The organism is Deinococcus humi (assembly GCF_014201875.1).
In the GTDB taxonomy this organism is placed as follows: domain Bacteria; phylum Deinococcota; class Deinococci; order Deinococcales; family Deinococcaceae; genus Deinococcus; species Deinococcus humi.
The window spans coordinates 1-227938 of the sequence record NZ_JACHFL010000003.1 but is presented as its reverse complement, the minus strand read 5'-3'; the positions used below and the strand labels follow the sequence as shown (position 1 = coordinate 227938).

Sequence of the window (227938 nt, the reverse complement as noted above, 5' to 3'; positions counted from 1 at the left end):
AGCGGATACCAGCAGGGTGGTCAGCAGAGCGGCGGGCGTGAGAAGGGTTCGGGAGGTCATGCCCACAGTGCAGCACATCCGGCCTGATGGGCCGTGAAGTGGGGATGAGGCGCGTGCTGAGCGGCAGGACGCCCACCCAGTCCCAGAACGGAGGCGCTACAGTGGGCCGCATGCAGGACCTCCTGAACACCTTGCGCCGCCTGCGGGCCCCGGACGGCTGTCCCTGGGACGCGGAGCAGACCCACGTCTCACTGCGCCCATACCTGCTGGAAGAAGCCGCCGAGGCGGTCGACGCCATTGATGGCGGGCATCCGGCGGAGCTGGCCGGGGAGCTGGGCGACGTACTGCTGCAGGTCGCCTTCCACAGCGTGATTGCCGAGGAAGCGGGCACCTTCAGCTACACAGATGTGGAGGAGGGTGTCGTGCGGAAGCTGGTGCGGCGGCACCCGCACGTCTTCGGCGATGTGCAGGTCAGTGGCAGCGCCGAGGTGGTGAGCAACTGGCAGGCCATCAAGGCGGCCGAGCAGGGCGGCAAAACCCGCCGGGCGTTGGACCGGGTGCCAGCAGCACTGGGGGCGCTGGCTAGAGAGGCGGCGGCGCAGAAGCTAGCGGGTGTCACGGGTGACCGGGAACGCATCGCGGCCATTCTGGAAGCAGCTTCCGACTCGCCGCAAGGGGTGGCGGACGTGCTGGCCGCCGTGGTGGCCTGGGCACGCTCGCAGGGTGTGGACGCCGAACTGGCGCTGAGGGACCAGACCACGCGCACGCTGCAGGCCCTGCCGGACGAGGCCGCCGCCCCGTGAGCGATGGACACGGCACCGATCCCCTGGACGTCTCGCTGCTCAATGACCAGTCCAATGCACCGGCCCCAGACCCCTGGGCCGGCTGGCTCGCCGGACGCCGCCGTCAGCCGCTGCATCTGCCGGAATACCGCCCCGCCGCCGTGCTGGTGGCCCTGACCCGAGAGGCAGACCCACGCGTGCTACTGACCGTACGGTCTGCCGAGTTGCCCACCCACCGGGGCCAGATCGCGTTTCCGGGCGGCAGCCTGGAGGCCGGGGAAAGCGTGACCGAGGGGGCCGTGCGCGAGGCGTGGGAGGAAGTGGGGCTGAACCCCGCCGAAATCACCGTGCTGGGTGAACTGGACGACGTCTTCACCCCGGCGGGCTTTCATGTCACGCCGGTGCTGGCACGCGTGCCAGCCCGGCCCATTTTGAGGCTCTCCGGCGAGGTCACCCAGATTTTGCTGCCGCCACTCTCGGAGCTGCGGGCGCTGAGGCCTATCGTCGAAACCCGCCAGATGCCAGACGGACGGCCTGCGGTACTGTACCGCTACCCCTGGCAGGGTCACGACATCTGGGGCATGACCGCGCGGGTGTTGCACGATCTGCTGACGGACGGGCCGCTGTAAACGCCGGAGAACATCAGGACACGCCTGCGGCGTCGCTTCAACACGAAAAACCCCGCCAACGAGGCGGGGCATCACAAGCACAGGTCAAGCTTAGCGGGTGGGGTTGATGGTGATCTGACCGTTGGTGGTCACGTTGTAGGTGCTCAGGAAGGTGCGGTAGCCGGGGGCGATCATCACGATCTCGTGGCTGCCACGGTCCACCTGCACGTTCAGGCTGCCGTTGCTGATGGTCCCGGCTTCACGGCCGTCCACGAACACGCGGGCGTTGTTCACGCTGCTGCGGATGGTGATGGTCAGCGTGCTGGGGGCGGGAGGCGTGACCGCGACGAACTCGGCATTCACGTTGGTGGTGGCGCCGGCGCGGATGGCGACGGTGGTCGAGATGTCACGGTAGCCGGGGGCCTGGATGCGGATGGGGTAGCTGCCGGGGCGCAGGTTGTTGTAGGTCACGTTCGCGCCGCCGAGCCGCTGGCCGTTCAGGGTCACGGTGGCGTTGTCCACGTTGGCACCCACGAACAGGCTGCCGGTGCTGACTGGGTTCTGCGCGGCCACGGTGTAGAAGGCCGTGTCAGACACCCAGGAGTTCTGAGGGATGGGCGTGACCACGATGCTCAGGGCCTGCGCCAGTCCGGCCTGGTTCTTGGCGTTGACGGTGGCGAACTGATCCTGCGAGGTCTTGAACGAGCTGATCTGGCTCAGGTTCAGTTCGGTCAGGCTGGCCAGCGCGAGCACCTTGTTCTGGCCGATGGGGCCAGCGATGTCGAAGGTAAAGTTGTCGCCGGGTGCGGGGAAGCTCCGGGTGGTGTTGGCCTTGACGAAGTTGCTGTTATCGCTGCTCAGGCGGTTGGGCAGGATCTGGTCCACACTGCCGTCGGGGTTGACGTTGAACAGGTAGACGTAGGCGTCACGGTTGACGCTGGCGCTGATCACGGCCTTCTCGCCGACCTTGTAAGCGGGGTTCTGCGCGCCGCTGGAATCCTTATCAACGCGGACGCTGACGCTCAGGTCAGGCTGGGTGGGGTTGACGATAATGCTCTGGGCGCTGATCTTGGGAGCGGCGGCGGCGGTGGACAGCAGCAGGGCTGCGGGGATCATCAAGAGTTTTTTCACGGGTGGTACCTCCGAGACGCAGACTAAGCCGGGCAACATGACGGGCCATGAGTGGGGCAGGGAGCAACGTTAATGGTGCTTCAGCTTACGATCAGCAGCATGACGAGCGGCTGACGTGCGTATGGGCGGTCATTTTCCTCTTTCAATTTCCAGAGTCTCCCCCCAACAGATCGGCACTTCATGAAGAGTGCGGAGCTGTTCTCGCAAACCTGGGACAGCGTGATAACTGGTGCGATCCTGAAGCTGTTGGCCCACCTGTTCCTCAGTCAGTTCTCCGCACCACCACGCCTTTTGCCGCACCTAACCCTGTTAGCCTCTTGGGATGAGCGTGACCTCCTCTCCCCAAAGCACGTCACGGCCCAGGGGCGCGGGGCGCGCGGCACAGCTGGCGTTGTGGACCGTGGGGGTGGCGCTGGTGGTGCTGGGCCTGAAGTTCGTGGCCTACCTGATGACCGGCAGCGTGGCGCTGTACTCGGACGCGCTGGAGAGCGTAGTGAACGTGGCGGCGGCCCTGGCCGCCCTGATTGCGCTGCGCGTGGCGGCCCGGCCCGCCGACCAGAACCATCCCTACGGGCACACCAAGGCCGAGTACTTCAGCGCGGTAGCCGAGGGCGTGCTGATCGTGCTGGCTGCCCTGAGCATCGGGCGCGAGGCCATTGGGGGGCTGCTGAGTCCGCGCGAACTCGACGCACCCTACGCGGGGCTGCTGGTCAACCTGGGGGCCGGGCTGATCAATGCGCTGTGGGCCACGCGACTGCTGCGTGCGGGGGCCGAATTGCGCTCTCCGGCGCTGCTGGCCGACGGGCGGCACCTGAGAGCCGACGTGCTGACCAGTGTGGGCGTGCTGCTGGGCGTCGCGGCGGCCAAACTGACCGGCCTGACCTGGCTGGACCCGGCGCTGGCGCTGCTGGTGGCCGTCAACATCCTGTGGAGCGGCTTCGGCCTGGTGCGCGAGAGTGTCGGCGGCCTGATGGATACCGCTGTGGATCCGCAGACCGAGAGCCAGATTCGCCGCATCATGAGGGAACACGGCGACGGCGCCCTGGAGATGCACGACCTGCGCACCCGCCACGCCGGGCGGCTGGCGTTTATCGAGTTTCATATGGTGGTGCCCGGCGAGATGTCGGTGCAGGAGGCGCACACCATCTGTGACCGTCTGGAGGACGCGATCCGTGCAGAGATGCCCGACAGCAGTACCACGATTCATGTGGAGCCGCAGGACAAGGCCAAACATCACGGCGTTCTGGTGCTGTAGGCCCTAGAAGACTCGCTTGTTCGTCAGCTGGACGTTGCGGCTGGCCCCACCAGCTTGAGCAATTCGACGTACACCTTCGCCGTCGCCGTGGCATCCTCAAGCGCGTTGTGCGCGGCGTACTCGATGCCAAAATGCTCGGTCAGCTGCGCCAGCGGGGTACCGACACCGTGGGGCAGCACGCCGGCGTGAATCAGGAACTGGGCGGTCAGCTTGGTGTCCACGTAACTGCTTCTGAACACCCGGCGCAGGTCCGGAAGAAGCGGACGCAGAAAACGCAGGTCGAAGCCGAAGTTATGGCCGCCCAGCATCACGCGGCCCACGCTAGCCGCGTACTCGCGCAGGGCGGCGGCCACCTCCTCGGGTGGCTGGGCGGCGCGGTCATGTTCCAGGAGATCAATGCCCGTCACGGCCAGCGCGCCGGGTTCCACGCAGTACTCGCGATGCTGCACCAGCAGATGGATCGGGCGGGAAAGCCCACCGTCCACGCCCAGCGTCACCGCCCCGATGGTCAGCAGCGGGTGACGGGCGGGATCGCGCCCCCCCGTTTCCACGTCCAGAAAGATGATCGGCTGGCGCAGGGTGAGGGAGGACTCTGTAGTGGGGGAATCCGCGCCGCTCATCGGCCCGTGCCGGTCATCGGGGGCGTATGCATCTGCAGGCGGCGGCGAATCAGCGGGTGAGGATCTTTGCGGAGGCGATCGAGGACGTGCGGTGGCAGGTCAGGCCTGGCCGACAGGGCCAGACGCACCCCGTACTCGTGATCGGTGGACAGACGCCCGACGAGTTCCTCGCTCAGGTCCGGGTGCTGGGCCACCGCCGCGCGCAGCTGCCATTCCTCACGGTTTGCCAGCTGTGCCAGCCGCTCCTGGCTGAGCCGCGCCCGCCCCGCCACGGCCCAGCGGGCCTGGCGGTCCGGGTGGCGCATCGCCAGTTCCTGCACCCATTCGGGCGCGGTGTCCACTGCCGCCAGCCTGGACACGGCCAGTCCGGACCACGCGCGGATGTGGCCTGCCTGCGCCAGCCGCAGCAGCGGCAGGGCAGGATTGTCCAGCACCGCCTCTGCGTAGCCCAGGGCCAGTTCGCCCAGCAACGTGACCGGAGTGTTGGGGTGGCGGGCCACCGCTTCCAGCACATGCGGCGGCGCACCGTGAACCAGCCGCAGCAATTCGGCGGAGGTGGCGTCTGGTGCGGGCAGCCCGTCGGCGGGAAGCGGGAGTGAGGCGGCGGGCATCCCCGGTATTTTGCCGTCTGCACAGGGTTGAAAACAGCGCCGCGTGCACCTTCGGACGGTACACTAGCTCCGGTTTCCGTAAGCTCCGGCCAGGTTCTAGCGTGGGGAGACTCCTATACTCCGGAGGAATTCAACAGTGCTGGGAGGCTCCGAGGATGCGACAGACGGATCATTTGCCCGTTCCCACCGACGCCGGTCAGAGGGCGGAATTGGGACCAATTCTCCCTGCTTCCGGGCCGACCGTTCGCATTCAGATCGATGGGGCCATTTTCGACAGTTTTGTCGGCGAGCCGCTGATCGACGCCACCAATCGCGCCCGGATGGAGCTCGCCCAGGTGTGTTATCACCCGCAACTAGGGCCGATTCAGACGTGTGCCACCTGCACGGTAGAACTCGATGGAGGGATTGGGCGAGCGTGCGGAACGCCCGTGCGGGCCGGGATGATCATCCGCACCCAGACGGCCGCACGGTGGGAACTGGCCGGGCTGCTGCGCGGCCGGGACGCGCAACTGGCGCTGGGGGCCATCTTCGCGGTCCTCAGGGGTGTAGGCTGGGCGCTGCGCGAGAGCCGGGACGAGACGCAGGGCGGCTCTAGGGCAGAGAGGGCTGACCGAGGATCGCCGTGAAGTGCCGTGCATGACGATGAAATTCCAGGTTCGAGCCGTCCAGTGCGCCTCTTCACATCGGGGGAGTGGACGGCGCGGGAAGACCCCATCGCCGGAGAAGAACCCCTGGAACTCCGTCTGCACACGCCCAAATCACCCATCACCCTGGGCGTGTTGATGCGGACGCTGGGGCAAGACCGTGAACTGCTCCTCGGCTGGCTGGTGTCGGAAGGACTGCTGCCCAACAGCCTGGAACTCCTCCCAGAGAGGGAGAACCCGAATGTCTGGCAGCTCCACACTGCCGAATATGAACGGCTCTCAAGAGGCGCGCGCCTGAGCGTGTCGTCGAGCGCCTGCGGGGTCTGCGGTTCGGGCAGCATTGAACGGCTGGCCGTTCGGTCACAGTCGGTGGTCTGGACCGGAGGAAATCTATCGCCGGCACTGCTGGCTGCCTTGCCCGAACGCCTGCTGGAGCGTCAGCCGGGATTTGCCGCCTCTGGGGGCCTGCACGGTGCGGGTCTGTTCACCGCGGACGGAGAACTCCTGTGCGCTTTCGAGGATGTGGGGCGGCACAACGCGGTAGACAAGGTGGTGGGCTGGGCGCAGTTGCGCGGCCTCCTCCCGCTCTCAGGTCACCTGCTGGTGGTCAGCAGCCGCGCTGGTTTTGAAATTGCTCAGAAGGCCGTCACGGCAGGAGTGTGCGTGGTGGTGGCCGTGGGGGCAGCAACGTCGCTGGCGGTAGACACAGCGGCCACGTTCGGCGTAACCCTGTGCGGCTTCGTGCGCGAGGGGCGATTGACGGTCTACTCGGGCGGGGAGCGCATCGCTACCTTGCCGGAAGGCCGTTCAAGAACACTCTGACCGCCTTCAGAATCTGCGCCTCTGCGGCGGCGTGGGTCACGGTGGGCAGGCCGTCACCCTTCTGCGGGCCGTAGCGCCCGAAAAAGCTGTGGACCGCACCAGGAATCACCGTCAATCGGGCGTCAACAGGCAGCCGGTTCAGACCGTCCCGCACAGCGTCGGGTTCGGCCACCCGGTCATTCTCGGCCAGCAGCGACAGCACCCGAAGGCGGGTGTCTTTGAGATTCACATTGCCCGCCGGGTACGCACCCATGAGGATCAGGGCACTGACCTGATCGGTATGACCTCTGGCATACTGCGCGGCCATCGCCCCGCCCAGCGAGTGGCCCGCGATGATGATCGTCTTGCCCTCGCCAAATTTCCGGATGAGGGCGTCGGCGCGGTTGATGCCCGTCACGGCCAGATCGAGGGGAAATACTGGAATGACGGTCTGCACGCCGGCCGCGGCCAGGGCGCGGCCCAGCCATTCGTAGGCTTGCGGACGAACCAGACCGCCGGGGTAATAGACCAGCAAGGCATTAACCTCGCCGCTCGGCCTGATGTCGATGAACGCGCCGTCCTCGTTCTCCAACGTGGAAGTCACGCCCGCCGCCTGACCAGAGGGAGGCACGGCGTCCTGGCCAATCACCAGGGGCGGGCGCACAAGAAACCCCTGGGCCAGTGCAAACAGATACCCCAGCACCAAGGCCAGGATCAGTCCCAGCCAGAAGCGGGCGCTCGGCGGCAGGGCGAGGCGGCTGCGGTTGCGCGAGGTCAGACGGGTCATGCTGGCAGCATAGACGGGCTTGCCCTCCGCTGACCGGATCAGCAACCGCTAAGCTACCGGGCATGCCTGGGTCTGCCTCAGTTTCGCCGTTCTGGCCCGCGTTCTGGCGCGGCTACCGCGTCATGACGCCTCTGTGGTTGGGCATGGTGCCCTTCGCAGTGGCCTACGCAGTTACGGCGCGGGCCTCCGGGCTAAGCGTCTGGGAGACGCAGTTGATGAGCCTGACCGTGTTCGCAGGCGCGTCGCAATTTGCAGCGGCGGGCCTGTTTGCAGGTTACGGTGCGATAGGCGGAGCGTCGGCCATCGGCATTGTGCTGACCACCTTTCTCCTGAACGCGCGGCATCTGCTGTACGGCTTGAGTCTGTCGCGTCAAGTCAAGCTGAGCCGCCCACAACGTCTGATCGCCGCACAGTTTCTGACGGACGAATCGTATGGGATGGTCACCGTCCGTGGGGAGCAGGAGCCGGACGGCCCCAGCTTCGGCTACCTGCTGGGCGCGGAACTCAGCCTGTACACGGTCTGGAACGCGTCCACCCTGCTGGGCGCGGTGGGCGGCGCCGTGTTGCCCTCGCCGGAAGCGCTGGGCGTGGGGGTCATTTTCCCGCTGGCCTTTCTTGGCCTGCTGGTGCCCATGCTGCGGGGACGCGTAACCGTGTTGGTGGCACTGGCGTCCGGGCTGGTGGCGTGGGGGCTGTCGCGCGTGCTGCCCGGCGGGCTGGTGATCCTGCTGGCGGGCGTTGGCGGCGCGCTGCTGGGAGCGTGGCTGACCGGACAGCAGACTGCCCAGAGGCAGAAGGCGGGGCTGTGAGCGTCGTCGCCGTGATCGTGCTGATGTGGGCCGTAACCTACCCGGCCCGCTGGCTGGGCCTCAATCTGGGACGGGTAAACCTGCCGCCGTTCTGGCTGGCTTTTCTGGGCTTCGTGCCGGTCAGCGTGATCGCCGCCCTGATCGTTCCCGAGGTGCTGGGCAGTGCGGAGTGGCCACGCCGCCTGTTCGCCTGCGCCGTGGGCGGGCTGATCGTCTGGCGAAGTGGACACCTCGCAGCAGGAATACTGGGCGGCTTCGCGGCGTACTGGGCAGTGCGGATATTGGGGGGCTGAGGAGAATGTTGTAAGACACATGCCGGAACCTGGACCAATCAACGGTTCCTGACAGCTAAAACGCTCTCATCTGGGTTGCAGGGACACACGGACGTCGCAGACTTCAATGCACCCCTTGTCATTCAGTCCCCACGTCTGCTAGTCTGCGCCCCGCTGAGGGGGCTTAGCTCAGCGGGAGAGCATCCGCTTTGCAAGCGGAGGGTCTGGGGTTCGAATCCCCAAGCCTCCACCAAAGAAAACACCGTCCTAGACGGTGTTTCTTTTTTGCGCCTCTCCTGCAGCCGCCCATTTTCAGTCGCCCGGTGTAATAGCGGTGTAGTAGTGCCTCAGTTCAGTGCAGGAAGGCTGAAAGCTGGAGCCACAGGTGGCGCGTCGAAGAGGTCCACCACCAGCGCCCGTCGCTCGTTGTCCATGACGTGTCGGTATACATCCAGAGTGATTGACACCCGCGCATGTCCGAGTACCTTAGACACCACTTCCACCGGCACGCCCCGGCGAAGGGCCAGCGTGGCGAAGGTGTGGCGTAGGTCATGAGGTGAGATGCTGGGCAACTTCTCCCCTGCCTGTACTGCCGCCATCAGTGCGGCCCGCTTCTCACGCGGCACGCCCTGCCAGACTGACCGCTTACCCATCTGCTGTTCCAGCCGCGCCGGGTCTGACCAGTCCACCAGCAGCTTGACGCCGCGCTTGAGGTTGTCTGGGTGCGTCCACTCGCCCAACGCCGTAGCAAACACCGCACCCGTGCCTGCCCATGCACTGCCCGCCGCCTGACGCTCCTTCTCCTGGGCCGTCCGGTGATCTTGCAGAACGGCCACCAGCGAGGCGGGAAGGTGAATGTCCCGCCGTGAATTGACGGTCTTGGGATCGCCCGTCTCGATTTCTTCCAGGCCCATGACCCGCGTCTGCCGAACGCGCAGCACGCCCCGCTCTAAATCCACGTCATGCCAGGTTAGGCCCATGACCTCCCCGCGCCGCAGACCGATGCTGACTGCCGTGAAGATGGCGGGCCACTGCCGGCACAAACCCGCCGCATGGAGCGCTGTCCCCAGGGTATGCAGCCGCGCCACTTGATCGAAGTCCAGCGCCTCCCCTGCCGATACGGCCCACGCCGCCTTGACCTGCCGCACGCCCTCCATCGGGTTGACGTAAATAATCTGATCCGTGACCGCTTCCCGGAACACGGAGCGCAACCGGGTCAGCACGCGCGCTTGAGTACGGGGCGACATGACCGTGCCCCCATACATCTGCCGTCTGGAGAGCGTCACCATGAGGTCTTTCATGTGGTGGGGGCGCACGTCCTGAAGGCGCATGTCCCCGATGTGTTCGAGCGCATAGGCCAGCTCGTCACCGTACTGGTTCGCCGTCCGGGGCGTGACTTGCAACTGCCGACGCTGCCAGCGCCCGGCGTACTCGGCCACTGTGACCTTTGCTGGCTCCCCGATCAATCCGCGCGAGTAATCCGCCTGAACTTTGTTCATGGCGTCATGCGCCGCCTTCTTACTGGCCGCACGGCCTGACCGGGTGATGCGTTTCCCGTCAGTCTTGAATCCCAGCGTAACCTGCCAGCGATAGACCTCGCCTTCTTTCCAGACCGTGCCTTCGCCATTGCCGCGTACCTTCGCCTTCTTGGGGGTGGTCATGATCAGCCGTCCTTTTTAGGAACAGCTTCAAGGGTCAGGCCCAGCGCCTCCAGAACATTCATCAGACTTTCCGGCATAGTTCCCCGCCTACCGCTCATGATCTGGGAGAGAGCAGGCGGGCTGATTCCCAGTCGCCGCGCCAGCTCAATTTGAGTCAAGTTTTGCTGAACCATTTCTGCCCGTACTCGTGCGCGTATTCGTTCGTTCACGTCCATATCCTCCCAAGTCTACGTTAAGCGGTTTGCTTATTGACAAGATTAAGCATAGCGCTTAACATTGTCAATAGCAGTCAGGGACGCCTACCCCGCGAAGAGAAGCGTCCCTGACTGACTCCCTACAGCAGTAAAGGAGCAACATGCACGATATCAAGCCCCGCGTCCTGTCCCGCACTTGGGATGCTCACACCACATACAGGGAATGCAGCGTCATCACAGGCACGGCCACCCACACCTTCACCATGTCCCGCACCCCGGACGGCTTCAGGGTCACCGTAGACGGGAAGTCGGTCGACGTGCTGGACGCCGCGCGCCTCCTGTCCGGCGCTGATCACCTGATCGTCGTTGCCGAAGTGCTGGACACCCCGCCCACCATCGGCAAGGGCCGCGCGTGCGAGCTGCACCGAATCATGGGCAAAGTCGGCCTTCCCCATGCCCAACACTACGCGCTGGCCGCCGCTGCCCTGGGCGAGTGGGCTCCGCTGCCCACTTTGTCAGATCTGACGGAATCAGAGGCCCGCGCCGTCTGGCGGCACTTGGCCCGCCTGTATCCCGCTGCTCGCGCTTTCGCTGCTTGAACTCGACAGGGGGCCACCCTGCCCTCTTTTCCTTTTGGAGGTTGTCACCATGTCAGACCCGCGCCGTGTTGTTCCCGTTCTGGTCGATGTCATCAAGCAGCCTGAGTTTTTGATCTTTACCAGTCGCCTGCCCTCTGGGCGCCTGATGCGGCAGACCGTCCAGCGCCCCGTCTGGCTTCGCCCTGGCGAAGATTTGGACAACCCTGACGCGCTGCCTTGCCTGACGGTATGGTCACGCTGTCCCGTCACCCGTGATATCCCGCCCCCCAGCGAGTGGCCCGTCGTCTTGGCCCAATTCGAGGTCGATCCGGATACTGCTGAAGGCGCTGCCGCCATCGCTGCCCTCGGCATGAAGCGCTGGACGCAACCCAGAACCCGCGCTTGACAGGCTTTCTTTCGGACCCTCTCTAAGCTGAATCCGCCAAAAAGAAGGGAGCCCGTAAAGGCTCCCTTCTTCAGCTTGAAAGTCTGGTTCGATTACCAGCGGTCGTCGCGGCGAGGGCGGTCGCTGAACCCGGATGCCGGTGCAGCCTTCGTGACGACGATGTTCTTGGCCTGGGGACCTTTTCCGCGCTGACCGTCTTCGACTTCGAATTCCACTTCGTCGCCTTCGTTCAGCTTCTTGAAGCCGCTGCTCTGGATCGCGCTGAAGTGCGCGAACACGTCAGGGCTGCCAGGTGTTTCGATGAAGCCAAAGCCTTTCTCTGCGTTAAACCATTTCACTTTTCCTGCGGGCATATTCCACTCCTTGAATTCCACATACGAAACGGCCCCAGAGAGATTGCTTAGAGCACCCCGGGGTCAGTCCGAAATAAAGAACACTCGTGACTAGTATAGCGGCAATCTTCTCCGTGGCTCACATCCCAGTACCAGGGAATCGGGAAATGTTCGATAGGTGGTGCGCCTTGAGTGAAGCGCAAGGGTTCAGTGGGACATGATGATGGAGGCCCTGTATTCCCCAATGTGAACCACGCCGGATCGTCTCGCACGCTGTGCTTCCCACGACAGGGGCCAACTCCAGGAGACTCGACATGTTGACTGGTGCGGAGTTGGATCAGATTGCAGACCGTATCGCGGCCCAGCTGCTGGCTGCCGACGTCCTGACGGTGGAGGAGGCCGCCCAACTGCTGCGCCTCCACCCCAACACCATCCGGGATCAAGCCACTGCTGACGTACTACCCGGTTTCAAGTTTGGCAAAAAATGTTGGCGCTTCCGGCGCTCTGCCTTAGTGGACACCATCGCGCCGGCTCCTCCCTGTGCGTTCCAAATATGAGCTGATGGCCCAACCTACACATGACCCAGTCTCCAGCCTTCTGGTACAAGGCGAGTTGACCCCTTACACCTTCATACGGCCCTCACAGCGCACCTGCAGCCCCCAGATAGCTTGAGGAATGAAAGATGATCGAACGGACGACAAGAAGGTATTGACGGAGGGCGAGATTACCAATGTGGACCTTCAATTCATGGGCCGTACGGATGAACACCGGGATGCTCTCAAGGACGCCAGAGCTGAGGCCCGGATCGCGGACGAGTATGAGGAACGTGGCTTGGACAAGCAGGATGTCGCTTCTTCCGGCAGCATGATCACCAGTGACCCCGCGAGCACCACTCCTGGAGAGGAAACCAGTGATGAGGTCTAAACTTTCTGGATAAAGGCGGCAATGCGCTTCGGCATGGCGATCTTATGCACCTCTGTCAGTGTCACGCCAGCGCAACAACAGCATTGAGTCAGCCTGAAGTCCCTGAGAATTGCGCTCCCGCCTGTTGGCCTGAGAGTCAGGATTGAACGTATGCACACGATAACGCTCAGTGAGCAGAATTTCCGAATCAAAAGAGCGCAATTGAAAGACGTTGAAGCACTCGTCGCACTTTTACAGGATGATGTTCTCGGATCACAACGAGAATCTGAGATGCTTAATATTTATATTCAAGCCTTCCAAGCAATCGATCGTGACCAGAATCAACTTTTAGTGGCAGTCTTCAATGAACAAGATGACATCGTCGGAACCATGCAGCTGACTCTGATTCCCGGCTTGGCACGTCAAGGTGCGACAAGATTGCAGATTGAAGCTGTCAGGGTGTCTGCATCGGCACGCGGTACAGGCTTAGGCTCAGCACTTTTCCAGTGGGCGGCGCAGTATGGACGCGAACATGGTGCAACGATTGCTCAACTCACGACTGACAAACGGCGTACCGATGCTCACCGATTCTATGAACGCCTGGGTTACGTCGCGACGCACGAGGGAATGAAACTCGTCCTGTAAAAAAGCCCGTTGAATGCTGCTGGGGCAGGAGGCGAGGAGGGGGCGGGTACCCCACCTTTAGACCCCCTACCTGTGCATCCCATACCTATAGGCCTCGCTCATTTCACCGCCAATTTATCGCCCATACGAGGCCTCGTACTATTGGGCCGAGTCATATGAATGTTGAGAGTTGAGCCGAGGAGAAATCGACTTCACGCTGTGGTGTACCAGTTCAAGAGCACCCACTGACCTCGCCCCTCGCCGACTATGATGAACTCATCCCCTGAATCTCTTGCGACCCAGCCGCGCTTGACGAACTCCAATTCAGTGACGTGAGGCTTGAGTGGCGTCCGAAGCAGTTTTGATGCTTGTTCTCGCCAGACCGATAACTCCATCATTGAGCCCGATTTTTCCATAATAAGTTCAAGACTTAACAGCAGCCACTCGAGGCTAGTCCACGACGTTCCCCAATGGACTTCCAGATGCTGCTCGCTTTCGGGGGGGTCAAACTCGTGGGGGTCAAAGTAGATGGCATGGCGCACTGGCTCAAGGTAATCGAGTCCCGGCTGATGTTGAGGAGAAAATCGTCGATTTACAGTCCAGGTTCTTCTGAATCAGACCACTACTGAGGACGGCGTAAGTTGACACTGATTTGAATGGCCTCACGTGCCGCCCAGCGTGGCCACATCACAGGGACCCAGTCTCTGGGTGTTCTCCACAAGTGCGGTGCCGGCACCTCCACGCGTCGTCTAGACTCTCTGGATGCGCCGTCTGCTGTCCTGCCTGCTCCTGTTCCCCCTCCTGAGCGGGTGTGGCGATCAGTCGACCCAAACTCCCGTACGTCCCCTCACAGAAGTGGAACTGCGCCCGTATTACGTGGACACTCCAGCGCGGCCCCTGCCCGAGTACACCGCCTTCGCATTGGGGGAGTCCTACCAGCCTGTTGGAACAGTCACGGGTTGGAAGGGGACGAAGGTGGTTCCGCTGTATGCCGGACCTGACCAGACCCTGGTGCCCGCAGCTCAACTCCAGCCCGACGGCCGCATTACTGGCGCCACGCCGCTCAAGCCTGGCAGGACCGAGACCTTGCAATCCATTCTTTCTATGGGCGGGTGGGTCGGTGGTCTGTGTGTGATGGACGGCTTGAAGGCGGCCGCAAGCATCAATGTGGTGCTGCCGGAATCGACTTATTTCTTTGTGCGCCTCTCAGATCTCCAGCAGCAGATGCAGCCGCTGACGTCACCGCCCGTTCCTGCAGGGCGGGTCCTTTCCCATGATCTGCAAGCCTATGACCAGCAGTTCGCCCTTGCCATGTCCCAACTGGTCTATGTCCCGGAAGACGTGACAGTGCAAGGAGAGCAACGCTGTCTCCGGGGATTTGAGCAGTCCAACTCCATCAGCGTGAACCAGAACAGCATCCAGGTGAATCTCAAGCTGACCCGCGGCTGGAACGCTCTGGTGCGCCTGAACACGTCTACCGATAAGCAAAACAATGGAGCAGGGATATTGCTGTCAGACACGGTCTGGAGGACAGTTCCGCACGAGGCGATCGAGCGCTGGAAGTAACGCTGATCACCTCCACACCGTTCGTGCGCTGATCGCACGGCACGCGAGGCATTTCTGCTCACCCAGATCGGTGTCAACTTATGCCGTTCTCAATAAGTGTCGGCGAAGGTCTCATTCTGGTCTTCTAGGAAAGGGTCAGGAAGGAATTCCTCACCCCATAAGCGCAACTCAGCCCAAGCTTTATTCTCTGGATCGTCCAAGTCAATGCTGAGATCGAGGCCGCCCGGAGCTCTGGCTTCTTCAGGTGGCACTAGAAGGATTTCCATACTGGGATGATCAAACAGGTACACCTCTAGGATCTCGCCAGTGCTCCAGGTCAAGCGGATGTGTAGCGTGCGGACATCGTCGCCGTCCGGACTGAACATGGCCTCTCGCCAGACATCAACTTGAATCACCCCTTCTGAAATCAGTTGTTCAGCGAGCAGTCGCTCAACCAAGAGGCCCGCGCTCCATGAAGGGGCTAGCACCTGTTCTTCTACCATCTTCAGGCGACTCTGATCACGGACGGCATAGAGGTGGACGCGGAGGCTTTCGAGCGTCATCACGGGTACAGCGTCATTGAGCATCTGGATCAGTCTAGTCACTTGAGCAGTCTGCTTTCCCTCTGTGGGAATCCACTTTGACCGACACGCCTCAGGTGTGCCAACCCCCGGGAAGCTATCCCGCAGCATGGGCGCATGACTCTCCCTCGCGAAGACCAGATGCCGCTGACGTTCTACCCCGGTGATCCCGCCAAGTGGACGCCGGCACAGCGCAGCCGCAACGAGCGCATGGCCTCGTTCCTGCAGCACCTCCAGAGTGAGGGCATGATCAACCCCGCCAGCAAGGCCAGTGGGGTCAGCGTGGCCACCATCTGGCGCTGGCGTGACGAGTACCCGGCCTTCAACGACGCTGTGGTCAAGTTCATGACCCGCACTCGGATGCTGACGCTTGAGGAGAACCTGTACCGCATTGCCAACAGCACGGATCCGAAGATGGCGATGGCCGCCGTGCGGGCCAACGAGTTCCTGATGCGTGCCTGGGATCGCGAACAGTACGGCGAATTTAAGCGAGTCGACCAGACGGTGACGGTCAACCACATCGTGCAGCTGAGCCACGATGCCCGGCAGGCCATCCAGGAGCGCCAGGCGCAGAAGCTCCAGCAACTGCGGACCATTGACGTGCAGGCCAGCAGCCGGGGTGACGACGAGGCCGGGGCGAACTGACGACATAAACCAATCAGCCCGCAGGGCCGCCATCGCCCGTCACATACTGGCAAATTCAGTAACGTCAGGTTGCACGTGCTGAAAGAAACCGGCCACTGGCCAATATCTCAAACTGCAACAGGTCCATCACGGTAGGTAGTGGTACGGCACGGAATTGGTGGTGCTGAAGGTATAGCAACTGGCGACGGGGCATTTCAGGGTGATGTCCACGAAACCGGTGCCAGCGGGCGCAATGGCGGTAATGGTGTTCTGATCCGACGGGCCAGGACCGGGATTCGGAATCTGGGCGGTGACCCCGGTTGCCTTAACTGCGCCGAAATACACGTCCGGAATGGTGAAACCGGGTGGGTCCGCCGGGTTGTAGGTCAGGCTGCCGTCGAAGGCCAGCGTGACCACAGTGCCGCCCGCCGCAGGGCCGCTGGTGGGGCTGACCTTCAGCAGATAGACTTTGGGCCTGGGGGTGGGTTGCCGGAAGGTGTATACCCCGGCATTGACCTTGCCGTACGGGGTGCTGACAATCACGGGACGGCGCCCCGCCTGATTCGGCGGGGCGGTAACCGTCAGAACCGTGCCTGCCGGGTTGATCATCAGATCAGTGCCGGGGCCTTCGCCACCGAAGTCCAGCGTGGCCCCCTGGAGATTTGTCCCAGTGATGGTAACGGTGGTGGGCAAAGGATCCTCATTGGTGCCGTTTTCCATTGCGCCGGAAGTAATGGTAGCCGTCGGGATCAGCGAAGGTTCGGGCGTGAGGGGCTTGTCTCCGCAGGCAGCGAGGGCCAGGGTCAATACCGTCAGGCCGAGCAATCTAGGGCGGGCAATCATGGTTCCTCCAATGCCGGGAAGCCCGGCGGAGACAACGCTGACGGACGACGCAACCACCTTCAGCGCCTCCGCTCGCTGGGGCAGCGGGGCACCTGAAATGACTGTACACCCTTATCCGTCCTTCTCAAGCTTGTTGTCTTCAGACTCAATACAAACCTAGCCTGTTATCAATAGAGGCCCAGGACGCTCTGAGCCTGAGAATGGATAGTGGAAAGGGGTTACGCGCGATCCGGCTGGGACGGGATGCCGGGGGGATACAGGGCAGACGGGCGCAGTGCTGGCGGCCCGCCTGACCCTGCTCGTCCACGTGCCGACCATCAAACGGGGCCCTATAGTGACTCGTCCGACAGGAGATGAGATAATGGGTCACCTCAGAAACCCTCGCTACGCTCAGGCCGCAGGTGTCCATGGTCTGCTTGTTATGCGTCGTGTTTACGAGAAAAGGCAATCAGGTAAGGATGACTACGGGAACTGCCTTTGAAAATCAGTAGCAGAACGGTTTCCTCTGTTCAAATTCACTCTGGCGCAGAAGTGCCAGACCATGGAGACTTAATGCGTAAATACGGTGGTTTAACCTTAATTTTGACGCTCCTGCTGGCTTCGTGCAGTTCGCCCACCGTGGGAGAGCCAAACCCTGAGCCGAAACCGGTGATGCAACTTGCTGCAGGCACTTTCTCAGGTCAAGGCGCTCCAACCACTGGCACGGCGCTGCTGGTGAAGCTGACCCTGTCGGACGGCAGTGCGGTGACCCAGGACACTCAGGTCACCGTCAATGGCCCGAAGGGCTGGAACAAGGATGAGCCGCTGAACCTGATGGTGAACGCCAAGGGATACGTCGATTGGTTGGTAACTGGCTTTATCCCTGTCGTAGAGGGCATCTACCAGGCTTCCGTCAACATTGCTGGGCAGACTTATACCGCCACATCTGGCCCAGTCCGTGTCACCAATCTTCTGGACGCTCCGAATCCAGTCACCGTTAGCGACAATGGCACCCAAGTCAGGGTGACCTGGCCGTCCGTCAATAATGCCGTCGTCTACTCATCCCGGATCGTTAATGGGGGAGAAACCGTCGCAGGCACCTACATCTTCACCCGAACCATCCCAGCCACTTACGCCTCATCGGTGCTGGCCCCCAACACCGATTACACCGCCAGCGTCTTGGCCTTCAATGCTGCCCTTGATACGGAAAAGGTCCTAAGCGTCCCGGCTCAGTTCAACGCTTCGCGTGCCGCCCCCACTGCACCCTTCTCACACCTTCCCTAAGCAAGTTCTGTCCTCAGGAGGTCAAATTGATGGGAGCTGAAGCGGCCAGAAATTGACAAAAACAAGGCAAGTAGAACAATATTCCGCACCTACTAGACCTCTTGGGAGTGGAACGGGGATAGTGGCATCGCACCGATTTCCTAAGCAAGTGCATCCGCATGATTCCCGATAGGGAGTACCCCCAACACGCCCTGAGCATGGAAACGGATGGTTTGGAAAGGGGTTACGCGCGATCCGGGCGGGACAGGTTGGTATAGGGGAAGAAGCGAGGAGAGAAGGGATACGGGGGCATTGCTCTCCTCACCCTCACGCGCACACGTATGGCCGGCGCTGGAGGGACCAGCGCCATTAGGATGAGTCGATGACCCGTGACGAGGCCCTCAGGTTCTTGCGCGCCCACCAACCCCTTCCCTCCGATGATGCCTTGGCCCTTTACCCTGAGCTTGGGCGCAGTCTCCTCACTCAATTCGACGAGGCGCGAAAGCACTTTGAAGCTCACCCTGACCCTGAGTGTCTTCCTTTGCTCCTCAGAGCCTGTGGTGACAAGAGTGGTTTCGGGGTCTATCAACTCGTTTGTTGCGCCTTTATTCCACAGCCTGCATCGGTAGTCGTGCCGCACCTCGTGACTGCGCTCCAGAGCCCACATCTCGGTGTCCGTTATCAGGCTGCAGGACTCAGTGCGCTCTTTCCGGATGATCGGCTGGTTGCACCTTTGCGGCAGGTTTACCACCAAGGAGACGATGACGAACGGTCCGCAGCGTTGCTTGCCCTCACGCGCAATACGAGTCTGAAGGCGCGCGACGCCCTTCTTATTCCTCGCCCAGATATTGACGACGATCTTGTCGAATGGGTTGATGAGTACTTCGGCAGTCCTGATTGAACGCGCTGTAGGGCAAGCTCAAGGGTTCAGTCTGCTCAGAGAAGAGAGGGCCGTCTGAGGCCGACACGCACCGGAAAGCGCTGGAGATGCCTCTGAATCTGGTCAGCAAGCGCCCGCAGTTGCGCCTCATCTACCCCAAAGTCCAGCCAGACCTCTGAGCTGTCGTCGAAAGGGTCAGTGGGCAACAGGGCCTTGAAAGGCGGCAGGAACTCTGCGCTGAGCAACAGGCGGAGCGTGACGGGCCGTCCCGTGGGGTGCCCGCTCAAAGCCTCGACACCGAGATTGGGCTCAGTGAAAAAGCACCGTGTGGAGAGGCGGTTGTGCTTCCACCCGCCAAACACGGCAGCATGCTGCGCGACTTCAAGAAGCCAAGCCGCCAGGCCTTCCAACTCGGAGGTGGTGAGGGCAGGGTCTGTTCGCTCCCAGCAATGCCCGCCCATTGAAGGCGGAGTTGAATCAGCAGCCAGTCTGAGTCCAGTTCGACATCAGTCAGCTCAGGGAACTGGTAGCCGATGACGTTAAGGTGGGCGGCCACGTGGCCTTCTTGCAGAAACACACCAGAGCGTAACAGCCCACGCCATTCGAGAGTGACAAAGTCCTGCTTTCGCGAAGCCCCACTACACATGGATGCTGGCTACAGTGAGCGCATGTGCAATCACCTGTTTCTTGCCTCAAGCGTCCCTCTTCCAGAAATCATCTCGGACGATAGGGCTCCAGGGCCGACAGTTAAGCGCATCCAATAACGCGAAGAAGGAGCTCGCCGCTCTCTCAGTCAACCTCATGTGTATTCCATAGGCTCTCATCTTGGCTGCGGCGGCCCCTTTGCCTTCGAACTCGACTGGACGGCACCCACACAAGCAGACCTCCAGGAATTTCAGACAAACCGTGTGAATTTTATCCAGCTCTTCGATTACTTAGAAGCAGTACGCCATTTAAGCGCTTCCATTGAGTTGTACAACGCAGACGAATTCTGGTTTGAGCCCCTGCGCAGGAGTGATTTCCGAGCAAGTAATCTAATCTCGGAACGCTTCGTCTTTGAGGAGCGGCAACACTACTCCCTTGTCAGTCCTTGAGCCTCGGATCCGCATTCAATAATGTGGAAACCAGAGGCACTTCAGTATTTTCCATACCATAGGAGCGTGCCTTCGCTCCCTCCCATGTAGAGAGACACGGTTACTCCAAGCGGCCGCCGTCACTTAGACGGCGGCCGCTAACAGCAGGTGAATATCCTCAGGCCCGAGCGCGTGACCTCTGCCGCTTCGGGATGCCGTGCAGGGTCAGAGCCAGCAAGGTAGCCACGTCGCTAGCATCACGGGGGGCATGGCCCTCAACCAGATCGTTCACCACCCGTTGCACCTGAACGCTGTGGAGTGCCGCATATGGTTGTAGCAATTGCCCAGTGGTGGTCAGCGTCGTATGCAGTTGTTGGGGTGCTGACATTGAGATGCAGACTAGGCGCCACCGGAAAGTACAGTAGCAAAAAGTGGTCATTCCGATACTAGGACAATTAAGGCTTAAGGTTATGCTGTGTACGTAGTAAGCCTGGGAAGCTCAGGTTGTTGAGGAAAATCGGCCACAACTAAGCGTCGAATTACGACAGGCGCCCAGATCAGTCAAGCGCGGCCCATTTTGGAGATAGATGTGCAAAAAAGCGAATCCATTGGTGAGTTGGCTAAAGCGCTTTCCAGAGCGCAGGCTGCCGTCCAGCCGGCACTGAAAACCTCCGAAAATCCACACCTCGGCAGCAGGTATGCCGATCTGGCCAGTGTGTGGGCCGCATGTCGGCATGCCCTGTCCAGCAACGGGCTGAGCATTGTGCAACTTCCCGTCAGTGATGGGCCGGGATATGTGGCGCTCGAAACCATCATCCTGCACGAGTCCGGTGAGTACATCGCCAACACCGCCCGCACCCCTGCCAAAGACCCGAAGGGGCAGGAAACGGCGCAAAGTGTCGGCTCTGCCATCACCTACCTACGGCGTTACGCTCTGAGCGCGGCGCTTGGCATCGTGGCAGATACGGACGATGACGGACATACGGCGAGCCATGGCCCACCCTCCCCAGTTCTCAGAGACAAGCAGGAGGCCCGCCAGATTGCGCCCCGACCTGATGCTTTGCTGCTGTCAGCACAGAGCAGAGTCACCTTGAGCAAGGAGAAGGCCTCAGATTTGCTGGCCTCCTTGCAAACAATTCTCAAGGACACAGCAGAACGGGACACGGAGTACAACGCTTACGCCGCGAAGGTGATCGGACGAGAAGTGGGTAACCTGACCGAACTCACGCCCGCTGAAGCTAGGCAGGTGTATCACGCCGCCCGGGCCCTCCCAAAAGCCAGCTAAACTAAACGTAGTTAAGCGCCCGCACGAATAACACGCGGGGTCTTCTACTTGCTAGAGAGTGCAAGACATCCTTATTCTCTGCCTTAAAGAGTAATTCAATGGCTGGGACGAACGTCATATCGCTGTGACAGCTGGAGGATTACGCTTTCCTCAATAGCAGGACCTGCCCGAGTGCGGCAGGAAGACCGCCCCACAGTGTGTGGGGCTTTTTCTTCGGTGAAGGATCCCCATTGTTTCGGAGAACGGAAGGGTTTCAAGCTTTGACCCGGCAATGTCCGCTTAGGGCACTCCATCCCCTTCCCATCGCGTAGCAAAGAAACCGCCTTTGATACTGGAGCGTGATGCAAAATTTGCTCTCCTGATCGCCGTCTCTTTGCTAGTGATGCCGTCGACCCTGACCACGGTCTTTATGACCAAATTCGATCTCACGGGCATCCAGCTTCTAGAGGGCGCCCTCGAGCTCATAGATGACGGTTTCTCCGACGAGATGGTTGATTTGCTGGAAGACGTTGGCGCAACCTTAAACGGCAAATGCCACTACCACGGGCGGCTGTACTGAAAGGGCAACCCGACGCGCTGGCCAACTCCCTTGGCGCAAAGATCCCGGCAGAGTTAAAATACAAGAGCCTGGACTTGGTCGAGGTGAACAATGGCATTTACGACAAGTTTGTGCTGACCAGTGCCAAGGTCTGGTATGCCGGCGTCTGGATTGACGGCCCTGAAGATGTGATTCTCGCGTAGGGCAACGTCATCGGGAAGTAAATCCCACGCTCTAACAACGATTCATGGCCCTCGTCCAGAGAGTTACCTAGAACCCTGATCGCCATTTAGATCCACCCCATCACGGCGTGAGGCTTTTTTTATTGCTGGAAGGCAGTGGCCCCGTCGAACAAGACTAACCGACGCAACCGCCTCCAAGTTACTGGGCCAGGGTTCGCGGACGGCGGGCAAGCAGGGCCGATTTCCCTCAGGAGGAATGCCTATCAAGGTACATCTCCCCTTCACGAAAAGTGCAATTTGATTGCCCGTGAAAATCCCCTGGTCAACCCCGTGAACTACCTAACCTCGGCGACAAGGACGCGCCCCGCTGTGTACTGTATGAACAATATGATGCGCTCTCGCCTGGTGATGGCCGTGTCCTGTTTCGTAACACTCTCTGCTGGCGCGAAGGCTGCTTCATTCACGCTGCCAGTCAACCTCGACACCCTGAGCAATCCTGGCCTGCTCAGGGGCAACCGGGATCTGGGTCTGCCCGCCGTGAACGCGGCGCAGCGGGCTGCCCTCACCCGCCAGGGCTTCGTGATCACGCCCGCCCAGTGGCGGCAGTTCGACGCCGTATACGAGGCCACCCGTTACGCCGAGCAACCAGTCTTTGTGACCACTGATTCGGTGCTGCACATCTATCACCTCGTCTTCGACAAATTGCTGCGCGACCTGGAACGTGAGACGCTTGCACCGACGGCCCGCGAGTTGACGGCACGGCTGGTAGGGGGCGCACAGCGACAGGTGAAGGCGCTGGCCGGCACCCCGCTGGAGGCTGACGCGCGGCGGGCACTGGCGTATCTGGCCGTCGCTCAGAAACTGGCGGATCCGGCGTCCCCAGTTCCAGCCGAGGTCGCACCCCTGGTGTCCGCAGAGTTGAAACTGATCAACGCCCACGCGGGCATTGCGCCGTCGCCCATCTTCGCGGGCTCCGGGCTGCGGGAGGACTATTCGCAGTACGTGCCACGCGGCCATTACACGCGGTCCGAGACGCTGAAACGCTACTTCCGTACGCTGAGCTGGCTGGGCCGCATGAACCTCCGGGTGACGCAACCCGACGAGACGCGCACGGCGGCGCTGATCACGCATCTGATGAGCGGGGATGCGCAGGCGCAGAAACTCTGGGCGCGCCTGTACGATCCCACCGCCCTGCTGATCGGCGCGAGCGATGACCTGAACTACCGGCAGTACGCCTCAGCCCTTCAAGGGGTGACGGGCGGCAACATCCGCAGGCTGGCCGAGCCTGCCACCCTAAAGGCGTTCCAGGCCGCTCTGGCCCAGCTGCCACCGCCGCGCGTCAACAGCGTCTTTGTGGTGGCCAAGCCCGGTGAAGGCGTGGCCGTGCGTCAGCGTGAGACGCTGGGCTTCCGGCTGCTGGGGCAGCGCTTCACGCTGGACGGCGCGGCGCTGCAACAACTGGTCTACCGGGAAGTCGGCACCGAACAGAAGCCGCGCGCCCTTCCGCGTGGTCTGGACCTCCTTGCCGCCATGGGAAGCGACGCGGCGCTGAACGAATTGCGGAGCCTGGGCGACACCGCATATGCCAATTACGGTCCGCAGATGCAGAAGACCCGCGCGCAATTCGCGGCCCTGAAACCCGCCGACTGGAATGCCAATGTCTACAGCGGCTGGCTGTATGTGCTGCAGGCGCTCGCCGCGCCGGAAGCGCGCGACGACCGGTATCCCGCCTTCATGCGGACCCCGGCCTGGACGCGCAAGGAGATGCTGACCACTCTGGGATCGTGGACCGAACTGCGGCATGACATGCTGCTGTACGCCAAGCAGGTCATGGCCGAGATGGGCGCGGGCGAGGAACCCGAGCACCCGCGCGGCTACGTGGAGCCGAACGCGGCCGTCTGGACCCGTCTGCTGGGTCTGGAAGCCCTGACCCGCCGTGTGCTGACCGATCAGCAGATTCTCTCCGAGCGCACGGCCAGCAATCTGGAGAGCCTGCGCGACATGCTGGGCTTTTTGCGGGCGGCCACTGCCAAGGAACTGGCCGGACAGCCGCTGAGCCGCGACAGCTATGACCGCATCCACTTTTTCGGGGGCTGGCTCGAGCAGCTCAAACTCGCCAGCACCGACCCCGAAGGTGGGGAGGACGGCGGTACCCCCTCCTTCGACGAGCCGCCCTACGCGGGCGTGGTGGCGGACGTGGCCACCGCAGGTAACCTCGTGCTGGAAGAGGCTACTGGCACCATCTACGAGCTGTATGCCGTCGTCCCAGACGGACGCGGTGGGCAGCAGATCGCGCGCGGCGGGGTGTACTCGCAGTACGAGTTCACCGCTCCCGCCGCTGGGCGTCTGACCGATGAGGCGTGGCGGGCGCGGCTGAAGGCCGGAAATCTGCCGCCGATGCACCCGTGGCTGAACGGCACCGTGGTGAAGTGAGAGGTGCGCTGGGCCTGCTGGCTGTGCTGGCCCTGACATCCGGCGGACGTGAGGACACCACACCTCTGACATTTGCGCTGGCCGGGGACGTGAGTGTGGCGCGCGGCGTGGCGCAGATGAATGCCCCAGACTGGAGTGCCGCCCTCTCAGAGGTGCGTGCAGCACTCGTGGCCGACGCCACCTTTGGCAACCTGGAGTCGCCGCTGACCACGCGACCTCACCAGGGCAACGGGCTGGACCTGCGCGGACCACCCGCCGGCGTGACTGTCTTGAGCGACTTTACCCATCTCGGCGTGGAGAACAACCATGCGCTGGACGGCGGTACGACGGGGCAGGCCCAGACGCGACAGGTGCTGCGGGGAGAGGGTCTCGTGCCCGTCGCGCACGAGCTGACCATCACGCGGGTACGCGGCGTTTCCATCGCCTGGATTGCCTTCTTCGACGACCACAGGACGCCGCCCCCCCTAACCGCCATTCGGGAGGGGGCAAGACGGGCGCAGACTGTAGTGGTGGGCGTGCATTGGGGCATGGAGTATGGCCCGGTCACGTCGCGCCAGCGCCAACTGGCCCGCGAGCTGGCCTCGGCGGGGGCAGATCTGATCGTGGGCAGCGGGCCGCACGTGCTGCAAGGCCACGAACGCCTGGGTTACACCCTGGTCCTGTACAGCCTGGGCAACCTGCTGCTGGACCAGCCCTACCCCGACACGCGGGTGGGGGCGGTGGTGCGGGCGACGCGCGCAGCGCAGGGCTGGAGCGCCTGCGCCGTCCCTACCCGTTACCGCGCGGGCCGCGTCTCGCCCGCCAATGGGAGGGAACGCCCCCGGATTCTCGCCCGGCTGGGGCTGGAGGCCTGCCGGTGAAGCCCTTTCTGCCTGTCCTATTCCTTCTGGGTGTGGCGGTGGCTGGCGGGGATGCGGGCGGCTGGCATACACCCCAGGCAGATGGCACCCTCCTTCCAAGCGCGGCGTTGCGGCCTCCCCCGCCCTGCCCGCCTCTGCGTCTGCCCGAAGCCTGGGACGTGCGCTCGCAGGTGTATGCCGATGTGACTGGTGACGGCAGCCTGGAATGCGTGCTGGCGGTTTGGAGGCCCTGGCGGGACTGGCCAATCACGCGCTGGTCAACCGCCGACTCACCCATCACCGCCAGCCGGGACGCACACGGCGACAGTGCCCACGTCGCTGTCCTTAAGCCCGGGCCGGACGGAACCTACCGCGCCGTCTGGGTGGGGAGCGCGCTGTTTCAGCCCGTCGTCGCTTTAACTGTGCTGCCGGACGGACACCTGGTGACGCTGGAAGGGCGCTATCCCAGCGGACGAGCCGCGCCGTCGGTCGCCCTGAGCGAGTGGACCTGGACCGGCTTCGGATTCCGGCTGGAGCGGCGCATCCCGCTGATCGCCCGGCAGCTCAGTGTCGACGCTGCCGCGCAAGTTGCCGTGCGTTGACCGCTGTGGCGTACTTGGGCTGGAAGCGGGGCACGTCCCTGGGCCATGGTGGATGCTGCCATTGGACCCCTTTTCATTCGGCAAGTGGACGGCGATTCACAGCGACTTCCGTCAGTGAACAACCAACGGCATCCCCGCTCCTGGATGCCAGGGAAAAGAGCAATCTGACTGACCGCTATGCCTTTTCTTGGAGCCTCTCATACCTCGACGTCTGAAGGCTTCGCAACGGCAGACCGTGTCGGCATCATGCTGGGTAGACCGGATGGGGTTCTTCCACATCTTCTCGCTCAAGCCCTTCGGGACTTTCGCGGCTGGTACGAAGACGCACAGTAAAGGCGTCTCTCGGGACATTGGAATACAGGGAAAGGCAACATCGGTCCTCATCTGCATCCAGCGTGCGACGGGAATGCCATGTCTTCGGCTCGCCCTAGAGGTGGCGCCACCCGCGTCCGGGTGGTGGCGGGCGATACAGGTTCATCCAGACACGCACCAGGGCACCCGGAGACGGCTACGCCTTCTGGCAGATGCTCGCCAGCGTCAGATCAGGCAGACTCTGGCTCGACGCTGCGGCGCCCTGGACAGGCATCCTTCTCTCTTCCTTTGGCGAAAAATTCGTCTGTCCGCCTTCCGCAGCTTTTCTGTACCCTCCTCAGCTGGCTTCCTGAACAGTCATCCCTCTGCTCCATCCAATACATTCCGCCTATTCGTCTTCCAGCCCTTTGGCCTGTCTTTCTCCATGGAGGCTGGCCCTCTGGGTGCGCATCCCTCCCGTCAATTATTCTTTGACTTCGCGCACCCCCTTTTCAGTCCTTTTGCTTCCAGGAGCCCCCTATGGACCTGACCACCCTGAAATCCCGCCACCTGCAGGCCCGCAAGGCGGCGCGCACCGACGCTGATCAAGGCGCTGCCGCCACCGCCGCGGTGCTCGGCCGGGTGATGGGCGACACCGAGACCCTGGCCAAGAACAAGCCGGGAACCGCCCAGCTCGACCTGATCGCCAGCGTCACAGCGGCGCAGCGCGCTTCGCTGGAAAAAGAAGTCCAGGACCTCACCCGTCTGGGCCGCAGCGCCGACGTGGCGATCAGGGAACTTGAAATTCTCCAGGGGCTCCACGACGAGGTCATGGGGATTAAAGCGCAGCAAGACGCTGAAAAAGCAGCGTCATTGATGTCCGAGGCCGAACTGACGGCGGCAATCGGGGCGGCAGTTGCCGCCGGCGCCACGAACATCGGAGCTGTGATGAAGCTGCTCAAAGCCCAACACGAGGGGCGGTACGACGGCGCCGTCGCGATCCGCCTGGCCAGAGAGGCCGTCGCCCGCACCTGAGCCCACATAGCCGAAAGGCCGCGCGCCCTTCGAGGGACGCGGCCTTTCGGTTGATGAGTGCGTCGTATCCAGAAGACCTACACCACCGGGTCAGGAAGCAGAGCTGAGTCCAGCCGCTAACGCGCGACGTCCGGCTCGGGCTCCCCGTCTGCCGCACGCTCGCGGACGGCCCGGGGATCGGGCGCCGGGCGGGGCACCCTCTGCTGCGGGTTCGCCTCCAGGGCAGTAAGGACCAGCTCCACGGCACGCTCCAGCTGCGGGTCGCGGCCCTGCTCTGCGAGTTTGGTGGTGAGCTCAACCTCCACATCGGGCGCGACGCCCACGTTCTCCACTTCCCACTCGCCTTCCGGACTGAAGATGGCCAGACGCGGCGACGTGAGCATGCCGCCGTCGATCAGGGGCGGATAGTCGTAAATGCCGATCAATCCCCCCCAGGTGCGCTTCCCGACGATTGGCCCCAGACCGCGCCGCCGGAAGAAGTGCGGCAGGGCGTCCCCGCCCGAGCCGGCAAGTTCGTTGATGACCATAGCCTTGGGACCGAAGATCGAGGCGTTGGGCGACGCGAAGGTCCGGCCCTCGCGCGTCGCCCAGAGGCTCAGCAGGGGCCGGTCGAGCAGATCCACCACGTAGTCCGCCACGGAGCCCCCGCCGTTGAAGCGCTCATCCAGCACGACGCCCTGCCGGTCCAGTTGCGAGAAGTAGTACCGGTTAAACGCTTCATACCCGGCGCGTGCCGTGTCGGCCATGTAGACGTAGGCGACGCGCCCACCGGACAGCTCGTCCACGCGGCGGCGGTTCTCCTCGATCCAGGCCCTCAGCCGCAGGCGGCGCTCGTCGCCCACCGGACGCACGGTGACCGTGCGCGCGTCGGCCTCGTCGGGCGTGGGGCTCACCCGCAGCTCGGTGATGCGCTCGGCCGTCTGCTCGAAAAGGGCATAGACGCTGTCCGGGGCCCGCAGTGGCCTGCCATTCACCGCCAGCAGGTACTCGCCGTCACGGACGTTCACCCCGGGCTCGGTCAGGGGCGCGCGCAGGTCCGGATTCCAGTTGAGGCCGCTGAGGATGCGACGAAAGCGGTAGCGGCCGTCTGCGACCTCGTAATCGGCCCCGAGCAGCCCAACGCGCGGATCCTCCCCGCGGGGCACGTCCCCCCCCGCGACGTAAGCGTGCCCCACGACCAGTTCGCCCGACAGCTCGGCCAGCAGGAAGTTCAGATCCTCCCGGTGCCCGACGTGTGGCAGAAAGGCGCGGTAGCGTTCGGCCACCGCCGCCCAGTCCAGACCGTGCATCCCGGGGTCGTAGAAGAAGTCGCGGTGGATACGCACACCCTCCTCGAAGATCTGCGCCCACTCCGCACGCGGCTCGACGCGCACCTCCACCTGACCCAGGTCCAGGCGGCCATCCTCGGGTTTCGGGGGCTCGGCCACGTCGACGACCGCGTAGGTGGCTGGTTGCCCACTGGCGGCGATCAGCTTCCGGCCGTCCGCGCTCACCCGATAATCGCTGACCCCAGGCATGAACTCGTGGGTCTCCCGCTTCGCGGTGTCCCAGACGCGCAGCACATGCCGCTCGGGGGCCTGCTCGGGGTTCACCTCGGCGGTCGGGTCGCGCTCCAGGTAGAAGAGGCGGTCCTCGGCAGTCTCCAGACGCGAGTACTCGCCGGGGGGAATGGGCAGGGCGACGATGCGCTGGCCCAGCCCGCCGAGATCAATGCGGACCGGCTCTGGCGAACGCGCCGCCGCGGGAGCGTCGGGTTCGCCCGGCGGCGTCCCAGGTTCCTCGTCACTCTGCGGCGCCAGGGGCGAGGGGTCATCGCGACGCAGGACCGCCACATACAGGCTGCGCGTGACCAGACGCTCGTAGGAAGACATGTCGAGCCAGCCCGTGTTGAGGCCGTAATTGACGCTTGCCGCGAAGTACAGCAGGCGCCCGTCCCGACTGAAGCAGGCACTGACGGCATCACTCATGCCGTCGCTGACCTGATGCGATTCACCGCGCGAGACATCGTGGACGAACACGGCCCGCAGGTGGTTCGGGAGGCGCCGGGTGTAGGTGATCCATTGCCCGTCCGGCGACCACGCCGGGTCCAGGCTGCGCAGTGGGTGGTCGTAGGTGTCGGTGTCGACCCGCACTACCGCCCCCGTCTCCAGCTCAAGGTACGACAGGTTGAGCGCCTTGTCGGTAAAGGCGATCCGTGTGCCGTCCGGCGACCAGACCGGGCGGTAGTAGAACGACGGCTTCTCACCCAGCGGGTAGGTGCGGCGCAGTTCCCCCTTCTGGTCGGCCATGATCAGCCGGTACTCTCCGTCCACGTCGGACAGGTAGGCGACCGACTGACCGTCCGGCGACCACGCAGGGTCGCGCCCGCACGCACCGGGGGTGTTCGTGAGGTTCCGGGGATCGCCCTTGCCGGTGGGCACGGTCACGATCGCCCCGCGGGCAGCGAACACGGCCCGCGCCCCGGTGGGCGAGAGGCCAAACGACGTGACGTGGGGCGCAGCCTTAACGTAGCGCGCTCGGGTGTTGGGCAGGTCGGCGCTCACCCGGATCTGCAAGGTCTCGTACGCCTCACCGGGCGTCAAGAGGTGCACCCGTCCCCCCTGCTCGTAGACGAGCCGGCCCGGCCCGGCCGTAAGTGAGCGCACGTCGAAGTCGTCGTGGAAGGTAAGTTGCTGGACGTCGCCTGTCTTGAGGTCATGCTCCCAGACATTAACCACCCCCCGGCGGTCTGAAAGGAAGTACACCTTGCCCTCCAGCCAGCAGGGAAAGGTGTCGGTCGCGTTCTCGTGCGGCACCTCGACCTCGTCGAGTGTGTTCTGGTCGAGCAGACGGATTGGGACGGTCATGCCTCCCCGGTATCTCTTCCAGGACCAGAAGGGCTCCGCGAACGGCGTGTAAGCGAGGCGCCCGTCCTGGGAGAAGGCGCCGCGCTCGGCCATTGGCATGGGCAGGACCGTTGGGTGCCCGCCCTCCAGGGGCAGCGTGTAGAGGCGGCGAACCCGCGCGGAGATGGTCTGGTGGGCAGAGGCGAACAGAACCTCGCCACTGGGCGTCCAGCCGCGCACGAGGTCGTCGCCCGGATGGAAGGTAAGGCGCCGGGGCGTGCCGCCCTCGACAGGCACGACATAGACGCTCGCGGCGCCGTCATCATTACCGCTGAACGCTAGGAAGCGCCCGTCCGGAGAGAAGTGCGGCGTCTGCTTGTAACCGGGTGTGGCAGTCAGGCGCTGGACGTTCTGTCCATGGTGATCGGCGAGCCAGAGGTCTCCGGCATACACGAAGGCAAGGTGCTCGGCACTAAGGGCCGGCTGACGGAGCAGCAAGGTCTCGGGAAGGGACATAGAGGACACTCCTTAAAGGCAGGGGTATGCGTTGATGTGGCGTGAGCTTATCGCACCCTACAATCCAGGGCAGCGCGACATCGCCGGAGCGCGCCCGCACACCATAAAATCCTCAGACCTGGATCCCGCGCCCAGCCCATCCAGGCCAATAGAGTAAATAAAAAGGCGACCACTTGGGCCGCCTTGATGTTGAAGAATATAGCGTCAAATGCACGCTGGGTCAAGGTTATGCATTCACAGGAGGCCTGATGCGAGACCTGACATGATGCCCCCGCCGCGCTAATCTGCTGATTCCGAAATGCCTTTCAGCAATCGAGCAGCTGACAACGTACGTCTCCAGCAAGATCCTCGGGCGCAATTGCCGCTTTCCACGAGGAAAAAAGACCCTGGCGCGCCTTCGCCGGCTGTGAAGGCCGGAGCGAGCACGCACACCTTCGTCATCCGCGCCTCTCGCGGGAGCACGCCCGTGGGCCTGGGCCCAGGTGGCCCCATTCCCGGAAGAACCAGTTGGCCAGATGTAGGAAGAGTTGCACCAGTCCTTTGCCTGCCCACTGGCTACTGCTGATTCCTGTGCTCAGGCGACCGCCAGCCCACGCCCCTCTGTACGGGTCAGAAATTCCCTGAGAACCGTGTTGAAGGCTTCCGGCTCCGTGAAATTGGGAAGATGTCCCACGCCCGGCAGAAAGGTCAGCTCAGCGTCGGGCAAGTGCTGGGCCAGGTGGTGCGCCACGCTGATCGGTACCGCGCTGTCCGCACGAGTCTGCACCACCAGCACCGGGTGCCGGGCACGCTCCAGCATGTTGCGGTGATCCGACTCGAAGATCGCCCGCGCCACCACCCCCGCCACTTCCGGCCGCACCCCTTGAACCCGTTGTGCCACCTCCTGAAGCGCCAGGGACACAGGCTGGTTGAGCAGCATATCGGTCATGACCTCCTGCCAGCCCTGCTGACGGTCCACCAGACCGTAGAATCCGTCGACATCGGCCCGCTCGAAACCTCCCAGATAATAGGGATCGTTTAGGTAGCGGGGGCTGGCGCCGATGAACACCAGCGCGTCAAAGCGTTCTGGACGCTCCAGCGAGGCCCGCAGGCCGATCATCGCGCTCATGGACGCCCCCAGCAGGGTGATGTGCCGCAGGTCCAGTTCGTCGATCAGCCGCACCATGTCTGCGGCATACCCTTCAAGCTGGTGGTGACGCGAGGCCGTCCACAGAGAAGGATCTGACTGGCCGAATCCGGCCAGATCGTAGGTCATGACCTGCCGGGTGTCCCCAAAGGCTTCAACCTGATACCGGAAGATGCCCTGGTGCGAGCAGAACCCGTGTGCACATAGTAGGGTGCGTTCACCTGAGCCGGTGATGGTGACGTGGGAGCGTTGGGTGAAGGTGGATTTACTCTGGGTCATGGCAACGCTCCTCGGTGGGGGAACGGGCTGAGAAGGTGAGCTGCAAGAACGCTTCGACGACCTGTGCGTCCAGCAGCACGGCGGCCTCTTTTCTAAGCTGCACCGCCGCCTCCTCATGGGTCCAGGCTCTCTTGTAGGGGCGCTCACTCGTCAGGGCATCGTAGACGTCCACCACGGCGAACACCCGCGCGGCCAGCGGAATGTCCGGACCGATCAACCCTCTGGGATATCCGCTGCCGTTCCAGCGCTCCTGGTGGTACAGCACGACTTCCAGGGTGGCCGGAGGCAGGGAGGGAATGTGGTGCAGCATCTCGTAGCCAATTTCTGGGTGACGCTTGATGATCTGCCATTCCTGGGCATCGAGTCTGCCGGGCTTGAGCAGGATCGCGTCGGGGATAGCAACCTTCCCGGTATCGTGCAGAAAGGCTCCCCAGCGAAGCGCGTCCAGATCGTCCCCGGAGAATCCCAGCGCGCGCCCGAGGCGACTGGTCAGGTCCACCACGCGGTCGGTGTGCCCCTTGGTTTCGTAATCGCGGTACTCCAGGGCGAGTCCCAGCGCCCGCAACGTCTCCTCTCGCGACTGCCTGAGTTCGTCCAGGTGGGCGCTGCGCTCCACGGCGCGGCTGGCCTGCTCCCCCACACCCAGCAGCAACCGGCGGATGTCCCTGTCCACTTCCACGGCGTCGTTGGTGCCGAAAGCCATGAAGCCGCGCAACGCACCCCTCGTCCCGACCGGCACAACTGCCATGGTCGTCCAGACTGGCCGGGGCAGCGATTCAGGCGGACTGAACACCGCCTGAGCAGGGCCGGCGAAGAAGGCCTCGTGGCGGCGCAGCGCCTGGCCGACCTCACCCCGGCGGTGGACCTGCTCCAGGGGAAGAGTCCACGCAAACATCTCACTGGTGGCCTCACCGGCATGCAACGGTTCAATCAGGGTGTCGCCATTGACCGGGAAATAGAAACCGTAGGCGTAGGGCGTCAGTTCCAGGCAGCGCTCAAGGGCGGTCTGAATGTGTTGCTCGGGATCCTCCTGCGCAGCAAACTCCGCAGTCAGCTCCACCAGGTGCTGGAAGCGGCGCAGCTGGAGACGCAGGGCCTTTTCCGCCTCTTTGCGTGACGTGATGTCCCGCGTGGCGATGTACGTCTCCACCAGCGCTCCCTGCTCGTCCATCACCCGGCGCACCGTGCTCTCCACCCACAGGAACGTCCCGTCACAGCGCCGGATCCGGTAGGCCGACGTGGGAGCCTGGGCCTTCCAGGCGGTTTCGACTCCCGGCAGATCCTCGGGGTGAATTAACTGATGAACCGGGCATGCCAGCAATTCCTCAGGGGAGTAACCGAGCATGCCCTGTGCGGCGGGCGACACGTAGACGCAGTCGTAGTCCGGGTTGAAGATGTGAATCAGGGTGTCCGACTGTTCGCCGGACAGTTGCAGCCGACGGGTGCTGTCCCGATGTGCCTGCTCAGCTTCCAGACGGGCCGTAACGTCGCGTGTATTGATCACTACGCCCCGCAGGTCAGGATCAGTGCTGGCGTTGGTGCCGGTGGATTCCAGCCAGACCCAGTGGCCCGACTTGTGCTGAAAGCGGTAGGTGACCAGTCGTGGCAGGGTGCTGCGCACGGCCGCATCGAATTCGCGTGCCACGCGGTCCCGGTCATCCGGATGAATCCCGTCGAACACGTTCAGGCCAACACGTTCCTCCGGCGTGTATCCCAGCATCCGGGTGACGGCGGGGCTGACGAACTGTGTCTGTCCATCCAGGGCGATCACGGAGACCACGTCGGAACTAAAGTCCGTCAGCTTGCGGTAGAGCCGTTCCTGCTGCTGAAGCTGGGTCTTCAGTGCGCTGCGCTCCAGGGCCAGGGCACACTGGGCCGCGACACTGCGCAGGTACTGACGTTCGTCCTCACTAAACGCACTGTCTCCCTGGAACGAGAGCGTGAGGGCGCCCATTACCCGCCCATTGCTCGTCAGGGCCAGGACAGCGCTGGCACCCGTTTCCGCTGCGTCAATGTGCTGCAGGTTCGGGTCTCGCTCACACCAGTCCTCACGCGTCAAGAACAGGTCGCGGCCCTGCTTCAGGGCGTCCAAGGCCGGGACCGCTGTGCCCTCAGAAAAGCGCCGCCAGGTGCGCTCAACAACTTCAGCGGAACCCACACTACCCAGCACGTTCAGATGTTCGCCGTCCTCACCAAGCTGCACGACCCCGCCGGCAAGAGCGCCAATTGCCTCAAGCCCCTGCTGCAGAATGACCTGCACGACCTCTTCTGTGGTGTTCGTACTTCCCAGCGCCAAGCTCAATCCGGACAGCGCACGCGCACGCTGCTCGGCATAAACACGCACGGTGACATCCCTGGACTGCACCAGAATGCCGCCCACCAGGGGATGGTCCAGCAGGTTGACAGCCGTGCCTTCCAGCCAACGCCAGGTGCCCTTGGCATGACGCACGCGGTAGGGACACAGCGTCAAGGTCATCCCCGGGCGAGACTCCAGCACGCCCCGTGCAATCCGTTCACGGTCATCTGGATGGACATGGTCGAGATTGACATGGTGCTGGCCCGCTTGTGGGTTGCGGTCACATCCCAGGTGATGCCGTGCAGAAGGGCTTTGATACAGAATGCGCCCATGAGTATCGAGCACGGTGAAGATGTCGGCGCTGTGGTCGATCAAGGCCTGAAAGGAGTGGTCATTGGCGTGCAGAACACTCAAAGCAAAGGGGGACGTGGCATGATCAGACATGGAGTACCTCAGTGAACCAGGTGCGATCAAGCGGCTTTCCCGATGGTTCAATCTTAGCTGAAGGCTCACACATGTCCCTTACTCCGTCGCGTCGTAAGCAGCCTGACCGCGGACAGCAGTGGGCCAGGCACTTGCCATCAGGAGTGCTCCCCGCTGGCCACCGTGCAACGCCAGCACCAATGCTTGATCGTGCGGAAACACGCTATAGGCGAGATCTGTCACCTGCGCGTCGACCACATCAGGGGCATCTCATGAAGCCGGGCGGAAGGTCAGGCCCCAAGTACCCCGCCCCTTCCTTCCATTCCTTGATCTTCAGGAAATGGAATTTGCCAAGCTCCAGCAACACCTAGGCCACGTGGGAACGCGCCGTGTCCTCGGTGCAGATGAACAGCGCCGAAGGAGGCTTTCTCCAGGTCTCCCTCATCACGAGAGCATCCACGCCAGGGGGCCCGAGTAGACCGGGCAGGCTTCAGCGGCACTGTCGCACACCGTGATCACGTAGTCGAAGTGCTGAGAATCCAGCACTTCGTTCAAGATCTTGCTGATCTAGTCCTCGACTCGTCCTTGATCCGGGTGGCGTAGGTACCGACGGAGTACATCTCTAGGTCAAGGTCAGCCCCGCGCGCGGCATCATGGGTCAGGGCTTGGGCCATCTGGAACGCGCGAAGTTATGGGTGCACAGGATCAGGACGTGGGGCATGCCCGCACGCAAACGCACTGATCCAGCTTAATATGTCTCGGGCAGACCAAACAGTTAGACGTCGCGCATCCGCTCCCCGCCGAGAAGATATGGCGGCTCAGGCAAGAGGCGGTATCAGCTGTTCTTGCCGCGGAGCTTCCCGACCACTAGCCCTGCATCACGCATTCCAGTAAGGTCGCATGAAACCTTATCCTGGAGGAGGTTTAGCAGCGCTTCCAGAGCGTATACGCAGCGCTCCCCCGCGCCAAGGAGCCGGACGGTCTCGTAATGGATATCGTTGGCGAGTGTCTTCAGGACCGTCAGGGTCCACACTTCCGGCACGACGACACGCATCCAGCCGAATCGATTTTACCTGCCATGAGGCCTTGCCGGGCAGCGCCACATATCACCGGTGACCTGTCTGACCCAACCGCGTCCTGACCTCAGATTGGGGTGGCCCCCGGTGTCCTGGCCCCGGGCAGCGCAGCGGACAGGCCCATCAAGCTCCTGAGGCTCATACAGCCCTGACGTCTTCCACGTATGATGCCGCTCTATGCCGTTGCCCAGTAGCGACAACGCTGAACCTCCCAGTACTGCCCACAATCCAGTCCTTTCCCACGCCAGGGTCGGTGATGCGCGTTGAGTGTGCTGCTACCGGTGCTGGTCATCCTGATCATGGTGGCCGTCAATGCCCTGTACGTGGCTGCCGAGTTTGCCACCGTGGGCTCGCGCCGCTCCAGGGTGCAGGAAGCGGCCGAGAACGGCAACCGCGCCGCTGCCAGGTTGCTCGGTATCCTGCGGGACCCGAAACAGCTGGACACTTACGTCGCGGCCTGCCAGATCGGCATCACCCTCAGTAGCCTGATCGCTGGGGCGTATGGGCAGTCGCAGCTCACCCCCCTGCTGACACCCGTCCTGGGGGCGGTGGGCGGTCCGGTCGTGGCCACAATCATCGTGCTGGTCGTGATCACAGCCTTACAGGTCGTGCTGGGTGAACTGCTGCCCAAGACGGTCGCGTTGCGCTACCCCGAGCGACTCGCCACAGCCACGCTGCGGCCTATGCTGTTGAGCCTGTGGCTCTTCCAGCCGTTGATTGCCGTGTTTAACGGCACCGCATTTCGGCTGATGAGGGCCTGGGGCCTGAATGTCGACCACAGCCACGCGCACGTCCACTCCCCCGAGGAACTCGAGGACCTCTACCGTGACAGCGCCAGGGGCGGACTGATCGACGCGGCCGAGCGCGACATGGTGGCGGGCGTGTTAAATGTTGAGGACCGCATCGTGCGCGAGATTATGACGCCCCGCACCCGCATGGTGACCATCCCCGCGCACTCGTCCGTCCAGGAGGCCATGCGGCAATTGGCGGCCACGTCCTACACGCGCTTCCCTGTGACGGGTGACCACGCCGACGACGTGATCGGGATCGTGAACCTCCGCCAGCTGTTTCTGGCGGCGGAGCGGCGCCCGGGGGCGCAGGTCAGCGGCATCATGCGCCCCCCCATGATCGTGGCAGACAGCATGGCTGTTCCAGACCTGTGGCGCAAGCTGCGGGAAGCGTCGCGCCAGAGCGCCATCGTGGTGGACGAATACGGCCGTGTGGTCGGAATCGTGACCCTGGAGGACGCCCTGGAGGAGATCTTCGGGGAGATCCAGGACGAGTTCGACCAGGAAGAAGAACCCGTGGTGGTTCAGGGCCACCGGGTCACCGTTCGCGGTGACGTGCTGATCGAAGCCCTGAACCACCGCTTCGTCCTTAAACTGCCGAACGACGAGGTGGATACCGTCAGTGGCCTGATCTGGCAGGAACTCGGGCGCCTACCGATGGTGGGCGACGAGGTGGGGGTGGACGCCCTAACCCTGCGTGTCGAAGCGATGGAGCGCCGCGCCGTGCAGCGGGTGAGCTTCTCTCTGCCGAGCGGCAGTGTGGACCGTAACGACCCGGAGAGGCTCTGATGCTCGAGTACCTGACGCCTCTTTTGATCATCGTGGTGCTGGTTTTGCTCAACGGCCTGTTCGTCGCGGCCGAGTTCGCGCTGGTGGCTTCACGTCGAAGCCGCTTGAACGTGCTTGCCGGGAAGGGGAACGGCGCTGCCCAGGGGCTGCTCCGAATCTTCGATCACCCCACGGGCAAGGACCGTTACATCGCCATCGCGCAACTGGGCATCACCCTGGCCTCTATCGGGCTGGGGATGTACGGAGAACCGGCGATAGCAAAATGGCTTTACGGTCCTTTTGAGCACGCGGGGCTGTCTTACGCTGCCGCGCACACCTTGGGCTTCATCATCGCCTTGAGCCTGATCACCTTCATGCATGTCGTGTTCGGGGAGATGATCCCCAAAGCCCTGGCCCTCCAGACGCCGGAGGCAGTCAGCGTGCGGGTCAATCCATTGATGCGCGTCTTCGGCTTCGTGTTCCGGCCACTGATCGCGGTGCTGAGCGTCCTGGCGCTGGGCCTGATGCGCCTGCTGCGGATCAGGGAACCTGGCAAGGACGCCTTGCTCTATACCAGCAAGGAACTCAGCATCATCACCGAGGAGAGCGCGCAGAGTGGGCAGCTCGGCGAGGCACAGCGCGACCTGATTCAGAACATCTTCGCGCTTGAGGACCGCACCGCACAGGAACTGATGACCCCCCGCCGGAGTCTGGAGGTCCTGTCGGTGGACGCCACGCCTGAAGATGTGCTCGCACGCATCACCCGTTCGCCCCGCAGCCGCTATCCCGTGTACGAGGACCACCTCGACGAAATCATCGGGGTCCTTCACGTCAAGGACTTTATCCGGGCGCGGGCGACAGGCCATCCACTGGACCTGGGCCAGCTGGTGCGGCCGCTGCCCAGCCTGGCTGCGGGTGCCAGCGCCGAGGACTTGTTGGCGCTGTTCAAGCGCGAGCGCATGCACGCGGCGCTGATCGTCGACGAGTTCGGCGGCACCCTCGGCTTCGTAACGATGGACGACCTGATTGAGGACGTGATGGAAGAAGATGATGACTCAGACAGTGACTGGCTGCGCCGCAATCCCGACGGCTCGTACTCGCTGGACGGCGAGGTGACCCTCTCCGAACTGCGAGAAGATCACGGCCTGAATCTGCACAGCGACGAGGTCACCACCGTCGCCGGTCTGGTGCTCGAAGCGCATGGCACCGTGCCACAACCAGGCCTTACGGTGCACGTGCAGGGCCATGACCTCACGGCCGAGGCTGTGGACGGCCTGAAGATCACCCGCATCCGTGTCCGTCCTGTAGGCACTGAAGTGTGAGATTGCCACGCTGCTGGCGGGCCGTCGCAATAGTCCTGCTTGTGGCGTCCGTTTCAGGGTGACTTAAGCCAGAATGACGCCCATAACCATTAAGGGGGTGCTCGTGTAGGTCTACCTGCTCGGCGGTCCCGGCCTTGACGGTCTGAACGTTGTTTCGCTCTGGCCAGGACCTAGCGGACTCTACTGCGTCAATATCCGTATTGGCACGGTGGCGGCCCACCGTGCCTTTGCCACCGCTGTCGACGATCCGCTGGGAGTCCATTCCGGCTATACCTGATCCCCTGGCACATGATGGGATGGCCAGCCCAACCGCCAGTTGGCGGTGCTGTAGCTCTCTCGTGACCAGAGCGGCCGGTTGATCGTGGCGTATCTCCTCCAGGAGTGGCTTGAGGTTCAGGAGGTCCTCAAAGTAGATGTGATAGTCCGCCGCGCCGATTGCCAGCCCTGAACACGGACCTTGAAGGCAATTCGATTTCCCGGCGCAGCCTCCTGAGCTTCACAACACTGACACTGATCTTTCAACCAAAGAAAAAGCCCCACGTACTGTGGGGCGGTCCTCCTGCCGCACAAGGGCAGGTCCTGCTTGTTGAGCAGAGGCTAGCCCGCGCGCTGTCACAGGCGCATGACGTTCGTCCCAGACATGAAGAAGAGCTCTGCAGGCTGTTCAGACATGCAAGGCTGAAGGCCAGACCCGAGCTTCATCGCCCTGCCTTAGCCAGGCGCCTTGGACGTATGGGTGACCCATCAATGAGATCCGGGCGTGCAGGGCGAGGGCGTGCCGGGTTGACCATCCTCGCCTTCACGTCCTGTCCTTCCACTCCTGACCCGCCCGCACACGAGTGTTCCCCGGCAGCGCGTTCCCTCTCGTCCCTTTCGCCGCACGGACCTTTTTCGGTTTCCAGGTGCCAGCCATCACGGCCCCGGCCGCCGCTTCGTCCAGCTCCGCGGGAAGCGCCTCCAGAGGCAGCAGGGCGCTGTGTCCGTCCCGGAACAGCTTGACCCCACTGGCCGTGGCGCGCAGTCGCGCACCGGGCAGGTGCGGCAGAGGCAGCGTGGGCGGGTCATCCCCTGCGCCGCGAATCCGGGGCGCCAGCCCCTGGGTCCAGAACTGCCGCAGGTACGCCACCCGGGTGGTGTGGCCGGCCGCCACATCGTCCAGCCCCGCCTCCATCAGCGCCGTGAACTCCGCCTGGGCCACCTCCGGCACCTGACGGGCGAGGTACGTCGCCACCAGCAACCCCGTGGCCGTGACCGCCAGCGCGCGTCCCAGCGGCCGGGTATAGTCGCGGGCCGCCAGGGTGGCCAGCGTCTGGGCGTAGGTGCTGGGCCGTCCGATACCGGCGCGTTCCATCGCCTGCACCAGGGCAGCTTCCGTGTAGCGCGGCGGCGCCGCGGTGCGCTTGCCCTCGGGCGGGCGGACCTTCAGGGGAACCACCTGGCCCACCATCACCTTCGGCAGGCGCTGGCTCTCCGCATCCTCCTCGTCGCTCGACAGCAGGGCGGTGTAGCCAGCCCCACGCAGTACCCGGCCCTGAGCCCGCAGGATGGCGTCGCCGCAGTTCAGCGTCACCACCGTCTTGTCATACACCGCGTCGTGCATCTGGCTGGCCACCGTCCGCTGGTAGACCAGGGTATACAGGGCCAGCAGGTTGCCCGACAAGCCCGTCTGTGCGGGTGCCTTCCAGTTCACCCCAGTGGGCCGGATGGCCTCATGGGCTTCCTGGGCGTTCTTGTTGCGGGTCGCGTACTGGCGCGGCTCCCTGGGCACGGCGTCCTCCCCGAAGAGGCCGGTCGCCACCCGGCGGGACTCGGTGAGCGCTTCTTCCGAAAGGACGGGAGAGTCGGTGCGCATGTAGGTGATAAAGCCCCGCTCGTAGAGCTGCTGCGCGAGGTCCATGACCTCTTTCGCGCCGAGCTTTAGGCGGGCTCCAGCTTGCTGCAGGGTGGACGTCGTGAAGGGCGGCGCCGGGCGCGAACGCGTCTCGCTCTGCTCCACCGCAGCCACGATGGCGCTCTGTCCGTCCAGACGCTCGCACAGCGCCTTCGCCTGTTCATCGGTCATCAGCAAGACGTCCGCACCGCCCTTGAGCACGCCGCCTTCGGTAAAGTCGCTGGCGCGGGCGATGGCGTGGCCCTCAGGATGGTCTTCCGTCCGCACGTGGGTCACCGTCGCCACGAACTTCGGGCGGGTCAGGACGTCGGCCCGCAAGGTCCAGAAGGTGGCGGGCGTGAACTTCATCCTCGCCATCTCGCGCTGCGCAAGCAGCATCAGTGCCGCGCTCTGGACGCGTCCTGCGCTCAACTTTCCCCCCACGCTGCTCCACAGCAGGGGACTGACGCCATACCCCACCAGGCGGTCGATGACCCGCCGCGACTCCTGGGCCGCCACAAGCGGGAGGTTCAGGGGACGGGTCTGGGTCAGGGCGGCCTGAAGGGCCTCTCTGGTGATCTCGGAGTAGACCAAGCGCACCGGATCCTTGACCCCCAGCAGAACACTCAGGTGCCAGGCGATGGCCTCGCCCTCGCGGTCGGGGTCGGCGGCGAACAGCACCCGGTCGGCCTTCCTGGCCAGAGCCCGCAACTCCTCGACGGTGCGCCGCTTGCTCTGGGGCACCACGTAGATGGGCCGGAAGGTCTCCGGGTGGACGCCGAGACTCGCCCAGCGCTCTCCTGCGTACTGCTCTGGAATCTCGGCCCGACTACCAGGTAGGTCCCGCACGTGCCCGAGCGACGCCTGGACGATGTATCCCGGTCCCAGATAACCGGCGATCTTTTTGGCCTTGGCCGGACTCTCCACGATCACCAGGGTCAACACGGAGCCTCTCCTTGTGGCTGGGCACGGCACATAGGTTCAGCATACTCGACTCGTTACGCTGTGAACGTAATACGGCCCATGAGGCATGCACCTGCCTGGATTCACCCCACGCTGTCCGGCCTGGGTCAGGTCCTTCCTACCCTGGCTCCGGTTCGGTCCGTCTCATGAAAGCAATCGAAGGTACAAAATGGCTCAAATCCCTACACAGCCGCTGCTACCCTTGAAACAATCAGGCGCAGGAGGAGCAGCCATGCGGTCTGACGTCTTCAAAATTGGTTGTGCGGGCTGGGGCGTAGCCAGCGGCCAGGCGGCTCTCTTCGACACCGGTGACAGCGTGCTGGAACGCTACAGCACCCGCTTGACCGCGGTGGAGATCAACTCCTCGTTCACCCGGCCGCACCAGCGCCGCACCTACGAACGGTGGGCACGCAGTGTTCCTCCCGGATTCCGCTTCAGCGTCAAGGTCCCCAAGGCGGTCACCCATACGGCGCGGCTGCGCGAAAGCGGTGACCTGCTGCGCTCCTTTCTGGACCAGGTGGAGGGCCTTGGGGACAGGCTGGGTGGCCTGCTCGTTCAACTCCCACCCAGCCTGGCGTTCGAGTGTGACGTCGCGCGGGCCTTCTTCATGGAACTCCGGGACCTCACCTCCGCTGCGGTCCTGTGTGAACCGCGCCACCCCTCCTGGTTTACCCCTGAGGTCGATGCGCAACTGACCGAGCTTCAGGTGGGCCGGGTGGCGGCCGATCCAGCGGTCGTGCCCAGAGCCGCCCGGCCGGGCGGCTCTGGGGGAACACGGTACTACCGCTGGCACGGCTCCCCACGCACGTACTATTCGGCGTATGGCCGAGAGGCCCTGCAGACGCTGGCCCGGACGGTTCACGCCACACCCGCCGGGCAGGAGCTCTGGGTCATCTTCGACAACACGGCGGTCGGCGCAGCGCTGGGTGACGCCTTTGAGCTTATGGCGCTGCTCGAACGCCTGAATCAGGAGTGCATCCCATAAAGGCAGAGCACTCGCCCGGGGCCCGTCTCCAAGTCCCACACCGGAGCATGCCAGTGGCCGGCTTGGAGACCGCTAACCCGTGATCGTCACAGCTTGACCACACGCTTGAGCCACATCCTGGTGCCCAAGTCCTTTCCACGTCATGCCACATGAAATCCGGGTCCTGATTCAGGCCGCTGAACAGCCCGTCAATGAGGGAGAGGCGAAGCGGTTCACGCCCATGGTCAGCAAGAGGCACCGGGCTTCCCGCAAGGCTGCCAGCGGGGCGCTCTTCTGCATCAGATGATAGAGCGGACCATACAGCAGCATGGTGTCTGCACTGGTATGATCACAGGGAAGCGCGCAGGCGTCTCCCTCCTGCAATCTGATCAGGGGAGCGACTGCCAGCAGGAGGACACCGTAACCCTGCTGGACCAGCCACAGACTGTGTGCTCCGGGGCCCCTCCCACATCCAGCATGACGGCAGAGAACGCGGGCAAGAAGCGGCTCATCCGTGCCCGCACCTGCAGAAGTTCAAGCTGGTTGCGTCCATCGCCCAGGCGCCTAGCCTCTCCCCTCTCGATACATCTCAAGGGCCTCCAAAGGCACTCTGGTCCGGTGGTTCATGCTTCCCTCCTGCGAAACCCACGCTATCCACCTAGACTACCGCTCTATATGGCCAACGAGACGCCATATGTCCTGCAGAGGGCTTTCAAGACAGGCAGCTGTGCTGAAGCTGCTCAGTCGGTCACAGTGCCGTGACAGTTCCAGGCCTAGCCTGCTGTCATGGACGTTCCCCAGCCAGTGCTGCTCGTGGTGCTGCCCGCCGGCTGGGAGACAAGGCCCGAGGGCGTCGCCGAACTGCGCCGCTGTCTGGGCGAGAACCACGGTGGCCGGCTGACCCTCAGAATGGCAACCACACCTCTGCGCTCCCCGCTGGCCCACTATTGCGGACTCTGGGGTCGGGCCGAGCTGCGCCTCGCGCGACGAGACCTGACACCGCGCATTGAGGCCGCCTTCTTCAGCCTGGCGTGGCTGGAGCTGGGAGATGCAGGCTGATGTGCGGATGGGCCAGATCTCAACGATTCCCGGCAGCAGCTGAGGCTGCTGTCGCTGGAGATGATGGGGAGGAGTGATCCTTAGGGTGTCGTCCCATTCTGCCGACGCTTCAGGCGCTCCAGGCCGATGTCATACGCCTCGGCGACCAGCTCCCGCAACTGTTCGAGCGTCGTGGGGCCAGGGTTGACCACGCAGACCCAGGACGAGGAGGCGTAGACCGGACGTGGCATCAGTTGGTCGGCGGCCGTGAAGTCGAACCCCCCTGGGGGTTGAACAGCGCACTGAACGTCTGACCCCGACGTTCACACGGTAGGCGCCAGACTGCTGGAGCCGGGAGAAGTCGTCGTTGGCGTTGTTGACCATCACGGTCACGAAGGGCATTTGCTGCTCTGAGCCCACGTGGTTCGGATTGTAGAACACGAAGAAATTGTCCGCGGCCTCGGCACACACCACGTGTTCGAACTGGCTGCGGATCTGATCCAGGAGCTCGCGTGCGTCCACGTCTGCGTCGTGTTTGAGGAGCGTGAGGGGAGGCCCGGGCGCTGCCTTCAGAGAAGATGCATGTCGGGAGGGATAGGTAACTTGAACGCTGGTGACTCTGGAGGGAACCCGGCTTCCGGGCTGGTCTATCCAGAATGGGCCCCAGAATTTGACTGCCTCGAGCCAATGCTCCATGTCTTGCCACGCAACTTCGTCGGCCTGGTCCGATACGGACGGCCACAAAGCAGCAGCTCGCGGTTGTTGTCGAGGTTCTGGCAACTTAACGGCGATGGCCATGCTAGCTGTGCGACCAAGCAAGGGCCTTGACGTCTGGCTGGACGCCCCCTGCCCCAGGACCGCGCCGCCCCTGAGGGCCTGGCCGCCGCGCATGCTGACCTGTCGTCCCAGACCGTTCTACCCCTGGCCGCCCACGTGAACGGGGCAGGTGGATTGCACTTCCCACCCCAGGCGCGTGTACACCGGAAAGCCCGCCTCGGTCGAGAGCAACATCGCTGACCCGTACCCTGCCGCCCGCGCCTCCAACAGCGGCCCGGTGGTCAACGCGGCCCCGATCCCGTGCCGACGCGCCCGTTCCACCGTGCCGATGGCCCACACGCTGACCAGCTCCTTCCCATGGACATTGAGCGCCGTCCCCACTGGCTCGCCGTTCAGGCGCCCCAAGTAGCAGCGCACCCGCGATTCCGGGTCAAGGATGACCTCCAGGCCCATCTCGTTCAAGCGCCGGGCGCTCTCCTGACTGAAGCCAAACACCTCAACGGACACGGCTACCCAGTCGCGCAGATCCGATGCTGTCGACACCCGGTGCAGGGTCAAGCCCTCCACCTGCGCATCCTCCGGGTTTAGCCGACTGAGGTCAAGCGTCATGATCGGGGCGTCACCAACCTTGGGAACGCCCTGCGCGGACAGGACGGCGCTGAAGTCGGCCGCCGTGCTGGGGACCACCCACTGGAAAGGGATGTTCCAGGCCCGAAGGCGGGCGAGGGTGGCGGCAAGGCGTTCACCCGCGTCCGGACCGACATAGCCACCGTGGAGCACATTGAAGTCCGGGTCCGGAGTGAAGGCGACGGTGAACAGCAGGGCGTCGTCCTCTTCCAGCAGGTTGGTCGAGGCCTGGTACAGGTGTCGGGCGTACTCGCGGAAAGACTAGTCAAGGCTGGCGAGATCGAGCCGGGGCATGCGGCCGGGCATATCCGTCATGGGACTCCTCCTGCAAAGTGAAGGTGTTCGCCATTTTGACCGTTGTGGGTGACTCCTGTCCACGATCACGATGTGGTGTGCTCCGTGGAAAAAAGGGAACGCGAGGCAGCAGAGAGCATGAACCTCAGGCTGAAGAAGGGAAGACTCAGCATCGATCCTCCTGACCAGGTCCTGCCAGGGCGTGTCGGCCAGGGAATCACCAGGCGCGATCATCGAGCGCCATGGGACCCCTGCTCGCTCTGCGGTCACGACGGTGAATACTGAGCGTATGGCCCCCCCGCGCCCGTACGACAGGCCCTTGACGCGCGCAGGGCTCCCCACTGAAGTCAGGGCAATGCTCGATGACAGTCCGCTCCAGGAACCCCCGCAGCAGGGCCGTACCTCTCGTGTGGCCTTCGCGCTCGACGCCAGCGGCGGCCCCATCGTGCTCAAATGCTCCGCCGGAGAGCACCTCGAAGTGATCCGGCGTGAGCATCAAGCGCTCCGCACCGTTCACCCGCTCGGCGTGCCAGCGCCCCAACCACTGCTGTTCCTCGAGCGCCCCACCTCCCTCGGACGTGAGGGATGGCTCGTGACCCAACGCTTGCCCGGAACCACGCTGGAAACCGCCCTCAGTACGGAACTCGACCGCGCTCGTCGCACGTCGCTTCTCACGGATTTCGGCGCTGCCCTGGCACGGCTGCATGCCACGACGCCCCCGCCGGACTTCGGAAGCTACAACTGGCTCGAGCACACCCTAGAAGTAACGAACACTTTGAATCCAGCGGTAGACCCGGCCAGGATCGAACGGCTCCGCAATAAGCGCCCCTCGCCAGTGGCACCGGCCCTGATCCACGGAGACCTGTTCCTGGACAACGTTATGACGGTGGGCGGACGCGTGATTGGCCTCATCGACTGGGCATTCGCGGATATTGGCGATCCGCGCTACGACGTGGCGGTGGCGACGCATGACCTGACACCAGCTGATCGAGCGGCTTTCGCTGAAGGGTACGGACCGGGGGCGCGACTGACTGCCCAAGAGGCTGCGTACTTCGTGGAGATCGCCCTGCTCTTCTAAGGCATGCCACTCCTGCGGCACTGAGACCTATCCCCCAACCTTCTCCACGATTGCAGTCCTTGGCCGACACGCCCTGTCGTCAACCCCTGCCTCCGCCCACACCTGGCTCATGGCCTGCCGCGGCTGGGACAGGGAAGACGGAACGGTAAGCACTGACCTATGTCCCAGCACCGCTGCAATATTAGTCGGAGCGGCTGGGCAGTCCGGGACGCTTACGGTGGTCCCCGTTCCGCGCTGAGAGGTGCACCAACCAGCGCACGCCCTGGGCGCTGTCAGGGGACATTTCGCAGCCCCGAGCAGGGTGTGACGTGCCCATGCCCGAACGTTTGACTGCCTACCGCGCCGTCGGAGGTGCCTTGACCTTGCTCACGGGGACCATCGGGCCCACGCATGTGTACTGGGCGGCAGCCTCCTCGACGGCCGAGTGCCGAGCGCCTTAGGCAACTGCACACGCTGAGAGCTGGTGGTCAGACTCTCGTGGATTTAGGCCCCAGCGAGGCCGGACCGAAGCGAGCCCCGCCCAGGTGAGGGCAAGGCTCGCTTCTCGGGCTCCCGTTATCTCAGGTCCGCATGCAGCCGTAAGCGTTGCCGGCGAGGTTATCGTGCTCCACCCGCACGATCCCGTTGGCGCCCACAACGAACCCAAAGTGTTCCATGGCAGAGACAGGCACGCCCCTATAAGTCCCTGACCTCTCGGTGAACAACCAAATCCGTCAGTACGCGGCGGGCAGACAGGCGCCCCTCACTTTCCAAAAGGCGGGCTGGCGATGTTGTCCACTGTCCAGACCTCCCCACCGAGCGTGACAATGTACGCCGTGTTCCCGATGATCTCCATCGAGGTCGGTCGGTCCAGCGGGGATGCCACCGCTGTGAACGTGCCGTCTGAGTTCGCCCGCACCAGCGAACCAGTGTTGGGATCCGCCGGAGTGCCTTCATAGGGGCCGTTCCAGAAGCCCTGCGCCAGCGCAAAGAGGGTCCGTCCGCGTCCGAACTTCACGTCCACCAGCAGCCGGGCCCCGGCGGCCACCTGGGTCGCGGCCTTGTCTCCTGGGCGGAACGCCACCACCTTCCCATTCTGCGGCAGGTGGGGAATCGGGCCGGCCTCAGCCACGTACACCGCGTTCCCCGCGATCGCCAGGCCCGTCGGGACGATGTTCCCGAAGGCGATCAGCTCCGAGACCTCTCCGTCTTTGGTGACCTGCAGCACGCGGTTGTGGTGCGCGTCGGTGACCAGGAACCCCCCACGGAAAGGCTCGATCGCCTGCTGCGCCCCGGTGGGCACGAAGAACGCCGGCTTCGGCGGGTGGGCGAGCGAGAAGGCACCGATGTCCGCGAACAGGGTGAAGCTGTTGGGGCCGTCTATCCGGTAGATACCTACCGGGCTGTTGCCGCCGTAGTCCGGGCCGACTAGGGTGACCAGCGCGTACGCTGTGTGGCCGATGAAAGCGACATCCACGACGCCCACACCGTTTTCAGGGACAAACGGGGTAGGCAGACCACTGGCGAAGGTACTGACGGCGCCCGTCTTCGGATCGACACGCCGAATGCTGCCATCCAGAGTGAGGGTGACGTACAGCGCACCATCAGGACCGATGGTGCTGCCGAAAGAGCCGGTCAGGCCGCTCACCAGACGTTGTGGGGCCGCGGGAGCAGCGGGCTTGGAGAGCGTGGTCAGGGTAGGGTTAGCGCTGACCACGGGTGGCGGAGTGCCACATGCGGCGAGGACCGAGGCCAGCAGGCATGCGAGGGTGAGCCGATGCCGCAGACTCTTGAACCGGGTGTTGGTGTGATTGGCGGCCTGAAGCTCCAGCGGCAGGGACTGTGTCATGGAGGTCTCCTGGAGTGCTATGACTCCTGGGCAGGCTTGCCCTTCCCCACAGCGTGCTGAGGGTCAGAAAGACGGAGGGCCGTCAGCTGAGGTGGGTTGGCCGGGGCTGCAAATGCAGGAAGCGCCGGACACGCTGGGTCCAGGCATCCAACCACCCACTCGGGACCGGCTCGCGGGCGTCCGCGCACTGACGTAGGGCGGTGTCGGCGGTCGCTTCCCGGTGGTAGCGGTCGAGCTTGTCCCAGGCGCCGTTGAAGTGGGGATCGAACTCAGGTCTCATGGCTGGACTCCTTGCACGGGGACGAGGGCGGAGCACCGAACGGCGAAGGCAAGCGGAACGCACCTGGAACACAGCCTTTCAGCGGAACCCTGAATTGACTGATGCCTCACAGTAGGCTCATGGCTCCCTGCAGCACATCACCAGCATTCGGTAGAGGCCGTGTTATCAGGACTACGTAGTCCTGTCCGGTTCGTGGTGCATGGCCCAACGTGCCAGCTCGACGCGGTTATGCAGGCCCAACTTGCCCAGCAGGTTGGCCACGTGTTTGCTGGCCGTGGCGGGGCTGATGCCTAACAGCTTCGCGATGTGCCGATCCGGATGACCCTGCGCCACCAACGCAAGCACCTCAAGTTCCCTGGGCGTCAACTCAGGGTGGAGGGTCACTTCGGGTTCGCTGGCCAACGAGATCGGTGCCTGAATCAGCCGCTCGGCCAGTTCCACCACATCCGCCAGGTGCAGGTGAAGCCCAGTCGTCCAGGCGTGCTGGTACCCCGTCTCGCCCAAGACCTGCCGGGCCTTGGCCAGCTCCTGCCGCAGGCGGCGAACCAGCGCGCTTTGCGAGCGCTCCCAGTGCATACAGTTCACGAACCCCAGGAACTGCACCAGTGTCGTCCAGTCAGACCGCTCGGCCGCCACCAGGGCCAACCCCGGACACAACGCATCGTCGACGACGCCTTTAAACCCCTGGTCCACAGCCTCTTGGAGGCAGGACACCATCAGCGAGCCTGCTTCAGGCAGGCGGTTCAGGTACACCAGCAGGCAACCCGTCATGAGCCTGCACTGCAGTTGGTAGACCGGGTTCCCCATGGCCTGGAAGGAGTCGTACGCCAGTCTGGCGTACTCCAGGGCTTCACCGTAGTGGCCCAGTTCCAGCAGGTCATGGGCGCCGAAGAGGTAGGCGTTGGCCCGGAGGTTGATCTGTGGAGCAGGCAACGGGGCGTCACCGTCCTGTTCTCGCAGCTCGCGGATGACCTGGTGCCCAATTGCCCAGGCCCGTTCCCCCTGGCCGGTGTGGCGCGCCACTTCTGCCAGCCAGAGCCTGCAGAAGGTGGCGCCCACCACGTCGTCCAGCTCGCGGCGCAGCGCCAGGATCTCGTGCAGCCGCGCTTCCAGGATCTTGAATTTCCCCAGGGAGGCCAGTGTGATCAGGCTGCCCTCCAGGGCCTCAAGCAACGTGACGCGGTCTTCCGGGCGAGGCAGAGCCAGCACCTGGTCCACCAGGGGCGCCTCCTGCACATGCAGTCCGAGGACCGTCCACAGCCCAACGACCGCCCTGAGGAAGCGGTAGGCCAGCTCCGAGTGGCGCTGCTCGACGGCCCAGAGCATCCCGGCCCGGATGTTCGGGTAATGCGGCAGGTACCCGTCATAGCGGTGGACCGTAACGGACTCCCAGCTGCGCTTTTCTTCTTCGATCATGTTCAGGAAGTGCCACGCATGCCGTTCGCGCCAGACTTCAGCCTGCGGGTGACGCTCCAGCTGTTCCAGGGCCAGGTCCCGCAAGGGTTGAAGCATCTTCCACAGCGTGTCTGGCGTATCCAACCGCTGGAGCAGGCTCTGCTCCAGCAGCGTCTCCGCCCGCTCCAGTACTTCGGGTGAGCCCCACACCTCAGCCAGCGCCTGCGGTGTGAACGGACCTGCGAATACCGCACAGCATTCGAACACTGCCCGGTCCACCTCGTCCAGCAGGTCATAGCTCCACTGCACGGTCGCCCGCAGGGACCGCAGGCGTTCTGGCCGATCCCGGAAATCGGCCTTCAAGACATCCAGCGGATGTCCCAGCTGGGTCAGCAGGTCCGCCAGGGCATACGTGCGGGTCCGCATGACCGCCAGTTCCAGCGCCAGCGGCACCCTTTCGAGCAGCCTGCACAGCCGCATGATCTGGGTGGCGTTAGCTTCGTTCAGCGTGAATGAGGGGGTCAGGGCCTGCATGCGGGCGACGAACAGCTGCACTGCGGCACTCGAAGCGGCGTCATGGACACGGTAGGGCAGCGCCAGCGGCTCGACCGGGTACTCGGTCTCGTCGTGCAGCCGCAGCGCCGCCCGACTGGTCACCACCAGTTGCAGGCTATCCGCGCTGGCCAGCAGGTCAACCAGTCCCGGCGCAGCGGGCATCAACTGTTCGAAGTTGTCCAGGACCAGTAGGGTACGGTGACGGGCCGCGAAGTCCTGAATCTGCCGTTCTGATGTGCCCCGGAGTCCAGTGTCGGGCAGGGCGGCGGCGACCAGGCCCAGGACCTGTTCGGGCTCACGAACGGCGCTGAGATCAACGAACTGCAGGTGATCGAACTGGGACACACTCTGTTGCCGTAAGGCGTGGGCCAGGTGCAGGGCCAGGGCAGTCTTGCCGATTCCACCGGGGCCACGAAGCGTGAGAAGCCGTACACCGCTATGGAGCAGCTTCAGTAATTGAATCAGGTCATGCTCGCGGCCATACAGCGGAGCAAGCGCGCCCGGCAGTGGAGACCCCGGCAGGCGGTCCATAGATCAGTGTAGACCCCAAGGCTGACTGTGGTGGCTTGCTTGGGTGGGGTAGCTGGGCACTTGATTTCGCCATCAAGACGTTGTGAGCCAGCCTCTGTCAGGGTGTAGGACGGGTTCTTGCCTCGTTTCTCGGTCTTGATCAGGCCAGCATCCATCAGGAACTTCATGTGATGGTTGGTGGTGGGCCGGCTGAGGCCGAGCGTCTCCTGAACGTCGCAGATGCAGATGTCCTGCCCGGTGGAACAGCCGCTTCCATCGGTGGTCGCGAGGCAGTGCGGCGTCCCCAGGCGGTGCGTGCCCCCCAGCGCCTTGAACACCTGCACCGTCCCATCGAAAGTCAGGTATGGAAAGGGCTCCTGACGGAGAAGAATGGCAACGCGCTGTCCTGAATCACCCTTCACCTCCAAGACCATTGGTGGGCGGAGGGGACAGGGTAGGAAAGGTGGAGAACCCTGCTGTTCAGCACGACTGAATGGTCTCAGTTCTCGGATGGGGGCTGCCGTCCAGCCGCGTCTCGGATCTCGCCCACGGTGGCCCGGGCGCTGCGCCCCACGCCAATCAGGGTGGCAGAGGCAAACCCCGTCCAATTCCCGTACCCCACCAGCCACAGCCCGGACTCCCTGACCGAGTGCGTTCCCTGCACCTGAACGCGCCCCTCTGGGCCCACAACCCCAAGGGGCGCCAGGTGCTCCAGCGCCGGCCGGAACCCCGTGCACCAGATCACAGCGTCAACGTCCTGATCTTGCCCATCGGGCCAGACCACGCCGCTCCCGGTCATGCGGGTGAACATCGCCCGCGCGTGAAGTATGCCCCGTTCGCGCGCTTCACGGACGCCCGGCACCATCACGATGTCGCCCAGCGACGGAGCGCTGAATGCCACTCCCGCCTGCTGCGCCCGGTACCGCTGCGTCGCCACGTCGAACAGCACCCGCCCGTCCACGTCGTCCGGCAGAAAGGTCGGGGGCCTGAGGGTGGCCCAGGTCGTGTCCGCCACTTTCGAGACTTCGGCGAGGATCTGGGCGCCTGAATTGCCGCCGCCAACCACCACCACCCGCTGTCCGGCAAAGGCCTGCGGCCTGCGGTAGAAGGCAGAGTGCACCTGCAGACCGCGGAATTCCGCCCTCCCAGCGACGTCCGGGATCACGGGCGCGTCCCAGGTGCCCGTCGCACTCACCACGAAGCGCGCCTGGAAGGAGGCCCGGTTGGTTTCAACCCGAAATCCTTCGCCGTTGCGGATCACGGCCTGCACCCGGACGGGACGCAGGATGTTCAGTCCGTAGCGCCGCTCGTACTCGGCGAGGTAGGCCATCACCTCGCTCCGCCGGGGGTACTCCTCTTCCCCACCGGGCATCAGAAAGCCAGGCAGGGAACTCCAGCGAGCCGGGGAGAACAGCCTTAACGAGTCCCAGGCGTGGCGCCAGGCCGCCCCTACGCCCTCCTGCGCGTCAAGGACGACGTACGACAGCCCAGTGCGGCTCAACTCGCGCGCAACCGCCAGCCCGGCCTGCCCTGCGCCGATCACCAGGACGTCATACGCTCCGTCCACTCCTGGGCCAACATTCACCGGGCTCCCTCGCCTCTGGGCCACGTAGGGCGCTTCCCTGCCCTCACGCTGGCATTGGCGCCCAGCGCTGCAAACCGGGTTGCCGCCTGTCTACCCCGAGAAGCGCTCAGATGGTCCAAGCTGGCGACGACCGGGCCGCCGAAGGGGCGCTCCATCAGGCGCCGCCATTCGGCGCTGGGTGTGTGCACTGCCCCCTCCAGGTGTCCGGCGCCAGACTCCCCAGGGCGGCGCACTTTTACGGTGACCAGCGCGTCCGCTTTTTCTTGCAGTGCTGGTGTGTCCTCAGGTGCCAGTCTCTTCATGTCCTTTCCTCTGTCCAGCGCCGGGTCCAAGCCTGTGGCGGGGGCATGGGCCCACTCACAGCAGCAGCCACCCGGCCAGTGCGGAGAGCGCCACCACCAACCAGGGGGCCAGCTTCGCATGCTCCAGCAGGGCGAACGCCCCCAGGACCAGCGCGAAGTCGAGCGCCGACGCGACCGCGGCGGTGAACACCGGCGTATACAGGGCGGCCAGCACAATGCCGACCACCCCAGCGTTCACGCCCCGCAGCGCCGACTGTGCGGCCGGCTGGGTCCGCAGCGTGTTCCAGAACGGGAGGGAGCCGGCCACCAGCAGGAACGACGGCAGGAAGATGGCCCCCAGCGCCACGGCTGCAGCGGCCAAGCGGGGAAGGCCCACCTCGCTGACAGCTCCGAGGTAAGCGCTGAAGGTGAACAACGGCCCAGGAACGGCCTGGGTGGCCCCATACCCCGCGAGAAAAGCGTCGTGGGTCACCCAGCCGCTCGGCACCACTTCAGCCTCCAGCAGGGGCAAGACGACGTGTCCGCCCCCGAAAACCAGGGAACCCGCCCGGTAAAAGCTGTCCAGCAGGCTGAGCACCGGGCCACCCAGCGCCTCACGCAGCAGGGGGAGGCCGACGAGCAGCAGTCCGAACACCCCCAGAAAGGTCGCACCCAGGTGCCTGGACAGCTTGAGTGGCAGCCCCGCGCCCGCGACGGTCCCCGCACCAGGCAGCAGGCGGAGACCGATCAGTCCGGCCACGACCATCACCAGCACCTGGGTGAAGGCGGTGGGAACGAGCAGCACAGCGATAGCGGCCCCCAGGGCGAGCGCCCCGCGCGCACGATCTGGCGTGAGCGTTCTCGCCATGCCCAGGACGGCCTGCGCCACCACCGCAACGGCCACGAGCTTCAGGCCACGCAGCCAGCCCGCGTCGCCCAGGTCCCCCACGGCGGTCACGCCCAGCGCGAACAGCACCAGGAGGACCGCGCTGGGCAGCGTGAATCCCAGCCAGGCGGCGAGTGCCCCCCACAGACCTGCGCGGCTGATGCCGATGGCCATGCCGGCCTGACTGCTGGCCGGACCGGGCAGGAACTGGCACAGGGCGACGAGGTCCGCGTAGCTCTGCTCGTCCAGCCAGCGGCGGCGGTTGACGAACTCCTCGCGGAAGTATCCCAGGTGCGCCACAGGACCGCCAAAGCTGGTCAGGCCCAGGCGGCCAAAAGCGAACAGCACTTCCAGAAAGGACCGACTGGATGGCGTGCCCAGCCTGGAGGCGGGCTGGGTGTTCCTCACGAAACCGGCTTCTGCGACGTTCCGGCGCGCAACTGCGCCGCTTCCTTCGCACCCTTGCAGGCGTGCTGCTCAGCCCAGCTGGCGGCCGCCTCCACATCGTAGGCGACTCGACGGAACGTCACAGTCCAGGCGTCCCCCTCGCCCTCCAGCAGCACCCAGCGGGCGAGCGGGGAACCGTCCTTCTGACGGGAGACGGCCCCGGCGTTAACGACCGTGAGCGGCCCAAGCTGCCGGAGATGCTCCAGGTGAGAGTGCCCCACGATCACGACGCGTGCGGCGCCCGTGTTCCCCAGCCGCTCCCACACGAGGGCGTCACTCGCCCACTGCTTCCCGTCCCGCAGCAGGTACTCCCAGGCGCTGCCAGGCGCGCCGTGTGCCGCGAGCACCGCGCCGTCTGCCAGGGTCACGCTGGTGGGCAACTTCGCCACGGAGGCGCCCACACCTTTCGGCAGCACGCGGTGGAGCCAGGCCAGCATCTCGCGTTTCTCGGTGGCTTCGGTCAGGGGCTGGCCCAGGCGCTCGTCGGTATTGCCCCGCACCTCCAGCACCCCGTGCCTGGCCTTCAGCTCCTGCTGCAACTGCCACGCCCCCGCCGGATCCGCCCCACCGAACAGCTGGTCGCCGAGGTTGATCCAGGCGTCTGGTGCCTGACGTTCGATATCCTGGGCGACCGATTCCAGCGCGAATCGGTTGCCGTGAACGTCCCCGAAGACCGCGATCTTCATGCCTGTCCCCGCACCCAGGTCTGAAGACGTGGAGCGATTTTGTCCCAGACCTGTTGGAAGACGGCGAGGCGTTCGCCCTCGTGGTCTCGGGCGTCATAAGCAATGGGCATGGCTCCATCGTAGACACCTTTTCGTGTCACCACCATACAAAGGGACAAGGTCCTGCTCGTGGACCCTCAACTCTGGTCGGTCAGAGCGAAAGCAGTGCTTTGAGTTCAGACTCACCGCGTCAGCACCTGCGCAGCACTCAGCACTGAAAGCCAAGCACCGTCCCACTGGCGGTTCCAAAAGCAATTGTCCGGCCATCGGTGAAGAGGTCTGTGGTCACCCGCTTGCCCACCCGACGGCGGCTGATCCGCTTGCCGGCCGCATCAAAGTGCCACAGCGTTCCCATTGACGTTCCCAACAGGTACGTCCCGTCGGCCAACTTCCGGGCAGGCAAGTGATCCGCCCTCTGGTGGTCCACCTGTTCCATGACCAGGGTGCGCTGCTTCTGCAGGTCATAGGCGCAGAACGCCCGCTGGCGGTTCAAAAAGAATACCTGCCCATCACGTTCGTCCAGCTGCGATGAAAGCAGGTCTTGCCTGGTCCGGTGATGTTCAACCGAGACTGGATGCCCGGTCAGACGGTAGAAGTCACCCGCCCCCGCACGCAACAGCAGACCCCGTGTCTCCTGCCCAAACACACCTGTAGGAATGAAGTCGATGGACTCGGCCCGCAGCCCACCGAGGGTCAGGGCCTGCAGTTCAGCCCTGCCGTGAAGCGAGAACCACCGGATCCGGCCCTCCGTCTCCTGAAGTACGGCGACGGCCTGCAACGGCGCGTAGATCGCCGTTCTCCAGACCCGTTCGCGGCCGAGTGGCACAGTCCAGCGCCGCTGTCCTGTGCTGGCCTCCAGGCACGTCAGGGGAGCGTAGTTCCGCCAGGCGCCGGCCACGACCGAATGCTCGTCGGCATGCAGCCACCCGAAGGTTCCAGGGAGTTCGGTGGACCACGCCTGGGTCCCGCTGCGAAGGTCAAAGGCATCAAGTCGCGAGTATTGATTGAGGTAATAGGCATGGGTGGCACTCAGCGCCAGATTGCCCCACGGACTCAGGACGTTGGCCCGCCAGCGCTCGTGTCCTGTGGTGAAGTCCAGCGCGATCAGTTTGGAGTGCCGCGCAGGACACACGAGCAGGCCCCCGCACTGAGCCATGGACGGCACGGTCTGGTGCGTGACCATAGACCAGAGCGGCTCCAGGGTAAGGTCAGGCACAGCCATTAATGGTTTGGCCCATGGCGTAAGGCGGGCTCATGCACCATCAGCGTGACGGGCCAAAGTTGACAGCCCACGGGTTCAGCGTCCACCTGGGTCTGATGGCCTGAGCTGAGCTGGCGGCTCCACTGGCTTGTCCCCCACCACGGACCGGAGCTCGGTGCAGGCCCAGACGAACGCCGAGGAGGTCGAGGTGTAGCCCACGTTCGTCTCGATCAGCCGCAACACCGCCCCCCTCATCCATCCCCCCTCAGGATGGCCTGGGTCCAGGGTGTCCGCGTACTCCTTGCTGCCCGACGGGCACGTCGCATCACGCAACACCACCACCCGGTAGTTGTGCTCCTGCGCCGCCCACGCCGTGTGGTACAGGCACGACTTCAGGCTGAACCCTGCCAGCACCAGCGTCGTCACGCCCCACGACCGCAAGTACGGGTCAGCAGCCGTGTCCCGGAAGCCGTCCTGATGGGCCTTCTGAAACTCCGGTTCGTCGTCTTGTGGGCGCAGCTCCTCCAGGTACACCGGGCGCACCGGCTTCCACCCGGGCGGCCCGAGCCGCTCTCGCCCGTGGCGCAGTCCGTGCAGGTCACGGTGAACGTTCAGCGGCCCACCCTCGCCACCCGGAGCGTTGTGGAAGTAGAGCACCCTGATCCCAGCTGCCCTGGCGGCCTGGAGCGCGGGTGCGATGGCCTGAAGTTTGACCCGGTGGTCGTACCGTGAAGGCTCGAGACCGCCGTCGCAGTCCACCAGCGCCAGGGCTGTCGCCGCAGGATTGAGCGGGAGCGATCCGTGGACGTGGACGTCCTCGTCGCCCCACCACCTCACAGGCAGCTCAACCGATCGACGGCCTTGTTCAGGGCTCACCGCCCAAGTCTGCCATACCCTTGTCCTCGTGGCTTCAGCCCCAACCGATGGCGCATGAACCTGCCAGGCCCAGGCAGGGCCGACCTGGCGGGCACCGTGTCGCTGAATATGTGGCGCATCTTCGGGCACGAGCCGCTGCCGGGCTGTGGCATTGCGCATGGACGTGGCGCCGCAGCCTGACCTTCAGCACCATTCCTTCCAGAAGGATCGCTCCCCCTTTCCAGACGTCGCCCTGATCCTCTGCGGGTCCACACCTGGCCCAGGCAGGCACCCGGCGACATCGGGGGCGCTCTCCTGGCAGACTCTCTCCATGGTCAGCCCGCGCCCGCCCACCCACGTGCAGCAGCTGCGTCACCCGGAGGTCGACCCACGGATTCGCTGGTTCCGTGCCGGCGAGGAGGTAGATACCTTCGCCGTGGTCACCGCCCGCTTCCTGATCTTCGTGGACACCATGGCGACCCCCGCCCTGATGCGTCAAGTGATTGAGGCGGTTCGCCCGGACGTTGCCGGACGCACGGTCCTGGTGCTGAACACCCATGCGGACTGGGACCACGTGTACGGCAACCGCCTCTTCGCCCCAGAGGGAGACCTGCCGGGCCTGCTCATCGGCAGCGAGGCCACCCGGGATCGCCTGCGCTCCGCCCCTGCCCTGGACCGCCTGCGGCAGCAGCAGGCCCAAGACGCCCGCTTCGCCGACGTTACCCTGGTCGCGCCTGACCTGACCTTCCCCGAGCGCCTGACCCTGCACGGCGGCGACCTCACCCTCGACGTCCTGCCCACACCGGGCCACACCCCCGATCACGTGTCGATCTGGATTCCGGAGCTGAGCACGGTCCTGGCGGGCGACGCGGCGGAGCATCCTTTTCCCCAAGTGCGGGGTGGGGCCCAGCTCGCGGTCACCCGGGCTTCCCTCGAGCGTCTCCAGGCGCTCCAACCGCGGGTGGTGCTGCCCTGTCACGGGGGCACCACCACGCCCGAGCTCCTCACGCGCAATCTCGAGCATTTCGAGTTCCTGCGCGCGCAACTGGGGCAGCTTTCCTCACCCGCCGACTGGCTGCGCCGCCCCCTGGAGGCCGGGGAGCTCACCGGGGCGTCTTACTCCCAGGCCCTGGCACGGCTGGGCGAACGGCCCGGCAGCGTCCCAGCCTTCTACCAGGATTTTCACACCGACGCGCTGCACGCCACCCTGGAGGACCTCGCCGGCCTCCACTGACGCTGGCAGACATTGGGGACGGTCCCGCGCATCGGCGCCTGGCTCAATCGCTACCAAGTGGGGCTCCAGCCTGGAGCATCTGCACATTGCGGCAGCGAGCCTCGACACCCAGCAGGTCATTCTGGGCGGCTTTCAGGACTGGGTGCGTCTGGGCACGAGACAGCAGGCTGCCATGCGCATGTCGAGCGTCCCGGAGCAGGTCCTTCGCTATCTGCATCTCGGGGCCAAAGGTAGATACGGCATGGGGCATGTGCAGGCTTCAGATGCCCTGACCGCTTGATTGTCTGGTTGCGGGACGGGCGCTGGGGCCGTCAGATTGTGCTGCGGGACGATCCGTAGGGTTGTGGACCTCAATGCGTCGGAGCCGCGCACCACGCAGGATGCCCTCTCCTGTGACCACCGTGCGACGAGCGGTAAGGTGCCCCATATCGCGTCCCAACGCACTTGGGTGTTGCCAGGGACATTCCGCAGCCCTGGGCAGGGTGTGATGTGCCCATGCTTCAAGCCTTGACTGCCCACCGTGCCGTCTCCATCGGTGCGGCCCTGCTCACGGGCACCATCGCGTCCGTGCATGTGTACTGGGCAGCCGGCGGCAAGGTGGGGCTGACAGCGGCCCTCCCCGAGGCGGACGGCGGCGGACCGCTGTTCATGCCCTCCCCCGTGATGACGCTGGGTGTGGCCGCAGGGCTGGCGGGCATGAGCGCGGCCGCCCTGGACGCCACCTCGCCCCGGATGCGCTGGCCCTTGCGCCTGACCACCCTCGTGTTCCTGCTGCGGGCCGTCGGGGATGGCCGCACGGTCGGCTTGACCCGGCAGCGTACCGAGAGCCGGTTTGCCCGCAACGATGCGCGGCTGTACACCCCGCTCTGCCTGTGCCTGACCGCCCTGTACGGTGTGCTCGCCGTCAGGCGCAGCAGGCAATAGGCGGGGACAGAGGGCAGCCAGAATGCCTACAAACACAACAATTCTGAACATTCACATTGCCTCATCCTCCAGCTGTTCACTAAAAGTGGTTTAGGGAAGCGCCGCCCGACGTTGGCATGTCCGCCGTTCTCAGGCTGGCCAGCTACACCGGAGCAAGAGGCGTTGCAGGCCAGCACCAGCTCCTGATCCGTGCACGGGTTCGCAACGTTGACAACGCAGAGATACCCCTCCTGGTGGGAGCCCAGATTACCAGGGGCCACCAATTGACGGGCGAATCAACTATCGGCGGAAAGCACAATGACGAACCGCGCGAGCTGCTGTGGATGAGAGCTGATCAGTAGGACAACAGCATGGACCATGTCCGGGAATCGGCGGCGGACTCCAGAGCGATCAGGCCGCCAATGGAGTGGCCGACGAGCTTGGCCGGAGGCTTCACGTCTATGGCCCGCAGGACTGCCTTCATCGTGCAGGAAGTCGTCACGGGCTCGCGGCTGTATTGGGGCTGTACCTTGCTGCATTCCCGCCCGGTCAGGGGTCATGACCCGGAAGCGCCCCGCGAGTTCGGGGCTATGTCCAGTGTATCTGTTCGGGCTTCGCGCGCCACCGAGCGCACCTCGTGCTGTGGGGGGCCGCAGTGCCGCCCGTCACAGGACCGCATCGGAGCTACAGTGGCCCCGGTGAGCCTCCCGGCACCGTGCGGCAAGTGACCTTAGCTGGCGAGCGGCGCGCCGGGCTCTCGGAACGACTTCACGATTCGCCGCCCACCTGCTGCACCTGCGCTCCCGCCCCGGAGGCTCCACATGATCACCCACGCGCCAGAGCGCGCCCTTCAGGCGTGCCTTCCTGACCTGCCCACCCCTCAGCTGATGCCTGCCGGACAGGGCGACTACTGCCAGGCATGGTCCGTACACACCACACCGCTACGGGTGCTGCTCCTGGCCCGCCACAACCACGCCTCCCACTGTCTGGAGCGCGTCGCGCGCGTCATGCCGCATCTCGCGGGGACGCTCACGCTGCGCGCACCCCAAGTGGAGTGCCACGGTCGACTGGAGGGACGCGCCTTTGTGCTGTACGAGGCCGTGCCCGGCACCCCCCTCGGCTACCTGAACCCGCAGGAACGCGGCGAGGTCGACGCCGCCACCCTGGCGCGAGATCTCGCCACGTTCTTTCGTGAGCTCCACGCCTTCGATCCTGCTCTTGCCCGACGATCTGGCGTCCCAGAGACGGCCTACGCCTTCTCAATGCGCGACGACCACATGCTTCACGGGGCGGCCCCTGACCTGTACCGCCAGGACCTCGCCGAGTACCGCACGGGTGGCGCGGACGAGGACCTAACCGCGTTCCTGGAAGCCGAACTTGAAGGGCACCTCCGCCTCCTGAGGAGTGACGACGCACCGCCCGCGCTCCTCCACGGCGAGGTCTCCGTCGATCACGTCCTCGTGGATGAAGGCCGCGCCGTCGGTGTGATCGACTTCAATGGCATGACGCTGGGACGGCCCGCGCGTGACCTCCTGTATCTTCACGAAACCTTCGGGCTCGACTGGACCTGTGATCTGCTCACCGCGTACAGCGCCCTCGACGTGAAAGCCACACTGACTGAACTGGGATTCCTGCGCGTATGGCACACCCTGCTGAGGCTCCTGTGGGCCCGCGAGCATGGGCTGCCTGACCTAGCGGCCCGGCGGCAACATGAACTCCTCGCGCTGATGACCAGAAGACGCACAGATTAACGCTTCTTGCTCGAACGGGCTGGGCGAAATATGCACCGTGATGCCCTCCGACGTCGACGCCCTCATGGATATCTTCACAGAGGATATGGATTTCGGTGACAAGGAAGAGAAAGAGGCTTTTGCCCTGAGTCTTCGGTCGACGTTCATCTCCACTGATGTGTGGCTGACGGATCCGGAGAACGCATATGACCTGAACCCCTGATACGGCTCCGCTGACTGGCACGAGGTGGCGCGCCAGAAATAGATCATTACTGCCCAACGCCCCCTGTCTCTCCACCAACAGGCGTGAACACACGATGGAGCCCAGGCCCTGCACTGCAAGTTCGGAAAATGGCGTCTTTTCCTTCGAGGTCACCCGAAGAAGGTCTAGAAACAAAGAGAAAGGCGGCCAATTTGGCCGCCTTGATGTTTAAAAATATAGCGTCATATGCATTCGGAGTCAAGTTGATGCATCCAGTCATCCATGTCCGAGCATCATGCCCTGCCGGAACTACCGGGGCACGATCTTACCGACCATCCATTCCTTAGAGAGGTTGTTGCTCGGTAAGGAAGCGGAATGAAAGAAGGTAAGGTGTCCTGTGGCCGTTCATTGTCCCGGTGCGGCCTTATCCTGTCACCACCATGCACCCGAGTGAGATGACTCCCACCGAGATCGGTGATCAGCTTGCCCGCATGTATGCCGCCGATCAGAGCCTCTCGGATGATCTACCCAGCGAACAGGAGTGCGCGGCCCTGGCGGATTACCTGGGCTGCCATAAAGAGGCCCAAGCAGCTGCTTAGGCCGCTTAGTCTGTAGAGCTGGACCCAGCGCACTGGACGCCGCCTACTGCTAGCTGGACGTGGAATTCATCGAACCCTGCCCAGAACATCAGGTGTGAAGCGGGGACGGCACCTCTTCCCTGCTCTCCCTTCTCACCGAATCCAAATAAAAAGCCAGTTGCCGGAAAGCGCTCTCAGTGAAGTTTCTGCGAACGAAATAGAAAAGCAAGAAACCCCGTCTAATACGGGGTCTTTTGCTTTTGGTGCCGATGGGGGGACTCGAACCCCCACGGTTTCCCGCTCGATTTTGAGTCGAGTGCGTCTACCATTCCGCCACATCGGCCCAGCGCACCACGGCGCGGACGGAATCTTAGCGCGCCGGGGGGCAGGTGGTCAAACCTGACGCCGCACTTGGTCTGAGCCAGTGAACATTTGCTCATGCAAAGGCGAAAATGCCCCGGTGACCTGCATCTTTAAACTATCCATGAGCTAGGCAATAGAAGCCACGATCCCGCCTATGGCAGCTGTCCAAGACGTTCCAGCAACAGAGCGAAGAACGCCTCGTCACGCACGCCAACGGCCACCCGGGCATTCGTGGGCCGGCCCGTAGACCCGTACAGGTCACAAACCGTCCGGCCAAAGTTCACTCCCTCATGCACCTCGATGTCCACATGCATGTCATGCCAGTCCAGCAGGTCCGGGCGAATCACGGCCGCGGCGGCCAAGGGATCATGCAGCGCGCCCCCGCTCAGGCCGTACCGCGCGCGATACACACTCGCATAGAACGTCAGCAGTTCGGCAGACACCGTTCCTACGCGGTTACCCAGGCCCCGCAGGGCGGTGATTCTGTCAGGGTCGGCGATACACTGCATAGTCACGTTCAAGCCCACCATACGCAACGGCACACCGGACTCGAAAACGATGTGGGCCGCATGCGGATCGGCCAGCACGTTGAATTCCGCCGCTGGAGTCGCGTTGCCGCCGGTCGTGCTGCCGCCCATCCAGACCACCTCCCTGACCAATTCGGGCAATTCGGGGGCCAGCCGGAAGGCCAGCGCCAGGTTGGTCAGTGGACCAGATGCCAGCAACGTCACCTTGTTCGGATGATGGCGGACGGTGCGAATGATGAAATCGACAGCATGTTCGTCTTCGGGTGGCTGTGCAGGCTGCGGTAGTCCCTGGGCGGGCAGGCCGGAGGCACCATGGACCGCCGCTGCCGTCATCAGATCCCGCACCAGCGGCCCATGTGCTCCGGCAAAGTACGGCACATTCGCGCCCGCAGCCCCAGCCAGAGCCAGCGTAACCCCCGCGTTGTGAACGGTCAGGGGCAGACCCACATTGCCGTGCGTGACCGTGATCCCCAGTACCTCCACCTCCGGACTGGCCAGGGCCAGCAGCCACGCCACGGCATCGTCCAGGCCGGGATCGCCGTCGAGTATCACTTTCTGGGCCGCAAATTTGCCGGAGGTGGTCACCCGCCGATTGTAGGGGCTCGTTTTATGACGGGGATCATCACAAGTCTCCAAATCGCCGCACGGCATATCAAAAGCGTCGCCTGATCAAGACCGGTTCAGCAGATAGCAATGTTGAAATATCCCTGAAGAGGATCGGTAAAGAGTGTGCCGACGCTTGGGCCTGACACCCTTACGAGCGCCCAGTCGCTTCCCGCTCCAAAGTAATGTCAACCAATTCCAGGCCCTCCCCAGCTCCTTTTCACCCCGGCGCACAACGGGGGATCACGAACAGACCGCCCAATCCCTGGCCTGCTACCCTGACCACATGCGCGAGTTTCTGAATGACTGGTGGCGACTGCTCAAGCTGATTGTCGGCTCGCTGGCCATTCCGGTGATCTTGTGGGGCCTGCTGGTCTGGATCGGCGTGCTGAAGTGAACAAAAATGGGTTACACACGGCCTTCAGAGGAAGAGACCCAGCAGCGTTTCTGGGCACGAGAGCGGATCAAGCTCAGGAGGATGAAAAGCTCTAGTCCTTTGTGCTCCAGGTGTTCGGAGGGTGACTGAGCTGTACTGAGGCCGCTCAGCAGGTGGGAGTCTGGATAACAACGATGCACTCCGTATCACTTGTTCTACACATCATAGTAAATCCTGTGCTGGAAACGCTCCCAGCGGCCTGAAATCGGGATGGGCGTGTTAGCGTCTCTGGTATGACCTCCAAACGGCAGCCGAGCGCGAAGTCCAATTCCACCCCCGCCCCCGTCCATTCCTCCGAGGCAACGTCCACGACCCCGCCCGAAACAGGTTCGCAGCGCTCGCCCAGTCCGAAGACCGTGCAGAGCTTCGAGCACGCGCTCGTGCTGGAAACGGCGCGCGTGACCGAGGGCGCGGCGCTGGCCGCCAGCAAGTTCATGGGCCTGGGTGACAAGAATGCCGTGGACGGCGCAGGCACCGAAGCCATGCGCGAGTTGCTGAATTCGCTGGACATTAGGGGCACCGTGGTGATCGGTGAGGGCGAGATGGACGAGGCGCCCATGTTGTACATCGGCGAGCAGGTGGGCAACGGGCAGTACGAGGTGGATATCGCCGTGGACCCGGTGGAGGGCACAGAGGTGACCGCCAAGGGGCTGCCCAACGGTCTGGCCGTGATCGCCCTGTCCGAACGTGGGGGCCTGATGCATGCGCCCGATTGCTACATGGAAAAGCTGATCGTGCCGCCCCCGGCTGCGGGCCGGGTTAACCTGGACTGGCCGGTGGAGGCCAACCTGAACGTGTTGGCCCAGAGCCTGGACCGCGACGTGGATGACCTGATGATCACCATTCTGGACCGTGAACGCCACGCCGACCTGATCCGGCGGGTGCGGGCGGCGGGCGCACGCGTCAAGCTCATCGGCGACGGTGACGTGGTTGCGGGCATTGCGGTGGGCGTGCGCGGCAGCGGCGTCCACGCGCTGATGGGTTCGGGCGGCGCCCCTGAGGGCGTGCTGAGCGCGGCGGCCTGCAAATGCCTGGGGGCCGAGATTCAGGGCCGTTTCCTCCCTGAGGACGACGCCATGCGCGAACGCTTCAAGACGATGGGCGTGGACGAGAACCGGATCTACAAGACCGCGGATCTGGCCCCCGGCTCGCAGATCGTCTTCTCGGCCACTGGTATTACCTACGGCGAGATTCTGGACGGCGTGCGGCGCTTCGCAGGTGGGGCCAGAACTCACACGCTGGTCATGGGCTACGCCACCCGGGTGGTGCGCTTTATCGACAGCATTCACCTTGAAGACGACAAGGCCCGCGTGACCATTAGGGTCTGAGTCCCAGCTGGCGCGTTCCTCTGGAGGTCCAGTCTGGCGGCTGGGCCTCTTTCGATTGGCTTCAAGGCGCTTTGGGCCAGGATCAAGCAAGCAATTAGCCTGCCCAATCGTTCCAGCCCTCACGCTCTTCAGGCCAGCTGAATCAGGCGAGCGTGCTGCTGTTCCTGCGCTTCCACAATCAGGTCAGCCAGGGTGGTGCTGCCCAGCACCTCGCGCAACGCAGCGTCAACCCGGAACCACAGTTCCTGGGTGCCGCAGACGTTCTGGCTCTCACAGGTGTGATCGTCCTCCACACACTGCACCGGGGCAATGCTGCCCTCCAGAGTGGTGACCACCTCGTAAGCGTTGATGTCGGCGGCGGCGCGGGCAAGTTGGTAACCGCCCCTGGCCCCGCGCACGCTCTGCACGAAACCGGCGCGGCGCAGGCCTCCGACAATCTGCTCCAGGTAATGCAGACTGATGTCTTGGCGCGTCGCCACCTCTTTGAGCGAGATGGGTTCGCCCGGCTGACGGCCAATCTCGATCAGGGCACGGAGACCGTACTGCGCGCGCGTTGAAATCCACATAGGACAACCTCCACTTCTTCTCCAAATCAATCTTGACTTACTTACTCAGGATAGTTCAGTATCTAACCATGCGTCCATCACGACCACTGTTGACCGTCACATTGGGTTTCGGCCTGCTGTCCTCCGCGCACGCCGCCGATCTGAGCGGCGTCAAGACCTATCTGAGCGGCAAATTGGAAACGCAACTGGCCGGGACGCGGGCGCTGAACGCGGCGGCAGACCGGTATTACACACTGGCCAAAAGTGCAAATTTCAATTACCGGACGCTGGCGAAAAATCCCCAGACCCGCGCCACTCTTCAGGCCGCCCGCGCCGGGTGGACGAAGGCCAGCCCTGGCTATGAGGACATTGAAGGCATCGTGGCAGGAGTGGAGTCACTGATCGAGTTCGACGTGATTCTGGACGCCGGCACGAGCGCGGCGGACGGCGGCGAGGACGTGGTGCCATTTGACCTGAAGTTGCCGGACGGCCGGACGCTCTTCAAGCCGGGCAACCTCTTCGGCGTCAACGAGGGGACGTTGTGGGGCACGGTGAAGGCGTACAACAGCGGAGTGGCGTTCGACGTGGACGGCAATGGCCGAATGGACTTCGGCGATGCGCTGCCCGACGCCAATGTCCTGAAGGCCGCCGCCGCCGAGTTGCACCGTCAGACCCTGGAGTTGCAGAAAGCCGCCAGGGCCTGGAATCCCAGCCGGGAGGACGTGTTCGGAGCACTGGTGGGCAATGTTCCCACCGTTGGGCCGGTCTTCTTCGAGGACTGGAAGTCCAGTCCTTTCGTGATGGGCAACAGGAGCGTTCGCAAGGACTTCGTGGTGATCTCGCGCATGGCCGATCTGGTGGGCAACGTCAGCTCGTGGCGGGCAATGTACCGGGGCCTGAGCCCCGACGTGAAGGCCAGAAACGCCACGCTGGACACCCAGATCCAGTCGGGCCTTGATGAGCTGGCACTGTACGTGAACAAGCTGGTGGCCCGCGAGCAGACCCGCCGCTACACCCCCGAGCAGGCCGAGCAACTACAGCGCGAGGCCCAGAACCGCGCCACCGTCATCACGGGGCGCATCACCCAGGCGGCAGCGTTGCTGGGCGTGCAGGTAGAGTGATGAGGAGCCTTTGCATTGCTGCCCTGCTGGCCCTGAGCGCCGGACTTGCCGACGCCGCAGACCTCGCCACACCCGCCGAGACCATGCGCTCCTCACTGGCTGAGGCTGGGCTGGAAGTCTCGTTTGACCGTGCCGAGGCATCAAGACTGGTCGGGCAGGCGAGCAAGGCTTACCAGACCGTGCAGAGTGAGTGGCAGGTCGCCGATCCCACTGCTGCCCGCGAGGTTGGCGCCGCGCTTAAGGATGCCGACGCCGCGGCCCGTCAGGGGGACGAGATCGCCCTGAACCGTGCCGGGGCCACCGCCTGGACCGCCCTATTACGCGGCGCCTATACTGGGCTGCAGCAGAGCGTGCAGGCTGGGAACGCCGACGCCGCACGCGACTGGTTGGCTGCCCGCGAATTCCGCGTCGCCAGCCCCCTGACCCGCTTGAACGTTGATGCCACCGGGGCCATTGAGGCGCTGGCCACCGGAACGCTGAAGCCGGACGCGGCCCTGAAAGCCGTGCGCTCGGACGTGCTGGACGGGTATCAGGCGCGGCTGAACGACGCGCTAAGGGAACTGGAAGTCTCCCAGGCACGCGGATTCCGCACCCTGGCCGCTGGACAGGCCGCGCTGGCGCAGGGCTACTTTCAGTTGCTGCAGCCCGCCTACGTGGGCCAGCACGGGGAGGCCGCCGCCACGCGGCTGGAAGGGCAGTTCGCAGCGCTTCCCAGCTCGCTTCCCGCCGTGCAGGCCAGCCTTTCGGGTTTCCGCGCCGCGCCCCTGAGCGAACGTGAGCTGACGGCGCGGGCCTCGCAGGTCACGCGCTTCCTATCGCTGGTGCCGGTGGAATACGCGCGCGGCGTCAAGCTGGACGGGGGCCGTGCCGTAGTCACGCAGGAGGTCGAGGTGGGCGAGGCCCGTACCTTCCTGGGAGGCGCGGTCTCCGCGCTGGCCGACATCGCCCCGCTGTTGCCCGATCAGGACGCGGCTCGGACGCTCAGCTCCGAATTTGCCTCTTTGAACGCCGCCCTCTCACCGCAGGCGATGACCGCCCGGCCTGCTGCTCCGGCCGAGGTGGAAACGCAGGTCAGGACCCTGCTGGGCAAGGTGAAGGCGGCCTTTCCCGCCGACTGGCAGAAGGCCGATGCGGGCGCGGATCTGGATGTGGTCCGCACGCAGCTGGACGCCGTGATGGCCGCCGCCAGCGCAGGAGAGTGGTCTGCCGCCGAAGCGGCCCGCCTGGACGCCTACGCCCTGCTGGAAAGCGGCACCGAGGCGCGCATCGCCGTCTTCAATCCTGAACTGAAAGCCCATCTGGAAGGACTGATCTGGAACGGCACAGCCCCGACAGGCCTGGCGACACTGATTAAAAAGCAGGCTCCGGCCAGCGAGTTCAAGGGCACCCGAGCCGAGCTTCAGATCACGCTGAAAAATATTGCCAAGATTCTGGGCACTGAGGTCGCTCCCGTCGCTGTAGCCACCAATGCCGGCATCATCGTGTTCCGCGAGGGACTGGAGGCGGTGCTGATCCTGGCCGCGCTGATGGGCAGTCTGCGGCGCGATTCCGTGCGTCACCTGCGCCGCCCGATGTGGCTGGGAGCCGCCGCCGCCTTCGGGGCCACGGCCATCACGTGGTTCATCATGCAGGGCGCGCTGTCGTTGCTGGGCCGCTACGGCGAGAAGCTGGAGGCCGTGGTCAGCGTGATCGCCATTGGCGTGTTGCTGCTGATCATGAACTGGTTCTTCCATCAGGTGTACTGGACGGACCGCATGGCCTCGTTCCAGAAGCACAAGCATGAACTGGCGCACGGCGGCGGAGCCGTGGACGGGGCCATGCGCGCCCAGTGGTGGGGGCTGGCCGTGCTGGGCTTCACCAGTATCTACCGCGAGGGTTTCGAGACCACCCTGTTCCTGCAATCGCTGGTGCTGCAGGCGGGCGCGGCGTCGGTGCTGGGTGGCACGGCCGTCGGACTGGCGTTGGTTATCGGCGTGGGTGTGGCGGTCTTCAGGTGGCAGGCCAAGCTGCCCATGAAGAAGCTGCTGGTCTGGACGGGCGTGCTGATCGCGGCGGTGCTGGCGGTCATGGTGGGCAATACGGTGCATACCCTGCAACTGGTGGGCTGGCTGCCGGTTCACCCGCTGCCCTTTACGCTGCCGGCCAGCCTGGGGCTGTGGCTGGGTTTGCACGCCACCTGGGACGGTGTGCTTCTGCAGGTTGGCTCGGTGGTGGCGGTCGTCGGTTCGTTCTTCGCCGCCGAAGCCCTCAAGACGCGAGAACTGCGTCAGCGCCAGCGCGGCGCGACGGTTCACAGCTAGCGAAAGCTGATCTTAAAAAGAGGCCGGGGGAATCAATTCCTCCCGGCTTTTTCTCTTCTTGATTCTTGTTTCATTAGTACTTGAGCGCAGGTGCCATGACGCGCCGACAACGCATTAAACACGCTTTTGATATCCGACTAAACGACTCTGTTTGATCTCTCTGGTCTGTTTACATGACGCGGCAGCACACTGAAGAGGTGGGTTCGGGTCATTAAAGTGCGGACATGAACGAAAACACCACCGTCAGCCGCTGCGACGCCACCTCCTGCCGCTTCAACAGCGATCACAAGTGCACCGCCGGGCAAATCGAGGTCAGCATGAGCGCGGACATGGCCCAGTGCCTGACCTTCAGCCCCAGCAGCGATGCTCAGGGCAAGCAGCCCAGCGCCCAGCAGTAACATTTTGCTCCCCTTTGAGCGGAGGCTCCCCATCAAGGGAGCCTCCGCTTTTGCCACTTCCTCCCTTTCCGGCTGCGTCCATCTGTGCTCTAATCCTGAGCAGAGGACTCGGAATAATGCCCAGACTTTCTCCCTTTCCCGCACCCACCGCCCTTCCTGATCTTCACAGTATGGCCACGCTGGTAGCTGCTGAGGCCGTCCTGGCCCAGCTGTCGGGCCGCGCGCCGCTGCGGATCGAGGCGGTGTCCGTAGCAAATGGTCCGGCTGTGCGCTACGCCCTCTCCCCTGACGTGGAAGCCATGCGCGCCAACCGTGGCCTGCTGGAAGACGTGGTGATGGCGGCGCTGGCCGCGCCCGTGGCCGCCGAATTGCTGGGACTGAGTGCACCCCAGCCTGCCGAATGCCGCAACGCCCACGCCCTGCTAGAGGCCGCCCTGACCGAACCGGAGGAGCGCGAGGTGCTGGACGCCTACCTGGCCGTTCTGTCTGCCCGCACCCGCGCCCTGGTGCGCCGCGCCTGGGCCGAGATCGGCGTGGTGGCGGCTGGCCTGCGCGAACACGGCACGCTGGACGCGCAGGATGTCCGCCACCGCATGGCCTGCGCCCAGGGCATTCGGGGCACGCTGCTGAATTGAGCGGGTCAAAGAAAGGCGGCGCAACCCTGTTCTGGTTGCGCCGCCTTTTTCATCTGAAGGGCAGGAGGCCGCCAAACCCATTGAGAGGTCGGGCCATATGGAAAGGAAAGCAGGAGGCAGGCCCGTCTCAGCCCGCCTCCCACTCCTAAACTGGGGTGCTCAGCCTTCCAACGAAGCCAGACCGCCGCGCTTTTCTCCCTGTGGCCCGCCCTGGCCCTCGCCCTTCTTGGGCAGTCTCAGGTTGGGCATCGGCAGGGTGGCCAGGAACGCCAGCAGGGCCACGAAGATACTGATCAGGTAAATGCGGCTGATGGTGTTGGCGAAGGCCACCTTGAAGGCACGGCTGGACAGATCAAAGACTTTTTTGGCCTCGGCGATGGCCGCTGTCTGGGCGCTATCCAGTTGCGATTTGATCTGCGCCAGCACGCTCGCCTTGCCTTCCTCGCTCTGGAGGGCGGCGGCGGGTATGTTGCCCAGTCCGCTGCGCAGCGCTTCAGGCAGGCTGGGGTCCTGGGTCAGGGCGCTCAGATCGCCGCCCTGCACCGCCGTCTCCACGCTGCCGAAGGACGCGGCAAAGCCCGCAGTGATCTTGGACTGAACGCTGTCAAAGGTGGGCGCGTCCCCGCCTCCTCGCGCGCTGCCCGCATTAGACGCCTGCTTGGCAGCGGTTTCCAGCTGCGCCACCACCGCTGGTGGCTGGCCGGCCTCGGCGGCGCGGAACTGCTCTGGGACCTGGGTGGCCAGGGTGCTGGTCAGCACCGCGCCGAACACGGCGGTGCCGATGGTGCTGCCCATCTGCTGGAAGAACTGACCGCTGGAGGTCGCCACGCCGATTTCCCAGCGATGTACGGCGTTCTGGATCGCCAGGGTGAACAACGGCAGGGCAGGGCCGATACCCAGGCCCAGGATGACCATATACACGATCACCCGGCTGTAGGCCGTGTCGGCGTTCAGGGTGGACAGCAGGTAGAAGCCGCCCACCATCATCAGCAGACCGATCAGGATCAGGTTCTTGTACTGGCCCAGACGCGAAGCGAGCTGGCCGCTGGCCACCGAACCGATGATCAGGCCCACGGTTAGCGGGATGGTGGCGGTCCCGGCCTTGGTGGCGCTGACGCCCTGCACGTTGACCAGATACAGGCTCAGGAACAGGATCGCGCCCAGGAAGGCCGCCCCCAGGAAGAAGCGGGCCGTCACTCCCCAGGCAAAGGTGGGGTTCTTGAACAGCGTTAGGGGCAGAATAGGACTCTCGTGGCGCGACTCGACGAACAGGAAGGCGATCAGCGACACCGCTGCGCCCGCGAACAGCGCCAATACCGTGGGGTCCGTCCAGCCGTATTCCGGCTCAGCCCCAAACGTCAGCGCCAGCAGCAACGGGACCGAGAAGGTCAGGACCAGCACCGCACCGATATAGTCGATCTTGGGCTTGAGGCCACTGGCCAGACGCGGCATCTTGCTGAAGATGAAAGCCAGCGCGATCAACCCGATGGGCAGGTTGACGTAAAAGACCCAGCGCCAGGAGATGTTGTCGGTCAGGAAGCCGCCCAGCAAAGGGCCGATCACGCTGCTCAGGCCGAAGACGGCGCCGAACAGACCCTGATAGCGGCCACGTTCTGCGGGAGCGAAGATATCGGCGATGATGGCAAACGCCACCGAGGTCAATGCCGCCGAGCCGAAGCCCTGCAGGCCCCGGAACACGATCAGCTGCATCATGCCGCCGCCGAAGAGGTTGCCAAAAAATGGCTCACCGGACATGCCGCACAGCGCCGAGCCGATCAGAAAGACGACGATACCGAACATCAGAACCGGCTTGCGGCCGTAGATGTCCGAGAGTTTGCCGTAGATGGGCACCATCGCGGTACCAGCCAGCAGGTAGGCGGTGGTGACCCAGGCGTACAGGTTCAGGCCGTCCAGATCGGCCACGATGCGCGGCAGCGAGGTGGCCACGATGGTCTGGTCCAGCGCCGACAGGAACAGCCCCAGCAGGGTGCCAATCAGAATCAGGATCTTGGTCTGATGCGGCAGTACCTCGGCGTAATTGATGCGGTCTTCGGGGTTGGGGTCCCCGGAGGGTGGTGCGTTTCGGATCATAGTCGTTCCTCGGAAGGGGTGGGGGGACGGTCGGCGGGGCGGGGGCTGGACTTGTAGATCTCGCTGAGCAGGGCATTGATCGCGCTTTCAGCCGTCTGGAGAGTTTCAAGACGGACCTGCCCGAAGACCTCGCTGTAAGCGCCCATCATGTTCTTTTCCTTGACGGTCAGGAACTGCTGTCCCTTCTCGCTCAGCGCCAGCAGCTTCTCGCGCCGGTCCTGGGGATTCTCGCGGCGTTCCATCAGCTTGCGCCCCACGAGTTCCTGAATCAGCTGGCTGGTGGCGGGCAGACTGACGCCCAGCTGTTCGGCCAGCACTGTCACGCTGATAGGCGCAAACGCACGGACCTTGTACAGCGCAGTCATCTGCGTGAAACTCACGTCCTCGCCCTGCAGTTCACTTTGCAGGCTGCCCATCAGCTGATCGGAGACCAGACGGTGAAGCTGGCGCATACATGTGGTCAAGCGCTCGACGGGATCGTCGCTCCCGGCTAACGCGGTACACGGGCTCAGGGGGGGATCAAGACTGCTCATAAGGTCACCATCATGTTTAAGATAATGAAACTATTTTGAAGATGGAAACGTTATATTACCTACACCATTAAGTGCATTAACGTACGCCATTCGGCTTAGTAGGTGCTGCGTCCCTAACAATTTTCTGCAAATGCAACGGGCAAAAGCAGGTAAGCCGTTGTGCGCGACATCCCTCGCGTAGGACATCTACCACCCGAGGGATATCGTGTCGCCACAGCAACCTCAGTTGAAATTAAGCTACACAAGAAAGGGCGGGACAGAGTAAATCGGGCAGGTAAGTCCTGCACAGTTACGCGTTCCCATCCCCCATTAATTTGACTTAATATTGAACTATTAACAGCTATGATGTAGGCTCGGAGCATGACGAATCAAAGTGAATCGGAATCCAAAGCAGTCAGACTTGCCATCGTTTACTACTCCACCTATGGCACCAACTATGCTATGGCGAACGAGGCTGCCGAGGCCGCACGCGCCGCCGGGGCAGAGGTGCGCGTCCTGAAAGTTCAGGAGACCGCGCCGCAGGCCGTCATCGACACCCAGGATGCCTGGAAGGCGCAGCAGGAACGTAGCGCTGACGTGCCGACGGCCACCCCCGATGACCTGGAATGGGCCAATGCCATCCTATTCAGCTCGCCCACCCGTTTCGGCGGCGCCAGCAGCCAGATTCGCGCTTTTATCGATACCCTGGGCGGTCTGTGGGGAACGGGGAAACTGGCCGATAAGACCTTCAGTGCCATGACCAGCGCCCAGAACCCCAACGGGGGCCAGGAAACCACGCTGCAGACTCTGTACATCACGGCCATGCACTGGGGCGCAATCCTGGTGCCGCCCGGTTACACCGATCCGGTGATCTTCGCATCGGGTGGCAATCCGTACGGTACCAGCGTGACCGCCGACGGCGAGCCCCTGAGCGATGCTGACAAAGCCAGCATCCGGCATCAGGCGAAACGACAGGTGGAAATCACAGCAAAAATGCTATAAGCGTTAGGGAAGAAAAAGAGGGAGGCGGCCAACAGGGCCCGCCTCCCTCTCCCCTTTTCCTGTGCCTATTCAGGCAGATTAAAGCCAGTTCGTGTCTTTGTGTGAGCTTGCCGCCGTCAATGGAACATTCGGCTTCCAGATTCACGCCTTCTTGGCTGTCAGTTTTGTCTACCCGGACGCGTTAGCCACACTGATGGGTCAGATGATGCCGTCATGCCGAGTGGTGATTACTGCACTGGCGTCATCCAGGAAAGGCGGCCCGACAGGACTCGAGCCGCCGATATAAGCCGTTGGACATGCCTGAATTTGACCGATCATCCAGAACAAATTCAGGTGGCCCTAGCCTGTTCCAGCGCCAGGCGCTCCCAGTTCACCCGCCGCCGCCGCCAGTCGAAGATACCCACCTTCACGATTTCCTCCAGCCCGCGCGCCAGGAAAACGCCCCAGACGCCCAGCGGTGTGTACAGCCCCAGCATGATCGCCAGCGGCAGGCCCACCACGAAAGCGCCCACAGCATCGCCAAGAATGATTCCCTTGCCATCGCCGGCGCTGGGGAGAATACCGCCGCCTACGATCATGTTACGAACCTTGAAAATCTGCGTGCTGGCATTGATCAGAATGCCGATCACGGCGACGTGCTGAACTGCCGCCCCTACCTTCGGAAACAGACCCGGCACCAGCAGAGCGCTCAAGGCAAACAGGATCCCGAAACCCAGGCTGGTGACCAGTCCGGCGCGAGCGATCCGGGCCAGCCACAGCTGCGCCCCCGCCGCGTCGCCCTGCCCCAGCGAGCGCCCGATGAACACCGTGGCCGAACTCATCAGGCCAAACGAGCCCACGATAAAGATTCCCTCCAGTGTGCTGACGATCTGACTGGCCGCCAGCGCCACTGTGCCGACGCGGGCGAATACGGCGGCGTACATGAAGTTGCCCAGGCTCCAAACGAACTCGGTAAAGGCCAGCGGCGCACTTAAGGCGAGCAGCGGCCCGGCAATGGCGCGCAAGGCCGGGCGGCTGGGGAATTGCAGGGCCGCCAGGTGACGCGGCCCGTAAACCTGATAGGCCAGCAGCATGGCCTTCAGCACATTGGCGATGACCAGCGCCCAGGCCGCACCCACCACACCCAACTCTGGCAGTGGGCCGACGCCGAACACCAGACCGTAGGCGGCGAGGCTTTCGACCACCACCGTGAAACTTGTGACCACCAGTGGCGTTCGGGCGTGGCCCAGCGACCGCAGCGCCCCACTGAAAATCCAGCCCAGTACCCCGGGCAGCAGCGCCAGCATGCTGACCTGCATGTATGGCACGGCGGTGCGCGTCACGTCTGCCGCGCCGCCCGCAAGCCGCAACAGTGCGTCTGCGTTCAGAATAATAGGCACGGTCAGCGCGCCGGCCAGGAGCAGGCTGACCACGAGCGTGACGCTCAGGGTCTGGTTGACGCCCGCGCGGTCATTTGCCCCCGCCCGCCGCGCGATGAGAATGCTAGTACCAGAGCCCAGCGCGCCCAGGGTCACGAAAAACAGGAAGCTTAGGCTGCCGGTCAGACCCACCGCTGCCACCGCTACCGCCCCCAGCGCCCCCACGATGATCTGGTTGATAAAGGTCAGGACCAGCTGGATGACCATCTCGAGACTGACAGGTACGGCGATGGACGCGATCTCGCGCATAGGCGACTTAACCGTTTCAGATGGCGGGGCAACACTGGGGACAGCAGACATAACGCGCCAGAGTACCGCATGGTCAGCGCACTGAAATAGGCCAGATGGCGGAGAGGACGGGCGGACAGCTAGACGGTCTGACCCTCGTCGGCCACCGCCACGAAGCCGCCCTTCGGGTTCTCCTTCAGGCGCGCGAAGGCAGTCTGTGGATCGTGCGGCGTGCAGATGATCGCGCCCTCCTCGAACCACTGCGGCAGGTACTTCTTGCGGGTTTCCAGCGTGGTCACAGGGTACAGGTCATAGCCCATGATGTATGGCGTAGGCGTGTGGGCCAGGGTTGGCACCAGATCGGCGACGTACACCAGCGTCTGGCCGCCGCTCCGCAGAACCACACCCTGCTGGCCCAGGTTATGACCGGGAAGGGGCAGCACGCTCAGCCCTGGGCGCAGTTCATGTTCGCCCTCGATCAGGTCGAACAGTCCCGCATCTGCGATGGGTTCGTAGGTGTCAGGCACGTAGCTCGCACGGCTGCGCTCATGGGTATGGCGGGCGTCCTCCAACTCACGCGCCTGCACGGCGTAACGGGCGTTGGGAAACGTCGGCTCGTTCAGCGCCGTGGTGTTGCGCCCGGCATGATCGAAGTGCAGGTGGGTGTTGATCACCAAGTGGATGTCGTCAGGAGACAGCCCCACACTCTCCAACCCCCGGAAAACCGTCTCGTCGCGCTCCAGGCCGTAGATCGACTCAAATTTCTCGCCGCCCCGGTCCCAGAACCCGGTCTCGATCAGGATATTCTCGCCATTCAGCTGCACCAGCAGAGGATTGATCCTGAGCGGAATGCGGTTCAATTCATCCGGCATGGCCACCCGCTCCCACAGCGTCCTGGGCACACTGCCGAACATGGCGCCGCCGTCCAGTCCAAAGTTGCCATCCGTGAGACTGATGACTTGTGCTGCTCCGATCTGCCGCTTGTGGTTCCAGGCCATCAGTTCAGACTAACAAACGTTAGGTCGAAAGTCGCCTCTGCGGTTTATAGCCCCAGGGGCCGCCGCTGCTCGGGCTTCACCAGTTCCAGGTATTCGGGATGCTTGCGGATGTAGCTCGCGACAAAGGGGCAGGTCGGGACGGCGTTCAGGCCGCGCTCTCGCAAATCATCCAGCGCGAACTGCACCAGTCTGGAGCCCAGGCCCTGGCCCTCGTACTGATCGTCCAGTTCGGTGTGCGGCAGCAGCCGCGCCTCGGGCAGTGGGCGGTATTCCGCGTGTCCCGCCAGCTGACCATTCACGTACACCTCGTACTGCTGTTTGGCCTCGTTGTCCTTGAACGCCACTTCTCCCGGTTCATTGGTCATGGCCGCAGGGTAGACCATGGGGTGGGCGGCAGAACGCCAAACAGGTTGAGGTTTCGTTGCCGATTTCCCAGCCTAGATGGAGAGCTGCCTGGGCAGATCGGACCCATCCACCAGCGCCTCGAGCAACCGCGTGGCCTGTTCCAGCAGGTGCGCCTGCACCCGCGCCGCCGCACGAGCCTGCCGCCATTCCAGACGGACACGTGCCCGACTGAGGGGATCGCCGCCGCGCTGGCCGAGCACTTTGAGGCGCTCTTCCAACGCGCCCACCTGTTGCCATAGCGGCGCGAACTTGGCCTGGGCGGTGCGCGCCGACTGCAGAGTGGCCTCCAGTTGCGCGCGTGCCTCAGTCTCGGCCGCTTCCAGGGCCTGTTGGGCCACAACGACGGCTGGCTCCGCCGACGGCTCAGCCTCGGCCCGCCACTGCGCCAGCTTCAGGGCGTGGCGGGCGCGCAGCACTGCCGGATTGAGCGGCACTTCCAGCGAGAAGAACTCGCGGTCCAGTCTGGCCTGGGGCGAGGAGAGCGGCAGGTCTGCGTCGTCGGCGTCCACAAGCGGTAGAAACGCTTCCAGAAAGGCATCGAGCTGGGTCAGGGTCAGGTGGGCGTGGGCCAGCTGCACGCCGACGTTGTGGCCGCCCCGCTCCTCGGTCTGAAGCTCACGGACATGCATGCGTAGCCACTCGGCCTGGGCCACGGCGGCGGCCACGGCGTCGGCCACCTCGACGCGGGACTGATCGGCCCGCAGGCTGCTGAGCATTTCCTCGGTTTCCCAGCGCCTCACCTCGGCCAGAGCGGCCTGCAAGTCCCACTCGGCGGTTCCGGCCAGACCCAGCAGGGTGGCGTCCGCGCGCACGGCCGCCAGGCTGCGGCCCGCGATCTCGGCATTGGCGCGGGCCAGCAGCAACGGCAGGTCATGGGCCCGCCGTCCCCAGCGCAGCGGCGCGGGCGTGGGTTCGGGGGCCAGGGGGCCGGGGGTGGGCTGGGCCGGAACCGGTACGCTCTGAGCGTAGTCGGCCAGGTCCACGGTCGTGCCCTGCAACCAGGCATCGGCGCGGGTGTCCCCGATGGTCTGGCGCAACCCGCTGTACACATCCTGCAATACGGCCACGACGTCGCGCGGCCCCAGGGCCCGCAGGGCTGGCCAGCCCCGGCGCTGCACCGCACCCTGAATCGCCGCCTCGGCCCCGTGCAGCCCCAGTTCCTGACTCAGCCGGGTTCGCAGCCACTCGCGGTAGGGATCTTGACCATAGTCGGCAGCTGGGCTCATTGTCCGGCTCCGGCGGCTCCCGTGCCCCGGCGCTGCCGGGCACATTCGAACAACATCAGGGCTGCCGCCGTCGCCACATTCAGGCTGTCGGCCGCGCTGCCCGGCTCCATGGGAATGCGGACGCTCAGACCGCTGCCGTGGCTCCCTGCCTGTCGCCAGTGCGTGGGAAGCCCGCCGTGTTCGGTCCCCAGCAGCAGGGCCACCCGTCCGGTCAGCGGCGCGTCCCAGTAGACGTGCGGCGCGTCGGGGGTGCAGGCCACCATCACGCAACCCTGCGCCGTCAGGTAATCTTGCGCCGCTTCCTCGTCCAGCGCGACCACTGGCAGGGCAAACACGCTGCCCTGACTGGCGCGGATCACATTGGGGCCGTAGGGATCTGCGCCGCGCCCCAGCACCAGCACCGCCGCCGCACCCGAGGCGTCCGCCGTCCGCAGGATTGCGCCCACGTTGCCGGGTTTCTCCAGGCCGTCAAGGACCACCACCACGGCGTCGCCTGGCAGATCAGGCAGCATGACGGCGGGCCTGGGCGCCACAGCCAGCAGCCCATCGGGGTTCTCACGCCCACTGACCTTCTCGAAGGCGGCGGGCGACAGCAGCGTGGGCAGGGTGGGCAGCGTCGGGGCCACTTCAGCGGCCTCGGGGCTGTGCAGTTCAGGGGCGCTGAAGATCTCGGTCGGCTGCACGCCAGCGGCCAGCGCACGCGACAGTTCCCGGGCGCCCTCAATTAAAATGACGGCCTCCTGTTCACGCGAGCGCCGCGTATGCAGACGCACCAGCCGCTTAAGCTGAGGATTTTGCAACGAGGTGATCGGATCGGCGCGGGTCATCCGGGGCCATTATGACGGGTCAGTCTGTCCATTCTGTGACAACAAGGCTCTGTAAGCCATCCGCGCCAGCAGCCCGACCTGAACTGTGCGCTGAACCCGGTTCAGATGAGCCCACCTGTCCCCCCCGACTGCGTTAGCTTGACCGCATGCCGCTGGCCTATCCCCCGTTCAAGTCCTGCCCGTGCGGCTCCGGGCGCAGTTACGCCCACTGCTGCGGCCCGGCACACGACGGCTCGCGGCCCGCGCAGACCCCTGAAGTGTTGATGCGCTCGCGCTACTCGGCGTACGCGCTGGGCAATGCCCCCTACGTGCTCGCCACTTGGCACCCGGACACGCGCCCATCAGACCTGCACCTGAACCCGGCCACCCGTTACCTGTGGCTGAAAGTGCATGAGGCGTGCGGTGAGGAGGTGGAATTCAGCGCCGCCCTGCAGGTGGACCGGGGCGAGCGGTACGTGCTGCGCGAACGCAGTCTGTTCACGCAGGTGGATGGGCGCTGGTTCTACGTCGACGACATCACGCCGCCGACGCTGGACGCCCCCGAAGGGTAAAGGTAAGGCGGCCCCTGCCCTTACGCCGCCCCCACGTCCCCCGGCAGGGCAATCTTTCCCATCACCGCCGTCGCTGCGGCCACCGCAGGCGACGCCAGATAAATCTGCGCGTCCTTGTCGCCCATGCGCCCGATGAAATTGCGATTGCTGGTGGACACGCAGACCTCTCCCGGCGCCAGAACGCCCTGGTGACGGCCCATACATGGACCGCAGCCCGGCGTGCCCAGCACCGCCCCGGCGCGTTGTAGGGTCAGCAGGGTGCCATCCTCCATCGCGGCCTCCATCACCTGCGAGCTGGCCGGAATCACCAGCAGGCGCGTGCCTGGGCTGACCTTATGGCCCCGCAGAACCTCGGCGGCGGCGTGCAGGTCTTCCAGCCGCCCGTTGGTGCAGGTCCCGATAAAAACCTGATCCACCTGTAAGCCCCGCAACTCGGCCACGTCATGCACGTTGTCCACCTCGCTGGGGGCACTCATGCGGGGGTTCAGGGCCCCCAGATCGAGTTCGATCTGCCGCACGTAGGTTGCGCCGTCGTCCGCGTACACCCACTCCGGCACGTCGTACATGCTCAGAATCTCGCCGCCGGGGACGACAAGGCCCACCTTCGCGCCCGCCTCCACGCATAGGTTGGCCAGGGTCATCCGCTCGCCGCGCGTGAACCGGTCCCCGGCGTGAATCTCGATGCTCTGGTACGTTGCGCCGTCCGCACCCAACGTGCGGATCATTTCCAGCGCCACGTCCTTGGCGCTCACGCCGGGGCGCAGTTCTCCCGTCAACGTGACCTTCACGCTTTCCGGGACACGCAGCCACGTCTTGCCGCTGGCGGCGGCCAGGGCGATATCCGTGGCCCCCATTCCCGTGCCGAAGGCAGCTACCGCGCCGTAGGTGGTGGAGTGGCTGTCGGACCCGAGCACGATCCAGCCCGGCTTCGCCAGTCCCTCCTCCATCAGCACCTGATGGCAGATGCCACGCCCCACGTCGAACAGGGCCACGCCGGTCCGCGCAGCGTATTCGCGGGCTTCCTTCTGCGCCTGGGCCACGCTGACAGTGCTGGCCGGGGCCACATGGTCCACCACGATGGAGACGCGTTCCGGGTACTTTGGCATGGCTGCGAGGTCATGGGTCATGCGCTCGATGAAGCTCTGGGCAATAGAGTCCACCACCATCACCTGATCGACCTCCACCACGGCGAGGTCTCCAGCGTACACGGCCCTATCGCCGCGCCGGGACAGAATCTTCTCGGCCATGGTCTGGGGGTTAAGAACGGACGTCATGGCCTTATTGTGCCGCCTGCCACGGGAAAGCAGCGTGAGGTTGACTGGAATAGTCGGGCTGGAGGTTTCAAATGCCAACCCCCCTGAGTGACGTGGGCACCTGATGGTGCAGGGCAGCCTCCTCCGGCACGCGCCGCCGTGCCACAATCGGCAGCGATGAGCGTCGTCATTCTGGATTTCGGCAGTCAATTTACCCGCCTGATCGCGCGGCGGTTCCGCGAGCTGGGGGCCTACAGCGTGATCCTGCCCGGCACGGCCACGCTGGAGCGCATTCAGCAGGAAGACCCGCAGGGGATCGTGCTGTCGGGCGGTCCCAGCAGCGTCTACGACGAGAATGCGCCGAAGCCTGCCCCCGGCGTGATGGACCTGGACCTTCCGATCCTGGGCGTGTGCTACGGCATGCAGTACATGGCCCACGAAGCCGGGGGCGACGTGAAACGGGCGGGCAAACGCGAGTACGGCAAGGCCGATCTGACCCGTTACGGCGGCCAGCTGTTCGAGGGGATCAGCGGCGAATTCGTCGCTTGGATGAGCCACAGCGACAGCGTGACGCAGTTGCCCCAGGGGTACGAGGTGATCGCTGAAACGGCGGATACCCCGGTCACGGCCATCGAAAATACGCAAACGCGGCGCTACGGCCTGCAATTTCACCCGGAAGTGGTGCATACCCCCAAGGGCGGGCAGATTCTGGGCAACTTCCTGACCATCTGCGGCGTGGCGCGCGACTGGACCGCTGCACACATCATCGACGAACTGGTCTCGGACGTGCAGGCACAGGTGGGTGAGGGACGCGTCCTGCTGGCGATCAGCGGGGGCGTGGACAGCTCCACGCTGGGGCTATTGCTGGCGCGGGCGATCGGAGAGCGGCTCACCGCAGTCTTCATCGATCATGGCCTGCTGCGCCTGGGCGAACGCGAACAGGTGGAGGCCGCCCTGATTCCGCTGGGCGTGCATCTGGTCACGGTAGACGCCCGAGCCGAGTTCATGGGCGCCCTGGAGGGTGTCTCGGACCCCGAGCAGAAGCGCAAGATCATCGGGCGCGAGTTCATCCGGGCCTTCGAGCGCGAGGCGGCGAAGCAGACGCGGGAACACGGCGGGTTCGATTTCCTGGCGCAGGGCACGCTGTACCCGGATGTAATCGAATCGGCGGGCGGGCTGAGTGCGGACAAGAGCGGCGCGGCCAACATCAAGAGCCACCACAACGTTGGCGGCCTACCCGAGGACCTGAACTTCAAGCTGGTGGAACCCTTCCGCACGCTGTTCAAGGACGAGGTGCGTGAGATCGCCCGCCTGCTGGGCCTGCCTGAGCACATCCGCATGCGTCATCCCTTTCCGGGGCCGGGACTGGCGATCCGTTGCCTGGGTGCCATTTCCGAGGAAAAGATGGACATCCTGCGCCGGGTGGACGATATCTTCATTTCCGGCCTGCGCGAATTCGGGTTGTATGACGGCTGCTCGCAGGCGCTGGCGATCCTCACCCCGATCCAGAGCGTGGGCGTGATGGGTGACGAGCGCACCTACAGCTACACGGCCGCGCTGCGCGCCGTGACCACCGACGACTACATGACCGCCGAGTGGGCGCGGCTGCCCTGGGAGTTCCTGGCCACCATGAGCAACCGGATCGTCAACGGGGTCCACGAGATCAACCGGGTCGTCTACGACATCACGGGCAAGCCGCCCGCCACGATTGAATGGGAATAAGCCAGGGGCATTGTCTGATTGACGGCTTCTGAAACGCAGCCGCGCGTGCAGAGATCATAGGGCAAGGCTGCCGCAGCCCACTGGGGTTGCCCCAAGAAGAAGCAGATGGCCCGTACTCAGGCCATCCGCTTTTCGCGTTCCGCCGCTAGTTCACCAGTTTCGTTTTGTTGGTCACGAAATCCATCAGCACGTACTGGCCGATGTTCTGCGGTGTGGTGAAGTACGCCTTGCCCTTCGTCATCTCAGAGACGCGGCGTACAAAGCCCACCAGTTCGGGATCGCGGGCGAGCATGAAGGTGTTGACCTGAATGCCGGAGCGGCGGCAATTGGCGACCTCGCGCAGGGTGGCCCCCAGCACATAGGGATCGAGGCCGTAAGCGTTCTTGTAGATCCGTCCGTCCGGCAACGTCAGGGCGCTGGGCTTGCCGTCGGTGATCATCACGATCTGCTTCATGTCCTTGTTCTCGCGCTTGAGCAGCTGCTGGGCCAGCCGCAGGCCGCCCGCCGTGTTGGTGTGGTACGGCCCGATCTGCGCCTGCGCCAGCTTGGACACCGGGACTTCCTCGGCGCTGTCGTGGAACAGCACGAATTTCACGGTGTCGCTGGGGTATTGCGTGCGGATCAGGTGCGCCAGCGCCAGCGCCACCTGCTTGGCCGGCGTGAAGCGGTCCTCGCCGTACAGGATCATGGAGTGAGAGCAGTCCAGCAGCACGATAGTAGCCGCTGAGGAGTTGTACTCGGCCTGGCGGATGACCAGATCCGCTTCCTCCATGTTCTCCATACCCTTGCTCAGCACATTGCCCAGCGTGGCCGTGGTGTCCAGATTAAGGGTGTCGCCGAACTCGTAGTTCTTGAGCTCGCCGGACATCTCCACGCCGCTGGCGTACTCGCGGGTGTCGTGCGCGCCCGCGCTGCTGCGGCCCAGACCGCCCATCAGGTCACGCAGGGATTTGTAACCCAGGAAGTCAATGCTCTTGTCGGTGAGCTGAAAGGTGGCCTCGCCCGTCTGGTCCGCGCCGCCCTGTCCGTCGGAGTCCTCGAACTCCTTGCGGATAAAGCCGTCCTGCTGGAGTTTGTCCATCAGGTTCTTGATCTGCTGGCCCAGCGCGGTTTCGTGAATATCCGCCGACTGCATGGCCTCCAGCAACTGCTCTTCTGGGATCATGTTGCGCTCGGCCAGCGCTTCCAGAATGGCGTCGAACAGGTCGTCCATGCTAGGACGCGCGTTGGGATCGGGATCGTAGGGGTCGTTCATGCCCTGCCCCAGCAAGGCTTCCTGGATCATCTGCATCAGCTCACTGGAATCGAGTTGATCCAGTTCGCCTTCAAACTTGCTGTACCGCGTGATGCGCGCCATGTCGTGACCTCCGTCTGGACACAGCATGGCGCGTGTGCGGGGCGGCGTTTGTAAGCGTCGTTTGTAAGCCAGGGGCGCGGCGAGGGGTGGGCCGTGGGTCAGCGCAATGTCATCGTCACGCTCTGATCGATGGTCATAGTCAGGCTCACCTGCACGCCTTCAATAGCCACCGTCATGTTCAGCATCTGCCGGCTCGTCTGACTGGAGGGCCCGGGCAGGCCGTCCTTGCGATAGATCTGGGTGCTGCTGGCCTGCCCATCGGTCATTTCGACCTCAAACCTGGGCAGGTCCGCGCTGCCCCCTACGTTGATCTTCCAGCGATCATAACGGCTGGTCTGGGCAAAGGTATGCAGCCCCTGAGCGTTCAACCCGCCGTATGTGGTGACGGTGGTGAGCTGCAGTGGGGTGGACTGGATCTGACCGAACAGTTCCGGCAGTTCAGCCTGGGACGCAAATGCGCCGAGCAGACCCGAGAGCAGGCCGGTCGCGTCCACCGTCACCGTCTGCGAACGTGGCTGATTGACCACCAGCGGCTGCCCGTACACGGCAGCGAAGTTGGCGCCGTTCTGATTGGCGAGTTCCTGCAGCTTTTCGCTGGCCAATCCAGCGAAGGCGGCGTTGAGCGCCGGAGTGTCACTCTCGACCTTCAGGCCGCTCACCGCGCCGTTCCGCGCCAGCGTCTGCGTGATTCTGAGGGTGACCGGCGGCTGACCCGGCACGTTCTGAACCACGCTGGAAAGCAGGGTGACGTTGCCACCCGCGTCCCGCCCGGTGACCCGGTAGAACACTTTGCCCTTCACCGTCACGGCCTGCGCGCCCGCCATGCCAGCCATCACACTGCGCCTGATCGTGGCCAGTTCATCCGCCGACGCCGCCGAACCGGGCAGCGCCGTGACCTGCACGTTGGAAACTCCTGTGCGGCTGATCGTGGTGGTCTGCAATTCCACCTGCGTGCCCAGCGGGGCGCTGAGCGTCAGGGTCGAGGGGACAGCCGGTGTAGTGACGGTGGTGGGCTGGGACGTGGGCGGAGCATTGCCCTGGGCAGAAGCAGCGGGCAATAGCAACAAGACGGACAGGAGCAGCGCTTTCATTCATCCACGGTACGGGGAGACAAGGCCTAAGGTTGCCTTATTTGCCTTCATGAACCCCCTGACCCAAGCGTGCTGCACAATAGAGCGCATGACAGATTCACGCTCATCCCGCGCCGAAACGCGCCCCGATGCCCGGCTGGTCGGCCTGCACGCCGAACGCGGGGATCCCCACGCCCGCCTTTCAAGTGCTCTGGCGGCGCTGGAGGGCGCGGCCTGGGGCCTGCTGTTGCCCGGCGAGGCGGCACTCGCGCGACAACTGGCTGCATTGCTGGGCCAGGGGACCATTCGGGTGGATTCACGCCTGCGGCTGAACCGTGACCTGCTGGCGGTAGCCGGGCTGGCCGCCGCGCCGCTGGACGGCGACTGGCGCGGGGCGCGGGGCGTGTGGCTGCTGGAGCCGGAGCCAGGAGACATTGAGCGCGCCCGTCGGGCCGGCGTACCGGTGATCGCCGACGCCACGCTGGCTCCTGGCAGTGGCTGGCTGGGGGTGGGCGCAGAGTTGATCGTGTACCGCGACGGAGCCACCCTGACCGGCCACGGGGACGTGTCGCTGGCTGTCCTGTTCGGCGCCGACCAGGCCCCGGAACCCGTGACCGATCCCCCCAGTGAACTGAGTGTGGCGCTGGCTCTGCGCGACGTGTCCACGCTGCCCCTGCGGCTAGCCCGCGCGGCCCGCACGGTGTCTGCCCTGGCGGATCGGCTGGGCGGCGCGGCCCAGAGCGCTGGCCCCACCGCTCTGCTGCTGGCCCCCGACGCCGCCCCCGACACCGCCCAGCCGCCCGGTGGTGTGCGGGCCGCCACCCGCAGCGTGCCCGCCGGCGTGATTCTGACCCCCGGCCTGGAGGACACCGAGGCCGCACTGGGTCTGCTGTACGGCGCTGCGAAACAGACCGGACGCGAGGAGAGGGCGCAGGACAGTTCGCAGAGCGCTCAGCCCGCACCCAGCCGTGAGCAGGGACGCGAGGACAGCGATTCACGCCAGGGGCGGAACGAGAACCGCCGGGATGGGCGACGTGACTTCAGACCGCGTCAGGAGGGTCGGGGCGACTTCCGTCAGGATTTCCGCCAGGGAGACCGGCCTGAGCGCAGCGATCGTCCCAGCCTCCCCAACCAGAGTGAGTCCAGCCGGACAGAGGCGCAGCGCCCCCCGGCCAGTCAGGAACAGGACAACCGGACACAGGCCAGCCCTCCCGAACGCTTCACTTTTGAGGCTCCCGCCGCCGTTGCTCCGGACTCCGCTTCCACACCCACCGAGGAAAGCTGGGAACCTGAAATCGTCTATAGCGACCTGAACCATCCGCCCGTGCGCCTCCCCACGCCGGTCAGTTCTGGCCCGGATTTCACCCCTCTGGACGCTGGGGTGCCGGACGTGCGCCACCAGCCGGAGCTCACGCCCGCGTCCGAGGAACACGACGTACCGGGAGATGCGGGTTCTGCACAAAACGACGCCGAGCCCGAAGCCCAGTCGCCAGCGCCCCAGGAACAGTCCTCCGGGCGCGGGCGTGAACGGCAGCAGCGCCCGCCCCGGCAGGAAGCGCACGATGCACCAGACCTGGCGCCCGTGATCCTGCCCCCCGATCTGCCCGCCGCCAAGGAAGACCCCGCTGCCAACCTGAGTGACGAGCAGGCGGCTGTCTACGCCCGCCTGCGCGAATGGCGCAACGCCGAGGCAAAGCGGCAGGAAATCAGCCGCTTCATCATCGCCAGCAACGCCACCCTGGCCGAGATCGCCCGCCGCGTGCCGTACACCGACGCGGACCTGAAAGCCGTCAAGGGCATGGGGCCGGAGCGCATGAAAAAGTACGGCGACAAGATTCTGGAGGTGGTGCGGGGCTGAACCCACGCGCCCTCCGTCCGGCCCTCTTCGATCAGGAGAGGGCCTTCTGCTGCGGTCAGTGGGCTGGCCTCAATGCTCCTGTATGAAATACAGCTGCGTCGCCATCTGCCGTGAGCCGTGCTTATCGAAAATGCGGCGCATGGCTGCGTTGTCGGCCTCCGTACCACCATCGTGACGCCCGAAGTTTTGAGCGGCCAGCGCCATCAGATGCGCGTGCAGGCGCGTGCCCATGCCCTGTCCACGGCCTTGCGGCAGCACACCGATCAGGTTGATGCTGGCAGAGCCCGGACGTCCGCCGGGACCAACCGCGCCCAGCGCCACCGGCGACCCATTCCCTCCAGGCAGGGCGATCAGCGTCCAGCCCTGAGACAATTCCAGATCAGGCTGCCCCAGTTCTTCCAGTAGCCCGCGAATACCGGAGCGGTCGGGGTCCACGGTTTGCGCGTGTAGGTCCAGCGGGTAGCTCTGGGCGCGCAGCTCAGTCTCGTAGATGACATGCTGGCTGTCCAGGACCCACCCGGCAGCCTCCAAAGGCGCGGCGTCAAGTGGGGCGAGGGCGTCCGTCAGAAGCAACTGCTGTTCGGGTTCAGCATGCTCACGAATAACGTGGGCTAGCGCCACAACTCCTGCTTCCGGCACGTCGGCCCGCAAGTGAGGAATGATCGGAATCCGAGGGATCGCATTGATCAGCACGTGACCTTCCACGCCCCACTCGGAACGCAGGATCAGTGTCCGCTCCAGTAGAAGCTGTCCCCCGGCGAGACGTTCGCGCAGAATGCTCAGGCGTCTGGCCGCGTCCTCTCGGTCCGTGACCAGGGCAACGAGATCGGAAAGGGTTTCGGCGGTGGCAGGCTGGACGGTGAAGGTATTCATGGCTGACCTCTGAAAAGAGCCACCGGAAAAATACTTCCGGTGGCCCGCTGTGGACGGATGGGTTCAGGTCCGGCTTCTGCGCCAGCTCAGCAGGCCAATGATCAGCGTGAAGGCGATCAGACTGAGCGTCGGAATGGTCAGAATCGGGTTCAGGCCCGACAACGCGCCAGCCCCCCAGACAGGCCAGGGCGTGTTGCAGGGAACCACGGTGGGGTCCACCAGGGCGCTGCAGGCCTTGAGGGTGGGAATCACATTCCAGTCTTCCAGATTCTGGATCAGGGCCACCACCCAGCCCACCGCAGCCAGCGGCAGCACGTAGCGTCGGATGTTCAGGTCACTACCCAGGGCGGCGATACCCAGAATGACCGCCAGCGGGTACATGGCGATGCGTTGATACCAGCACAACACGCAGGGGCGGAACCCTCTGACCTCACTGAAATACAGGCTGCCCAGCGTGGCGGCCAGGGCCACCAGCCACGCCAGATACAGCCGGTTGTCCGGGGTCAGGATGCCCTGACGGTGGCCACGCAGGGGTTCAGATGTGGCCTCTGGGGGGAGTGCTACGGACTTCTCGCTCATTTCAGGGCGGCGTCCACAGCATTGCTGACGTCGGCGGCCAGATAGCTACTCGCGCCACTGCCGTTCACCACTTCCTTGCCGTTCACGAACACGGTTGGGGTATGGTTCACCCCCGCGTCCATGGCCTGCTTCTCATCGGCGTCCACGCGGGCGGCAGTGGCGTCGGTGTCCAGGCAGGTCGCGAAGCGGGTCTGATCGATGCCTTCCACGTTGCCTGCCAGATCCTTGAGACGGGTCTTGGTGGCCCAGACGGTGGACTCGTCGCCCTGCGCACGAAAGAGGATGTTCTTGTAGGCCTCGAAGGCGTCGTTGCCGCCCTGATCGTAAACGCACCGGCCAGCCTGCGCCGCGATCTTGCTGTCGTCAGTAGGCAGGCGGGCGTTCTCGGCCAGGAAGGGCCAGACCAGGGTGTAGATCTTGGCTTTGCCGGTGTCCACATACTTGGTCTTCAGTTCCGGCTCAATGGTGTCGTTGAACTGCTTACAGACTGGACATTTGAAGTCCTCGATCGTCACGATGTTCACGGGCGCGTCCGCCTGACCGATGTAAGGCACACCGTCCAGATTGAAGTCGGCGCTAAGGGCCGCCCCAGCGTTGGCAGCGGGCTTCTGACGCACCGCGAAGAGCGCCAGCGCGATGAGCACCACAGCAATGAGCGTGCCGACCACCAGGATCGTGCGATTGGGGTTGTTTCCCTGAAGTCTGGTCATATGGCCCAGAGTTTAGCGCCCGGAGGTGAGCTGTATCCGGGCGCTCGGCTGAAGCCAGAGATGGAAAGTCTGAGGATCAGGCCGGCAGGCCCACGGCGGCAGTCTGCCGTCCACGCCGCCGCAGCCACAGCCCGATCAACTGCCGCACCAGGCTGAATCCCAGGCCCGCCAGCATGGCGATCAGGGCCGCGCGCAGAAACGTGTCGTTGGCAGGCAGCTTAAGGGTGGGATCAAACTTGGTCCCGAAGCGTGCCACCGCCAGCAGCGTTCCGGCATACAGCAGGCCCGCGAACGGCAGCACCAGCACGCCGCCCGAGTGCTTGACCAGCAGCAGCGCCATCAATGCTCCGCCCACCAGCGGCAGAATGACCAGCCATTGCGCCGGCGGCAACGAGGGGCTGAAATAGCCCAGCCCGCCCAACAGCAGCCCCAGATAACCGAACCAGCCACCGAACTCGTCAGCCACGATCACCAGGAAGACCCACACCAGCAGGCTGTTGTACCACTCGCCGGGCGTCCACATAACGTAGGCCAGCGCCCCCAGCACCGCCCAGCCACCCAGCAGGCGCAGGAGATTCAGGAAGCGGGTGCGGTAGGGCCGCTCCTCCTCGGCCCGGCTGGGCAGGGGGGTCAGCGGCGGCGCGGCGCGGGCGGGCGAAGGGCGTCCCAGCTCTTCGCCCTGCCCGGAGGTTTTGGTCAGATTGACCACAGCGCCTCCACTGGGCCGCGCCACCACCGTCTGCTCCGCGTCCGCCGATGCCGAGGAGGTGACTTCGGCAACAGCCTGTTCCCCGGCGGGCTGGACGGCTTCAGGGTGCAGATCAGACTGCTCGGACGCGGGCGGTTTGGTCATGCTGCCCCTTTCTTAGCACGAGACTTGCGGGCGGGGGCTGAGAGGACCAGTTCGCGCTCCTTCTTTTCCGCCGTCGCAGCCACAATGCCCGGCACGCGGCTCAGGTACTCCCCGGTGTAACTCGTGGCATGGGCGGCCAGTTCCTCTGGCGTTCCAGTGGCGACAATCGTGCCGCCGCGCACGCCACCTTCCGGCCCCAGGTCAATGATGTGATCGGCGCGTTTCATCACGTCCAGGTTGTGCTCGATGATGACCAGGGTGTTGCCGCCCTCCACCAGCCGGTCCAGCACTTCCATCAGTTTGCGGACGTCCTCGAAATGCAGGCCCGTGGTGGGCTCGTCCAGGATGTAGATGGTCTTGCCGGTGGCCCGCTTGGACAGTTCGGAGGCCAGCTTGATGCGCTGCGCCTCGCCGCCCGACAGCGTGGTGCTGGGTTGCCCGATCCGCATGTAGCCAAGCCCCACGTCGAGAAGCAGTTGCATCTTGCGCTCGATATTGGGAATCGCCTCGAAGAAGGTGTGTGCCTCCTCCACGGTCATGTTCAGCACGTCGCTGATGGTCTTGTGGTTGTACTTGACCTCCAGCGTCTCGCGGTTGTAGCGCGCACCCTTGCAGACCTCACACGGCACGTAGATGTCCGGCAGGAAGTTCATCTCGATCTTCATGACGCCGTCGCCCTTGCAGTGTTCGCAGCGCCCGCCCTTGACGTTGAAGGAAAAACGTCCGGCCAGGTAACCGCGCCGCCGCGCCTCATTGGTGCGGGTGAACAAGTCACGAATCTCGGTAAAAACGCCGGTGTAGGTGGCCGGGTTGCTGCGGGGCGTGCGGCCGATCGGGGACTGATCAATCTCGATCACCTTGTCCAGCTGGTCCATGCCCTCGATGCGGTCATATCTGCCCGGCGTGGTCTTCGCGCCGTTCAGCTCGCGGGCCAGCGTGGCGTGCAGGATGTCGTGAATCAGGGTGCTCTTGCCGCTGCCGGACGGCCCGGTCACGACGGTCATGGTGCCCAGCGGAATCTCGGCGTCCACGTTCTTCAGGTTGTGCTCGCGCGCGCCGAAGATTTTCAGCTTCTTGCCATTGCCCCGTCGGCGAGAGGTGGGCACGTCGATCTTCAATTCGCCGCGCAGATACTTCCCAGTCAGGCTCTTGGGGTTGGCCCTGACCTCCTGCGGCGTGCCCACCGCCACCACCTCGCCGCCGTGAACGCCCGCGCCCGGCCCCATGTCGACCAGATAGTCGGCCTCCAGCATGGTGTCCTCGTCGTGCTCGACCACCAGCAGCGTGTTGCCCAGATCACGCAGGTTCTTGAGCGTGCCGATCAATCGTCCGTTGTCCTTGGGATGCAGCCCGATGCTGGGTTCGTCCAGCACGTACAGGACACCGGTCAGGCCCGATCCCACCTGGGTGGCCAGGCGGATGCGCTGCGCCTCGCCGCCCGAGAGCGTGTTGGCGGTACGGTCCAGCGACAGGTAGTCCAGTCCCACGTCCACCATGAATTTCAGGCGGGTGCGGATGGCCTTCAGGACGGGCACGGCCACGGCTGCGCCAAACGCGTTCAGGGTGTACTCGTAGTGGCGCGGCGCGTGGGCGCGCGCCGTGCCGCCCAGATGGCCCTTCAGGTACGCGGCAATCGCGTCATGGTTGAGGGTTCCGTCCTGCAGACCCCCAAAAAAGGCATCCGCCTCCAGCACGCTCATGCCGCCCACCTGCGCGATGTTCAGTCCACCCACGCGCACCGCCAGGATCTCAGGCTTGTAGCGGGTGCCGCCGCAGGTGGGGCAGGGGCTGAGTTCCATCAGTTCCTCAAGCTTCTCGCGCATGAACTCCGATTCAGTGTCGGCGTAGCGGCGCTCCAGGTTGGTCAGGACCCCCTCGAACTCGGTCATGAACCGCATGGTTTCCTTGCCGCCCCGTCGATACACCACCTCGAAGGGCTGGCCGGGGCCATGCAGGATGGCCTTCTGTGCCGCAGCTGGCAGGTCCCGCCACGGCGTCTTGAGGTTGAATTCCAGATGCTCGGCCAGCGCCTGCAACTTGTCCCAGTAGTAGATGCCGCCGCCCGTACCCTTCTTGCTCCAGGGCAGGATGGCCCCCTCGGCCACCGAGAGCTTCTCGTCAATGACCAGCTCAGGCGAGAATTCATTCTTGCTGCCCAGGCCCGCACAATCACCGCACGCGCCATACGGAGAGTTGAAGGAGAACGAACGGGGTTCAAGTTCCTCCAGCACGCTGCCGTGTTCGGGGCAGGCGAACTTCTCGGAGTACAGCTCCTCGTGCGCGCCGCCGTCTTCCGCAGCATCCGGCAGCAGCACGCGCAGCAGGCTCTCGCCCCGGCGCAGGCCCAGCTCCACACTCTCGGCAATGCGGCTACGGTCGGTCTCACGCAGGGTCACGCGGTCGATGACCACGTCCACATCATGCTTCTCGAACTTTTCCAGCTTCAGCTTCTCGGCCTCGTCCAGTTCGTACAGCGTGCCGTCCACCCGTACGCGGGCAAAGCCCTCGCGGCGCAGATCGCCGAACAGCTTGCGGTACTCGCCCTTGCGTCCCCGCACCACCGGAGCCAGCAGGATGGCACGCTTGTCGGGAAATTCGGACAGCAATCGGTCGGTGATCTCGCTGGGACTCTGCTTCTCGATCTTGCGTCCACAGACCGGGCAGTACGGTGTCCCGACGCGGGCATACAGCAGTCGCAGGTAATCGTGAATCTCGGTGACGGTGCCCACCGTGCTGCGCGGGTTGTGGCTGGTGGTGCGCTGATCGATGGAGATGGCCGGCGACAGTCCGGTGATGCTTTCCACGTCCGGCTTCTCCATCAGGCCCAGGAACTGGCGCGCGTAGGCCGACAGGCTTTCGACGTAGCGGCGCTGACCCTCAGCGTAGATGGTGTCAAAGGCCAGCGTGCTCTTCCCGCTGCCCGACACGCCGGTAATCACGATGAACTGATCGCGCGGCAGCTCCACGGTGATGTCTTTGAGGTTGTGTTCCTTCGCGCCGCGCACCACTAGATTATTTTGCAAGAGGATCGCTCCCTTCTTTTGCTGAAAAGCGCGGTCAGCACGTCAAATCGGGCCGCGCAGGATTCTGTCTGATGCGTAAGAGATGCCACGCCCTCCGCTCTGAAACGGGATATTCTAGCAGGTTAGGGCAGGTTGGGGCCAGAGCAGGGCCGCATTTAAAATTCACGGTGAAGGCGGGGTCCTCACGGCCTGTTCCTCCACCCAGTCCCATGTGCCCTCTCGCCCATCTCCCTGCCGCCTGATAAGCTGCATTGATTTGGCGGCCCCAGCGCCGCGCTCATTTCAAGTGTGGGCATGTGGGCGCTGAGGGCTGTGGATTTGCGGCCAGACGTGGGTTCACGCTCTGAAGTCCGTGCAAAGGAGTGGGTTGTGGCGTTTCGAGATGTACTAAATATTGAAGTCAATGCAGGCAATGGTGGAGACGGCAGCATGAGTTTCCACCGGGCCAAATACATGGAGAAGGGCGGTCCGGATGGCGGGCACGGCGGACGCGGGGGCAACATCATTCTGCGGGCCATCGAGGGCGTGGAGTCGCTGGAACGGCTGGTGGGGCGCCGCAAATTCAAGGCCCCCAACGGCGCCTACGGCGAGGGCCGTCTGCGTCAGGGGAGCGACGGCGAGGATGTGTTTATCGACGTTCCCGTGGGCACCACCGCCTTCGACGAGGACAGCGGCAAGGTCATCGCCGATCTGGTGCGCGTGGGGCAGGAAAAAATCATCGCGCGCGGAGGCTACGGCGGGCGCGGCAACAGCACCTTTGCCAGCAGCACGCGGCAGGCTCCCCGTTTCGCGGAGCTGGGCACGCCGGGGCAGAAGCGCCGGGTGCGCCTGGAACTGCGCCTCATCGCGGACGTGGGGCTGGTGGGCTACCCCAACGCAGGCAAGAGCAGCCTGCTGGCGGCACTGTCACGGGCCAACCCGGCAATTGCCGAGTACCCCTTCACCACCCTCTCCCCCATCCTGGGCGTCGTGGACCGTGTGGATGAGCAGGGCAACCAGATCGAGGAGCGGTTCACGCTGGCCGACATTCCCGGCATCATTGAGGGAGCCAGTGAGGGCAAGGGTCTGGGGCTGGAATTCCTGCGTCACATCAGCCGCACGCGCGTGCTGGTGTACGTGCTCGACGTGACCCGTGACCCGGTGGAGGAAATGCGCCAGCTTCAGGCCGAGCTGCGCGCTTACGATCCCACCCTGCTGGAAAATGTCGCCTTGATCGCGCTGAACAAGGTGGAGCTGGTGGAGGATGACCTGGGCGTGATGGTGGAGGACGAGCTGGCCGAATTTGGCCTGCCTGTGCTGCGCGTGAGCGCCAAGACGCGCGAGGGCTTGGACATGCTGCGCGAAACCCTGTTCCAGATGCTGCCGGACCGCGAACTGTGGGCGCAGCAGAACGCCCTGGAAATCGAGCCCGACGAGGTGCAGGCGCAAGCGCTGAGCATCACCTTCCGCGAAGATCCGCCCGCCAAGGGTGTGGGCATCATCACCACCGGAGAGAACGAGCGGGTCTGGGAGATTCATGGAGGCGGCTTCGAGGAACGCATCTCGCGCTTTTCGCGCTACATGGAAGACGCCTCCGAATACCTGGGCGGGGTCTTCAAGCGCCAGGGGCTGTACAACGCCTTGCGGCGGGCCGGGGCGCGCGAAGGCGACACGGTGGAAATCGGCAGCTTCCGTTTCGAGTACTTCGACGATGAGGGCGACAAGAACTGACCGCTGGACAGGGCGGGGCTGGAGCAGCAATTGCGCTCCGGCCCCCGCGCATTTCGCTTCCCTTAGCCTTTCTGTTCCTTCTCGTCACGCTCGTCGAGCTTTTTCACGACGCCCTCGCTCCACTCGCGGCCCTCGTCGCCGCCCCACAGCATCCAGGCAATGTACCCGCGTGAGGGCCTCTCGTCCCCCTGACCCGTTTCGTCCAAATTGTCCCCGGCGTGGCGCGGGAAATACTGCGAGACATGGCGCACCTCTTCCTCGGTCAGGTCGCCACCTTCCGCAAGTTGCTCGGCCATATGTTCGCCGACTTCTGTACCACCGAAGCCATACTCGTCACGCAATTTCAGTGCCCTCTTCGCATTTTCCTGCACGCTTTTCGGGATCGAAAGGTCAATGTGTGCCATACCTCAAGGTGCCACTCGGCTGGAGTCGCCGATGGTATGGCCGACTGCCAATTCAAGAAACGCTTCAGAACCAGTCAGCGCGCAGCGGACTGGCAGACAGTTTTTTGTATGAGTGCCCGGCGCATAGTGGCCGGAAGATGCCGGAGGCGGTCCAGAAGCGATGGGGCCTGATCCCACGACTCCCGAAAGTGGGCCCGGCCGCCCCGTGCCTGAGATACGTCCCCGCGCCGCAGGATGACGCGTGATATGGACAGCGGCATGAACTCTTCTCCAGGCCTGGGGGAGCGCTGGGCAGAACTCGTCGAGCTCTACGAGTACCGCGTGGCCGATACGCTGCAGGGCCGGGTGCCCCGCAGCGGACGGCGTGCGCTGGCCAACCTGCGTGAAGAATTGCTGAGCGCGCCGCTGGAATCGGCGCTGTACCGACGGCTGCTGGAGGCAGATCGTCAGTTCCGTGCGTATCAGAAAACCCTCAGCAGGCCGCAGGCCGCCTCTCCCCTGCCCCCACAACAGGCTCTCTGGGATGTCACGCCGAACAGCGAGTCCGAGGAGGCGCAGGCGTGGCACGAGTTGCACGTGCTGGCCTGGGGAGACGCCGCGCGCGCTGCCCTGAAGAGCCACCTGGCCGACTGGCGCCGAGAGCCAGAACTGCTCAGCCTGCGGGTGCTGTACGCCGCGCTGGAAAACGCCGAGCGGGCCGGGCAGGCGGGGCTGGCCGGTCAAATCACCTTCGCTGTCCCCAAACTGAACGATCCACTGACCGCTCTGGACAACCCCCAGGTCCTGCAGGTGCTGATGGAGGCCGCGGTTGAACTGCTGCTTCAGCCTGGCGGAAGTGCGCGGCTGGAAACAGCCCTGACACAGATTCAGGAGACGCCCTTTCCACGTCACCCCGATGAAGATGTCCTGCGGGCCTGGGTGGCCGCCGCCGAGCGTGAACAACTGGCCCCTCAGGCCAAGGACACCCTGATCCAGGCCCTGCAGACCCAGTTCGAGCCCTCATCACGCGATCCACGTGAGCGTCCGGCTATCCGACAGGCGGCAAGAGACCTGACCGAGGGTCTGGGGCCACTGCTGGCCAGCGATCCGCAGCCGACGCTGGTCGGCGTTCCCAATCACAGCGTGCTGTACGCGGTCCAGCCCAACATCGCCCTGCGCGCGCCAGATGACGGCGCGGCTGACCTTGTCATTTACCTGCCGGGCGCCCAGGGCGTGCGCTGGCGGGAAACGGATTTCCACTGGCAGGCCATCGGTCACAACTGGCAACTGCTGGCCGGCAATCAGGTGGCGTTGCTGCAACCCCAGGCAGACCCCTTGGAACGCGGCGTGACCCTGAAACTGCCCCACACGCAGTTCCGGGCCTTCGTGAGTGGCGCGTACCTGCTGCTGCGTGCCCAGACCAGTCCACACGATGAACTGGTCCGACTGGTCTCGCTGGGCCGAGCCGTCTCGCTGCTGCTGGACCCGGCAGAATCGTACGCTGCCCTTCGCCTGGGCCGGGCCGCCGCCCAACTGCTGCGTGACGGCCGGGTGGATTCCGGATCTCTGACGGCCAGCAGCGCTGCCAAGTACGCCCTGGCCTCGCCTACCGCGCTGATGTGTTTTGCCCGCAAGGGGGCCGAGGCCCTGTGCGCCCACCTGGCCCCACACAATGCACAGGCCATTCTGGACACCCTGCGGGCTGCGGCGCGGCCGCTGGGGTTGACGGGCACCTGGGATGACCGACTGGCCGGAGCAATCGATGTCGCCGCCCACCGCTGGGAAGATTTGCCCCCCCCACTTAAGCAGAGTCGTGTCCACCTCCCCGTGGACGGTTCAGGCGTGTGCGTGGAACTGCGCGACGATCCGCCGCTATCGCTGCAGTTCGGCGCACGCGCCATCACGCTGCGCCGTGATTTCCGCAGGGAATGGGCGGTGATCATGCCAGGGCACGCGCCGATGCCCCTGCACGACTTGACAGTTGCGCGCGTTCCTGGGTTCAACGTAATTCTGGCCCGGCATGGGGATTGGCTGGCTGCCGCTGCTCAGCCGACCCAGGAAGCGGAGGTCAACGTCGGTTGAGTTGGGGCAGTTGCCGCAGAGAATATCGCCGCGCTGGCTGCACACAAAGCAACTGATGACCACTGTGGGGCCTGACCACAAAGCGCTTAAGTTGTAAGTCTCCAGTCCCAGAGCGAGACGGTGGCCTCCTCCAGCCCGTTCTAGTAGCGATTCCCTCTTTCCTCTCTAGCGGATAAACCACACGATCAGCCGGGTGACCTGTCCAGCGTCCTCGAAGACCTGTGAAAACGCGTCCCAGGCGTCGATCCGTGCCCGCATCTCTGGCGTGGCATATGGTTTCAGCAACGTCAGATCCTTGCGGCTCAGCCACGTTTCTCCAGTAATATCACCGTCCTCGAACAGCAGATCGGCACTGACCATGGTGCTGAGGTGCCTGGGATGGGCGCGGTCAGCCACGCCAGCACGCTCCAGCAGGCCCAACAGTTCGTCCGCGTTGGCGATCATGAAGCGGGCCTCGGCCTGCCAGGGACTGGGCTGTCCGGGTTCCATCAACTCCCCCGCTTCAGGCGGAGGGGTGGGGGCCGCGAGGGCGTCCCAGGCCTCAGCGGGGCCGCATTCACAGATGACGACGGCCAGCGCCAGCATGGCTTAACCAGCCGCCAGGGCGGCCCCCACGGCGCGGGCCTCTTCCGGGTTGGACTCGTGGTGGCCCAGCGCCGTCTGCACGTCGGGCCACTCGATGATCTCGAAACGGCTGTTGCGGATGGCCGGGGTAAAGCCGGCGTCCACCGCAATACGCACCAGTTCGCGCACGGTGGCCTTGTGGCGTCCGCCACCACCTGCCGCCGACACTACATTCTCTTCCAGCATGGTGGAGCCCAGATCGTTCGCCCCGTAATACAGCGCCGCTTGCGCCACCTTGAAGCCCTGCGCGGGCCAAGACGCCTGGATGTTGTGCAGGTTGTCCAGCGCGATACGGGCCACAGCCAGCTGTTGCAGGTACTCGTGTGCGGTGGCGCCGGGGGCCTTGCCGGCCAGCCGGGTGTGCTCGGTCTGCAGGGTCCACATCGCGAAGCCCGAGAAGCCGTTGCCGTTGTAGTCGCGGTTGGCCTTGTCCTGCTGCTCGCGGATCTTCAGGAGGTGGCTGGCGCGCTGGGCAAAGGTCTCGCCGAAGCCGATCACCATGGTGGCGATGGTATACAACCCCTTGCGCTGGGCAGCGTCGATGATGCGGAACCAGTCCTCGCTGCGAATGCGGGCAGGGGCGGCCCTGGCCCGGACGTCGTCTTCCAGGATCTCACCGCCTGCGCCTGGCAGGCCGTCCAGACCAGCCTCGATCAGGGTGTCCAGCAAGGCGTCCAGGCTCAGACCGAAGGTCTTCTCCATGAACAGCACTTCTTCCGGCGAGAACGCGTCGATGCGGATGGTGGGGTGATTTGCCTTGATGTGCCGCAGCAGACCGGTGTAATAGTCCAGACCCAGTTCGGGATTCACGCCGCCTTGCATCAGGATGCGGGTGCCACCGACCTCTTCAAGCTCCACGATCTTGGCGCTGATCTCCTGGTAGTCCAGGGTATAGCTGTCCTGCTGACGCCGGGTGCGGTAGAAGGCGCAGAAGTTGCAGCCCACATTGCAGATGTTCGTGTAGTTGATGTTGCGGTCGATCAGGAAGGTTACGGTGTCCGGGTCCCGCCTCTCCAGGCGCAGGGCGTTGGCGACCCCAGCCACGTCCGGCAGCGGCAGTCCGTACAGCGCCTCGATCTCGGCAGCATTCAGTCTTTCGCCGCGCGCAGCCTTGTCCAGCACTGCGGCGGGTGAAGTGGGGGAAAGGGCGGTCATACCGTCAACGTACCACTCCTGAATGCACCGTATTCCCGCCTGAAATACGCTCGCTGGCCCCGCCTCGCCTGCTGCGGCCAGTCAGGTGGCAATGAAGATCAGGACAAGTTTCTCCCAAGAATAGGCGCGCGTATCATGCTTGCTGGACAGTGAGACACACGGGGAATCCTGCAGACAGAAGCTATGGAAGCGTTTCCCCCTAACGGAGGTGAGCTCAATGAAAATGGGTATGATCGGTCTGGGCAAGATGGGCGGCAATATGGTCCTGCGCCTGACACGCGGTGGCCAGGAGGTCGTCGGCTTTGATCGCAGCGAGGAAAGCGTCGCGCTGATCGAGAAGCAGGGCGCGAAGGGCGCGCGCACGATGGACGAATTGATCGGGGCGCTGGGCGAGCCCGGTCAAAGAGCGGTGTGGGTGATGGTCCCGGCCGGCAAGATCACACAGTCGGTGATCGATGATCTCGGTCAGCGCCTGGCCCCCGGCGACATTGTGGTGGACGGCGGCAACAGCAATTTCAAGGACACCATGCGCCGCGCCGAGCACCTGGAGGCCAAGGGCATCCATATGGTGGATGTGGGCACTTCCGGTGGTGTCTGGGGCCTGTCCGAGGGCTACGCTATGATGGTGGGCGGCGCGGAAGAAGCTGTGGAGCGCATGCGCCCGGTCTTGGAAGTGCTGGCCCCTGAGCCGGATAAGGGCTGGGGACGGATGGGTCCGTCAGGATCCGGCCACTACGTCAAGATGGTCCACAACGGCATCGAGTACGGCATGATGCAGTCCTACGCCGAGGGTTTCGAGCTGATGCGTCACAAGGAGGAGTTTGGGCTGGACATGGCCCAGATCGCCGAGCTGTGGCGGTACGGCAGTGTCATCCGCTCGTGGTTGCTGGACCTGACGGCCGAGGCCCTCAAGAATTCGGCGGATTTCAACCAGCTCTCGGACTATGTGGCCGACAGCGGTGAGGGGCGCTGGACCATCATCGACAGCATCGAACAGGGGGTGCCAACCCCCGTGATGACGCTGGCGACCCAAATGCGCTTCCGCAGCCAGCAGGAAACGAGCTATGCCGGGCAGATGCTGTCGGCCATGCGCCGCGCCTTCGGCGGTCATGCGGTCAAGACGCTGGAAACGCCGAAAAAGGAAGGCTTCGTGCCGGAAGTGGAGCCGGGCCAGCACCCCAAGGCCGCTGCACCGGAAAACATTCACGCCTCCAGGGACGGGCAGCAGGGCGACGGGTCCATGCAAGAGCAACTGGGTGAAACCGGCCAGGAACGCGTTGAGGGCAACGAATGACTGCGAAGCGTGGCAAGAAGGCGGCGGAGCCTGAGCAGCCCTCCAATTCGGCTTCCGAAGGGGCAACCCAGAAAAAGCCCGTGACCAGGAAGGGTTCTTCCTCCTCAACTCCAGCGAGGTCGCGCAAGCGCACACGGAGCGCGGCTGGAGCCGACGGTCAGAACCCTTTCCGAGCCACCATGCGCCGGACCCGTGCCCCTGAACCGGCCACCCTGGTCATCTTTGGAGTGACGGGTGACCTGTCGCGACGGAAGCTGCTGCCCGCCATTTTCGGGCTGTGGCAGGACGGACTGCTGGGCAGCGCCTTCAATATCGTGGGCGTGGGCCGTCAGGAGATGACCGACGAGGAGTTCAAGGACTACGCGGTCAAGGCGTTGCAGGAGAGCAAGGAGACCGACACGATCCAGCCGGGCAGTCTGGAGAAATTCCGCGAACTGCTGTTCTACGAGTTCGGCGAGTTCGGTGAGGACGAGGTCTACGATCTGGTGGGCAAGGAACTGGACCGTGCCGAGGAAGCGCACGGCGGGCGCAAGAATGCGCTGTTCTACCTGTCCACCCCGCCCAGCCTGTTCGAGCCGATCAGCAATGGCCTGGGCCGCCTGGGCCTGGCTGATCAGTCCGAGGGCTGGCGCAGGCTCGTGATCGAGAAGCCTTTCGGACGCGATCTGGACAGCGCACGTCGGCTGAACGCCGCCATCCACGACACCTGGGACGAGTCGCAGGTCTACCGCATCGACCATTACCTGGGCAAGGAGACGGTGCAGAATCTCATGGCGATCCGCTTCGGCAACGCCATCTTTGAGCCGCTGTGGAACCGGGGCTACGTGGACCACGTCCAGATCACGGCGGCCGAGGACCTGGGCCTGGAAGGCCGCGCCGGATACTACGAGGAAGCGGGGATCGTGCGCGATATGCTGCAGAACCACCTGATGCAGCTGTTCGCGCTGACGGCGATGGAAGCGCCCGCCGCATTTGACGCCGACGCCATCCGCGACGAGAAGACCAAGGTGTTGCGGGCCGTCAAACCTATTCCCGCCGGACGTGTGGGAGAAGTGGCGGTCCGCGGTCAGTATGGCCCGGGCAGCATGGACGGTCAGAAGGTACCGGGCTACCGCGAGGAACCCGGCGTCGATGATGGCAGCCGCACCTCCACCTACGTGGCCGTCAAATTGGAAATCGACAACTGGCGCTGGCAGGGCGTGCCCTTCTTCCTGCGCACCGGCAAGCGCCTGCCCAAGAAGGTCACGGAAATCGCTGTGGTCTTCAAGCGGGCCCCGCTGGGCATCTTTCCTGGCGGCCTGGAACGCAACGTGCTGGCCTTCCGCATTCAGCCCGACGAGGGGGTCAGTCTGAAGTTTTCCTCCAAATCGCCGGGCCAGGAAATGGTCCTGCGCGAGGTCGTCATGGACTTCCGCTACGACGCTTTCGGGGCGCAGCTTGAAAGCCCGTATTCGAGGTTGCTGCTCGACGCCCTGATCGGTGACGCCACCCTGTTTCCGCGCGAGGACGAGGTGGACCATGCCTGGCAGATCGTCAGCGGCATTCTGGAGGCCTGGGACGTGCGCCCCGGCAAGGGCCAGACTCCCGATTTTCCCAATTACGCCGCCGGCACCTGGGGCCCGGAGGACGCGGAGAAGCTGATCGGCCCGGACCGGCGCTGGAGGCGGCTGTGAACGTGGAGAAGCGGCCTGGGGCTCCCCAGGACGTAGCAACTTTCAACCTGTACTCCCGAGGAGTGAACCTATGACCAGGCCCTCCGCCGACAAGACCATCGGTCCCGTCGAGACCTCCGTCCGCAAGGCGCAGGTGACGTTGGACGAACTGTGGGCGCAGACCAACGTGGAAACCCGGGCCTACACCGGCAATATCATTGCGCTCACCGTTCGCCAGCATCTCGGACGGGTGCAAGAGGCGCTGGCGGGCCTGGAAGGGCGTTACGCCGGGCGGCAGATCATCGGTGTGATGGACGGCACCGACGATCTGATGGTTCACGCCAGTCTGGTGTCCCAGCGCGGTGGAACCTTCGTGGAACGGCTGACCCTGGACGCCAGCACCGAGCAGCTTCAGGGCGCGATTCTCCCGCTGCTCCGCCCCGCTACCGTCAATCATGTGTGGTGGGGTGCGGACATCAAGCCCGGCGGGCCGCTGCTGCACGAGCTGACTGACATCGCCGATCAGGTGATCGCCGACAGTCTAACGCTGGACATTCCCCCGGCCCGGCACTATGCCCTGGCCGATCTGGGCTGGAGCCGCTCGGCGGGCTGGCGCGAAGCACTGGCACAGGTGTTCGACAGTCCCGAGGCGGCCCGGCAGTTGCCCCACGTCGACCACCTGACCGTGCGTTACGCCGGCCGTAAGGACCTCCCCGCCCGCCTGTACGCTGGATTCGTAGCCGACACATTGGGCTGGAAGAACCTGGACAGCGTGGAATTCAAGGCGGCCCGCTGCGGAAGGGAAAACGGCGATCTGTGTGGAGTGGAGCTGGCGGGCGAGGGCGTGCGCTTCTCTCTGGCCGCAGGCGAGGGCGACACCGCGCGGGTGGAGGCCGTCTGGGAGAATAAGAAACACGTTTCGGAGGTCAATGTGCCAGCCATGTCGCTGGCCGAGGGCTTGGGCCGCGTGATGGCCCGCCCGGAACGCGGAGAAATGTTCGAGCGGGCCTGGAAGCTGGCCAAGGCGACCCTGTGAGCGGGAGGCGAGCTGTAAACGGTGCCGCCTCAGCCCTCAGAGAAGGCCAGCCATGAACCTGCATGTCTTTCCCACAGCCCAGGCTGCAGCAGATGCTGCAGCAAATGCCTTCGCACGCGCAGCGCGCGAGGCCGTCGCGGCGCGCGGAGCCTTCCATATCGCCCTGTCGGGCGGCAGTACACCAGGGCTGATGTACGCGACCCTGCGAGAGTTGCCGGACATCCCGTGGAAGGCGGTCCACATCTATTTTGGTGACGAACGCAGTGTCGGGCCGGACAGCCCCGACAGCAATTACGGCGCGGCGCAGCGTGACCTGCTGGCCTACGTCCCAGTCCCGACAGCCCAGATTCACCGCATGGAAGGTGAGCGCCGCCCGCTGGAGGAGGCCGCCGCAGCCTACGCCGCCGCACTGCCCGAACGCCTGGATGTGAATCTGCTGGGCATGGGCGACGACGGCCACACTGCTAGCCTGTTTCCCAACACGGCGGCGCTGAGTGCAGACGGACGGGTGGTGGCCAACTGGGTGCCCCAGCAGGACACGTGGCGCATCACCATGACGTTTCCCGAGATCAATGCGGCCCGTCAACGCTGGCTGCTGGTGTCCGGAGCGAAGAAGGCCAAAGCCCTGAGCGACGTGCGCGCTGGACGTGGAAATCATCCTGTCGCGCGACTCCATGATCCGGTCTGGTTCGTGGACGCGGCGGCGGCGGCGGGGCAATAAGGGCACGCTCTTACCCGGCAGCTTCATAGGAACAGCGTGCGGAAGGGATATAGGGACGAATTGTAGACTCTCTCAAAGAGCGCGAAGCCTAATGATCCTGTTTGTCATTTGAACCTCGGTGACGTGGACATGCAGATCTAGACTGCCGTTTAGCTGGCAGGGCTGCGCCGCCACTCGGCCAGTCGAATATCATTGCGCCCCTGCTGCTTAGCGCTGTACATCGCCTCATCCGCGCGCGCGATCACAGTCTCGGGCAGCTCTCCGACATCCGCACTGGTCACTCCAAAGCAGGCGGTCACCCCCACCACCTCGCCGTGCCACTGCTGGCGCAGCTCATTACGTAGATTATTCAACAGCTTCCTGACCTGGCTGGCACCGAGCGGAGGCAGGATCAGCAAGAATTCCTCGCCACCCCAGCGGGCGGCCATCCCGCCGGGCGGCACAAGCGCCTGGGACAATTGCGCCACGCCGCGCAACACCAGGTCGCCTGCGGCGTGGCCGTGCTTATCATTGATCTGCTTGAAATGATCGAGATCGAACAGCACTACCGTGTATGCAGCTCTCCGCCCGGCCAGCTCCCGCAGACGCTCTTCGGCAGCCCGGCGGTTGGCAATGCCCGTCAGCACATCAACCAGGGCAGCCGAGCGTGAGGCCAGCAGTTGCGCCCGCTGCGCCCCAAAGGTCGACTGGATCAGAACCAGCACGCTGCTGCTCAGCAGGAACTGCGCCGTGGCACCGATCAGGCTCATGCGCGTTTCGGCGGGAACAGTCATAGCCAAGTGCCAGCCGCAGATGACCATGGCAATGCTCAGGATCAAGACGGCACGGGTAGCGGCGAGGCGCGGCGGATAAACGTAGAACACAGACGTATATAACACCGCAAACCAGTAAGTGTTCTCCGAAAGCGTTCTGGCTCCAGGCGGCATCACGCTGAACTGGTGGCTCAGGGCCAGCAACAGATAGGTGCAGGCACCTATAAAAGCCAGTGACAGGGCCTTCTCGTAGCGGATCAGTCCGATTGCCAGCAGCAACTGGGCGCTCAGCATCAGCGCTGACAGCAGAGGCAGTGCCCAGATGTCCAGAGCGTCGAAGTCAGGAGCCTGCGACCACAGCGCCGCCATGCTGGCACATACCTCAATGATGACCACCAGTAAGAACATTCGCCGCTGCCCGGGTTGCCAAGAGGACGATGGAACGCTGGTTGGTCGACGGCGGGACACGGACAAGGCAACTCCACAGACGAGCGATTGGGGTCCTGGCAGAATGGCGGATGCGTTCGCTTCAGGCTGCCCAGCCCCTAACCGCCAGAGACAAAGCAATGGTGGGCAGGTTCGTGACGGGCTGGAGACAGGATACACCGAGCTCTCCCAGGACACATCATCTATTTCGTTTATATGGCACGGATTTCAGCAGGTGTCACGCTCCATGAACGAGCCCAGTTATCGGAAGGGCTGCCAGAATGATCTATCAGCCCCACCTCGCCCGTCAATGCCATTTTTTCGAGCCAGGAATTACGAGCTGTGCAGGACGTTCATGATGTCCCCGTCCTTCATCACGTACTCCTTGCCCTCAGTGCGGACCCAACCCTTGGCCTTGGCCCCTACCCAGCCTCCGGCCTCCACCATCTTGTTCCACTCGATGACCTCGGCACGGATGAAACCACGTTCCAGATCGCTGTGGATTTCACCGGCTGCTTCAGGAGCCTTTTCGCCGTTGCGGATGGTCCATGCCCGGACCTCCTTCTCGCCACTGGTAATGAAGGTAATCAGACCCAGCGTCTGGTAGCCCACCTTGACCAGCTGGTCCAACCCGCTTTCCATGACGCCCAGATCGGTCAGGAACTCATGTGCCTCGTCTTCTGGCATCTCAGCCAGTTCACCCTCAATCTGCGCACTGATCTTGACCACGCTTGCGCCCTCGGCGGCAGCATATTCGCGGACTTGACGGACATATTCGTTGTCCTCAGTCAGGTCATCCTCACCCACATTCGCCACGTAGATCACAGGCTTGGTGGTGATCAGGCCGAAATCCTTGGGGACGGGAGCGTCATACTTGCCAGCGCGGGCGGGTTGACCCTCGCCCAGCACAGCCAGGATCTGCTCGGCCAGCTCAGCGTGTTCACGCGCCTCCTTGTCACCGCCCTTGCCCTTCTTCTGAAGATTGCCCAGCCGTTTTTCCAGTCCTGCCAGGTCCGCCAGAATCAGTTCGGTGTTGATGGTCTCGATATCGTCAAGCGGGTTGACGGATCCAGCCACATGCACCACGTTATCGTCGGCAAAGCAACGCACCACGTGGGCAATCGCGTCAGCCTCACGGATATTGGCCAGGAACTGATTGCCCAGGCCCTCGCCCTTGCTAGCCCCCTTGACCAGTCCTGCAATGTCCACAAACTCGACGAAGGTGGGGATAATAGGCGGCACGCGCTCACCCTTGGTGAACACTTTGCTCAGTGCGCTGAGACGCTCGTCCGGCACAGTTACACGGCCCACATTCGGCTCGATGGTGGCGAAAGGGTAGTTGGCCGCCAGCGCTCCCGCGCGGGTAATTGCGTTGAATAGTGTGCTTTTTCCGACATTCGGCAGTCCGACAATTCCAATACTCAGGTTAGAAGCCACAAAGACCCTCCAATTCCTCTCCCTACCACTCCAGCAGGGCAACCCTTTCAGTTTAGGGCAAATCCGGTGCGTGAAGGCTCTACCGTGTCCCACCGCCTAGCAGAACAAGGGGGTCTTGTATGGGTTCGATCCCTATGGCACCCGCGTCTCACAAAGACAATCACAGCTAATCGCACCTAATGGCGGCTTAGAAAGGCATTATTGGTTCGTGGTTCTCCTCTTGCAAAAGTCCGCTGTCGAGGATTAAAGTGCGTAGAATTCTCAATCAATGGTAGTCATGCGGCGCCCCTATGTAATGTGCATAATCCGCGTCCTATTGTAAAAAGGCCAGCTCACCTTGAATTTATTGGGGGCGAGGCCAAACACATTTTGCGACAACTAAGGCTGCTACCCCGATTATTGAACAGTGGAATTAACGTCCGTTCAGCCGACAACTCAAAAAAGTCAGTCCCTTAGAGCCTCAAGCTATTCCCAAGTATCTGGAGCGGCAGAAAGCCATAATTCTTTCATCCTATATGGATTTTCGGGCTTGATCTGAGCATTGTTATTTGACAGGAAGCAGCAGACCAGACTGAGGATGAGCTATTTAACCTATATTCTTCATATCGTCGATATTCAATTGAGCGACACCAACACCCGTCCGTGAGACGTACTTGGTTGCAGTTCAATGGAAAATGATATTAAAAACTCCCAAAGATACTAGAGATCCGCCCTATATTTTAAATTATTACCTAAATTCGTTAAACCATTACTTGAAAAAAGTATGACAATCTCTATATAATTATGCCTTCGCATAGAATACGATTAGCTTAGATTATGTATAACAATACTTGGCGCGAATACTGCATGTCCCAAGTTACGGCGATGTAGCTTTGGAAACAGAGTTGTGAACACCAACAATCACCTTCGCCTCACTCAACTTCTGCTGCCAACGAGCAAATTCTTCACTGGCGATGTCATCACCGACAGGATCCGGCCAAGCCTCATTGTCCTTACAGATATTTCCTGCGGACTCCAGACAACTTGGCGTCCAAAGGTTGTGGTAGTAGACCTTGCCTGCAGGTCCGAATCGTTTCCAGCCAACAATGTTCTTTTGAATTGAGTTGTTAATAAAAGTCCGGGCATTGTTTTTCGCGCTGCCATTAATGTTCCAGACATACAGACCGACATTGGCATTTGGATCGATCACTCCACCTGGCAACAGGCCAGCAGAAACGATGCGATTGCCATAGACCTTGTGATGGTGGCCCCCAGCAAGGCCTATTCCATGGTTTGAAGTGTTAATAATCTGATTGTTGTAGACCTCGGCATACCCACCTGCAATGTCCATGTCGTCTTTCTTTCCATCGCCCAGGAGAATGCCACCCCCCGAATATTTCTGTGCCTTCAAGGGATTGGCGGCGTACGCTCCATCGATATAATTATCGTGAATCCTGATTGGGCTGGACGCGGTGCCGCTTGACTCATACATGCTGAAATTGTCTTCGACAGCACTCTTGCCTGGCTCGTTGATTACCTCGTTCCAGGCAATCTCAATATTGGGCACCCGCGCCACACGGTTGAATTGAATAGCCTGCACATAGTAGCGCTTGTCAGTAAATTTGCCCCGGTAATCAACGTAACGTCCATCTACATTCCGGATCCGATTGCGAAGAATACGGATGGTCTGCCCAGCAGCAGGATTTCCCTTGAAGAGATGCACATAAATACCGGAAGTACCAAACAGATTGTTATTCTCGACCACCAGATTCAACACGTCTTCGACTGAGAGAAAACGACCAGGAAATGAGCCGTTGGTCAGGGGATTGAGGCCGTAGCCGGTGGTATTTCGTACAATCAGGTTCACATTAATGCCGCGAATCAGATTGCCGCGTCCACGGAGAAACGAATTTTCGATCACGACCCGTTCACGGGTTTTGATGGTGACTGCTGCGACCTCTGGATCAAAGCTCTGCCAGTTGCCCTGATAGGTGCCGCCTCTGGTAATGACTAGAGGCCCGGCATAGGCTGGCCCTTCAGACGGATCGTTTTCTGGAACGATGGCGCGGGTATCCACGTACGGCGCGCAGGCCGTCAGCGTCACGGTGAGAGCACCAAACATCAAAGCGGCGCAGACGGTGATCCTCATTGGCCTGTAGTTAGACGTTGTCCTCGTCCTGTCGTGTTCTGTCACTGACCCCTCTCTAATATCCCGAAATTCCGCGTCCCTGATAGCTTTCACGTGTGGGCCAGTGTAGCTGGAATATGTGAGTGTTGTCCGACGTCCACAGACATGCGCCAAGGCTAAGAGATCTGCACCGATCCCGCAGCCTGGAGCCATGGCCAGCGCCGCTGGTAGTCAGCGATCTTGGCGCCGCACAGGCCGGGGGTATGGTTATGAGGATTGGGCCGCAGAATTCCAGCGGCCAGATCGTCCAGACCATAAGGGGCGTAAACATCACCGAACGCATCTATGCCCACGCAGGTGCATTCCACCAGGAACTGATCTATGCCCTCTCGAACGCTCTTCAATGGTGGGCGGTCCTGGCCGAACTTCCCGTTGAACCACAGGTGAACGCGGGCCTGGTTGCGGATCTCGACAGTGACTTTCAGATCACCAAACAGCACCTCGGCCCGGCGGATCACGGCGTCCTCGGCCTCGTAGCTGGGGTCATCATCCCAGTAAAACACGTCGTAATCGCGGATCTGCGCTTCTGGAGGCTGGCCACTCTGCACATTCCAGACTGTGCCAAACAGCGCCCCGGCAACCAGGTGAACCTGCTGCACGCCCAGGTCTGGCAGCCGTTCCAGCATGGCTGCATTGACTGGATTCAGGCGCACCAGCCTCTCAAATTCACTCTCGTTCATGGCTGCCGCACTGCCCGCACCAGTTCGGGAAAATGTTCGGTACATTCCCAGCCGCGCTGCCAGCCCGGCCAGGTGTGCCCCAGGCGCAGGGGCGGCAGCAGCCGGGCTGGAACCTCAAAGCCCCTCGCCCCCGCAATGGCCCCGACCACGCAGGCCACCGTATCGCTGTCGTCGCCCAGCAAGACGGCAGCCTCCACGCAGGCGTGCCAGCTGTCGGCGCCCGCATGCTTCACGGCAGCTTCCAGCGTGTCCAGCACAAAGCCGCTCTGCGAGGTCATCCTCCCTGCCAACCCGGAATGCACTCGGTCGCGGACCTCGGCCCTGGCCTGTCGCTCACGGTCCTTGAAAGCCGCGTGGGCATCCCGTGTGTCGACGCCAAAGATTTCAGCATCCAACAGGGCAGCGCGGGCGTCGAAGTTGCCCGTCACCGCCAGGGCGTCTGCAGCGGCCTCAGCGTAGGGTTGCCCAGCGGCGAGCGCCTCCAGAAACGCGGTCAGAAAGACCGAGGCGTACACGCAGCGCGGGTCGGCGTGGGTCAGAGCAGTCACGGCTGCCGATTCGCGAGCCAGGCCAGTTCCCTTGAAACCGGCGATCCACACGGCGGCAATTCGCATCAGGCCCCCGTTCCCAGCACTTCGGAAGCCGCTGCCCTCCCAAGCGCGAACACCACCGTCAAGCGTAGCGAAGCGCAGGGCTGCGCCGGTCAGGCCGCCCACGTCCGGCGGTCCTGCCGCCAGCCAATCACGCAGGGCACTCAGCACACCGTCCACACCTGTTTGCTTTGCGTAGCCTAGCAGCGTCGCCACGACCATCTGGGTGTCGTCGGTGGCCTCGCCCGGCGCGAAACCAAACACGCTACCCGGCTGATAGTCCGTAATGGTCTGGCCGTAGCGGGCGGCGATGGTCTGTGGCGTCTTGAATTCGGTGGCTGCTCCCAGCGCGTCCGCCGCGGCCAGCGAGAGGAGCGGCCCTGTCCCGGTGATCATGGGGGCATTCTGACATGACACCTTGCCCTGATCCTGCGGGGACGGGCCAGCGGCCATCAACCGCGCCCCCACTGGGGGCACCCGCCGCACCGCCCTCTCTGGTCACTCCAGGCACTACACTGTGCCTACGTTATGGTGCGCGGCGACCTCGCAGTCTTTCCTTTTCTTTCCGTGATGCAGATGCTCCTGACCAGTGGCCGTGAAGGGCTGTTGAGCGTGGACCACGTGCGCGGCGGTCAACTGTGGCTGGAACGCGGCGAGATCATCCACGCCCGCTGCGGCGAATTGACCGGTGACGCCGCGCTGCAACTGCTTGCCAGTCTGGGGAGCGGGACCTTTGTGTTCGAGCCGGGGATCAGCGCCCCCGAACGTACCTTGCACCTGCACCGGGATTCGGCGCTGCGCCGTCTGTTCGAGGAAAGCAACGCCTGGGAGCCGCTGTTGCGGGCCTTTCCCGACTGGCAACGTCGCCTGCGGTTCACGCCCCGCTGGACCGAGGCCCAGCCTGTCACCCACCCTCAGTTCCGTGCCTTGAAACTGGTCTCGCAGGAACTGGATATCCGCACCCTTCTGGAACGCAGTGGGGAGCCACCGCGCACTGTGCTGGAAACCCTGCGCCCCTTCATGATGGCCGGACTGATTGAGGAGTGCTGAGTTCAATCGACGAGACGATGCGCCAGACCACAACAAAACCGGGCAGAGAGAAGACTTCTGCCCGGTTTTGTTGTGGATCGGGAGCGAAAGGTCTAGCGGGAAAACACGCTGATCTGCAAGAACAGATAGGTGGCGGGCACGGCGAACAGCAGGCTGTCGATACGGTCCAGAAAGCCGCCGTGACCGGGCAGACTGGTGCCGCTGTCTTTGGTTCTCAGGGCGCGTTTGATCAGGCTCTCGGCCAGATCGCCCAGCTGACTCGCGCTGGCCACCAGAATGGAATACAGCAGCGATTCCAGCGGTGACCAGATTCCGCTCAGGCTGGAGATGACCAGCACGATCAGGAACCCTGCGAGCAGGCCGCCAATGGCCCCCTCTATCGTCTTGCCCGGACTGACCTCCGGGGCCAGCTTCCGGCGTCCGAAGTAATAGCCGCCGAAAAAGCCCCCGATGTCGGCAGCGAATGTGGCCAGCAGCGGCAGTGCGAAATACAGCAACCCCGCCGTGGCGTCCGGGCTGTAGCGGAGCAGCAGAAAATAGCCTAGCAGCCAGGGGATGTATAACAGGCCAAACATGCTGTAGACCACCCGTTCCAGCGGACGTTCGCCCGGACGCACGACCTCCATGACCAGCAGGTAGCCCAGTGCCACGGTCAAAACCACTTCCCGCCAGGAGCCGCCGGGCCACGGCGGGGTCTGTGCCCACACGGGCAGGCTCGCGACGATCAACGCGGCGGCGAATACAGCCAGACTGGCCCGTCGCACGTCAATGTCATTGCGGTCCAGCATGCGGATGTACTCGTACAGGCCCATCACCGACAGAAACATCAGCGCCGGCAGCATGGCCCACCAGCCGATCCACACGATGACGCTGATGATGGCAAAACCCACCACGGCGGTCAGGACGCGGCTGCTCAGGCTCTCCATAACGCCCCCCGACCGCAGGAAACCACAACAGAGAACGTGGACCGTGGTGATCCTCCACGATCCACGTTCCGCGGGCCACCTTTCGGCGCAGCCCTCACCCGAGGATTTCCTGCTCCTTCTTGTGGAAGGTGCTGTCCACCCGGGCGATGAACTCGTCGGTGATCTTCTGCACCTCAGCCTCGCCGCGCTTGATGTCATCGTCCCCAATGCCCTCGAGCTTCTTGACATCGTCCAGCGAGTGCTTGCGCAGGTTGCGGATGGCAATGCGGGCGTCCTCGGCGTAGGTCTTGGCGTTCTTCACCAGATCCTTGCGCCGCTCCTCGGTCAACACCGGCAGGCTGATAAAGATGGTGTCGCCCTTGTTGTTGGGATTCAGGCCCAGATCGCTGTCGCGGATGGCCTTCTCGATGGGTGCCAGCGCGCCCCGGTCCCAGGGCGTAATGACAAGGGTGCGGGCGTCGGGCGTGCTGACGCTGGCGACCTGATCGATAGGCATGGACTGACCGTAGTAGTCCACCACCACTCGTTTGAGGATGCCTGGGTTGGCGCGGCCCGTGCGGAGCACGCTCAAGCTGTTTTCCAGCGACTCGATGGCCTTGCCCATTTTCTCGCGGGTCTCGGCCTGAATGGTTTTCATGTCGGACATGGGGAAACACTCCTTATAGATGAATGTGGAGGCGAGGAAGGAATGGCCGAGTTTACCCTGGCTGCGCACGGTGAGGGCGTCAGGGCCTTCATCGTCCCTCCGCTGTCGCCGTCTGTCCAGCGTCAGTCCTTCAGCTCTGAATCAGCGTTCCGACCCGCTCGCCCCGAAACAGCCGCTCGAGGTTGCCCGACTGGAACAGATCGAAGACCACGATGGGCAGCCCCTTGTCCATACACAGCGTGATGGCGGTGGCATCCATCACGGCCAGGCGGCGTTCGACGACCTCGTGGTGAGTCAGGGTGTCGAAGCGCACCGCCTCTGGATTCTTCTGCGGATCACTGTCGTACACGCCGTCCACCTTGTTCTTGGCCATCAGCACCACTTCCGCACCTATCTCCAGAGCACGCAGAGTACTGGTGGTGTCGGTGGTGAAAAACGGTGCGCCATTACCGCCGCCGAAGATCACCACGCGCCCCTTTTCCAGGTGACGCATCGCCCTGCGGCGAATGTACGGCTCGGCCACCGCGGCCATCGGAATGGCGCTCATGACACGGGTGGGGCGTCCGGCGGTTTCCATGGCGTCCTGCAGGGCCATGGCGTTCATCACGGTGCCCAGCATCCCGATATAGTCCGCGGTGGCCGGGTCCATCCCGACGCCGTTGCGTGCGCCACGCCAGAAGTTGCCGCCGCCGATCACGATGGCCAGCTCGATCTCGCTGCCTTTCAGGGCGTCACTGATCAGCCTTGCGAGGCGGGCGGTGGTGTCGGGACTGATGCCGAAGCCATCCTCCCCGGCCAGAAATTCGCCGGAGAGCTTGAGCAGAACGCGCTTGAACATAGGGAAACCACCTTAGAGGCAGGAGAAAGTGTCAAGAAAAAGCCCGGCAACCGCTGGGGCCACCGGGAAGAGGAAGAATGCGGCCCGAAAAAAGAGGCGGCCATCTGCGCCGCCCCTCCTTTGAATTACGAGCCGATCTCGAACCGGACGAAGTTGTTCACGCTGGCGTCGCCCAGGTACTTGCCCACGGTCACAGAGTTGTCCTTGACGAACTTCTGCTCGGGCAGCACTTTTTCCTCGTAGAACTTGCCGATCTGCCCTGAGACGATCTTCTCGACGATCTGCTGGGGCTTGCCCTCGTTGAGCGCCTTGTTGGTCAGGATCTCGCGCTCCTTCTCGATGTCCTCGCTGTTCACCTGATCGCGCTTCAGGTACTGCGGGTTCTCGGCGGCCACATGTAGGGCAACGTCCTTGGCCTGCGCCGCGCTGCCGCCCTCCAGATCCACCAGCACGCCGATCTTGCCGTTGCTGTGCACGTACCCGGCGATCTGCTGGCCTTCCATGTAGGCCACACGGTTGAGCACCAGGTTCTCGCCGATGCGTCCGGCAGCGGCGGCCACAACGGTGCCTACGGTCTCGCCGCCATCCATCGTGAAGTTGCGGAGTTCCTCGACGTCGCTGGTCTTGGCCTTCAGGGCCGCCTGGGCCAGTTCTTCCACCAGCTGCTGGAAGTCGGCATTGCGCGCCACGAAGTCGGTCTCGCTGTTGACTTCCACCATCGCGGCGGCGTTGCCGTCCACCATAAAGCGCACCAGACCTTCGCGGGCCTCACGGTCGGCTTTCTTGGCGGCCTTGACGATGCCGCGCTCGCGCAGCAGGGCCACTGCCTTGTCCTCGTCGTTGCCCGCGTCGGCCAGGGCCTTCTTCACGTCCATCATGCCCGCACCGGTCAGTTCGCGCAGTTTCTTGATCGATTCCAACATCTTGGTTCCTCCTGAATTGAATTCACGGGAAAAATGGGGGGCGCGGCCCGCGTACCGCGCAGCGACGCCCCCCACCTCTGAACTGGGTTGAGCTGCGAAATGGGTTTAGCTGCGGCCCTGCGTGCTGGTGAGCTGAGCGGTATCGCCCTCGGCTCCCTGCTCGGCGGCCATCATGCCAGCGTTCTCGCCTTCCACGCGCTCGCCGGACACGTCCTCGCCGCCGCCACGGGCCTCGACCAGCAGGTCACCGATGCGGTGCGTGATCAGCTGGATGCTGCGGATCGCGTCGTCGTTGCCGGGCACGATGTAGTCGATCACGTCCGGATCGCTGTCGGTGTCGGCCAGCGCGATCACGGGAATCCCGAGCTTGTTGGCCTCCTGCACGGCGATGACTTCCTTGGTGGGGTCCACAACGAAGATCGCGTCGGGCAGACGGTTCATCTTGCGGATACCGCCCACGAAGCGCAGCAGACGCTCGCGCTCGGCGCCCAGGGCGATGCGCTCGGCCTTGGGACGGTCATTGATGCGCTCGGACTCGAACAGATCGTCGAGTTCGTTCAAGCGGTCGATACGGGTGCGGATGGTCTTGAAGTTGGTGAGCATCCCGCCCAGCCAGCGGCTAGTGACAAAGGGCATGCCGGTACGGCGCGCTTCGAGCTCCACGATTTCCTGCGCCTGCTTCTTGGTGCCGACGAACAGGATGACGCCGCCGCGCTCCGAGAGTTCCTTGATGAAATCGAAGCTGCGGTCCACCTGCTTGAGGGTCTTCTGCAGGTCGATGATGAAAATACCGTTGCGCTCAGCGAAGATAAAGCGCTTGAATTTGGGATTCCAGCGCTTGGTTTCGTGGCCGAAGTGAACTCCGGCTTCCAGCAGTTGCTTCATGCTGATGTACGACATGGTAGGGCTCCAGTAAGCGTTGAGTGGGAAGAGTTTGCCGTCCTCATGCCAGCCCAGCGTCAGATCTCGCCGTCATTGGGCCAGGCCGGTGCACGACGCTTGAGCGCGCACGGCGGGTCATGGGGGCACCCAACCGAAGAGTATAGCGCCTCTGGGGAGATGAGGGAAGCGGTGGGTGTCTGGTTTTATGGCCCTGGCTGAGAGGCGCTCCCTCGGCCACATCCGAGCTCTGCACGGTTCAGGTCTACACCACAGCCGAAACCCCCCTCGCCACAGTGACGAGGGGCTAATACATAAGGCCCCGAGAGGGTGCAGGCGCCGCGCTGTGCAGACCGCTTCAACAGCCTCAGTTCAGGCGGACGCTGTTGGTCAGGTTCCGGATGACGGCTTCATTGCGCGAGTAGTCCTTGACCTTGCCCGCAATGGTCAGCACCAGCATGCGGCCTCCCGCGCTGGTGACCATCAGTTCGCGCCGCAGATCATCGTCCTGTCCTGGAGTGGTGAACACAAACTGCGCCCACGGCGAGCCGCCCATCTGCAGCAGGCTGGACTTGAGGGTCTTGACATTCGGCACCTGCGCGCGGATCACGGCAGGAAACTGCGCCACGAGTTTTTCCACCTCGTTGGCCGCCAGTTTGCTGGTCCGCCACTCGAAGGCCACGCTGACTTTGCGGTCCTCCGTCATGAAGACCGCGTCAGGACGGCCTGCCGCCGAGGGAAAGGCGGCTCGAATCCCGGCTTGGTTCAGGGTCAGGAGTTTGGCGTTGGGTTCCACAGAAAGCGGCAGGCTGTCCAGTTTCACCGGCACGGCATGGGCCTGGCCTGGAATCAGCAGACCCGCCAGCAGGGTCACGGTCAGAAGAGGACGGATCATTTCGCTGTCAACCCTAACCTTCCCTACCCAGCAGCTTATGAGCCGCCTATGAGGAACGTGCGGAGGACTGTCAACTGGGCATCAGATTCTGGGGGTCAGCGCACTGCTGCTTGTCATTGCCTCCTCGCTCAGGTGACGTTGCATGAAAGCCAGGTCCAACCAGCGTCCGAACTTTCGCCCTACCTGCCGAAAATGCGCCACCTGCACGAAGCCCAGCCTCGCGTGAAAGGCAAGACTGTCCGTATTTGCGGCGTCCACCCCGCCCACCATGACGTGAAAACCCGCAGTCCTGGCGTCGTCAATCAACGCGGTCATCAGCAGCCTGCCCAGGCCCCTGCCGCGCAGACGGTCCCGGATATAAACGCTGTGTTCCACTGTCCCCGCGTAGCCCAGCTTCTCGCGAAAGGGGCCATAGGTGGCCCAGCCCATCACCCTGGGACCATCCACAACTACCAGCACAGGCCAGCCTGCCCTCCGCTTGCGGTCAAACCAGTCCAGGCGGGTCTCCAGCGAGATGGGTTCGAGGTCGTACGAGGCGGTGGTGTGCAGCACCGCGTGGTTGTAGATCTCCAGCGTGGCCGGCACATCGGCCCGGGTGGCGGGACGGACGAGGGGTGACATCAGACCTTGAGATCGTCCGCTTTCTCGGCGGCTGTGCCAAAGCGGTCCTCTAGAAAGCGCTGGTGGGTCAGCAGTTCGCGCCCCCCCGCCTGAAGCGTGGCGTCGAGGATGTCCTGTACCGCCTCCAGCAGCAGATCGAGCTGTTCGCGCAGCAGGTCTCGGCCCGTCTTGCCGCCCTCGATAGGGGCGGTGTCCGCCCTCGTGCGCGGCAGCTTCAGGTAGGCGCTCACGGCGGTGGGCACGTACTCCTCGCGGATGGCACGGGCCAGATATTCGGCCTCGCTGCCCTGCTGGTCCAGCCCGTGCAGATGTGTCAGCGCCTCCTTGGTCCGCAGATTCAGCGCCACCAGCTGCGCGCGAGCCTCGCCGGGCAGGCGGCTGTCACGCATCCACTCAGTATAGGGATCGGCAGCGGGTTGGGGGGCCACTTTCGGGCCTGGAACCCTGGCCGGGGCGGGGGTGGCCGTCACCAGTTCCCAGTGCTTCTCCCCCGCCCCAAACCATGAGCCCAGGGAGAAGCCCCCAGCCTGCTCGGGCAACTCGGCGGGTGCCTTGGGCGCCGCGCCCACCTGAGTCTTGTCGGACCGTCCCACGAATGAGAAGGCTGCCGTGAACAGCCAGATCAGGCCCATGACCGCCAGTGGAAAGATCATCCAGTCCGCGCCCACCAGCATGAAGAAGCCAGAGGCCACCAGCGCCGCCAGCAGCGCAGGCCAGCGCTTTTGCCAGTGGCCGAAAGCAGTGGAGCCGAAATACCCCAGCAGCATTCCCGCCGCCGGATGCACGTCCCAATCCGCGCCCAGCACGGCCAGCAGCAACAGCAGCGCCGACGCGAAGGCCACCGCCTCCCACTGCCGCCCACGTTTGGAAAACAGGACCGAGGCAAACAGCCCCAGCGCGAGCCCCGCGGCCGGATGAACGATCCAGGCGACGGCCTCCATCAGCCTTGCTCCGCTGTCATACACCCAGCCTACCGCTCCGAAAGGCCGGGGAGGCACACGGCGGCCGCGCAGGGCAGGGTTCTCGGCTCTAAAGATTACACCGCGTCCAAGTTCAGCCGCCGGCCCACCCATTCCCTCTAGCCTGTTCAGGATGAAGACTGCCGCATTTCTGGGCCTCGGCGCGATGGGCGTGCCGATGGCCGCCGCCCTGGCCCGCCGCGCTGCCCAGACGGGTGGACGCGTGCTGGTCTGGAACCGCCACATGGAAAAAGCCCTGGCCCACGCCGCCGAGTACGGCACGCAGGCCGCGACGCTGCAGGACACAGCCCAGGCGTCGGTGATCTTTACCTGCCTGCCCACCAGCGCGGACGTGGATGAGGTGATCGGACAGCTTGAGGCGCACCTGAATCCCGGCACCGTCTGGGTGGATTGCACCAGTGGGCATCCCGACGCAGCGCGGGCGCAGCGGGCGCGGTTGCTGACGCACGGCGTACGGTTCCTGGATGCCCCGGTCAGCGGCGGGGTCAACGGCGCGAAGGCGGGCAACCTGACTGTGATGCTCGGTGGTCCGGCAGACGAGGTAGAGGCGGTGCGCGGCGAACTGGCCTTCGCGGGCACCGCCGTCCATGTGGGCGACACAGGATCAGGTTTCGCCGTCAAGGCGGTGAACAATGCGCTGCTGGCGGTCAATCTGTGGGCAACGGGCGAGGGGCTGGCCGTGCTCGGCAGAGGTGGGGTGGACCTGAACGCCGCGCTGCAGGTCATCAACGCCAGCAGCGGCCGCAGCAACGCCTCCGAAAACTTGATTCCGGCCCGCGTGCTGACCCGCGAGTTTCCGCCCACCTTCGGGCTGGGCCTGCTGGCCAAAGACACAGGAATCGCGATGGACCTGGTGGACAGCGTCAAGGGCAGCGCCCCGGTGCTGGCCCAGGTAGACGCCCTTTGCCGGGCCGCCTCACGGATGATCGGCCCGAATGAGGATCACACCGCCCTGTTGAAACTGGTGGAACAGATGAACGAACAGGAGATCAGATGACACAGGACACCAGACCGCACTTTGCCGTGGCGACCGATGGCGGGCTCGACGCCTTCGAGGGCCTGAACAACGCTGTGCCCGTCGCCCCCTTCTCGGTCAACTTCGGGAGCAGGAGTTACCGCACCGATGAGATCTCCCGCGCCGATCTGTTCAAGGAGTTGCAGACCAACCCGCAGCACCCCACCAGCAGCCAGCCGACGCCGCAGGAGTGGGCCGACGCCATCCGGGAAGCGGGCTCGCCACAGGTGCTGGCGGTCACCATCAGCGCGGGGCTCAGCGGGAGCCGGAACGCCGCCGATCAGGCGCGGGGGGTGCTGGACGGCATAGACGTTCGCCTGCACGACTCGGGCACGCTGAGCGCGGCGCAAGCATTCCAGGTGCATGCCGCGCAGACCGCTGCCCTGCGGGGCGAGTCGCTGGAAACGGCGCTGGAATGGGTCCGCGCGGTGCAACAGGAAACCGAACTATATTTCACCATCGAAACGCTGGAGTACCTGCGCCGGGGCGGCCGCATCGGGCGGGTGCAGGCCACGCTGGGCGGGCTGTTGAACCTCAAGCCGGTTATCACGGTGGACAAGACGACGGGTGCGTACACCAATGTCGGCCGCGCCCGCAGTTACAAGGGCGGCATCGAGGCGGTGGGGCAGCAGGTGACCCGGACGTACGGTGAGGGCACGCCCCTACGCGTGGGCCTGCTGTACGGCAACATCCGCGAGGACGCGGACGCGCTGATGGAACAGTTGAGGGGACGACATCCCATCGTGTGGTCAGGAGCGGCGGGCGTCAATCCGGTCCTGAACGTCCACACCGGGCCACGGGCGCTGGGCGTGGCGGCCGCGCCGGATCAGTGGCCGTGGGAGCGGGACAACCCCTGAGCGACTCGGATCAGGCTGGGCCGAACGGCAGGCTGCCTTGCGCTCCCGCTTCCCCCTTCAACCAACCCAGGACGGCGGCGCGGGCCTCGGGGCGAAACCCGTAGGCCAGCAATGCGGGGGCGTCCACGTCCAGCACGGCGTAGGGATTGTAGAGACACAGGTGAAGGTCCGGCTGGACCCCGATCAACGCCGGGTGCCGGTGACGGGCGGTGGTGGCCAGAATCACCGGATCGCCCCCAGCGCGGGCCCCCTGCCAGTCGATGGCCTCGGGCGTCTCAAAAGGAACGAGCCTCACCTCGTAGACCTGTGCCAGCTCGCGGGCCAGCGTTTCGGCGTCTGCACCCGCCTCGCTCACCGTCTCGCGCACCGGCTGGCGGTGGGCGATCAGCGTAACGCGGGCACCGGGTTGTGGGGCGACGGGGTTGCGGTAGGCGGTCAGGCCCTGTGCCCAGGCGCGGCGGAACAGGGCCGCGTCGCTCTGCGGGTCCAGCGAGACATCCGCCTCCGCCGGAGCCTGCCGGGCCAGGGCGTGCAGACGCGCCAGACTGGCGTCCAGCTCCTGACGGTTCAGGCGGGTTTTCATCGCCGCGCCAATGGCCTCCAGCGTCGTCTCCTGCGCCTCGCGGCGTCCTAGGGCCATCACCAGATCGGCCCCGGCCTCCAGCGCCAGCACCCCGGCCTCACCGCGCCCGTAATGGTCATCGATCGCCCGCATCCCCATGCTGTCAGTGACGGTCACGCCGCCGTAACCCCATTCCTGCCGCAGCAGCCCGGTCAGGACGCGCCGCGAGAGGGTGGCCGGATGAACCTCATCTAGCGCCGGGTAGACGATGTGGGCAGTCATGACGGCGGGCGTCTGGGGCAGCAGATGACGGAAGGGGGCGAACTCGGTGGCCTCCAGTTCAGCCCGGCTCTTGTCCACGCGCGGCAGCGCCAGATGGCTGTCCACCCGCGTGTCGCCGTGACCCGGAAAGTGCTTGACGCAGGCCGCCACGCCCGCCGACGCGTACCCGGCCAGCGCCGCACCACCATGCCGCGTCACCAGGGCCGGGTCCGCACCGTAGGCCCGTTCGCCGATCACCGGATTGGCCGGACTGACATTGACGTCCAGCACCGGGGCAAAGTTCCAGTTGATGCCCACGCTGCGAAGCTGCCGGCCCAGCGCTGCCGAGACCGCCTGCGTCAGGCCCACGTCGTCCGCCGCGCCCAGACCCATGGCGCTGGGGGCGAAGGGCCAGAAGTCCGGGCGCAGAATCGCGCCGCCCTCGTGGTCCAGGGCGATCAGAGCGTCCTCTCCCAGCACCTCGCGCAGGTCGGCGCACAGCTGTCGCAATTGCCCCACAGACTCGATGTTCTTGCCAAACAGACACACGCTGCGGACACCGTGTTTTTTCAGGTGGGCGGCGGTGTCGGCGTCCAGCGTGGGACCGGGAATGTCCACCATTGCGAATACGCCGGGCAGGGTCTGGGCAGTCATGCCATGCAGGGTAACGCGTGACCCGCGCAGCCCCCGCACATGAGGAAGGCAGACAACTTCTCAGGCAAGCGCAGGGGCGTGGCGCTACATTCTCGGCATCAATCCTCAATCCAATCTCCAGCGCCGTCCCCTTTCTCCGTTCATCTTCTCCAGGAGTCGCCCATGAAAATTTTGCCCTCCCGTTCCGCCCTGCTGACCGCCGCCCTACTCGCCGCCGCCTCTGCCACCGTGGCCAGCGCGCAGAAGACCCAACTTGAATTCTGGACGATCAGCCTCGCGCCCCTGTTCAACGACGAGATGAACCGGCTGGTGGCACAGTTCGAGAAGGAAAACCCGAACGTGTCGCTGAAATGGGTGGACGTCCCGAGCAATGCGATGGAGCAGAAGCTGCTGGCCGCCGTCGCCTCGGGCCGCCCGCCCGCCGCCGTGAACCTGTCCTCTGATATGGCGGTCAAGCTGGTGCAGCAGGGGGCGCTGGAGCCGCTGACGCTGGACGCGGCGGCCAAAAAGCTGTATTTCGAGTCTCCGCTGAACACCTTCACCTTCGACGGCAAGGTAATGGGCGTGCCGTGGTACTGGGCCCCCAAGGTGGTGGCGTACAACACCGACATCTTCAAGAAGGCGGGCCTCGATCCCAACAACCCGCCGCGCACCATCCAGACCATCATCGCCGCCGCCAAGACGATCAAGGACAAGACCGGCCTGTACGGCTTCATGCCCAACATCGGCGGCATCAACATGCTGTATCTGTTCCAGGAGGCGGGCCTGCCCGTGCTGGACAAGGCGGGCAACAAGGCCGTGTTCAACAGCCCCGAACACATCAAGCTGGTGCAGCAGTACGTTGATCTGTACAAGGCGGGCTACATCCCCGAGGACACCATGCGCCGCGGGTACACCGCCGCCACCGAGCTGTATTCGTCGGGCAAGCTGGGCATGCTGATCACCGGGCCGCAGTTCATCATCCGGGTGGAGAACGACAACAAGGCGATCTACAACCTGACCAAGGTGGCGCCGTACCCGATCAACCTCGCCGGGAACGTGATCCACACGCCGCTGATGGGCTTCACCGTGCCCAAGGGGGTCAAGGACCGTGCCCTGGCGCAGAAGCTGGCGCTGTTCCTGACCAACGACGCCAACCAGCTGCAGTTCAGCAAGGTCACCAAGACCACCTTCCCCAGCACCGTCAAGTCCAGCACCGACAAATTCTTCAAGCAGGGCGGCGCCTCGGCCATCGATCAGGGCAAACTGGTCGCCAGCACCGAGCTGAAGAAGGCCAAGGACCTGACCCTGAACTACCCGGACGCCAGCAAGCTGAACAAGGTCTTCAAGGACAACATCGAGAGCGCGATGGCCGGACAGAAGACCGTGAAGGCCGCGCTGGACGACATCGTGAAAGCCTGGAACGCCAGCCTCTGAGCACCATTTAGAGCAGACGGGGGGATTCGGGATGACCCGGACACCCCCGTCGTTGGTGTGGAGTCAGTCGCACAGGTCCGCTCTATCCAACCACTTTTCGACTCACCAAGGGATTGACTGCCATGACCCCATTCAGAACATTCCAGGCCCTGATTTTCCTGGCCCTGGCCACCGCCGGGGGCGCCACCGCGCAGATCACCCCCATTCCCGACGCCCGCGCTCAGGTGCCCTCGGGCCAGCTCGTGCCGCAGCCGAGGCGCGCGGAGTTCCCGGCCGGAACGCTGGGGTTGGCGGGTCTGGGCATCCGCACGGTGGGCAGTGCCCCCGAACTGGGCTGGGCCGTCCGTGACCTGCGGGCCGAGTGGAAAACACGGCTGGGCGTGGCTCTACCGGACGCCACCACCGGCAAGCCGGCCATCGTCATCGGGACGCTGGCGGACGCCGATCTGGCGGCGAAAGCGGGGGCTGCGGGGCTGACCAGTACGGCGGCTGAGGGCTACGCCCTGTGGGTGGACGCAGGCGGCGCGTATCTTGTCGGCGCGGACGTCAAGGGCGCATATGAGGGCGCACAGACGCTGCGGCAACTGCTGACGCCCGCAGGAGTGCGGTTTGCCAGGATCAGCGACTCGCCCGCTCTGAAGAAACGCGTGGCGATGATCTACCTCGATCAGTACAGCAAAGGCGTGAACGATGCGCTCATCCCCATGCTGGCCGCGCTGAAATACAACGCCGTGCTGGTCATGAGCAACTACGTGCAGTGGGACACCGCGAAGGCGGGCGGCTATGCCCATCCCGGCGGCGCCAGCAAGGCCGAGGCGCGGCGGGTGGCACAGTTGGCCCGCGAACATGGGCTGGAGGTCATTCCACTGATCGAGACGCTGGGCCACGTCCAGTGGATGTTTTACGGCGGCGCGAACAAGGACCTGTATCAGGACCCGGACAGCCAGAATCCATACGCCTACGACACCCTGAATCCGGTGACGTACAGCCGCGTCCTCTTCCCTATTTTCAAGGAGGCGGCAGAGGTGTTCGGGGCCAGGACCATCCACATCGGCCATGACGAGGTAAGAAACCGGGACCGCTTCCCGGCGCGGGCCAACGGCAAGGCGGCGGGCTTTGAGAAGCTGTTCGTGGACGACACCGTGAAGATTCACGATTACCTGAAATCGCTGGGCGTGGCCACCATGATCTGGCACGACTCGGCCTTCTCGGACTCGGTGATCGGCAGTCTGCCCACTATGCTGCCCAAGGATATTCAGGTGGCGTACTGGAACTACGCGCCAGGCACAGATTACGGGATGATGCAAAAGATCGCCGGGCTGGGGTTCCCGGTGCTGGGGGCGTCCTGGGATGAGGCTGGCAACGCCGAGGGGCTGGCCCGCTCCGCGCAGAAAGCCGGGGCGCTGGGCATGATTCAGACCCGCTGGACCGGGTATTTCGGCAACCCCAGCATCTGGGACGGGCAGGCGCAGCAGGGCGTGGCTTACGTGCGTGCGGCGGGCGCGTTCTGGAACCCGGAGGCGGGGCCTGTGACGAACGCGGCAGCGCTGTTCCGTGACCTGTACGCGCCCCTGGCCTACAGGGGGACGGCGGGCGCCACAGTCAGTCTGAAAGCACTGGCCACCCGCACCCTGACCGACAACGACGAGCGGGGCTGGATTGGCAAGGGACCGGACATCGACCTGCGGAACCTGAAAACGGGCGTCCAGCAGATCGGCACGTATAAGTTCGACATTTCCAGCGCGGTGATGCTCAAGGGGGCGCGGGGGGCGGTCAACGACCTGCCCACACAGGCCACGGTGGAACTGGAGCGGAAGGCTGACGCCATTGCCTTCCTGCACACCACCGGCTGGCCGGGCGCACTGGCCCGCGAGGTGATCGGACGCTACGAGATCGAGTACGCCGATGGAAGCAAACTGGCGCTGCCGCTGGAATACGGGCGCCACATCCGCGCCTGGACCGACCTATTGCCCACCTCGATGATTCCCGCTCCCGGCTGGGTGGGACGAACGGCAGACGGGTTGGACATCAACGTCCCGGTGCTGGAATGGAAGAATCCCAAACCAAGCAGTGTGATCAAGCGCATCACCCTGATCAGTGAGGGCAAGAATGCCAACCCCACGTTGATTGGACTGACCCTGATCGGCAGCGGAAAGTAGGGTGTCAGACAGAATTTTCTCAGGACTCCGTAACGCAGCAGCTTGACACCCCTCCGGCCCCACCCTACCCTGAGCCCACGTTCTACTTTCTCACCCACCCTCATTTCCTGATTGGCCTGCCCCGTGCGGGCATTGGGACATGCCGGGTCCTGGAGGCTCCACTATGAAGAAATTGCTTCTGACCGCCCTGCTCGCCACCCTGCCCGCTGCCAGCGCCGCTACGCTGGTCTTCGGCAACAATGGTGAACCTGTCAGCCTGGAATCGGGCAACATCACCGACGGCATCAGCATTCTGGTGCAGCGTCAGATCTACGACACGCTGGTCGACTTCAAGGACGGCACGACCGACCTCGCACCCGGCCTGGCCACCTCATGGTCCAGCAATGCCAACGCCACTGCCTGGACCTTCAAGCTGCGCCCGAACGTGAAGTTCCACGACGGCACGCCCCTGAATGCCGACGCCATCGTGTTCAACCTGAGCCGCTGGTGGGACAAGAGCCACCCCTACGGCTTCCGCGACCAGGGCCGCACCTTCGAGATCGTGGGCGACCTGCTCGGCGGCTTCAAGGGTGACCCCACCGCCGTCATCAAGAACATCGTCAAGGTCAACGACTCCACCGTGCGCGTGGACCTGAACAAGCCCTCCAGCGTGCTGCCCAACGTGCTGGCCGCCGGCTACTTCGGCATCGCCAGCCCCACGGCCATCAAGAAGGACGGCGCCAAGTACGGTACGCCTGCCAGCAAGCCCATCGGCACCGGCCCCTTCATCTTCCAGAGCTGGCGCACAGGCGACCGCGTGGTCCTGACCCCCAACAAGTCGTACTGGGGCGCCAAGCCCAAGGTGGATGAACTGGTGATCCGCTCCATCAAGGACGCGTCACAGCGCCTGAACGAGCTGAAGGCGGGCACCATCGACTTTGCCAACGACCTGACCCCCGATAGCCTCAAGAGCGTGCAGGCCGACAAGAACCTGGTGGCCGTCAAGCGCCCCAGCTTCAACGTGGGCTTCGTGAGCATGAACAACAACAACCAGTACCTGAAAAACCAGAAGGTCCGTCAGGCCATCAGCATGGCGATCAACAAGAAGGCTATCGTGGACGCCTTCTGGAACGGACTGGCCGTCAGCAATGCCAGCTTCGTGCCGCCCGTGCTGGCCTGGGGCAACAGCAGCAAGGTGCCAGCCGACTACAAGTTCGACCCGGCCGCCGCCAAGAAGATGCTGGCCGACGCGGGATACGCCAACGGCTTCACGATTGACCTGTGGTACATGCCAGTCAGCCGTCCGTACTTCCCCAACCCCAAGCCCATCGCCGAGGCCATCGCCGCCGATCTGAGCGCTATCGGGATCAAGGTCAACCTCAAGACCGAGGACTGGGCCAAGTACCTGCAAGACCGCAACGCCACCCCAGGCTTTGACATGTACATGATCGGCTGGACCGGCGACTACGGTGACCCGGACAACTTCTACGGCGCGTACTACGGCGAGAACGGCAGCAGCGATATCAGCTGGAATCCGCCCGAACTGCAGAAGCTGCTGGAGCAGGGCCGCGCCGCGACCACCCAGGCCGCCAAGGCCAAGATCTACAGCCAGATTCACGAAATGACCTACGACGCGGCCTACCGCGTGCCTGTGGCGCACAGTCAGCCGCTGGCCGCCGCCCAGACCTACGTCAAGGGCTGGACCCCCAGCCCGCTGGGCAGCGAGTCGTTCAACAACATCAGCATCGCTGGCAAGAAGTAAGAGAAGAGGCCACAGCCGCACCGGAGTGGGGGCAGATTTCCTTGGGGGGTCTGCCCCTCCCCTGTGCGTCAGGCGTCTAACCGTTCAGCCCGCAGCCTGCCCCCGAACAGATTAGACTGCCCAGACGCCACAACCATCCGCCTGGCGCTGTTTTGACACTTTTCGTTTTCGTTCCGGTTTCGCCTGTGCCGTGAAGCCAAGGAGGTCTGCTTTGGGCAGTTACCTGATCCGCCGCATATTGCGGACCGTGCTGGTGATGCTGGGAATTAGTGTGGTTGTTTTCGTGTTCGTGCGCTCGATTCCGGGCGATCCTGCCGTCGCCATGCTGGGTGAGCGGGCCACGCCAGAGGCGGCGGCGGCGCTACGCGAGCAGCTGGGGCTGAATAAGCCGTGGTTCTTCAATCCGGCCAATCCGCTGGACGCGCAGTATCCCAAGTACATCTCGGCCCTGGTGCAGGGTGACCTGGGATCGGGGCTGAAAAGCAACATCCCGGTGGTCAACGAACTCAAGTCGCGCTTTCCGGCCACCGCCGAGCTGAGCATCGCCGCGCTGCTGTTTGCGCTGGTGGTGGGCATGCCCGCCGGGATCCTGGCGGCCCTGCGGCGCAACAGCCGCTGGGACAATCTGGCCACCGGCATCAGTCTGGTGGGCGTGAGCATGCCGGTGTTCTGGCTGGGGCTGCTGCTGTCCTACTTCTTCGCCGTCAAGCTGGGCTGGCTGCCGCCCAGCGCCCGCCTGGGCTACGAGTACAACATCACGCCGATCACGGGCTTCTACCTGCTGGATTCACTCTTGCGGGGCAACATCGGTGCCTTCTGGGACGCGCTGAAACACCTGGTGCTGCCCGCCATCGCCCTGGGCAGCATTCCGCTGGCGATCATCTCGCGCATCACCCGCAGCAGCCTGCTGGACGTGCTGGGACAGGATTACGTACGAACGGCCCGTGCCAAGGGGTTGGCCCCCAATTCGGTCACCATCAAGCACGCGCTGAGAAACGCGCTGCTGCCCGTGGTGACCGTGATCGGCCTGCAGGCAGGCGCGCTGCTGGGCGGCGCAGTCCTGACCGAGACCATCTTCTCGTGGCCGGGCATCGGCTCATGGGTCTACGAAGCCATCGCTCAGCGCGACTACCCGATCATCCAGGGCGGCGTGATCTTCGCGGCGCTGGTGGTGAGCGTGGTCAACCTGCTCGTCGACCTCAGTTACGCGGCCCTTGACCCCAGGATTCAGTACAGCTGATGAGGAGGGAAAACATATGACCACCACGGCTCCCTCCACCACTGCCCCCGCCAAGAAGTCGGAGAGCATCTTCTGGCGGCGTTTCCGCAAGAGCACGCCAGGGAAAGTCGGCGGCATTATCGTGATCCTGTTCGTGCTGCTGGCAGTGTTCGCGCAGGTGCTGCGCCCCTACGATCCCACCACAGACCGCAATTACCGTCTGAACCTTAAACCGCCCAGTATCACGGCGCTATGGAACCCCGAAGCCAAGGAGACGTATACCGACGCGGTGACGGGCAAGACCAACATCTGGGCCGCACCTTTTGGGACGGACAACCTGGGGCGCGACGTGTTCACACGCGTGCTGCACGGCACCCGCATTTCGCTGAAGGTGGGCGTGGTGTCCACCATACTGGCGCTGGTGTTCGGCTCGCTGCTGGGCGTGCTGGCCGGGTATTTTGGTGGCTGGCTCGACAACATCCTGGGTTACCTGAGCGACGTGATGCTGGCGTTTCCCAGCATTCTGCTCGCCATCGGTTTCGCCAGCATTTTCAGCGTGGACAATCCACCACTCCTCATCGCGGCGATGGACCGGCTCTTCGCGTTGAACAGTCCGCAACTGGTCACGGCCATGCTGGCCGTCTCACTGGTGCAGGTGCCGGTGTATCTGCGTCTGGCCCGCAGCGTGGTGCTCAGCGTGCGGGAGCGTGAGTTCGTGCAGGCTGCCGGGGCGCTGGGGGCGACGCAGGGGCGCATGATCTTCCGGCACGTCCTTCCCAACAGCCTCTCGCCGCTGATTGTGCAAGGCGCCCTGAGCATCGCCACCGCCACCATCGAGGTGGCCGCGCTGGGCTTCCTGGGTATCGGCGCGCAGCCCCCCCTTCCGGAATGGGGCACCATGATCAGCGACTCGCGCTCGTATTACGTGGATTATCCGTGGACGATGATCTTCCCCGGCCTGGCCATTTTCCTGACGGTGCTGGGCTTCAATCTGCTGGGCGACGGCTTGCGGGACGTGCTCGACCCGCGCAGCACCCAGTAAAAAGCTCTCTCCATCGGCCCCCTTTCCTGTGGAGAGGGGGCTTTTCCTGGCTTATGCCAGCGCGGCCACCGCGCCCCTCAGTTCCTGGGCATGGAAGCGCTGACCGGTGGCGTGGGCCAGCTGACGGGCCAGGCGGCGGGTGTGCAATTCGGTCAGGTCCAGCAGCGTGGCCCCGCCCGGAGCGATCTGTAGCTGACCCGTCAGGTCAATGATCGTGTGGTACGGCTGGGCCAGGCCCGCCGGAAAATGGCCGCTGGTCAGCACCAGCAGATCGGCACGCTCGGCCAGCCCCTCCAGCGCGGAATCCTGACGGCTGACCGGGAAAGCGCGCACACCCGCTGGAAAGTCACGGGCGGCCCGCTCGGCATCCGGGGTGTTGGCCGCCGCCACGCCCACCGCCGAGAAGCCCATGCGGGTCAGGGGGAGGGCCAGCGCCAGATCATGCATGTCGGTGCCCAGAAGCAGGGCGCTGGCCCCGCGCGCGGCGTAACCGCTGGCCTCCAGCGTATCGCCCAGCGCGTCGGCCAACGCAAAGGTGCCGTGCGCCCCGGCTGTGAAAGCCACCGCGTCTACCCGGCCCACCCGGCGGGCGGTGGCGTCGGTCTGGGCGGCATCGTGGGCGCGGGCCTCCTGGCCACGGTGGATCAGCGCGCCGCTGAACCCCAAGGTCATGCAGGCCTCCATCACTTCTTTGAGCTGTTCGGTGGGCGTGGCGAGGGCCACCAGCCCCAGCTCCCGCAGGGCACGGGCGGCGGAGGCGGGGTAGCCGATCAGGGCGAGGGGCGTGTCAGACGCTTGCATTGTGGGCAGTGTAGCAATCAGGGAGGTCTGGGCGCGACGCTGGCTTACAGGGCCATCCTGCCCTGGCGCAGGGCCCGCAATCCGGCCAGGACAACAAGCAGCGCACCCGCGATAACGCCCGCAACCACCAGCAGCGTATCCGGACGGGCCAGATACACCCCCAGAAAAGCCCACAGCAGCACCGCGGCAAAGGCATAGTCGCGGTAGCGCAGTAAGAAGAAGGTGCCCAGCAGTCCCGCAACCACCACCAGGAGCGCTGACCACAGCTGCGCCCCGATCCCCAGCGCGCCGCCTGTGATCCCCTGGCTGACCAGAAAAGCCGTGATGTTCGCTATCGTCGCCACGCTGATCCAGGCCAGATAAAGGCTGGCGGGAACCTGCAGGGCCCAGAACTCGCCGCTCAGCGGGTGCAGGCCGCGCACCGTCAGGTACAGCCAGATCAGGCTGACGAGCAACAGCAACATGATGACCACGCTGGGACCAAAGTTGAGGCTCTGGAAGGCAAACAACCACGCCACGTTCAGCAGGTTCCCCAGCAGGAACGGCCAGAACAGGCGGTCAAAGCGCGGGCTGCGCTGGGCCGGCAGGGCCTGGTAAAACGCAAAGACGGCCAGCCCCAGGAAGATGGGCCCCCACACCGCGAAGGTCAGGCCAGCGGGCGTGAAGGCGTTGGGGAGCGCGTCGCTGATCTGGCCGTTGGTGTTGCCGAACAGCGGCAGCGCGTTGCTGAGGTAATTCATCACCAGTGTCAGTACCGTCGCCAGTACCAGCGTCACCTGCCGCGCGATTCCGGTCATGCCCGATCATACGGGGCCGGAAACCAAACAGCTGTCGCCTGGGTGACGGAGGAGTGCCAGGGGCGGAGTGCCCTGCCGTTACGCCGCACCCGGATAGTCGCGCTCGAATGCCAGTTGATGTTCCAGATCATCGAGCGCCTGACGGTACAGACCGCCGTCCAGTTGCGACAGGACAGCCAGAAACGTCGCGGCGTCCGCCAGCGTGTCGTGGGCGCTGCGGTGCGTCCATCCCGGCCCCTCCGCCATCAGGCAGACGCGGCCAGAGGCCAGAAGGAACCGCACGCGGCCCTGGTCTGTCCGCGTGTCGCTGAAGTGGCGGGTGACGTTCATACGTTCAGGATAGGACGCACCTTATGACGCCGTCATCACTCAAAATGACGACGCCTTCAGATACGGGGAGGGCAGAATCAGCCACGACACTTTGCCTCAATACTTATAGAAGCCTTCCCCGCTCTTGCGGCCCAGCAGTCCGGCCTGCACCATCTTGCGCAGGAGGGGTGAGGGGCGGTACTTGTCGTCGCCCAGCCCAGCGTGCAGCACTTCCATGATGCTCAGACAGGTGTCCAGGCCTATGAAATCCGCGAGCGTCAGTGGCCCCATCGGGTGGTTCATGCCCAGTTTCATGATGCCGTCAATCGCTTGTGGCTCGGCCACGCCTTCCATGACGCACTGGATGGCCTCGTTCAGCATGGGCATCAGGATCCGGTTGGACACAAAGCCGGGAAAGTCGTTGCAGGTCAGCGGCGTCTTGCCCATCCGCTCGGCGGTCTCGGTCACGAACTGTGCGGTCTCATCGCTGGTGGCGTAGCCGCGAATTACTTCTACCAGGGCCATCAGCGGCACGGGATTCATGAAGTGCATCCCGATAAACCGCTCCGGGCGGCCCGAAGCCGAGGCCAGCGCTGTGATCGGGATAGAACTGGTGTTGCTGGCGAGGATGCCTGAAGGCTTGACAATCCCGCCCAGTTGCTCGAACAGGGCATTCTTGATTGACTGATTCTCGACAATCGCTTCCACGACCAGATCGCAGTCGGCAAAGTCCTGCAAGTCTGTGGTGAATCTGATGCGGCCCAGCACTTCGTCCGGTGTGGCGTCCAGTCTTCCCTTCTCATGCAGTTTGGCGAGGCTCTTCTCAATCACGCTCCGGCCCCGGTCCAGATACTCCTGCTGCACGTCCTGCACCACGACATCAAATCCACTCTGCGCGGCGACCTGCGCGATGCCGCCGCCCATCTGTCCTGCTCCAATGACTCCGAATTTCATGGTTGAACTCCTTCTTTCAGCACGAAAACCTGCACGATCCCATAGGCGAGTGAGCAAATTGGGATGCACGCCAGCACGTTCAACGGCCCTCGCTCTGAGAGTGATCGTTCCAAGAGCAGTGAACTCACGCTGCTGCATGATGGGCTGCTCCAACTCTGGCAGAGCTGTGTCTGGCGCGTCCTCAAGGGTCTGCAAAACGGTGTGGACAGGATTGACTCACGATCCTGCTGACCCTGAAATCAGGGCTGCCATCACTCCACCAGAGGCACACCTTCAAGTTCCAGCGCCCGCCCGCGTTTGACGGGTGTGAACGGTGTGTAGCTGTACTCCGAGCATCCTTCCTGTACGAAGGGATCATCCTTGAACAGGGCACGCAACTGTTCCTCGCTGTCGGCGTGCGCCACCAGCACGCCGCCGGTGTTGTCCAGCTTGCGCCCGGAGGTCAGGAAAACGCCGGAGCGGTAATGCTGGTCCAGCCACTCGCGGTGGCGGGGCGTGACGGCGGCCAGTTCCTCGCCGGATTTGGTGTAGCGGCTTTCGATGATCCACAGGGTGGGTTGCGACATGCCCTAACCTACCCGCCTGACGGCCAGTGCCAGCCCGTTGCCCCCGCCCATGCACAGCGTGGCGACGCCGGTCTCCTTGTCCTGCTGCTTCATGGCGTGCAACAACGTGACCAGAATCCGCGCGCCGGAAGCACCAATCGGATGGCCCAGCGCCACCGCCCCGCCGTTGATGTTCACCCTGTCAGGGTTCAGACCCAGCTCGTTCATGACGGCGAGACTCTGCACGCTGAAGGCCTCGTTCAGTTCCCACAAGTCCACGTCGTCGGCACTCCAGCCCAGCTTCTGCAACAGCTTGTTGGTGGCCGGCACGGGCGTCATCATGACCCACTCGGGGGCCAGACCGCCCGTCGCGTAGTCCACGATCTCGGCCAGGGGAGTCAGGCCGTGTGCGGCTGCTGCCTCCTCCGACATGATCAGCAGGCTGGCGGCGGCATCGTTCAGGCCCGGCGCGTTGCCCGCCGTCACAGAGCCGTCTTTCTTGAAAGCGGGTTTCAAACGGGCCAGCGTCTCCGGATTGGTGTCGGAGCGTGGCCCCTCGTCGGTGTCCACCACGGTGTCGCCCTTGCGGCCCGTGACCGTTACGGGCACAATCTCGTCCTTGAAGCGACCCGCCCCCTGGGCGGCGATCGCGCGCTGGTGACTGCGGGTGGCGAAGGCGTCCTGAGCCTCGCGGGAAATCCCGTATTTGTCGGCCACGCGCTCGCCGGTCAGCCCCATGCCCTCGTCGTTGATGCTGCACCAGAGTCCATCGTGGGTGTTGGCGTCCAGCACCTGCGCGTGACCCAGGCGGTAGCCTTTTCTGGCTCCCGGCAGCAGATAGGGTGCGTTGCTCATACTTTCCATGCCGCCCGCCAGCACCGCGCTCTGATCACCCGCGCGAATGCTCTGGGCGGCCAGGATCACGGCTTTCAGGCCGCTGCCGCAGACCTTGTTGATGGTCAGCGCGCCCACCTCATTGCTCAGTCCCGCTTTGAGGGCCGCGTGGCGCGCCGGGTTCTGCCCCGAACCGGCCTGCACAACCTGGCCCATGATGACCTCCTCGATCAACTCCGCCGGGACGCCCGAACGTCTCAGGGTCTCGGCCAGCGTGACGCTGCCCAGCTCCACGGCACTCACGTCCGACAGCGCCCCCAAAAACTTCCCCGTCGGCGTGCGCGACGCCGCCACGATCACTGCTTTGCTCATGGGATGCAGGATAGCGCGGCGAGCCTAACGGGCGTTAGGTTCACGGCAACGTGGCCCGCTATCCTCTGCCGGTGAGTCTGGACTCGATGGATCAATGAGCGGCGTAACCCTCGGCCTGCTGGCAGCGCTGGCATGGGGTTTCGCGGATTATCTGGCGCAACCGGCGTCACGCAGGATGGGGGCCATGCGGGCGTCCTTCGCGGCGCAGGGCTTCGGCGTGGCGGCGCTTCTGGCGTATCTGCTGCTCAGCGGCCAGCATCTCTTTCCCACTGACGCCGTGGCGTGGGTCTGGGCCCTGGGCGCGTCCACGCTGATGACGGCGGGCGGCCTGGCCTTCTACCAGTCGCTGGGGCTGGGGCAACTGGCGGTGGTGGCCCCGATCATGGGCAGCTACGGCGCCGTGACCACCGCGCTGGCGTGGCTGAGCGGCGAGAGGCTGAGTCTGCTGACCGGCCTGAGCCTGCTGGGCGTCCTGGTGTCGGTGGTGCTGGTGTCGCTGCCGCAAAAAACAGAAGGGTTCGAGTCCACCCCGGCGCAGCTCCGGGGCGCGTGGTGGGCCATCTGCTCCGCCGTCACCCTGGGCACATGTTTCTTCGTCATCGGCTACGGCCTGACGCCCCGCGTGGGCGGCGTGCAGGCGACGTGGATCCTGCGGCTGTGTACCCTCGTCCTGACCTTCGTGACGCTGAGGATATGGCAGGGACGCCGCACCGGCATGCGCCCCGCCGATGGACCAGGGGCGCTGAAATACGCCGGATGGTCCGGGCTGCTCTCCACCGGGGCCATCCTTGTGACTGCCCTGGGCCTGGGACGCGGCGAGGACAGCGTCGTGACCGTGCTGGGCAGCATGTCCATCGTCCTGACGACCCTGCTGGCCCTGTTCCTGAACCGTGAGCGCCTGGGCGCCGTGCAGTGGGCCGGCGTGGCGCTGGCCTGCCTGAGCACGGCGCTGGTGGGATTGAGGTAGAGGACAGCCCTACGCCCCTAGACCGGATGGGCCGACAGCCAGACCTGAGCCAGCGTCAGCGCCCCGAACAGCAGGAACAGCATCACGGGGAGCCAGCGCCGCAACCAGGTACGGGTGCTTTCTTTCATGCCCGATTATGGCGCGAGCACGCCGTCATTCCCACCGCCCTCCGTGACCATCCGTGATCGCGTCGACAGCGGTTTTCCATTGATGACCAGCCTCACCCGGCCAGTCCGCAACGGCGTATGCTCGGCGCATGACCGCCACCCGCCACCCGCCCGCCGTGGCCCGACTGCTGGTGGGGGCCGTGGTGGGCGGTGCGGTGAGCCTGCTGACCCCCACGGCTTGGCCCTGGGAGGCACGGGTACTGGTGGGCTGGGTGATGTTCTGCCTGAGCGTGCTGTTGTGGCTGCGGACGCTGTTGTGGACCGCCTCCCCCCAGCGGACCAGGGCGCTGGCCCTGCGGGAGGACGACACACGCGCCCTGGCAGACGGCCTGACCCTGGCCGCCTCGCTGGTCAGCCTGGTGGGCGTAATCTTTGCGCTGCATCAGGCGGGGGTGGAGAAGGGACTGGCCTCGGTGGCGCTGACCGTGCTGGCGGTGCTGACCGTGACCGCCTCCTGGCTACTGGTCCATGCCGAGTACGCCCTGCACTACGCCCGGCTGTACTACAACGACGGCGGCGGCGTGGTCTTCCCCAGAGGACCGGACGACAGCGTCCCGGACCCCGACTACCGTGACTTTGCCTACCTCTCCTTCACCATCGGCATGACTTTTCAGGTCAGCGACACGGACATCAATACGCGGGCCTTTCGCCGCCTGCTGCTGGGTCACGCACTCTTGTCCTACCTGTTCGGCGCGGTGATCGTGGCCGTGACCATCAATGGCGTGGCCGGATTGATCGGGTAGTGGAGCCCCTGTTCCCCAAAGCTTGCACGGGCTGCTCCAGATGGCTGGCTTCGCTGGGCCGTAGAACTCTGTATATGGAGGCGCCTTCTCTCCCGTTGCACGACAGGACCAGGGCCATGCATGGCGTGCGGCGGCACCGCACAGGGGTCCAGACGCTAGCCTGCCCGCATGATCAAGGTGCTGTTTGTGGGGGACGTGTTCGGCCAGCCGGGTCGCCGGATGCTGGGGGCAACCTTGCCCGACTTGCGCCGGGACGTGGATTTCGCCGTCGTGAACATGGAAAACGCCGCCGGGGGCTTCGGCATGCACCGCGAGGCGGCGGAAGGGGCGCTGCGGGCAGGAGCCGACTGCATGACGCTGGGCAACCACGCCTGGCACCACCGCGACGTCTTCAAGCTGATGCAGGACCCGGAAAACTACCCCATCGTGCGCCCACTGAATTACGCCGACCCCCAGACGCCCGGCGTCGGCTGGCGCACTTTCGAGGTGCAGACCAGGGGCGGGCGGAGCGAACGTCTGACGGTGGTCAATCTGCTGGGCCGGGTCTTCATGGATCAGGTCTCCAATCCGTTCACCGCCATTGACACCCTGCTGGAGCGCGACGATCTGGGCCACGTCTTCGTGGACTTCCATGCCGAGGCCAGCAGCGAGAAGGCGGGGCTGGCGTGGCATCTCGACGGGCGGGTGGCTGCCGTGGTCGGCACGCATACGCATGTGCCCACCGCCGACTCGCGCATCCTGCCGCAGGGCACGGCCTTTCAGACCGACGCCGGATTTACCGGCCCACACGACAGCATTATCGGTTCGGCCCCCGAAGGTCCGGTGGCCCGTTTCGTGACCGAGCGCCCCCACCGGTACGCGGTGGCCGAGGGCCGGGCCGAGCTGAATGCTGTGTATGTCCAGATAGAGGCGGGACGGGCCGTGTCCATAGAACGCTACCGTGCCATCGAGGAAGGGCATGAAGAGGACGGGCTGTAAAACGCCTCAGCGTCACGTCCACCGTGGGCCAGGGCTGAGGCGGGGAGGACAGTTCCCAGACGAACATGCAAGCCACCAGTCGGGTTTGCACCAGCTGCTCCATCCCCACCACCGGAGGACTCTATGGGCATCAAAAGCGACGTGAATCTGCTGGGCCGCACCCTGGGTCAGATTCTCAAGGAACAGGAAGGCGAGGCGTTCTTTGACCTCGTGGAGCGCACGCGGTCGCTGGTGCGCGAGGTGCGCGCCGGGGGCGACGACGCCGAGTTGCGCGGCATGCTGGCCGGACTGTCCGGTGAAGACGCTGGCCGGCTGGCGCGGGCATTCACCTGGTATTTCCAACTGGTCAACCTCGCCGAGGAATACGAGCGGGTTCGGGTGTTGCGGGCCAGCACTGGCGTGCGCCCCCAGAGCCTGGAAAGCGCGCTGACAGAGTTAAGGGCACAGGGCCTGAGCGCGGCCGAGGTGGAAACGCTGATCGAGCGGCTGGATCTGGGCCTGACCTTCACCGCCCACCCCACCGAGATGCGCCGCCGCACCATCCGCCAGCACCTGGAAGCTGTGGCGCGCGATCTGCCGCGGCTGGACGATCCGGAGGCGCAGGAACGGGTTGCGGCGCACGTGGAAGCCATGTGGTCCACCCCCGAGCTGCGTCACCTGAAACCCACCGTACGGGACGAGGTCAAGGGCGGCCTGAACTACATGGGGGCGATTGCTGGTGCGTTGCCGGAATTGCAGCGCGATCTGGAACGCGCCTTCGTGAGCGTGTACGGCCAGGAATCGCGGGCCAGGCTGCCCCTGAGTTTCTCGTCGTGGATGGGCGGGGACCGCGACGGCAACCCCTTCGTGACGCCCGAGGCCACCCGTGAGACGCTGGCCCTGCACCGCGAGCGGGCACGTGAACTGCTGCTGGTCAGCCTGAAGCAGGCCTACGCTGACCTGTCGCAGGAAGAAGAAGGCCGCGACGCCTACCGCACCGAACTGCGCGCCCTGCACAACGCCGTACGTGATGGCGAGCGGGTGGAGTTGCTGCCGCGCCTGGAAGCCCTGGACAGCCGCCTGCGGGAGGACGGCCAGTTCCGCACTGCCGATCAGCTTCTCAAAGGGTTGCTGACCGTGGCGCGGGTCTTCGGACAGCATCTGGTCAGCCTGGACGTGCGCGAACATTCCGGGCAGACGGGCGCGGCGATGGCGGGCCTGCTGGCCCAGGCGGGTGTGGAGACGGATTACCTGAGCCTGTCCGAGGAGGACCGTCAGACGCTGCTGTCACGCGAACTGCGCTCGCGCCGTCCACTGTGGCCCGCTGGAGAAGCGCTGACCGACAACCTGGAAACGGTGATCGGTCCCATCCGTGAGGTGCGGGACGCAATTGCCCACAGCGGGCCGCGCGCTTTCGGGCGTTACATCATCAGCATGGCCGAGAGCGTCAGCGACGTGCTGGAGCCGCTGCTGCTGGCCCGCGAGGTGGGCCTTCGCGTGCTGACCGTGCCGCTGTTCGAGACTCTCGACGATCTGCAACGTGCTCCCCGGATCATGACCGATCTGCTGGGCGTGCCCGAATACCGCGCCATTCTGGCCGGGGACGTGCAGGAGATCATGCTGGGCTACAGCGACAGCAACAAGGACGCCGGATTTCTGGCCGCCAACTGGGCGCTGCACGAGGCGCAGCGGAAGATCAGCGCCGTCTGCCGGGAGGCGGGAGTGCGCTGGCGTTTCTTTCATGGACGCGGCACCAGCATCGGGCGGGGAGGCGGACCAGCCTCACGCGCGATTCTGGGCCAGCCTGCCGGAACGATCGACGCGGGGCTGCGGATCACCGAGCAGGGTGAGGCGCTGGCCGACAAGTACAGCCATCCTGTCCTGGCCCGGCGCAATCTGGAACAGGCGCTGTACGGCCTGTTGCTGTCCGCCGCACGCCCGGCAGATTTATTGACGGAAGAATGGACGACGGCGATGGACCGGGCTGCCGCGGCCAGCGCCGCCGCCTACCGCGCGCTGGTGCATGACGATAGCTTCCTGCCCTTTTTCGAGGCGGCCACGCCCATCCACGAGATCGCCCGCCTGAACATCGCCTCGCGCCCGGTGCGGCGGCCCGGCGCACCCACGCTGACCAATCTGCGCGCCATTCCCTGGGTGATGAGCTGGACGCAGATTCGCTCCAACCTGCCCGGCTGGTACGGGCTGCGCGAGGGGCTGGGGAGCATCGGCGCGGGGGCGGCGCGTGAGCTGTACGCGCAGTGGCCGTTTTTCCGCACGGTGCTCGACAACGCGCAGATGAGCCTGGCCAAGAGTGACCCGCTGATCTTCGAGGAATACCTGCGCCTGCTGGGACCCCACCCGCTGGCCGAGCACCTCCAGACCGCCTTCCGCGAGACCGTGGAACTGGTAGAGGCCGTGGTGGGCGCAGAGTTGCTGGCGAACGAGCCCAGGTTGCGCGAGAGCATCAGCCTGCGCAACCCATACATCGATCCCATCCACCGCATTCAGGTGGAGCTGCTACGCCGTGCCCGCGCTGAGGACGGTGGCCTGGACACCTTCGAGCGCCCGCTGATGCTGAGCCTGCAGGGCATCGCGGCGGGAGTACGGAACACCGGCTGACAAGACGGTTTCGATGGTCAGCCCTTGATTGCTGGAGAACAGGAAAACCCGGTCTCCGGCGATTAAACCGACTGATGGACGGACAGGTGAACCCCCTCTTCCGCCGCCCACACGTCCTGCGGGGTTTCCCGTCGGCGGATCAGGGTCCACGCCGCTCCGTCCCACAGCACCTCGGCGGGGCGAGAGCGGGTCAAGTACCCGCTGCTCATGGCCGCCCCGTAGGCTCCTGCTTCGCCGACGGCGAGGAGTCCGCCGGGCGTGGGTTGGGGCAGCGACACGCTGCGGGCGAGCAGATCGCCACTCTCGCAGGCCGGGCCGGCGATGTCCCACGACTCCATCTCTAAACCGTCCCACAGCGGCGTGACCGGGTGAACCGCGCCGTACAGCATGGGCCGCAGCAGTTCGGTCATGCCGGCGTCCACCAGGCAGAAGTTGCGCCCGGTTCGCTTGGTCCCTACCACACGGGTCAGCAGCGTTCCGGCGCGGGCCACCAGATAGCGTCCCGGCTCCACCCACAACTCCGCGCCAAACGCGGACGCCGCCGCCCACGCTTCACGCGCGATGCCGCCCAGATCGGCGTCCAGGCCCCAGCCGCCGCCCGCGTCCAGCACGGCCAGCGGCCCGGTCTGCTCACGCAGCTCGGACAGACGCCCAAACGCTGCCGTGAAGTCGTCGGCGTCGCGGATGGCGCTGCCGATGTGGACATGCAGCCCCAGGGGGGTGTGCCCCGCCGTCCGCAGTGCGTCCAGCACACGCGGAGCCTGTTCCAGCGTCACCCCGAACTTGCTGTCCACCGCGCCCGTCGCCAGATGATCGTGCGTGCTGACGGCCAGCGCCGGGTTGACCCGCACCAGCGCGCGCGACTGGGGCGGCAGCAGGCCCACCTCTTCCTCGCGGTCCACGACGAACGTTGCTCCCAGACGCCCCCCAGTTGCGTACTCGGCACCCGATTTGGCAGGGCCGTTGACCAGGATCTGCCTGCCAGAGGCGCCCACCGCCTCGGCGCGGGCCAGTTCACCGGAACTGACGCACTCGAAGCCCACGCCAGCCGCATTCAGCCGGCGCAGCAGGCTAAGGTTGGGATTGGCTTTCATGGCGTAGTACACCCGCGCCGTTCCGAAAGCGAACCGCACCCGCGCCAGGGCGGCGTCCAACTCGGCAGAGTCGTAAACGTACAGCGGTGTGCCGAAATGCTCGGCGGCGTCATGCAGGGCGGCGGTAGGAATGGTCACTGAAGGAGGGTAGCAAGCCGCGCTGGACTTTGGGAGGACGTCAGCGACTCTCCGGGTGCCGCCTGTCGCGGATGCCCTGAAACGCATCCCGCAGAAGCCGCGCCGCTTCCCCACCCCGCACCCCGCCCGTGACGGTGGGAACGTGACCCCAATGCCCGGAGAGGACGTCAATCACACTGCCCAGTGCCCCGGCCCTCGGGTTGGACGCGCCGTAGACGATCCCGCCCACCCGCGCCTCCAGCGCCGCTCCCAGGCACATCGGGCAGGGTTCCAGGGTCACGACGAGGGTACAGTCCGTCAGATACGGCGTTCCCAGGGTTGCGGCGGCTTCCCGCAGGGCGGCCAGTTCGGCGTGGCGCGTCATGTCGCCGTCCGCCCGCGAGCTGTTGCGGCCCCGGCCCACCACCGCGCCGTCCGGGCCGAGCACCACCGCGCCGACAGGCACTTCATTCGCTGCTGCCGCTTGCCGGGCCAGCGCCAGGGCCTCTCCCATGGCGGTCTGGCCCGGGTCCTGGGCCACACCCGCCACCTCCCGCGCGCCCACGGCCCAGACTGCAGGATTGAGGCCCATCCACTGCACGCCGTCGTCAGACACCAGCAGTGGCACGGCGTCCCGCTCCGCACGCGGCACCTTCAGATCAGTCAGCACGTCGCTGAGCTTGCGTGTGCCGCCGGGCAATCTGATCCGGTCTCCATCCTGCCGGGCCCGGCGCTGCCAGCCGGGGGGCGGCGGGAAAGCGGGTTCGGGCCAGAGTCGCGCCGCCAGGTGTAACCTCCCGCCAGTCGCCGTGACCTCCCGCGCCTCTGGCAAAGTGACATGGGCCGTTTCGCCCGTCCCTAAAGCTCCTGCCAGCCTCTCCAGATGCTCGGCATGGAAGGACAGGCCCGCGTCCGCCAGTTCCCGACGCACGAAACGGCGCAGGACAGAGGTGGGCTGCCTTTCCAGCGGAGTGTGGGGATTCAATCGGAGGGCCAGTTCTGTCAGCGCAAGATCGTCCTGCGCGGCGTGGTTCGCCACCCTTGCCAGACTCGCCTCGGCACCCGGAAAGCGGGCGCTCAGTACAGGCACGACCTCACTTCGAATCCAGGCGCGGGTGAAGGCGGGATTTGCATTGGACGTGTCCTCTCGCCAGCCCTGGCCCAGCGCCCGCAGAAAGGATTCCAGATCGGTGCGCGGGACCTTCAGCCAGGGACGGCGCACTCGGCCCCATTCGGCGGAGATGCCGCTCAGAACCGCCTCGCCCCGCAGCACCTGCATCAGCACCGTCTCGGCCACGTCGCGGCGGGTATGGGCCGTCAGCACCGCCGAGGCGCCGTGCCTTTTCGCCATGCGCCTCAGAAAGTCGTAGCGCACTCGGCGGGCAGCGTCCTCCAGATTCCAGCCACGGGCGGTGGCCACCGCCGCCACATCCACCCGCGCCGATTCGTGTGGAAGTCCCAGCGCCCCGGCCAGTTCCGCCACCCAGCGGGCATCATCGGCCGATTCAGGGCGCAGCGCGTGATCCAGATGCACCGCGACGGGCCGCACCCCGGCCAGCACCAGCGCCCGCAGCAGCGCCACCGAATCCGCGCCGCCCGACACGCCCACAGCCACCGTCTGCCCCGCGTAGGGAGCCAGCGGTTGAGCCAGATGGGGCGGAACGTGAGACACGCAGGCCATTGTATTCGGGCGGGCAGGAAAGAGATTCGGCAAGGTAACCCACCGCAAACAGGGGGCGTCGGGCGCTCAGCGCATGGGCATGACGCAGCGTGACCTGTGAGCAGAAATCACCACCTCCATCCCTCGCCCAGTCCAACCAGCGAACCCTGCCCCTCTGGGGTAGGGCATTTGCTGAAGCTTATGCCCCACCTGCCGGAGCCAAACACCCGCCTACATCCCTACAATGGCCCGCATGACTGGCGACGCACGGACCATCTACGACGGCCACATCCTGAAGCTAGAACTGCTGGAGAACAAATGGGAGGTGATTCGTCACGCCGACGCGGTGGCCGTGCTGGCACTCAATGACGCGGGCGAGATGTTGCTGGTGCGCCAGTTTCGCCGCGCTGTAGACGCTCACACGCTGGAAGCCCCGGCGGGCCTGATTGACGGCGAGGAATCACCAGAAGCGGCGGCCCGCCGCGAACTGCAGGAGGAGGCCGGACTGGACGGCGAGATGCGTCTGCTGACCCGTTTCTACTCCAGCCCAGGCTTCTGCGACGAGCAACTGTACGTGTTCCAGGCGACGGCGCTGCGCGAGAGCAGACTGCCCCAAGACGAGGACGAAGACATCGAGGTGTTGTGGATGTCGCCCCAGAAAGTGCTGGACGGCATGCGTGAGGGCCGGATCGTCGGCAGCGCGTCCACTCTGGCGGCGGCGATGTACGGCGTGCAGATTCTGAACACAAATGGTGCGGCGGCAGACGAGTGAAGACCTACGTTTCGCCCTCCCAGCGCCCGGATACCGAGACCGTGGTGGCTGTCGGCTCTTTTGACGGCGTGCATCTGGGGCATCAGGCTTTAATTGCCCAGGTAAAGGCCAAGGCCCGCGAGCACCGTGTGCCCAGCGTGGTCTACACCTTCGATCCGCCCACGCGGGTGCTGACCCAGGGCGTGGAATTCCTGTCCACCCTGCCCGAGAAGCTCGATCTACTGGCCCGCTACGGCGTGGACGAGACGATTGCCACGTCCTTTACCGCCGAGTTCGCGGCCCGTCCCAAGGAAGCCTTTCTGGACGACTTGCGGACCCTGCGTCCGCGCACCGTCGTGGTGGGTGAAGACTTCCATTTCGGACGTGGCCGGGCCGGGGGCGTTGAAGACCTGCGCCGAGTGGCCGACGAGGTGGTGGCCCTGCCGATGCACCAGCTGGGCGGCGAGGACATCAAGAGCACCCGCATCCGCGAACTGCTGGCGACGGGCGATGTGGACGGCGCGGGCCGCTTGCTGGGCCGCCATTACGACGCGCAGGGTGTGGTCATCCACGGCGATCAGCTGGGCCGCACGATTGGCTGGCCCACCGCCAATATCGGCGTGCCGGACGGCAAGGCGCTGCCGCTGGGCGTCTTTGCCGTTGTGGCTCTGGGAGACCGGGGCGAACGCTGGCACGGCATGGCGAACGTGGGCTTCCGGCCCACCGTCAATGGCAAAACGCGCCGCTTCGAGGTGCATCTGTTTGACTTCGAGGGCAACCTCTACGGCAAGGAGTTGCAGGTCAAATTCTTCTCGTACCTGCGCGGCGAGCAGAAATTCAGCGGCCTCGACGAGCTGAAGGCACAACTAACACGGGACGCCCAGGGCGCCCGGGACCTGCTCAGCGGCGTGCGGTGAATCCCGTCACGCGCCACTCGGCGTACCCGTCGGCGATGGGACTGAAGCGGGAGCCGCTGTAGAACGTGGTGGGATGGCCGTCCACCGCGTCGAAGGTCACGCGCAGATCGGCGCAGGGCTGGGCCTTCTGGTAGCCGAGGGCACGGGTGACCTCCAGAAACAAGGTCTCCATCGGACCCGCGCCCATGGGCGGCGAGGCGGTGGCCTCTGCCGGATTCTTGAAGGCCACCCCCTGGAGTTTCCCGGTCTTCACCGTGACCGTCACGTCGGGAAAGCGCAGGGGCGCGGCGATCCGGGCAAAATCGTAGCGGTACTGCTGCAGGTTTGCCATCTTCCAGCGCAGGCGGGCGGTTTGCAGTTCGCTGTCCAGGCGAGCAAAATCTGGCGCCATGTACCCCGGAGCGCAGCCCTGGGAGCCGAGACCGATGGGAATGCCGCCGTCCGCGCCGCCCGCCTCCGCGCAGGCCAGGCAACTCAGAGCCGTCAACAGGGCAAGCCTCTTCATGCCACACAGCATGCGGCGGCAGTGTGATGCACCGCTGATCAACGCGTGAGGCGGGGCGTACCCTGAGGCATGAGTCTCACGCCTGCCCTTCCTGACACACTGCAACTGGGCTATTCCTTCTGCCCCAACGACACTTTTATCTTCCACGCCCTGCACGCCGGGCTGGTGCCCGCGCCCCTGCCCGTGAGCGAAGTGCTGGAGGACGTGCAGACCCTCAACGACTGGGCCGCGCTGGGCCGCCTGCCCATGACCAAGATCAGTTACCGGGCCTACTTCGGCGTGATGGACCGGTACGTGGCCCTGCGCGCGGGTGGGGCACTGGGGCGCGGCGTGGGGCCACTGATCGTGACGCGCGGCGACGTTGGGAACTTGAACAGCAAGACCGTGGCCTCGCCCGGCGCGCTGACCACCGCCGAGTTACTGTTGCGGCTGGTCTATCCCGAAGTCAGGGTGGTGCGCATGCGTTACGACGAGGTCATGCCCGCGGTGGAGCGCGGCGAGGTGGACGCGGGCCTGATCATCCATGAGTCGCGTTTTACCTACGCGCAGCATGGCCTCAGTCAACATATGGATCTGGGCGCATGGTGGGAAGCCGAGACGGGTTTGCCCCTGCCACTGGGCGCGATCCTGGTGCGGCGCGATCTGGCCACGGACACGCAGTGGGCGTTGAACGAATCGGTGCGGGCCAGCCTGGAGTACGCCTACGCCCATCCCGAGGCCTCGCGCGCGTACATCCGGCAGCATGCCCTGGAAATGGCAGATGAGGTAATGCAGGCGCACATCGACCTGTACGTGAACCCTTTCAGTTTGGATGTGGGGGAGGAAGGCACCCGCGCCGTTCAGGAGTTGCACCGCCGCGCCGTGCAGATGGGCGCAGCGCAGGCCTCAGCCCTGCCCCTGTTTGTGGAACGCCCGTGAAGGTCAAGCGGGAGAACGTCCACCCAGCCTGAAGCTGACCTTAAATTAACGTTGAACAATGTCCCACATGGTAATGCCCCCCCACTTCGTCGCTGTCCGCTTCGGCACGATACTGGGCGGAGGATCCACAATGAGACGATTTGTTCTGACCGCCCTCACGGCGGCCCTGACCGTGTCTGCCACGTCGGCCGCGCAGGGCGTTCCCGCCCCGCGCCCCATTCCCCCAGGCGAGCCGCCAGCTACCGTGACCGCCACCCGCAACGAGCCCACACCGCAGGAATTCACGGCAGACAAGCTGAGCAGGCTGAAGGTTCCGGCAGGCTTCCAGCTGAAGGTCATGGCGACGGGGCTGGGCAACGCCCGCAGCCTGCTGGTGATGCCCGACGGCGGCATCTACCTGACCCGCATGAAGCAGAGTGACCTGTGGTACCTGAAAGACGTCAACGGCGACGGCCAGATCGAGGCGGTGGAGCGCAAGCGGGTGGCGCAGAACCTCGGTACAGCGCACGCGATGGCAGTCAAGAACGGCAAGATGTATGTGGCAGGCGAGAAAAACATCTGGGTGATGGACATGGCGAAGGACGGCAGCGTCAGCGTGCCGCGCGTGTTTGCCACCGACTTTCCTGACGCGGGGCAGCACAGCGCGCGCGGCATGCACTGGGGACCGGACGGCTACCTGTACGCGGCGTTCGGCAGCCCCAACAACGACGCGCCTACGCCCAACCCAGAAGACGCCACCATGCTCCGGATTTCGCCGGACGGCAAGAGCCGCGAGGTCTACTCTCGTGGGCTGCGGCACACCATCGGTTTCGGCTGGCACCCGGTGACGGGCGTGCTGTACGGCTGGGATCAGGGCAGCGACTGGCACGGTGACAACATCCCCCCCGAGGAGATGAACGTGCTGGAGCGCGGCAAGAATTACGGCTGGCCGTTCTGCTACGGCGACAAGCAGCCTGATCCCTACGTGAACGTGTCGAGCATTCCCGGGCAGATCACCAAGGCCGAATACTGCGCCGGAACCGTGGGCAGCGTGCTGAACAACACCGCGCACGCGGCAGCCATCGACATGACCTTCTACACCGCCAGCCAGTTTCCCGCCGAGTACAAGAACAGCGCCTTCGTGGCCTTCCGGGGCTCGTGGAACCGTTCCGAGCCCAGCGGCTACTACATCGGGCATGTGGCCTTCGACGCGAACAACAAGCCAAGCGCGGTGACGCCCTTCGTCAGCGGTTTCGTGTATCAGGACGGCGACGTGTGGAAGCAGTTCGGACGTGTGGCAGGTGTGGCGCAGTACACCGACGGCAGCCTGCTGTTCACCGACGATCAGAGTGGCGTGCTGTACCGCGTGCTGTATACCGGAGGCAAATGATGCGGCAGGTCAAGAAGACGCTGGTCCTCGGGCTGGGCGGTGCGGCGCTGCTCCTGAGCGGTCTGGTGATGGCAGGCGGAGCCGAATCGATGACGCCGATGCCCGCCAATCTGAGCGCGACGGCGGCCCTGCGTGACGCCGCCGGGGAGGTGCGCGGCGCGGCCACCTTCGAGCAGGCGGGCATGGGTGTACGCGTCACGGTCAATGTCAGCGGCCTGAACCCTGGGATGCATGGGCTGCACGTCCACGAGTTCGGGCGCTGCACCCCCGGGGTGGACCCTGCAGAGAACAAGGTGGTGCCCTTCGGCGGCGCGGGCGGTCATTTCGATCCGGGCCACAGCAAGAATCACGATGGCCCTGACGCGGGCAACAAGTACGGCCACGGTGGGGACCTGCCCATGCTGGAAGTGAGCGCGGACGGCACCGGCAAGGCCACGTTCACCACCAGCAAGCTCAGCCTGACAGGGATGAACGGCGTGCTGAACCGTTCGATCGTAATTCACACGGGCATGGACGACTACAAGAGCGATCCCAGTGGCAAGAGCGGCGCGCGTGAGCGTTGCGGGGTCATTCTTCGCAACAACTTCACCGCGCGTGACTACCCACTGCCCGATCCGCAGAGTTTCCCGGAGGGTGTGGCCTACGACACCAGCAAGGGCGTGATCTACACCGGCAGCGCGGCCAACGGCAACATCTACGCCATCAATGCCACGACAGGAGCCACCAGCCTCTTCTCGGAGGGGGGAGCCAAGGGGCGCAGTACCGCACTGGGCCTGAAGGTAGACGCTCAGGGCCGCCTGTGGGTGGCCGGGGGCGCGACCGGGGCCATCAACATCCTGTCGAAGGACGGCGCACCCATCGCTACACTGATGACGCCGCCCAGCCCCAATCCCTACCTCAATGACCTGATTCCCACCTCTGACGGCAGCGTCTACGTGACCGACTCCACCCGTCCGGTCATCTGGCGCGTGCGGGACATGAAAGTAGAGCCCTGGCTGAATCTGGGCGGCACCCCCATCAAGTACGGCCCCGGCATCAATCTGAACGGCATCGTGGCCACGCCGGACGGGCGGTACCTGCTGAGCATCCAGCTCAACACCGGCGAGTTGTGGCGCATCGACACGCGGACCAAGGCCGTCCGGAAGGTCATGGCCGGTCTGAAGAATGGCGACGGCCTGCTGCTGGACGGCCAGACCCTGTACGTGGCCCGCAACGCGGACGGAGTCGTGAGTAAGGTCAGCCTCGGCGCCGACTATGGCAGCGGCACCCTGGTCATGGAAGAGCCGCTGACGGGCCTCAAGTTCCCCACCACGCTGGCGCGGGTGGACGGTGACGTGGTGGTCACGCAGGGGCAACTGGATAAATTACAGGGCGGTATTCCCGAAACGCCGTTCAAGCTGACGCGCTTCAAAATGTTCTAAGACGCAAGCAGTCGGGGTTGGCCAGCGGGGGTTCCCTGCTGGCCGCTTTTGTAGATCGAGGGAATCCTGTAAGAACTCGTTGATTTATGGCGCGTTAATGTGCCCAGGTGACGAAGCAAGGCGCGCCCGCCATTCCTGCCATCGAGGTCCGGGGGCTGAACAAGAAGTACGGCAACCACAGCGTTCTGGAGGAAGTGTTTTTGAACGTCCGTCCCGGCGAGGTCTATGCCCTGACCGGCCCCAACGGCACCGGCAAGACCACCCTGATCCGCTGCATGACCGGCCTGGCCTTTCCCACCGGCGGCGAGGTCAGGCTGATGGGCCGCGACGTGCACACCGATGGCGCGCGCGCCCGCGCCTACCTGGGGGCAGTGGTGGAAGCTCCGGCCAAGTTCTACCCGCAGTTCACCGGCACCCAGAATCTGCAGATCCACGCCAATCTGGCGGCAATGGCCCCTGGTGGGCGGCGGGTGAGCCGGGACCGGCTGCGCGAGGTGCTGGCGCTCCTGGAGCTGACCCGCATGGCCGACCGCAAAGTGCAGGAGTACTCGCTGGGACAGCGGCAACGGCTGGGCGTCGCCAGCGCCATCCTGGCCGAGCCGAAAGTGCTGATTCTGGACGAGCCGACCAGCGGCCTCGATCCGCTGGGCATCGGGCTGATCCACCGCATCGTGACCAGTCTGGCGACGGACGGCTGCGCGGTGGTCCTGAGCACGCACCACCTGCGCGAAATTGCCACCTACGCCCATACGGTGGGCATCCTGACCGGGGGGCGACTGGTGGACACCGTGGATCTGCGCGCCCGTCAGGCGGCCTACCGTTTCCGGGTGGACGATCCGGTGGGCGCCGCAGCGGTGCTGGAGCGTCTGCCCTTCGTCCGCAAGGTCAGCACCCGCACCCCCTTTGCCATCGCGCATCTGGGCGGTGAGGCCCGCGTGCCCGACGCCCTGTCACGCCTGAGCGAGGAGGGCATCCGGGTCTTCGAGGCCAGTCCCGATCACTTCGACCTGTACGAGTATTACCGCGAGCGCGTGGAGCAAGCCTGATGACTGTCCCGATCACTGGTGTCCTTCTGTCCGTCCTCCCTGGCCTGTCCCGGTGCCGCCCATGCTGACACTCCTGCTGCTGGAATTCCGTAAGCTGCTGGGCTCGCGCAGCGCCAAGCTGGCCCTGATCGTGACCTTTCTGCTGCCGCTGATCTGGGCCTTCGCGCCGCGGCTGAGCGCGCTGATTCAGGTCAACATGATCAGCGGGTGGCAGTTGCCCGCCGTCAGTATCGGCGTGACCATCCAGTACCTGCTGCCCCTCTTCATCGCCGTGACCGTGGCCGAGACCATCGGCTCGGAAACGGCGCAGGGCACCCTGGCCCCGCTGCTGCTGCGTCCAGTGGACCGGACCAAGGTCATTGCCAGCAAACTGATCGCCGCGCTGATCTTCCCTTTTTTGCTGATCGCCACCACGGTGGCCGGATCGCTGCTGGCGGGAATTCCTCTGGGCTTCGGCACTTTCACGGGGGGCACTGGCCTGGGGCCGGGCCTGTTCGTGGGCGTGGGCCAGCTCAGCGGCGGCGAGGCCTTAGGGCAGGTTCTGCGCGGCGCGTTCCTGGCGGCCATCGTGCTGATGCCGGTAGCGGCACTGTCGCTGCTGTTCGGGGTGCTGTACCTGAACACGGCAGCCTCGGCGCTGGCCACCTTCGCCACCCTGATCGTGATGCGCCTGCTGGTGGTGCTGCCGGAGACCCTTCAGCGCATCCTGCTGACCTCGCACTTCGGGCTGTACGTCCAGCAGGGCGATATCGGGCAACCTTTGATCCTGCTCCTGATCTACACCCTGGGATTCGGCCTGATGGCGATCTACGCCTTTGACCGCCGCGACGTGTAGCGCTCCCCGTCTTTTTCCAGGGAGGTGGACGCGCGTCCGCCTCTCTTTTTGCTGGTTTGCTAGCCTGCCCGCATGACCGCACCCCTTCAACTCTCCGCGGGCGGCTCGCTGTACGAACGCATCGGGCCGGAGGCGCTGTCAGCGCTGGTGACCCGTTTTTACATGCTGGTGGCCCAGGACCCGGACCTCGCCCCGATCTTTCCCAACGATCTGACGTTGACCGCCGAGAAGCAACTGGCCTTTCTGACCGGCTTTCTGGGCGGGCCCCCGCTCTACCACCGGACGTACGGCCCACCCAGATTGCGGGCGCGTCATCTGCCTCATGCCATCACACCCACGCGCGGGCGGGCGTGGCTGGCGTGCATGGCCCGCGCCCTGCGGGACACGCCGCAGATCGGGGAGGCAGAGGCGCGCGAACTGCATTCGGCACTGACGCGGGTGGCCGCGCACATGGTCAATACCGCGGAGGAAGGTGGCTCCCAGAACACCGGAGTTGGACAACTCCTTTCAATTGACTAGCCGCATGGAAGGAGGGTCATGCGGGTTTTTCCTAGACTGCGGAGTATGACACAACCGCGTACCATCGAAGACCTCCGCTCCGAGATTGACCAGATCAACCGTGATCTGTTGAAACTGCTGTCCCAGCGCGCCACGGTGGTGGCCCAGATCGGTCACGCCAAGACCCAGGAAGGCCGTCCCAACCATTACGACCCGGCGCGCGAGGAACAGCAACTGCGCGAGCTGGAGGAACTGAACCCCGGCCCCTTCACGGGCGCCACAGTCAAGAGCATCTTCAAGGAAATCTTCAAGGCCAGCTTGGCGCTGGAAGAGAGCAACGACAAGAAGCAGCTGCTGGTGTCGCGCAAGGTCAAGAGGGAGGACACCGTTCTGGACATCGACGGCGTCAAGATCGGTGGCAACGAACCGCCCATCATCATTGCCGGGCCGTGCAGCATCGAATCGGAAGAACAGATGGAACAGACCGCCGAGTATCTGGCGGCCAAGGGTGTGAAGATTCTGCGCGGCGGGGCGTACAAGCCGCGCACCAGCCCCTACGGCTTCCAGGGCATGGGCGTGGACGGCCTGATCCTGGGGGGCCGGGTGGCCCGCGCCAACAAGATGCTGTTCGTGACCGAGGTGATGGACACCCGCGACGTGGAGGTGGTGGCCGAGTACGCCGACATCCTGCAGGTCGGGGCGCGCAACATGCACAACTTCGCCCTGCTGCGCGAGGTCGGCCGCGCCCGTCGCCCGGTGCTGCTCAAGCGCGGGCTTTCAGCCACCATCGAGGAATGGCTGTACGCCGCCGAGTACATCCTCTCGGAAGGCAACAACGAGGTCATCCTGTGCGAGCGCGGCATCCGCACCTTCGAGAAGTGGACCCGCAACACGCTGGATCTCTCGGCGGTGGCCCTCGCCAAACAGGAAACCCACCTGCCCGTGGTCGTGGACGTGACCCACGCCGCCGGACGCCGTGACCTGCTGATCCCGCTGGCCAAGGCGGCGCTGGCCGTCGGGGCGGACGGCATCCACATCGAGGTCCACCCCAGCCCCGCCACCGCCCTGAGCGACAACGAGCAACAACTGGACTTCGCCGGGTATGACCGATTCGACGATGCCCTGAAGCCGATGATGAAGGTGCCTGCTGGCGTTTAACTTAGTCAGAAAGGATAAAGCCAGGGGAGCCTCGCAGCACGCGAGGCTCCCCTTTTTACAGCTGGCTAGGCCCGCCGGGCCGTCTCCAGCAATTCGCCGCTCACCACCAGCTCGCGCAGATGCAACAGATCGGGGCGGTAGTAACGGTCCTCCTCCATCGTTGGCACGACCTGACGGATGCCCTCGTAGGCGGCCTGGGCGCCCACGCCCGCACGGAGTTTCTGGAAATCCAGCGCCTGGGCGGCGCACAGCAGTTCAATGCTGACCACGGTCTGGACGTGGCCCAGAATCTGGCGCAACTGGCGTGCGCCGTGCGCGCCCATGCTGACATGATCCTCCTGGTTGGCGCTGGTGGGAATGCTGTCCACGCTGGCGGGGTGGGCTAGCACCTTGTTCTCGCTGACCAGCGCGGCCGCCGTGTACTGCGCGATCATCAGGCCGCTGTTGAGACCACCGTGCGCAGCCAGAAAACCCGGCAGCCCGCTGAGGGACGGATTGAGCAATTGCTCGCAGCGGCGCTCGCTGACGCTGCCCAGCTCGGCCACCGCCACCTTCAGGGCGTCGGCGGTCAGGGCCAGTGGCTGTCCGTGGAAATTGCCGCCCGACACCACCTCGCCCGTTTCGGGAAAGACCAGCGGATTGTCGGTCACGGAGGCAAATTCGGTCTCCAGAACAAGGGCCGCCTGGGCCAGCGCGTCGTGGGTTGCGCCGTGGACCTGCGGCACGGCGCGGAGCGAGTATGGATCCTGCACCTTGCCGCATTCGGCGTGGCTGGGTGCGATCTCGGAGCCGCGCAGGAAGTGGCGCAGCTCGGCGGCCACCGCCACCGCGCCGGGATGCGGGCGCAGGCCCACCAGATCGGCGCGGAAGGGCTGATGAGAACCGTACAGGGCCTCCACGGTCATGGCCGCCGCCAGGTTGGCCGTGCCCAGCAGCGTGTGGGCGTCCGCGAGCGCCAGCCCCAGCAGGCTGCCCATCAGCTGCGTGCCGTTGATCAGCGCGAGGCCCTCCTTGGCCTGCAAGGTCAGCGGGGTGAGCCCCAGCCCGGCCAGCACCTCGGCGGCGGGGCAAACCTCACCGCCGTATTCGATCTCGCCCAGCCCGATCAAGGCCAGGGCCAGATGGGCGAGCGGGGCCAGATCGCCCGACGCGCCCACGCTGCCCTGCGCGGGCACCACTGGATGCGCCCCCGCGTTCAACAGCGCCAGCAGCAGGTCCACGACCGCCGGACGCACCCCCGAGTGGCCCTGACACAGCGACACGGCGCGCAGCAGCAGCATGCCGCGCACCACCTCGGCGGGCAGGGCCTCGCCCACCCCGATGGCGTGCGACACGATCAGGTTGTACTGGAGCTGCTGGAGTTCGTCATTGCCCACCCGCACGCTGGCGAACTTGCCGAAGCCCGTATTGATACCGTACACCGCCGCGCCGCCCTCCACGATGCGCTCGACCACAGCGCGGGCGGTCAGGATGCGTTCACGGGCTGTCTCCGCCAGTTCCACGGGCTCACCGCCGCGAACCACGCGGATAAATTCTTCCAGCGACAAACTTCGGTCCAGGATCATTGGTTCACTCCCTCCACAAACACTTCTCGCACCGGGTTTGTCCCCAGGGTGTATGGCAATTCGCGCCAGTCCGGGCCACGCAGCGACAGGAAATCGGCACGTTGACCGACACTTAAAGCGCCGCGGTCCGACAGGCCAAGCGCAGCGGCGGCGTTGACGGTGGCGGCAGTCAGCGCCTCGGCTGGGGTCAGGCCGTTCAGGCGCACGGCCAGAGCCACGGCCATTGCCGCGCTGAACAGCGGCGAGCTGCCAGGGTTCAGGTCTGTGCCCAGGGCCACCGCCGCTCCTGCGTCGATCAGCCGGCGGCCCGGCGCGGCGGGCAGGCCCAGGTGCAGGGTCACGCCAGGCAGAATAGTGGCCACCGTGCCGGAGGCCGCCAGCGCCGCGATCTGCGCCGGGCCGCTGGCTTCCAGATGATCCACGCTCAGCGCCCCCAGCTGGCAGGCCAGTTCAGTGCCGCCCAGAGCGTGAAACTGATCGGCGTGGAGTTTGATCTTCAGGCTGTTCGCCTGGGCTGCCAAGAAAATCCGCCGGGCCTCCTCCACCGAGAAGGCCTCCGCCTCGCAGAACACGTCCACCGCAGAGGCGAGCTGTTCGGCAGCAGCCAGGGGAATGAGTTCCTGGCAGACGCCGCGCACGTAGGCCTCCCGCTCCTCGGTGGGCGGCACGTGGATCAGCAGGGTGGACACCAGGGAAAATTCGCGCTGCAAGGCCCGGATCGCCCGCAGCATTCGCAGCTCGGCGCTGAAGTCCATGCCGTAGCCGCTCTTGACCTCGGCCGTGGTGGCCCCGGACTGGCGCAAGGCCATCAGGCGCGGACGGGCCAGGGCCACCAGTTCCTCCACCGTCGCCGCCGCCGTCGCCGTGATGCTGGAGCGAATGCCTCCGCCCGCCGCCAGAATGGTTTCGTAGGGAACGCCCGCCACCCGGGCCTCGAAATCGCCCAGCCGATCGCCGGCCCAGACTGCGTGGGTGTGCGGATCGATCAGGCCAGGAACAACAGCCACGCCGCCCAGATCATGCTCTGTTGGAACGGCGGGAGACTCTCGCGCTGGTCCCACCCAGGCGATCCGGCCATCCCGGACGAGCAGGGCCGCGTCCTTGATGACGGTCACCTCGCGCATGGCCGCGCCACGCTGTGGGCCGGGGGGCGGGGTGACCAGCTCTGAAATTCCCATGAACAACGTCTCAATCACGGAACACCTCGCACAACGTTTCTATGATCAGTCGCGCGGCGATCAGCTCGCTTCTGCCCGTCGGGTCAAGGTTGGGAGCCAATTCCACCACGTCCAGCGCCAGCACATGATGACGGCGGGCCAGCGCCGCGATCAGGCGCAGGGCCAGCGCATACGTGAAGCCATCCGGCTCCGGGCTGCTGGTGCCCGGCAGCACGGCGGGATCGAAGGCGTCCACGTCCACGCTCAGGTACACCGGGCGGCCCGGAGGCAACGCACCCACAAGGTCGGCAAAACCGGGCTCTACCTCGTCCATCGGCACCAGCGTGTGTCCCCGCGCCCGCGCCGCGGCCACCGCCTCCGGATCATGCCGCAGGCCGCGCAGCCCGATGGTGGTGATGTGGACGAGGTTGGGCAGCTCCTCGGCGGCGCGGCGAAATGGGCTGGAGTTGCTGTAGCGCGTGCTGTTGCGCGTCTCGGTGAAGTCCAGATGCGCGTCCAGTTGAATGACGTGCAACTCCGGCTGATCGTGGTACGCCAGCAGCAGCGGGTAGGTGACGCTGTGATCGCCGCCCAGGAAGACGGGAAGGCGGCAGCGGGATTTCACCTGCCGCGCCGCCTGCGTGATGCGTTCGCGCGCCAGTTCCGGCTCCAGTGAGGGCAACACCACGTCCCCAGCATCCACGCAGGTCACGTTCTGCAAGCGGGTTGCGCCGTCCAGCCCCGTGAAGGGCGGCACGTAGCGCAGGCTGGCCTCCCGCAGGGCACGCGGCGCGAAGCGGGCGCCAGGGCGAAAGCCCAGGGCAATGTCGAAGGGAATGCCCAGCACGGCCACGTCTGCCGTCCAGTCGCCGTCCGGCTGCTGAAACGGCGCCCGGGCGAAGGTGGGGATTCCAGCGTAGGGTAGGTGGGTCATTCGCGCCTCTGGCGCGCAGCGGGTGACGGGTAGAAAACGTGGAGGACAAGGCACGCGGTGCGGAAGGCGGGAAAAATCTGCGGCACCCTTTCCATCGGCTGCCCACTATCAACCATCGGCCTGACCCCCGATGCCCAGGCTCGGCAGATCCAGCCCGCGTCCCCGCGCCACATCCTGCGCCCGCGGATAGCCAGCGTCGGCGTGACGCAGCACGCCCATGGCTGGATCGTTGGTCAGGCAGCGACTCAGGCGCTCGGCGGCCTCCGGGGTGCCGTCGGCCAGGGCCACCAGGCCGGAGTGCTGCGAGAAGCCTAGGCCCACACCGCCCCCGTGGTGAAAGCTCATCCACGCTGCGCCGGAGGCAATGCCGATGCCGAAGTTCAGCAAGGGCCAGTCGCTCACGGCGTCAGAGCCGTCCAGCATGGCCTCCGTTTCGCGGTAGGGGCTGGCGACACTGCCCGCATCCAGGTGGTCCCGCCCGATCACAATGGGGGCCTTCAGTCGGCCATCGGCCACCATCTCGTTGAACAGCCGCGCCGCCCGGTCGCGCTCGCGGTAGCCCAGCCAGCAGATGCGGGCGGGAAGGCCCTGGAAAGCGATCTGGTCGGCGGCGTAGCTCAGCCAGGATTGCAGACGCGTGTCGTCGGGGAACAGCTCCAGCAGCGCCCTGTCGGTGGCGTGGATATCTTCCGGATCACCCGACAGCGCCACCCAGCGGAACGGCCCGCGCCCCTCGCAGAAGGAGTCACGAATGAACGCCGGAACGAAGCCGGGGTAAGCGAAGGCGTCCTCTACCCCAGCCTCTTTTGCGCGCTGGCGCAGGTTGTTGCCGTAATCGAAGGCCACCGCGCCGCGCCGCTGCAATTCCAGAATGGCGCGGACATGGGCAGCCATCGCGTCGTAGGCCCGCGCACGGTACTCCTGGGGCTGCTCCTGGCGCAACACGGCGGCATCCTCATCGGGCGTGGTGACAGGGAGATAGCCCCACATCGGATCATGGGCGCTGGTCTGATCGGTGACCAGATCCGGCGTCCAGTTCAGCTCCACCAGTTGGGGAAGAATCTCGGCGGCGTTCCCAAGCAGGCCGATGGAACGGGCTTCTCCCGCCGCCCTGTAAGCCTCGGCGCGCCTGATGGCGTCCTCAAGGTTGTCGGCCACCTCATCCAGATAGCGGGTTTCCAGGCGTTTGTCGATGCGCGTTGGGTCCACTTCGACGGTGATGCTGACGCCCCCGGCCAGTTTGACCGCCAGTGGCTGCGCACCGCCCATGCCCCCCAGGCCCGCGGTGACGGTGACGGTGCCTTTGAGGCTGCCGCCGAAGTGCTTGTCTGCGGCACCTGCAAAGGTCTCGTAGGTGCCCTGCAAGATGCCCTGCGTGCCGATGTAGATCCAGCTTCCGGCGGTCATCTGGCCGTACATCATCAAGCCGGCCTGATCCAGTCGGTCAAACTCCTCCCAGGTAGCCCAGTGGGGCACCAGATTGGAGTTGGCCAGGATCACGCGCGGCGCGAACTCATGGGTCCGCAGCACGGCCACCGGCTTGCCGGACTGGATCAGGAGGGTCTCGTCGTTCTCCAGACGATCCAACGTTTCCACGATCTTGTGGAAGGCCTCCCAATTCCGCGCCGCCTTGCCGCGCCCACCGTAGACCACCAGCTGCTGTGGGTGTTCGGCCACTTCCGGGTCGAGGTTGTTCATCAACATGCGCTTGGCGGCTTCCTGAATCCATCCTTTGGCGGTGCGCTGAGGCCCACGGGGAGCGCGGATGACAGGGGCGTCGGACTGGGCGGTGGTCATGGGTCTATGGTTGGCTTTTTGAATCCATAGAAGTGATAGTTTTCCGGATATGGCGGAAAGATGGATTGGGTGAACGATACGGAGGAAGGGATAGAGGGTGCTGGAGACCGACAGCTCTGGAACGCCTGCCCCGCTTTAACCCTCCTATGGACGCAGTGCGCCGCAGTTCTCTGGCTTTTCTGTAAAAGCTTGGGTTTGAATCTGGTCCCGGTGGCCGCCCGATGACGCGCACCCACGCCACCGTCGAAGCTGCCGTCCGGGTGCTGGAACTGTTCGATGCGGACCGTACCGAATGGACCCTCTCCGGACTGGCGCGGCATCTGGGCCAGCCCACCTCCACAGTGCATGAGCAGTTGCAAACGCTCTCGGCGTCGGGGCTGCTGGTGCGGGTGGGCCGGGGACGCTACCGGTTGGGCTGGCGGCTGCTGAAGCTGAGCAGCGCGCTGTACGGCTCCCTGCCGTGGTACGCCCCAGCCCACGACGCGATGGAACGACTGGCCCGCGGTACGCACCTCCTGTCGTTCCTGTGTATCCTGCATGGTGATCAGGTGCTGTGCGTGGCCCGCAGCGTACAGGGCCGCGACGGTCCACCCGTTGCTGGAGAACTGGATTTCGAGTTGCCCGCCCACGCCACCGCCAGCGGAAAGCTGTTGCTGGCGCTGGCCAGACGGCCCCTGCCTGCCGCCGCGACGCCCTTCACGGGACAGACCCTGATCCATCCCCTCGACTGGGACACCGAGACTCGGACCATCCGCACGCGAGGCCACGCGCTCAGTCAGGACGAATGGGCAGTGGGCACCAGTGGACTGGCCGTGCCGGTGCGTGGCGAGAGCGGCGTGGTGCTGGCCGCACTTGGCCTGAGCCTGCCCACAGCGCGCATGCATGCTCACGAGAGCCTGCTGCGCGCCCTTCACACAGCGGCGGCAGAGGTGGGCTGGACCCTGGGCAACCGGGGCTAGTCTAGCCGTCCATCAACTTTGGCAGGAGGCGCACCCAGTTGGTGTCCGGCCAGTAGTCCAGAAAGGCCAGGGCCTGGGCACTCAGGGGCGCGTCCAGTTCAACGGCCAGCAGCGCCTGCCCGCCACGCGTCTGTCGGGTGCAGGTCAGCGTGGCGATGTTCACTCCGTCGGCTGCGATGGTGCTGGCAATCCGGGCGATCATGCCCACGGCGTCGGTGTAACGTAGCAGGACGGTGGGGCTGGACGCGGCGAAGTTGACGCCCAATCCCTGCACCTGCGTCACCAGAATCACTCCGCCCCCAGTACTGCTGCCCTGTACGGTGACCTTCTCCTCGTCGCCATACAGTTCAATGTGCGCGGTGTTGGGATGGACGTCGCCCAGATCGACATCCCTGAATTCAAATTCCAGTCCCGCTGCTTTGGCTTCCTCGAATGCCTGGGGCAGTCGGGCGTCGTCCGGCGCGAAGCCAAGCAGTCCCGCGATCAGTGCCAGATGGGTGCCGTGCCCGCGTCCGGTCTTGGCGAACGAGGCATGCAGGCCGATCTTCGCCCGCCGGGGCGACTCGCCCAGCAAGTGGTGGGCGACCAGACCCAGCCGACAGGCCCCCGCCGTGTGGCTGCTGCTGGGGCCAATCATGACTGGACCGATCATGTCAAGAAGGGACATGGGGCGAGTATAAGCGTCCGGTCATGGGCAAGCCCAAGCGCCGGTCAGCAGACGAGTTCTGCCCTGAAGTGCATGACTCTGCAATGTGCACGGTGAAGGGTACGAGTCATGGGGCAGCCGACTCGAGAAGGCCCCCTCGCTGGCGCTAGGGGCCAAGGACAAAAAGGTTTCCAGCTCGGCTCAGGCGTTCCGTCCACCGCAACAGAGCTGGAGGAGAAAAGAATTACCTTCCCTCGCCACTGATTTCAGCGATATTCTCTCGCAGTTCTTCCAGCTTCTTCTGGCGGTTCACATCGGGGTCAAGGCCGTCAGCGTCCACGTTGCCGGTGGCGCCCTGCATTCCCTCCTCAATTACTTCCTGCTGATCAATGTCACCGCTATTGGCCTCGCGTCTGGTGTCGTCAGATTGGGTCATGGCCTCAGGGTGGCGTGCCGGTGCGGCAGAAGGATGGGAAATACGGGCAGATTCCTTCATGCGGGCGGCCTCGCGCAGAGCGCGCAGGCTGACGCCAGAATGTTTCAGTGCGGCGCGGGCCAGCGGCAACCTCACAGCGCCCGGCGCATGAACGAACACCCGGAGCATGTTGCGGGCCAGCCTCCGCACGCCAGTATGCGGTGCGAGAAAAGCGTGCCACTCGGCAGCAGGTAGCCGGAAAAAGGCGGCGAAAAAGTCGCCCAGACGGTCACCCGGCAGTTCCAGCAGGGCACCCAGATCCAGCAGATGCACCTCGCGGGCGGCGCGTCGCTCGGGGGGCCACAGCGCGTCCCAGCCTGCGGCGGCAGCGTCCTGGCCGGTCAGGAGCGCCACCGACACCGCTGCCGCCACCCGTGGCGCATCGTTCAGCGCGCCCGCCACCTGAAAGCCGCTGATCGGGTGAACCAGGCCTGCTGCCGCCCCGAACGCCAGGACCGGTCCGGGTACGGGCGCGGGCGCGTTCATGGGAAAGGCCACCCATTCGTCGGATTCGGCGTCGTGTGGGGGCGTACCGAGTGCCTCCAGCCGGGCATGAAGCCGCGCCGCCATGACGTCACGGCTGGGGGCGGGGCGGGCGATCAGACTGGTCTCCTGCACAAAGTAGCGGTCTGCCCCCAGGTGCATGGCATACAGGAACGTCGGCTCGGCGCGGACCTCTGCGGTGTTCAGGTGAGGGGCGCGGTAGTCCATCCAGACCATGGCGCCGGGGGGACTGGGAGCCTGTTTGAAGCGGGCCACGATACCGTAGGCCGTTTGCAACGCAGCGCCCCCTGCAAACGGCGTCGGCAGCAGCAGGCCGCCGTGTCCGGAGGCGTCCACCACCAGCCGCGCCGTCCATTCCTCGCCCACATTCCCCTGGACGTGCCAGAGTGCGCCGCGCTGATGCGCGCCCGTCACCCGGCCCTGGGTCCAGCACAGCCCCTCCCCTCCCCGTTCCAGCAGGGCAGCTAGCAACCGGGCATTGTCCAGCAGCGCGTAGGGGCGCATCAGCGGCGTGGGACGGGAACCGGTGTACACCCGGACATCGGTCCAGACCTGTGCGGCGCAGACCTGCGCCCAGGCGGGCAGCTCGTCAAACCACGCGCCGTAGGTGGGGGCGAAAGGCTGAGGCGGATGCGGGGCCACCACGCGCACGCTCAGGTCACGCCGGGCGAGTTCGGCGGCCAGCGCCAGACCGGATGGGCCTCCACCCACCACCAGCACATCAGTTGTCGTTGTTGGGGCAGCAGGCATTCGCGGCAGGCTAGCGCGTGAGGGCTGGGGGGTCTGTGGGGGTTCGGACGGCTGCTGCAACCCCACACCATTGTCAAAATCCCAATGCAACTTAAAGCGGGGGTGGAGGGCAACTGTGCCTTTCGGGGCGGCGAGGCTGGGGGAGCGGGACTAGCCTCTTGCTCATGTCCATGAAAGTCAACCCTTCACGCTCCTTTACCCGCGCTGCCGGCCTGGGCGTGGCCGCCGCCCTGCTGGGGCTGACCCTGGCCGCCTGCTCGCCGCAGAACACCCTGAACGCCGTGACCTCCACGCGGGGCCTGAACGTGACCCAGAACGTGCGCTACGGCCCCGCGCCGCGCAACGTGATGGATGTGTACGCCCCCCAGAACGTGCAGAACGCGCCGGTGGTGCTGTTCATCCACGGCGGCTCCTGGCAGGGCGGCGACAAGGAGGGCCACAAGTTCGTGGGCGTCTCGCTGGCCCGCGCCGGCTACGTGACCGGCGTGATGAACTACCGCCTGGCCCCCGAACACCGCTACCCTGACTACGTGCAGGACGCCGCTGCCGCGCTGAAAGCGCTGCGGGACCAGGCCCGCAGTTACGGCGGCAGCCCCGACAACCTGTTCGTGATGGGTCACTCGGCGGGCGGCTTCAATGCTGTGGAAGTGGTGGACAACGCCCGCTGGCTGGGGGAGGCGGGTGTTCCCATCGGCGCGGTGCGCGGCATGATCGGTGTGGCAGGCCCCTACAGCTACGACTTCCGGCAGTTTCCCAGCAAAGTGGCCTTCCCGCCGGATGGCAATCCCGACAACATCATGCCGGACCGCCACGTGCGCCCCGACGCACCGCCCAACCTGTTGCTGGTGGCCGCCAACGATCAGACCGTGGACCCCTACAACGCCGTCAATATGGAGGCGGCCCTCAAGGAAGCCGGAGTTCCCGTCCGGAGGACGGTGCTGCCGGGCCTGAACCACATCACCGTCATTGCGGCGATGGCGCAGCCCCTGACCTTTCTGGGGGACACGCGGCAGCAGGTGATCGACTTTATCGAGGCGCACAGGTTGAAGTAGGAGCAACAGGGCCACTCAGTTGTCGCCGGTGACTCACACCTCTGCGCCGTACCATGCGGCCATGTTTCGCTACCGCCCCCTCCTCCGACCCACCCTGCTGTGCGCGCTGGCCCTGCCGCTGAGCCTGGGCCTGGGCGGGTGCCGCTACAATTTCGTGCCGCTGCTGCCGCAGGTGGTGACTCCCGATCTGCCGGTACGCGTCGCGGATGCCACCTTGAAACGTGACGGCGACGATCTGATCGTTACGGCCAGAGTAGAAGGCCGGTTCGAGCCGGGGTTCCTGAGCGTGAACTGGTTCGACAGTGGCCGTGCGCTGGCCACCGACAGCGTGTACCTGGACACCGCCCAGCGCACGGCATCGTTCCGGCTGACCGTCCCGGATGAGGGCGCCTACCGGGCGGTGCTGTCCTTCGGCGGGGCGGTGCTGCGTCAGGTGGAACTGTACGAGGTACAGCCCTGAACGCCCGGCTGTACGAGGGAGTCGTCGAATGGACCGCAGGCACCTGCGAGCGCTTTGTGTGGCAGGAGGGTAGGGTGGTGCCGCTAAGAACCGAGCCTCACGCTGCCCCGGTCAACTATGGCTGCCTGCCGGGCACCCATAATCCCGCCGACAACGCAGAGATCGACGCCGTGTGGCTGGGGCCAGCCCTAAACGTCGGTACCGTGCTGGAGGCCGCCCCGCTGGGTCTGCTCTGGCTGCTGGACGGCGATCACAAGGTCATCTTCGCGGCAGATTCACGGGGGCAGGCTGAGCCCGAACTGCGGGCGAGGTTGCTGGCCTGGTTTCCCCCGGAGCGCGGCGCACGGCTGTTGGTGGCTGCCCAAGCGATGGCGTGGCTGGAGTCGCTCAGTGCCGGGAGGGTAGATGACCGACAGAACACTGGAGCGTGAAGCGGGTGCAAGCGACACAGTCCTGAGACGATTGAGAAAACCGCCTATTCCGGTGTCACCGTCTCCTCTGCTGGCCTGGGTGCGGTCGTGCCCCGTTTCGCGGCGTCGTCGACCTTCCACTGCACCTGACGCAACAGACCCCGGAACAGGCGGCTCTCGGCGCTGCTCATCAGGGCGCGGTCCAGCAGGGCACGCCACAGGCGCAGGGTGTGACGGGCGCGCACGGCGTCGGTGTAGCCGATCAACCGCATAGTCTCATGCAGGTGGCCGTACATGGCCTCCATCTCCTCGCGGGTGGCAGTCTTGCGGACGCGGTCCAGGGGTTCGTCCTGGCCCTGCAGGAACTCGTAACAGACCAGCAGCACGGCCTGGGCCAGGTTCAGGCTGGCGTAATCGCCAGTGGGAATGCGGACGGTCATCTGACACTGCTCCAGGTCCGCATTGTTCAGGCCCGATTCCTCCGGGCCGAAGACCAGGGCCGGAGCCGTGGCTGCGCGCACGAAGGGCCGGATCTGCGCCGGGTGCTGCGGCATCGGCAGATCGGAGCGGATCCGGGCGCTGGTGCCCACGCTCAGGTCGCGGTCCGCCAGAGCTTCACGCAACGTGGGATAGATGGTCGCGCCGCGCAGCAGGTCTGCCGCGTGGACCGCCATCGCCACCGCTCCCGAATCCAGGTGATCACAGCGCGGAGCCACCAGCCGTAGGTCTTTGGCGCCCATGTTCAGCATGGCGCGGGCCGCCGAGCCGATATTGCCGGGGGTCTTGGGGGAAACGAGCACGACAGCCAGAGTCACGGGCGGAATGCTAGCAGGGCGGGGGGATCAGATGTGAATCGGTTGTGACTCGCCGCCCTCAGCCTGCGGCCAGGATCGGCGTTTCCTCAGTCACGCCCAGCCCCAGTTTCAGGTCGTGAGCCAGTTCTTCGAGGGTATCGCCCCAGGAATCCACGCTCACCCGCGTGATGCCCGCTGCTCGCAGGCGGGTGTTGACCTCGTTCAGCAGGGCGGCGCGGAGGTTGGTGTGCCGCCAGTCGGGGGCGACGCCGGGGGCGTCGAGTCGGCCCTCACCGTCCTCAATGCCCGCCCGGCAGACGCCCACCGCGCGGCCCGAATCGTCCAGCGCGATCACGCTCAGGTGCGCGTCGAAGCCACCAGCGCCATCTGCCGCCGCCTCGGGCGTGACCGCGTGGTGGCCGACACGGTCCTCGTAGGTCCGCAGGGCCTGCAGCCGGGTCTCGGCATCAGGCACATCGGCTAACGGCAACAACCGAACGCCAGCAGGCGGGTCCACATGGCGGTACGGCACGCGCCCGCTCAGGCGGCGGTACGCTCCCACCTCCCGCAACCCGGCCTCCAGCAGACCTTCCGGGGGGAACAGGTAGCCTTCCGCAAACAGGTAGACGCGGCCTACCTCCGCCTGCGCCGCACGCACCAGGAGGAGCGCCACCTCGTCCCGAGCAGGGCCGGGAAACACGCCGCCCACCAGCTCCGCGCCGTGCCGCGGGCTGGGGCGGGTGCCAACGGCCCCCAGCATGTCTCCTGCAGGATCCAGGGCGACGAATCCCGCCGTGCACGCCTCGGTCATCCAGGCGATATCATCCGGGTCCGCACCGTACAGGGCAGCGAATGCGGCTCGCAGTCCGGCGGGGGAAACGACCTGAACCTCCACGCTCGGCGGCACAGGCTCAGCGCCCCAGCCGCCCGTACAACGCCAGATACTGCGCTGCCGGACCCTGCCAGCTGAAATCCAGCGCCATGGCGCGTTCCATCCTGGCCTGCCACGCCTCCGGGCGGTCATACTCGGCCCGTGCCTCAGCGCAAGCGGCGCTCAGGGCTGCCGGGCTGGCTTCGGCGAAGCGGAAGCCGATGTCGGCGGGCACCGTGTCCACCAGCCCGCCGGTCAGGCGCACCACCGGCAGGGTGCCGTAGCGCATGGAGATCATCTGCGACAGCCCGCACGGCTCGAAACGGCTGGGCATCGCAAATGCATCCGCCCCGGCATAGATGCGGTGGGCCAGCGGCTCGTTGAGCCCACCGACGAAGGCCACGCGCGGGTGCTGTGCCCAGCCGGATAGCGCGGCAGTCAGCAGCGGATCGCCGCCGCCCAGCACCACCACGTTCCAGTGGGGCGTCACCTCGGGCAGCGCCTCGATCAGCAGATCGATGCCCTTCTGATCGGCCAGACGGCTGACCACGCCTAGAATCGGCGCGTCGTCCATGGCAAATTCCTCTCGCAGCACTGCAGTGGCCGCCGCCTTGCCCGCCGGATCGGCAAATTGCGGCGCGTCCGGGTCCGTGCGCGGATCCCAGCGCTCCTGGTCCAGCCCGTTGATGATGCCGGTCAGGCGGCCCTCAATGGTCAGGCGGATCAGCAGGCCCTGCAAGCCCTCGCCGTACTCGGGGGTGGTGATTTCCTGGGCGTAATTGGGGCTGACCGTGGTCACGGCGTCCGCGAACACCAGACCCGCTTTCATCAGATTCAGGTCGCCGTGATATTCCAGCGCGTCCGGTCCCAGGGTCCACTCGGGCAGGGCGGTCCAGCGCGCGGCCTCCTCAATGTTCCAGCGGCCCTGGTACTGCAGGTTGTGGATCGTGAACACGGTACGCAGTCCGGCCAGATGCGCGTAGGCCAGTACCAGCCCCGATTGCCAGTCATGACCGTGCACGACGTCCGGCGTGACCCCCACGTGCTGCAGGGCGGTCAGCACGGCCCGCCCGAAGAGGCAAAAGCGATACACATCGTCGTCGAAATACAGCCCTGGACGGTCAAATTCCGGCAGCCCGATAAACAGGTACTGGACGCCATTCTGAACGATCTCACCCACACGCAGCTCATGGATCGGTGAGGAACCGACGGTCAGTTCCGGCGAGGTGCCACGCCAGATTTCAGTGGGCTGCCCGGCCAGTGAGCCGTACCACGGCGAGACCACAGTGGTCTGCGCTCCCTGGCCCGCCAGCACTTCCGGCAAAATGCCCAGTACGTCCCCCAGCCCGCCCGAACGCGAGAATGGAAAGACTTCCGACGCCACATGAACAACACGCATGGGCCTCACTGTACGCGCCTGCACCGCAAATGGGCCGCAGCGGTTGTAGACGAGAATGTCAGACATTCTTCACCGGAAGTTCAGACAGTCGCGTGGCGACCGGACCCGGAAGGTCCATTCCTGTCAGCGTGACGTCTTTTGACTGGCTCGGTGTTTATCAGGGCCGACAGGGTTGTCGCTCAGAAATCTCAACGTCTTCCGTGCTCTTTACTGTGACTCGCCCAGCGCCCGCCGCAGCCGTTCCAGGGCCTCGGTCAGGATTTCACGGCTGGTGGCGAAGTTGAGGCGAATGAAGCCCTGCGATTCGGGCTTGAAGGCCTCGGGAGCGAAGGTGGGACCGTCATGCACGGCCACTCTCGCCTCCTCCAGCAGGAATTTCTGAATGTCTGCGGCATGTGGGCAATCGCGCAGATCCAGCCACGCCAGGTAGGTGCTTTCCACTGGATGGAAGCGGACGGTGGGCAGGTGCTCGCGCAGGTAACCGGTCAGGAAATCGCGGTTGGCACGCAGGTAAGCCACGGTGTCGGCCAGCCAGGGGCCGCCGTCGCGCAGGGCCGCCTGCCACATGGTCACGCTCATGGCCCCCTCGTGGCCCATCAGGCCCCCGGCGGCGGCGCGCACGCGCTTCACGAGTTCGGCGTCGTGGCCGATCATCACGCCGATGCCCAGGCCCGCAGTGTTGAAGGCCTTGCAGGGCCCGGTCAGGGTGATGGTGCGGTCCTGCACTCGTTTGTCGGCGGCAAAGGATTCGAAAGGTCCGTCGGTGAAACGCAGGTCGGCGTGCAGCTCGTCGCTGACGACGTACAGGTTGTTGCGGACCGCCAAGTCGCGCAGCTTCTCCAGTTCCGCGTGCGTCCACACCCGTCCGGTGGGGTTGTGCGGGTGGCACAGCAGCATCAGGCCCGTGTCCTGCGCGGCGGCCTCCATGCCCTCCCAGTCGATCTCATAGCCGTCCGGGCCGTTCAGCAACGCGACAGCCGAGACCTCGCGGCCCTGCCCGGTGATGCTCAGGTGAAAGGGGTGGTAGACCGGGGTCATGGTCAGCACCTTCTCGCCGGGCTGCGTCAGCGCCGCCACCGACGAGTAGATGCCCGGCACCACCCCCGGCAACAGGGCGAGCCCGCCCTCGGGCAGATCCCCCAGACCGTGCGTCTCCAGCTTGGCGCGCAGCAAGCTGTCAAGCACCCCGTCACCCATCAGCTGGTGGTAGCCCAGCCCGCGCTCCAGCCGCTCGTGCAGTGCGGCCAGGATCGGCGGCGCCACCGGAAAATCCATGTCAGCGATCCACATCGGGATCACGTCATCACCGTACAGCGTCCACTTGAGCGAATCCGGGTGGCGCAGTTCCGCAGGGCTGAGCGTGGGGTATGCGGGCCGATTCTCCGTCTGGGTCATGGAGAAAGGATACGCCTGGCGGGCGCTGTAGGGAGACGGCCCAGAGGTCAAGGCACGAAAAAGGGCCGCGCAGACAGCGGCCCTGGCTTCCCTTTCAGCAAGACTTACCTTCGGTCCCCGGTACGTCCCCGCTCGCCGTCCTGCCGCGTTTCGCTGATCTCGCCGCTGCGTCCGCCAGACGCGCCGCCGTGTTCGGAGCTACCGGTCATCAGTAGGCCCAGGCCGGTCTCGGTGGCTTGAGAGGCAGGTACCTCGCCCACCACCTTGCCCTCGTACATCACCAGAATGCGGTCCGCCAGATTCATCACCTCGCCCAGGTCGGCGCTGATCAGCAGTACGGCCAGCCCCTGATCGCGGGCCTCCACGATGCGGGCGTGAATGAACTCGATGGCCCCGATGTCCACCCCGCGCGTGGGCTGGCTGGCCACCAGGATCTTGGGGCCCTTGCGCATCTCGCGCGCCACGATCAACTTCTGTGCGTTGCCACCGCTGTACTGTCCGGCGCGCAGGCTGGCGCTGCGGGGACGCACATCGTATTTCTCGCTCAGCTCCCGGGCATTCCGGGCAATCACGTCCAGATTCAGGAAGCCAAAGCGTCCGGCAAAGGGCGCTCGATCCTGCTCGCCCAGGATGTAGTTCTCGGCGGTGGTCATCTCCAGCACCAGCCCGCGCTCATTGCGGTCTTCCGGGACGTGCGACAGGCCCGACGCCTCCACTTCCTTGACACCTCTGGCCGTCTTGCCCAGATAGGTGATGGTGCCGCTGTACGGCGTCAGGCCGGTGATGGCCTCCACCAGTTCGCTCTGGCCGTTGCCCTCCACACCGGCGATGCCCACGATTTCCCCGGCGCGCACCTGAAAACTCACGCCGTCCACCGCATTGCGGTGTTCGCCCTTGACCACCACGTTCTGCAGGTCCAGCGCGACCTCGCCGGGGGTGGCGGGGGCCTTCTCCACTTTCAGCGTGACCTCGCGGCCCACCATCATCTGTGCCAGCGTCTCGGTGGTGGCCCCCTCGGCAGGAATGGTGCCGATCATACGCCCGTCGCGGATCACACTGATGCGGTCACTGATCTGCAAGACCTCGTGCAGTTTGTGGGAGATAAAGACCACCGCGTTGCCGCTCTTGGCGTACTGGCCCACCAGGAACTCGAACAGTTCGTCGGTCTCGCTGGGGGTCAGCACCGCCGTCGGCTCGTCCAGAATCAGGATGCGCGCCCCCCGGTAGAGCGTTTTGAGGATCTCCACCTTCTGCTGGAGGCCCACCGGCAGCTCGCCCACGATGGCGTCGGGATCGAGGGCAAAGTTGAACTGCTTGATCAGCTCGGCCACCTTGCGGCGCGAGGTGGCGTAATCGATGGCCCCGCCCTTTGTCGGCTCCGCTCCCAGAATGACGTTCTCGGTGACGGTCAGGGTTTCCACCAGCATGAAGTGCTGGAACACCATGCCGATGCCGCGCTTGATGGCGTCGGCAGGATCATTGAAGTCCACCACCTCGCCGTCCACCACGATCTGTCCGGAGGTGGGCGGCTGGATGCCGTACACGATCTTCATCAGGGTGCTCTTGCCCGCGCCGTTCTCGCCGCACAGGGCGTGGACGCTGCCCCACTTGACCTGCATGGAAATATCGTCGTTCGCCAGCACCAGCGGAAAGCGTTTGGTGATGCCCCGAAGTTCCAGCGCGTATTCGGACTGGTGCCGAACCTCTTTCAGCACGTCGGGAGCGGGTGCATTGGGATTGATGGCCGTCATGGAGCAAGTGTAAAGCAGGGGCCAGGGCTGTGGGCCAATCCCTGGAGCGGCGCCGCCGACCCGCACGGTTTTTGCACCGGTTGCCCGAGGTTCCGGGTAAGCCTGCCTGGGCCAGAGTTCCACTCTGTACCGGGGGCCTGTTTTGCCTCAGAATACATTCATGCAATCTTTCTGGCTGGCGGTCACCAATCTGGGCCGTGACGAGGTCTTTATCGTCGTGCTGGCGCTGTATACCTGGCTGTGGAACCCCGGCGGCGGGCGCAATCTGGGAGTGGTCTTTGCGGGCAGCTATCTGGTCAACAGCGCCCTGAAATACGGATTGAACCTGCCGCGCCCCTTTGCCAACGATCCAGGTTCGGTGTCGGACGCCGCGCGGGCCACGGCAGGCGGGCCGAGTCTGCCCAGCGGTCACGCGCAGATGTCGGCAACGCTGTGGGGGGGCATCGCCGCTCAGGTAAGACGGCCCGCCATGTGGGTGGTGGCCATTCTCCTGATTGCGCTGATCGCAGGTTCGCGGCTGGTTCTGGGCGTCCATCTTCCGGTCGATGTGATTGTGGGTCTGCTGCTGGGCGGGATCGCGGCTTGGGTGGCGGGCCGGGCCAGCTTTGTGGATGCCGGAACGTGGCGCTGGGTGGTGCCGGTGATCGTGCTGCTGATCGCGGCCTTTCTCCCTGCCGGCACGCCGCGCGAGTTCGGGACCGGACTGGGCCTGTTCGCCGGGTTCTGGTACGCCCGCCCCAACTTCGCGCCTCCGCGTGATCTGGCCGGGCGGCTGATCGTGGGCGTGGTGGGGCTGATCATCGTCTTTGCCGTGTTCTTCGGGCTGGGAGCCCTGCCGGGGGCCATCAAGGACATCGGGCTGGTGCGGGCGCTGCGTTACGCCATACTGGTGGTGGTGGCGGTCGAAGTGGTGCCCGCCGTGCTGCGCCGCTGGCTGCCCCGCACCTCGCTTCCCGAGACCACCCGCCCGTGCCTCTCTGCCGAGGCCATGCCGCCGCAGTAGGTCAGATCAGGTACGTTACCGCACCCGCACGCTCCGGCTGGCGGGTTGCTGTTTGATCCAGGCCACGAAACGGCGTACGGCCTCGTGCGCCAGCAGCGTGTCCACAGCGTTGTACTCCTGCGCCAGCTCCGCGTTACTGAACGTCTTGTGTAAGAACTTGTGGCACGGCCCGCACAGCATCACCGTGGGCAGCTCCGAAATTTTCGTCCCGCGCCGGCGTCCCTGCGAACGCGGCACCAGGTGGTGTTCGGTCAGGTGCGGCGCGGCCCGCTCGCACAGCGCGCACGTGGGCGGGGGCTGCGCGGGCGGCGGCCAGGAGGATTCAGGCAGGCGGCGGGCCATCGAAGCTGGAGCATAGGCGGAAAGAGCGGGTGCGAGTGTGCTCCAGAGACGGAAAGGCCCTGAACAATGTGCTGAAGGCCGGGCGAGACGACTCCCCGGCCTTCAGCACACTGTCAACGCGCTGTAGTCTCTACAGCTTCGTCAGGTTCGGGTATTTCATGATCGCCTCGTCCTCGCTGAGGAATTCGCCGGGGGCGTCGGGGCTCCACACGACTTCAGCGCGGATCAGGTCCGAGGCGTTGACGCTGCTGATGGTGCTCAGGGCCGCGCGGGCCTCGGCGGCGGTGGTGACTCCGGCGGGGGGCAGGTTGCCCAGTGCATGCGCGGCCACAGCGATGGTCACGGCCAGATACATATCGCCTGCGTCGCCCTTGTACCGGTAGTCGTCGCGGTGGTCAAAGCCGGTCTTGGGATCCTTGTTCTGGTAGTTGCTGGTGGTCTGCTCGGTGAAGGCCGCACGGGCCTCGGTGGCCCAGGCGCCGACCTGACTGTCGGCAGCATTGGGGGCACCCTGCGCGCGTTGCACGTTGCCGTATACCCAGCGCTCGGGGTGCCGCAGGGCCACCAGCGCGGCCTCCTGCAACATGCGGGCCAGCCCGGCGTTGGTGTCGGGATCACCGTTCTGCGCCACGCGTTGCAGCGCCGCCTTGACCTCGTCGCCCTCGGCCAGCAGCAACTGCACGCTGACCGCCTGGGCCGTGCCGCTCAGCGAGCCCAGCGCGCCCAGACCGCTCCCGCTGCCCGTGCTGAGGCTGCGGCGCATATAGCCCACCACCATGAACACCAGCACTCCGATGACGATGATGCCGATCAGGCCGGACCCGCCGCCCCCGCCGCCGTAGCCATAGCCGTACCCGCCACCCCCGTTGATGATGATCGGCCCTGAGTACCCGCCTCCCGAATAGCCGCCCCCGCCGCGCGAGAAGCCGCCTCCACCACTGCCACCGAAGCTGCCGCCGCCCCCACCTCCACCGCGTGAGCTGCTGCCGCCGAAGCCGCCACCCGACTGGGCCATGACGCCTCCCGACAGGCCCAGTGCGCCCAGGGACAGCATCAGGGCCGCCAGCCAGATCAGCAGGCCGCGCGGACGGAAATGTCGAACAGAAGCTCTAGAGGCGTTCATGCCCGCAGTCTACGGTCCGGACGTGTTCAGGGTTGCCTTGTCCGCGTGTTCACCCACAGGCGGTGCCCCGGGTAGACTCGGCTGTGACCTCTGAACCCCGACAGACCATCACGCTGACCCCCGACGAGTGGCAGGCGTTTCAGGACCAGTTGTACGAACGCGATGACCGCCTGGAACGCCGCGCCTCGGGGACGGTGATGGGCCATGACGAGACCGTGGACCCCTATGTGCTCAGCGCCCACGCCGAGGCCCTGCGCAGCAATGACGTCGACGGTGACGTCTGGGGCACGCTGGAAGATATCGACGAGACCGCAGGGGACGAGGAAGAGGCCTGGGCGAAGATCGTCGCGTTCTACCTGGAGCGGGGCTGCGTGCTGGTGCGCGTTACCGATCTGGACGAACCGGAAGACTGGCTGTTCACTGAGGAGCTGGCCCGCCGCCTGGGTCTGACAAAAGGAGCGGCACAGGGGTAAACCCGTTCTGAAGCGTACCTCATCCCACACAGATGAGGGGCGCGTAAGCTGCTTCTCATGTCTAACCGCAAACCTCATTTTCCCATCAAACGTCTGCTGGCCCTGGGGGCACTGATCGGCGCAGGCGCGTACTACTTCAGCCGTGAGCAGAACCGTAAGGCACTGGACGCGAAACTGGCCGAACTGGGCCTGAAGGACGCCGCCCAGGACATGGGCAGCAGCGTCACCAAGGGCTGGGAAAAGACCAAGGACGCCGCCACGCAGGCGGGGAACGTACTCGCCGATAAGGCGGGCGAGGTCAAGGACGCTGCCACCAGTGGCGGGGCCGGAGCCGTCATAGACAAAGCGAAAGAAGTCGCCGGCGACGTGAAGGACGCGGTGGGACAGGCCGCCGGGCAGGCCAAGAACGCTGCAGCGGACGTGGGCAAGACGGCTCAGGCCAGCGGCCAGGACGTGGGCAAGGAAGTCAAAAAGGAAGGTCAGGACGCGGCTGCGCAGGCGCAGGACCGGACAGACCAGCTGAAGACCAAAGCGACGGACGCGGTGGATGGGGCCAGGGATAAAGCGCAGGATATGGCCGCCCAGGCACAGGCCAAAACTGAGCAGGCGAAGGACACGACTCAGCATGCCGCTTCCGCCGCAAAAGATAAGGCTCAGGCCGCCGCACCCCAGGGCGGAAATCAGGCCTCAAACGCTGCCAACCACACTGGAGCCCCGGCTCAGGGCGCCACCCGCGACTTCATCGCCGAAGCCCGCGCTGAGGCCGAGAAACAGGCTGCCAAGGCCGCCGAGGACGCCACCAACCACCAGAGCAGCGACTTGAGCAGCAACGCCCGGAGCGCCACGCAGGGCGCCAATACCACGGACGACGTGAACAAGGCGGCCAACAATACCAAGCGCAACAGCTGAGTTCTGGACTCCATAAAAGCCTCCCCTGGTGGGAGGTTTTTTATGGTCCGGAATCAAAGCCGGGCCAGGGCCGCATCGACAAATTGCGCGTGCCGCCAACGCATCCGGCCCTCAAGCTCCACTTCCAGACCCCATTCGGCCATCTTTCCGCAGGGGCGCAGAGCGGCGCGCAAGTCCCAGTATGCAAGGTGAGCCAGACCTGTACCAGTCTGGCGCCCATAGTCGTCGGTGAAGGCGTGCATGGCATCTGGCCCCAGGAAGAACAGCAGTTCCAGACGCGCGTTGGCCACGTCCGCCAGCGGATCGCCCAGCGAAGCGTCTTCCCAGTCGATCACAGCGCTGAGCCGGCCCCCAGCCCACAGGACGTTGCCAGGCCAGAAATCACCGTGAAGGACAGCGGATGCAGCCATAGGCGGCGGTCCGAACTGTTGCAGCGCATCACGGATGCGGGTCTCGGACAGCGAGTCGTCGAGGATTTCGGGGCGTGGACTGAGGTCAGTCAGGACCGGAAGAAAGGCAAGCTCAGCGGTGGACAAGGCATGGAGGCGAGCCAGAAAAGTGGCCAACCCCCGCACGAATCCGGAGTGGTCGGCAGGGTGGAAATCGGTTGTGCCCTCCGCGAAATCCAGGACCAACAGACCCGGTTGCGCGTATCGCGGCCTGGGGACCGGCAATCCTGCAGCCACAAGCACCCGCAACAATTCGAACTCCTGCCGGGCAATGTCCGGGTTGACCTGCAGGTCACGCCCACCATATTCGCGGACCACCAGACGTTCCACGTGTCCGCCTGACCAGCAAACTTGCAGGGCTGAGACACGGGCGGAAACGCCGCCGGCCAATGGCCAGAAGTGCAGCAGCCGCGCCCCGGTCTCCAACTCCTGAACGAGCGTCTCAAATCGATCTGCAGCAGCAGTGTTCACCCAGGCTCTCAGTCCCAGTCGGGGGCGACGCTGGCCGGATTGGCGAGGCGTTCGCCCTGGCTGTCCAGCGCAACGATACGCCCCATGTCCTCATCGCTCAGCCTGAGGTCAAGGGCTTTCATGTTGCTTGCGAGGTGGTCACGCTTCGTTGAGGACGGAATGACCGAGAAGCCTTGTTGCAAGGCCCAGGCCAGTGCCACCTGCGCGGGGTTGGCGTCGTGGGCCCTGGCAATGTCTTTCAACACCTCGTCTTCCATGACCTTACCCACCGCCAGCGTCATGTAGGAGGTCAGGTGAATGCCTTCCTGCCGGGCGAAGTCGGCCAGCTTGCGGTTTTGCAGGTATGGGTGAATCTCCACCTGATTGGTGGCAATGGGCACGTCGCCCAGCAGTTCGCGGGCCTGTTTCAGGAGTTCGATGGTGAAATTGGACACGCCGATCTTTCGCGTCAGGCCCTGCGAGTGGGCGTCGGCGAGCGCTCCAAGGTACTCCTCGGCACTCACCGGACCGCGCGGGGCGGGCCAGTGAATCAGGGTCAGATCCACGGCGTCCATCTGCAGTTTGTCCAGACTCTCGCGCAGGCTGGGGACCAATTTGTCAGCGCTGTAGTTGTCGGGTTTGATCTTGGTGGTGATAAACAGATCATCGCGCTTCACCCCGCTCTGCGCGATGGTTTCGCCGATCTCGCCCTCATTGCCGTAGCCCTGCGCAGTGTCGATGGCGCGGTACCCAAGTTCCAGCGCGTCACGGACGGAATCCCGGACCACCTGATCTTTCAGGCGGAAGGTTCCCAGTCCGAAGGGTGGCACGGTCCAGTCTGTAGCAGTCATCCCGGCATGATGCCGCGCCGGATGCCAGGGGACAAGAACAGTTTCCTTTATGCGGATCGGCTGTGGATTGACGTGTCGATCGCTCAGTCCGTCGGGGCTGGCTTCCACAGGTCAAAACGCGTGCCCCTTTCCACCCCGGTGGAGGCCGCCCAGAATTGTGCAGGCTGTGCGCGGCGCGTTTCGGGCTGGACAGTCTGCACGCGCACCGCCCCGCTCCCGCAGGCGATGAGCAGCCCGCTTTCGTCCGCTCCCAGCACCTCGCCCGGCTGACCCTCACCCGCATCCACCCTCAGGCCGCCCAGCTTGAGCCGTGCGCCGTTCAGAAAAGCTGTGGTCTGTGGCCAGGCCGCCACCCCGCGGTAGCGGTCCACCACCGCCCGCGCCGGATCGGCCCAGCGCACAAAGCCGTCCTCCTTGACCAGCATTGGCGCGTGGGTGGCCGCTGCGTCGTCCTGGGGTGTCGGCATTAGGTCTCCCCTGGCGAGCCGTTCCAGGGCCGTCACGATCAGCCGCGCCGCCTGCTCGGCCAGCGCGTCCGAGAGTTCTAGACTGGTCCACTGCGGCGCAATAGGAAGCTCCTCCTGCAGCAGAATCGGGCCCGTATCCATGCCGGGATCGGTCTGCATGATGGTGGTCCCAGTAAGCGGCTCGCCGCGAATCAACGCCCACTGGATCGGCGCGGCCCCCCGGTAAGCGGGCAGCAGGCTGGTGTGGGTGTTGAGAAAACCGAATCTGGGAATCTCAAGAACCGGCGCGGGCAGGATCTTGCCGTAGGCACAGGTGACGGCCACATCTGCACCACTGTCCCGCAAGCCCGCCTCGAATTCGGCGTTGCGCCGCAGCTTGAGGGGTTGGGCCAGTGACAGCCCCAGTTCGGCGGTCCGCGCGGCCACTGGCGGTGGCGTCAGCTTCAGGCCGCGGCCCACCGGCTTGTCCGGCTGGGCCACCACCAGCACGACTTCAAACCGCTCCCGGATAGCCTCCAGCACCGGCAACGCAAAGGCCGGAGAGCCGAAAAACGCCACCCTCAGGCCAGACGTTTTTAGGAGTTGAGGGTCACTCACCGCCACGCTCACGGCGCAAGCGGTCCGCCTGGGCCAGATCGCCGATCAAGAGTTTGGATTTTTGCTGCAAAGCCAGCAATTCCTTGCGGTAGTCCTCGGTCACCTCGGGTGGCAGGCGGTCCAGGAACAGCACGCCGTCCAGATGGTCCAGTTCGTGCTGGAACACACGCGCCAGGTAATCCTCGGCCTCCAGCACCCGTTGATTGCCGTCGAGATCGGTGTACCGGACCGACACGGCGCGGGCTCGTGGCACGCCTTCCTCGTAGATGCCGGGGATGCTCAGGCAACCTTCCTGATACGATCTGTCCTTTTTCTTGTTCAGCACACTCACCACCGGATTGATCATCACGAAATCCCGGATCACCCGCGAACGCAACGCGGTTTCCTGGCCCTCGTTCTCCTCCTCGTCGTCCTCGTACTCCACCGCCACGAACAGGCGCACCGGCAGGCCTACCTGGGGCGCGGCCAGCCCCACGCCGCGCGCCTCGAACATGGTCTCCAGCATGGTCTCGGCCACCTGACGGACACTCTGCGGCCCCACGCCAGGAACATTCAGCGTGTCGGGAACATTCAGCGGTTTGGCCTTGCGGCGCAGGATCGGATCACCGTACAGGCGCAGCGGGTAAACGCGCGGCGGCTCGGGAGGGGTCCAGATGGGAGTCGTTTGCCCGGTCATGCTGCTGTTTTACCAGACAGTCGGGCGACGGACAGGGCAATGGGTCAACATGTCCGTGGTTCGGTTCAGGGGCCTTCCCTTTTGCTGAAGACCAGCAGGGTGGCCAGGCCCAGGGAACCGATCAGGCCCAGCACCAGAGGCAGGTCATGGCCGCGCAGAAACGCGCTGGTGGTCAGGACCAACCCACACACGCTAGCGACCAGGGTCAGGGCCAGTCCGGCCCAGGTCACGCCGCGCCGCGAGACCTGAAAGCCCCAGCCAGCCCTGAGGATCGTCCATTTTACTGAGCATAGCCGGGTGGCTCAGCATTTGACATGAGGGGAGCCGGTGAGGATCGCAACTTCAACGACCACAACCGTCCAGCTCTCCACCCGAATCAGCATCGGGGTACGGTGCATTCAGGTGCTTTAAACCCAAGGCCACCGTACATTAATCTCTTGCGAAGCTCATCGAAGCAAATTCTGCTTCTTTAAATTGAAGTGCCTCTATAGTCAACAGGGGACGCAATGTCAAGGTCACGGGGCCTCAAACCGTTTTATGAAACGGGGAGGTCGAATCGAGAAATGTCGGGGGCTTTACAGAAGTCATCGGCGTCATTCATACTCTTGAACTGGAGGCAGTACTATGGCTTATAAGAAACTCAGTGAGCAGGTTCACGAGCTCAACAACCCACAACGCAGTGATACTTTCGTCAAGATGTTCCGCGACGCAGTTCGTGACGGAAAGTTCGAAGCCGCTTACTTGCCCGAGCGCTTTACCATGCCCAAACAGTTTACCCGCCGCGGCAGCGAAGACACCTATCAGCGCGACACTAAGGAGATGCTCTTTGAAGTGACGCCCAAGTTCGAGAAATGGTTCGACGAAGTCAACCGCGAACTGGCTGCCGCGCGCAAAGGAGGCACCATCAAGCCTTCAGTCGAGGCCATTGAGGCCGGTCTGGTGGATTTCAAGAAGATGGCTGCCGAAACCCGCAAGAAGATGCAGGCCAGCTACGAAAAGGGTCAGGCGCTGGGCCAGACCCGTTCCAAGACCAAGCGCAAGTAACATCTGCAGCCTGGGAAGTCGACTTCCCGGCCCACTTCTTCAAGAACGCTGCCGCCAAATGCACTTGGCGGCAGCGTTTTGCAATTCTGTTGGCCTTCCATGTTCTTTCCAGTTATTTGGGATACAGGTCCGTAAAATATGGTGAGGCGGGGTTCGCGCCGCGCCGCAACTGCCCGTATGGAACCACCACACTCTCCGCGCAGGCCGATACGACGTGGGGCAAGGCAGTAGGCGTCAGAGTCAGCCCCCCGCCACTCAGGGAGACGGCAAAGCTGCTGTCCATCTCGCGCAAGGTGTCGTCGCACTCAGAGGCCGGGTCAGACGCCGACGTGGCCAGGTACAACGCCTTCAAGCGGGTGGGGGTCAGGCTGGGCCACAGGGCCGACAGCGGCACTGGCCGCCCGCTGGCCCGGTCTAGAATCAGACCAGAGGTGGCGCTGTCGGGGTGCGCGCCGCCGCAGTAATAGTCGATGTCCTCACGCAAGCTGAGCAGCCGGGACGTCAGCAGCGTCACGGCGGCGCTGAGGTGGTAACCCTCCCCATCGCCGTTTTCAGGCAGATTCGAGGCGCACTCCAGTGCGTTGACAGCGTGGGAGAGCAGACGGTCCTGCATCGCCGCCTGAAGCCCGCTGCTGGCATTGGGCAGACGCGGGTAGCTCAGGCCCGACAGCGGCTCGCGCACGCTTTGACCGTCGGCAGCAACGCTCCAGACCCGGTTCAGCCTGACGAAGGCCAGTGGATCTTTTTTGCGGAGCCTGATCAGGCCCGGTGAGGGGAGCAACTTGAGAGGCAGCGCCGCCACGTTCAGCGGTTCCAGGCTCACCCTAAGGGTGCTGGCGGCACCCGGCACCTTCCAGCTTCCGCGCAATTCACCCTCTAATGAGGTCAGTGTGAAGCAGCCGGTCACCACTGGAGCGGACCCTAGAGATTTGCGAACCTCCTCTTGCAGGATCAGCGTATCGCCGGAATGGAAAGCCGTCAGGCGCAGGTCGCGCTTCCGCCCCGCGTAGAAGTAACGGTTGGCCGCAGGATCGCTGGCGTCCAGCCCTAGAGTGACCGATTTCGTTCCCAAGACACCGGAATACACCCCGGAGCGTACCCAGGCTGGAGCATCCGGCACACCACCGCATTTCTGCAGATCCTGTGCTCCTGCCGAAGCCGACAGAACCAGAATAAGCGGGCAGAGCCATCGGTGCATGGCGACAGCGTAAACCACGAAGGCGGGACAGCGAAAGAGGCCCCGCTGGGGGTCAGAGTTTCGCTGCCCCGGACGGGCGGGTGATGCGGCGAGCGCCGGATGCCCTACAACGCTTCAGGAAGTCTTGAGCGCGTAGCCGATACCACGCACGGTCCGGATAATGCCGTAACCGTCGAGATCGCGCAGCTTGGCACGCATGTTGGCCATATGCACGTCCACCACGTTGCTGTTGCTGGGCAGTTCGCCGTTCCAGACCTCACGTTCGATCTCCTGCCGCGAGTACACCCGGCCCGGCTGACGGGCCAGGAAAGTCAGCAGGTCGAATTCCTTGGGCGACAGGCGAACCTCGTGGCCGTTGTAATGGCACAGGCGTTTTTGCGGATGGATCTCCAGTGCCCCAATAGAGATAACCTCGCCGTGTTGCTGGTGTCGCAACTGCACTTTGACCCGCGCCACCAGCTCCTCGGGGTGAAAAGGCTTGGTCATGTAGTCGTCGGCGCCCGCCTCCAGCAGATTGACCTTGCGGTCTACCGCGTCCATCGCCGTCAGGATGATGATGGGGACGCTGCTGGTCTTTCGCAGGCGACGGGCGATCTCCGCGCCGTCGAAATCGGGCAGGCCCAGGTCTAGAATAACCAAATCGGGACTGCTCTCGCGGGCACTGGTCAGACCGCTCACGCCGTCCGGGGCGCTGAGCACCCGGTAGCCCGCCTGCTCCAGTTCGTACTCCACGACGCGGGTGATATCTGGGTTGTCTTCGATCAGTAAAATGCGTTGTTCCATAATCACCCTCTTGTAAGGCACCTCTGGAAGGCCCCGAAAAAGCGCTGTCAGCGAGAGGGGCATACAACCCCTACCCGTGAGACTCCGCGCCGAAATGGTTAGAGGTCTCCTCTGCTTTCGGACATGGTAGGCGGCCACCCGGTTCTGGGCACGCAAAAACGGTTTACACGTTCTTAACGGCGCGTTGCGCTTTCTTCAGGAATGGGCGTGACCTTTAGAAAGGTGTGTCCCGCTCCGGCACATGAACCGAATCCACCTGCACGCCGTGGCGCAGCAGCAACGTCTTTAAGCGCTGCATGGCCGCCACCGCCCGCGTGCGGTCCTGACGCCGGAAAGCCAGTGTCAGCCGGGCGCTGAGACCGGGGCGCGGTTCCTGCGCCTGGATCTGCAGCGGCTTGCCGAAGGCCGCGTCGTGCATCACGTCCCGCAGAATGCGCGCGAAGGTCAACTCGTCCACGCCGTCCAGCGTGAAAGCGATGCCCTGCACGTCGCCGGATGAGGGTGAAGAGGTCATGTCCGCCAGGGTAACGCGGCGGCCCCTGCGCCCTGCTTTAGACTGCCCCCATGACCGGCGACGCACCACAGGACGATTTTTTCGGGGACGACTTAGATGCAGGCGAGCAGGGAGAGGGGGTCTACATCGAGCGCCTGAACGGGGCGGACCTTTATTTCGAGGTTGCGGGCAACCTCGACTCCGGCGAGACGCCGCTGATCTACCTGCATGGCGGCCCTGGCTACAACAGTTATTCGTTCCGGGAACTGTTCGGCGAGTCCCTGGAACGCCCGGCGGTCTACCTGGATGGGCGCGGCAGTGGACGGAGCGGCCCGCTGGAAGACACCGAGCAGGGGCACGAAACCCTTGATCTGGATACGCTGGTGGCCGATCTCGAGGCCGTGCGCGACTTTCTGGGTCTTGAGAAGATCATCCCCCTCGGCCACGGCTTCGGGGCGTTGATCGCCCTGGAATACGCCCGCCGCCACCCAACCCAGACCGAGCGTGTGGTGGTGGTCGGCCCCTGGATTCACTTTCCGGCGCTGGCCCTAACCCTGCTCACTGAGGCCAGCGCCCTGCGCGGTGTGGAACTGGATGACCCTGCCGGGGCGATCCGCGCCAGCACGCCCGAAGGGCAGCACCCCCAGGTGGGCGACGCGCGGGTGCAGGCGGCCTTCAGCCTGCTGAACGCCCGTGACCTGCTCAATGCTCTGGAATTTGTGGACGCTCCCAGCCGCATGCGGCTGGAGTTCGTGGACGTGGAGAGCCAGCTCGTGGGCGGCGGCGAGGTGCAGGAGGCACTGGTCAACCAGGGCATGTGGGAATTCGAATACCTGCCCTTCCTGGCCGAACTGCGCCGCCCGGTCTACGTGATCGTGGGCGTGCAGGACCGCACCAGTTACCCCGAACAGGTGCAGTACCTGGCCGATCTGGCCGACGCGGACGTGACCGTGCTGGACACCGGGCACTACCCCTGGCTCGACGATGAGGAGGGGTTCGCCGAGGCGCTGGAGGACGCGCTGAGACGCTGACGGCGCAGCGCAGCCGGCCACAGCGGCGTCAGGACCAGCAGCAGCCCCACGAGGCCAAGCATCAGCCCCGGGGTGGGCAGCGGCAGGGCGGCCAGCCCCGCGCCCAGGCTGAGCGCCACGGCGTTGACGCCCATCAGCGCGCCGATCACGCGCCCCCGCACCCCCGGCTCGATGATCTGCTGGGAACGGGTGGTCACAGCCACCTCCAATAACCCCAGGCCCAGACCGAAGACGGCGGCCCCGGCCCACCACGCGGGAACGGAGACGAGGATGAAGCCCAGCGTTCCGGCCAGCAGCACCCAGCGGCCCGCGCTGATCAGAGCGTCGAGGGACCAGCGGGCCGTCAGCGGCGTGACCAGCACAATGCCCAGCAGGACTCCGCCCGAGATCAGCATCTCGAAGACGGCGTAATCGGCCGCCCCGCGCCCGTGCAGCGCCATCTGCAACGGGGCGCGGGTGTTCATCACGTTCATGGCCAGATTCAGTGCAAAGCTCATGCCCATCAGGGCCAGCAGCAGCGGTGAGGCGCCAATCACTCTCAGCCCGGCGCGCAGATCGGCCAGCGGCTGAAGCCGCCCTCCCCCGTGCGCGGCGGAGAGGTGAGGCAGGGCTAGCGCCGCCGCACATAGTGCCAGCACCAGCGGGACGCCCACCAGCAGCGCGCCCGCCGCCCCGAAGGCGTGGATCAGCCCGCCACCCAGTCCGAAGCCGAGCAGCGGCGCGCCCATCAACGCGCCGCTGCTCAGGCTGTTGGCGCGGGCCAGTGCGTCCGGCTCAACCACACGCGGCACCAGGGCGCTGCCCGCCGTGTAGGCCAGCGTGGACAGCAGGCCATTGAGAAATGCCAGCGCCAGCAGGGCAGCCAGGGGCAGCGTCCCGAACTGACCCCACAGCCCCACCCCCAGCACCGCCAGTCCTCTAACCCCGGCGCTGAAGGCCAGCAGGCCGCGCGGGGCCAGGCGATCGGCCAGCCCGCCCACCAACGGTCCCAGAAAACGCGGCAGGCTTCCGGCCAGCACCACCAGTCCCACCGCCCCCGCGCCGCCCATGCCTCTGCCAACGGCCAGGGCCAGGTACGGCAGGGCAACATAGACGATGGCGTCGCCCAGCGCGGTCAGGGCGACGCCCGCCCAGTACAGCCAGAAGGCGCGGGACAGCTGGGCGGGGGCAAAGGTGGTGGTCATGGCCGCAGCTTCCGGCGTATCCTACCGAAAATGCCGCACACCATTTTGGGTTCGTATTCGGGCGAATGGTTCACCGCCAGCACCGCGGAACAGGCCCGGCTGCTCAGCGATCCGGTGGCCCTGCGTCATCTGGAGCCGTTCATGGGCCGGGCGCTGGGGGCCGGGGCCGCGGCCCAGAGGGCGGGGGTCAGCGTGGAGCGAATGCTGTACCGCGTGCGGCAGTTCCTGGAGGCCGGACTGCTGCAGGAGGTGGGACAGGAAAAACGCGCTGGCCGACCGGTCAGGCTGTACCGCGCGCCGGGGGGACTGCGGGTGCCGTTTGCCCTGACACCCTTCGCCGATCTGGAGGCTCAGGTCGCCCGGCACAGCGGCCCCTATGACCGGTTACGGGCAAGGGCCTCGGGCCGCCGGTTGCAGCGTCTGGACAACCATGCCCGGTTGATCTACCGCGACGAGAGTGGCAAGGTGCATTCCGAGACAGAAGCGCCGGAGCCGGAGACGCTGGCGGCCTTCCCGAGCCGCGATTTCGTGGGCGTCATGTGGCTGGACGACACTACCGCCCGCCGCATGTCGAGCCTGCTGGACGAGTGGCGCGATCTGCTGGGCAGTGTCAGTTCCGCACGCGACGGCACGCAGCCCTATCTGGTTCAGATGGTCCTGCTGGCCCTCAATCCCCACGAGCCGGACGAGTTGTCGGGCCCGCCGGGCTGAACTCCAGCCGTGCCCGCATGAGTCCTCGGGGCACGCGGCGCAAATCTGCCACATACCCTTTCTGGTTTGCCGTAGGTTGTGGGAGTGAAGCCCTCACTCGCTCTAGTCACTGTCAGTGTCCTGTTGCTCTCGTCCTGCGGTGGCCCGGAGAACCGGGTTCCAGTGGTTCAGCCGCCTCCCACTGACCCCGCCACCGTGACCCCTGCCGCACCAGTGCCGGGACAGAGCGTAGACCTGCAGAACGTGCCGGCCACCGTCAAGGGCGCCGCCGCTCAGCTCGCGGCACTGACCAATCCGAACAGTGCGAACATCGACCCGGACCTGAAGACGCTGATCAACCTGTTCGGCGAGAAAATCCACTTACGGATCAACGCCAGCGACATCAGCACTTTCGCTCAGGGCTTCGACAGACAGGCCCGCGTCACCACGCAGGGGCTGGACGTGGTGAAAGAACTGCTCCCCACCGGAACCAGGACTTATGGCGCGGATGGCACCCCAACCTACGTCCCCACCCCCACGGACGGCTACGTGGAAATCGATCAGCGCAGCAATACCCGGATCGAGGCGAACTGGAAAGTCGCGGGGGCCGGTACCGTCTTCTTGAATGCCGGGCACCGCTACGACGTTCAGACCGGCCAGCTGCAGGAGTTACAGCAGGAACTGCCGACCAACGCCACGGCCAGTGTGACGGTGGCCGGAAAAACTGTCGCCGCTCTGGCGTTCAGGATGGACCCCGGTGACTGCCTGAATACCGCTGGCCCCATCGCCCTGACCCTCAGCGGCTGGGCGGGCCGCGCCACCCAGCCTCCGGTCAGGATGGACCTGGCCTATGTCTGGACGGACAAGAACATCAGCTTCAATGCCTCCGCCGTCTACCACACCACCACACAGCAGGTCAGTGCGGCCCTGAAAATGGACGTGACTGGAAGCACCACGGACCGCTGCGGCGAGAACTATGCCTTCACGCCAACCCGCGCGGATATGTCTGGCACCCTGGATATTCCCGGTTACAGGACCGATTTCAACGTGTACCTGCGAGACCTGAGCAATCTGACGATCAACTCCGAGGCCATGCAGGCCCAGAATCCTTTTCTGAAGATCGGCGGCAACGTGAACGCCAGCCTGAACTTCAACGGCGCGGCCGTCTTGACCGCCGTCGGCCCGCTGGCAGACGGGAGTGACATGAACCTGCAACCTGGCGATCAGGTGCGGTTCCAGTACGTCAAGAACGGTCAGCTGATCACAACGGATCTGGACGGCGCTCTCAGGGACATCCAGCCGATTCTGGCCCCTCAGCGCTAAACCCCATGTCAAAGAGGAAGACCGGGCAATCTGCTCCGACCTTCCTTTCTTGTTTTAAGGGAGACTTCCAGCTGCATAAGCCTGAAAATGGTCCAGTGTCGCCTGGGCTAAGCTACCCGGCGTGACTCTTCTCGAACTCCGCACATTCTGGGGCAACCGTCCGCTGATCGGGGCCGCCGTCGGTGCCCTGATTCAGGACGAGACGGGCCGCGTGCTCCTGCAGCGCCGGGGAGACGACGGTCTGTGGGGCGAACCCGGCGGCGCGCTGGAACCGGGCGAGGATTTTTTGACCGGAGCGCGGCGCGAACTGATGGAAGAAACGGGACTGGTCTGCCCCGATCTGGCCCTGATGCCCCTGCCAGACGGCCTCCAGAGTGGCCCAGAACTGTTCCACCGCTACCCCAACGGCCACGAGATCTACATCGTGGGCATGCGCGCGAGGGGCACGCTCCCGGCCTCCGCCCTGGATCACGCCCGGCCCGACGACAGCGGCGAGACGCTGGAACTGCGCTGGTTCCCGCTGGATAGCCTTCCCCCGCTGAGCAACAACGCCAACCGCCAGAGCCTGAGCGTGTTGCGCGCCCAGGCTGGCCTGCCGCCGTTGCCGCTGCTGCCGTATCCCCCCGCCCCACCTGCCGGGAACCACCTGATGGACTTGCGGAGGTTGGTCGGCTCCCGTCCCCTCTTTGCTCCCGGCGCAAACGTGCTGGTCACGGATGGGCAGAACCGGCTGCTGTTGCTGCGTCATGGGGGCACGGGAAAATGGACGGTTCCGGGAGGCAGTCTGGAACCCGGCGAGAGCTTTGAGGAGTGCGCCCGGCGGGAACTGTTTGAGGAGACCGAACTAAACGCCGAAAGGCTGGAGCCACTGGAGATGTTCTGCGGGCCACAGTACCGCTTTACCTACCCGCACGGGGACACCGTGGACAACGTGTCGGTGCTGTACCGGGCACACGGCGTCACGGGGACGCTGACCCCCCAGGAGGGCGAGGTCCTGGAGGTCGGCTGGTTCGGCGTCCACGAGTTGCCGGAGGATCGGGAGCTGAGCGGCACCCTCATTCAGGACAACCTGAAGGTCTGGACAGGGGGCCAGAGCGCGTAGCCCTGCCCCCCCGTTCACCGTCTCCCCTACTTCTCGCGGATGCCCCAGCCCCGCGCCCGTACCGCGCCCATCAGCCTATCCATCACCGGATCGACTTCCGCGTCGGTCAGGGTCTTCGCGCCGCGGAACACCAGGCGGACGGCCACGCTGCGCTGGCCGGCAGGAATCTGGTCACCCGTGTACACGTCGAACGGCTCCACGCTTTCCAGATCCTCGCCTGCCCCACGCCTGAGCAACGCGGCAATCTCGCCGTAACCCACGTCCTGTGGAGCGATGACGGCCAGGTCACGCCACGCAGCAGGAGCGCGGCTGGGATCGCGGAAGGCCCACCCACGGCCCGACAGCGGCAGCGCCACTTCCAGGAGGAAGGTTTCACCCTTCAGCCCGAATTCCTGCGCCACCTCGGGATGGAGCGCGCCAATCCAGCCGATGGACTGCCCATTCCAGACCACCTCTCCGGCAATGCCGGGGTGCAGCGCGCTGGGCACGCTCTCGCCGCGCAACTGGCGAATCTCCAGCTCAGCGCCCTGGCTGGCCGCCAGCGTTTCAATCAGCCCCCGGAAGACGCTGTAACCGCCCGCCACGCCACCCTGAAAGGTGTTCGGGGCAAGCGGCCCGCGCATCAGCAGGCCCAGCCGCTCAGCCTCGCCGCCCTTCGGGAAGATGCGCCCCTGTTCGGCCAGCAGGACGCGCTCGCCCTTAGGATGGGCCAGCGCGGCGCGCAGAAGACTGGGATACAGCGCCGTCCGCAGCGCTGTGCGGTCTGCTGTCAGGGGGTTGCGCAGGCGCACGCCGGGGGCCTCGGTCCTCGCCTTCTGCGCTTCCTCGTCGCTGGTGAAGGTATAGGTCACCACCTCCTGAAACCCAAGCCCGGCCAGCGTGCGGCGCAGATCCTGGCGGCTGTCGTTGGCCGCCGACGCGCCGAGGTTGCTCTCATGGACTCGCAGCGTGGGCAGCGTTTCGGGCAACTCGGCGTAGCCGTGCAGGCGGGCCACTTCCTCGGCGACGTCCTGCCAGATATTCATATCCACTCGCCAGGACGGCGGCACCACCTTCAGGGTGTCGCCCTCGCCCGCCACCACGCAGCCCAGTCGGCCCAGGATGGCCCGCATCTCTGCCGTATCGATCTCCATGCCCAGCAGCGCATGGATGGCGTCGGCGGAAGCGGCGATCTCACCGGGGATTTCCGGTTCGCCCACGACCGTCGCTCCAGCCTCTATCTGGCCACCACCACATTCGGCCAGCAACCCGGCCACCCGGTCTGCCGCTTTTGGCGAGAGCAACGGATCGACGCCGCGCTCGTAACGGTAGACCGCATCGGTCTTGAGGCCCAGGCGCGTGCTGGTCCGGCGCAGCAACACCGGGTCAAAATGAGCGGACTCGATCACCACATCCGTCGTGTCGGCCCGCACGCGCCCATGGTCGCCGCCCATGATTCCGGCAATGCCCAGCACGCCCGCTCCTGGCTGGGGCTGGCCCGCCTGGGCGAAAGCCTCGGCCACCGTGGGAATGTCGCGCTCGCGCCCGTCCAGAATCAGCAGGTCTTCGGGGCCGACCCTGTGGGTGCCGCCCATCAGGTCACGCACCTCCTCGCCCTGCCGCAGCCCAAAAGCCACCAGAATCCGGTCGTCCGTCACGTCGCGGCGGTCATACAGCGCGGTGGGCTGGCCCAGCTCCAGCATCACGTAGTTGCTGGTGTCCACGATCAGATCAATCGGACGCATGCCCGCCAGCGACAGGCGGCGCTGCATCCACAGCGGCGATGGGCCGTTGTGGACGCCGCTCACCGTCCGCGCCGCGAAATGATCACAGCCAAAGCGGAGCTTTCTGGACGGATCGCGCTCGATGGTCAGTCCCCTGGACGGGAGGCTGACCCGGATCTCGCCGTCGCCATGCGCGGCGGGACCTGCCGGCGGCTGCTGCCATTCGAGCTTGAGGAAGGCGGCCAGATCGCGGGCCACCCCCAGCGCGCTCAGGGCGTCGGCACGGTTGGGCGTGATCTCGATGTCCAGGACGTGATCGGCGGCCCACAGCTCACGCATGGGCGTTCCGGGCTGGGCGGTGCCGGCTGGGAAGGTCAGGATTCCGGCGCTGCTCTCGCCGATGTCCAGTTCCTTGGCGCTGGCCGCCATGCCCCAGGACTCGACGCCCTGCAAGGTACGGACACCGTATTCGGTGTCGCCCAGCGTGGTGCCAGGGGTGACCAGCGCCACCACCGTTCCGGCACGCAGACCCACCGCATTTGGCGCGCCGGTGGCAATCACGCGCTCGCCGTGCGGCCCGGTGTCCAGCGTCAGCTTGGTCAGCTGAGTGCCCTCCATCGCCTCGGCCCGGAGGACGGTGGACATCAGAACGCCTGCGGGCGGGGCGGGCGTGTCCTCAATGCCTTCCAGCGGAAGGCCGAGGTTGGCGAAGATGGGTTCCAGTTCGGCGACGGGCGGGAGATTGGGAATCAATTCTTGAAGCCAGGAGTAGGGCAATTTCATGGTGAGAACCTCTTGATCGGCGAAAGACGGAGAAAACAGGGTCAGTCAGCAGGTTGAGCCAGCGCCCGGACCACCCCACGCACCTGCTCCGGCACCAGATTGACCCCGTCCAGCGCCGACACGTTCACCCACTGGGGCGTGTAGGAGTTCTCGGCGCTGTTGCGGATGCCCTCGGGACCGTCGCCCAGGCGCATCTCGCCAGAGACGAGGGAAACGTGGAAATAGTGTTCGTGGTTGTCCAGATTGTCCAGCACCAGCAACTCCTTGCCCACGCTCACCACCAGATTGACTTCCTCCAGCAGTTCGCGGGCGCAGGCTTCGGCGGGGGACTCATTGCTCTCGATGCCGCCGCCGGGCAGCGTGGCGTAGGCGCGGCCCGCCTTGTTTCGCAGCATCAGCAGCACCTGATTCTGATCGTTGAGAAGGATACCGACGGCGCGGGGTCTCATGGGATCTCCTGGCCCAGATACAGGCTGAGCGCGTTGAGGTGAAGTGAGTAGAAGGCTTCGGGGTGAGATTGAAGGTGGTGGCGGCATTCGTCCAGGGACATCCAGCGGAGATTGCGCGCCTCGCTGGTCCGGGCCAGCGGTTCCCCCTCGGCCTCGCAGATGAAGCTGTGAAGAAGAATGGAATAGCCACCCGAGAGGTTCTGGGTCGTGCAAAACGGTGTGTAGCTCATCACTTGATAGCCGTTCACCGTGCAGATCGTGGGGGTGGCCTCGCCCTCGATGGTGGTCAGGCGTAGACCTGTCTCCTCGTGAACTTCACGCCGCAGGGCATCGAACACGTTCTCGTACGCGCGCACTTTGCCCGCCGCCACTTCCAGCATGCCGTTCTCGCTGCCCCACCCCGCTTGCGCCGTTCCTGAATCAGCAGGCAGCGCACGCCGTCGACCCGGCGAGCAATGATGGCCCCCACGCAGGGGACAGCAAAGGTTTCGGTCATGGCTATTGGGAGACCTGCGATATGTCATGAAGTGGCTGTCTTACGGACTCAACCGATCTGTGGCCCAATGGCGTCCAACTCATTCCAAACCTCCTACCCCAGTTCTCCCCGGAATTGCCCCAGCACGCGCGGATCATTGGCGTAGAAGTAACGAATGTCCGGAATGCCGTACTTGAGCATGGCAATGCGCTCCGGCCCCAGGCCAAAGGCGAAGCCGGTCTTGCCCTCGTAAACGCGCGGCTTGCCCTCGGCCTCGCGCAAGTCGTCCACGGCCCGGAAGACATTCGGGTGAACCATGCCGCAGCCGCCCAGTTCCAGCCACTTGCTCTCGCCGCGCGGATTCTCCCACCACACGGCAAAGTCCGCGCCGGGTTCGGTGAAGGGGTAGTAGCTGGGCTGGAAGCGCACCCTGGCGCTCGGCCCGTACAGCCCCCGCGCCATCTCGGCAATGGTGCCTTTCAGGTCAGCCATGCTGATGCCGTCGCCCACCACCAGCCCTTCGAGCTGGTGAAACATGGCCTCGTGGGTGGCGTCCGTGGCCTCGTAACGGTACACCTTGCCGCGCACCACGATCTTCAAGGCTGGCTCGTGATCCACCATGTAGCGCACCTGCATGGGGCTGGTGTGCGTCCGCAGCAGGCGGCCATCCTCCAGCCAGAAGGTGTCCTGAAGATCGCGCGCCGGGTGATACCACGGCACGTTCAGGGCCTCGAAGTTGTGGTGTTCGTCCTCAACTTCCGGTCCCTCGATCACGGCGTAGCCCAGCCGCTCGTAGATGCGCGTCAGGTCGTCGTACACACGGTTGATGGGATGCAGGCCGCCCGCGGGCAGCGGCAGACCGGGCAGCGTCACATCAATCGCTTCGCCCGCGAGGCGGGCGTCCAGCGCGGCGCGTTTGAGCGTGGCCTCGCGCTCGGTCAGCGCGGCGTCGATGGCCTGCCGCACCGCATTGATCTGCGCGCCGCGCACTTTGCGTTCCTCGGGCGGCAGCTTGCCCAGCGCCCCCAGTTCCCTGGTCACAAGCCCGCTCTTGCCCACGTATTTCGTCTTGACGGCCTGCAGGCCTTCCAGGGTGTCCGCCTGAGTGATGGCCGCGAGCGCTTCTTCCTGATGGTTGTCCGACATAGTTCCTCCCTGGCATAAAAAAGCCCCGCCGTACATTGAAGTAGGCGGGGTGACACGCTGGACTCGGTTAAGTCAGCGAAACCCCAGCGCGGGTAAACGGCGAAAGTGTACCGGGCTGGGGCGTCATGGGTTACAGGGTAGCAGAAGTGAAGTCTTCAGAAGCTCCCTGGCCCCCAGGCAACCAACCCTGCGCCATAAACACAGACCAATGAACACGCAGGGGCAGCCTGCCGAAACGCCCGTCTACGCTGCCAAGACAGACGCCCATTTCCCTATCAGACGCGGTGTTACCGTAAGAGCATGACCACTGCCGAACGCCCCGCGCCTGTCCGTGACGACGCCATTTTTGACCTGATCGCGCAGGAGGCCGAGCGCCAGCGCACCGGGCTGGAACTGATCGCCTCCGAGAACTTCACGAGCGCCGCCGTGCGCGAGGCGGCGGGCAGCGTCCTGACCAACAAGTACGCCGAGGGCTACCCCGGCAAGCGCTGGTACGGCGGCTGCGAGGTGGTGGACCAGGTGGAACTGCTGGCCATCGAGCGGGCCAAGGAACTGTTCGGCGCGACCTGGGCCAACGTGCAACCTCACAGCGGCAGCAGCGCCAACATTGCGGTTTACGGCGCGTTGCTACAACCGGGCGACACGGTGCTGGGCATGGACCTGTCGCACGGCGGCCACCTGACGCACGGCAGCCCGGTCAACTTCAGCGGGAAGAACTACACCATCGTGGGCTACAAGGTCAGCCCCGAGACCGAGCGGATCGACATGGACGAGGTTCGCCGTCTGGCGCGCGAGCACAAGCCGAACATGATCATCGCGGGGGCCAGCGCCTACAGTCGCATTATCGACTTCGAGGCCTTCCGCACCATCGCCGACGAGGTAGGCGCGATCCTGTTCGCGGACATCGCGCACATCGCCGGACTGGTGGCCGCGGGCGTGCATCCCAGCCCGCTCCCGCACGCGCACATCGTCGCCACCACCACGCACAAGACCCTGCGCGGCCCCCGCAGCGGCCTGCTGCTGAGCAGCGATCCCGAGATCTCGGCCAAGATGGACCGCTCGGTTTTTCCCGGCCATCAGGGTGGGCCGCTGGAGCACATCATCGCGGCCAAGGCGATTGCCTTCGGCGAGGCATTGCAGCCGGAGTTCAAGGCGTACGCGCAGCAGATCGTGAAGAACGCGCAGGCGCTGGCCGCCGCCTTCCAGGCCAAGGGCTACCGCGTGGTGTCGGGTGGCACCGACAACCACCTGTTCCTGCTGGATCTGCGCCCCCAGGGCCTGAACGGCACCAAGGCCACCAAGGCGCTGGACGCCAACCACATCACCATCTCCAAGTCCACGCTGCCCTACGACACCGAGAAGATCCTGCACGGCGGCGGCATCCGCATCGGCACGCCGGCCGTGACCACGCGCGGCATGGTCGAGGGCGACATGCCGAAAATCGCCGATCTGATCGACCGGGCCCTGAAAGGCGAAAACGTCAGGGACGAGGTTCACGCTTTCGCGGGCGGCTTCCCGCTGCCCTGACGGCGCCCGCCCTGTCCAACCGGTCCTTTCCCCCTCCCACTGGAGGGGGTTTTTGACGCTTCAGACAGCAGTCTTTCCTCCTTTTGTCACCACTTGCTGTGAGAAGCCTGTCAGCCGGGTGTGGCTAGGTTGGTGCCATGAGTTTCCCTTCCACCTCTGCGGCAGCGCCGTTCCCTGACGCACAAGAGACCGGCGTGCTGGAGCTGACCCTGCAACTCACACGGCTGGGGCTGAACGCGCCGGACCTGGGCAGCGCCATGGTTCCGGTCCTGGACGCCCTGGTGTCGCAGACCTCGGCGGTAGGGGCCGGGTATTTTCAGCTGGCGGACCAGACGCTGGCCTACCACGCCCGGGCCGCCAGCGGCGTCATGCCCGAGGGACCCGGGATGGACGCCCTGCTCGCTCACGGCCTGCCACGCCACCTGCCGCTGATCATGGCCCTCGAAGCCTCCCCCGACATTCTGTATTTTCCGGATACGAGCGGTCAGCCCACCGCGAGTGGGTTCCCGGAGCTGGGCGTCCACGCACTGATCGCCGCGCCGATCCATGACCGCAACCGTCGGCTGGTTGGGGCCCTGCTTGCGCATGTGTTTGAGCCCCATGACTGGTCCCCTTCCGAACATCACCTGATCGACAGCGTGACTGGCCTGCTGACCCTGCTGGCCGCCCGTCTGGACGCCGAGGAACGCGAGCACGCTGCCCACGAGGGGGCGCTGCGGGCGATGGGACTGTCGCTGGAAGCCCGCGACGCCGAAACCCACGGCCACACCGACCGGGTGACGGCGCTGGCCCTGCGACTGGGGCAACACCTTGGACTGGAGGAGGGCGAACTGCGGGCGCTGCGCTGGGGCGCATACCTGCACGACATCGGCAAGGTCGCGGTGCCCGATTCGATCCTGCTGCACGACGGCCCACTCACGCCGCCCATGCGCGCCCGGATGGAACTGCACGTCGCCGATGGTGTAACGCTGGCCCAGCAGTTGCCCTTTCTGCCCACCACCACCCTGGACGTGATCGCCGGACACCATGAACGGTGGGACGGCGCCGGCTATCCCCAGCGGCTCTGCGGCGAGCAGATTCCCCTGCTGGCCCGAATCTTCGCCGTCTGCGACGTGTATGACGCCCTGGTCAACGTGCGGCCCTACAAGCGCGCCTGGACGGTGCACGAGACACTGGCGCATATTCAGGCCAGCAGCGGCCAGCATTTCGATCCACAGGTGGTGGCCGCGCTGCTGGCTGTGCTGCCCGAGGCCAGTCACCTGTCGGTATCCGCCTGAGTCGAGGGGAAACTCAGACCAGACTGAGCACGTCCCGCAAGTCTCTCAGCACAGCGTCCGGCCTCTCTCCGGCCAGCGCGGGCCCGGTGCCCAGAAAGGCTGACCGCAGGCCCACCGCCTGCGGCCCGGCGATGTCGTTGCGCGGCGAGTCGCCCACAAACCAGGTCTCGGCGGCGTGCACTCCCAGCCTCTGTAGTGCCAGCCGGTAGATTGCCGGATCGGGCTTGCTCAGGCCGACCACCTTGCTGATCACCACATCATCCACCAGCTCTGTCAGGCCGCAGCCGTGCAGGCAGGCGGTCTGAACCTCCGGCCAGCCGTTGGTCACGACGCCGGTCCGCACACCGGCTGCCCGCAACTCCTCAAGAACGGCGTGAGCGTGGGGCATGACAGCCGGGGCGACCATCAGGTGCGCCGCGAAATCGTCAAGCAGGGTCTGCGGCGGATGCTTCAACTTAAATTCCTGCACCAGCAGCGGCATCACCTCACGCTTGGGCCGGTAGCCGAAGTCATCCAGCGCCACAAAGCGGGCGGCGTAAGCTGCGGGCAGGTCAAACCGGTCGACGTGCCCCTCAAGCCACCGTGCGATGGTGGCATTGCGATCATGCAGCGTGCCGTCCAGGTCGAACAGGATGGCCTTCAAGCCACCCCGACCTCGGGGTCCTCGTCTGGCGATTTGTGGAAGGCCGCGCCCCTTGCCCGGACGTCCTCGTGGATCAGGGTGGTGTTGAGGCTGACCGCCGCCGTCATACCACTCGCGGCGGCATTGGTGACGTATTGCGGCGCCCCGGTCATGTCCCCGGCGGCCCAGATGCCGCGCACCGAGGTCATGCCGTTTTCGTTGACGATGACGCGGCTTTTGGCGTCCAGCTCGCAGCCCAGCGCGGCGGGCAGGGCACTGTTCTGCACCTGCGTGGGGTTGAGGAACAGGCCGTCGAGTTCCAGCTGCCTGCCGTTGCGGAAATGCACGGTCACGTCGTCCTTGCCGCTGATTCGCGCAACGGGCTGCGTGATCACTGGAACCCCCACCCGCTTCAGATCCTTGCGCTGCTCGTCGGTCAACTCGTCGGGGCCGTCGGTGATCAGGCATACGTCCTCGGCCCAGGCCCGCACGTTCAAGGCCAGGTGGTGGCCCTCCTGGTGACTGCCCAGCACGCCCAGGCGGGCGTCGCGGTTGGGCCAGCCGTCGCAGTACGGGCAATGGTGGACGGTCACGCCCCAGCGTTCGCGCAGGCCGGGAATGTGCGGCAGCCTGTCACGCACACCGCTGCTGAACAGCAGGCGCCGCGCCCTGGCCCAGCCTCCATCGTGCCGGATGGCAAAACTGTCTTCCAGCGGTCTGGCCTCGCGGGCAGGCATGTGCAGCACCGTGATGTCGTAGGGTTCCAGATCGCGCAGGCCCAGGGTTTTGAGATCGGTTGGCGCGCAGCCGTCGCGCGTAAAGACGTTGTGCGCGGCTGTGGCACGGGCATTGCGAGGGGGACCGCCGTCCAGCAGCAGCACCCGCCGTTCCGCGCCGCCCAGGGTCAGGGCCGCCATCAGTCCGGCCGGCCCAGCACCGACCACCACCACATCGTAATCCTGCGTCATGCCTGGGGACCAGGGCGCACGGTCAGGTCCGTGAGCATGGCGTCGCGTGGAGCGTTCAGGACGAAGGCGATGGTCTGTGCCAGCGTCTGCGGATCGATAAAGGCCTCGGGCGTGTAGTCGGCCCCCTCCTGGGAGCGCACCTTGCGCTGCATCTCCGTGGCGGTTCGGCCCGGATACACCGAGGTCACCCGCACGCCTCTGGCCGCTTCCTCGGCGCGCAGGGCGTCGGCCAGCGCTTTCAGGGCGAACTTGCTGGCGGCGTAGCTGCCCCAGCCCCCACTCGCGCTCAGGCCCGCACCGCTGTTGACGAACACGACCGTCCCGCGTTCCTGTCGCACGCTGGGTAAGAGCAGCCGGGTCAGCTCGGCAGGGGCCACCGTGTTGACGGCCAGCGTGTGCGTCCAGACCGCGTGACCCTGCTCGGCCACCGTGCCCAGTTCCACGACGCCAGCGTTGTGGATCACGTTGGAGACGCGGCCCAGCCCTGCCAGGGCCTCCTCGAACGTCTCCGGGCGCGTCAGATCAAGCGCCAGCGGACGGCCACCGACTTCAGTGCACAACGCGGCCAGCCGCTCGCCGCCGCGTCCGGCCAGAATCAATTCATGGGTCCCGGCCAGCGCTCTGGCCACAGCGCTGCCGATGCCGCCGGACGCCCCAGTGATAAGGGTGACGGGTTTCTGGGGTTGACTCGAACTCATGCGGGCGAGGCTAGCGCGCCGCGGTGGTCTGGAAATATCGCTCCAGAAACCGAGTGGCGTTGATGATCTCTTCATTCGTCCGGCGCGTATCTCTCTGCCCAAATAGAGAAACCCGCCGGAGCGACTGTCTCCGGCGGGTTTGAAACGCCCATTACTTGACCGTGATCCGCACCGGCGCGGCGGGCACCTTGACCAGCAGATCGCCCGCAAAGCCCGTCAGCCAGCTTTCCACCATGTATTCGCCGGGAGTCAGCTCCAGCTCACGCGTGAAGGTCGCGTTGCCCTTGGCAGCGGCGGTCTTGGTCTCTAAGTCCTGAGCGCACAGGCGGGGGGACGCGCCAGACACCGGATACACCACGGCGCGCGTGCCCACCTCCAGCACCCGAACCTGCGGGGCGGTGGCGCAGTTCTGCTCGTTGTCGCGGCGCACGCTGAAGGTAATCGCCGTGGCGCGGCTGCTGCGAACGGTGAAGGTCAGGTTGACCTTGCCCGTCACGGTGCGCGGCACGAACAGATTGGCCTGCACGTCCGGCAGGGCCACGGCGGCGGGCGCAGGCACGGACGGCGCCGTAGGCGTGGCCGGGGCGGGCGACGCCGGCGTGCTGGGCAGCGGGGTCGTCACCGGCGGAATCTCCGGCACGGAATCGGGCGAGGTGGTGTCCTGCGCAGCGGCCAGGACGGGGAGGGTCAGCAGGGCGGTCAGCAGCAGGGCACGGGGTTTCATGTCCCGTAGCTTAACGGCAGGGCTTGATGGAAGTCTGAAGGAGGCGCTCAGCTTTCCCGCCCCACCTGCTGCGCGTAGAACCCCGCGATTCCGGCGGCGATGGCCTGGGCGAAGCGCTCACGGCCTTCTGGACTGTGCAGGGTTCTCAGGTTGCCCGCGTCGGTCAGGTAGGCGGTTTCCACCAGCAGGCTGATCTGAGTGGTGGGACGGGTCAGGGCCAGATCTGCACCGGGTTTTAGGCCCGCGCCCAGCCCCAGCTCCGGCAGCCGGGCGCGCAACTGGGCCAGGATGCTCGCGGCCAGGGCCGACGCCTGCGGGTGGGTGAAGTACACCTCTGGGCCACGAATCCCACGCGGGTCACGGCCATCGGGCAGGGCGTTGGCGTGGATGGACACCAGCAGATCGGACCCGGTGGCCTCGGCGCTCAACCCACGCTCGTACAGTCCCAGCGTCACGTCAGTGCTGCGGGTCAGATTCACGGTGGCCCCCAGGCCGCGCAGCAGCTCCGCCGCCCTCAGCGCAATGGGCAGCACCAGGTTCTTCTCCGGCACGTGCAGGCTGCCAGCGCCGCCATTCTGGCTGCCACCGTGCCCCGGATCGAGGGTTATGGTGCGCCCCTCCAGCGGACGCACTGGGCTCAGCGCCACGGGCCGCCGAACGGTGACGACCAGATCAGGACCGTCATAGTTGGCAGCAAAGCCCCAGGCCTGCGTCTGGTTCAGGCTCAGGGTCACCCGCGTCACGTCCAGCGCCACGGGGTGGACCTCCACCGAACTCAGCAGCGGATCGCCCCCCACCAGCCCGGTCAGCGGCTCCGCAAAAGAGCCGTACAGCGTGAGCGCCAGCCGTCTGCCGCCGTCCTCCTGCTCCAGCCGGAAGGGCAGCCGCGCGCCGCCCAGCGGAATGCGGACCTGCAAGGGCGTGGTGGGGGCGCCGGGCACCTCCGCAGGAGCGGGAGACAGGCTCGGAGCGGGCGGATTGTCACTGGGCTGGGCGGAGGGGAATTCTGCCGGCGCACCCGGAGCCGCCGCATCAGCGGGCCGTTCCAGCTGGGGCACGCCATCCAGCGTGATCGCCCCACCCGTTGCTTGCAACGCGCCGCTGGCCTTGGGCATGGTGGGCGTGATGCCCAGCTGCTCCGCCGTGATCAGGGCACTCTGACCGGGGGCCAGCCGGGCCCGCACGTCCTGGCCCTGGCGCCCCACCAGCGTAAAGCCCATGCCAGGGCGGGGATAAAGTAAGGCCCGGCCCTCAAGATCGGTGACGGTGAAGGTGGACTGGTTCAGGCCCAGCCCCTGCACGGTGCCCGGGTTCTGCGTGCCCAGCCGCACGCCGCCGCCGGTGCTGAGGCGTCCGGGGGCCACCGCCGTCACGGTTTTGCCGTCCCGGCCCGTCAGGGTAAAGGTGAAGACGGCCTCTTTAAGCTGCGCCAGGATGGGCACGACGAAGGTGGCGCGGTACATCCCGGCGGGCCCCTCGCGTAGGGGGCCGGAGGCGAACTTGCCCAGACGGTAGGCGGCGCGGCCTCCTGGCGAGCCCTGAAAACTCAGCTCCACGCTGCGTTCAGCAGGGGCGTCCCCGGCAAGATCCCAGAATTCGCGCCTCTCCCTGGGCTGGGCACTTTGCACGTCAATCGTCGTGGGCCGGGCCGCAGTTGCCTGGACGGCGGTGCGGATCACCCTCAGCGAGGCCACACCCGACTGCCCCCCCTGGCGGGCCACCAGCCTCAGGTCATTGGTACCGGGTTTCAACGGCCACCACTCCATAAACAGACCGTCCGCACCCACGCTGACGCTCCTGCCGTCCACCGTCAGGCTCGCGCCAGGGGTGACGCTTCCTTCCAGGATGACGTGATCGTGGGCCACGCGGTGGCCATTTTCCGGGTAGGCGACGAACACGTCCGGGGCGGCCTGGGCTGCGGAGGCCAGGGAAAGCGAGGCGAGGGTGAGCAGGGCGCAGCGAAAACGCATACGCGCAGGTGTAGCACGCCGGCATGAGGCAGAACTTCAGGCCAATGGGCGATGCCCGGCGTATTCTGCGCGCATTCATGACTGATCCTCTGGTGACCACCTACCAGGCGCGTGAGGCCCGGTACGCTGCCCTGCGTGACGCCGCGCTGGCGCACACCACACATCTGATCGAGGAAGCGGGCCTGAAGGTCCACAACATCACGGGCCGCCTGAAACGTCCCGAGAGCCTGGCCGACAAGCTGCGGCGCAAGCCGGGGCGCTACCGGACGCTGGAGGACGTAACCGATCTGGTGGCCGTGCGCGTCATCACCTATTTCGAATCGGACGTGGCCGCCGTGTCCAGGCTGCTGGAAGCGCACCACGAGATCAACTGGGAACACTCGGTGGACAAGAGCATGATGCATGACCCGGACCGGTTCGGGTACATGGGGGTGCACTACGTGGTCAAGGTGCCGCGTCTGGTGGAGCAGTTCACACCGCACGTCACTGAGCCGCCCCAGCACTACGAGGTCCAGATCCGCTCGATCCTTCAGCACGCCTGGGCAGAGATCGAGCATGACCTGGGCTACAAGAACCGGGAGGCCGTGCCGCGCGAGGTGCAGCGCCGCTTCTACCGTCTGGCCGGACTGCTGGAAATGGCCGATGAGGAGTTCATGGCCCTGGACCGGCTGTCGCGCGACTACGCCGCCACCCTGCCCGAACGTGTCAGGACGGAACCGGACAGCGTGTTCATCGACGCCCAGAGCATCCAGCATCTGCTGGAAGTGTCGCCCGTACGCGATTTGGACGAAGCGGTCGCCGCCAGACTGGGCGTCCCACTGCTGACCCGCTGGCCGGATCCGGAACGGCCCCAGCGCCTCTCCACGCTGCTGCACTATGTCAGCGTCCATTCGGTGGGTGGGCTGCTGGGTGAATTGCGGCGGAACAGGCCCGACATCTTGGACTTCGCTGCCCGCCTGTTGCCGCGTCTGCCCGAAGCGTGGCTGCCTGCGGGCGGCGTACGCCCCGGCACCGGTCTGGTCAACCACGCCCTGCTGCGCGCCTGCGCCAACCCCAGCCTGAACCCGCAGGAAATCATCACCGCGCTGGACATGTCCGGCATCCTGAGCACGCGCCAGATGGTCGACACTGTGCTGGACACCTACGCGGAAGTCACGAACGAAAACGGGATCGATCCGCGCCACTCCTAGCAGAGGGCTTTTACAGCGGCGACGCTAGGGAGCGCCTGACGACTCCCAGCCAGTGTCCAGCCGCTCGTTTTCCCTCTTGCACTCTTCTGCAATTTCCTGTATTCTTCTTCTTCGTGCGCTGACCAGGAAGGGCCTGGCAGCCGGAAGGTACCCCCATTTTCAATATCCACGGACATGCTGCTCGGAGCCACGCGCTCGTTGGGACAAAGGCATTTGGTGGTCACTGGGGCAACGTGCTTTCCCGAAAGGACTACAAATGAACTTTGACCAACTGATTGCGCCCGAACTCGCGGCGCGTCTCGCCGAACGTGGTATTACCGAAGCCAGCCCCATTCAGGAAGGCAGCCTGCCCCAGACCCTGGAGGGACGCGACCTGATCGGACGCGCCCGCACCGGCACGGGCAAGACCCTGGCCTTTGCCCTGCCGATCATCAGCAAACTGGAAGGCAGCCGCGAACGTGGCCGTCTGCCCCGCGCCATCGTCATCACCCCCACCCGTGAGCTGGCCAAGCAGGTGGCCGATGAGTTCAGCAAGACCGGCGTGGATCTCACCACCGTCACCGTATACGGCGGCGCGGCCTACGCTCCCCAGGAAAACGCGCTGCGCCGTGGCGTCGACGTAATTGTCGGCACTCCTGGACGCCTGATCGACCACCTGGAACGCGGCAACATCGACCTGAGTGCCGTGCAGTTCGCCGTTCTGGATGAGGCCGACGAGATGCTGTCGGTGGGCTTCGCCGAGGCGATCGAAACCATTCTGCAGAACGCTCCCGCAGACCGCCAGACCCTGCTGTTCAGCGCCACGCTGAGCCCAGATGTCAAGCGTCTGAGCCACAAGTACATGCAGGACCCCGTCCTGGTGGACATGGTGGGCTCTGGTAAGAACCAGGCCGCGCAGACCGTGGAGCACCTCAAGGTGCGCGTGGGCCGCAGCCGCACCCGCGTGCTGGCTGACCTGCTGACGGTCTACAACCCCGAGAAGGCAATTGTCTTCACCCGGACCAAGCGTGAGGCCGACGAACTGGCCAACGAGCTGATCCACCGGGGCCTGGAAGCCGAAGCGCTGCACGGCGACCTCGCCCAGAGCCAGCGGGAGCGTGCGCTGAGTGCCTTCCGCAGTGGACGGGCCGGCGTGCTGGTGGCGACCGACGTGGCCGCCCGTGGTCTGGACATCCCTGAGGTCGACCTGGTGGTCCAGTACCACCTCCCCCAGGATCCCGACAGCTACATCCACCGTTCGGGACGCACCGGACGTGCGGGGCGCACTGGCACAGCCATCATCATGTACGGCGACCGCGAAAACCGCGAGATGTCCGGCCTGGAGCGCGTGACTGGCGTCCGTTTCATCGAACGCACCATCCCCACTCCTGCTGAGGTGGCCGCTGCCAGCGCCCACGCCGGGGCCGACATGATCCGTAAGGTGGATCCCACCGTGGCCGCTGGCTTCCAGGCCCAGGCCGAGATGCTGTTCAATGAACTGGGCCTGGAGGCGCTGGCCCGCGCTCTGGCCAAGATCAGCGGCGTCACCGAGCCGGCCAAGGCCGCCAGCCTGCTGAGCGGTGAGGAAGGTCTGACCACCATCCTGATCCACGGCGAGCGCCTGAGCGTGGCCCGCACCGTGGCCCTGCTCGCCCGCAATGGCGACGTGGACACCCGCCGTCTGGGCAAGGTGCGCCAGTGGCGCGGCGGCACTGTGGCCGACATCCCCACGGAATTCCTGGCCAAGCTGATGGCCGCCAATCCCTTGGAAGGCGACATCCAGATCGAAGTGGCTCAGGAACTGCCCGAACTGTTCGAGCAGCCCACCCGTGAGCGCCGAGACGGCGGTTACCAGGGTGGAGGCCGTGGGCGTGGCCAGCGCGACGAGGGCGGTTACCGTGGACAGGGCGGCGGTTACGGCGGACGCAGCAACCAGGGTGGCGGAGGCTATCAGGGGGGAGGCAACCGTGGTGGACAGGGCCGTTGGAGCCGTGACCGCGATGACCGTGGCGGCAACAGCCAGCCCCGCCGCGAGGACTTCGCCGACCGCGAGTTTGTGAATAACCGCTAAACAGTAAGGATTAGAGGAGCGCCCCTGCCAGCAAGGCGGGGCGTTTTTCTATCTAGCCTGGATGAGCATCCCGCTGACATTGATTGATGGGCGAAATGAGGGATCGCAACTGGGCCGAAGCAGAAGGCGTCTAAACGTGCTCTGAGTTTCCCCAGGACAATCTCCATGATATGAACGTTGCGAGTACGGTGGCCTTCGCGTTCACGCTGCATCCGGCCATGCACGACGTGTGACGGGTTCCTTTCAAGCTCCTCTCACTACACGGCTCTGCCGAGCATTGCTTTCCTCTTATCTAGCCTTCTTCCTTCCATCCCCCCTCAAACCCGTAAGCTATACGGCATGAGTGCGAATCTCGTGGTGGTAATTCTTAGCATCGGGGGTTTTCGAGGCTAAGCAACGCGCCATGCCGCACACCCCCGCCCCAGTCGAGGCGGGGGATTTTTGTTGAGGAGGTTCTATGGGACAGGCAGACGGGCAGGAACCGAGTGGGCAAGAACTGAGCAGGGGCGAGATGACCGGCGCGAAGGCCCTCTGGGCCACGCTGGCCAACCACGGAATTACCACAGTGTTCGGCTACCCTGGCGGTGCGATCATGCCGGTGTACGACGCGCTGACCTTCTACCCGGAAGTGCGTCATGTGTTGACCCGCCACGAGCAGGGTGCGGCTCACGCCGCCGAGGGCTGGGCCAAGGCGACGGGCGAGATCGGGGTGTGCCTGGCCACTTCCGGTCCCGGTGCCACCAACCTGGTCACCGGCCTGGCCGACGCCATGATGGACAGCGTCCCGTTGCTGGCAATTACCGGGAACGTGGCCCGGCACCTGATGGGCACCGACGCTTTCCAGGAGGCCGACATCACCGGAATCACCCTGCCCATCACCAAACACAATTACGTGGTGCGCGACGTGGAGGAGCTTCCACAGATCATTGCCGAGGCCATCCGAATTGCCCGCGCCGGACGCCCTGGCCCGGTCCTGGTGGACATTCCCAAGGATGTGCAACTCGCCGCTTATGCCGGTGCAATCCCTTCCCCCCATGCCCGCCCCGAGATTCCTGCACCGTCCGACGAGTCCATCGAGCGGGCGCTGGAGCTGCTCAGGAGTGCTAAGAAGCCCGTGATCATGGCTGGAGGCGGCTCTCTGGACGCCGCCGCCGAGATCACCGCGCTGGCCCGCGCCTGGGACATCCCCGTGATCACCACGCTGATGGGCCTGGGCGCCTTCCCCGCCAGCGATCCGCTGTGGCTGGGCATGCCGGGCATGCACGGCAGCGTGGCCGCCAACCGCGCCATCAGCGAGGCCGACGTGCTGATGGGCATCGGTCTGCGCTTCGATGACCGTGTGACTGGGCGCGTGGGCGGCTTTGCGCCCAACGCCTCGATCATTCACATCGAACTGGACGCCGCCGAGATCGGCAAGATCATCCGCACGCACGTTCCCGTGCGCGGCGACGCCAAGGTGGCCGCCGTCAAACTGACCGAGGGGGCCTTGAAGGGCGTCTGGCCCGATTGGACTGCGCAGCTTCAGGAATGGAAGGACCGCAACGAGACCCCGGATCACTGGGGCGCGGGCTACGCCGTCAAGGCTGTGGTGGACCGCCTGACCCCGGACGACATTCTCAGCAGCGATGTGGGACAGCATCAGATGCTGGCCGCGCAACTGGCCCGCTTCGAGAAGCCCCGGCGCTGGCTCAACTCCGGTGGGCTGGGAACGATGGGCTTCGGTTTCCCGGCTGCCATCGGCGCGGGTATGGCCGAACCCGGTGTCCGCAGCGTGGTGATCGCGGGCGACGGCGGCTTTCAGATGACGGCGCAGGAACTGGCCACGCTGAAGATGTACGACATCCGCAACGTCAAGATCTGCATCATCAATAACTCCTTCCTGGGCATGGTGCGCCAGTGGCAGGAGATGTTCCACGGCAAGCGCTACTCGGAAGTGTGGCTGGGTGATTCCAATCCCGATTTCCTGAAACTGGCCGACGCCTACGATGTGCCGGGCTACCGCGCCAGCAGCGCCGAGGAACTGCCAGGGGCGATTGACGCGTGGCTGGCCGACCCTAAGTCCGCCCTGCTGGAAGTGGTGGTACCGCACGAGCACGGCGTCTTCCCGATGGTGCCGGCTGGGGCCGCGCTGTACGAGATGATCGAATCCGATCCCAGGCGGGCGGCTGAATTGAAAGCCCAGCTGGCCGACGCTCCAATGAATGAGGCCCCCACCAGCACCGCCGCAGAGGTGAATGACGCATGACCGAACCCATCTCCTACGATCAGCTGCTGTCCATCCTGGTGCGCGACGAGCCGCGCGTGCTGACCCGTATCACGGCGCTGTTCGGACGGCGCGGCTACAACATCAAGAGCCTGAGTGTGGGCAACACCGAACACCCTGGCGTCTCGCGCATGACCATCGTGGTTCATGGCGACCGGGGGGTGGTGGAGCAGGCCATCCGGCAGTTGGAGAAGCTGCACGACGTGGTAAAGATCATCGATCACAGCCTGGAAAAGTATGTTGACCGTGAACTGGTGCTGGTCAAGGTGGCCATCACGCCCGAGAGCCGCGTGGAGGTGCGCCAGATCGCCGAGGATTTCCGCAGCCGCATCGTGGACGTAGGCCGCCACGCCCTGACCTTCGAGGTGACCGGCGACGAGGGCAAGCTGACCGCCTTCATTGAGCAGATGCGCCCTTTCGGCATCCTGGAAACCATGCGAACAGGCCGCATTGCCCTGACGCGCGGCAGCAACGCCGACATCGCCAGCCATATCTACCACGGCGGCGAATCCGACACGTTGCGCCCCGCGCTGGAAGGACTGGAGGCGCGGGAGGAACGGGCACGTGGGGTTCCGAATCTCTTTTGAAGGGGTAGACAGCACCTTTGCACTGTCCACCCCCTAAGGCTTATTCGTCACCTCGGCTCACCTCTCCTTGGTGGGAGGTGGGACCAGTGGGGCGTAATTTGGTCGCCTGCCCTTCTTTGCGCCCTCCCCTAGCCCACACGCCCCCCAAAACCCCCACCTGTAGGAGAATCCCACTTATGGCCGCAAAAATGTATTACGACCGAGACGTGGACACCGCCCCCATCGAGAACAAACTGATCGCCATCATCGGCTACGGTTCTCAGGCGCACGCGCACGCGCAGAATTTAAGAGACAGCGGCTTTAATGTCGTGGTGGGCCTGCGCGAGGGCAGCAGCAGCAGGGCCAAGGCGGAACAGGCTGGACTGCGAGTGGCGCGCATCGAGGACGCCACCAGGGAAGCCGATGTGGTCATGCTGCTGATTCCTGACGAGAACCAGCCGGCAACCTACACCGAAAGCATCGAGCCGCACCTAACCGACGGCAAGGCCCTGGCCTTTGGCCACGGCTTCAACGTCCACTTCGGGCGCATCAAGCCGCCTGCAGGTGTAGATGTGTTCCTGGTTGCGCCCAAAGGACCCGGCCACATGCTGCGCCGCGTATACGCCGACGGCGCAGGCATGCCCGGCATCTTTGCCGTAGGGCAGGACGCCACCGGACAGGCCCGTGACATTGCGCTGGCCTACGCACGCGGCATCGGCTGCACCCGCGCGGGCGTGCTGGAAACCACCTTCAAGGAAGAGACCGAGACGGACCTGTTCGGCGAGCAGAGCGTGCTGTGCGGCGGCGTGACCCACCTGATCCAGGCGGGCTTCGAGACCCTGGTGGACGCCGGGTACCAGCCGGAAATCGCATATTTTGAAACCCTGCACGAGGTCAAGCTGATCGTCGATCTGATCTACGAGAAGGGCTTCGAGGGCATGCGCCACAGCATTTCCAACACCGCCGAGTTCGGCGACTACGTGACCGGGCCGCGCATCATCACCGATGAGACCAAGGCCACCATGAGAGACGTGCTGAGCGACATCCAGACCGGCAAGTTCGCTCAGAGGTTCATTGAGGATGCCGAGAGCGGGTTCCCGTACATGAACGGGGAACGCAGCAAGATGCGCGACCACAAGCTGGAAACCGTGGGCAAGGAACTGCGCGACATGATGCCCTTTATTTCCAAGAAAGAGTTGGAAGTCTAGGCGCCCAGCAGTGCAAGGCAGGCCCTCTCCCCGGTGGAGGGGGCTTTTTGCTGTTCAGATTCTGCGCTTACAGCCCGCCACGTGGGTTCACGTCCACCCGCACCCGCGCCTTCCACGTCCGGGTGTCCAGGACCCTGAGCAGTTCGGCCAGGCGGGCGTCGCTGCGGGCACGCAGGAACAGGTGATAGGGGTACACGCCGCGCAACCGGGCCACTGGGCTGGGGGCGGGACCCAGAACCTCGTGCGCTGTGGCCCCGGCCCCATGCAGCGCTTCGGCCAGTTCCTGCGCCGCCATCTGGGCGCGTTTGGCCTCGCGGGCGGTGATTTCCACCTGGGCCAGCCGGGCGTGGGGCGGGTAACCCAGTTCCTTGCGGGCACGTTCCTCGGCGGCAGGATAGGCCAGGGTGTCGCGCCCGTCGGCCAGCACCCGCAAGGCCGGATGACCGGCCTGGAAGGTCTGAACCACCAGCAGCGGAGCGCGGGCCGGGTGCCACTCGGCCAATTGCCGCAGCAGGCGGTGGTAGCGCTCTGAGGCGCGGAAGTCCGAGACATTGAGCCAGGTGTCGGCCAGCGTGATCGCCACCAGCGCCAGGTTGGGCGGCGCGTCGTGCGATAACAGAAGCTGCGTGCCCACCAGCACCCCCGGCTCCCCCTCGTACAACTGTGCAAGGGAGTCCTGACGGTCCCGGTCCATACGGTAGACAGGCATGCCGGGGAGCAACCGCCCCACCTCCTGCGCGATCCACTCGGTGCCGGGACCGCGCGCCTTCCACATCTGCTCGCCGCAGTTGTCGCAGCGGTCCGGCATGGATTCGTGGTAACCGCACTGGTGGCAGGCCATCTGGCGCGTGGCTTGGTGAAAGCGCAGCGGCACGTCGCAATTGCGGCACTGCGGGGTGTGCTCGCAGCTGGGACAGCGCAGCAACGCCGAGTAGCCGCGCCGGGGGGCCAGCAGGGCCGCCTGCCGTCCACGTTCCTGCACCTGCCGCAGCAGACGGGCTAGATCATGACTGATCGGATAGCCCATGTCCCCTATCCCCAGGTGTGCCCCACTGAGCGGACCGAGGCTGGGCTGTTCCGGGGGTGTGGCGTAATCCACGATATGGACGCGGGCACGCGGTGGCGGCAGCACCGCGCCGGGCCACGGCACGCTCTCGGCAGCCGGAGTGGCCCCCAGCGCGGCTAGTGGAATGTCGTGCGCGGCAGCCACCCGCGCGGCGATGTCCGGCACGAAGGCCCTGGAACCGGACAGCAATTTGTGGGCGTCGCTGCCCTCTTCCAGAACCACGATCAACGCGAGATCCTGCAGCGGTGCGGCCAGCGCGTGTGCACTGCCGATCACCAGCCGCGCCGCGCCCTTGCGGACCAGTTCCCAGGTGTGGCCACGCTGGAGATCGTTCAACTGTCCGCTGAGCTGCACGGCACTCGTTCCGGCGTGGGTGGCCAGCCCCGACAGTCCTTCCCAGGCACGGCGCAACGTGGCGTGATCGGGGGCGAGGATCAGCACTCCCCGGCCCTGCCCTAGCAGCCGCAACACGCGTGGCATGAGGGTCCGGAAGCGCGAGGCTGCCCGCCCGCCGTGCAGCCGCCACAGCGGGGCCTCGGGCAGGCGGTCCGGGAGATCGTGGTTGATTTCGCTGGCAACCGCCCCGGGCAGGGCGGGCGGTGGGGCCAGAACCTGCACGGTATCGGCCCAGCCACGCGCCAGCAGCGTGCCGGCGGCGGTGGGTGACAACGGCGTGCCGTCCATGCTCGCGCCGTTGGCCCAGGCACTCAGGGTGTCCTGCGGCCCGGCTTCGCAGAGCCAGTCCCAGGCGGGGGGTGGCGTGGCTGCCGCCTGGACATACTGAGCGCCCCCCGCGTTCAGCACGCCGGTCACGACGCTGGCACTCACGCCAGCCGCCTTCGCCCAACCGTTCAGTGAGTCCTGTGGGCCGTGTTCAGCCAGCCAGGCGTGGGCGTGGGTCTGCCGGGGCGTCAGTGGGGCAGGCGGGGGCGTCACGGCGCGCAGGACCGTCACGGCGCGGGCGGCGGCGGGCACCTCGGCCAGTTCACGGGCACGGATCACGCCCCTGGTCCGGGGACGCCCCTCAAAGCGTTCTTCCAGCAGGCCCTGTTCGCGCACGGCGTCCAGCAGGGCGGGGTGGAACGCGCCCGCATCCGTCCAGAGCGTTGTGGGAGCCTTGCGGGCAAAAGCACTCAGATCGGCGCCCTCCACCGCACGGACGCTGTGGCTGTAATCCACCGTCCAGCCCACACCCAGCAGGTCTCCCCAGATCAGTCCGGCGGGGATACGGGCGTCGGTGGCCCAGGCGCAGACGCCCTGCACCGTCTGCGGCGTGACCCAGGGACAGGCCGGGGCATCCAGCACATGCACCGCCTCGCGCAGACGGGAAGCGCCACGCGGCTCGCTCTCGCCCACGACCAGGCCTACCACCAGTTTGCCGCGCCATGGCACCAGCACCCGGCAACCGGTGGGCACCGGACCCTGCCAGCCGTGCGGAACGCTGAAATCCTGCGCTGGGACGGGCAGATTCACCACCACCAGCCAGACTTGTGGGGCGGGAGCGGGGGCCAGAGTCACATCCCGCAGGCTAGCGCGACGGGCGACGGGGCAAGGGTGAGCGAGGGGGCAGACAACCCGGAGTCCCGGCCCACAAGCCTGCAACTCCAGGATCGGAACTGTCGTAATGGAAGCATGAAACATTCACGCAACCGCACCGTCAAAGGCCGTTCCACACAAGGCTCGTCTTCCAGACTAAGCAAGCTGCTGGCTTACGCGCCCATCGCCCTTCAGGTCATCGGTCTGCTGCGCCGCGGCCGCAAAGTCAAACGGGGCAAGTACGTCAAGGCGCGCAAACGCGACCGTGCCCTCGACTTTCTACTCGGACAGGCCGAACGGCGGCTGGGGGGCGGGAAGCGCAGCCGCTGAACCCTGGGCAGGGCACAGCTTCCGGGAAGTGGACTCCTTTTTGAGGTTGTCTCCCGCGGCATACTGGCGCGCATGAGTGTTCCCGCCGAACAGCTTGCCGATCTCGCCCAGAGTCTGGGGGTGGACGCGGTGGGCTGGGCGGCGGCGCAGATTCCTGCAGGGGCGGTAGACGAGTACGCCCGCTGGCTGGGGGCCGGGCGGCACGCGGGCATGGGCTACCTGGAGAGACAACTCCCCGTACGGGCAGACCCATCCTCACGCCTGGAGGGCGTTGGCAGCGTGCTGGTGCTGGGCGTCTCGCACGCCTTCGAGGAACCGCCCGCGCCCGCAGACGGCATCCGGGTGGGGCGGGTGGCCCGTTATGCCTGGACGCCCGATTACCACGATCAGTTGCAACCCCTGTTGACCCGCCTGGAAACCGAGGCCGCTGCGCTGGGTGTCCGGGCACGCGGCTACGTGGATCACGGCCCCGTGATGGAACGCCTGTTCGCATCGGGAGCGTTTCTGGGGTGGCGCGGCAAGTCGGGGATGATGGTCAGCACGCGGTTGGGCGCGTTCGTGACCCTGGCGGTGCTGTTGACCGATCTGCCCTTCGAAGGGTCAACACAGGTACATCCCGACCGCTGCGGACGCTGTTTTCGTTGCGTGGCCGCCTGCCCGACGAACGCGATTGGCGATGACCGGACCATCGATGCCCGGCGCTGCATCTCGTACCTAACAATTGAGCACCGTGGCCCCATTCCGCCGGAGTTCCGGGCTGACATGGGCGACTGGCTGTTCGGCTGCGACGTGTGCAGTGAGGTCTGCCCGTGGTCACAGAAGGCCGGACCACTGGCGGCCTTGCTCAGGCCACAACCGGAACTGGCACATCCCGATCTGGGTGCCTTCTTTGGAATCGGCGAGCGCGAGTTCAACCGGCGTTTCGCGGGCACGGCGTTTCTGCGCCCGCGCCGCAAGGGTATGGCCCGCAACGCACTGACCGTGCTGGGCAACACCCGCGCGCCCCAGGGCTGGCCGCTGTTGCTGGCGGGCGCGGCAGACCCCGCCCCGGAAGTGCGCGAGGCGGCAGCCTGGGCCCTGGCCTGCTGGGGCGAGACGGACCGGGTGCGTCGCCTGCTGGATGACCCGGACGACCGGGTGCGTGTCGGTGCGGCGCACATCCTGGCCGCCTCACCAGTTGTCTAGCCTGCCCGTAGCCCTATCAGGAATCTTGGGGCAAATGTCAGATACCTGACGCTCCTGTTCCCTACCATGGGGGCGTGCGCGCCGCCTGCTTCCTGCCTCTGCTCAGTCTCGTGTCCCTGAACACGGGGCTGGCCCAATCCACGCCGCCTGCATCATCACCCGCCCCGGCAGCCGCCCCCGCCACGCCGCCCACGCTGATCGCCAGCGTCGTCAACCGCTTCCCGCATGACCGCGCCGCCTTCACCGAGGGCTTCCAGTACCTGGGGGACGGTACCTACATCGAAAGCACCGGGCTGGTGGGCGAGTCGGGCGTGCGGCGGGCGGAACTGAAAACCGGCAAGGTCCTTGGGCGGGTCGCCACGCCGCTGGCCACGGCGTTCGGCGAGGGCGTGACCGTGCTGGGGGGGCTGGCCTATCACCTCACCTGGCAGGACGGCCTGGCCTTCGCCTTCGACATGGCCACCATGAAGGAGGTGGGGCGCTACCGCTACCAGGGCGAGGGCTGGGGCCTGACCACCAACGGGAAGGATCTGATCATGAGCAACGGCACACCCACGCTGGTGTGGCGCGATCCCAAAACCTTCGCCGTCAAGCGCAGTGTGGTTGTAACCAGCGGCGGGCAGCCGGTCAAGAACCTCAACGAGCTGGAATACGCCGGAGGCAGCGTCTACGCCAACATCTGGCTGACGGACCGCATTGCGCGCATCGATCCGCAGACGGGCAAGGTCACCGCCTGGATCGACGTGTCCGCTCTGACCCGGGAAGTCAGCGCCAACGCCGCCAAACTGGGAAAGCCCCTGACCTTCGACGACATTCCCAACGGCATCGCTTACGTGCCCGAACGTGGCACGCTGCTGCTGACTGGCAAACGCTGGGGCACCATTTTTGAGGTCAAAGTGCCGGGGCTGGGCTTGACCAATGGGCGGAGCCAGCCCCGGCGCTAGGGCTTCTAACCCCTCGAGTCTGGGAGGCGTGATTGGATAGCCTCCCAGATTTTCTCTTCCAGGGTGGAAGCAGGCTGCGTGCCGTCCAGCACCAAGAAGCGCTCCGGCTGCGTACCCGCCAGTTCCAGGAATCCCTGGCGCAGGCGCTGGTGGAAGGCGAGATCGGTGCGCTCCAGTCGGTCTGGCTGACCACGTTGTGCTGCCCGCTCCAGCCCCACCCTCGGATCAAGATCGAGCAGCACCGTCAGGTTGGGCCACAGTCCGCCCGTCGCCGCCGCCGTGATGTCGCGCAATAGGGCGGCGTCCAGGCCACGCCCGAAGCCCTGATACGCTAGGCTGGAATCGGCGTAGCGGTCACAGACCACTACTTCTCCCCTGTCCAGCGCGGGCCGGATAACGTTGGTGACGAGCTGGGCGCGGCTGGCGCTGTACAGCAGAAATTCGGGCAGCGGGTCAATGGTCAGTTGTGGATCGAGCAGAACCTCGCGGACACGCGCTCCCAGGGGCGTGCCGCCCGGCTCGCGGGTGACCGTATGCGGCAGGGCCATCTCCTCCAGCCGCCGGGCCAGTCGCGCGATCTGGGTGCTCTTGCCCGCGCCCTCCGGCCCCTCGAACGACAGGAAGAAGCCAGGGTCAAGCTGGCCCAGAGGCTGCGGAAGCACCGATCACAGACCCGTGGGGTGATGCAGGAATTGCCAGGGCAGCCCAAACTCTTCCTCGATCTTTGCGGCCAGGGCGCGGACGCCGAACACTTCAGTCTCGTAGTGTCCGGCAAAAACCACGTTCACACCGTTCTCGAAGGAGTCGTGGAAGTGCTTGTGCTCCGGTTCACCAGTCAGCAGGGTGTCCAGACCCAGGGCGGCGGCCTCGGCAATGCGGTCTGCGCCGCTGCCGCTGACGATGCCCAGGCGTTTGACGGTGGGCTGGCCGCCGCCGTGAACCAGACAGATCTCGCCGGTCAGCTTCTGCACGCGGTCTGCAAAGTCCTGCAAGGACTGTTCGAAGGGCAGGTCCCCGGCCAGCCCGATCTTGTGCCCCCCCCAGTCACCGAAGGGCTCGCGATTCTCCAGCGACAGGGCGTTCGCGATCATGGCATTGTTGCCTATTTCGGGGTGGGCGTCCAGCGGAATATGCGCGGCGTAGAGGTTCAGGTCGGCGGCCAGCGCCGTCTGCAGGCGGGTGCGGTGCGGGCCGGTGACCGCCAGCGGATTGCCCCAGAACAGGCCGTGGTGCACCAGCAGAATGTCCGCACCGCTGTCGGCCGCGTGCTGAAGCGTCTGCACGCTGGTGTCCACGCTGGCTGCGACACGGGTAATCGTCCCGGTGCCCTCAATCTGAAGCCCGTTCATGCTGGGATCGGGGTAGGCGTCAATCCTGAGGTAATCATTGAGCCAGCGCACCAGATCATCGCGGCTGACCTCAGCGGGCTTACGGGTGGGAAGGGAAGTCATGGGGGCATTGTAGAGGCGCGGGCGCAGGGCCTATGACTCTGCCCGCGAACGGGCCAGCCCATCCCACGCCACTGGCAGCACTGGCCCCCGACTCTGCTGGGGCGGACCGACTTATCAGGCCTGCGCCAGTTCCCGGCCCAGCCACGCCGCCGCCGTATCGATCAGGGCCGCCGCCGCCGGGGACACACCGGTCATGTTGGCAAAGCCGTGGATCATGCCGGGGCCGGGCTGGTGTTCGGCGCGGTTGCCTGCCGCCCGCAATGCCTCGGCGTACGCGATGCCCTCATCGCGCAGGGGGTCGAACTCGGCCGTCAGGATGAGCGCGGGCGGGAGCTGCTGGAGATCGGCAGCGTGCAGCGGAGAAACGTGCGGGTGCACGCCATGTTCAGCTTCTGCGAGATACATCTGAGCGAAGAACTTCATGCGTTCCTCGGTCAGGAAGTAGCCTTCAGCATTCTCCCTGCGTGAGGGGTAGCGGTCCGTGTTCACGAAATCGGCGGCGGGATAGATCAGCAATTGCGCGGTGATGGCCGGGCCGTGCTCGTCGCGGGCACGCTGGGTCACGGCGATGCACAGGCTCGCGCCCGCGCTGTCACCGGCCAGAGCCAGCCGGGCCGGATTCACGCCCAGGTCGGCAGCGTTCGCGGCGGCCCAGGTGAAAGCAGCGTAGGCATCGTCCACCGGGGCGGGAAACTTGTGTTCGGGAGCCAGACGGTATTCCACGCTCAGCACAGCGCTACCCGCGCCCACGCACAATTCGCGGCACACCTGATCGTGGGTCTCGATGTTGTAGGCCACGAATCCGCCGCCGTGGAAGAACACGGTCAGCGGCCAGCCCTGCGCCGGAGCCGTTCCTTCAGGCGTATACAGTCGGGCGGGCAGCGCCGAGGCGGGACCGGGAAGGGTCAGGTCACGGGTGGGGGCAATGGAAACGGCACGTTTGGGCGTGCGAGCCGCGTTGGCAACAACGGCCTGACGCATCTCGTCCAGACCGTTGGGCTGTGGGGCAGCGGCGAATTTCAACAGGACTTCTCTCAGCGCGGGATCAAGGGGCATGATGGAACCTCCACGGGGTTGAGCGGAACTGGCATGTCGAAGGGCTGTGAGGGCCAGTCCAGACCGCCCACAGCCCATCCACCTTCAGACGGTTACAGCACCTCGAATAACCCTGCGGCCCCCATCCCACCGCCCACGCACATGGTCACGACGATATGTTTGGCTCCGCGGCGTTTGCCCTCAATCAGCAGGTGGCCGGTCAGGCGCGCGCCGCTCATGCCGTAGGGGTGCCCCACCGAGATCGAGCCGCCCGCCATGTTGTACTTCTCCGGGTCAATGCCGAGCTTGTCGCGGCAGTAGAGGGCCTGTACCGCAAAGGCCTCGTTCAGTTCCCACAGGTCGATGTCGTCCACAGTCATGCCGTGACGCTTGAGCAGCTTGGGCACCGCCAGCACCGGGCCAATGCCCATCTCGTCCGGCTCGCAGCCGGCCACCGCGAAACCTTTAAAAATTCCCAGCGGCTCCAGGCCTCGCTCGCGGGCCAGATCGCCGCTCATCACCACGCAGGCGGCGGCTCCGTCGCTGAGCTGCGAGGCGTTGCCCGCTGTGATGGTGCCGCCCTCGATCACCGGCTTGAGTTTGCTCAGGCCTTCCAGGGTGGTGTCAGGGCGGTTGCCCTCGTCCTGGGTCATGGTGACCTCACGGCTGCTGATCTCGCCCGTTTCCTTGTTCTGCACCTTCATGGTGGCCGTGTACGGCACGATCTCCTGATCGAAGCGGCCCTCGCGCTGCGCCTGCGCCGTTCGCATCTGAGAGTGATAGGCGTACTCGTCCTGGGCCTCGCGGCCAATGCTGTAGCGCCTGGCCACCACCTCGGCCGTCTGCAACATGGGCATGTAGATGTCGGGCTTGTGTTCCATCAGCCACTCACCGCGCAGGTGGAACGTGTTGGCGTGTTCGTTCTGGGTCAGCGAGATGCTTTCCAGGCCGCCCGCCACGAAGACCTCGCCCTGGCCGGCCATAACGTGGTTGGCCGCCAGCGCAATGGTGTTCAGGCCGCTGGAGCAGAAGCGGTTTACGGTCACGCCGGACACGGTCACCGGGAATCCGGCGCGCAGGACGATCTGGCGGGCGATGTTGCTGCCCGTCGCTCCCTCGGGATTGCCCACGCCCATGATCACGTCCTCGACCTCGGCGGGATCGATCCCGGCTCGCTGGACAGCGTGGGTGACGACGTGTGCGCCCATATCGGAGCCGTGCGTGTCGTTGAGGTAACCCCGGTAAGCCTTACCGATGGGGGTGCGGGCGGTAGAAACGATGACTGCTTCGGGCATAGGAACTCCTAGAGATTGATTGAGAACGGTCGGCAGCCATCGTGCTCCCGAGACAGGAGACGGAACTGCGGTCGGGATGACGTTTTCCAGCGGGAGCTGCCCACTACGGGAACCGGCCAGGGCAGATCCAAGGACACGGACTTATTTCCTCTTGTCCCACCCTGCGAACGTTCCCCCCTCATCGGCCAGTTGCTGAAGCAGGGGGGCGGGCGTCTGGCCGTACTGCTTCAGGTCGGCCACCACGTTCTTCAGGCCCTGCTCGTCGGCGTACTGCATGGGACCGCCCCGGTAGGCCGGGAAGCCGTAACCGTAGATGTAGATCACGTCAATGTCGCCCGCCCGCTGAGCGATACCTTCCTCCAGAATCTTCGCGCCCTCGTTGACCAGACTGTAGGTCAACCTCTTGGTGGCCTCGTCCTGGCTGATCTCGCGCGGCGTGATGCCCTTCTCCTGGCGGTAATCGGCGATCAGCTGGGTCATCTCGGCGTTGGGCCTGGGCTTGCGGTCCTCGCCGTAGTCGTAGATGCCCGCACTGGTCTTCTGACCCTTGCGACCGCGCTCCACGATGCGGTCGAGCCAGCCGTCGGGTTTGGGTTCACCGCGCTCTTTGGCCTGATGCTGACGAATGGCATAGCCGATGTCCAGGCCCGCCATATCGCTCATCTGGAACGGTCCCATCGGCAACCCCAGCGCGTTCATGGCGGCGTCCACGTCCTGCACGTTCGCGCCCTCCTCGACCATCTTGCGGGCCTCATCGCCGTAGCGGTGAATCATGCGGTTGCCCACGAAACCGTCGCAGACACCCACCACCACGCCCACTTTCTTGATCTTCTTGGCAAGGGCCATGCTGGTCGCCAGCACGCTGTCGCTGGTCTTGTCGGCCCGCACGATTTCCAACAGCTTCATCACGTTGGCCGGAGAAAAGAAGTGCAGCCCGATCACGCTTTCCGGGCGCGAGGTCACGCTGGCAATCTCATTGACATCCAGCGTAGAGGTATTGCTGGCGAGAATCGCGCCCTGTTTGGCAATACCGTCCAACCGGGTGAAAATGTCCTTCTTGACATCCATGTTCTCGAAGACGGCCTCGATGATGATATCGGCGTCTTTCAGATCACCCATCTCCAGCGTGGGCGTCAGCAGGGCCATGCGCTTCTCGACGTCCTCCATGCTGATCCGGCCCTTTCTGGCAGTGTTCTCATAGTTCTTGCGGATCACGCCCAGGCCACGGTCCAGCGCGTCCTGCGCGGTTTCCACGATAGTGACGGGGATGCCGACATTCAGGAAGTTCATGGCGATGCCGCCGCCCATCGTGCCTGCGCCGATGATCCCGGCGGCCCTGATCTCAGTGGTGGGCGTGTTCTTATCGATGCCCGGGATCTTGCCCGCTTCGCGCTCGGCGAAGAAGATGTGGCGCAGGCCGCGCGACTGCGGGCTGTTCATGGCCTCAACAAACTTGCCTGCCTCGGCGTCCCAGCCTTCCTGGAACGGCTGGTTGGCCGCCATTTCCGCCAGATCGATGATCAGTGAGGGCGAGAGCTGGCCGCGGTGCGACTTCCTGATGCTCTCGCGGGCAGCGGCGAAGACTTCGGGGGAGCCGCCCTCCACACCCTTCTCGCTGATGCGCGGCAGTGGGCGGGCGTCGGCGTGGCTGCGGGCAAAAGCCACCGCCCCGGCCAGCAGGTCGCCGTCCACGATCTCATCGATCAGGCCCAGTTGTTGCGCCTCACCCGCCCTGATCGGGTTGCCCGACAGCATCATCTCCAGCGCTTTCTGGGCGCCCACCACGCGGGGCAGACGCTGCGTACCGCCCGCTCCCGGCAACACCCCCAACTTAACTTCGGGCAGGCCCACCTGCGCGTCCCCCACCGCCACACGGTAGGTGCAGCCCATTGCCAGTTCCAGGCCGCCGCCCAGCGCCGTTCCGTGGATGGCGGCGACGGTGGGCTTGCCAAATCCATCCAGTTTCTCGATGGTGCCGCGCAGGTCAGGGGCCTCCTCACGCGGGCGGCCAAAGGTCTTAATGTCGGCCCCGGCGACAAACGTGCGCCCGCCGCCTATGATCACCACGGCCTTCACGCTGTCGTCCGCTGCCGCCGCGTCCAACCCGGCCTTCAAGCCCTCCGGCACACCGGGGGAAAAGGCGTTCACGGGCGGGTTGTTGATGGTCAGAATCAGAATCTCACCGTCACGGGACTGTTGAACCATCTCTGCTTGCGCGTTGGTCATGGGTAGAACCTCCTTGAGCTGTGCGTTCTTCTGAGGACCGTATGCTCCCATGCCGCCCGCCCCCGGTCAAATACGTTGACGTTCACAGTTGACGTGCGCGTTCACTTTGTGGGGGACAGTCGGGTATGCTGCCGCTCATGAGCGAAATGATGAAGGCCATCGTGGTGGGACGTCTCGGCCCCCCCGACGTGATGGAGGTCAGGGAAATCCCCGTCCCGCAACCGGGCGAGGGTGAGATCCGCATCGAGGTCGAGGCTGTGGGCATCAATTTCGCCGACGTGCTGGCCGTGGCTGGAGAGTATCTGACCCGCACCCGGGTGCCGTATACCCCGGGCATGGAATTCGCCGGAATCGTGGAATCGCTGGGCGAGGGGGTCAGCAACGTCCAGGTGGGCCAGCGGGTGGCCTGCCTGGGAGGCAGCGGGGCGCTGGCGAAGTACGCGGTGGCAAAGGCGGCCGCCGTCATTCCCGTGCCGGGGAACTTCACGGGGGCGCAGGCCGCCGCCTTTCCAGTGTCGTACTTCACGGCCTACCACGGTCTGAAAACGCTGGGGCGCGCCCAGGAAGGCGAGTGGGTGCTGGTGCAGGCAGCAGCGGGGGCACTGGGCACCGCCAGCGTGCAACTGGCCAAAGCGATGGGCCTGAACGTGATTGCCATGGCCAGTACCGAGGAAAAATTACAGCTCGCCCGCGATCTGGGCGCGGATGTGACCCTCCTGCAGGATGATCCAGACCGCGTGCAGAAGGTGCGTGACGCGGCGGGCGGCAAGGGCGTGCCCCTCATTCTGGAAGTGGTGGGCGGCCGACGTTTTCAGGAGAGTCTGGACATGGCGGCGGGCCAGGGACGGATTATCGTGATCGGCAACGCCAGCCGCGAGGAAGCCCACCTGCGCCCGGTGGAACTGATGAAGCGCAACCTGACCGTGACCGGCCTATGGCTGGTCAGCCTGATGAATGACCGCGAGGCCACGATGTCTGCGGCCCAGGCACTCACAACGCTCGTTGCCAGCGGCAAGGTGACGCCACAGGTGGGGCCAACCTATGCTTTGAACGAGAGCGTCCGCGCCTTCCAGGATCTTCTGGACCGCAAGACGACCGGGAAAGTGGTGATCGAGCCGGGGCGCTGATCCGCCTCAACCAACTGTTAAAGCCCCCTCTGCATGGAAAGGGGGCTTTGTGCATGAACTCCAACAAGAGCAGTGGTACAGCAGAGCAACCCAGCAGCAGCTCTACAGCGTCTGGGCGGCCTGAACCCACCACTCCGGATGCGCCGAGGCAATGGCCCGCGCGGCGTCGTAGGCCTGTTCATCATTGAAAGCGAGCGCAAAGCAGGTGCTGCCCGAGCCGCTCATCAGTGGAGAGCGCAGCCCCGCATCCGACAGCGCCTCCAGGGCTTCCCGCACGGGAGTGTGGCGGGCGCTGACACAGTCCTGCAGCGCATTGTGGTACGGCACGTCACGCTCGCCGCCCAGCGCGGCCAGGATCGCGCCCACGTCCAGGGCCGGGGTAAAGCTCTCCTCGTCGTCCAGCCAGGCGTAGGCGTCGCGAGCACTGACCTCCACGCCCGGATTGACCAGGACCAGGGCGGTGCGGGGAACCGGCACAGTCACCAGCAGTTCGCCGACGCCCTCTGCGACGGCGGCCTGCCCCAGCAGAAAAAACGGCACGTCCGCACCCAGGCTCAGCGCCAGTTCGGGCAGCGAGACGGCGGAGGGATACAGTCGCGCCAGCGCCATCAGCGTGGTGGCCGCGTCGCTGCTGCCACCGCCCAGACCGGAGGCCAGCGGCAGGCGCTTGTGCAGGGTGATGGCCGCGCCCGCCTCCACCCCCGCCGCGTCCAGGTAGGCGCGGGCGGCGCGGTAGACCAGATTACGGTCATCGTTGGGCAGGTCCACGTCCAGCCCATTGACCGACTGCACCTCCAGCGTCAGGGTGTCCGCCGGAGCGATGTCCAGGTCGTCTCCTACCGAGAGCGGCACAATCAGCGTGTGCAGTTCATGATAGCCATCGGCGCGCGAGTCGCGCACGCTGAGGCCGAGATTGACCTTGGCCGGGGCCAGATAGGTCTTGTGGGGCAGGACACTGTGGGTGAGGCTCACGCCCCCCAGCATTCCACATGGGGCCTAAGGAACGACCGAGGAAAGGCCACGTTCCGTAAAGCCTTCATGCTGGGCCGTTACTCTCGCCCACCTGGGCGTCCCACATCTGGGCCAACCCCTGGGCCAGCGCCAGATCGCCGGGCGTGGTGACCTTGAACAGCCGGGCGTCGCCGCGCACCAGCCGCACCACCAGACCTTGCCGCGCCACCAGTCCGGCGTCGTCGGTGGCGGCGTAACCGTCGGCAGCAGCCTGAGCGTGTGCCCGGAGCAGCAGTTCGCGGCGAAAGCCCTGCGGTGTCTGCACCGCCCATATCCCCTCGCGTGAGACCGCGGCACCCCACATATCGCTCTCCTCAGCATTGACCAGACTGTCGGCCATCGGGAGGGCCACCGTCGCCGCTCCCGTTTCCGCCACGGCCTCTAGCAGTGCGTAAATGATGTCGGCGGACAGGAAAGGGCGGGCGGCGTCGTGGATCAGCACGGTGTCCGCCACAGTTGCGCGCAGCAGGCGACGCACACTCTCCTGGCGGGTCTCACCGCCGCCGATGGCGCGGGCGTCCAGGCCAGGGGGCAGCTCCGTGCCGTCCGGCAGGGCCACCAGCACCTCGTCCACGTGTGGGGCCAGGGCGGCGACGCTGCGGGCCAGCAGGGACAGACCGCCCACCTCCACAAACGCCTTGTGACCCAGGCCCAGGCGGGTGCCGTTGCCTGCAGCAGGAATCAGGGCCGCCGTGGTGCCCGACAGCAGACACGCACGGGTCAAGACCCGTCCTCGCGCCAGCGCCGGAAGCCGCCCGTCTCCAGGCCAAACTGGTCGAGCACGCGGGCAGTCACGAAATGCAGCAGTTCGTCCACGTCTTTTGGCGCGTGGTAGAAGCCGGGGCTGGCCGTCATGACGGTGGCCCCTGCGTCGTGGGCGGCCAGCATGTTCTGCAGCGTGGGCCGGGGCAGCGGGTCCTCGCGCAGGACCAGCACGAGGGGACGGCGCTCCTTGAGGGTCACGTGCGCGGCCCGCGACAGCAGATTGTCGGCAAAGCCGTGGGCGATTTTGGCCAGGGTGCCCGCACTGCACGGAATGACCAGCATGCCGTCGGTGCGGTACGAGCCACTCGCGATGCTGGCGGCCAGATCGCGATCGTCGTGGACATGAGCCGCGTGCACGGTCAGGTCAGTCAGTTGCGGCCCGCCCTCGGCACCCATCACCCGTTTCGCGCCGCTGCTGACCACCAGATGGGTTTCCACCCTCAGGTCATGCAGCGCCCGCAATACCGCCCGCGCGTAAGGAATGCCGCTGCCGCCGGAGACCCCCACCACCAGCCTCAAGCGCCACACCTCAATTCACTCGCCTCATAGGGTAAGGGTAGCAGGCATAGCAGAAGGTCAGGACCGCTCCAGCCAGCCCCATAACTCAGGGATTCCAGACGCGGGGTCTTTATGCGGCTCGTTTGCTTGCCAGGTCAATTTCCTGTCAGAAGCGCTCCAGTAGCTTTGGGGGGTTGAACGAATGACCCGCGCCTGAAATCCGGTCGGTGCAGGCCCCCAACCTCCAACACGAATCCCCCGCAAGCCGAGGCTGACCATGCGAAACCCTTTTCCAGGAGTGCTGGCCCTGTCCATCGTTCTGACCGCCTGTGGGCAGAGCGTTTCACCTGTTTCGGGGAACATGGTGGCCCAGCCCGCTCCCCCCTCAGTTCCTGCCGTGCGCTTGCCGGAACAGGCCACGGGACCGGCCGACAGCGCCAGCACGATCAAGCTGCCGCCTGCGGGCGAGGTGGCGTGGGACTGGCAGATCGGGGCGTCCAGCGACACTGACATCAGGGTGGCCCCAGACGTCAAGCTGATTGATCTCGACGGCTTCGAGGTCTCGGCAGCCAGGATCGCGGAACTCAGGAGGCTGGGCGTGTACACGGTCTGTTACATCGATGCGGGCAGTTACGAACCGGGCCGCCCCGATTCTGAGCGCTACCCGGCTTACCTCAAAATTCAGCAGGACCCCGACTGGCCAGCAGAATACTTCCTGGATGTCACGGACGTCTTCAGGCCCAACTCGGTGCTGGCCGGCATCCTGACCGACCGCATGAGAATGTGCCGGGACAAGGGCTTCGACGCGCTGGAGCCGGACAACCTGCAAAACGACGAGAATGTTCGCGGGGGACTGATCACCACCCAGCAGCAGATCGACTTCAACGGTTGGGTCGCCGATCAGGCGCACGCTCTGGGACTGGCTGTATTCCAGAAAAACGGTCCCGACAAGATTCTGCTCAAGGACCGCACCGGCAGAATGATGGTGGAGAAGTTTGACGGCATCCTGAACGAAGAATGCCAGCCGTTCAACGAGTGCGGTGCGATCGCTGAATACACCCGCCGGGGCAAGCTGGCCCTGAACGTGGAATACCGCCGTGGGGCAGCCCTGAACTGCACGCTGATGGCCCAACTTGGCGTTAATGCCCTTAAAAAGGACCGGAATCTCGCCGGCGCGACAATGAGCGGTTACCTGCGCGAAACCTGCGGCTGAGCGCTGAGGCGGTCGGGACGGCGGACCGTTAGACTTCAGCCATGAACCTGTCTCAGGCCCGAGCCGCCCTGTCCGACGCCCGGCGCGTGGCCGTCCTCACGGGAGCGGGCATCAGTGCCGAGAGCGGCATTCCCACCTTCCGCGACGCGCAGACCGGACACTGGGCACGTTTTAAACCCGAGGACCTGGCCAGTCCGGAGGCGTATTTCCGCGATCCCGCCCTGGTCTGGGAGTGGTACGCGGGCCGTTACCGCGACGTGATGGCCGCCACACCAAACACCGGGCATACGTTGCTGGCGCAGCTGGAACGTCAGAAGGCGGACGGCTTTTTTCTGGCCACGCAGAATGTGGATGGTCTGCACGCCCGCGCGGGAAGCGAGCGGCTGGTGGAACTGCATGGCAACCTGACCACCGCCCGCTGCGAGGTCTGCGGCCACATCGAAGACCTGCCCTCCCCGCAGGACTTCACTCCGCCGCCCGTCTGCTCCAGATGTGGCGGGAGGATGCGCCCCAACATCGTGTGGTTTGGTGAATTCCTGCCCGAACAGGCGCTGCAGGCGTCAGCCGATGCTTTCGCCGCTGCCGACGTGGCTTTAGTCATTGGCACCAGCGGCGTGGTGTACCCGGCGGCAGGGCTGGCCTTCGAGACGCTCGAACGCGGCGGCACGGTCATCGAGATCAACCCCGACGAAACCGAATTGACCCCCCATCTGAGCTTCAGTCTGCGCGACACGGCGTCGAAAGGGCTGGCAACGCTAACCGAAGAAGATTGACTGTTGACCAAGTCGAATCGCGCAACACGTCCCAGTGAAGCCTTTCCACGGCGCAGATAGACAGGTTCGAAGGATTGGCTGCATAGATCACGCGAACGATATTGGAGCTGACCTTGATGGGACGGTCCAGCAGACTGCCCCACATCCTGTCAGCCGACCGCCCTTTCAACTTCATACTTTGGACAGTCGCGCTGTGAGAGCCGTGAAAGGGGCTCCGGACGCTGCTTGGCGCATGTTCCCAGCCCGATAACCGTTGACCACACTCTCAATCTGACTTCAGATGGAAACGTGCGTACCGTGGTGGCCCAGTCCGTGCTGGACCTGACCCAACTGGTGTTCTCTGCCAGCACGTTGGTGCAGAGCGTGACCCCACCCTGGAGTACCTCGTCACCCGCACCGCCGCCGTGGGCGCGGCCAATGTCCAGGTGACCTGCGTCCAGGATCAGAGTTACCAGGTGCGCGCCACCTGGGGTCAGATACCACAGACGCCCAGCGTGCAGGACGTCGTGTTTCAGGGCCTGCCGCTATGGACCCCTAGCATATGGGCTCTGGAGGTCAGTCCCGGCCTTCTGTTCTTCGACGACACCACCATTCCCTGCGAGACCCTGGGCTTCCATGAGGTGGGCGTCGCCAGCATGGCCGCCTCGCCGGTGCACGCCAGGGACGGCGAACTGCTGGGCGCTTTCCTGATGTACACCGCCACGCCGCACGTCTGGAGCACTGAGGAGGCAGCCATCTTCAGTCTGGTGACCGGGACTATTGGCTAGGCTGGCCGGCCGCCTAGCTGCCGACGAGCAGGCCAGCGACGCACGCGAGGCCACCCTGCGGCCATGGGTCTGGCGCTCGAGGTCCGTGACGGTGAGACCAAGGGCCATACGGACCGGGTGACCGCCCTGGCCCTGCGTCTGGCCCGGGCGCTGCGCTGGGGCGCGTACTTGCACGACATCGGGAAAATCGCCATTCCCGACACGGTCCTGCTCAAGCCCGGTTCACTGGACGCCTACGAATGGGCGGTGATGCGCTCCCATGTCCTTGAGGGACTGCGCTTCGCCCAGACGCTAGGCTTTCTGCCGCAGGCGGCGCTGGAAGTGGTGGCCGATCACCACGAACGCTGGGACGGCCAGGGCTATCCGGCGGACAAGGCGGGCCATGAGATCAGTCTGGCGGGCCGGCTGTTCGCGCTCTGTGACGTGTATAACGCCCTCACCAGCGAGCGGCCCTACAAGGCGGCGTGGTCCCCCCGCGCGGCCCTGGCCGAGATTGAGGCGCAGGCGGGGAGGCATTTCGATCCTGAGTTGACCCAATTGTTCGTGCAGGTGATCGGCGTGCATCAGGCCCTCTCTCATTAAGCCGATATTGAGATATGACGTGCAAGACGCGAATATCGTCATGATGGAAGGTCCGTGCACAATAGAGCCCGGCTGACCTGGCCCGCTCTTGGTCTGTGTCCCGATATCGAACCCTGGAGTTTGCCCATGCCGAGACCCGAGACAACCTTGCTCGTCCGCTATCACCACCTGATCCAGGTGCTGGCCTCCCTGGCCCGCAGCAGCCACGAGGTGGAGGCAGTGGTGCAGGCGGTCCACCAGCAGGTCGGCAACCTCTTTCCGGCTCAGATCACGCTACTGGCGTTGCGGCAGACCGACGGCGCCTGGTTATGGGAAATGTACGAGCGAGAGCGGCGCTACACCCATGCCATCCCATTTTGCCCGGATGGCATTGTCGAGAGCGTGCTGCACGGCCAGGCTCTGTTCGTGCCTGACATCTTCGCGTACCTGAAGGAACACCCCTCCTGCGCCCAGCGGCTGGTGGGCCACGACGGGGTGCTCCTGGACTTTGACGACCATGCTGAGCAACCGCAGCAGACTGCGCTGTCGATGCTGTGCGTACCGCTGGAAGTCAGGGGCGAGCGGGCAGGCGTGCTGTCCATCCAGAGCTATGCGTTGAATGCCTTCGACAATACTGATCTGGAGTTTTTACAGCTTCTGGCACAGCATGTCTCCATTGCGCTGGAGAACGCGGCCCTACGTGAGGAGATGAAACGTCTGACCCGGACCGACACCCTCACGGGCTTGCACAACCGCCGCGCCTTTTACCACGATGTGCCGCTCTGCCTGGAAAAGGCCCGCCAACAGGGGCGAGAGCTGGGGCTGATCATGCTCGACGTCCACGAATTCAAGCAGGTCAACGATAGGTTCGGACACACGACGGGCGATCTGGTGCTGGCGACCGTGGGACGCATTCTAGCGCAGGTATTCCCCGCGCCGGACGCCGCATTCCGCCTGAGCGGCGACGAATTCGCCCTTTTGGTCTGGGAGCCGGGGACACGCCTGAAGGACCTGACCACGCGCCTGACCCACGCCCTGCGCGCTGCCGACTGGCCCCCCGGCCCCGGCCCGATCTGCCTGCAGGGGGGCCTAGCGCTGCCGCCGGGCAGGGACCTCGACGAGTGGCTGTCGCTGGCCGACGCTCGGATGTACCGGGCCAAGCGGCAGCGCATGGTGGGTAACCAGGTCGACTGGGGACTAGATTTTGGGGATTCAGATCTTTCCAATCTTCTGCAATGAGTGGGCAGTTTGTATCCAAACAACGCTTACCGTAGACAGCCTCCACCAGGAGGACTCCCAGATGAGGGCGCCATTAGCTCAGCTAAAGCTTTGGCCCTGCCACAAGAAAGCGCATTGCTTTTTTAAAAGACTGCCTGTACAGTGGCCTCCAATCGTTAAGAAAGTTTCTTATTTAGGAGATGTAATGGGTCAGCCGCGTGAGCTCCGGCGTCTCAATCGCCGTGCCATCACACAATTGCTGTTTATGGAGGCCGGCCTGACCCGTCCACAACTGGCCGACCGGACCGGGCTCTCCAAAGTCACCGTCAATGTGGTGGTGCAGGAACTGCTCAATCATGGGATTGCCCGACTGTCCATCTCGCCCGACCAGGGCGTGGGGCGCACCCCCCACCGGGTGGAACTACAACCACAGGTTGGAACGGTCCTGGCCATCGATCTTCAGCCCACCGAGCTTCACGCACATCTGGGCAGTCTGGCCGGGAGGGAAGCCGAAACGAGGGCTTGCCGCTGCGCCGAAGCTGATCTCACAAAGACCCTGCTGGACGTGATCGGCCAGGCCCTTGTCGAGTGCGTTCACGGGCCACTCAGACACGTCCTGATCGGGCTTCCGGCACCGGTTGATCCACAGGGACGCGTCCGGGAACCCAATGTGACCTATCACCTGGACGTGCAGCAGGTCACCCTGTTTCTGGAAAACGCTGGAGTGACGTACGCCTTTGCGAACGACGCGAATCTCGTCGCGCTGGCGGCCACCCGCGAGACTCCCAGCTGGAGTCACGTGGCTGTCCTGATTGAGCGGCCCAGCGGCACGGGCATGGGTCTGCTGCTGAACGGTCAGCTCTACCGGGGGATGCATGGCCGCGCCGGAGAGATTGGCCGCGCGCGCTGGCCCACCCCGCACGGCGCGGCGCCGTTGGAAGGTCTGCCCAGCTCCGAGCGTCTGGAGGCCACGGCGTTCATGCTGGCCGGGCTGGTACATACCCTGGACCTGCAACATGTGGTGTTGGGCCTGCCACAGGATCGAGCCTTCGCCCTGCAGGAAAAATTGAGCGAGTTGCTGGACCTGTCAATCACCACCCACCTGATCCCGGATGTGGATGACATGGTGCTGCGCGGCGCGGCGCTGCTGGCCCGTGAACAGGCTCACGGACATCTTCTGGCGCGCGTGGAAGACCTGGGGGGAGACAACACCGATGTGGCATGACACGTACTTGAAAACCGTTCTGCAACCCGATTACGACTATGCCAGCGAGCATCTGCTGCCCCACCTCTTCGATGCCCTGAGCGCCCACGCCCTGATGCTGAGCGGCTGCGGCGTGGCGCACGCGGACGAGGCCGCCCGCTTGCTGCGCGAGCTTCGCCGTCAGCCCTTCCCGGCTTACGACCCCAGCGTCGAAGATGTGTTCTTCACGCTGGACCGCGAACTGGCGACCCGGGATAGCGATGCGGCAGGGGCACTCCGGACGGCACTGTCGCGCAACGACCTGGACATGACCATCTACCGCCTGAGCGCCCGTCTGCGCCTGATGCGGGCCATGGAGCGGGTGCTGCGGCTGCGGCGCACCCTGTTGAATCTCGCCGCCCGTGAGATCGACACCGTGATCGTGGCGTACACCCATCACCAGCCCGCCCAGCCCACCACGCTGGCGCACTACCTGACGGCGGTGGAGAACGTACTGGCGCGCGACACCGTGCGAATGCAGTGCGCCATGACCCACCTGAACCTCAGCCCGATGGGCGCGGTGGCGCTGGGCGGCACCAGCTTTCCAATTGACCGGACGCGCACGGCGGCGCTGCTGGCCTTTGATCGGCCGATCGAGAACACCTACGACGCCGTGAGCGCCAGCGACTGGCAGGTGGAAATCGCCAGTGTGATCACGGTGGTCTCTACCACGCTGTCGCGGGTGCTGTACGACCTGCTGTTCTGGGCCTCACGCGGGCTGCTGTCGCTGGAGGACGGGCTGGTGCAGGGTAGCAGCGTGATGCCGCAGAAACGCAACCCGGTGGCGTTGGAACACGCCCGGACCAAGTTCAGTAAAGCCATCGGCGTGACGCAGAGCGTCATCATTTCCAGCCACAACGTGCCCTTTGGGGACATCAACGATCCCGGCCCGGACATGCAGCCGCCGCTGACCAGCATGTGGCACGACTTCCGCGACGGCCTGGAATTGCTCATCACCTCGCTGACCAACCCGGTCCTCAACCGGGAGGAATGGCTGCGGGAGGCGCAGCAGGGCGAATCGGTGGTCACCGAGTTGGCCGACGTGATCGCCCGTAATACGGGGTGCGGGTTCCGGGACGCGCACGCCCACGTCAAGGCGCTGCTGGCACACCTGCACAGTCAGGGCCGCACCGTCAGCGCCCTGACCGCCGCCGATCTTGAGGCGGTGGGCCTGAACCTGCCCCAGACCGAGGTGCAAAGTGCCCTGAACCCAGCGGAATTCATCGCCCGTCGCACCACCTTTGGCGGCCCCGCCCCCTCGGTCATGGCCGGGGAAATCACGGCGGCCCACGAACGCCTGGGTACCGATACCAGTCACCACGACAGCCTCACCACCCGTTTTGCAGCCGCCCGCACGCACCTTGAAGGAGGTCCGTTATGAAGAAACGTTGTTGGTCCGCCCTGCTCCTCTCCCTCCTCGTCGGCGCTGCCAGCGCGCAGACCACGCCGGCACCCGCCGCCCCCGCGCCCGCCCACACTGGTCCCGGTTCTTACGGCGGCACCGTCAGCGGCATGGACCTGATGGATGTGGACCTGATGTTCATCGGCGCCCACCCCGACGACGACGGCGGCGTGGGCGGCATACTGGCCCGCTACCTGCTGGACGGCGGCTACAAGGGCACGGTGGTCACCCTCACGGGGGGTGAGGGCGGCGGCAATGCCACTGGTCGTGAAACTGGTCCCGCCCTGGGCCTAATCCGCCAGGAAGAGGAACGCCGCTCGCTGGCGATGCTGGGCGTGGACAGCCCACATTTTCTGGGCCTGCGCGACTTCTACTTCACGCTGTCCGCCGAGGAAACGCTTGAAAAATGGGGGGGACCCGCCTTCGTGTGCGACGTGGTCCGGTTGGTCCGCATCCGCCGCCCAGAAGTGATCGTGACCATGTGGCCTGGCCCCGGCACGCACGGTCAGCACCAGCAGGCCGCCCGCACCGCCACACTGGCCTACAACTCGGCGGGTGATCCGGCGTTCTGTCCCGAGCAGCTCAAGGAAGGCATCGAGCCCTTCACTCCCCTGAAGCTGTACTACTACCCCAACAACGCTGAAGACGCCACCGTCAAGATTCCCACAGACGATGTGTCGCGCACCGCCCGGATTCGCTATGCGGACCTCAAAAACATCGCGCAGTACAACTACCGCTCGCAGGGCTGGGACACCTTCTCGTCCTTGCCCGCCAAGACGGCCAGCCCCGAATCGTTCATGCTGGTGGCCTCGCGCGTGCCCACACCTGCCCAGGAAACCTCGCTGCTGAGTGGAGCGCTGACGCCCAGCGGTTCCTCGCCTGCCGGGGTGAGGCTGGAAGTGCAGCCCAGCGCCTACGACATCGGTGCGGGACAGGCCACTCCTGTTACGGTCAAACTGACCAACACCACCGATCAGCCCATGACCGGCGTAACCCTGGCGCTGAACGCCCCAACAGGCTGGACGGTGTCGGCGGCCCCGGCAGCCAAAACCCTCAAGCCCGGCGAGACGGCCAGCGCTACCTTCCAAGTCACGGCCCCGGCGGGAGCTGCCGCCGAGCGCAGTGAGGTGATTAGCAGCTACCGTGCCCAGCAGGACGGGCAGGCCATCACGGGCCGCGCCGACAACTTCGTGCGCCCGCTGCCTGCTGTCGTCGCCACGTTCGCCCCCACGTTCGACGTGGCGGCGTACCAGGACTTCGCGCGGCAGACCGGCACCGACTGGGTCATCGGCTCGCTGCCTACCCGCCTTGCCCTGGCCCTGGGTCAGAAGACCCCGGTGAATGTGACCGTGACCAACCGCAGCAAGGCCGCCGTGAACGGCAAGCTGGATCTGAAGCTGCCCACAGGCATCACGCTGTCGGGCGACACCAGTTACCAGCTGGCCGCCGGTCAGAGCAAGACATTGACCTTGCAGATGGAAGCCGTCGCCGCCGCGCTGCCCGCCGGACGCCAGAGTGCGCTGCTGCCGGTCAGCCTCAGCACCGGCAACTTCACAGACACGGCCAACGCCTATGTGCTGCCCACCCTGACCATCCCGCGCCTGAGCAAGGCGCCCACCATTGACGGCGATCTGGCTGACATGGGGGCTGGAGCCAACGGTGAGATCGGGCCGGAGAACCTGTGGTGGCGGGCCAAACCTGACAATGCGGCGGACGCCAGCGCCAGCTTCAAGCTCGGCTACGACGACACCTATCTCTACGTGGGCATGAATGTCAAGGACGAGTTGGTGGCCTGTAACATCGCCCCAGACGACATCAAGGCCCAGTTGCGCTCGGACGCGATTGGCGTGACGGTGGACCCCAGCGGCAGCAGCCGCGACACCGGCACTACCATGCAGGCCGCCGCCTTCCCCTGCACCACGCAGGGCTTCGGTGCGCGCGGCTTCCGCGACGCCGACGCCAATCAGGGCGTGATGGAGGAAACGGCCCCCGGCATGCAAGTGGCGTCCAAGAAGGTGGACGGCGGCTACACCATTGAGTTCCGTCTGCCCTGGGCAGCCATGCCCAAGGTGCCCAAACCCGGCGACACGATTGGCCTGAACCTGGTGATGTATGACGGTGATCAGGCAGACGCCCGCGTGGGCGCGAACATCAGCCAGAGCGGGCTGGCGTGGGCCTCGTTCTCGTGGGGCGGCAAGCAGGCGCTACCGTACCTGTGGCCGCGCGTGACGCTGGGCAAGTAAGTCCTCCCCTTCCCTTCCTTTTCATGTCGGTGAACAACAGGAGTTCCATGAAGAAACTACTGACGCTGGCCCTCGGCCTGTCTCTCGCCTCCGCCTCCGCCGCCCCAGTCACGCTGACGTACTGGCAGTACGACTATGCCAGCAAAGTCAGCGCCATGAATGACCTAATCAAGAAGTTCGAGGCTGCCAACCCCGACATCAAGATCAAGCAGGAAACCTTCCCCTACGATGCCTACAGCCAGAAGGTGGCCTCCAGCGTCCCGGCGGGACAGGGTCCCGATGTGGTGAACCTGTATTACGGCTGGCTGCCGCAGTATGTGGACGCCGGTTACCTGCAACCCCTCCCGGCCAAGGATTTCCCGACGGCCACCATCGACAGTACCTACGCGCCCATGGTGAAAACCTCCAAGATGGACGGCAAGTACTACGCCCTGCCCACCGCTGTCCGCACGCTGGCCCTGTTTTACAACAAGGACCTCTTCAAGCAGGCCGGGATTGCCCAGCCCCCCCGCACCTGGGAAGATTTCATTGCCGCTGGGCAGAAAATTGTCAAGGGCGCACCGCCCCGCTACACCACGCTGGGCTTCGGCATCCAGCCTGACGGCCAGGACTACCACGTGCTGCGTGAAGTGCTGGTGCGCCAATTCGGCGGCCAGCCCTACGGCAAGGATGGCAAGACCGTCACCTACGACAGCGCAGCGGGCACCAAGGCCATGACCTTCTACACCGATCTGCAAACCAAATACAAGCTGGGGGTGCCGAACTTCTTCCCCGGCAACAACAGCTACCGCGACGCCTTTATCGCGGGCAAGGTCGGCATGATCATCGACGGCTCATTCGCCATCAACACCATCAAGGACGGCGCGAAGTTCGACTGGGGCGTGGCGCCACTGCCCGTGCTCGCCAGCAACCCCAATGAAAAGGACAATTTCGGTTCGTACTGGGTCAACGGCATTACCAAGAACGCCAAGGGCGAGAAACTTGACGCCGCCGTCAAGTTCATCAAATTCCTCACCAGCGCTGAGACGCAGCGCTACTGGCTGGATAATGTTGGGGAGATTCCCGCCAGCCGCAGTCTGGCCGCCGATCCCAACCTTCTCAAGAATCCGGTGTACGGACCGTTCATCGCCAGTCTGCCCTACGCCTCCTCAACGGTGTTCGTGGACGAGGCGGGACAGCGCAAGGCCTGGGTGGACGCGATCAACACGGTGCTGCTCAAGGGGGCCAAGCCGGCCGACGCGGTCAAGCAGGCCGCCGCTGACGAACAGAAGATCCTGAACAGCTACTACAAATAAGCCCACCTGCCCGCGTGTCCGCCCCACTGCCCGGAGCAAATGCGGGAGGGGGTGGAGGCGCGGAACACTTTGGGTGCTTCCTTGATTCCAAACTTCAGAGGTATAGATGATCAGATTCATCCCTGACTGGGAACGTTCATGACGACGAGAGTGTCGCCCCCCGAGCGTGGGGGTGGATCGATGCGGCGGCACCAGACGCGCACGGCGTACACCTTCCTGCTGATCCCGCTGGT

At 64.9% G+C, this 227938-nt stretch carries 215 protein-coding genes, 2 tRNA genes and 2 pseudogenes (1 of these 219 cut by a window edge); 102 read left to right on the top strand and 117 right to left on the bottom strand.

What is annotated here, in order from left to right:
* Positions 1-60, bottom strand: partial view of a hypothetical protein gene (locus tag HNQ08_RS07895; protein WP_221284067.1) — the start only. Its footprint begins 432 nt before the window's first position; 60 of the gene's 492 nt are visible here — the first part of the coding sequence; its start codon is at positions 58-60; the stop codon falls past the left edge of the window.
* A gap of 110 nt (positions 61-170) precedes the next feature.
* On the opposite strand from HNQ08_RS07895, the gene HNQ08_RS07890 reads away from it, so the two are divergent.
* Together HNQ08_RS07890 and HNQ08_RS07885 are read left to right on the top strand one after the other, a co-directional pair.
* Positions 171-803 carry a MazG family protein gene (locus HNQ08_RS07890; RefSeq protein WP_184129527.1) on the top strand — a complete coding sequence of 211 codons (633 nt, stop codon included), beginning with the start codon at positions 171-173 and terminating at the stop codon, positions 801-803.
* On the top strand, positions 800-1411 hold the full coding sequence (locus tag HNQ08_RS07885; RefSeq protein ID WP_425321338.1) for an NUDIX hydrolase: 612 nt from the start codon (positions 800-802) through the stop codon (positions 1409-1411). The genes HNQ08_RS07890 and HNQ08_RS07885 overlap by 4 nt, the downstream gene beginning before the upstream one ends.
* A 90-nt stretch (positions 1412-1501) precedes the next feature.
* Here HNQ08_RS07885 and HNQ08_RS07880 read toward each other — a convergent pair whose 3' ends face one another.
* The gene (locus tag HNQ08_RS07880) at positions 1502-2521 is read right to left on the bottom strand and encodes a DUF4384 domain-containing protein (protein WP_184129524.1); all 1020 of its coding nucleotides are present in this window, start codon (positions 2519-2521) and stop codon (positions 1502-1504) included.
* A gap of 322 nt (positions 2522-2843) precedes the next feature.
* On the opposite strand from HNQ08_RS07880, the gene mntE reads away from it, so the two are divergent.
* Entirely contained in the window at positions 2844-3776 is a 933-nt protein-coding gene (gene mntE, locus HNQ08_RS07875; protein ID WP_184129521.1) for a manganese efflux transporter MntE, read from the top strand.
* A gap of 23 nt (positions 3777-3799) precedes the next feature.
* On the opposite strand, the gene HNQ08_RS07870 is transcribed toward mntE, so the two are convergent.
* Positions 3800-4396: a 3'-5' exonuclease gene (locus HNQ08_RS07870; protein WP_184129518.1), complete on the bottom strand. Its 597-nt coding sequence runs from the start codon at positions 4394-4396 to the stop codon at positions 3800-3802.
* The gene (locus tag HNQ08_RS07865) at positions 4393-5007 is read right to left on the bottom strand and encodes a hypothetical protein (protein WP_184129515.1); all 615 of its coding nucleotides are present in this window, start codon (positions 5005-5007) and stop codon (positions 4393-4395) included. Before HNQ08_RS07865 ends, HNQ08_RS07870 begins: the two co-directional genes overlap by 4 nt.
* Positions 5008-5162: 155 nt before the next feature.
* Between HNQ08_RS07865 and HNQ08_RS07860 the strand changes: the two genes are divergently transcribed.
* A complete protein-coding gene (locus HNQ08_RS07860; protein ID WP_184129512.1) occupies positions 5163-5633 on the top strand; it encodes a 2Fe-2S iron-sulfur cluster-binding protein in 471 nt (156 codons plus the stop codon).
* Between the two features lie 6 nt (positions 5634-5639).
* Positions 5640-6473 (top strand): formate dehydrogenase accessory sulfurtransferase FdhD, encoded by an 834-nt coding sequence (locus HNQ08_RS07855; protein WP_229789986.1) that lies wholly within the window; start codon positions 5640-5642, stop codon positions 6471-6473.
* On the opposite strand, the gene HNQ08_RS07850 is transcribed toward HNQ08_RS07855, so the two are convergent.
* Positions 6439-7239 (bottom strand): alpha/beta fold hydrolase, encoded by an 801-nt coding sequence (locus HNQ08_RS07850; RefSeq protein WP_184129509.1) that lies wholly within the window; start codon positions 7237-7239, stop codon positions 6439-6441. The two genes, HNQ08_RS07855 and HNQ08_RS07850, sit on opposite strands and share 35 nt — an antisense overlap.
* Positions 7240-7301: 62 nt before the next feature.
* Between HNQ08_RS07850 and HNQ08_RS07845 the strand changes: the two genes are divergently transcribed.
* From HNQ08_RS07845 to HNQ08_RS07835, 3 genes are all read left to right on the top strand, one after another.
* The gene (locus HNQ08_RS07845; protein ID WP_184129506.1) at positions 7302-8048 is read left to right on the top strand and encodes an AzlC family ABC transporter permease; all 747 of its coding nucleotides are present in this window, start codon (positions 7302-7304) and stop codon (positions 8046-8048) included.
* Positions 8045-8341, top strand: coding sequence for an AzlD domain-containing protein (locus HNQ08_RS07840; protein WP_184129503.1), 297 nt, complete (start codon positions 8045-8047; stop codon positions 8339-8341). Before HNQ08_RS07845 ends, HNQ08_RS07840 begins: the two co-directional genes overlap by 4 nt.
* Positions 8342-8498: 157 nt before the next feature.
* Positions 8499-8573, top strand: a tRNA-Ala gene (locus HNQ08_RS07835).
* A 94-nt stretch (positions 8574-8667) separates the two neighbouring features.
* Here HNQ08_RS07835 and HNQ08_RS07830 read toward each other — a convergent pair.
* On the bottom strand, positions 8668-9981 hold the full coding sequence (locus tag HNQ08_RS07830) for a tyrosine-type recombinase/integrase (protein ID WP_184129500.1): 1314 nt from the start codon (positions 9979-9981) through the stop codon (positions 8668-8670).
* Between the two features lie 2 nt (positions 9982-9983).
* Positions 9984-10196 carry a helix-turn-helix domain-containing protein gene (locus tag HNQ08_RS07825; RefSeq protein WP_184129497.1) on the bottom strand — a complete coding sequence of 71 codons (213 nt, stop codon included), beginning with the start codon at positions 10194-10196 and terminating at the stop codon, positions 9984-9986.
* A 140-nt stretch (positions 10197-10336) separates the two neighbouring features.
* Here HNQ08_RS07825 and HNQ08_RS07820 point away from each other — a divergent pair, with 140 nt between their 5' ends.
* Together HNQ08_RS07820 and HNQ08_RS07815 are read left to right on the top strand one after the other, a co-directional pair.
* Positions 10337-10774 carry a hypothetical protein gene (locus tag HNQ08_RS07820; RefSeq protein ID WP_184129494.1) on the top strand — a complete coding sequence of 146 codons (438 nt, stop codon included), beginning with the start codon at positions 10337-10339 and terminating at the stop codon, positions 10772-10774.
* Between the two features lie 49 nt (positions 10775-10823).
* Positions 10824-11159, top strand: a complete 336-nt coding sequence (locus tag HNQ08_RS07815; protein ID WP_184129491.1) for a hypothetical protein — start codon at positions 10824-10826, stop codon at positions 11157-11159.
* Positions 11160-11251: 92 nt separating this feature from the next.
* On the opposite strand, the gene HNQ08_RS07810 is transcribed toward HNQ08_RS07815, so the two are convergent.
* Positions 11252-11512: a cold-shock protein gene (locus tag HNQ08_RS07810; RefSeq protein WP_184129488.1), complete on the bottom strand. Its 261-nt coding sequence runs from the start codon at positions 11510-11512 to the stop codon at positions 11252-11254.
* A 293-nt stretch (positions 11513-11805) separates the two neighbouring features.
* Here HNQ08_RS07810 and HNQ08_RS07805 point away from each other — a divergent pair, with 293 nt between their 5' ends.
* The 3 genes from HNQ08_RS07805 to HNQ08_RS07795 all read left to right on the top strand — a co-directional run bounded on the left by HNQ08_RS07805 (position 11806) and on the right by HNQ08_RS07795 (position 13039).
* Positions 11806-12048, top strand: coding sequence for a helix-turn-helix domain-containing protein (locus tag HNQ08_RS07805; RefSeq protein ID WP_221284066.1), 243 nt, complete (start codon positions 11806-11808; stop codon positions 12046-12048).
* A gap of 118 nt (positions 12049-12166) precedes the next feature.
* Complete coding sequence (locus tag HNQ08_RS07800) at positions 12167-12415, top strand: M-like protein (RefSeq protein WP_184129485.1); 249 nt, start codon at positions 12167-12169, stop codon at positions 12413-12415.
* 150 nt (positions 12416-12565) lie between these two features.
* Positions 12566-13039 carry a GNAT family N-acetyltransferase gene (locus HNQ08_RS07795; protein ID WP_184129482.1) on the top strand — a complete coding sequence of 158 codons (474 nt, stop codon included), beginning with the start codon at positions 12566-12568 and terminating at the stop codon, positions 13037-13039.
* 191 nt (positions 13040-13230) lie between these two features.
* Here the strand turns inward: HNQ08_RS07795 and HNQ08_RS07790 are convergent, their stop codons facing one another.
* Positions 13231-13560 (bottom strand): hypothetical protein, encoded by a 330-nt coding sequence (locus HNQ08_RS07790; protein WP_184129479.1) that lies wholly within the window; start codon positions 13558-13560, stop codon positions 13231-13233.
* Positions 13561-13993: 433 nt separating this feature from the next.
* Here HNQ08_RS07790 and HNQ08_RS07785 point away from each other — a divergent pair, with 433 nt between their 5' ends.
* Positions 13994-14584, top strand: coding sequence for a hypothetical protein (locus HNQ08_RS07785; protein ID WP_184129476.1), 591 nt, complete (start codon positions 13994-13996; stop codon positions 14582-14584).
* An 89-nt stretch (positions 14585-14673) separates the two neighbouring features.
* Here the strand turns inward: HNQ08_RS07785 and HNQ08_RS07780 are convergent, their stop codons facing one another.
* The gene (locus tag HNQ08_RS07780; RefSeq protein WP_184129473.1) at positions 14674-15150 is read right to left on the bottom strand and encodes a hypothetical protein; all 477 of its coding nucleotides are present in this window, start codon (positions 15148-15150) and stop codon (positions 14674-14676) included.
* Positions 15151-15261: 111 nt separating this feature from the next.
* Between HNQ08_RS07780 and HNQ08_RS07775 the strand changes: the two genes are divergently transcribed.
* Positions 15262-15789, top strand: coding sequence for a hypothetical protein (locus tag HNQ08_RS07775; RefSeq protein ID WP_184129470.1), 528 nt, complete (start codon positions 15262-15264; stop codon positions 15787-15789).
* A 126-nt stretch (positions 15790-15915) separates the two neighbouring features.
* On the opposite strand, the gene HNQ08_RS07770 is transcribed toward HNQ08_RS07775, so the two are convergent.
* Positions 15916-16611 (bottom strand): hypothetical protein, encoded by a 696-nt coding sequence (locus HNQ08_RS07770; RefSeq protein ID WP_184129467.1) that lies wholly within the window; start codon positions 16609-16611, stop codon positions 15916-15918.
* A 552-nt stretch (positions 16612-17163) separates the two neighbouring features.
* On the opposite strand from HNQ08_RS07770, the gene HNQ08_RS07765 reads away from it, so the two are divergent.
* Together HNQ08_RS07765 and HNQ08_RS07760 are read left to right on the top strand one after the other, a co-directional pair.
* On the top strand, positions 17164-17874 hold the full coding sequence (locus HNQ08_RS07765) for a hypothetical protein (protein ID WP_184129464.1): 711 nt from the start codon (positions 17164-17166) through the stop codon (positions 17872-17874).
* A 361-nt stretch (positions 17875-18235) separates the two neighbouring features.
* Positions 18236-18754 carry a HEAT repeat domain-containing protein gene (locus HNQ08_RS07760; protein ID WP_184129461.1) on the top strand — a complete coding sequence of 173 codons (519 nt, stop codon included), beginning with the start codon at positions 18236-18238 and terminating at the stop codon, positions 18752-18754.
* Positions 18755-18789: 35 nt separating this feature from the next.
* Here the strand turns inward: HNQ08_RS07760 and HNQ08_RS28190 are convergent, their stop codons facing one another.
* Positions 18790-19194: a WapI family immunity protein gene (locus HNQ08_RS28190; protein ID WP_425321337.1), complete on the bottom strand. Its 405-nt coding sequence runs from the start codon at positions 19192-19194 to the stop codon at positions 18790-18792.
* 790 nt (positions 19195-19984) lie between these two features.
* Positions 19985-20194, bottom strand: coding sequence for a hypothetical protein (locus HNQ08_RS07750; RefSeq protein WP_184129458.1), 210 nt, complete (start codon positions 20192-20194; stop codon positions 19985-19987).
* Positions 20195-20395: 201 nt separating this feature from the next.
* Between HNQ08_RS07750 and HNQ08_RS07745 the strand changes: the two genes are divergently transcribed.
* From HNQ08_RS07745 to HNQ08_RS07715, 7 genes are all read left to right on the top strand, one after another.
* Positions 20396-21091: an ERF family protein gene (locus HNQ08_RS07745; protein ID WP_184129455.1), complete on the top strand. Its 696-nt coding sequence runs from the start codon at positions 20396-20398 to the stop codon at positions 21089-21091.
* 409 nt (positions 21092-21500) lie between these two features.
* Positions 21501-21650 carry a hypothetical protein gene (locus HNQ08_RS07740; RefSeq protein ID WP_184129452.1) on the top strand — a complete coding sequence of 50 codons (150 nt, stop codon included), beginning with the start codon at positions 21501-21503 and terminating at the stop codon, positions 21648-21650.
* Positions 21623-21832, top strand: coding sequence for a hypothetical protein (locus HNQ08_RS07735; protein ID WP_184129449.1), 210 nt, complete (start codon positions 21623-21625; stop codon positions 21830-21832). Before HNQ08_RS07740 ends, HNQ08_RS07735 begins: the two co-directional genes overlap by 28 nt.
* Positions 21833-22198: 366 nt before the next feature.
* Positions 22199-24244 (top strand): DUF3160 domain-containing protein, encoded by a 2046-nt coding sequence (locus HNQ08_RS07730; RefSeq protein ID WP_229789988.1) that lies wholly within the window; start codon positions 22199-22201, stop codon positions 24242-24244.
* Positions 24241-25104: a CapA family protein gene (locus tag HNQ08_RS07725; RefSeq protein ID WP_184129443.1), complete on the top strand. Its 864-nt coding sequence runs from the start codon at positions 24241-24243 to the stop codon at positions 25102-25104. Before HNQ08_RS07730 ends, HNQ08_RS07725 begins: the two co-directional genes overlap by 4 nt.
* Positions 25101-25685 (top strand): hypothetical protein, encoded by a 585-nt coding sequence (locus HNQ08_RS07720; RefSeq protein WP_184129440.1) that lies wholly within the window; start codon positions 25101-25103, stop codon positions 25683-25685. Before HNQ08_RS07725 ends, HNQ08_RS07720 begins: the two co-directional genes overlap by 4 nt.
* Positions 25686-26516: 831 nt before the next feature.
* A complete protein-coding gene (locus HNQ08_RS07715; RefSeq protein ID WP_184129438.1) occupies positions 26517-27011 on the top strand; it encodes a hypothetical protein in 495 nt (164 codons plus the stop codon).
* Positions 27012-27127: 116 nt separating this feature from the next.
* Here HNQ08_RS07715 and HNQ08_RS07710 read toward each other — a convergent pair whose 3' ends face one another.
* From HNQ08_RS07710 to HNQ08_RS07695, 4 genes are all read right to left on the bottom strand, one after another.
* Positions 27128-30352 carry a S41 family peptidase gene (locus HNQ08_RS07710; RefSeq protein WP_221284064.1) on the bottom strand — a complete coding sequence of 1075 codons (3225 nt, stop codon included), beginning with the start codon at positions 30350-30352 and terminating at the stop codon, positions 27128-27130.
* 574 nt (positions 30353-30926) lie between these two features.
* Positions 30927-31757 (bottom strand): alpha/beta fold hydrolase, encoded by an 831-nt coding sequence (locus HNQ08_RS07705; RefSeq protein WP_184129432.1) that lies wholly within the window; start codon positions 31755-31757, stop codon positions 30927-30929.
* Positions 31744-34497 carry a PAS domain S-box protein gene (locus HNQ08_RS07700; RefSeq protein WP_184129430.1) on the bottom strand — a complete coding sequence of 918 codons (2754 nt, stop codon included), beginning with the start codon at positions 34495-34497 and terminating at the stop codon, positions 31744-31746. Before HNQ08_RS07700 ends, HNQ08_RS07705 begins: the two co-directional genes overlap by 14 nt.
* An 814-nt stretch (positions 34498-35311) precedes the next feature.
* Positions 35312-35530 carry a hypothetical protein gene (locus HNQ08_RS07695; RefSeq protein WP_184129427.1) on the bottom strand — a complete coding sequence of 73 codons (219 nt, stop codon included), beginning with the start codon at positions 35528-35530 and terminating at the stop codon, positions 35312-35314.
* Between the two features lie 291 nt (positions 35531-35821).
* On the opposite strand from HNQ08_RS07695, the gene HNQ08_RS07690 reads away from it, so the two are divergent.
* Complete coding sequence (locus HNQ08_RS07690; RefSeq protein WP_342355689.1) at positions 35822-37129, top strand: hemolysin family protein; 1308 nt, start codon at positions 35822-35824, stop codon at positions 37127-37129.
* Positions 37129-38430 carry a hemolysin family protein gene (locus HNQ08_RS07685; protein ID WP_184129421.1) on the top strand — a complete coding sequence of 434 codons (1302 nt, stop codon included), beginning with the start codon at positions 37129-37131 and terminating at the stop codon, positions 38428-38430. Before HNQ08_RS07690 ends, HNQ08_RS07685 begins: the two co-directional genes overlap by 1 nt.
* Before the next feature lie 799 nt (positions 38431-39229).
* Here the strand turns inward: HNQ08_RS07685 and topA are convergent.
* Positions 39230-41245, bottom strand: coding sequence for a type I DNA topoisomerase (gene topA, locus HNQ08_RS07680; RefSeq protein WP_184129418.1), 2016 nt, complete (start codon positions 41243-41245; stop codon positions 39230-39232).
* A 250-nt stretch (positions 41246-41495) separates the two neighbouring features.
* On the opposite strand from topA, the gene HNQ08_RS07675 reads away from it, so the two are divergent.
* On the top strand, positions 41496-42248 hold the full coding sequence (locus tag HNQ08_RS07675; protein WP_184129415.1) for a DUF72 domain-containing protein: 753 nt from the start codon (positions 41496-41498) through the stop codon (positions 42246-42248).
* 765 nt (positions 42249-43013) lie between these two features.
* Positions 43014-43286 (top strand): hypothetical protein, encoded by a 273-nt coding sequence (locus HNQ08_RS07670; protein ID WP_184129411.1) that lies wholly within the window; start codon positions 43014-43016, stop codon positions 43284-43286.
* An 80-nt stretch (positions 43287-43366) separates the two neighbouring features.
* Here the strand turns inward: HNQ08_RS07670 and HNQ08_RS27860 are convergent.
* The 3 genes and pseudogenes from HNQ08_RS27860 to HNQ08_RS28080 all read right to left on the bottom strand — a co-directional run.
* Positions 43367-43531 (bottom strand): annotated as a pseudogene (locus HNQ08_RS27860) (DUF6194 family protein); the annotation flags it as partial.
* Between the two features lie 49 nt (positions 43532-43580).
* Positions 43581-43961: pseudogene (locus HNQ08_RS28185) on the bottom strand (DUF6194 family protein); the annotation flags it as partial.
* 219 nt (positions 43962-44180) lie between these two features.
* On the bottom strand, positions 44181-44822 hold the full coding sequence (locus HNQ08_RS28080; RefSeq protein WP_184129405.1) for a GNAT family N-acetyltransferase: 642 nt from the start codon (positions 44820-44822) through the stop codon (positions 44181-44183).
* Between the two features lie 430 nt (positions 44823-45252).
* On the opposite strand from HNQ08_RS28080, the gene HNQ08_RS07655 reads away from it, so the two are divergent.
* A complete protein-coding gene (locus HNQ08_RS07655) occupies positions 45253-46041 on the top strand; it encodes a phosphotransferase family protein (protein ID WP_189366209.1) in 789 nt (262 codons plus the stop codon).
* 742 nt (positions 46042-46783) lie between these two features.
* Here the strand turns inward: HNQ08_RS07655 and HNQ08_RS07650 are convergent.
* The 10 genes from HNQ08_RS07650 to HNQ08_RS07605 all read right to left on the bottom strand — a co-directional run bounded on the left by HNQ08_RS07650 (position 46784) and on the right by HNQ08_RS07605 (position 56610).
* Positions 46784-47869 (bottom strand): ScyD/ScyE family protein, encoded by a 1086-nt coding sequence (locus tag HNQ08_RS07650; protein WP_184129400.1) that lies wholly within the window; start codon positions 47867-47869, stop codon positions 46784-46786.
* An 82-nt stretch (positions 47870-47951) separates the two neighbouring features.
* Entirely contained in the window at positions 47952-48149 is a 198-nt protein-coding gene (locus tag HNQ08_RS07645; protein ID WP_184129398.1) for a hypothetical protein, read from the bottom strand.
* Positions 48150-48320: 171 nt separating this feature from the next.
* On the bottom strand, positions 48321-50630 hold the full coding sequence (locus tag HNQ08_RS07640; RefSeq protein ID WP_229789989.1) for an ATP-binding protein: 2310 nt from the start codon (positions 50628-50630) through the stop codon (positions 48321-48323).
* A complete protein-coding gene (locus tag HNQ08_RS07635; protein ID WP_229789990.1) occupies positions 50561-51031 on the bottom strand; it encodes an ArsR family transcriptional regulator in 471 nt (156 codons plus the stop codon). The genes HNQ08_RS07640 and HNQ08_RS07635 overlap by 70 nt, the downstream gene beginning before the upstream one ends.
* 77 nt (positions 51032-51108) lie before the next feature.
* Positions 51109-52194: an ArsO family NAD(P)H-dependent flavin-containing monooxygenase gene (locus HNQ08_RS07630; protein WP_221284062.1), complete on the bottom strand. Its 1086-nt coding sequence runs from the start codon at positions 52192-52194 to the stop codon at positions 51109-51111.
* Positions 52191-52496 carry a rhodanese-like domain-containing protein gene (locus tag HNQ08_RS07625; RefSeq protein WP_184129396.1) on the bottom strand — a complete coding sequence of 102 codons (306 nt, stop codon included), beginning with the start codon at positions 52494-52496 and terminating at the stop codon, positions 52191-52193. Before HNQ08_RS07625 ends, HNQ08_RS07630 begins: the two co-directional genes overlap by 4 nt.
* A gap of 55 nt (positions 52497-52551) precedes the next feature.
* A complete protein-coding gene (gene chrA / locus HNQ08_RS07620) occupies positions 52552-53769 on the bottom strand; it encodes a chromate efflux transporter (protein WP_229789991.1) in 1218 nt (405 codons plus the stop codon).
* The gene (locus HNQ08_RS07615; protein ID WP_184129394.1) at positions 53766-54494 is read right to left on the bottom strand and encodes a metallophosphoesterase family protein; all 729 of its coding nucleotides are present in this window, start codon (positions 54492-54494) and stop codon (positions 53766-53768) included. The genes chrA and HNQ08_RS07615 overlap by 4 nt, the downstream gene beginning before the upstream one ends.
* A 247-nt stretch (positions 54495-54741) precedes the next feature.
* Positions 54742-55716 (bottom strand): outer membrane protein assembly factor BamB family protein, encoded by a 975-nt coding sequence (locus tag HNQ08_RS07610; RefSeq protein WP_184129392.1) that lies wholly within the window; start codon positions 55714-55716, stop codon positions 54742-54744.
* A gap of 114 nt (positions 55717-55830) precedes the next feature.
* On the bottom strand, positions 55831-56610 hold the full coding sequence (locus HNQ08_RS07605; RefSeq protein WP_184129390.1) for an isochorismatase family protein: 780 nt from the start codon (positions 56608-56610) through the stop codon (positions 55831-55833).
* Positions 56611-56920: 310 nt separating this feature from the next.
* Here HNQ08_RS07605 and HNQ08_RS07600 point away from each other — a divergent pair, with 310 nt between their 5' ends.
* On the top strand, positions 56921-57823 hold the full coding sequence (locus tag HNQ08_RS07600; protein ID WP_184129387.1) for an MBL fold metallo-hydrolase: 903 nt from the start codon (positions 56921-56923) through the stop codon (positions 57821-57823).
* A gap of 43 nt (positions 57824-57866) precedes the next feature.
* On the opposite strand, the gene HNQ08_RS07595 is transcribed toward HNQ08_RS07600, so the two are convergent.
* A complete protein-coding gene (locus HNQ08_RS07595) occupies positions 57867-58073 on the bottom strand; it encodes a hypothetical protein (RefSeq protein WP_184129384.1) in 207 nt (68 codons plus the stop codon).
* 257 nt (positions 58074-58330) lie between these two features.
* Between HNQ08_RS07595 and HNQ08_RS07590 the strand changes: the two genes are divergently transcribed.
* On the top strand, positions 58331-58747 hold the full coding sequence (locus HNQ08_RS07590; RefSeq protein ID WP_229789992.1) for a DUF3995 domain-containing protein: 417 nt from the start codon (positions 58331-58333) through the stop codon (positions 58745-58747).
* A 334-nt stretch (positions 58748-59081) separates the two neighbouring features.
* Here the strand turns inward: HNQ08_RS07590 and HNQ08_RS07585 are convergent, their stop codons facing one another.
* On the bottom strand, positions 59082-59228 hold the full coding sequence (locus tag HNQ08_RS07585; RefSeq protein WP_184129379.1) for an alpha/beta hydrolase: 147 nt from the start codon (positions 59226-59228) through the stop codon (positions 59082-59084).
* A gap of 319 nt (positions 59229-59547) precedes the next feature.
* On the opposite strand from HNQ08_RS07585, the gene HNQ08_RS07580 reads away from it, so the two are divergent.
* The 3 genes from HNQ08_RS07580 to HNQ08_RS07570 all read left to right on the top strand — a co-directional run bounded on the left by HNQ08_RS07580 (position 59548) and on the right by HNQ08_RS07570 (position 61257).
* Positions 59548-60477: a phosphotransferase family protein gene (locus tag HNQ08_RS07580; protein ID WP_184129377.1), complete on the top strand. Its 930-nt coding sequence runs from the start codon at positions 59548-59550 to the stop codon at positions 60475-60477.
* 37 nt (positions 60478-60514) lie between these two features.
* Positions 60515-60679 carry a hypothetical protein gene (locus tag HNQ08_RS07575; protein ID WP_184129374.1) on the top strand — a complete coding sequence of 55 codons (165 nt, stop codon included), beginning with the start codon at positions 60515-60517 and terminating at the stop codon, positions 60677-60679.
* 419 nt (positions 60680-61098) lie between these two features.
* Positions 61099-61257: a hypothetical protein gene (locus tag HNQ08_RS07570; protein WP_184129371.1), complete on the top strand. Its 159-nt coding sequence runs from the start codon at positions 61099-61101 to the stop codon at positions 61255-61257.
* Positions 61258-61497: 240 nt separating this feature from the next.
* On the opposite strand, the gene HNQ08_RS07565 is transcribed toward HNQ08_RS07570, so the two are convergent.
* Both HNQ08_RS07565 and HNQ08_RS07560 read right to left on the bottom strand, forming a co-directional pair.
* A tRNA-Leu gene (locus HNQ08_RS07565) sits at positions 61498-61579 on the bottom strand.
* A 172-nt stretch (positions 61580-61751) separates the two neighbouring features.
* A complete protein-coding gene (locus HNQ08_RS07560; RefSeq protein WP_229789993.1) occupies positions 61752-62711 on the bottom strand; it encodes a nucleoside hydrolase in 960 nt (319 codons plus the stop codon).
* Between the two features lie 687 nt (positions 62712-63398).
* Between HNQ08_RS07560 and glpX the strand changes: the two genes are divergently transcribed.
* Complete coding sequence (gene glpX / locus HNQ08_RS07555; protein ID WP_229789994.1) at positions 63399-64493, top strand: class II fructose-bisphosphatase; 1095 nt, start codon at positions 63399-63401, stop codon at positions 64491-64493.
* A gap of 128 nt (positions 64494-64621) precedes the next feature.
* Here glpX and HNQ08_RS07550 read toward each other — a convergent pair whose 3' ends face one another.
* A complete protein-coding gene (locus tag HNQ08_RS07550; RefSeq protein WP_184129365.1) occupies positions 64622-65059 on the bottom strand; it encodes an RrF2 family transcriptional regulator in 438 nt (145 codons plus the stop codon).
* Between the two features lie 68 nt (positions 65060-65127).
* On the opposite strand from HNQ08_RS07550, the gene HNQ08_RS07545 reads away from it, so the two are divergent.
* The 4 genes from HNQ08_RS07545 (at position 65128) to HNQ08_RS07530 (ending at position 69492) form a co-directional block, all read left to right on the top strand.
* The gene (locus HNQ08_RS07545; RefSeq protein ID WP_184129362.1) at positions 65128-66159 is read left to right on the top strand and encodes an imelysin family protein; all 1032 of its coding nucleotides are present in this window, start codon (positions 65128-65130) and stop codon (positions 66157-66159) included.
* On the top strand, positions 66159-68459 hold the full coding sequence (locus HNQ08_RS07540) for an FTR1 family iron permease (protein WP_229789995.1): 2301 nt from the start codon (positions 66159-66161) through the stop codon (positions 68457-68459). Before HNQ08_RS07545 ends, HNQ08_RS07540 begins: the two co-directional genes overlap by 1 nt.
* Before the next feature lie 224 nt (positions 68460-68683).
* A complete protein-coding gene (locus HNQ08_RS07535; protein ID WP_184129359.1) occupies positions 68684-68857 on the top strand; it encodes a DUF1540 domain-containing protein in 174 nt (57 codons plus the stop codon).
* A gap of 116 nt (positions 68858-68973) precedes the next feature.
* Entirely contained in the window at positions 68974-69492 is a 519-nt protein-coding gene (locus HNQ08_RS07530) for a hypothetical protein (protein WP_184129356.1), read from the top strand.
* A 159-nt stretch (positions 69493-69651) separates the two neighbouring features.
* Here the strand turns inward: HNQ08_RS07530 and HNQ08_RS07525 are convergent, their stop codons facing one another.
* Both HNQ08_RS07525 and HNQ08_RS07520 read right to left on the bottom strand, forming a co-directional pair.
* A complete protein-coding gene (locus tag HNQ08_RS07525; RefSeq protein ID WP_184129353.1) occupies positions 69652-71583 on the bottom strand; it encodes an MDR family MFS transporter in 1932 nt (643 codons plus the stop codon).
* Entirely contained in the window at positions 71580-72116 is a 537-nt protein-coding gene (locus HNQ08_RS07520; RefSeq protein ID WP_184129351.1) for a MarR family winged helix-turn-helix transcriptional regulator, read from the bottom strand. Before HNQ08_RS07520 ends, HNQ08_RS07525 begins: the two co-directional genes overlap by 4 nt.
* Before the next feature lie 360 nt (positions 72117-72476).
* Between HNQ08_RS07520 and wrbA the strand changes: the two genes are divergently transcribed.
* Positions 72477-73097 (top strand): NAD(P)H:quinone oxidoreductase, encoded by a 621-nt coding sequence (wrbA, locus tag HNQ08_RS07515; RefSeq protein WP_184129349.1) that lies wholly within the window; start codon positions 72477-72479, stop codon positions 73095-73097.
* Between the two features lie 329 nt (positions 73098-73426).
* Here the strand turns inward: wrbA and HNQ08_RS07510 are convergent, their stop codons facing one another.
* From HNQ08_RS07510 to HNQ08_RS07490, 5 genes are all read right to left on the bottom strand, one after another.
* Positions 73427-74815: an MATE family efflux transporter gene (locus HNQ08_RS07510; RefSeq protein WP_184129347.1), complete on the bottom strand. Its 1389-nt coding sequence runs from the start codon at positions 74813-74815 to the stop codon at positions 73427-73429.
* Positions 74816-74883: 68 nt separating this feature from the next.
* Complete coding sequence (locus HNQ08_RS07505) at positions 74884-75741, bottom strand: MBL fold metallo-hydrolase (protein ID WP_184129345.1); 858 nt, start codon at positions 75739-75741, stop codon at positions 74884-74886.
* Positions 75742-75785: 44 nt separating this feature from the next.
* A complete protein-coding gene (locus HNQ08_RS07500) occupies positions 75786-76106 on the bottom strand; it encodes a GNAT family N-acetyltransferase (RefSeq protein ID WP_184129343.1) in 321 nt (106 codons plus the stop codon).
* A 72-nt stretch (positions 76107-76178) separates the two neighbouring features.
* Complete coding sequence (locus HNQ08_RS07495; RefSeq protein ID WP_184129341.1) at positions 76179-77372, bottom strand: hypothetical protein; 1194 nt, start codon at positions 77370-77372, stop codon at positions 76179-76181.
* Positions 77369-78199, bottom strand: coding sequence for a TrmH family RNA methyltransferase (locus tag HNQ08_RS07490; RefSeq protein ID WP_184129338.1), 831 nt, complete (start codon positions 78197-78199; stop codon positions 77369-77371). Before HNQ08_RS07490 ends, HNQ08_RS07495 begins: the two co-directional genes overlap by 4 nt.
* A 146-nt stretch (positions 78200-78345) precedes the next feature.
* Here HNQ08_RS07490 and HNQ08_RS07485 point away from each other — a divergent pair, with 146 nt between their 5' ends.
* Positions 78346-78750, top strand: coding sequence for a YchJ family protein (locus tag HNQ08_RS07485; RefSeq protein ID WP_184129335.1), 405 nt, complete (start codon positions 78346-78348; stop codon positions 78748-78750).
* A 20-nt stretch (positions 78751-78770) separates the two neighbouring features.
* On the opposite strand, the gene HNQ08_RS07480 is transcribed toward HNQ08_RS07485, so the two are convergent.
* Positions 78771-80024 carry a homoaconitate hydratase family protein gene (locus tag HNQ08_RS07480; protein ID WP_229789996.1) on the bottom strand — a complete coding sequence of 418 codons (1254 nt, stop codon included), beginning with the start codon at positions 80022-80024 and terminating at the stop codon, positions 78771-78773.
* 156 nt (positions 80025-80180) lie between these two features.
* On the opposite strand from HNQ08_RS07480, the gene guaA reads away from it, so the two are divergent.
* Entirely contained in the window at positions 80181-81725 is a 1545-nt protein-coding gene (gene guaA, locus HNQ08_RS07475) for a glutamine-hydrolyzing GMP synthase (RefSeq protein ID WP_184129332.1), read from the top strand.
* A 145-nt stretch (positions 81726-81870) separates the two neighbouring features.
* Here the strand turns inward: guaA and HNQ08_RS07470 are convergent, their stop codons facing one another.
* Positions 81871-83082, bottom strand: coding sequence for a vWA domain-containing protein (locus HNQ08_RS07470; RefSeq protein WP_184129329.1), 1212 nt, complete (start codon positions 83080-83082; stop codon positions 81871-81873).
* 98 nt (positions 83083-83180) lie between these two features.
* On the bottom strand, positions 83181-84173 hold the full coding sequence (locus HNQ08_RS07465) for a hypothetical protein (protein WP_184129326.1): 993 nt from the start codon (positions 84171-84173) through the stop codon (positions 83181-83183).
* Positions 84174-84261: 88 nt separating this feature from the next.
* Here HNQ08_RS07465 and HNQ08_RS07460 point away from each other — a divergent pair, with 88 nt between their 5' ends.
* Complete coding sequence (locus HNQ08_RS07460; protein WP_184129323.1) at positions 84262-86010, top strand: HRDC domain-containing protein; 1749 nt, start codon at positions 84262-84264, stop codon at positions 86008-86010.
* A 69-nt stretch (positions 86011-86079) separates the two neighbouring features.
* On the opposite strand, the gene HNQ08_RS07455 is transcribed toward HNQ08_RS07460, so the two are convergent.
* From HNQ08_RS07455 to uvrA, 5 genes are all read right to left on the bottom strand, one after another.
* Positions 86080-86883: a GNAT family N-acetyltransferase gene (locus tag HNQ08_RS07455; RefSeq protein WP_184129320.1), complete on the bottom strand. Its 804-nt coding sequence runs from the start codon at positions 86881-86883 to the stop codon at positions 86080-86082.
* A 63-nt stretch (positions 86884-86946) separates the two neighbouring features.
* Positions 86947-87390 carry a disulfide bond formation protein B gene (locus HNQ08_RS07450; protein WP_184130297.1) on the bottom strand — a complete coding sequence of 148 codons (444 nt, stop codon included), beginning with the start codon at positions 87388-87390 and terminating at the stop codon, positions 86947-86949.
* A gap of 68 nt (positions 87391-87458) precedes the next feature.
* Positions 87459-88172 (bottom strand): DsbA family protein, encoded by a 714-nt coding sequence (locus HNQ08_RS07445; protein ID WP_184129317.1) that lies wholly within the window; start codon positions 88170-88172, stop codon positions 87459-87461.
* 76 nt (positions 88173-88248) lie between these two features.
* Positions 88249-89025 carry a hypothetical protein gene (locus tag HNQ08_RS07440; protein WP_184129314.1) on the bottom strand — a complete coding sequence of 259 codons (777 nt, stop codon included), beginning with the start codon at positions 89023-89025 and terminating at the stop codon, positions 88249-88251.
* Positions 89022-92048 (bottom strand): excinuclease ABC subunit UvrA, encoded by a 3027-nt coding sequence (gene uvrA, locus HNQ08_RS07435; RefSeq protein ID WP_184129311.1) that lies wholly within the window; start codon positions 92046-92048, stop codon positions 89022-89024. Before uvrA ends, HNQ08_RS07440 begins: the two co-directional genes overlap by 4 nt.
* A 369-nt stretch (positions 92049-92417) precedes the next feature.
* On the opposite strand from uvrA, the gene obgE reads away from it, so the two are divergent.
* Positions 92418-93758, top strand: coding sequence for a GTPase ObgE (gene obgE / locus HNQ08_RS07430; protein WP_184129308.1), 1341 nt, complete (start codon positions 92418-92420; stop codon positions 93756-93758).
* 62 nt (positions 93759-93820) lie between these two features.
* Here the strand turns inward: obgE and HNQ08_RS07425 are convergent, their stop codons facing one another.
* Positions 93821-94162, bottom strand: a complete 342-nt coding sequence (locus HNQ08_RS07425) for a DNA-binding protein (RefSeq protein ID WP_184129305.1) — start codon at positions 94160-94162, stop codon at positions 93821-93823.
* 258 nt (positions 94163-94420) lie between these two features.
* Here HNQ08_RS07425 and HNQ08_RS07420 point away from each other — a divergent pair, with 258 nt between their 5' ends.
* Positions 94421-96223: a hypothetical protein gene (locus HNQ08_RS07420; protein WP_184129302.1), complete on the top strand. Its 1803-nt coding sequence runs from the start codon at positions 94421-94423 to the stop codon at positions 96221-96223.
* Between the two features lie 165 nt (positions 96224-96388).
* Here the strand turns inward: HNQ08_RS07420 and HNQ08_RS07415 are convergent, their stop codons facing one another.
* Positions 96389-96808 carry a hypothetical protein gene (locus tag HNQ08_RS07415; protein WP_184129299.1) on the bottom strand — a complete coding sequence of 140 codons (420 nt, stop codon included), beginning with the start codon at positions 96806-96808 and terminating at the stop codon, positions 96389-96391.
* A gap of 3 nt (positions 96809-96811) precedes the next feature.
* The gene (gene mqnC, locus HNQ08_RS07410; RefSeq protein WP_184129295.1) at positions 96812-98002 is read right to left on the bottom strand and encodes a cyclic dehypoxanthinyl futalosine synthase; all 1191 of its coding nucleotides are present in this window, start codon (positions 98000-98002) and stop codon (positions 96812-96814) included.
* 139 nt (positions 98003-98141) lie between these two features.
* Between mqnC and gnd the strand changes: the two genes are divergently transcribed.
* From gnd to pgl, 4 genes are all read left to right on the top strand, one after another.
* Positions 98142-99296, top strand: coding sequence for a phosphogluconate dehydrogenase (NAD(+)-dependent, decarboxylating) (gnd, locus tag HNQ08_RS07405; protein WP_268240008.1), 1155 nt, complete (start codon positions 98142-98144; stop codon positions 99294-99296).
* Complete coding sequence (gene zwf, locus HNQ08_RS07400; RefSeq protein ID WP_184129292.1) at positions 99293-100969, top strand: glucose-6-phosphate dehydrogenase; 1677 nt, start codon at positions 99293-99295, stop codon at positions 100967-100969. The genes gnd and zwf overlap by 4 nt, the downstream gene beginning before the upstream one ends.
* A gap of 70 nt (positions 100970-101039) precedes the next feature.
* Positions 101040-101984 (top strand): glucose-6-phosphate dehydrogenase assembly protein OpcA, encoded by a 945-nt coding sequence (locus HNQ08_RS07395; protein ID WP_184129289.1) that lies wholly within the window; start codon positions 101040-101042, stop codon positions 101982-101984.
* A 52-nt stretch (positions 101985-102036) separates the two neighbouring features.
* Entirely contained in the window at positions 102037-102705 is a 669-nt protein-coding gene (pgl, locus tag HNQ08_RS07390; RefSeq protein WP_184129285.1) for a 6-phosphogluconolactonase, read from the top strand.
* Between the two features lie 149 nt (positions 102706-102854).
* Here the strand turns inward: pgl and HNQ08_RS07385 are convergent, their stop codons facing one another.
* The 5 genes from HNQ08_RS07385 to HNQ08_RS07365 all read right to left on the bottom strand — a co-directional run bounded on the left by HNQ08_RS07385 (position 102855) and on the right by HNQ08_RS07365 (position 109153).
* Entirely contained in the window at positions 102855-103865 is a 1011-nt protein-coding gene (locus HNQ08_RS07385; RefSeq protein ID WP_184129282.1) for a GGDEF domain-containing protein, read from the bottom strand.
* Between the two features lie 351 nt (positions 103866-104216).
* Positions 104217-105320 carry a redox-regulated ATPase YchF gene (ychF, locus tag HNQ08_RS07380; RefSeq protein WP_184129279.1) on the bottom strand — a complete coding sequence of 368 codons (1104 nt, stop codon included), beginning with the start codon at positions 105318-105320 and terminating at the stop codon, positions 104217-104219.
* A gap of 856 nt (positions 105321-106176) precedes the next feature.
* Complete coding sequence (locus tag HNQ08_RS07375) at positions 106177-107448, bottom strand: right-handed parallel beta-helix repeat-containing protein (RefSeq protein WP_189366211.1); 1272 nt, start codon at positions 107446-107448, stop codon at positions 106177-106179.
* A 155-nt stretch (positions 107449-107603) separates the two neighbouring features.
* Positions 107604-108167, bottom strand: coding sequence for a nucleotidyltransferase family protein (locus HNQ08_RS07370; RefSeq protein WP_184129273.1), 564 nt, complete (start codon positions 108165-108167; stop codon positions 107604-107606).
* Entirely contained in the window at positions 108164-109153 is a 990-nt protein-coding gene (locus HNQ08_RS07365) for an ADP-ribosylglycohydrolase family protein (protein ID WP_184129270.1), read from the bottom strand. Before HNQ08_RS07365 ends, HNQ08_RS07370 begins: the two co-directional genes overlap by 4 nt.
* A 132-nt stretch (positions 109154-109285) precedes the next feature.
* Here HNQ08_RS07365 and HNQ08_RS07360 point away from each other — a divergent pair, with 132 nt between their 5' ends.
* Complete coding sequence (locus HNQ08_RS07360; protein ID WP_184129267.1) at positions 109286-109807, top strand: DUF4388 domain-containing protein; 522 nt, start codon at positions 109286-109288, stop codon at positions 109805-109807.
* Between the two features lie 92 nt (positions 109808-109899).
* Here the strand turns inward: HNQ08_RS07360 and HNQ08_RS07355 are convergent, their stop codons facing one another.
* From HNQ08_RS07355 to HNQ08_RS07320, 8 genes are all read right to left on the bottom strand, one after another.
* Positions 109900-110733, bottom strand: a complete 834-nt coding sequence (locus HNQ08_RS07355; protein ID WP_184129264.1) for a phosphatidate cytidylyltransferase — start codon at positions 110731-110733, stop codon at positions 109900-109902.
* 94 nt (positions 110734-110827) lie between these two features.
* Positions 110828-111379 carry a ribosome recycling factor gene (frr, locus tag HNQ08_RS07350; RefSeq protein WP_184129260.1) on the bottom strand — a complete coding sequence of 184 codons (552 nt, stop codon included), beginning with the start codon at positions 111377-111379 and terminating at the stop codon, positions 110828-110830.
* 130 nt (positions 111380-111509) lie between these two features.
* Entirely contained in the window at positions 111510-112217 is a 708-nt protein-coding gene (gene pyrH / locus HNQ08_RS07345) for a UMP kinase (RefSeq protein WP_184129257.1), read from the bottom strand.
* 125 nt (positions 112218-112342) lie between these two features.
* A complete protein-coding gene (gene tsf, locus HNQ08_RS07340; RefSeq protein ID WP_184129254.1) occupies positions 112343-113140 on the bottom strand; it encodes a translation elongation factor Ts in 798 nt (265 codons plus the stop codon).
* Positions 113141-113245: 105 nt separating this feature from the next.
* Positions 113246-114040, bottom strand: coding sequence for a 30S ribosomal protein S2 (gene rpsB / locus HNQ08_RS07335; protein ID WP_184129251.1), 795 nt, complete (start codon positions 114038-114040; stop codon positions 113246-113248).
* Between the two features lie 346 nt (positions 114041-114386).
* The gene (locus HNQ08_RS07330) at positions 114387-114914 is read right to left on the bottom strand and encodes a hypothetical protein (protein ID WP_052195379.1); all 528 of its coding nucleotides are present in this window, start codon (positions 114912-114914) and stop codon (positions 114387-114389) included.
* Between the two features lie 81 nt (positions 114915-114995).
* Entirely contained in the window at positions 114996-115535 is a 540-nt protein-coding gene (locus HNQ08_RS07325) for a GNAT family N-acetyltransferase (protein ID WP_184129248.1), read from the bottom strand.
* Positions 115535-116476 carry a hypothetical protein gene (locus tag HNQ08_RS07320; RefSeq protein WP_184129245.1) on the bottom strand — a complete coding sequence of 314 codons (942 nt, stop codon included), beginning with the start codon at positions 116474-116476 and terminating at the stop codon, positions 115535-115537. Before HNQ08_RS07320 ends, HNQ08_RS07325 begins: the two co-directional genes overlap by 1 nt.
* Positions 116477-116627: 151 nt before the next feature.
* Here HNQ08_RS07320 and HNQ08_RS07315 point away from each other — a divergent pair, with 151 nt between their 5' ends.
* Together HNQ08_RS07315 and HNQ08_RS07310 are read left to right on the top strand one after the other, a co-directional pair.
* Positions 116628-117512, top strand: coding sequence for an NAD(P)-dependent oxidoreductase (locus HNQ08_RS07315; RefSeq protein ID WP_184129239.1), 885 nt, complete (start codon positions 116628-116630; stop codon positions 117510-117512).
* A complete protein-coding gene (locus HNQ08_RS07310) occupies positions 117509-118387 on the top strand; it encodes a DegV family protein (protein ID WP_184129236.1) in 879 nt (292 codons plus the stop codon). Before HNQ08_RS07315 ends, HNQ08_RS07310 begins: the two co-directional genes overlap by 4 nt.
* A 10-nt stretch (positions 118388-118397) precedes the next feature.
* Here the strand turns inward: HNQ08_RS07310 and HNQ08_RS07305 are convergent, their stop codons facing one another.
* On the bottom strand, positions 118398-119864 hold the full coding sequence (locus HNQ08_RS07305; RefSeq protein ID WP_342355682.1) for a glycoside hydrolase family 3 protein: 1467 nt from the start codon (positions 119862-119864) through the stop codon (positions 118398-118400).
* A gap of 162 nt (positions 119865-120026) precedes the next feature.
* Here HNQ08_RS07305 and HNQ08_RS07300 point away from each other — a divergent pair, with 162 nt between their 5' ends.
* The 5 genes from HNQ08_RS07300 to HNQ08_RS07280 all read left to right on the top strand — a co-directional run bounded on the left by HNQ08_RS07300 (position 120027) and on the right by HNQ08_RS07280 (position 127441).
* The gene (locus HNQ08_RS07300; RefSeq protein WP_184129233.1) at positions 120027-121280 is read left to right on the top strand and encodes an ABC transporter substrate-binding protein; all 1254 of its coding nucleotides are present in this window, start codon (positions 120027-120029) and stop codon (positions 121278-121280) included.
* Between the two features lie 122 nt (positions 121281-121402).
* Complete coding sequence (locus HNQ08_RS07295; protein WP_184129230.1) at positions 121403-123439, top strand: glycoside hydrolase family 20 zincin-like fold domain-containing protein; 2037 nt, start codon at positions 121403-121405, stop codon at positions 123437-123439.
* A gap of 163 nt (positions 123440-123602) precedes the next feature.
* The gene (locus HNQ08_RS07290) at positions 123603-125180 is read left to right on the top strand and encodes an ABC transporter substrate-binding protein (protein WP_184129227.1); all 1578 of its coding nucleotides are present in this window, start codon (positions 123603-123605) and stop codon (positions 125178-125180) included.
* Positions 125181-125391: 211 nt separating this feature from the next.
* Positions 125392-126420, top strand: a complete 1029-nt coding sequence (locus tag HNQ08_RS07285) for an ABC transporter permease (RefSeq protein WP_184129224.1) — start codon at positions 125392-125394, stop codon at positions 126418-126420.
* A 16-nt stretch (positions 126421-126436) separates the two neighbouring features.
* Positions 126437-127441, top strand: coding sequence for an ABC transporter permease (locus HNQ08_RS07280; RefSeq protein WP_184129220.1), 1005 nt, complete (start codon positions 126437-126439; stop codon positions 127439-127441).
* 51 nt (positions 127442-127492) lie between these two features.
* Here the strand turns inward: HNQ08_RS07280 and HNQ08_RS07275 are convergent, their stop codons facing one another.
* From HNQ08_RS07275 to HNQ08_RS07250, 6 genes are all read right to left on the bottom strand, one after another.
* Positions 127493-128242: a shikimate dehydrogenase gene (locus tag HNQ08_RS07275; RefSeq protein WP_184129217.1), complete on the bottom strand. Its 750-nt coding sequence runs from the start codon at positions 128240-128242 to the stop codon at positions 127493-127495.
* 44 nt (positions 128243-128286) lie between these two features.
* The gene (locus HNQ08_RS07270) at positions 128287-129039 is read right to left on the bottom strand and encodes a tryptophan-rich sensory protein (RefSeq protein ID WP_184129214.1); all 753 of its coding nucleotides are present in this window, start codon (positions 129037-129039) and stop codon (positions 128287-128289) included.
* 78 nt (positions 129040-129117) lie between these two features.
* Positions 129118-129369 (bottom strand): hypothetical protein, encoded by a 252-nt coding sequence (locus HNQ08_RS07265; protein ID WP_184129211.1) that lies wholly within the window; start codon positions 129367-129369, stop codon positions 129118-129120.
* 96 nt (positions 129370-129465) lie between these two features.
* On the bottom strand, positions 129466-130302 hold the full coding sequence (locus HNQ08_RS07260; protein ID WP_184129208.1) for a 3-hydroxyacyl-CoA dehydrogenase family protein: 837 nt from the start codon (positions 130300-130302) through the stop codon (positions 129466-129468).
* A 251-nt stretch (positions 130303-130553) separates the two neighbouring features.
* Entirely contained in the window at positions 130554-130868 is a 315-nt protein-coding gene (locus tag HNQ08_RS07255; protein WP_184129205.1) for a YciI family protein, read from the bottom strand.
* Between the two features lie 3 nt (positions 130869-130871).
* A complete protein-coding gene (locus HNQ08_RS07250) occupies positions 130872-132053 on the bottom strand; it encodes a thiolase family protein (RefSeq protein WP_184129202.1) in 1182 nt (393 codons plus the stop codon).
* Positions 132054-132147: 94 nt separating this feature from the next.
* Between HNQ08_RS07250 and HNQ08_RS07245 the strand changes: the two genes are divergently transcribed.
* The 4 genes from HNQ08_RS07245 (at position 132148) to HNQ08_RS07230 (ending at position 137506) form a co-directional block, all read left to right on the top strand.
* Positions 132148-133020 (top strand): DMT family transporter, encoded by an 873-nt coding sequence (locus tag HNQ08_RS07245; protein ID WP_184129199.1) that lies wholly within the window; start codon positions 132148-132150, stop codon positions 133018-133020.
* 256 nt (positions 133021-133276) lie between these two features.
* A complete protein-coding gene (locus HNQ08_RS07240; RefSeq protein WP_184129196.1) occupies positions 133277-133930 on the top strand; it encodes a DUF1345 domain-containing protein in 654 nt (217 codons plus the stop codon).
* A gap of 168 nt (positions 133931-134098) precedes the next feature.
* Positions 134099-134908 carry a TIGR00282 family metallophosphoesterase gene (locus HNQ08_RS07235; protein WP_184129194.1) on the top strand — a complete coding sequence of 270 codons (810 nt, stop codon included), beginning with the start codon at positions 134099-134101 and terminating at the stop codon, positions 134906-134908.
* Between the two features lie 123 nt (positions 134909-135031).
* On the top strand, positions 135032-137506 hold the full coding sequence (locus HNQ08_RS07230; protein ID WP_184129192.1) for a phosphoenolpyruvate carboxylase: 2475 nt from the start codon (positions 135032-135034) through the stop codon (positions 137504-137506).
* Between the two features lie 62 nt (positions 137507-137568).
* Here HNQ08_RS07230 and lysA read toward each other — a convergent pair whose 3' ends face one another.
* Both lysA and tilS read right to left on the bottom strand, forming a co-directional pair.
* Positions 137569-138738 carry a diaminopimelate decarboxylase gene (gene lysA / locus HNQ08_RS07225; protein ID WP_184129190.1) on the bottom strand — a complete coding sequence of 390 codons (1170 nt, stop codon included), beginning with the start codon at positions 138736-138738 and terminating at the stop codon, positions 137569-137571.
* Positions 138739-138778: 40 nt separating this feature from the next.
* Complete coding sequence (gene tilS, locus HNQ08_RS07220) at positions 138779-140398, bottom strand: tRNA lysidine(34) synthetase TilS (protein WP_184130288.1); 1620 nt, start codon at positions 140396-140398, stop codon at positions 138779-138781.
* A 232-nt stretch (positions 140399-140630) separates the two neighbouring features.
* Here tilS and HNQ08_RS07215 point away from each other — a divergent pair, with 232 nt between their 5' ends.
* Both HNQ08_RS07215 and ribF read left to right on the top strand, forming a co-directional pair.
* Positions 140631-141149, top strand: coding sequence for an NUDIX domain-containing protein (locus HNQ08_RS07215; protein ID WP_184129188.1), 519 nt, complete (start codon positions 140631-140633; stop codon positions 141147-141149).
* The gene (ribF, locus tag HNQ08_RS07210; protein ID WP_184129186.1) at positions 141146-142045 is read left to right on the top strand and encodes a riboflavin biosynthesis protein RibF; all 900 of its coding nucleotides are present in this window, start codon (positions 141146-141148) and stop codon (positions 142043-142045) included. Before HNQ08_RS07215 ends, ribF begins: the two co-directional genes overlap by 4 nt.
* On the opposite strand, the gene HNQ08_RS07205 is transcribed toward ribF, so the two are convergent.
* Positions 142029-142550, bottom strand: a complete 522-nt coding sequence (locus HNQ08_RS07205) for a DUF6174 domain-containing protein (protein ID WP_184129184.1) — start codon at positions 142548-142550, stop codon at positions 142029-142031. The genes ribF and HNQ08_RS07205 overlap by 17 nt on opposite strands.
* Before the next feature lie 69 nt (positions 142551-142619).
* Here HNQ08_RS07205 and HNQ08_RS07200 point away from each other — a divergent pair, with 69 nt between their 5' ends.
* From HNQ08_RS07200 to HNQ08_RS07170, 7 genes are all read left to right on the top strand, one after another.
* Positions 142620-143468 (top strand): 1,4-dihydroxy-6-naphtoate synthase, encoded by an 849-nt coding sequence (locus tag HNQ08_RS07200; protein ID WP_184129182.1) that lies wholly within the window; start codon positions 142620-142622, stop codon positions 143466-143468.
* 130 nt (positions 143469-143598) lie between these two features.
* On the top strand, positions 143599-144837 hold the full coding sequence (locus HNQ08_RS07195; protein WP_184129179.1) for a PQQ-dependent sugar dehydrogenase: 1239 nt from the start codon (positions 143599-143601) through the stop codon (positions 144835-144837).
* Positions 144834-146258: a superoxide dismutase family protein gene (locus tag HNQ08_RS07190; RefSeq protein ID WP_229789999.1), complete on the top strand. Its 1425-nt coding sequence runs from the start codon at positions 144834-144836 to the stop codon at positions 146256-146258. Before HNQ08_RS07195 ends, HNQ08_RS07190 begins: the two co-directional genes overlap by 4 nt.
* Before the next feature lie 107 nt (positions 146259-146365).
* Positions 146366-147304, top strand: a complete 939-nt coding sequence (locus tag HNQ08_RS07185) for an ABC transporter ATP-binding protein (protein WP_184129176.1) — start codon at positions 146366-146368, stop codon at positions 147302-147304.
* A 61-nt stretch (positions 147305-147365) separates the two neighbouring features.
* Positions 147366-148139, top strand: coding sequence for an ABC transporter permease (locus tag HNQ08_RS07180; RefSeq protein WP_184129173.1), 774 nt, complete (start codon positions 147366-147368; stop codon positions 148137-148139).
* Positions 148140-148211: 72 nt separating this feature from the next.
* Positions 148212-148658 (top strand): globin domain-containing protein, encoded by a 447-nt coding sequence (locus HNQ08_RS07175; RefSeq protein WP_184129170.1) that lies wholly within the window; start codon positions 148212-148214, stop codon positions 148656-148658.
* Between the two features lie 45 nt (positions 148659-148703).
* On the top strand, positions 148704-149795 hold the full coding sequence (locus tag HNQ08_RS07170) for a bifunctional 3-deoxy-7-phosphoheptulonate synthase/chorismate mutase (protein ID WP_184129167.1): 1092 nt from the start codon (positions 148704-148706) through the stop codon (positions 149793-149795).
* 65 nt (positions 149796-149860) lie between these two features.
* On the opposite strand, the gene hutH is transcribed toward HNQ08_RS07170, so the two are convergent.
* The 4 genes from hutH to hutU form a co-directional block, all read right to left on the bottom strand.
* Positions 149861-151360 (bottom strand): histidine ammonia-lyase, encoded by a 1500-nt coding sequence (hutH, locus tag HNQ08_RS07165; protein ID WP_184129164.1) that lies wholly within the window; start codon positions 151358-151360, stop codon positions 149861-149863.
* Positions 151357-152538 carry an imidazolonepropionase gene (gene hutI / locus HNQ08_RS07160; RefSeq protein ID WP_221284059.1) on the bottom strand — a complete coding sequence of 394 codons (1182 nt, stop codon included), beginning with the start codon at positions 152536-152538 and terminating at the stop codon, positions 151357-151359. The genes hutH and hutI overlap by 4 nt, the downstream gene beginning before the upstream one ends.
* A 10-nt stretch (positions 152539-152548) precedes the next feature.
* On the bottom strand, positions 152549-153451 hold the full coding sequence (locus HNQ08_RS07155) for an arginase family protein (protein ID WP_184129158.1): 903 nt from the start codon (positions 153449-153451) through the stop codon (positions 152549-152551).
* Between the two features lie 108 nt (positions 153452-153559).
* Positions 153560-155248 (bottom strand): urocanate hydratase, encoded by a 1689-nt coding sequence (hutU, locus tag HNQ08_RS07150; protein ID WP_184129155.1) that lies wholly within the window; start codon positions 155246-155248, stop codon positions 153560-153562.
* A 221-nt stretch (positions 155249-155469) separates the two neighbouring features.
* Between hutU and HNQ08_RS07145 the strand changes: the two genes are divergently transcribed.
* On the top strand, positions 155470-156207 hold the full coding sequence (locus HNQ08_RS07145) for an IclR family transcriptional regulator (protein ID WP_184129152.1): 738 nt from the start codon (positions 155470-155472) through the stop codon (positions 156205-156207).
* Position 156208: 1 nt separating this feature from the next.
* On the opposite strand, the gene sdaAB is transcribed toward HNQ08_RS07145, so the two are convergent.
* Both sdaAB and HNQ08_RS07135 read right to left on the bottom strand, forming a co-directional pair.
* Complete coding sequence (gene sdaAB / locus HNQ08_RS07140) at positions 156209-156874, bottom strand: L-serine ammonia-lyase, iron-sulfur-dependent subunit beta (RefSeq protein ID WP_184129149.1); 666 nt, start codon at positions 156872-156874, stop codon at positions 156209-156211.
* Positions 156875-157097: 223 nt separating this feature from the next.
* Positions 157098-158582 carry a lycopene cyclase family protein gene (locus HNQ08_RS07135; RefSeq protein ID WP_184129146.1) on the bottom strand — a complete coding sequence of 495 codons (1485 nt, stop codon included), beginning with the start codon at positions 158580-158582 and terminating at the stop codon, positions 157098-157100.
* A 170-nt stretch (positions 158583-158752) separates the two neighbouring features.
* On the opposite strand from HNQ08_RS07135, the gene HNQ08_RS07130 reads away from it, so the two are divergent.
* The 3 genes from HNQ08_RS07130 to HNQ08_RS07120 all read left to right on the top strand — a co-directional run bounded on the left by HNQ08_RS07130 (position 158753) and on the right by HNQ08_RS07120 (position 160525).
* Positions 158753-159634 (top strand): alpha/beta hydrolase, encoded by an 882-nt coding sequence (locus tag HNQ08_RS07130; protein ID WP_184130268.1) that lies wholly within the window; start codon positions 158753-158755, stop codon positions 159632-159634.
* 61 nt (positions 159635-159695) lie between these two features.
* The gene (locus HNQ08_RS07125) at positions 159696-160094 is read left to right on the top strand and encodes a hypothetical protein (protein ID WP_184129143.1); all 399 of its coding nucleotides are present in this window, start codon (positions 159696-159698) and stop codon (positions 160092-160094) included.
* Positions 160095-160171: 77 nt separating this feature from the next.
* A complete protein-coding gene (locus HNQ08_RS07120; RefSeq protein WP_342355681.1) occupies positions 160172-160525 on the top strand; it encodes an inorganic diphosphatase in 354 nt (117 codons plus the stop codon).
* 44 nt (positions 160526-160569) lie between these two features.
* Here the strand turns inward: HNQ08_RS07120 and HNQ08_RS07115 are convergent, their stop codons facing one another.
* The 5 genes from HNQ08_RS07115 to HNQ08_RS07095 form a co-directional block, all read right to left on the bottom strand.
* Positions 160570-161319 (bottom strand): RNA methyltransferase, encoded by a 750-nt coding sequence (locus tag HNQ08_RS07115; RefSeq protein WP_184129141.1) that lies wholly within the window; start codon positions 161317-161319, stop codon positions 160570-160572.
* A gap of 58 nt (positions 161320-161377) precedes the next feature.
* Complete coding sequence (locus HNQ08_RS07110; RefSeq protein ID WP_229790001.1) at positions 161378-162205, bottom strand: hypothetical protein; 828 nt, start codon at positions 162203-162205, stop codon at positions 161378-161380.
* A 4-nt stretch (positions 162206-162209) separates the two neighbouring features.
* The gene (locus tag HNQ08_RS07105; RefSeq protein WP_184129138.1) at positions 162210-163568 is read right to left on the bottom strand and encodes a glycogen synthase; all 1359 of its coding nucleotides are present in this window, start codon (positions 163566-163568) and stop codon (positions 162210-162212) included.
* 207 nt (positions 163569-163775) lie between these two features.
* Positions 163776-164963 (bottom strand): MalY/PatB family protein, encoded by a 1188-nt coding sequence (locus HNQ08_RS07100; RefSeq protein WP_184129135.1) that lies wholly within the window; start codon positions 164961-164963, stop codon positions 163776-163778.
* Positions 164964-165067: 104 nt separating this feature from the next.
* Positions 165068-166714, bottom strand: a complete 1647-nt coding sequence (locus tag HNQ08_RS07095; protein WP_184129132.1) for an ABC transporter ATP-binding protein — start codon at positions 166712-166714, stop codon at positions 165068-165070.
* A 160-nt stretch (positions 166715-166874) separates the two neighbouring features.
* Here HNQ08_RS07095 and HNQ08_RS07090 point away from each other — a divergent pair, with 160 nt between their 5' ends.
* A complete protein-coding gene (locus HNQ08_RS07090) occupies positions 166875-167717 on the top strand; it encodes a phosphatase PAP2 family protein (RefSeq protein WP_184129129.1) in 843 nt (280 codons plus the stop codon).
* 15 nt (positions 167718-167732) lie between these two features.
* Here the strand turns inward: HNQ08_RS07090 and HNQ08_RS07085 are convergent, their stop codons facing one another.
* The gene (locus HNQ08_RS07085) at positions 167733-168059 is read right to left on the bottom strand and encodes an HNH endonuclease (RefSeq protein WP_184129126.1); all 327 of its coding nucleotides are present in this window, start codon (positions 168057-168059) and stop codon (positions 167733-167735) included.
* Between the two features lie 130 nt (positions 168060-168189).
* Positions 168190-169182: a DUF1517 domain-containing protein gene (locus HNQ08_RS07080; RefSeq protein WP_184129122.1), complete on the bottom strand. Its 993-nt coding sequence runs from the start codon at positions 169180-169182 to the stop codon at positions 168190-168192.
* An 83-nt stretch (positions 169183-169265) separates the two neighbouring features.
* On the opposite strand from HNQ08_RS07080, the gene HNQ08_RS07075 reads away from it, so the two are divergent.
* Complete coding sequence (locus tag HNQ08_RS07075) at positions 169266-169655, top strand: hypothetical protein (RefSeq protein ID WP_184129119.1); 390 nt, start codon at positions 169266-169268, stop codon at positions 169653-169655.
* A 57-nt stretch (positions 169656-169712) separates the two neighbouring features.
* Positions 169713-170564, top strand: coding sequence for a YtxH domain-containing protein (locus HNQ08_RS07070; protein WP_184129116.1), 852 nt, complete (start codon positions 169713-169715; stop codon positions 170562-170564).
* 53 nt (positions 170565-170617) lie between these two features.
* Here HNQ08_RS07070 and HNQ08_RS07065 read toward each other — a convergent pair whose 3' ends face one another.
* The 5 genes from HNQ08_RS07065 to HNQ08_RS07045 all read right to left on the bottom strand — a co-directional run bounded on the left by HNQ08_RS07065 (position 170618) and on the right by HNQ08_RS07045 (position 174284).
* Positions 170618-171484, bottom strand: a complete 867-nt coding sequence (locus HNQ08_RS07065) for a phosphotransferase (protein ID WP_229790002.1) — start codon at positions 171482-171484, stop codon at positions 170618-170620.
* Between the two features lie 8 nt (positions 171485-171492).
* A complete protein-coding gene (gene dkgB, locus HNQ08_RS07060; protein ID WP_184129114.1) occupies positions 171493-172314 on the bottom strand; it encodes a 2,5-didehydrogluconate reductase DkgB in 822 nt (273 codons plus the stop codon).
* 83 nt (positions 172315-172397) lie between these two features.
* Positions 172398-173378 carry a methionyl-tRNA formyltransferase gene (gene fmt, locus HNQ08_RS07055; RefSeq protein WP_229790003.1) on the bottom strand — a complete coding sequence of 327 codons (981 nt, stop codon included), beginning with the start codon at positions 173376-173378 and terminating at the stop codon, positions 172398-172400.
* Positions 173371-174054, bottom strand: a complete 684-nt coding sequence (gene def / locus HNQ08_RS07050; protein ID WP_184129111.1) for a peptide deformylase — start codon at positions 174052-174054, stop codon at positions 173371-173373. Before def ends, fmt begins: the two co-directional genes overlap by 8 nt.
* A 65-nt stretch (positions 174055-174119) precedes the next feature.
* On the bottom strand, positions 174120-174284 hold the full coding sequence (locus HNQ08_RS07045; RefSeq protein ID WP_184129108.1) for a hypothetical protein: 165 nt from the start codon (positions 174282-174284) through the stop codon (positions 174120-174122).
* Between the two features lie 394 nt (positions 174285-174678).
* Here HNQ08_RS07045 and HNQ08_RS07040 point away from each other — a divergent pair, with 394 nt between their 5' ends.
* Positions 174679-175098 (top strand): hypothetical protein, encoded by a 420-nt coding sequence (locus tag HNQ08_RS07040; RefSeq protein ID WP_184129105.1) that lies wholly within the window; start codon positions 174679-174681, stop codon positions 175096-175098.
* 112 nt (positions 175099-175210) lie between these two features.
* Here the strand turns inward: HNQ08_RS07040 and HNQ08_RS07035 are convergent, their stop codons facing one another.
* From HNQ08_RS07035 to HNQ08_RS07025, 3 genes are all read right to left on the bottom strand, one after another.
* Entirely contained in the window at positions 175211-176296 is a 1086-nt protein-coding gene (locus HNQ08_RS07035) for a hypothetical protein (RefSeq protein ID WP_229790004.1), read from the bottom strand.
* Positions 176297-176410: 114 nt separating this feature from the next.
* Complete coding sequence (locus HNQ08_RS07030; protein ID WP_039684114.1) at positions 176411-177079, bottom strand: response regulator transcription factor; 669 nt, start codon at positions 177077-177079, stop codon at positions 176411-176413.
* Between the two features lie 214 nt (positions 177080-177293).
* Entirely contained in the window at positions 177294-177593 is a 300-nt protein-coding gene (locus HNQ08_RS07025; protein ID WP_184129102.1) for a hypothetical protein, read from the bottom strand.
* A gap of 50 nt (positions 177594-177643) precedes the next feature.
* Here HNQ08_RS07025 and HNQ08_RS07020 point away from each other — a divergent pair, with 50 nt between their 5' ends.
* A complete protein-coding gene (locus tag HNQ08_RS07020; protein ID WP_184129099.1) occupies positions 177644-178603 on the top strand; it encodes an alpha/beta fold hydrolase in 960 nt (319 codons plus the stop codon).
* Here the strand turns inward: HNQ08_RS07020 and HNQ08_RS07015 are convergent.
* Positions 178540-179787 carry an MFS transporter gene (locus tag HNQ08_RS07015; protein WP_184129096.1) on the bottom strand — a complete coding sequence of 416 codons (1248 nt, stop codon included), beginning with the start codon at positions 179785-179787 and terminating at the stop codon, positions 178540-178542. The two genes, HNQ08_RS07020 and HNQ08_RS07015, sit on opposite strands and share 64 nt — an antisense overlap.
* A 30-nt stretch (positions 179788-179817) precedes the next feature.
* Here HNQ08_RS07015 and HNQ08_RS07010 point away from each other — a divergent pair, with 30 nt between their 5' ends.
* The 3 genes from HNQ08_RS07010 to HNQ08_RS07000 all read left to right on the top strand — a co-directional run bounded on the left by HNQ08_RS07010 (position 179818) and on the right by HNQ08_RS07000 (position 182902).
* Positions 179818-180498 carry a hypothetical protein gene (locus HNQ08_RS07010; protein WP_184129093.1) on the top strand — a complete coding sequence of 227 codons (681 nt, stop codon included), beginning with the start codon at positions 179818-179820 and terminating at the stop codon, positions 180496-180498.
* A gap of 84 nt (positions 180499-180582) precedes the next feature.
* Positions 180583-181800 (top strand): hypothetical protein, encoded by a 1218-nt coding sequence (locus HNQ08_RS07005; protein WP_184129090.1) that lies wholly within the window; start codon positions 180583-180585, stop codon positions 181798-181800.
* 121 nt (positions 181801-181921) lie between these two features.
* The gene (locus tag HNQ08_RS07000) at positions 181922-182902 is read left to right on the top strand and encodes an NUDIX domain-containing protein (RefSeq protein WP_184129086.1); all 981 of its coding nucleotides are present in this window, start codon (positions 181922-181924) and stop codon (positions 182900-182902) included.
* A gap of 26 nt (positions 182903-182928) precedes the next feature.
* On the opposite strand, the gene HNQ08_RS06995 is transcribed toward HNQ08_RS07000, so the two are convergent.
* The 4 genes from HNQ08_RS06995 to pheS all read right to left on the bottom strand — a co-directional run bounded on the left by HNQ08_RS06995 (position 182929) and on the right by pheS (position 187458).
* A complete protein-coding gene (locus tag HNQ08_RS06995; RefSeq protein ID WP_184129083.1) occupies positions 182929-185388 on the bottom strand; it encodes a phenylalanine--tRNA ligase subunit beta in 2460 nt (819 codons plus the stop codon).
* Between the two features lie 41 nt (positions 185389-185429).
* On the bottom strand, positions 185430-185837 hold the full coding sequence (locus tag HNQ08_RS06990; protein WP_184129080.1) for an NUDIX hydrolase: 408 nt from the start codon (positions 185835-185837) through the stop codon (positions 185430-185432).
* Entirely contained in the window at positions 185834-186217 is a 384-nt protein-coding gene (locus tag HNQ08_RS06985; RefSeq protein ID WP_229790005.1) for an NUDIX domain-containing protein, read from the bottom strand. The genes HNQ08_RS06990 and HNQ08_RS06985 overlap by 4 nt, the downstream gene beginning before the upstream one ends.
* A gap of 209 nt (positions 186218-186426) precedes the next feature.
* On the bottom strand, positions 186427-187458 hold the full coding sequence (gene pheS, locus HNQ08_RS06980; RefSeq protein ID WP_184129077.1) for a phenylalanine--tRNA ligase subunit alpha: 1032 nt from the start codon (positions 187456-187458) through the stop codon (positions 186427-186429).
* Between the two features lie 300 nt (positions 187459-187758).
* On the opposite strand from pheS, the gene glyA reads away from it, so the two are divergent.
* The gene (glyA, locus tag HNQ08_RS06975; RefSeq protein WP_184129074.1) at positions 187759-188985 is read left to right on the top strand and encodes a serine hydroxymethyltransferase; all 1227 of its coding nucleotides are present in this window, start codon (positions 187759-187761) and stop codon (positions 188983-188985) included.
* Between the two features lie 137 nt (positions 188986-189122).
* On the top strand, positions 189123-190262 hold the full coding sequence (locus HNQ08_RS06970; protein WP_184129071.1) for an HD-GYP domain-containing protein: 1140 nt from the start codon (positions 189123-189125) through the stop codon (positions 190260-190262).
* A gap of 13 nt (positions 190263-190275) precedes the next feature.
* Here HNQ08_RS06970 and HNQ08_RS06965 read toward each other — a convergent pair whose 3' ends face one another.
* From HNQ08_RS06965 to HNQ08_RS06945, 5 genes are all read right to left on the bottom strand, one after another.
* Positions 190276-190905 (bottom strand): HAD family hydrolase, encoded by a 630-nt coding sequence (locus HNQ08_RS06965; protein ID WP_184129068.1) that lies wholly within the window; start codon positions 190903-190905, stop codon positions 190276-190278.
* Entirely contained in the window at positions 190902-191852 is a 951-nt protein-coding gene (locus HNQ08_RS06960) for an NAD(P)/FAD-dependent oxidoreductase (protein WP_184129065.1), read from the bottom strand. Before HNQ08_RS06960 ends, HNQ08_RS06965 begins: the two co-directional genes overlap by 4 nt.
* Positions 191849-192550: an SDR family oxidoreductase gene (locus HNQ08_RS06955; RefSeq protein WP_184129062.1), complete on the bottom strand. Its 702-nt coding sequence runs from the start codon at positions 192548-192550 to the stop codon at positions 191849-191851. Before HNQ08_RS06955 ends, HNQ08_RS06960 begins: the two co-directional genes overlap by 4 nt.
* A 151-nt stretch (positions 192551-192701) precedes the next feature.
* The gene (locus HNQ08_RS06950) at positions 192702-193274 is read right to left on the bottom strand and encodes a hypothetical protein (RefSeq protein WP_184129059.1); all 573 of its coding nucleotides are present in this window, start codon (positions 193272-193274) and stop codon (positions 192702-192704) included.
* Positions 193275-193321: 47 nt separating this feature from the next.
* On the bottom strand, positions 193322-195244 hold the full coding sequence (locus HNQ08_RS06945) for an N-acetylmuramoyl-L-alanine amidase (protein ID WP_184129056.1): 1923 nt from the start codon (positions 195242-195244) through the stop codon (positions 193322-193324).
* A gap of 77 nt (positions 195245-195321) precedes the next feature.
* Here HNQ08_RS06945 and HNQ08_RS06940 point away from each other — a divergent pair, with 77 nt between their 5' ends.
* The 5 genes from HNQ08_RS06940 (at position 195322) to ilvC (ending at position 202521) form a co-directional block, all read left to right on the top strand.
* Positions 195322-196434 carry a GTP pyrophosphokinase gene (locus HNQ08_RS06940; RefSeq protein ID WP_184129053.1) on the top strand — a complete coding sequence of 371 codons (1113 nt, stop codon included), beginning with the start codon at positions 195322-195324 and terminating at the stop codon, positions 196432-196434.
* 256 nt (positions 196435-196690) lie between these two features.
* On the top strand, positions 196691-198484 hold the full coding sequence (locus tag HNQ08_RS06935; protein ID WP_184129051.1) for a DEAD/DEAH box helicase: 1794 nt from the start codon (positions 196691-196693) through the stop codon (positions 198482-198484).
* A 457-nt stretch (positions 198485-198941) separates the two neighbouring features.
* Entirely contained in the window at positions 198942-200729 is a 1788-nt protein-coding gene (ilvB, locus tag HNQ08_RS06930; RefSeq protein WP_229790006.1) for a biosynthetic-type acetolactate synthase large subunit, read from the top strand.
* Positions 200726-201334 carry an acetolactate synthase small subunit gene (ilvN, locus tag HNQ08_RS06925; protein WP_184129048.1) on the top strand — a complete coding sequence of 203 codons (609 nt, stop codon included), beginning with the start codon at positions 200726-200728 and terminating at the stop codon, positions 201332-201334. The genes ilvB and ilvN overlap by 4 nt, the downstream gene beginning before the upstream one ends.
* Positions 201335-201510: 176 nt before the next feature.
* The gene (ilvC, locus tag HNQ08_RS06920; RefSeq protein WP_184129046.1) at positions 201511-202521 is read left to right on the top strand and encodes a ketol-acid reductoisomerase; all 1011 of its coding nucleotides are present in this window, start codon (positions 201511-201513) and stop codon (positions 202519-202521) included.
* 67 nt (positions 202522-202588) lie between these two features.
* Here ilvC and priA read toward each other — a convergent pair whose 3' ends face one another.
* Positions 202589-205105, bottom strand: coding sequence for a replication restart helicase PriA (gene priA / locus HNQ08_RS06915; RefSeq protein WP_229790007.1), 2517 nt, complete (start codon positions 205103-205105; stop codon positions 202589-202591).
* Between the two features lie 114 nt (positions 205106-205219).
* Here priA and HNQ08_RS06910 point away from each other — a divergent pair, with 114 nt between their 5' ends.
* From HNQ08_RS06910 to HNQ08_RS06900, 3 genes are all read left to right on the top strand, one after another.
* Positions 205220-205453 carry a hypothetical protein gene (locus HNQ08_RS06910; RefSeq protein ID WP_184129042.1) on the top strand — a complete coding sequence of 78 codons (234 nt, stop codon included), beginning with the start codon at positions 205220-205222 and terminating at the stop codon, positions 205451-205453.
* A 72-nt stretch (positions 205454-205525) separates the two neighbouring features.
* On the top strand, positions 205526-206638 hold the full coding sequence (queG, locus tag HNQ08_RS06905; protein ID WP_184129040.1) for a tRNA epoxyqueuosine(34) reductase QueG: 1113 nt from the start codon (positions 205526-205528) through the stop codon (positions 206636-206638).
* 74 nt (positions 206639-206712) lie between these two features.
* The gene (locus tag HNQ08_RS06900) at positions 206713-207582 is read left to right on the top strand and encodes a glutaminyl-peptide cyclotransferase (protein ID WP_184129037.1); all 870 of its coding nucleotides are present in this window, start codon (positions 206713-206715) and stop codon (positions 207580-207582) included.
* A gap of 5 nt (positions 207583-207587) precedes the next feature.
* On the opposite strand, the gene tmk is transcribed toward HNQ08_RS06900, so the two are convergent.
* The 5 genes from tmk to HNQ08_RS06875 all read right to left on the bottom strand — a co-directional run bounded on the left by tmk (position 207588) and on the right by HNQ08_RS06875 (position 213589).
* Complete coding sequence (tmk, locus tag HNQ08_RS06895; RefSeq protein WP_229790008.1) at positions 207588-208244, bottom strand: dTMP kinase; 657 nt, start codon at positions 208242-208244, stop codon at positions 207588-207590.
* Positions 208245-208247: 3 nt separating this feature from the next.
* On the bottom strand, positions 208248-209033 hold the full coding sequence (locus tag HNQ08_RS06890; RefSeq protein ID WP_184129035.1) for a Nif3-like dinuclear metal center hexameric protein: 786 nt from the start codon (positions 209031-209033) through the stop codon (positions 208248-208250).
* Between the two features lie 114 nt (positions 209034-209147).
* On the bottom strand, positions 209148-210089 hold the full coding sequence (locus HNQ08_RS06885) for an alpha/beta hydrolase (RefSeq protein ID WP_184129033.1): 942 nt from the start codon (positions 210087-210089) through the stop codon (positions 209148-209150).
* 92 nt (positions 210090-210181) lie between these two features.
* Positions 210182-211363, bottom strand: a complete 1182-nt coding sequence (locus HNQ08_RS06880; RefSeq protein ID WP_184129031.1) for an acetyl-CoA C-acyltransferase — start codon at positions 211361-211363, stop codon at positions 210182-210184.
* A 141-nt stretch (positions 211364-211504) separates the two neighbouring features.
* The gene (locus HNQ08_RS06875; protein ID WP_229790009.1) at positions 211505-213589 is read right to left on the bottom strand and encodes a 3-hydroxyacyl-CoA dehydrogenase NAD-binding domain-containing protein; all 2085 of its coding nucleotides are present in this window, start codon (positions 213587-213589) and stop codon (positions 211505-211507) included.
* Positions 213590-213726: 137 nt separating this feature from the next.
* On the opposite strand from HNQ08_RS06875, the gene HNQ08_RS06870 reads away from it, so the two are divergent.
* Positions 213727-214716 (top strand): NADPH:quinone oxidoreductase family protein, encoded by a 990-nt coding sequence (locus HNQ08_RS06870; RefSeq protein ID WP_184129029.1) that lies wholly within the window; start codon positions 213727-213729, stop codon positions 214714-214716.
* Positions 214717-214818: 102 nt separating this feature from the next.
* Here HNQ08_RS06870 and HNQ08_RS06865 read toward each other — a convergent pair whose 3' ends face one another.
* From HNQ08_RS06865 to HNQ08_RS06855, 3 genes are all read right to left on the bottom strand, one after another.
* Complete coding sequence (locus tag HNQ08_RS06865; RefSeq protein WP_229790010.1) at positions 214819-215688, bottom strand: 4-(cytidine 5'-diphospho)-2-C-methyl-D-erythritol kinase; 870 nt, start codon at positions 215686-215688, stop codon at positions 214819-214821.
* 64 nt (positions 215689-215752) lie between these two features.
* Positions 215753-216451 carry a 2-C-methyl-D-erythritol 4-phosphate cytidylyltransferase gene (gene ispD / locus HNQ08_RS06860; RefSeq protein WP_184129024.1) on the bottom strand — a complete coding sequence of 233 codons (699 nt, stop codon included), beginning with the start codon at positions 216449-216451 and terminating at the stop codon, positions 215753-215755.
* Entirely contained in the window at positions 216448-217011 is a 564-nt protein-coding gene (locus HNQ08_RS06855; RefSeq protein WP_184130246.1) for a UbiX family flavin prenyltransferase, read from the bottom strand. The genes ispD and HNQ08_RS06855 overlap by 4 nt, the downstream gene beginning before the upstream one ends.
* A gap of 256 nt (positions 217012-217267) precedes the next feature.
* Between HNQ08_RS06855 and HNQ08_RS06850 the strand changes: the two genes are divergently transcribed.
* The 9 genes from HNQ08_RS06850 to HNQ08_RS06810 all read left to right on the top strand — a co-directional run bounded on the left by HNQ08_RS06850 (position 217268) and on the right by HNQ08_RS06810 (position 227705).
* Entirely contained in the window at positions 217268-218203 is a 936-nt protein-coding gene (locus HNQ08_RS06850; protein WP_184129021.1) for an endo alpha-1,4 polygalactosaminidase, read from the top strand.
* 41 nt (positions 218204-218244) lie between these two features.
* Positions 218245-218976, top strand: coding sequence for an SIR2 family NAD-dependent protein deacylase (locus HNQ08_RS06845; RefSeq protein WP_184129018.1), 732 nt, complete (start codon positions 218245-218247; stop codon positions 218974-218976).
* 455 nt (positions 218977-219431) lie between these two features.
* Entirely contained in the window at positions 219432-219743 is a 312-nt protein-coding gene (locus tag HNQ08_RS06840) for a GAF domain-containing protein (RefSeq protein ID WP_184129015.1), read from the top strand.
* 63 nt (positions 219744-219806) lie between these two features.
* Positions 219807-220325: an HD-GYP domain-containing protein gene (locus tag HNQ08_RS06835; protein ID WP_184129012.1), complete on the top strand. Its 519-nt coding sequence runs from the start codon at positions 219807-219809 to the stop codon at positions 220323-220325.
* A 126-nt stretch (positions 220326-220451) separates the two neighbouring features.
* Positions 220452-221543 (top strand): sensor domain-containing diguanylate cyclase, encoded by a 1092-nt coding sequence (locus HNQ08_RS06830; RefSeq protein ID WP_184129010.1) that lies wholly within the window; start codon positions 220452-220454, stop codon positions 221541-221543.
* 184 nt (positions 221544-221727) lie between these two features.
* Positions 221728-222747, top strand: a complete 1020-nt coding sequence (locus HNQ08_RS06825; protein WP_184129008.1) for an ROK family transcriptional regulator — start codon at positions 221728-221730, stop codon at positions 222745-222747.
* Between the two features lie 7 nt (positions 222748-222754).
* Positions 222755-224146, top strand: coding sequence for an argininosuccinate lyase (locus tag HNQ08_RS06820; RefSeq protein ID WP_229790011.1), 1392 nt, complete (start codon positions 222755-222757; stop codon positions 224144-224146).
* The gene (locus HNQ08_RS06815; RefSeq protein ID WP_184129004.1) at positions 224143-226410 is read left to right on the top strand and encodes a sugar-binding protein; all 2268 of its coding nucleotides are present in this window, start codon (positions 224143-224145) and stop codon (positions 226408-226410) included. Before HNQ08_RS06820 ends, HNQ08_RS06815 begins: the two co-directional genes overlap by 4 nt.
* Before the next feature lie 47 nt (positions 226411-226457).
* Positions 226458-227705, top strand: coding sequence for an extracellular solute-binding protein (locus HNQ08_RS06810; RefSeq protein WP_184129001.1), 1248 nt, complete (start codon positions 226458-226460; stop codon positions 227703-227705).
* The last annotated feature ends 233 nt before the right edge of the window (positions 227706-227938 follow it).

Coding starts and splice junctions, on each gene's coding strand:
- HNQ08_RS07890 (WP_184129527.1), top strand. CDS start 171: ATGCAGGACCTCCTGAACACCTTGCGCCGCCTGCGGGCCCCGGACGGC.
- mntE (WP_184129521.1), top strand. CDS start 2,844: ATGAGCGTGACCTCCTCTCCCCAAAGCACGTCACGGCCCAGGGGCGCG.
- HNQ08_RS07870 (WP_184129518.1), bottom strand. CDS start 4,396: ATGAGCGGCGCGGATTCCCCCACTACAGAGTCCTCCCTCACCCTGCGC.
- HNQ08_RS07865 (WP_184129515.1), bottom strand. CDS start 5,007: ATGCCCGCCGCCTCACTCCCGCTTCCCGCCGACGGGCTGCCCGCACCA.
- HNQ08_RS07860 (WP_184129512.1), top strand. CDS start 5,163: ATGCGACAGACGGATCATTTGCCCGTTCCCACCGACGCCGGTCAGAGG.
- HNQ08_RS07850 (WP_184129509.1), bottom strand. CDS start 7,239: ATGACCCGTCTGACCTCGCGCAACCGCAGCCGCCTCGCCCTGCCGCCG.
- HNQ08_RS07845 (WP_184129506.1), top strand. CDS start 7,302: ATGCCTGGGTCTGCCTCAGTTTCGCCGTTCTGGCCCGCGTTCTGGCGC.
- HNQ08_RS07830 (WP_184129500.1), bottom strand. CDS start 9,981: ATGACCACCCCCAAGAAGGCGAAGGTACGCGGCAATGGCGAAGGCACG.
- HNQ08_RS07825 (WP_184129497.1), bottom strand. CDS start 10,196: ATGGACGTGAACGAACGAATACGCGCACGAGTACGGGCAGAAATGGTT.
- HNQ08_RS07820 (WP_184129494.1), top strand. CDS start 10,337: ATGCACGATATCAAGCCCCGCGTCCTGTCCCGCACTTGGGATGCTCAC.
- HNQ08_RS07815 (WP_184129491.1), top strand. CDS start 10,824: ATGTCAGACCCGCGCCGTGTTGTTCCCGTTCTGGTCGATGTCATCAAG.
- HNQ08_RS07810 (WP_184129488.1), bottom strand. CDS start 11,512: ATGCCCGCAGGAAAAGTGAAATGGTTTAACGCAGAGAAAGGCTTTGGC.
- HNQ08_RS07805 (WP_221284066.1), top strand. CDS start 11,806: ATGTTGACTGGTGCGGAGTTGGATCAGATTGCAGACCGTATCGCGGCC.
- HNQ08_RS07800 (WP_184129485.1), top strand. CDS start 12,167: ATGAAAGATGATCGAACGGACGACAAGAAGGTATTGACGGAGGGCGAG.
- HNQ08_RS07795 (WP_184129482.1), top strand. CDS start 12,566: ATGCACACGATAACGCTCAGTGAGCAGAATTTCCGAATCAAAAGAGCG.
- HNQ08_RS07780 (WP_184129473.1), bottom strand. CDS start 15,150: ATGCTCAATGACGCTGTACCCGTGATGACGCTCGAAAGCCTCCGCGTC.
- HNQ08_RS07775 (WP_184129470.1), top strand. CDS start 15,262: ATGACTCTCCCTCGCGAAGACCAGATGCCGCTGACGTTCTACCCCGGT.
- HNQ08_RS07770 (WP_184129467.1), bottom strand. CDS start 16,611: ATGATTGCCCGCCCTAGATTGCTCGGCCTGACGGTATTGACCCTGGCC.
- HNQ08_RS07765 (WP_184129464.1), top strand. CDS start 17,164: ATGCGTAAATACGGTGGTTTAACCTTAATTTTGACGCTCCTGCTGGCT.
- HNQ08_RS07760 (WP_184129461.1), top strand. CDS start 18,236: ATGACCCGTGACGAGGCCCTCAGGTTCTTGCGCGCCCACCAACCCCTT.
- HNQ08_RS28190 (WP_425321337.1), bottom strand. CDS start 19,194: ATGGGCGGGCATTGCTGGGAGCGAACAGACCCTGCCCTCACCACCTCC.
- HNQ08_RS07750 (WP_184129458.1), bottom strand. CDS start 20,194: ATGTCAGCACCCCAACAACTGCATACGACGCTGACCACCACTGGGCAA.
- HNQ08_RS07740 (WP_184129452.1), top strand. CDS start 21,501: ATGACCAAATTCGATCTCACGGGCATCCAGCTTCTAGAGGGCGCCCTC.
- HNQ08_RS07735 (WP_184129449.1), top strand. CDS start 21,623: ATGCCACTACCACGGGCGGCTGTACTGAAAGGGCAACCCGACGCGCTG.
- HNQ08_RS07730 (WP_229789988.1), top strand. CDS start 22,199: ATGATGCGCTCTCGCCTGGTGATGGCCGTGTCCTGTTTCGTAACACTC.
- HNQ08_RS07715 (WP_184129438.1), top strand. CDS start 26,517: ATGGACCTGACCACCCTGAAATCCCGCCACCTGCAGGCCCGCAAGGCG.
- HNQ08_RS07710 (WP_221284064.1), bottom strand. CDS start 30,352: ATGTCCCTTCCCGAGACCTTGCTGCTCCGTCAGCCGGCCCTTAGTGCC.
- HNQ08_RS07705 (WP_184129432.1), bottom strand. CDS start 31,757: ATGACCCAGAGTAAATCCACCTTCACCCAACGCTCCCACGTCACCATC.
- HNQ08_RS07700 (WP_184129430.1), bottom strand. CDS start 34,497: ATGTCTGATCATGCCACGTCCCCCTTTGCTTTGAGTGTTCTGCACGCC.
- HNQ08_RS07695 (WP_184129427.1), bottom strand. CDS start 35,530: ATGCGTGTCGTCGTGCCGGAAGTGTGGACCCTGACGGTCCTGAAGACA.
- HNQ08_RS07685 (WP_184129421.1), top strand. CDS start 37,129: ATGCTCGAGTACCTGACGCCTCTTTTGATCATCGTGGTGCTGGTTTTG.
- HNQ08_RS07675 (WP_184129415.1), top strand. CDS start 41,496: ATGCGGTCTGACGTCTTCAAAATTGGTTGTGCGGGCTGGGGCGTAGCC.
- HNQ08_RS07670 (WP_184129411.1), top strand. CDS start 43,014: ATGGACGTTCCCCAGCCAGTGCTGCTCGTGGTGCTGCCCGCCGGCTGG.
- HNQ08_RS07655 (WP_189366209.1), top strand. CDS start 45,253: ATGGCCCCCCCGCGCCCGTACGACAGGCCCTTGACGCGCGCAGGGCTC.
- HNQ08_RS07650 (WP_184129400.1), bottom strand. CDS start 47,869: ATGACACAGTCCCTGCCGCTGGAGCTTCAGGCCGCCAATCACACCAAC.
- HNQ08_RS07645 (WP_184129398.1), bottom strand. CDS start 48,149: ATGAGACCTGAGTTCGATCCCCACTTCAACGGCGCCTGGGACAAGCTC.
- HNQ08_RS07640 (WP_229789989.1), bottom strand. CDS start 50,630: ATGGACCGCCTGCCGGGGTCTCCACTGCCGGGCGCGCTTGCTCCGCTG.
- HNQ08_RS07625 (WP_184129396.1), bottom strand. CDS start 52,496: ATGAAGAGACTGGCACCTGAGGACACACCAGCACTGCAAGAAAAAGCG.
- HNQ08_RS07615 (WP_184129394.1), bottom strand. CDS start 54,494: ATGAAGATCGCGGTCTTCGGGGACGTTCACGGCAACCGATTCGCGCTG.
- HNQ08_RS07610 (WP_184129392.1), bottom strand. CDS start 55,716: ATGGTCACGCACCAGACCGTGCCGTCCATGGCTCAGTGCGGGGGCCTG.
- HNQ08_RS07600 (WP_184129387.1), top strand. CDS start 56,921: ATGGTCAGCCCGCGCCCGCCCACCCACGTGCAGCAGCTGCGTCACCCG.
- HNQ08_RS07595 (WP_184129384.1), bottom strand. CDS start 58,073: ATGCCCCATGCCGTATCTACCTTTGGCCCCGAGATGCAGATAGCGAAG.
- HNQ08_RS07580 (WP_184129377.1), top strand. CDS start 59,548: ATGATCACCCACGCGCCAGAGCGCGCCCTTCAGGCGTGCCTTCCTGAC.
- HNQ08_RS07570 (WP_184129371.1), top strand. CDS start 61,099: ATGCACCCGAGTGAGATGACTCCCACCGAGATCGGTGATCAGCTTGCC.
- glpX (WP_229789994.1), top strand. CDS start 63,399: ATGACCTCCAAACGGCAGCCGAGCGCGAAGTCCAATTCCACCCCCGCC.
- HNQ08_RS07550 (WP_184129365.1), bottom strand. CDS start 65,059: ATGTGGATTTCAACGCGCGCGCAGTACGGTCTCCGTGCCCTGATCGAG.
- HNQ08_RS07545 (WP_184129362.1), top strand. CDS start 65,128: ATGCGTCCATCACGACCACTGTTGACCGTCACATTGGGTTTCGGCCTG.
- HNQ08_RS07540 (WP_229789995.1), top strand. CDS start 66,159: ATGAGGAGCCTTTGCATTGCTGCCCTGCTGGCCCTGAGCGCCGGACTT.
- HNQ08_RS07535 (WP_184129359.1), top strand. CDS start 68,684: ATGAACGAAAACACCACCGTCAGCCGCTGCGACGCCACCTCCTGCCGC.
- HNQ08_RS07530 (WP_184129356.1), top strand. CDS start 68,974: ATGCCCAGACTTTCTCCCTTTCCCGCACCCACCGCCCTTCCTGATCTT.
- HNQ08_RS07525 (WP_184129353.1), bottom strand. CDS start 71,583: ATGATCCGAAACGCACCACCCTCCGGGGACCCCAACCCCGAAGACCGC.
- HNQ08_RS07520 (WP_184129351.1), bottom strand. CDS start 72,116: ATGAGCAGTCTTGATCCCCCCCTGAGCCCGTGTACCGCGTTAGCCGGG.
- wrbA (WP_184129349.1), top strand. CDS start 72,477: ATGACGAATCAAAGTGAATCGGAATCCAAAGCAGTCAGACTTGCCATC.
- HNQ08_RS07510 (WP_184129347.1), bottom strand. CDS start 74,815: ATGTCTGCTGTCCCCAGTGTTGCCCCGCCATCTGAAACGGTTAAGTCG.
- HNQ08_RS07505 (WP_184129345.1), bottom strand. CDS start 75,741: ATGGCCTGGAACCACAAGCGGCAGATCGGAGCAGCACAAGTCATCAGT.
- HNQ08_RS07500 (WP_184129343.1), bottom strand. CDS start 76,106: ATGACCAATGAACCGGGAGAAGTGGCGTTCAAGGACAACGAGGCCAAA.
- HNQ08_RS07495 (WP_184129341.1), bottom strand. CDS start 77,372: ATGAGCCCAGCTGCCGACTATGGTCAAGATCCCTACCGCGAGTGGCTG.
- HNQ08_RS07490 (WP_184129338.1), bottom strand. CDS start 78,199: ATGACCCGCGCCGATCCGATCACCTCGTTGCAAAATCCTCAGCTTAAG.
- HNQ08_RS07485 (WP_184129335.1), top strand. CDS start 78,346: ATGCCGCTGGCCTATCCCCCGTTCAAGTCCTGCCCGTGCGGCTCCGGG.
- HNQ08_RS07480 (WP_229789996.1), bottom strand. CDS start 80,024: ATGACGTCCGTTCTTAACCCCCAGACCATGGCCGAGAAGATTCTGTCC.
- guaA (WP_184129332.1), top strand. CDS start 80,181: ATGAGCGTCGTCATTCTGGATTTCGGCAGTCAATTTACCCGCCTGATC.
- HNQ08_RS07470 (WP_184129329.1), bottom strand. CDS start 83,082: ATGGCGCGCATCACGCGGTACAGCAAGTTTGAAGGCGAACTGGATCAA.
- HNQ08_RS07465 (WP_184129326.1), bottom strand. CDS start 84,173: ATGAAAGCGCTGCTCCTGTCCGTCTTGTTGCTATTGCCCGCTGCTTCT.
- HNQ08_RS07460 (WP_184129323.1), top strand. CDS start 84,262: ATGACAGATTCACGCTCATCCCGCGCCGAAACGCGCCCCGATGCCCGG.
- HNQ08_RS07455 (WP_184129320.1), bottom strand. CDS start 86,883: ATGAATACCTTCACCGTCCAGCCTGCCACCGCCGAAACCCTTTCCGAT.
- HNQ08_RS07445 (WP_184129317.1), bottom strand. CDS start 88,172: ATGACCAGACTTCAGGGAAACAACCCCAATCGCACGATCCTGGTGGTC.
- HNQ08_RS07440 (WP_184129314.1), bottom strand. CDS start 89,025: ATGACCAAACCGCCCGCGTCCGAGCAGTCTGATCTGCACCCTGAAGCC.
- HNQ08_RS07425 (WP_184129305.1), bottom strand. CDS start 94,162: ATGGCACACATTGACCTTTCGATCCCGAAAAGCGTGCAGGAAAATGCG.
- HNQ08_RS07420 (WP_184129302.1), top strand. CDS start 94,421: ATGAACTCTTCTCCAGGCCTGGGGGAGCGCTGGGCAGAACTCGTCGAG.
- HNQ08_RS07415 (WP_184129299.1), bottom strand. CDS start 96,808: ATGCTGGCGCTGGCCGTCGTCATCTGTGAATGCGGCCCCGCTGAGGCC.
- mqnC (WP_184129295.1), bottom strand. CDS start 98,002: ATGACCGCCCTTTCCCCCACTTCACCCGCCGCAGTGCTGGACAAGGCT.
- zwf (WP_184129292.1), top strand. CDS start 99,293: ATGACTGCGAAGCGTGGCAAGAAGGCGGCGGAGCCTGAGCAGCCCTCC.
- HNQ08_RS07395 (WP_184129289.1), top strand. CDS start 101,040: ATGACCAGGCCCTCCGCCGACAAGACCATCGGTCCCGTCGAGACCTCC.
- pgl (WP_184129285.1), top strand. CDS start 102,037: ATGAACCTGCATGTCTTTCCCACAGCCCAGGCTGCAGCAGATGCTGCA.
- HNQ08_RS07385 (WP_184129282.1), bottom strand. CDS start 103,865: ATGTTCTTACTGGTGGTCATCATTGAGGTATGTGCCAGCATGGCGGCG.
- HNQ08_RS07375 (WP_189366211.1), bottom strand. CDS start 107,448: ATGAGGATCACCGTCTGCGCCGCTTTGATGTTTGGTGCTCTCACCGTG.
- HNQ08_RS07370 (WP_184129273.1), bottom strand. CDS start 108,167: ATGAACGAGAGTGAATTTGAGAGGCTGGTGCGCCTGAATCCAGTCAAT.
- HNQ08_RS07365 (WP_184129270.1), bottom strand. CDS start 109,153: ATGATCACCGGGACAGGGCCGCTCCTCTCGCTGGCCGCGGCGGACGCG.
- HNQ08_RS07360 (WP_184129267.1), top strand. CDS start 109,286: ATGGTGCGCGGCGACCTCGCAGTCTTTCCTTTTCTTTCCGTGATGCAG.
- HNQ08_RS07355 (WP_184129264.1), bottom strand. CDS start 110,733: ATGGAGAGCCTGAGCAGCCGCGTCCTGACCGCCGTGGTGGGTTTTGCC.
- frr (WP_184129260.1), bottom strand. CDS start 111,379: ATGTCCGACATGAAAACCATTCAGGCCGAGACCCGCGAGAAAATGGGC.
- pyrH (WP_184129257.1), bottom strand. CDS start 112,217: ATGTTCAAGCGCGTTCTGCTCAAGCTCTCCGGCGAATTTCTGGCCGGG.
- tsf (WP_184129254.1), bottom strand. CDS start 113,140: ATGTTGGAATCGATCAAGAAACTGCGCGAACTGACCGGTGCGGGCATG.
- rpsB (WP_184129251.1), bottom strand. CDS start 114,040: ATGTCGTACATCAGCATGAAGCAACTGCTGGAAGCCGGAGTTCACTTC.
- HNQ08_RS07330 (WP_052195379.1), bottom strand. CDS start 114,914: ATGATCCGTCCTCTTCTGACCGTGACCCTGCTGGCGGGTCTGCTGATT.
- HNQ08_RS07325 (WP_184129248.1), bottom strand. CDS start 115,535: ATGTCACCCCTCGTCCGTCCCGCCACCCGGGCCGATGTGCCGGCCACG.
- HNQ08_RS07320 (WP_184129245.1), bottom strand. CDS start 116,476: ATGGAGGCCGTCGCCTGGATCGTTCATCCGGCCGCGGGGCTCGCGCTG.
- HNQ08_RS07315 (WP_184129239.1), top strand. CDS start 116,628: ATGAAGACTGCCGCATTTCTGGGCCTCGGCGCGATGGGCGTGCCGATG.
- HNQ08_RS07310 (WP_184129236.1), top strand. CDS start 117,509: ATGACACAGGACACCAGACCGCACTTTGCCGTGGCGACCGATGGCGGG.
- HNQ08_RS07305 (WP_342355682.1), bottom strand. CDS start 119,864: ATGACTGCCCAGACCCTGCCCGGCGTATTCGCAATGGTGGACATTCCC.
- HNQ08_RS07300 (WP_184129233.1), top strand. CDS start 120,027: ATGAAAATTTTGCCCTCCCGTTCCGCCCTGCTGACCGCCGCCCTACTC.
- HNQ08_RS07295 (WP_184129230.1), top strand. CDS start 121,403: ATGACCCCATTCAGAACATTCCAGGCCCTGATTTTCCTGGCCCTGGCC.
- HNQ08_RS07290 (WP_184129227.1), top strand. CDS start 123,603: ATGAAGAAATTGCTTCTGACCGCCCTGCTCGCCACCCTGCCCGCTGCC.
- HNQ08_RS07280 (WP_184129220.1), top strand. CDS start 126,437: ATGACCACCACGGCTCCCTCCACCACTGCCCCCGCCAAGAAGTCGGAG.
- HNQ08_RS07275 (WP_184129217.1), bottom strand. CDS start 128,242: ATGCAAGCGTCTGACACGCCCCTCGCCCTGATCGGCTACCCCGCCTCC.
- HNQ08_RS07270 (WP_184129214.1), bottom strand. CDS start 129,039: ATGACCGGAATCGCGCGGCAGGTGACGCTGGTACTGGCGACGGTACTG.
- HNQ08_RS07265 (WP_184129211.1), bottom strand. CDS start 129,369: ATGAACGTCACCCGCCACTTCAGCGACACGCGGACAGACCAGGGCCGC.
- HNQ08_RS07260 (WP_184129208.1), bottom strand. CDS start 130,302: ATGAAATTCGGAGTCATTGGAGCAGGACAGATGGGCGGCGGCATCGCG.
- HNQ08_RS07255 (WP_184129205.1), bottom strand. CDS start 130,868: ATGTCGCAACCCACCCTGTGGATCATCGAAAGCCGCTACACCAAATCC.
- HNQ08_RS07250 (WP_184129202.1), bottom strand. CDS start 132,053: ATGAGCAAAGCAGTGATCGTGGCGGCGTCGCGCACGCCGACGGGGAAG.
- HNQ08_RS07245 (WP_184129199.1), top strand. CDS start 132,148: ATGAGCGGCGTAACCCTCGGCCTGCTGGCAGCGCTGGCATGGGGTTTC.
- HNQ08_RS07240 (WP_184129196.1), top strand. CDS start 133,277: ATGACCGCCACCCGCCACCCGCCCGCCGTGGCCCGACTGCTGGTGGGG.
- HNQ08_RS07235 (WP_184129194.1), top strand. CDS start 134,099: ATGATCAAGGTGCTGTTTGTGGGGGACGTGTTCGGCCAGCCGGGTCGC.
- HNQ08_RS07230 (WP_184129192.1), top strand. CDS start 135,032: ATGGGCATCAAAAGCGACGTGAATCTGCTGGGCCGCACCCTGGGTCAG.
- tilS (WP_184130288.1), bottom strand. CDS start 140,398: ATGGCCTGCGTGTCTCACGTTCCGCCCCATCTGGCTCAACCGCTGGCT.
- HNQ08_RS07215 (WP_184129188.1), top strand. CDS start 140,631: ATGACTGGCGACGCACGGACCATCTACGACGGCCACATCCTGAAGCTA.
- HNQ08_RS07205 (WP_184129184.1), bottom strand. CDS start 142,550: ATGAAGAGGCTTGCCCTGTTGACGGCTCTGAGTTGCCTGGCCTGCGCG.
- HNQ08_RS07200 (WP_184129182.1), top strand. CDS start 142,620: ATGAGTCTCACGCCTGCCCTTCCTGACACACTGCAACTGGGCTATTCC.
- HNQ08_RS07195 (WP_184129179.1), top strand. CDS start 143,599: ATGAGACGATTTGTTCTGACCGCCCTCACGGCGGCCCTGACCGTGTCT.
- HNQ08_RS07190 (WP_229789999.1), top strand. CDS start 144,834: ATGATGCGGCAGGTCAAGAAGACGCTGGTCCTCGGGCTGGGCGGTGCG.
- HNQ08_RS07180 (WP_184129173.1), top strand. CDS start 147,366: ATGCTGACACTCCTGCTGCTGGAATTCCGTAAGCTGCTGGGCTCGCGC.
- HNQ08_RS07175 (WP_184129170.1), top strand. CDS start 148,212: ATGACCGCACCCCTTCAACTCTCCGCGGGCGGCTCGCTGTACGAACGC.
- HNQ08_RS07170 (WP_184129167.1), top strand. CDS start 148,704: ATGACACAACCGCGTACCATCGAAGACCTCCGCTCCGAGATTGACCAG.
- hutH (WP_184129164.1), bottom strand. CDS start 151,360: ATGATCCTGGACCGAAGTTTGTCGCTGGAAGAATTTATCCGCGTGGTT.
- hutI (WP_221284059.1), bottom strand. CDS start 152,538: ATGGGAATTTCAGAGCTGGTCACCCCGCCCCCCGGCCCACAGCGTGGC.
- HNQ08_RS07155 (WP_184129158.1), bottom strand. CDS start 153,451: ATGACCCACCTACCCTACGCTGGAATCCCCACCTTCGCCCGGGCGCCG.
- hutU (WP_184129155.1), bottom strand. CDS start 155,248: ATGACCACCGCCCAGTCCGACGCCCCTGTCATCCGCGCTCCCCGTGGG.
- HNQ08_RS07145 (WP_184129152.1), top strand. CDS start 155,470: ATGACGCGCACCCACGCCACCGTCGAAGCTGCCGTCCGGGTGCTGGAA.
- sdaAB (WP_184129149.1), bottom strand. CDS start 156,874: ATGTCCCTTCTTGACATGATCGGTCCAGTCATGATTGGCCCCAGCAGC.
- HNQ08_RS07135 (WP_184129146.1), bottom strand. CDS start 158,582: ATGCCTGCTGCCCCAACAACGACAACTGATGTGCTGGTGGTGGGTGGA.
- HNQ08_RS07130 (WP_184130268.1), top strand. CDS start 158,753: ATGAAAGTCAACCCTTCACGCTCCTTTACCCGCGCTGCCGGCCTGGGC.
- HNQ08_RS07125 (WP_184129143.1), top strand. CDS start 159,696: ATGTTTCGCTACCGCCCCCTCCTCCGACCCACCCTGCTGTGCGCGCTG.
- HNQ08_RS07105 (WP_184129138.1), bottom strand. CDS start 163,568: ATGCGTGTTGTTCATGTGGCGTCGGAAGTCTTTCCATTCTCGCGTTCG.
- HNQ08_RS07100 (WP_184129135.1), bottom strand. CDS start 164,963: ATGACCCAGACGGAGAATCGGCCCGCATACCCCACGCTCAGCCCTGCG.
- HNQ08_RS07095 (WP_184129132.1), bottom strand. CDS start 166,714: ATGACGGCCATCAATCCCAATGCACCCGCTCCCGACGTGCTGAAAGAG.
- HNQ08_RS07090 (WP_184129129.1), top strand. CDS start 166,875: ATGCAATCTTTCTGGCTGGCGGTCACCAATCTGGGCCGTGACGAGGTC.
- HNQ08_RS07085 (WP_184129126.1), bottom strand. CDS start 168,059: ATGGCCCGCCGCCTGCCTGAATCCTCCTGGCCGCCGCCCGCGCAGCCC.
- HNQ08_RS07080 (WP_184129122.1), bottom strand. CDS start 169,182: ATGAACGCCTCTAGAGCTTCTGTTCGACATTTCCGTCCGCGCGGCCTG.
- HNQ08_RS07070 (WP_184129116.1), top strand. CDS start 169,713: ATGTCTAACCGCAAACCTCATTTTCCCATCAAACGTCTGCTGGCCCTG.
- dkgB (WP_184129114.1), bottom strand. CDS start 172,314: ATGACTGCTACAGACTGGACCGTGCCACCCTTCGGACTGGGAACCTTC.
- def (WP_184129111.1), bottom strand. CDS start 174,054: ATGACCGGGCAAACGACTCCCATCTGGACCCCTCCCGAGCCGCCGCGC.
- HNQ08_RS07040 (WP_184129105.1), top strand. CDS start 174,679: ATGGCTTATAAGAAACTCAGTGAGCAGGTTCACGAGCTCAACAACCCA.
- HNQ08_RS07035 (WP_229790004.1), bottom strand. CDS start 176,296: ATGCACCGATGGCTCTGCCCGCTTATTCTGGTTCTGTCGGCTTCGGCA.
- HNQ08_RS07030 (WP_039684114.1), bottom strand. CDS start 177,079: ATGGAACAACGCATTTTACTGATCGAAGACAACCCAGATATCACCCGC.
- HNQ08_RS07025 (WP_184129102.1), bottom strand. CDS start 177,593: ATGACCTCTTCACCCTCATCCGGCGACGTGCAGGGCATCGCTTTCACG.
- HNQ08_RS07020 (WP_184129099.1), top strand. CDS start 177,644: ATGACCGGCGACGCACCACAGGACGATTTTTTCGGGGACGACTTAGAT.
- HNQ08_RS07015 (WP_184129096.1), bottom strand. CDS start 179,787: ATGACCACCACCTTTGCCCCCGCCCAGCTGTCCCGCGCCTTCTGGCTG.
- HNQ08_RS07010 (WP_184129093.1), top strand. CDS start 179,818: ATGCCGCACACCATTTTGGGTTCGTATTCGGGCGAATGGTTCACCGCC.
- HNQ08_RS06995 (WP_184129083.1), bottom strand. CDS start 185,388: ATGAAATTGCCCTACTCCTGGCTTCAAGAATTGATTCCCAATCTCCCG.
- HNQ08_RS06990 (WP_184129080.1), bottom strand. CDS start 185,837: ATGAGACCCCGCGCCGTCGGTATCCTTCTCAACGATCAGAATCAGGTG.
- HNQ08_RS06985 (WP_229790005.1), bottom strand. CDS start 186,217: ATGCTGGAAGTGGCGGCGGGCAAAGTGCGCGCGTACGAGAACGTGTTC.
- pheS (WP_184129077.1), bottom strand. CDS start 187,458: ATGTCGGACAACCATCAGGAAGAAGCGCTCGCGGCCATCACTCAGGCG.
- glyA (WP_184129074.1), top strand. CDS start 187,759: ATGACCACTGCCGAACGCCCCGCGCCTGTCCGTGACGACGCCATTTTT.
- HNQ08_RS06970 (WP_184129071.1), top strand. CDS start 189,123: ATGAGTTTCCCTTCCACCTCTGCGGCAGCGCCGTTCCCTGACGCACAA.
- HNQ08_RS06960 (WP_184129065.1), bottom strand. CDS start 191,852: ATGACGCAGGATTACGATGTGGTGGTGGTCGGTGCTGGGCCGGCCGGA.
- HNQ08_RS06955 (WP_184129062.1), bottom strand. CDS start 192,550: ATGAGTTCGAGTCAACCCCAGAAACCCGTCACCCTTATCACTGGGGCG.
- HNQ08_RS06950 (WP_184129059.1), bottom strand. CDS start 193,274: ATGAAACCCCGTGCCCTGCTGCTGACCGCCCTGCTGACCCTCCCCGTC.
- HNQ08_RS06945 (WP_184129056.1), bottom strand. CDS start 195,244: ATGCGTTTTCGCTGCGCCCTGCTCACCCTCGCCTCGCTTTCCCTGGCC.
- HNQ08_RS06940 (WP_184129053.1), top strand. CDS start 195,322: ATGACTGATCCTCTGGTGACCACCTACCAGGCGCGTGAGGCCCGGTAC.
- HNQ08_RS06935 (WP_184129051.1), top strand. CDS start 196,691: ATGAACTTTGACCAACTGATTGCGCCCGAACTCGCGGCGCGTCTCGCC.
- ilvB (WP_229790006.1), top strand. CDS start 198,942: ATGGGACAGGCAGACGGGCAGGAACCGAGTGGGCAAGAACTGAGCAGG.
- ilvN (WP_184129048.1), top strand. CDS start 200,726: ATGACCGAACCCATCTCCTACGATCAGCTGCTGTCCATCCTGGTGCGC.
- ilvC (WP_184129046.1), top strand. CDS start 201,511: ATGGCCGCAAAAATGTATTACGACCGAGACGTGGACACCGCCCCCATC.
- HNQ08_RS06910 (WP_184129042.1), top strand. CDS start 205,220: ATGAAACATTCACGCAACCGCACCGTCAAAGGCCGTTCCACACAAGGC.
- queG (WP_184129040.1), top strand. CDS start 205,526: ATGAGTGTTCCCGCCGAACAGCTTGCCGATCTCGCCCAGAGTCTGGGG.
- HNQ08_RS06890 (WP_184129035.1), bottom strand. CDS start 209,033: ATGACTTCCCTTCCCACCCGTAAGCCCGCTGAGGTCAGCCGCGATGAT.
- HNQ08_RS06885 (WP_184129033.1), bottom strand. CDS start 210,089: ATGCCCCTTGATCCCGCGCTGAGAGAAGTCCTGTTGAAATTCGCCGCT.
- HNQ08_RS06880 (WP_184129031.1), bottom strand. CDS start 211,363: ATGCCCGAAGCAGTCATCGTTTCTACCGCCCGCACCCCCATCGGTAAG.
- HNQ08_RS06875 (WP_229790009.1), bottom strand. CDS start 213,589: ATGACCAACGCGCAAGCAGAGATGGTTCAACAGTCCCGTGACGGTGAG.
- HNQ08_RS06870 (WP_184129029.1), top strand. CDS start 213,727: ATGAGCGAAATGATGAAGGCCATCGTGGTGGGACGTCTCGGCCCCCCC.
- HNQ08_RS06850 (WP_184129021.1), top strand. CDS start 217,268: ATGCGAAACCCTTTTCCAGGAGTGCTGGCCCTGTCCATCGTTCTGACC.
- HNQ08_RS06845 (WP_184129018.1), top strand. CDS start 218,245: ATGAACCTGTCTCAGGCCCGAGCCGCCCTGTCCGACGCCCGGCGCGTG.
- HNQ08_RS06835 (WP_184129012.1), top strand. CDS start 219,807: ATGGGTCTGGCGCTCGAGGTCCGTGACGGTGAGACCAAGGGCCATACG.
- HNQ08_RS06830 (WP_184129010.1), top strand. CDS start 220,452: ATGCCGAGACCCGAGACAACCTTGCTCGTCCGCTATCACCACCTGATC.
- HNQ08_RS06825 (WP_184129008.1), top strand. CDS start 221,728: ATGGGTCAGCCGCGTGAGCTCCGGCGTCTCAATCGCCGTGCCATCACA.
- HNQ08_RS06815 (WP_184129004.1), top strand. CDS start 224,143: ATGAAGAAACGTTGTTGGTCCGCCCTGCTCCTCTCCCTCCTCGTCGGC.
- HNQ08_RS06810 (WP_184129001.1), top strand. CDS start 226,458: ATGAAGAAACTACTGACGCTGGCCCTCGGCCTGTCTCTCGCCTCCGCC.